This window comes from Lysobacter sp. Soil_C_59 (genome assembly GCF_057656415.1).
The window spans coordinates 1-226460 of sequence record NZ_JBDGKK010000003.1 but is presented as its reverse complement, the minus strand read 5'-3'; the positions used below and the strand labels follow the sequence as shown (position 1 = coordinate 226460).

Here is a 226460-nt window from a genome sequence, read left to right as displayed (position 1 = left end):
CAGTGCCTGCGGCCCGGCCGAAACTGGGACGTGCGGCATAATTGGGAAGTAAGCGTAAGAACCACGCACCAACGCGTTGCTTTTTTTGGGGATGGCCTTGTTTAGCGTTTTTCGAGTCTGGGCGCTTGTGTGCCTGTTGCTGCTGTGCGCCTGCTCGAACTCGGGTGGCACCAAAGAAGAAGCAGCGACGCTGCCGGAAGGGGATCCGGTTGCGGCGGCCATGGGCCGTAGTGAATACCTGATCGGTCCGAGCGACCTGCTCACGGTGACGGTCTTCCAGATCGAGGATCTCGACCGTGAGGTCCGGGTCAACAATGCCGGGCAGATTGCGCTTCCGTTGATTGGCGCCGTTCCGGTGGCTGGCCGTACCGTGGGCGAGATCGAACAGGACATTGCCGGTCGCTACCAGGCGCGCTACCTGCAGAACCCGCAGGTGACCGTGTTCGTCAAGGAATTCTCCAGCCAGCGCGTGACCGTCGGCGGTGAAGTGAAGAAGCCGGGCATCTATCCGATGACCTCGCGCCTGAGCCTGCTGCAGTCGCTGGCGCTTGCCGAGGGCTTCAACGAGGTCGCCAGCCATCGCAATGTGCTGGTGTTCCGCACCATCAACGGCGAGCGCAAGTTCGCGCGCTTCGACGTCGCCGCGATCGAGAATGGCGAGCAGCCCGATCCGCAGATCTTCGGCGAGGACGTGATCGTCGTTGACACTTCGCTCGGCCGCCAGACGCTGAGGACATTGATCCAGCTGGCGCCGTTCGTCGCGGTGTGGAGGTCGTACCGATGAGCGCGGTAGTCGAACCCATGGAGTCGTTGCGCCAGGAAAGTCGCGACGACGAGATCAACCTGCTCGAGTACTGGCGCATCCTGCGTGAGCGGCAGTGGTGGGTGATCGGCACCGCGTTCGCGGTGGTCTTCCTGACGCTGGTGTTCACCCTGCTGGCGACACCCATTTACCGCGCGGGCTCGACCCTGCAGATCGAACGCGACACGATGAAGATCGTCGAGTTCGAGGGCCTGCAGCCGACCGAGTCGCCGATGGATCGCGACTTCTACCAGACGCAGTACGAACTGCTGAAGAGCCGCTCGCTGGCGCGGCGCGTGATCCAGGACCTGCGCCTGGTCGCGAACAAGGAGTTCGAGAAGGACATGGCCAAGGTCGACGAGACCCTGGCCGACAAGGCCAATGGCCAGGCCGTGGCGGCATCGGCGAAGCAGCAGGCGCGCGAAGCAGCGCTGATCGAGATCGTTCTCGAATCGCTGAGCGTCGAACCGGTGCGCAACTCGCGCCTGGTCCGCGTCAACTTCGATTCGGCCGATCCCGCGCTGGCGGCTCGCGTTGCCAATGCCTATGCCGACGGCTTCATCGCCAGCAACCTCGAGCGCCGCTTCGATGCGTCGTCCTACGCCAAGAAGTACCTGGAGGAGCGCCTGGCGCAGCTGAAGGGCAAGCTCGAAGACTCCGAGAAGGACCTGGTGGCGTTCTCCGAGGCCGAGCGGATCGTGTCGGTCGGCGACGACAAGCCGTCGCTAGATGCGCAGAACCTCAGCGACCTCAACGCCGCCCTGGCCGCCGCGCAGGGTGCGCGAATCAAGGCCGAGGCGACGTGGACACAGGCCAGCACCGGTAACGGCATGGGCCTGCCGCAGGTGGTCGCCAACCTGCTGATCCAGAAGTTGCGCGAACAGCGCTCGACGCTGATGGCCGAGTACCAGAACAACCTGGGTACCTACAAGGCCGACTACCCGAACATGGTGCAGTTGAGCAACCAGATTGCCGAAGCCGATCGCCAGATCAAGGTCGAAGTCGGCAACATCCGCGATGCCATTCGCGCCGAATACCAGGCCGCGCTGGCACAGGAGACGCTGCTGCGCGAGCGCATCACCGGCCTGAAGGGCGACGTGCTCGACCTGCAGAGCCGCTCGATCCAGTACAACATCCTGCGTCGCGAGGCCGAAACCAATCGCCAGCTGTATGACGCGGTCATGCAGCGTTACAAGGAGATCGGTGTCGCCGGCGGCGTTGGCGCAAACAACATCTCGGTCATCGACCGCGCGACTGTTCCTGAGAAGGCCAACTCGCCGCGCAAACTGCTCAACCTCGCGGTCGGCGTGCTGCTGGGCGGATTCCTCGGCGTGCTGCTGGCGTTCCTGATGCATCACCTGGACAACACGGTGCACGACGCGAAGGCGCTCGAGACGATTACCGGTCTGCCTGTGCTGGGCGCCATTCCGCGCCTGGAGCAGGGCGTCTCGCCTGCGCAGGCCGCCGGTGACCTGCGCTCGCCCTTCGCCGAAGCCTATCGCTCGGTGCGCACGGCACTGCAGTTCGCCACGACACGTGGCTTGCCGCGCAGCTTGTTGATCACCAGCGCCAGCCCGTCCGAAGGCAAGAGCACCACCGCGCACGAACTGGCGCGCAACATCGCCCAGCTCGGCAAGCGCGTCGTGCTGGTCGATGCCGACCTGCGCAATCCTTCCGTGCACAAGGCCACGGGCCTGTCGTCGGCGCTTGGCCTGTCGAACCTGCTGGCCGGCGCGCGTGAAATCGGCGACGTGTTGCAGCAACTGCCCAACGACTACCTGAGCGTGATCACTTCGGGTCCGTTGCCGCCCAACCCGCCGGAGTTGTTGGCGGGCGAGGCCCTGGCAAGGCTGCTGGCGCAGCTGCAGGAGCAGTTCGACGTGGTCATCCTCGATGGCCCGCCGGTGCTGGGCCTGGCCGATGCGCCGCTGCTGGCAAACCAGGCCGAAGCCACGGTCGTGGTGGCCGCGGCGGACGACACTCGCAACGAGGCGTTGCGCGTGGCACTGCAGCGCCTGAAGTCCGCTCGTGCGCGCGTCCTTGGCGCCGTGCTGACCCGCTACGACCTCAAGCGCCAGGGCGCTGGCTACGGCTACACCTACTATGCCTACGGCGGCTCGGCAGACTGACCGGCCGTGGGCAGGCCACCTCCGCATCGGAGCTGGCCTGTTCGCGGTTGTCGCGGTGGCTTGGATGGCCTGGCAGCAGGTGCGGGTGGATGCCGATGTGGGGGCGCCGTACGGCCCCGACCGTCGCGTTGCTGACGCCCGACGCCTATCGAAGGACGCCAAAGCCCTCACGATGGTCGCGCGCGAAACGCTGCGCGAACGTCCGATCGACGGTGGCGCCTTCCGTTTGCTGGGCCTGGCTGCCGGCCTGGAGTCGGAGAGTGCACGCGCCGTCGACCTTTATCGCACCGCCGTGCGGCTCTCGCCGCGGGACGACATCGCCCAGGCGATGCTGATCGATGCCTCGTTCGATCAGGGCCGGGTAGGCGAGGGCGTGCAGCACGTCGATGCGCTGCTGCGCATTGCTCCGCATCTGCGGGCTCCCATGCTTGCCTCGCTGCTGCCGCACATCGATAACCCGGAACTGCGCGACGCGATGGTTGGCGTGCTGGCTGCGGATCCACCGTGGCGGGGAGCGCTGGCGCCGGTGCTGGGTAGCGCCGACCCGGCGCAGGCCGAAGCCTTCCTTGCCGTGATCGCCGAAACGACGCCACTCGCGCCTGCGGAGCTGGCGGTGCGCGTGGATGTGCTAATCGCGCTGGGCGAGTCCGCGCGCGCGCGCGAAGTCTGGCTGCATTCACTGTCAGAAACGGACAGGGCCCTCGATGGTTCTCCCTTTGACGGCGGTTTCGAAGGAGCAGACCAGACAGGCTGGTTCGGCTGGAGTTGGAACGACGAGCCCGGTGTAACGATTTCCGTGGACGCAATTGATCCCGCCCAAGGGCAGCAGTCGCTGCAGGCGGATTTCAGCGGCCGCGTGGTGCGCTTCATCGGTCCGCGCCAGCGCCTGGCGCTTTCACCCGGGACCTATGAAATCAGCAGTTCCGTGAACGACCGCACCGGGTCGTCGCGGCGATTCGCATGGTTCGTGCAATGCACACAGGGCCCGAACCTCGTGGAGCTGGACCTGCCTGCGGCATCGTCCGCGCAGTGGCAGACCGTGCGTGCAAGCTTCGATGTTCCGCCTGACTGCCAGGGTCAACAACTGACGCTCCGTCACACTGGCCGATCGATGGCCGAGCGTCAGATCAGCGGTGTTTTGCGGGTGGATGATGTGCAACTGAGAAAAGTTCCCAGTAGTGTCACATTGCCAAGGGCATCACATCCCGAATAGTCTGTTGCGATGGCACATTTCGTGTTTATTGGGGAGTTGTAGAGACATGAAGCAGATTCTGTTTGGCTTGGTTGCTGTTCTCGCATTTGGCGCCGCATCCGCGCAGACCGCGCAGCCGGCCGCCGACGCGCAGCCGCAGCAGCAGGCCGCTCCGGCCAAGGCCGCCAAGGCCGAGAAGAAGAGCAAGGTCAGCAGTTCGACGGTCATCGCCGTTGGCGCTGGCGTGGCTGCGGTTGCCGGACTGGCAGCTGGCGGCGGCGGTGGCGACGACAAGCCCGCACCGGCTCCGCCGAAGCCGTCGAGCCCGTAATGGTTTCACGCTGCGCCGGACGAACGTCTGGCGCAGCTGCGTTAGGGCTGCACCAGGCAGCCCATCAAACGCGAGATCATCGTGTCGCTGGCGTCACGGTGGTTTTGCAGGCGCGGCACGTCTGCGTCATCCAATCGAGTAGATCCGGAGCAGTTCTATGAAGTCGCTGATCGTTGGTATGTGTGCGTTGACCCTGGCCGGCGGTGCGCTGGCGCAATCGCCGAAGGCACTCGTCCGCTCCAACGGCGGTGAAGTGAATGTGGCCGGTCGTACGATCGAAGCATCCAACAGCTCCGGCGCCGAGTCTGGCGACGTGGTCATGGTCAATGGCGGCGAGGCCTATGTGACCTATCCCAACGGTTGCACGATCAAGGTGACCGGCAGCTACACGATCCAGGACGTTGCACCGGCCAAGTGCCCGAGCCTGGGCAAGGTCGGTTCGGACACGAACTACGTGATGGTCGGCTCCGGCATCGCCGTGGCAGCCGGTGCGCTTGCGCTGGCCAGCGGTGGTGGCGACGACGACAAGCCGGCACCGGCTCCGCCGAAGCCGTCGAGCCCGTAAAGCAACACCAGCACAGGCTTTGGGTGTAACCCGCAAGCGGTGCTGTTATCCATCCAGAAACAGGTAGCGACGGGCCGCCGCGTGCGGCCCGCTTGCTGTCATCGAGGTTGAAATGCGTTTGAAGGGCGCCAAGGGGACGCCTGACACGGCCGCCGAAATTGCTGCAGCGTTGCTGCTTGCGGCGGCGCTGCTGGCCGGTGGGGGGTCGCGCGGGGTCGGGGACGCCGTCGTGCATCTGGCTGCATTGCCCGCACTGCTGCTGGCGATGATGCGCTGGCGGTGGGCGCCTGCTTCACGGGCGCAGCGTGTTCTGGCCATCGCGTGTGCAAGCGCCGTCGCACTGGCAGCGTTGCAGTTGCTGCCGCTGCCTCCCGCGCTCTACGCGATGATGCCGGGCCGTACCCACGTGCTGGCCGATCTTGCCCAGGCAGGGCAGCCCCACGGCTGGTTGCCGTTGACGCTCGATCGCTGGGGCACGGTGAGGGCTTTGCTGGCGTTCGTGGTGTTCGCTTCCTTCTGGGCGCTTGCTTGCACGCTGACGCACGCGGCGAGGTTGCGGCTGCTCAAGCTCGCGCTGATCGTGGCGACACTGACGGCGTTGCTCGGTTACGCCCAGTCGGCGGCGGGCACCTATTCGCTGCTGCGCCCCTACGACTACCACCATCCCATCGGCGCGATCGGCCTGTTCGCCAACCGCAATCATTTCGCTTGCCTGATGGCCATGCTGCTGCCTTGCGCGATCGCACTGGGCGTGCAGGCCCAGAGCCAGCGACGTGGACCGGTTGCCCTGGCGTGGTACGCAGTCGCGGCGATGCTGTTCCTCGCCGCCGCGCTGAGCTTCTCCCGCACCGGCCTTGCGCTGGCGTGCGCGACAGCGCTGGGTAGCGTGCTGTTGCTGTCGTCTCGGATCGGGGCTGCGTCGCGTGCCCGCCGCTGGGCGCCGCTGGCGGCCCTTGGTGTCGCCATTGCAGGTATCGCTGTCTATGCCTGGGATGGCATCAGCCAGCGCCTGCAGCAGGATCCGCTGGAAGACCTGCGCTGGCAGTACCTGCGCTACGGCTGGGACGCCGCGCAGGCCTACCTGCCCTTGGGCAGCGGCTGGGGAAGCTTCAAGTCGGTCTATGCACCCTTCGAGCCCGTCGGCGCGATGCGTGAAGTGTTCGCGCTGCATGCGCACAACGACATCCTCGAGACGCTGATCGAAGCGGGACTGCCCGGATTCGTAGTGTTATTGACGCTTTTGGTCACTGTGATCTGCGTCACAAGAAAAAGTCTCATTGAGCGCAGTCCTCACACGTCGATACTCGGTGCCGCGGCGATTGCCGCGTTCGTCCCGATGGTGCATTCCCTGGTCGACTACCCATTGCGCACCCATGCGGTCGCGGTGGTGTTTGCCCTGGTGCTGTCCTTCCTCCTGACGAGCGCGAGTGACGCGCGATGACAGGAGAAAAGACCCAAATGCTGTTCTCGCCGATCCGGACCGAGTACGCAGTCGAGCGTGTGTCGTTGAACAAGTTCTCAGCCTTGTTCGGACTGATGCTGCGCATACTCGACGTTGCAGTGATTGTCGCGGTCGGCGTCGCCGCCTACTGGCTGCGCTTCGGCTCCGTCGACATGCCGGTGGAGTTCCGCCAGGCCGTGGCTCGCGGCGTGCTGTTCGCGCTGCTGTCGATGGGTTCGTTTTCGATGTACCGCAGTTGGCGCGGCGTCAGTGTCCTCAACGAGGCCTTCAAGCTCGTCGGCGTCTGGACAGTGGTATTCCTCTTGGGCGTCCTCTATGTCGCCTTGTTGAAAGTGCAGGGAGTGACATCCCGCCTCTGGTGGGGATACTGGTTCGTGGGCACGGTGCTGGCATCCGGCGCCGGACGTATCGTCTGCCGCCAGGCGGCGGCATGGGTTCGGGAACGGGGCTTGGACGTACGAAGCGCCGTGGTAATCGGCTCCAGCGCCGACGCTGCGCATATCGTGCGCACACTCGAGCGCCAGCGCTGGGCAGGCATCGAAGTGCGTGGCTGGTTCAGCACCGCCGATGGTTTGCAGCCGGCACTTGCCGGCGTTCCGCACCTGGGCGACCTTGCCGCGCTGCCGGCCTTCGTCGAGTCGCAGCACATCAGCCAGGTTTGGATCGCGCTTCCGGTCAGTGAGCAGGTCGCGATCGACCGCATCCTGGTCAGCCTTGATCACTCAACGGCAGACATCAAGTTCGTGCCCGACCTGTTCGGCATACAGCTGTTGAATCACTCGGTCGAGCAGATGGCAGGCCTACCTGTGATTAACCTGCGCGCGAGCCCTCTCAACGGCGAGGCGCGCATGGTCAAAGGCCTGGAGGACCGTGTGCTCGCGGCGCTGATCCTCTTGCTGATCTCGCCTTTGCTGGCGCTGATCGCAATTGGCGTGAAGCTAAGTTCGCCTGGGCCTATCCTGTTCAAGCAGAAGCGGCATGGTCTGGACGGCAAGACGATCAAAGTCTGGAAGTTCCGCAGCATGCGTCTCCACGCCGAGCACGCAGGGCAGGTCACGCAGGCCAGTCGGCGAGATCCGCGCATTACCGCCTTCGGCAGCTTCCTGCGTCGGACCAGCCTCGACGAACTCCCGCAGTTCATCAATGTCCTGCAGGGAAAGATGTCAATCGTCGGGCCGCGACCACATGCGGTGGAGCACAACCACCTCTACAAATCGATCGTGCAGAACTACATGCAGCGCCACCGCGTGAAGCCCGGCATAACCGGCTGGGCGCAGGTCAATGGCCTGCGTGGCGAGACCGACACGGTCGACAAGATGTCGGCGCGCGTGGAGTACGACCTGCACTACATGCAGAACTGGTCGCTGTTGCTTGACCTTCGCATCATCGCGATGACTGTGGTCAAGGGCTTCGTCGGCAAGGCCGCGTACTAGGTGTCGAAGTGCAAGTATCGACCTTTGGAGCCGGATACGTCGCCCCCCCCCCCCCGCCGGAACGTGCCTGGCCGTGGCCGGCGCTAGATAGATGAGCCGTATCCTGGTAGTCGGAATCAACTATGCCCCCGAGACGATCGGAACGGGCAAGTACACCAGTGGGATGTGTGAATGGCTTGTGCAGCAGGGGCATACGGTCCGCGTGGTAACGGCTCCCCCTTACTATCCCGCTTGGTCGGTCTGGCCGGAGCACCGAACGTGGGGGATCCGAAGCGAGAATCTCAATGGCGTGGAGGTACTGCGCTGCCCTGTGTGGGTGCCCAAAAAGCCGCGAGGCCTGACGCGCCTGATGCACTTGGCCAGCTTCGCGCTTTCTTCCCTGGGGGGGCTCGCCCTCTCGGCGGGGTTCCGACCCGATCTGGTAATCAACATTGCTCCGACGCTTGCCAGTGCGCCTTCGGCGTGGGCATTTGCGCGGCTGTCGAGGGCGAAGTGTTGGCTCCATATCCAGGACTTTGAAGTCGATGCAGCAATGCACATGGGGATCGTCAACGTTGGGCGGTTGCGTCGCGCGGCCCTGGCCGCTGAGCAATGGCTGCTCCGCAGATTTGACCGTGTATCTACAATATCCACACGCATGCTTGAGCGTCTGACGGATAAGGGTGTCGCATCGGGCAATCAAGTCTTGTTCCCGAACTGGACCGACATAGTCGCGATAAATCCTCTCAATGCGCCGAGCCCCTACCGGGCTGAACTCGGCATACCCGATGGAGCGATCGTTGCCCTCTATTCTGGAAACATGGGGCATAAGCAGGGGCTGGAGCTGCTAGGTAAGGTGGCCCGAGCCCTTAAGGATGAGCCTGCATTGCACTTCGTGTTTGGTGGCGAAGGCCCAGGCCAAGCGGGGCTTGAAGCGGCTTGCCAAGGTCTTCCGAATGTTCACTTTCTCGGCCTGCAACCTGCTGAACGCTTGAGTGACTGGCTGGGCCTCGCCGATGTCCATTTGCTGCCTCAGCTCGCGGACGCGGCGGATCTCGTTATGCCTTCCAAGTTGACCGGCATGCTCGCGAGTGGACGTCCAATTCTCGCTACGGCGGCGCAGGGCACAGGCATAGCGCAGATGCTCGTCGAGTCTGGCGCGATCACCGAGCCTGGGAACGTAAGCCAGTTTGGCCACGCTTTGAAAGCGCTAATGAATGATCCGGTCCGTCGGCGCAACCTCGGTGAGGCCGCTCGCCACCAAGCTGAGGGCGAGCTTTCGGCTCACGCAGTACTTTCGCACTTCCATGCGGCAGTGATGGAACTGGCTGGAGATGCGAACGCAACTTCGCGATCAAGCTGCAGCCAGCATTTGCAAGGACCACGGGGCTCCACCAAGCGGGCAGCGGGGCTGGCCGAATGAAGATTAGCGTCATCATCCCTTCATTCAATAGCGGTGCCTATCTCGCCGGCACGCTGCGCTCCCTCGAGCAGCAGTCCAACAGGAACTTCGAAGTCATCATCATGGACGGGGGCAGCACCGACTCCACTGCGCAAGTGGTTCGATCATTCGGTGATCTGGTCACAAGGTTCGTGGTGTCACCGGACAAGGGTCAGCTGGACGCCGTGCAGAACGGGCTGGCTCTCGCCACGGGCGACATTCATTTCTGGTTGAATGCCGACGATGTCGTCATGCCGGGAGCGTTTGAGTATGTGGCTGAGGCGTTCCAATCGGATCCCGACATTGACATAGTCTATTCCGACAACTATGCGTTCGATGAGCGTCGCGCCGCATTGTATGTTGGACCCACAGTTCGCGGGCTTCGATACCAGGACCATCTGCTCTTCTACCGACAGATGTACTCTGAATGCGTCTACTGGCGAGCACGGGCTACCAAGTTTGTGGGCGAGGAGTTCCTGAGTCTTCGCGTGTATACCGACTACGCGTTCATCCTCAATATGCGCTCAGGTCGACGGGAGAAATGGGTCCCGAAGCGCTTGGGAGCGTTTCGAATTGCGCCGAACCAAGCCTCGGAGGTGCACCGATCGAAGGCTGCCTCGGAGTATCAGTTCATTCGATCGCGGGCTTATCAGCGTCATGGCTGGACGCGTCTCGGTGTCGCCATGCGCCGCGGAGTCTCTGGCCCGTCGTTCTGTCTCCGACACGTCTTCTATCCTCGGATTGATGCGCTAGTCCGACGCGCGCGTCGGATCGCCGAAGGGGACAGAACGAGAAGTGCGCAGGCGAAGCTCTTCTTTGAAACCTGGCTCAGGGGCAGTGTGGAAGGTAATGACAAGGTCCTTGAACGGAAACTTTTCAGATGAACGATCTGCCTAGCGTTACCGTGCTCATCCCTACCTTCAATCGTATTGCGGACCTGGCCGTGTCAATGGCTCGGGCGGCTGAGATCGACTATCCGAATCTGAGGGTTCTGGTTGTCGATGATGGTTCGACCAATGGCGCTGAAGTGGAGACGGTCGTTCGCGAAAGCGGGGCCGACTATCTACGCACTCCGAGGAACATGGGGTTGATTGCGGCCCGCAACTATGGACTCGCGGCATGCTCGTCGAGGTACGTGGTCAACCTTGATGATGACAGCTGGTTCAAGGAATCTGTCGGGCTGAGATCTGCCGTTGAGTTTCTAGAGGCTCATCCCGGGGTCGCCGTGCTGGCTCTCAATGTCGAGACTAAGTCCGGCATTGACTGGCCCGAGGCTGACGTGCCTGTTGTCGTTCCGTACTACACGGGGTGCGGCAACATATACAGGCGACAGGATGTAGTTGCCTGTGGCCCTTATATCGAGGAGTTTGTTCGGCAAGGCGAAGAGGCAGAGCGCTCGCTGCGGTTGATGTCGGACGGCAAGCTGGTCGTAGCTGTGCCGGGGATAGGGGTGTATCACGCGCATTCTCCTGTCAATCGGAGTTCTACGCGCGCAGTGAGTTACGAGGCTGTTAACTATTTTCGCCGCGAAGTGCTGCGTGCTCCTTTGTGGCTGATCTTGCTGGGATTGTGTCGCGCCGCGGTCTTCACGCTGTCTCGCTGGAGCTTGATCGACAAGGCCATCTACAAGAGTGAGATGCTTGGCTCCAGGAATCTGATGTCCCTTGCTCAGAAGTACCGGAGGTCCGTCCCAACGCGTCGATATCTCGCGTGGCAGGTAATGGCTTGGCGTTACCACCGGCGTCATGGCGACGTGGGTTCGTACGTGCGGCGGTACTCATTCGATCGCCGGCCGTGATGGTGATGATTCGCAGAACTGGTCTTGAGGCGTTCCTGTTCTCAGGCCTGCTGACTTGGGCGTTGCTGGCGTGGTCGCTGGATCTCTCCCTGTTCGGCATCTCTGAGTCCATCGCGAGATGGGGTGTATTGATCGTGGTTGTGGCTTGGATGCTCTTCCTGGGTCGAAGGATCAAGTTGGCGCCTTCGATGCTCGTCGGGATCGTCGCGTATCTCTCGCTGATTGCGTTGAGCGTAGCCGCATCGGCGAGGCCAGAGCGCTCCGTTGTCGAGTACATCCGATCTTTGGTGGCGGTGGTCTTTCTGCTCTGCCTGCTCGCAAGTGATTCGCAAGGACGCGCTCTCCAGGTGGTCGGGCGGGTCTGTTCGATCGTTACGGTATGTTCGTACCTCTACTATCTGGCAAACTCCGGTGAGGTCGCGTGGCCCTCGGCGCTTTCGGATACGTACAGGCAGCGCACCGCCGGGATAACAACTCACCCGAACATCCTGAGCATGGTTGGCTCAGTTGCGTGCGCCTATTGGTCAAGCGCGGCGGCGGCTGCTTTTGGGGCAGGGGCAAGATGGCGTGGCGTCCTCCTGATGATGGTTGCGTCGTCGATGCTCGTCGTGGTGGACGCATCAGGATCAAGGTCGGGCTCAATCGCTGCATTGTTGTCGATTGGAATCGCGGTGATTTTCTTCTTCCTGAAAGCGAGGAGGGTAGGGGGAGGAACCCTGGTCTGGGGTGGCGTGTCCCTGGCCGTTATCGCGGTTCCCACTTTGATGATCTTGAGTGGCTCGCTGACACACTGGGGGTCGGATGAGTACGCGCTGTCAAACAGTGAGCGGATCAGCGCCTGGCAAGAGTCCCTTAGGGTGTTCGCTGAAGCGCCACTACTAGGCCAAGGGTTCGCGACGGGGGTCGATTCGTATCGAAGCGACCTCGTTGTCAGTGAGCTTCAGTACTCCCACAATCTTCTGTTGACGTTCCTGTCTAACTCGGGGGCCGTCGGCGTGATTGCAGTGCTCGTGTTGTGCCTCGGCTTCGGACGCGTGCTTTCAAGGTCGGAAGCGCTCGCCGGCGCGAGCTGGAAGGCAGGAGACTGGCGAGATTTTCAGAGGGCGTCGTTTTTGTTCTCCCTTGGGGCAATTCTGGTGGTCTATTCAACCGTGGAGGGCGCGCTTCAGGGTGTGGTGCTGAGCTCTATCCTCTATGCGGTGATGGTCGGAGCAAGCGAGCGCGCCGGGAGTAGGGTGCGCTGATGGGCCGCACGCTAAGTAGAGATGTGCTGAACTCATACACCTATGTGGCGTGGTCAGCATTCGGAAGAGTGGCAGCCGCGCTTGCAATGTTTGTGGCAATGCGTAGCGTCCTGCCCGCCACATTTGGCGAGTTCAGCTACTTTCAGGCAAGCGTGGCGGCACTCGTAGCATTGTGCGGCCTAGGGCTGGATGCGTCCTCAAACGCACTGATATCCAGAGCGCGCAGTGAATCCAGAGGGTACCGCTCCATCATCGTCGCTGGCCTCTGCGCCGTCGGTGCCTCCACGCTTGTCCTGGCGATACTGCTAGTCGGCTTCTGGCTGTTGGATAGGACGGTTGGCGTCATTCCTCTCCTGCTGATCTTTCTGTCGACTTCGCTTCAGCTGCTGACGGTTTTGTTCACTGGGGTGCTTGTCTCGTCGAGATGGTCAGTTTCTGCTGCCTCTCTTTCCGTATTCGTCTCGGTGGCATTCCTGGCCTCAACGACGCTCGTTGATTCCACGACGCAGGGCACGCATCTTCTTGCGATGTATGTGGCTGCTCAGGCGGTGGCCGTCGCGTTCGGCGCATACCGGTTGTTGGGAATCTTCAGAGCTTGCGATGCCGGAGAGCCGCGGCAGAGTGTTGGAAAGGTCCTTGCCTCGCTGATCTCCTATGGCGCAAAGAACAGCGTGATAGCCGGAAGCATGTTGGTCGGGCAGTGGGCATTGCAGGCGCGGATTATCGGTGAAGCAGGAGGGGCGGAGGAGAATGCCGTCTACGGTCTGGCGAACCAGGTCTACAGCATCGTGATATTCGCTCCGTATGTGGCCGGTCCGCTTCTGATGCGGCGCATGGCGTCGTGTCGGACGAACCAGGATGCTTCGCACCTCGCATTGAGGTGGGGTATCGTCTTTCTGGGGTTGGTTGCCGTGGGGCTCGTCGCGTTAGCAATAGGTTTTCCGCTGGTCAGCAGCTACTTGCCGAACGCTTACCAGAGAGCCTTGGTGCCCGTGCTTCTGTCTGCAGTTGCGGCCGGATTTCAATTCATCAAGGCGCCATACTCGGTGTACTTTCAATCTCGCCTGGTTCTCTATCCAGAGGTCCTGAGCGCGCTGGTCGCAGCAGCTGCAATCTATGCCGGAGTAGTCCTCCTTGACCGTATGGATGCTCAAGCAGCGGCCGGCATGCGTGCCGTGGCCCATGGATTGCAACTCCTGATAGTCACTGCGTTCTTCCTCTGGCTCGCAAGGCGAGGTGCAAACTCGGCGTTGGATCGTTCTGCAGAATGGCAGCCGGAAACATGAGTCGGGAGCAAACTTTGTTGAAAGATCAGCCCGTGACCGAGGCATTTGCGTCGCACCGCCTTGTTCCGGTCCTCGTGATCGCCTACAAGCGCGCGGAGAACCTCAAGCGTTGCCTCGACCGATTGTTGGAGATCGGCGTGACCAAGATCTATGTCGCGGTCGACGGCCCGCGGGGCGTGGAGGACGAGGGCAAGGTGCAATCGGTTCGCGCGCTCGTATCCACGTACTCGAAGGATGTTGTGGTTGCGACTCGTTTCGGAGGCTCGAATCTCGGATGCCGAACCTGGGTGTCATCATCAATCAACTGGTTCTTCAATGCGGAGGCATTTGGCATCATCGTTGAAGAGGACATCTTGCTCGATGCCAGGTTCTACGAATGGTGCCTGGATGTTGGTTCTCGATTCGAGAATGACGCTGGGATCATGCACGTGAATGCGTTCTATCCTTCGGGCAGCTCATTGCCGGAGAGGAACGCCCATCTGACAAAATTCGCCACGTCATGGGGGTGGGCGACGTGGCGTGATGCGTGGAGCAAGTATGACGATTCGATGTCCGGGTTCTTGAAGCGTGGATTGATCGGTCGCCTGACGTACCTCAAGGCGAAGATTGGCGCCGGGTGGCCTGCCGCGATTCATTATTTCTTCGCTTTGCATATGACAGCGCAGGGAAAGTTGTCGTCGTGGGCGTACCGGTGGAACTTGACGATCTGGGACCAGGACGGCGTTGCGCTTTCGCCCGGCATCAATCTGAGCGAGAACATCGGAGTGGGGCAGGATGCTAGCCATACTGGCAACGAAGAGAGCCTGCTTGCATTCAAGATTTCGGAGGACGCCAAGATCAGTTCGGATTCGATCTTGGCCCTGGATCGACTGGTGGATAGGCTGATATTCCGGAGCGTGGGTAAGACTCACAGTTTCAGTCGATCTTTGCGTATGTTCGTTTCGGTTCTGGTTCCTAATGGAGTCTTCTTCGCGATCCGTCGAAGATTCCGGCGCTAGGGTGTCAATGCAATGAAAGGGGATGTCGTGAATAGTTTTGTTGAGTTTGAGTCCTCGGAGCTGGCCTGGGGGGCGTATCCCAAGGTGCTGCATGAGAATCTGGTTAACTTGGGCGTGTCGAGTGTGTGCGAAGTTGGCGGCGGCGCGAACCCTGCTGTCGAACTGGACTTCATTGAGCGGCATCGCTTGAAGTACACGCTTCTCGATATTTCCCAGCACGAGATGGATAAGGCTCCGTCTGGTTACAAGACTGTTTGCGCGAATATCTGCAACAAAGCTGAGTTGCCTGGTGAGCGGTTCGACTTTGTCTTTACCAAGATGCTCGCCGAGCACGTCGAGAGTGGCAAGGACTTTCATCAGAACGTATTTGATCTGCTTGCGCCTGGCGGATATGCGTTTCACTACTTTCCCACTCTTTTTGCTCCACCTTTCCTCATAAATAGGTTCGCGCCGGAGCGTCTTGCTGGTGCTGCGCTGGACGTGTTCTCGCCGCGAGATAAGGTGAGGAGGGCGAAGTTTCCGGCCTACTACAGCTGGTGCTACGGCCCAACGAAGTCGCAGATCTCTAAGTTCCAGTCCATCGGCTATGAAGTTGTCAGCTACAAGGGCTTCTTTGGTGCCATGCGCTATTACGAGAGAGTTCCGTTCGGCTTCAAGATTTCGAAGGCGGTGGCTGAGTATCTGGCAAGAAACCCGGTTCCCGCTTTCACTTCCTTTGCGCAGGTACTCCTGCGGAAGCCAGAAGTCGAGTAACTGTCCGTTCGGGCACCGGTAGTGGTGGCGTGTCTTTTGGGTGATTGGCCTCGAAGTGCCGGGGCCAACGAGGAGTCAGGTTCGCGTTGAGCTTCGTCGAGACTGAGAAGGTGTGCATGGGTAAGACAGTTCTGATCTGCGGCGGCGCCGGCTACATCGGCAGCCATATGGCCAAGTGGCTGGCCACGCGCGGCTATGCAGTGACTGTGCTCGACAACCTGGCAACCGGTCACCGTGAAGCGGTGCAATGGGGCGGGCTGATCGAAGCCGATCTCCTCGACCAGTCTTCGCTGGACAATGTCTTCTCCAGCGCCCGGTTCGATGCGGTGTTGCATTTTTGCGCGCGCTCGCTGGTTGGCGAGTCGGTGGCGCGCCCGTACGACTACTACGCGAACAACGTTGTGGGTACGCTGAACCTGCTTGAGGCGATGCGTCGCAATGGTGTCGATCGCCTGGTCTTTTCTTCGACGGCCGCGATCTTCGGTGAGCCGGTATCGGCAACCATCGATGAGACGCATCCCAAGCAGCCGATCAACCCCTACGGCGCCAGCAAGCTCATGGTCGAACGCATCCTCTCGGATGCGGCGCACGCCTACGGGCTCCGCTCCGTGTCTTTGCGCTACTTCAATGCGGCGGGTGCGTCCCCGGACGGCGAGATCGGTGAGTCGCACCAACCCGAGACCCATCTGATCCCCAATGTCCTGAAGGCCGTTCTCAGGCAAGGGCCTGGTCTGAAGGTCTTCGGGGACGACTATCGGACGTCCGATGGCACCTGCGTCCGTGACTATGTCCACGTCGATGATCTGGCGCAGGCTCATGAGCTGGCGCTGGAGTACATGGACAGGCATGAAGGCGCGCACGCGTTCAATCTTGGAAACGGGAATGGTTTTTCCGTCAGGCAGGTCATTGAAGCTGCAGCCCGGGTCACAGGGCGCGAAGTTCCGTTCGAGGTAGCGCCTCGTCGCACGGGTGACCCTGCGGTCCTGGTCGCAGCCAGTCACAAAGCGCGTAGCGAGCTTGGTTGGGTGCCGGCCCATGAAACAATCGAGTCGATTATCGAGGCGGCGTGGCGCTGGCATCAGTCGCCCGCGTTCTAGATTCTGCCGCCAACGTCCCTGGATTCCCGCCTGCGCGGGAATGACGGGTTTGGCAGGTTACTCAGAATGCCTGCCGGCAGCCTCGTCCTTCAGCCACGATTGGCGATGCACCGGCTTTTCGTTGCCGGCAAGGCTTGCCCCAAGCCTTCCAAGCCAGTGCTCGGTTTGCAGGTTGGGCAGGTGGACTCCGATCCAGATGCTGACAATCACGGTCAGTGTGGTGGCGAGTGCCACTTGCTTCGCCCCCAGGTGCGTTGCTGCCAATGCCTTCAACGACAGCGACGCAACGAGCAGCCCGAGCGCGAGTCCAGCCACCACTTCCGACGTCGGATGGGCGTTGAGCTTGACTCTGGATACTCCCACGAGCACGCCAATCAGGGCGCCAAGCGCGTACGCGATGTGGCGTGAGCGTCGCAATCTCGTTGGAACCAGCAAGGCCAGCGCCACCGGCCAGAACCCCATCGCCAGCACGCTATGCCCGCTGAAGCAGGTGAGGTTCCATTCGCGGATTCCGGTGCCCCAGCCGTAGAAGGCAACCTTGCTCGCGGCCACCAGCAGTGACGCCAGGGCCATTGCGCCAAGCCAGGTCGAAACACCGGCAAGCGACGTCCTCCCGCCTGCACGAACAATCAGCAAGGCAGCGGTCGCGATCGTCAACGGCCATACCACCGCGACGTGCCCCAGCGGCGTGAACCAGTTCCAGTCCCAGGTCATGCGACGTTTTCGATGCTCGCAGCCAGTGCGCTCACTCAAACTCCGCAAACGGCTGCCGGATCAAGGTATGCAGCCTCAGCCCCGGATGCATGTCGGCCATCTTCATCGAGCCGCTCAACGCCACCACGCGGTCGAAGATGTTGGTCAACCCATGGTTCGCGCGCATGCCGTCCGCGCCGCCAATGCCATCATCGCGGACATGGATGAACAACCACAGCGCGTCGTTGCGCAGGTTGATGCGCAGGCGCACTTCGCAGCGGCTGGCGCGGGCGTGGCGTACGACGTTCGTCACGGCCTCCTGCACGACGCGGTAGGCGGCGTGACGGTGCACCGGGGCCAGCATCGACAGCAGGCGGGCGTCGCCTTCCAGGTGGGCGTCGAACTCCAGGCCGGCTTCCTCGACCAGACGACGGATCTGGCCGCGCTCGATCGATGCGTACAGGCCCAGTTCGTCGAGCGCCGCCGGGCGCAGTGACTCGAGCACCGAGCCGATGTTGCGGCGCATGTTGCGGGTCAGTTCGAGCAGGTTGTCGACGACGGCGGTCCGTCCGCTCTCGATGAAGTCCCGCTGGGCCAGTTTGAGGTGCGTCTGCAGTGCCGTCAGGTTCTGTCCGAATTCGTCGTGCAGGTCGGCGGCCAGGCGCCGGCGTTCGCGTTCTTCCGCCTGCAGGTTGCGCAGTGCCGAGGCGTGTAGTTTTGCGGTCAGGGCCGCGGCCTCGGCATTGGCTTGGCGGAGCAGGGCGACGCCGCGGCGCATGTCATCGACGGTGACGCCGAACAGCAACGCCATGGCGCCGGTGATGGCGACGAAGATCTGCAATCGGATCGGGGTGTAGACAGGCAGGCCGACATGCTCCTCGACCGCGATTGCGATGCTGGCCACCAGTACCGAGATGGCTGCGCCACGCCAGCCGTGACGCAACGCGAATACGACCACGGCGACCATCAGCAGCAACCTCAATAGTTCGCCCAGGTTGCTGCCGGGTCGGCTCAGGCTCAGCACCAGGTACAGCGCCATTGTCGGCAACAAATAGCGGATGGCGCTGCTTATGATGGGTTTTGATGGTGAATAGTGCGCGGGAAGCGAGATCCACGCGCCCAGCGGCGCGATCAGGATGCAGCCGATGAAGTTGCTGAGGAAGTCCTTCAGGATGAAGGCGGCCAGCAGCGTCCATATGCTGGGCCCCATCATCGGTGCCAGGTCGCCGAGGCGGTCCAGGGGCACGTCGCCGATCCGGCCGTCCACCAGCACGTAGGCAACGTCCTTGCTCGCCACCGCCAGCGCGGAGACTGCAGTGGCCAAGTGGAGCCGGGCCATGGAATCCAGGCTCATCGGGTCCTTGGGAAACACCCGCCAGTGCTGCAGCAACAAGACGCCGGTGGCGATCATGAACGGCTCAAGCAGATTGCCGAGCACGAACTGCAGCGGGCCGGGCCAGTACTGCAGGAAGGTGCCAGGGTCGCCTGATGAGGCGCTCATGAGTGCGCCGTTGATGATGCGCGCCAGGATCGCGCCTGCGAACAACCAGGGCCACGAGCGCCTGGGCATGCACCACAGGGCCGTGAACAGGACGCCGCTGGCGACCATCCAGTGGAAGAAGCTGAAAAGCCCCAGCGGCATATATATTGCCGCCATCGCAACCATCGCCAGCACGCCCAGGCCCGTCTCGCGCAACGTGCCGCCCAGGCTGGGCGAAGTGGGCGACGATCGGTTAGGCATGCGTGGTGGGTCGGAAGTGAGGAGGTTCTGATGCATCGGCAGGCAGGGTACCCCGTCTCCATACGCCGGGATGGAGACTTTTTCTAACCCGCCGTCGGCTGGGGCTGTCAGACTAGTGTCTATGGTCAGGGTATTGCTAGTCGACGATCACGCAATCGTCCGAGAGGGCTTCAAGCGCCTCTTTGAAAACACGGAAGGGTATGAAGTCCTGGCGGAGGCGTCGACGGTCGCCGACGCGGTTGCGGCTGCGCGTACCCATTCCCCGGACATCGCCGTGCTCGATCTGAGCCTGAGCGCCGGCAACAGCGGCCTGACCCTGCTCGGGCAGCTGGCCGCGGTCGTGCCGAACGTGCGCCGGGTGGTACTGAGCATGCATGACGACCCCGGGCTGGTCCTGCGGGCCTTGGACCTGGGCGCGCATGGTTACGTGACCAAGGCCGCCGCGGTGGATGAGCTGGTCGGCGTGCTCGACCGGGTCATGCAGGGAGAAGTGGTGCTCAGCAGCGACCTCAATGCCACTGTCCACCGGCCGGTCGCGTCGCGACTGACGCCACGCGAAGTGGAAACCCTGCGCGGGCTGCTGTCGGACCTGCCGCCCAAGGCCATCGCCAGCGAGTTGGGCATCAGCGTGAAGACGCTGTACCGCCACCGCGCCAACCTGATGGAAAAGCTCGGCGCGCGCACCGTTGGCGAGCTGGCGCGGATCGCGCGCGAGCGTGGCTTGCTGGCGATGTGGGGCCACTGAAGGCCGCGCGGCGCTACTCCAGTTGTGACGCGGCAAACGCCGCATCCAACGCTTCCATCGCATCGATCGGCTTGAGCTTGGCGGCTTTCTCGTAGGCCGCGGCTGCCGCGTCTTCCTGCTTGTCGCCATGCAACAGCATCAGCACGTTTCCGTGCTCGATATGGGCGATGGGCGAATCGGGCGTCAGCTTCAGCGCCGTCTTGATGTGTTTTTCGGCTTCGGCCGATTTGGCGCCATAGGTCAGGCCACCAATCATGCTGCCGACCTTGCCGATGATCTCGGCGTGGTACAGCGCCATCGCCGTATGCGCCTCGGCATGCTTGGGTGACTGCTCCAGAGTCTTGTCGAGGGCGCCGCGTACCTTGCCGGCGATGCCGGCCTTGAGTGCCTTGGCGATGCTCAGCCCCTGGCTGTAGCGACCCAGTGCGAAGGCATGGCGATAGTGGCTGTTGGCTTCGTCGGGCAGGGCCTTCACCGCGTTCTCCGCGATCTTTGCCGCCTGCTCGAAGCGCTTGAGTTTTTCGGCGTCGTCATCGACCAGGTAAGTGGCATGGATACCGATGGCCTTCACCGCGACGGATGCACCGACCGGACCGAGCGCTTCGCCCGCGTCGAAGGCCGCCTTGAAGTCGCCATGATGGAATTTGCGCCAGGCGTCCTGCAGCGCGTCGGCGAGCGCATCGGCATCGAGTCCCTTGGGCGCGGTCTTGCCGGCGGCGGCGATCAGGGCCGCGGCGCGCTTGCTGTCCGGGTACGGCTCGTTGTCGCCGGCGTGCAGCTTCGGCCAGGCCTTCTTGAGCGCGTCACCGGCATAGGTGAAGCCCTTGGCGTCGTGTGGAAACGCTGCCCAGCTGGATTTGGCGGCCATCTGCGGTCCTTGTCGGCGGGTCGGGATGGGCAGCATCTCGCCTGGGGCCGGAATCTGGCAAGCCCCCACTCGGGACTAGGACCTAGTGTGTTTGCTCGATCAGTCGCCACGAAAGTGAGCGCGAAAGCCGGGCGCCCCGTCCGGATGTGGAGTTACCGATGGCGGCTGCCAAGCGCAAATCCAATGCAGCGAGCAAGACCACGCTGCGTCACGTCTGGCTGGCCGGCCTCGGCCTGGTGGCGGTGTCCCGACGCGAAGCGCTGGTGGCGCCTGCACGGGCCGTGGCCCGGTTGGACGCGTTGCAGCGTCGCGTGCAGGAGCTGGCCGGCAGTGCCGGCGCGCGCGTGCGCCAGGTCGAGCCTTGCGTCGTGCAGTTCAGCAGCGAGGTCGAGGCGCGGCTGGCGCCAGTGCTCGACAAGCTGGGGTTGAAGCAGAAGGCGGCGCCGAAGGCGAAGCGTACCGTTCGCCAGAAGGGCGTGCGCAAGCCGGCGAAGCGGGCGGCCTGAAGTCGCTGGGTCCCCGCCTTCGCGGGGATGACGGACACCGCGGAACAGGGCGGGGCAATCAGTCCAGGTAGGCCCGCGTCAGTGTATTGAGATGCACCCGCTCGGCGTCGCGCAGGAACGGCGCCAGCAGCATCATCACCTGCACGATGCCGTCGCGGATCGCCGCGTGTTCGTCCTTGTCGCCGCGCGCGGCGGCATAGTTCAGCCAGAACGTGGCGATCACCAGCACGTTGGTCGCGGTGGCGGCCACTTCGTCTTTCGAGGCACGCATGATCCCGGCCTGCACCAGGCCGCGCATGACGGTGTGTGCCTGCTCGTCGGCGCGGCGCAGGATGCGGGCGAAGCGCAGGCGCAGGCGACGGTTGCGGCTGAGGATCTCGACCAGGTCGCGATGCAGGAAGCGGTAGTCCCAGATGCACTCGAACACCAGGTGCAACTGCAACCAGATGTCCTCGAGCCCGGGCAGTCGTCCTTCCGGCGCGGCCAGCGCGGCGTCCATGCGCTCCTCGAAGCGCGCGAACAGCTGCTCGATGATGTCGTCCTTGTTGCGGAAGTGGTAGTACAGATTGCCCGGGCTGATCTCCAGCTCGTCGGCGATATGGTTGGTGGTGACATTGGGCTCGCCCAGCGCGTTGAACATGGTCAACGCGCTCTCGAGGATGCGCTGGCGGGTCTGCTTCGCCATCAACTGGTCGCCATCAGTTCGCTCGGGGGGCGGCGGGGGCGCGACGCGGCGCGCGTGAGTGCAGGGTGAAGATCAGGACCGCAGCCTTTTCACCAGGTCGATGTATTTCTTCTTGGCCTCGTCGCTGCCGGTGCCCTTGAGCTTGGCCCAGGCCTCGTACTTGGCCGTGCCGACGAAGTCGAAGAAGCCCGGCTTGGGCCCGCTGACATCCCCTTCGGAGCCTTGCTTGTACAGCGCGTACAGGCGCAGCAGCGTCTCGTTGTCGGGGCGGTCGGACAGCGTCTTCACATCCTTGGCGGCTTGCTCGAAATCAGTGTGCAGATCGGACATGGGTCGCCCCTCCCGGCGGCCAAGATGGTGTCGGCATTACCGCACGCACCGCAGGGGTGGTCAATACGCCCGGGAATTGTCGCGCGCCACCGGCTCTGGCAACGTAGGCCCATTACGCCGCCACGCGGCATGCTCAAGGTCAGGGAGTGGGACATGAGTTATTTCGTCACCGGCGCGACGGGCTTCATCGGACGCTTTCTCGTCAGCAAGCTGCTCAAGCGCAAGGGCACCGTCTACGTGCTGGTGCGCAAGGACTCGCACAAGAAGCTCGAAGCGATCGCCAAGAAGATGGGCTGGGACAGCAAGCGCGTGGTCCTGGTCGATGGCGACATGACCGAGCCAAAGTGCGGTGTCAGCGCCGCGCAGTTGCGCACGCTGAGCGGCAAGGTCAAGCACTTCTTCCACCTCGCCGCGATCTACGACCTCACCGCCAATGCGGAGTCGCAACGTGCGGCCAACATCGACGGCACGCAGAATGCGCTCGACCTGGCTGTCGCGCTCAAAGCCGAGGTGTTCCACCACACCAGTTCAATCGCCGCCGCGGGCCTGTACCAGGGCGTGTTCCGCGAGGACATGTTCGAAGAGGCCGAAGGGCTGGATGATCCATACCTGCGCACCAAGCACGAATCGGAAGGGCTGGTACGCAGGGAAACCCGGATCAAGTGGCGCATCTACCGCCCGGGCATGGTGGTGGGCCACTCGCAGACCGGCGAGATGGACAAGATCGACGGGCCTTACTACTTCTTCACCTTCCTCAAGAAGCTGCGCGAAATGCTGCCGCCGTGGATGCCGATGCTCGGCCTGGAAGGCGGGCGCATCAACATCGTGCCGGTGGATTTCGTCGTCGATGCGATGGACCACATCGCGCACAAGCCGCGCCTGGACGGCCACTGCTTCCATCTGACCGATCCGGAACCCATGCGCGTGGGCGAGGTGCTCAACACCTTCGCCCGTGCCGGCCATTCGCCGGAAATGACCATGCGCATCGATGCGCGCATGTTCGCCTTCATCCCCGGCAGCGTGCGCGGCATGGTCGGCAACCTGCCGCCGGTGCGGCGCTTCGTCGGCATGCTGCTGCGCGACTTCAAGGTGCCGAAGGCGACGCTGAAGTTCCTGACCTATCCCACGCGCTTCGACAACCGCGAGGCCGAGCGTGCACTCAAGGGCAGTGGCATCCAGGTGCCGCCGCTGGAAGGCTACGCCTGGCGCCTGTGGGATTACTGGGAGCGCCACCTCGACCCGGACCTGTTCGTCGACCGCACCCTCAAGGGCAAGGTCCGCAACAAGGTCGTGGTCATCACCGGCGGTTCGTCGGGCATCGGCCTGGCGACCGCGCAGCGTGTGGCCGAGGCCGGCGCGATCACGGTGATCGTGGCGCGTGGCGAGGGCGAGCTGTTCAAGGCGCGCGACGAGATGCGGGCCGCCGGCGGCAAGGTCTTCGCCTACACCGCCGACCTGGCCGACATGGACGATTGCGACCGCCTGGTGAAGACCGTGCTCGAGGAGCACGGCAAGGTCGATGTGCTCGTCAACAACGCCGGCCGCTCGATCCGTCGCTCGATCGAGCTCAGCTACGACCGCTTCCACGACTTCGAGCGGACCATGCAGCTGAATTACTTCGGCAGCCTGCGCCTGATCATGGGCCTCATGCCGGGCATGGTCCAACGCCGCAAGGGCCACATCATCAACATCAGCTCGATCGGCGTGCTGGCCAACTCGCCACGCTTCTCGGCCTACGTCGCCTCCAAGGCGGCGCTCGATGCGTGGAGCCGTTGCGCACAGGGCGAGCTGTCGGGCAAGGGGATCTGCTTCACCACGATCAACATGCCGCTGGTGAAGACGCCGATGATCGCGCCGACCAAGATGTACGACTCGGTGCCGACGTTGACCCCGGAAGAGGCCGCCGACCTGGTGGTGAAGGGGATCATCGAACGCCCCAGCCGGATCGCCACGCGCCTTGGCATCACCGCCTCCGTGCTCAACGCACTGGCGCCGAAGGCTTACGAGGTGATCATGAGCACCGCGTTCGAGCTGTTCCCGGATTCGGCGGCCGCGCGCGGCGACAAGCAGGCACTACGCGGCGAGGTCAAGCCGAGCAACGAGCAGATCGCGTTCGCATCGTTGATGCGCGGGGTGCACTGGTAGCTGCCCGCCCTCAGTAGCTGCTGCACTGCAGGAACCGCACCGTCCGCTGGCTTCCCGCCGGCGGCTGCAGCTGCAGGCGCGAGGCTCGCAGTGAGTCATAGCGGCTGAGCACCGCGCAGACTTCCTGCACGTGCAGCTGCTCGACGTCCTCGCGCTGCTGGATGACCAGCGTCGACGAGGTCGACCACAGCACGCGCTCGACCCACGGCAGGGCGGAGATGGCGTGGATGACTTCGCCACGCTCGAACTGCTCGCGGTTGGGATCGGCCGGTGCGGCGGCGGTCAGGGCGCGGTCGGCGGGCAACGTAGCAGGCGCGGTGGTGGCGGGGCGCTGCGCCGCCACGGGGGCGGCGACCGCTTCGGATTCGGGCTTGCCCTGCATCAGGGCGGGGATGAAGCCTGCAAGCAGGCCGAGCACGGCGGCGCCACCCCAGGCCATGGCGATCTCGCGGACGCTGCGCTTGCGCGCGTTGGCGGTCAGGTCCTCGCGCAGGGACGACGGCAGCATCTGGCTGACCAGTGCCCACAGCGCCGTGCCGTCGTAGAGATCAAGGTCGCCCGCCAGCTTGCGTGCGCCGGCATCAATATTGGCCGGGGTGGCGAGGATGCCGCCGGCGGCGCCAGTGAGGCGCACGGCTTCGGTCAGTTCACGCACGCTTGCCGCGGCAAGGCGGGAGCGGGCGCCGGCCTGCTTGCAAGCCAGCAGCCAGGTGCGGCCTTCGCGGCTCAGGCGGATCTCGGCCTGGGGGCCGCTTTCCAGCGTCTTCTCGACCGATTCGGCGACGAAGCCACGCGCGTGCAGGGCCTCGATCACCAGACGCGAGAACTCGCGCCAGCGCATCGCGGCCAGTGCCTCGATGCCGGCACGGGTTTCCGCCTGGCGTTGCCGGACCAGCCACAGGTAGCCCGTCGCCAGGGCGCCGGAAAGGACGACGACGACGGTCGCAATCAACGGGGAAAAGCCGGCCAGCATGCGCAACTCTGTTGGTTCAGGGCCCGCGAATATACGCCAGCTTCACGCCAACTCGTGTGGCGCCGATCAAGAGAAAGCCCGCCAGTCCGAAACCGTAAGGGGAGGGGAGCATACGGAAGCGCGAACTGGCGGGCTTAGGTTGTCCGCGCGGCGATCAGCCGCGCGGTAATGCGGTGCAGCTCAAGCCGGATATCAGGAGGCGGCGGCCTTGCGCGGCTTGCGCTTTGCCGGTGCCTTGGCGACCTTCTTCGCGGCCGGTGCCTTGCGTGCGGTGGCCGGCTTGCCGCCCTGGCGGCGCAGCTCGGCGGTCAGCGCATCGACCTTGCGGCTGAGCTCGGTGAGGTCGTCGCGGCCCGGCACGCCGAGCTTGATCAGGGCGCGGTTGACGCGATCTTCGAACACCTTCTCGAGCCGGTCCCAGGTGTCGGCGGCACGGTCGCGGGCCTGGCCGACCCTGGACTCGACGACGTCGCGGACGACCTCGGCCTGGCCGCCGGCGAACTTGCGCGCGGTCTGCTCCAGGCTCATGCCCTCCTTGATCAGGGCATCGAACAACTTGGTGCCCTCGGCCTGTGCGCGCGAGAACGCGCCCACGCCGGCCAGCCAGATCTGCTGCGCCGACTCGCTCAGGCTGCGCGAGAGCTGCTCGGCTTCCTTCTGTGCATCGGCCTTGCTGGTCTTGCCGCGACCGGTGCTGGCCTTCTTGGCCGCCTTCTTGAACTTCGCCATGCGGGTTCCCTCGGTGGGAGTGGCTGATGTGCCCCCACCATCGCCCCGCGCTCTAGAGCTTTCACACCAGCGCTGGCGACGACCTCAACGCCGGCGGCGTGCGGCCACCAGGCGGCCGACATCGTCCAGGGCGCGCTCGAGGCGGGCGGTGGTTTCGGTGTGGCGGGTCGGCACGTCCAGGCCGTCGAGGATCGAGCGCTCGCTGTCGGCGATCAGGTCGGTGCGCAGGCGGATGCCATGCGCGGCCAGTTGCGGGCCGAGGGTGTCGGCGCGGCGATGCAGGTCGGCCAGGGTGTTGCGGTAGGCGATCTCGCAGATGCGCCGGCGTGCCGAGAAACTGAAGGCGTTGGTGAAGAACAGCTCGCCGTCCTGGGCATTGGGTTCGAAGATGAGCTGGTCGATGTCCGGGTATTGCTGGGCATAGCGGGCCAGGCCGACCTGCATGCGCGACTGCAGCAGCGTGCGGAAGGTCTGCGACAGCACGGCCGGTAACCCGCCGGCGGCCAGGCTGCGCTCGCGGCTGACGGCGACGCCGGCATCGCCCTTGTTGAAGGGCACCAGCGGATTGATGCCGATGAGCAGGTCGATGCCGCGCTCGAGCAGGACCGAGGCGTTCATGGTCCGGCGCAGTGCACCATCGACGAAGTGGCGACCGCGAACCTCGACCGGCGGGTACAGGCCGGGCAGGGCGGCACTGGCCTGGACCGCGGTGGAGATCGGCACGTCGCGCCAGCCTTCGCCGCCGAAGCGCACGACTTCGCCGCTGTCGAGGTCAACCGATATGACGTAGAGCGTGGCATCGAGGTCGCGGAAGTCATTGCTGCGCCCGCGCCGGGTGAAGACATCGCGCAGGAATTCCTCGACGCGGGCATTGTCGAACAGCCCGGTCGGCACCAGGCCGCCGAAGCGCATCAACAGGTCCGACCAGCGCGCTTCCTTGCCCGAGAAGAGCATGTCCTGGCCCCACTGCGCGGCCAGGCGCGGCAGGCCGGCGGCACGGCGCAGGTACTCGAAAATCGCCGGGCGCAGGAAGGTCTCGGGCCGGAATTGCACGTCGTCGCTGTCGCCGGTGATGAAGATCCGGCACATCTGCGCGGTATCCATGCGGTTGGCCAGCCCGGCGGCGAGGAACGCGCCGCTGCTGACGCCCACATAGCTGTCGAGACGGGTCAGGTCGAGGCCGTCGAGCGCTTCGTCGAGCGCACGCAGGGCGCCCAGCTCGTACATGCCGCCGATCGGGCCGCCGCCGGCGACCGCAAGCCCAATCTTGCTGGGACTGCCATCGGTATGGTTGCGCGGCCGGTGCCGGGCGGAGTGGACTGACAGCATGGAGGCACGCGTCGCGGGAATGACCCGAGTGTATCCGGGTTCGTAGGAGCGAGCTTGCTCGCGAAGCCGCCCCGGCCCGGTGTCGCGAGCAAGCTCGCTCCTACGGTTCCGGGGGCCGGGTATGATCAGCCCCGATGTCCCCGCATACGCCCCAAGGCAGCCATCGTCGTCGCCCGCTGGCGCAAAGGCTGCAGTGGCTGCTGCGCGAGCACCATGCGCTGCACGACCCGGGACAGGAGCCTCGCAACCGCCTGCGCTGGCTGCCCGAAGTCCGGCGTTGGCAGGCGCGGCGGCTGGAGGCCAGCTTCGATCGCTTCCTCAGCGACCCCCGGCGCCGCCCGGCGGCCCAGTTCTTCCTGAGTGACGTCTACAACGACCACGATTTCAGTCGCCGCGATGCCGACATCGCCAAGGTCCTGCCGATGATGCAGCGCCTGCTGCCGACCGGCCTGCTGGAGACGGTGGCCGATGCGATCGAGCTGGGGCTGCTGACCCATGCCTTCGACCTGCGCATGGCCGGGGTCCTGCAGAAGGTCGGCGGGCAGCGGCGCAAGCTCGACGCCGAACTGTATGCGCGGGCTTACCGCGAGGCGGGACTGCCGCGGTTGCGATCGCACCAGATCGACCTGATCGCCCGTGTCGGCCTGGGGCTGGGCAGTGCGTTGCGACTGCCGGGCATCTCGATGCTGCTCAAGCTTTCGCACGGCCCGGCGAAGGCGGCCGGCGTCTCGGAGCTGCAGGGGTTCCTGGAACGTGGCTTCGAAGCCTTCTCGAAGCTGGGCGATGTGCGCAGCTTCATCGCCGAGATCGAGGAGGACGAACGCGCGGTGTCCAGGCGCCTGTTCGCAGGCGAGCCGGACCCGTTCCGCGGCCAGATAGCCTAACCGCGCGGAGCCTCAGGCGAAGCGCTCGTCGAGTACGCGCTTGATCTCGGCCTCGATCGGGCCTTTCATCGTGCTCAGCAGGAAGCCCAGCTTCGCCGTCACGTGAAGTTCTTCTGGCTCCAGCGCGATGTGGCCGTCGACGCCGCTGCGGTTGAAGTTGAGGACGTCGCCGGCCCAGGCGTACTCCATGCCGAAACGCTCGGACAGTTTCTCGGCCACTTCCTGCACGGCCTGGCGGGCCTGCTCGGGCGAGAGCGAATGGGCGTGGTGGATATCGATGTTCGACATGTCTGGTCCTCCGAAGTGCCGGTATTGTGCGGGCACGCCCCCCTGCTTCCAAGTGTGTGACGCATGCTAGATTGCGCGGGCGTGAATTCCCTAAGACTGCGATTCCAGAACCGAGAACATGCCGACCTGGCGCTGAGCCCGGGCGTGCATGCCATTGGCTACGACAGCCAGGGCGCGCTGCGCCCGGGTTCGATCGATGCTGCCCTGGTGCAGTTCTGCGTGGACCGCCGCGGCGTGTGGCTGCAGGTGCGTGAAGGCGCACGCGGCCTTCACGTCAACGGCCGCCCGGTGCGGCGGATGGCGATGCTGCGCGTCGGCGACGCGATCTTCGTCGACGGCATCGAGCTGTTGCTGCTGGCGGCCGACCCGCTGCCCGCACCGGTCGACTACGGATTCTCCGGCGGCGCCGACACCCGCATGCTGCTGCGCGGCGTGGGTGGCCCGCACCATGGCCGCAGCTTCACGCTTGACCGGCCGCGCACCGTCGGCCGCGCCGGCGAGTGCGACATCCGCATCAACGAAGCCACGTTCGTCGACCGCCATGCCCGCCTGGAGGCGCACGCCGATGGCGTGGTGCTGCGCGACCTGGGCTCGGTGGAAGGCACCATCGTCAACGGCCGGCCGGTGCGCCATGCACTGCTGCAGCCGGGTGACCAGGTCGTGTTCGGCAACCAGCACCGCTTCGTCGTCGAGGCCCCGGTGCAGCGCATCGCTGGCGTCGAAGCGTCCGCGCCGGCACCGTCCCGGCCTGTGCCGGTGGAGGAGCCGCGGGCTCCGTCGACGTTGCCGCAGTCGGTGCGGCGCATGCCGTGGCTGCTGCTGGCGGCACTGCTGATCGCAGCCGCGCTCAGCCTGCTGTTGCTGTACGGCGCGCGTTGATCGCCCGCAGCTTCTTCCACCCGCGCCAGCCCAGCAGCACTGCCAGGATGCCGGCGTACAGCGCCGGTTCGCGGATGTCGGACTTCACCAGCCACCAGAAGTGCAGCACCGCCAGCACGGCGATGACGTAGACCAGCTGGTGCAGTCGGGCCCAGTTGCGGCCGAGCCTGCGGATCGCCGCCTGGGTCGAAGTGATCGCCAGCGGCAGCAGCAACAGCCATGCGGCGAATCCGACGGTGATGTAGGGGCGCTTGACGATCTCCTCGAAGATCTGCGCCCAGTAGCCGCGCAGGTCGAGCACCAGGTAGGCGGTCAGGTGCAGAGTCGCATAGGCGAAGACATACAGCCCGAGCATGCGACGGAAGCGCAGCAGCGCCGGCTGGTTGGTCAGTTGCCGCAGCGGCGTGATCGCCAGGGTGATCATCAGGAACCGCAACGCCCACAGGCCGAGCCGGTGCTCGATGGCCGCCACCGGGTCCGCGCCGAGGCCACCGCTGCCGGTGAGGAACTCGTCGCGGATCTGCCAGGCCAGGATCGCCGCCGGCGTCAGCGCCAGCAGGTGCACCAGGGCCTTGCTGGCGAACAGGGCCCGCGGGCCGGGTCGCCACACTTTCATGCCAGCCACGTCCTCAGAACCACTTCTTCAGGTCGAGGCCGGTGTACATGCCGGCCACCTGGTCGGCATAGCCATTGAACAGGCGCGTCGGGATGCGCTCGGCGAAGAGCTTGCTGGTGGTGCCGGCGATGCGGCGCTCGGTCTTCTGGCTCCAGCGCGGATGGTCGACGTTCGGATTGACGTTGGAGAAGAAGCCGTACTCGCTGGGTTGGAGTTCGTGCCAGGCGGTCTCGGGCATCTTCTCGACGAAGTCGATGGCGACGATCGACTTGATTGATTTGAAGCCGTACTTCCACGGCGTGACCAGTCGCAGTGGCGCACCGTTCTGCTGCAGCAGCGGCTTGCCGTAGATGCCGGTGGCCAGCAGCGACAACGGGTTCATGGCTTCGTCGATGCGCAGCCCCTCCCGGTACGGCCAGTCGATCGAGCGGTAAGCGATGCCCGGCATCTGCTTGGGGTCGGCCAGCGTGGTGAAGGCGACGAACTTGGCCTGCGAGGTCGGTTCGAAACGCTTGAGCACCGAAGCCAGCGGCACGCCCAGCCACGGGATCACCATCGACCAGCCTTCGACACAGCGCAGGCGGTAGACGCGCTCCTCGGGCGTGAGGCCCTTGATCAGGTCGTCGAGCGAGACTGTGCCGGGTTTGGCGCAATGGCCGCCGACGGCGACCGACCACGGACGCGTGCGCAGCGTGCGCGCGGCCTTCGACGGGTCCGCCTTGCCGGTGCCGAACTCGTAGAAGTTGTTGTAGGTGGTGATGTCCTCGAATCGCGTCAGCGGCTCGTCGGTGCGAAAACCCGAACGTGCCTGCGCCGGGGTGATCGCCGTTTTTGGCGGCGGCGGAGGCTGGGCCTCCGAGCAGCCGGGCAGGGCCAGGGCCGGCAGAGCGGCGAACGCGGTGAGGAACTGCCGGCGTTCGCGGTAAACCGATTCGTCGGTGATTTGCGATGAGGGGATATTCAGTGCGTCACGCAGCGACATGTCCAACTCCGGATGGTGCGTCGGTGCGCCAGGGGGGAGCGCGCCGTCCACTGACTATAGAGGGAGCCAGCGAGGGAAAAGTTGCGCGGGAAACCATGAATCCGCTACCTGTTGCAGTGCGGCATACTTGGCCGCCCAGCCCCACCATCCCTTCCTGACTGGAGCGTTCATGTCCCGCGCCTTCAATTTCGCCGCCGGCCCCGCGACCCTGCCCGAGCCGGTGCTGCGACAGGCCCAGGAAGAGCTTATCGATTGGCACGGCGTGGGCGCTTCGATCGTCGAGCTCAGCCATCGCGGCCCGGAATTCATGGAGGTCGCGGCCCAGGCCGAAGCCGACCTGCGCCGCCTGGTGTCGATCCCCGACGACTATGCGGTGCTGTTCCTGCAGGGTGGGGCGACGGCGCAGCAGGCGCTGATGGCGCTCAACTTCACCTCGCCGGGCCAACGCGTCGACTACGTGGTCACCGGCCACTGGGGCAAGACCGCGCTGAAGCAGGTGCGGCCGTACTGCGATGTGAACGTGGCCGCCGATGGCGAACCGGGCGGGTTTCGCAACATTCCCGGCCGCGATACGTGGAAGCTTTCGCCCGACGCGGCCTACGTCCACTACACCGCCAACGAAACCATCCACGGCGTCGAGTTCCACGACATTCCCGACGTCGGCGATGTACCGCTGTTTGCCGATTTCAGCTCCTCGATCGCGTCCGAGCCGCTGGACGTGTCGCGCTTCGGCCTGATCTATGGCGGCGCGCAGAAGAACCTGGGCCCGGTCGGGGTCGCGGTGGTGATCGTGCGCCGTGACCTGCTGGAGCGTGCCGGCCAGCCGCGTGCCGAAATCTTCGACTACCGCGCCCACCTCAAGGGCGACTCGATGCTCAACACGCCGCCGACCTGGAACTGGTACCTGGCCGGACTGGTGTTCAAGTGGATGCTGGCCGAGGGCGGCGTGGAAGAGTTCGCCCGCCGCAACGCCCGCAAGGCCGGCCTGCTGTACGACGTGATCGACCATTCCGGTGGCTTCTATCGCAATGACGTCGCGGTGGCTGCGCGCTCGCGCATGAACATTCCGTTCTTCCTGCACGATCCGTCGCTGGACGCCGCCTTCCTCGAGCAGGCCGCGCAGGACGGAATGATCTCGCTCAAGGGCCATCGCGTGCTCGGCGGCATGCGCGCGTCGATCTACAACGCGATGCCGGAAGAAGGCGTGCAGGCGCTGGCTGCCTTCATGCGCGACTTCCAGAAGCGCAACGGCTGACGAACACGAGTCCTTCTCCCGCTGGCGGGGAAGGGAGCAACTAAGGCAATCGAGGCTTACATCGAATGAGCAGTGGCAAGAAGACCCCCGTGAAAGCCGCGGCAAAGAAGAAGGCACCGGCCAAGGCCAGGGCCGCAACCGGCAAGGTCGCCAAGACCGCGGCCACCGAGGCACACGCAGCGCCGATTCCGGCCGACCTGCTCGCCCTGCGCGAGCGCATCGACGGCATCGACCGCCACATCCAGCAGTTGATCGCCGAGCGCGCCCAGTTTGCCAACCAGGTCGGCAAGGCCAAGGGCAAGCTGGCCGCAGCCGTGGACTACTACCGCCCCGAGCGCGAGGCGCAGGTGCTGCGCCGCGTGGTCGATCGCAACGATGGCCCGCTCAACGATGAAGTGCTGGTGCGTTTGTTCCGCGAGATCATGTCGGCCTGCCTGGCGCAGCAGGAGCCGTTGAAGATCGGTTACCTCGGCCCGGAAGGCACGCATTCGCAGCAGGCGGTCTACAAGCACTTCGGCCACTCGATCCATGGCCTGCCATTGGGCAGCATCGAAGAAGTGTTCCAGGAAGTGGAGGCCGGCCATGCCGACTTCGGCGTGGTGCCGGTGGAGAACTCCACCCAGGGCACGATCCAGTCGACGCTGGACATGTTCCTGACCTCGAAGCTGAAGATCTGCGGCGAAGTCGAGCTGCGCGTGCACCAGCACCTGCTCTCGCGCAGCGGCCGCATCGAGGACATCGAGCGCGTCTACTCGCACCCGCAGTCGTTCGCACAGTGCAAGGCCTGGCTGCGCCAGTACCTGCCCAAGGCCGAGAAGATCGCGGTGGGCAGCAACGCCGAGGCCGCGCGCCGGGCGCGCAGTGCCGATGACGCGGCCGCGATTGCCGGCATCAGTGCGGCCAACGTCTATGGCCTCAAGTCCATCGCCGGGCCGATCGAGGACCGTCCCGACAACACCACGCGCTTCCTCGTGCTCGGTCGCGAGCTGTTCCCGACCTCGGGCAACGACCGCACCTCGCTTCTGGTGTTCATCAAGGACCAGCCGGGTGCGCTGCATCACGTGCTGGCGCCGTTCGCCCGGCACGGCCTGAGCATGAACCGGATCGAGTCCCGTCCCGGCCACACCGGTCTGTGGCAGTACGCGTTCTTCATCGACGTCGGCGGTCATGTCGACGACGAGGCGATGCGCCGCGCGCTGGACGAGCTGGATGAGTACGCACAGGAAGTGAAGGTGCTGGGTTCCTACCCGGTGGCGATCGCATGAGCCAGGCGGTCGGCCGTGACGGGCATGCACTCGGCGGGCACGCATTCGACGAGGCGTGGTTCGCATCGCGTGCCAGCGCGGGCGTGCAGCGGCTGCGCGCCTACGATCCGGGCCATGACCTGGTGGCGATGCGCAAGCGCTTCGGTGAGGCCAACCTGGTCGAACTGGGCTCCAACGAGAATCCGTACGGCCCATCGCCGGCCGCACGCGACGCCATCGTCGGCCAGCTCCAGGCGCTGCACCGTTATCCCGATCCGCTGGGTGCCGATCTCAAGCGCGCGCTTGCGGCCAGGCATGGCGTCGACAGCGCGCAGATCCTTCTGGGCAACGGTTCGCACGAACTTCTGATGCAACTGGGGCAGGTGTTCGCTGGCCCCTGCGATGAAGTCGTCTGCTCGCGGTATGGCTTTGCCGTGTTCGCACTGGCGACCCAGGCCGCCGGCGCCACCCTGCGGATGGTTGATGCGCTGCCCGGCGACGACGGCGTGATGCCGCTTGGACATGACCTCGACGCGATCGCCAAGGCAATTACGGCCAGGACCAAACTGGTTTTCCTGGCCAATCCGAACAATCCGACCGGCACCTGGTTTGGCCGGCAGGCGCTTGCCGCGTTCCTGGCGCAGGTGTCCGATGAAGTCATCGTGGTGATGGACGAGGCGTACGCGGAGATGGCCGACGCCGACGCCGATGCCGCCAGTGCACTGCCGTTGCTCGGCGCGCATCCCAACCTGGTGCTGACGCGCACCTTCAGCAAGGCCTATGGACTGGCTGGCCTGCGCGTGGGCTACCTGATCGGTGCGCCCGGCCTGGTCGCGGTGATGGAACGCCTGCGCGAGAGCTTCAACGTCAACGGACCGGCACTTGCGGCCTGCGAAGCAGCGCTGGGCGATGAAGCGCACTTGCACATGGCCTGCGCGCGCAATGCCGAGCAGCGCGCGGCGCTGGCAGCGCAGCTGGGCCAGCGTGGCCTGCGCGTATATCCCTCGCAGACCAACTTCCTGCTGGTCGAGTTCGGCCCGCGCACGGTGCAGATCGAAGCCGACCTGGTGGCGCGCGGTGTGGTCCTGCGGCCGATGGGCGGCTACGGATTGCCGCAGTGCCTGCGGATCACTGTCGGCACGGTCGACGAGAACCGCCGCCTGCTGGCGGCGCTAGACGAGGTGCTGGCATGAGCGCCGGAACCGACGACATGTCCGGCGCCACTCCAGGCACCACGCGACAGGACTGGATCGCCCATGCCGGGCGGCCCCTGCGTGGCAGCGTCCGTGTCCCGGGCGACAAGTCGGTCTCGCACCGGGCGATCATGCTCGCCGCGCTGGCCGAAGGCACGACCCACATCAGCGGTTTCCTCGAAGGCGAGGACACGCGGGCCACGGCGCGCGTGTTCGAGCAGCTTGGCGTGCGCATCCTCACGCCCAGCGCGAGCGAGCGCATCGTCCACGGCGTCGGCCTGCATGGCCTGCGCGGCAGCGATGGCGTGCTCGACTGCGGCAATGCCGGCACCGGCATGCGCCTGCTGGCCGGCGTGCTGGCGGGGCAGGCGTTCGACAGCGTGCTGGTCGGCGATGCCTCCTTGTCGAAGCGGCCGATGCGCCGCGTGATCGAGCCGCTGGCGAAGATGGGCGCAGTGATCGGATCGGAAGCCGACGGTTTGCCGCCGCTGCGAATCCAGGGGGGCGCACCGCTGCACGGCATCGAGTACACGTTGCCGGTCGCCAGCGCCCAGGTGAAGTCGGCGCTGTTGCTGGCCGGCCTGTACGCAGACGGCGAGACGATCGTGCACGAGCCGCACCCGACGCGTGACTACACCGAGCGCATGCTGGCTGCGTTCGGTTGGCCGATCGAGTTTTCGCCGGGCTACGCCCGCCTGCAAGGCGGCCACCGCCTGCGCGCCGCGGATGTCGCGGTTCCCGCCGATTTTTCCTCTGCGGCATTCTTCCTGGTGGCCGCCAGCATCATTCCCGGCTCGGAGCTTCGTCTCCAGGCCGTCGGCATGAACCCGCGCCGGACCGGTCTGCTGACCGCGCTGCGCCGCATGGGCGCGGACATCCGCGAGGAGAACGCCAGCCAGCAGGGCGGCGAACCGGTGGCCGACCTGGTCGTCAGGCACGCGCCGCTGCACGGCATCGAGGTCGCCGGCGACCTGGCGCCAGACATGATCGACGAGTTTCCGGCGCTGTTCGTGGCGGCCGCGTGCGCGCAAGGCAGCACCACGATCCGCGATGCTGCCGAACTGCGGGTCAAGGAGTCCGACCGCATCGCCACGATGGCGCAGGGCCTGCGGGCGCTCGGTATCGAGGTGGATGAGCATCCGGACGGCGCGACCATCGTGCCCGGGCCGATCGGGCCCGGCACGGTCGACAGCCACGGCGACCACCGCATCGCCATGAGCTTCGCGGTGGCGGCGCAGATGGCCGTGGGGGACGTCCGGATCCGGGACGTTGCCAATGTGGCAACTTCGTTCCCAGGCTTCGACACTCTCGCTGCCGATACGGGCATCTGGCTGGCTGGGCCTCACTGAATTAGACTCAGGCATGTCTTGTCCGTGCCCTCGAATCGACGCTTGTGTCCCACCAGACTTTTGACACGGACATGCCCGGCCGTCGTGGTGGCAGGTCGAAACCCATGCCGTCACTGACCGAGGTCGACGTGACCCCGCGGCTGCTGCGGGTCGCGTTGTGCAGCCTGGGCTTCCTGGCGTTCTTCGCCATGACCGATTTCGACCTGTACATGCGGCCGGAATTCGGGGCGGGGATGGCGCTGGTGGCGATGTTCTTCGCCGGCCGCACCCCATGGCGCGAGCTTGCGGCCCTGCCGGTCGTGCGCTTGCTGGGGGTGTTCATCGCCTTCCTGATCGTGCACTCGCTCTATGCGACCACGGTCGTTCCCCAGATTGATTACGCCGACCAGCTTTCCACTGCCGCCAAGCTGGTGCGCCTGGGTGTGTTCGCCTGCGTGGTCGGCTGGTGGCTCTCGGTCTGCCCGCGAGCCATCCCCGGGCTGCTGGGGTTGATGGTCCTGGGACTGCTGGTCGCCGTGCTGTACCACATGCCGTGGCATGCGCTTCCGGCAATCTGGGAAGGGCAGATGCGGCCGCGTTTCGGCATCCCCGAGAACCTGAGCGGACAGCTTGCAGCGGTTGGCGGCTGGCTCGCGCTGTGCCTGCTGATCGGCATCTGGCGCGACCACCGCCCTGGTCGCCGCCGCAACTGGCTGCTTGCCGTGGGGTTTGCCGCCTACGCCGGGAGTTTCTGCGTGCTGCTGTTTTCGCAGTCACGCGGGGCGTGGCTGGCCTTCCTGTCGGCCACGCCGCTGGCGATCCTGGGCTATTGGCTGACCCGGCGGCCGCGCGGAATCCGGACGCTGCCCTGGCAGCCGATCGCGCTGGGGGCGCTGGTGTCGATCCTGCTCGTGCTCGGTGCGCGAGACATCTTTGCGATCCGTTTCGCTGGCGCCGAGCGCATGCTGCCCGTAGCCGAGGAAGCGGCGCAGGTAGTCGCGCCGACCAATCCCGCCCAGGCCACTGATCCGTCGCCCGTAAGCCATGCGCCGTCGAAGGCACCCAGCGACGCAGCGCTGCCGGGGCGTGTCGCGCCACCGGCGTCAACCGGCCGCGCGCCAGGCACTGATGTCACCTCGACCATCGACACGACCATTCCCGGCAACAAGGCGATCGGCATTCGCGTGCGCCTTTACGAGCTGGGCGTGCAGAAGTTCAAGGAGCGTCCCTGGCTCGGCTGGGGCCTGGACTCCACGCCTGCGCTGATCGCATCGGCGCACCTGGACCTGGCCGGCGAGCGCCATGTACACCTGCACAACTCGTACCTCGACGCGCTGGTCGGCATGGGCCTGATCGGCTCGCTTCTGCTGCTGACGCTGTTTGTCCTGGTGATCCGCGAACTGGTCCTGGCCTGGCGTGGTGGCATCATTTCCACTGCCAGCTTCTGGGCGCTGGCCGGGTGCGTGGGCATCGTGCTTGTGGCCAACGCCTTCGATTCGCTGCTTTGGCGATTCGAGTACGCGCGCGCACCGCTGGAACTGCTGTTCGGCTGCTGCATCGCATACGCGTTGATGCGGCGTCGCGGCGCGAGCGCCTGACTTCGGGCGTTGACCCCGTGAGGGTCAACGCTGGGCGTCGAACCTGATCGGAACGATCACCGAGCCGCTGACCGGCTGACCATTGCTCATCGCCGGGCGGAAGCGCCAGCGGCGTACCGCGTCGACTGCGGCGCGATCGAGATAGCGCGAGCCACTGCTGCCGTCGACGCTGACCTGCGCAGGCACGCCGTCGGGACCGATATCCACTCGCAAGTTGACCGTGCCGCTTTCGCCGCGGCGCAGCGCCTGCGCGGGATAACGTGGGGAAGGCGTCTGCCCGGCGACGGGTTCCGGACGGCTGGTAGCCACCGCTGTGGGCGCCGGGGCAGCCTGTTGCAGGGTCGGAGGCGGCGCCGGCGGCCGGGTCTCCACCAGTCGGGGTTGTTCGTCGCCGTCGGCAACATCCGCCCCAGGCGGCTTGGCCAGGCGGCTGGCGCCGTCGGCTCCGGCGGCAGGCAATGGAGCGGGCAGGGGGGCGTACTGCGGCGATGCAGCCGTCGGCAGAGTGGCCCCGCCCGATTCGCTGGCGCGCTCGCGACCCAGCCCCAGCACCAGCGCGAACAGCAGCAGGCCCGCGACGAATGCCATCAGCACCCACAACAACGAGCGTCGGGCCGGCAGCCAGTCGGTCAGGGAAGTCTGCCAGGAGCCTGCTTTCGAAGGATGCGGTGTCGCAGGAGCGGATAGGGACATGTGGCGTTCGCCTGGGATTCTCAGTCGATTCTGACGAGCCCGGCGTTAATGATTCGGCAACCGGTCGCGGTGGGACGCGGTTACACGCGATAATCGCGACCTCGATCACCCAACGCCCCCTGACATGCTCGATCCGAACCTGTTGCGCCAAAACCCCGCCGAACTCGCGCAGCGCCTGCGCCAGAGCCGGGGCTACGACCTCGACGCCAGTGCGGTGGAAGCGCTGGAAGCCGAGCGCAAGCAGATCCAGGTCCGCACCCAGGAGCTGCAGAACCTGCGCAATACGCGTTCCAAGGCGATCGGCATGGCCAAGGCCAAGGGCGAGGACGTCGCGCCGCTGATGGCTGAGGTCGCCGGTTTCGGCGACGAACTCAAGGCCAGCGAGGCGCGCCTGGAAACCATCCGCGGCGAGATCGAGGCCATCGCGCTGACGATCCCCAACCTGCCGCACGAGTCGGTGCCGGCCGGCCAGGACGAAAGCCACAACGTCGAGCAGCACCGCTGGGGTACGCCGCGCTCGTTCGATTTTGCGGTCAAGGACCACGTCGAACTGGGCGCACGCAATGGCTGGCTCGACGGCGACACCGCCGCCAAGCTCAGCGGCGCGCGCTTCACCGTGTTGCGCGGGCAGCTTGCGCGCCTGCATCGCGCGCTGGCGCAGTTCATGCTCGACCTGCACACCAACGAGCACGGCTACCAGGAAACCAGCGTGCCGCTGCTGGTCAACGCCGACAGCATGCGCGGCACCGGCCAGTTGCCGAAGTTCGAAGACGACCTGTTCGCCACGTCGGTCGGTGACGGCGAGAACGCACACAAGCGCTACCTGATCCCGACCTCGGAAGTGCCGCTGACCAACATCGTCCGCGACGAAATCGTCGAAGCCGACGCGATGCCGTTGCGCATGACTGCGCACTCGATGTGTTTCCGCGCCGAAGCCGGCAGCCATGGCCGTGATACCCGCGGCATGATCCGCCAGCACCAGTTCGAAAAGGTCGAGCTGGTCACCATCGCGCAGCCGGAAGAGAGCTACGCCGAGCACGACCGCATGACGCGCTGTGCCGAGGTAGTGCTGGAGAAGCTCGGCCTGCCGTACCGCCGGGTGCTGCTGTGCACCGGCGACATGGGCTTTGCCGCGACCAAGACCTACGACCTCGAAGTCTGGCTGCCGTCGCAGGACACCTACCGCGAGATTTCCTCGTGCTCCAACTGCGAGACCTTCCAGGCGCGGCGCATGCAGGCGCGCTGGCGCAATCCGGCCACGGGCAAGCCGGAGCTGGTGCATACCCTCAACGGCTCGGGCGTGGCGGTCGGCCGCGCGCTGATCGCGGTGATGGAGAACTACCAGAACGAGGACGGCTCGATCACCGTGCCGGAGATCCTTCGCCCGTACATGGGTGGTCAGGAACGCATCACCTGAGCGATCACGGCCCGCAGTGCGGGCAGCGCCAAAAAAAACGGGCCCGCAATGCGGGCCCGTCGCGTTCCCGCGGCCCAAGCGGGGAGGGATGGGCCGGGAACGCCTAGTCAGACAGCCTGAATCAGGGAAGGGGAGTCCCAGGGGGTTATCAGGCGGCCTGTGCCAGAGGCGAACGGATGGACGCATGGGCAGCGGCCAGCGCGTCGGTGCGGTGCTGCTCCGAGTAGGCCACGCCTTCGGCGCGGACGATCTCCAGCTCGGTCACGCCGAGGAAGCCGAACACGTGGCGCAGGTAGGACTCCTGGAAGTCAGCCGGGCTGACGTCGCCGTAGATGCCGCCGCGACCGCTGGCGATGATCACGCGCTTGCCACCGGCCAGGCCTTCCGGGCCGGCCTCGGTGTAACGGAAGGTGCGGCCGGCGACGGCGACCCGGTCGATCCATGCCTTCAGCGTCGAGGGGATGCCGAAGTTGTAAAACGGGGTGCCAATCACCACTACATCGGCATCGAGGAACTGCTGGATCACGGCTTCATTGGCATCCGCCTCGGCCTGGTCGACCTTGGCCAGGGCGCGGCCGGTCAGGTGCGGGATCGGGTCGGCGTCCAGGTCACGGTATTCGACCGTCAGGTCGGCGTGGGATTCCTGCCAGCGCTTGACGATGGCAGCGCTGATTTCGCGGGTGATGGAATTTGCGCCCAGGGCGCTGGAGTCGAGATGGAGCAGCTTCATGACGGGCCTCTGCAGCAGATTCGGCGGGGGTGCCGGGTTGGACGCCAATCTAGGCCGTTGCAAACGTAGGATAAAGCTGGTCAACTACCACTAACTGTTCTGGAATTGGAATTATCGCCATGCAGGACCTGAACGACCTCTACTACTTCGCCATGGTGGTCGAGCACGGCGGCTTTGCGGCCGCCGAGCGCGCGCTGGGCATCCCCAAGTCGCGCCTGAGCCGACGCATCAGCCAGCTCGAGACCGACCTGGGCGTCCGCCTGCTGCAGCGTTCCACCCGTCGCTTCGCCGTCACCGACGTCGGCAACAGCGTCTATCGCCACGCGCAGTCGATGCTGGCCGAAGCCCAGGCCGCGCACGAAGTGGTCGACCGCCTGAGCGCGGAGCCACGCGGTGTGATCCGTGTCAGCGTGCCCGTCGGCATGGCCCAGCAGCAGATGCCGCGGTTGCTGCCGGAATTCCTGGCGCGCTTCCCGCAGGTGCGGGTGCAACTGCTGGTCAGCAACCGCCGCGTCGACATCATCAATGAAGGCATCGACGTCGCCCTGCGCGTTCGCGCCAAGCTCGACGATGACGGCAGCCTGGTGATGCGCAGCTTCGGCCAGATCCAGGAACTGCTGGTCGCCAGCCCCGATTACCTGCGTCGCATGGGTCGGCCGAAGAATCCGGACGAACTCGGCGACCACGTCACCCTGAGCATGAGCGAGGACGACGCGCGCCAGCGTTGGGAGCTGCATGGCCCCGATGGAGACGTGCGCCGGGTCGAACTGAAGCCGCGCGTGATGGGCTTCGACTTCCCGATGCTGATGTCGCTGGCACAACAGGGCGTGGGCATCACGCTGCTGCCAGAAACCATCTGCGCAGAAGCGGTCCGCCGCGGTGAGCTGGAAGTGGTGCTGCCGAACTGGCGTCTGCCCCAGGGCATCTTCCACGCCGTGTTCGCCTCACGCCGCGGCCTGCTGCCGGCCGTGCGAGTGTTCATCGACTTCATCGCCGAGAAGGCGCCGGGCCTGGTCGAATCCGCTCGCCTGCAGTGCAAGGAGATCAAGGGCATGCCGTGCCCGGAAGATGCCAGTCAGCCGATTCCGGCGCCGGAGATCCGGATTCCCACGCAGGCCTAGTCGCGCAAGCGCTCGGGCACGGGGGTGTTCAGACCTCTTCCCAGGGTTCCTTGCCCGAGATGATGAGGTCCAGCATCCCTGGCGTCCAAAACGACAGGCATTCCTGCGCCGTCACTTCTGGCAGCAGATCCTCGCCGACACCGTCTTCAACGAAGAATGCGTTGAAGAAGAGCGAATTCATGCCGACCAGGCGATAACCCTTTTTCTTGCCGAGCTTGACGAAGGCAGGTAGCGAAGCTCCACAGCGGTAGGGCTGCTTTGAGAAGTCGAGTTGGTACTCCGGGTTGTAGGACATTGACACCGCCTTTTCCGGCCCCCATACCGCATTGACCTCGGCGACGACCACGCGCGGCCTGATCACGTCGAGTGCCTGCCAGATCCAGTAATCATTGCCGTCCAGGTCGAGCGACAGGAGATCGACCGGGCCGGCGAAGCTGGCTACGAGTTCGTTGATGTTCTCGGCTGTTATCCAGGCATTGACCAGCGTCGGTGGAGCAAGGAACGTGGTGCCACACTTGCTATAGAAGTCGCGCCCCTGGGCGATCAGCGTCGGATCGCCATCGAACAGCAGGCCGCGCCAGCCGTGATTGATTATCAGGTTCGCGGCATTGCATTCGATTCCGCTGCCAGCGCAGATCTCGACGACTCTTCGGTTTGTTGTGCCGAGCAGTGAGAGTATGTAGAGGAGGATGCCGTCCTCGCCGTTCTGCGAATGGCAACGAAATTCCACATCGGCGAATGCAGGAAGGTCCTTGACACCTCTGCGGACGAGATCCTCGTAATGCAGGCGAAGGAAAACCTGGGCTGCCTGGGTGGCGGGATTCACCCAGCTGAGATTCTGGGCTTGGGCCTCCTGGATGGCGATGCCCATGGAGCTGATGTCAGCCCGCGTCGCGGCAATCTGTTCATGGAGCTGTGTCAGTCCCGCCAAGCGCAAGAGCGAAGATCGAGTTCTTCTGAACATGTTTCCCCCATGCTGGAGCGTCCGTCGGACAGGGTCAGCGTAACAGGGTGCCGATGCCCGTTTCGCCCGGGATTGAGAGCCTGCCCGGGCGTTATGCCACAATATGCCGCCCGCCAGACGGGCCAGCAGTCGTCACGCAATCGGAGAGATGGCCGAGTGGTTTAAGGCAGCGGTCTTGAAAACCGCCGTGGTAGCAATACCACCGTGGGTTCGAATCCCACTCTCTCCGCCAGTGTTTGGCGAAATTCGGACCCTGAGTGCACGGAAAGCTTAGGGGGAGGCGGGCGTTCCAGCCTTAAGGGCCAGACGACGCGAACCAGGCGCGTTCATTCACGGGCTTCACCCTCACTTCATTGGCGTCGCGATCTGCTCCAGTAGCGGGGATAACCCGAACATGCCGAGCCGCAACTGCGATGGGTCCTATGATTGCCGGTCTTTCCGTTTTCACCGCCGCGGCGATCGCGCTGGGAAGCGGTATCGTGTGGAATCGCTACTTGCGAGAACCCCAGCAGCATCTGGAACCGATGCCGGCGCATCTGGTGGTGCTGGACTCGCCTGCCGGTCGGGCGCTGCTGGCTGGCAGCGACGCCGTGGCTGACTTCGATAAGTTGCGCGCACACTTCATTCCGCAATCCCGGCGCGCATACTGCGGCGTTGCCAGCGCGCTGACCACACTCAATGCCGGAGGCGCGCGGCTCGATGAAGCGGCGCTATTCTCCCATCCCAACGTGGATTCGCATCCGTTGAAGGTGAGCTTCACCGGGATGTCGCTGAGGCAACTGGGCACGCTAATGCGCGCGCACGGAGCGCGTGTAGATATCGTGCATGCCTCCGACGCGAACCTGGACGACTTCCGCCGGGTGGTTCGTCAGAACCTCGCGCGCGAAGGCGATTTCCTGATCCTCAACTATGAGCGCGAGCTCCTCGGCCAACCGCCCATGGGCCACATCTCTCCCGTCGCTGCGTACCACGCAGACAGCGATCGGCTACTCGTGCTCGACGTCGCGGCGCACCGGTACCCTCCGACTTGGGTCCCCCTGGAGGGCATGTGGAATGCGATGAGGGCACCTCTCAACGCCAGCACCACGCGCACACGCGGCTTCTTGGCTGTGCACGACAACTCACCGTACCAATCAGAATGAAGGGGGCACTGCGGCCCCTAAGCATTCAATGGAGGAGGCGCGAACGGAAGCGTCTGGTCGAAAGCGGTCGTTGGTCATCCACCGGTCGACCGCATTCCCCACCGAATCCCGAAAACTGCCCGTTTACGCCGAATGCGGTACTGGAGCGGCAGGTGTTGTCGACACCGAATGCCGCGGAAGGTCAATCGTAAAAACGCAACCCGAACCTGGGACGTTTCGCACACTGAGAACGCCCCCATTGGCCTCGATGCTCCGCCGGGAGATCGACAGGCCCAGTCCCAAACCGCTTCGGTCTTCAGCCCCTTGAGTGAAAGCCTCAAACATCTTCTCCGCGTCGCCTGGTGGCAGACCTCCGCATTGGTCCTCGACGTCGATCAAGACGCGATCAGCCATCGCATATGCATTGAGGCTGACTTCGCTATGGGGATGCGAAAACTTGAAGGCGTTCTGCAGGAGATTTCCGGCCGCTGCCAGGATCAGGTCCCGATCCACATCGAGCGCCAACAACGGATCGACGTTGGAAACAATCAACTTGCAGCCTCTTACGTCTGCTTCAAGCGATGCAGATAGCTTCAGTTCGGCGAGGAAGTCGCCAACGGAGAAGAGTCGATTCTGCAATGGCATGCCCGCTGTCATTCGGACCTCTGCCAATGAACGATCGATCAGATTGCTCAAGCCAACCAGGGCCCGGTCGAGCACGACACCCCTGGCGCCACCTAAGCCAACACTGCCGCCCTTTATGACGGAAAGTGCCAGGGTGGCTGTACACAGCTGATTGCGCAGTTCGTGGGCAAAGAATCCAAGTCTCTCGTTGAGCGCGAGAGCCTGCTTGTCGGCGACGATAAAGTCGCGCTGATAGCCGAACTCGGTAACGGCGTTCGCGATGGCGTTGTCCAGGCAACGGTTGAGTGTCCTGAACTCATCAATGCTGATTGCCGCATCCTGTTCGAATGCCAGGTCGGTGATTGCCTGGCATAGGTCGCCGTAGTCGTGGACTACTTCTTCGATAGTGAACCCTTGTTGCATCAACTCCTTGCCGTGCTGTGCTGCCGATTCGCCGATCTCCGACAGCGCTGGCTTTCCACCGCCGGAGCGACCAGAAACTTTCCGACTCCGCATCGGATCCGAGGTCATCTCTAACGCGAGTGTCCTTATGACCTGATCGAGGAACACAGTGATCCCGTGTTCTAACTCTTTCCCGGCGGTACCGGCCGGCGCCCGTTCGGCTACCTTCACCCTGCAGCGAGCTATCAACTGGTCTCGATTCGCGGTGAGGAACTGGTGCATCATCCCGACATTGTGCTCTGCCGGCTCACTGCTTCAGGGCATTTATCAGGTCAGTGCGAATCGCGATCGGATCGATCTGCACTCCTAAGACTGTCAGGCACGACTCGCAACAGAACGCGATGGTCTTCCATTGCTTACCCATGGGGACGCTGGCTTGGATGATGCTGATCTTGGCCGTGAGTACCGGCTGTTCACACTTCGGACACTTGCCGTGCATTGTACTCTCCTCGAGGGCCTCTGGACCATGATACGCCCGAGTTGTCTCGTGCCTCGCGGAAAGCGAATGATGCTGGAACTTGCGGGCGCTGCGGCGCGTTGATTCAGCTCCTCACGGGTCTGTCATGGCGGCACGCCTAGGTTGAAAGGCGTGATTCTCACGCATAGGTTTGACACGACATGACACGCGACATTCTTAAGACCCTCAAGACCGAGCATGACGAGCTGCGCGGGCTTTTCGCGGAACTGAAAGAGACCACTGACCGTGGCGTCAAGAAGCGGGAAGGCCTGCTGGAGAAGATTGAAGAGGCCCTCATTCCGCACGCGAAGTGGGAGGAAAAGGTCTTCTATCCGGCGTTCAAGGAGCGCGCAGACCGTGAAGGTCTGCAGACGCTGGCCGAGGCGATCTCGGAGCATCACGCTGTTGAGAACTCGGTGATTCCGGAGGTGCATGCCGCCGATCCGAGTACTCCGGAGTTCGCTGGACGGACCAAGGTCTTTGGTGAGTTCGTCGATCACCATGCCAAGGAAGAGGAGAAGACGATGTTCAAGATGGCGCGGGAGATGTTCTCCGCGAACGAACTCGCCCAGTTCGATGAGCAGTACGAAGACTGGAAGCAGTCCGACGCTGCCAGTGCTCTCATTGCAATGGAAAAGACCAAAGCAGGTGTCAAGGGCGCGGTTAAGGCAATGGCCCAGTGAGGTCGATACGAGCGGGTTCCGATGGCAGTAGTAGGACATGACCGAGCAGTTGATTCGCGTCCGTACTCGGCGCTGATCCGCGCTATCGGCGAGCAGGCTCGAGAGCTGTATCCGGGCTCAACCTGGAAAGTTGCCTCAAGGGAACTCGAGCAACTTTGGCGGTCGTATGTCAGCGCGACCGGGATCGGGTGGGAAGCTGTCGAGCCCAGGATTCATGAAGCTTGGGAGGATTCAGACCTCCGGGTAGACCCCTCCCAAGCGCGAAGGGATCTCGACCACGGGAGGTAAGGTCACCCGTCTGGTCGTTCTAGACGGAGCTGACCACTACCTTGAGTCAGTAGCGATTACGTTGGTCAGCCAAGCCAGTTCCATCTCGCTCGTAGCTTCAATTGCTCCTTGCCTGTGGCGGTCGGCGTGCGCGGCGGTTCCGTAAGCGGTCGAGCATGTCCATGACCCATCCTGCGCTGACTCCATGTAGCAGGATCGACAGCAGCACTACCAACGCCACCACTGACCACAGGGCTTGCGTGTCCTCGAATTGCGCATGGTTAAAGGCGAATGCCAGGTAATACAACGAGCCAATCCCGCGTACACCGAAGATGGCAATGGCCCAGCGCTCGCGGCGCGTCAACGTGGTGCCCAGCAAGGCGAGCCAACCAGCCAGGGGGCGAACACCCAGAACGAAGATTGCTGCAAAGGTGATTTCTCGCCAGCCTAATCCCCGCAGTATTCCTCCCGCAACCGCCCCGCCCAGCAGTAGCAGCAGCAATGCAGTCAGCAGCTTCTCGCACTGTTGCGCGAAGAGATCCAAGGTGGCGTGGTACTCGTGGTCGTGCTCGAGCTGACGCACCACCAGCGCGCCGACGAAGACCGCCAGAAAACCATAGGTATGGCACAACTCGGCCACGCCATAGACGATCAAAGTGATGGCAAGCGCGGTCAGGCCGTCGCTGCTCGTGGACAAGTTCGGAGCGCGTTCGCTGCGGAAGATCAGGTGCATTAGACCGTAACCCACCGCCGCGCCGATGCCGATGCCACCGAGCACCCGCCATAGCACGTCCAGCGCCAGCCACCGGCCCCAGTCCATCGGTTCGCCTGCTGCATCCAGAGCCAGGGCCACCGCGAGCCACACGAACGGGAAGGCCAGACCGTCATTGAACCCAGCTTCGGACGTGAGCGCAAAGCGCACCGGATCCTCGCCTCCCTCCCCGGGGGGGTGCACCTGCACATCGGCGGCCAACACCGGATCAGTGGGGGCCAGAACTGCAGCCAGGAGTAGAGCGCTTGCCACCCCGTAGCCGAGCCAAGCCTGTCCCAACCACCAGCCCGCTAGGATTGTCGCCGGCATCGTGATGGCCAACAGTCGCCAAGTCAGAGTCCAACGCCGCCAGCCGAAGCGTGTGTCGATGCGAAGTCCCGCTCCGATCAGCGCCACAAGTACCGCTAGCTCGGTGAGATGCTCAGCGAGTCTTGGGAAGCGAAACGGATCGGGTGGCGGCAGCGGCAAGGGCAACGCATAGAGGCCCAGTCCTGCGAGTACGTAGATGATCGGCAAGGTAAGCGGGCGACGACGGATCAGGTGCGGCAACCATGCCGCCCCCAGGAGGGCGCCTCCTACTACAGCTAAAGCCAATTTGTAGCCATCCATTCGATACGGACTAGGTAGGAACACTGTTCCGTTGTAGCGGACGTAGTGACAGCAGAGCGTCAAGGCTTGCAACCCGGTGTGGCTGCCGCTGCGGTTTGCTGCCACGTGGACTGCGGTCCTGGCGGCTGGCGCGCCCGCTGTTACGGCCTTAGTTCCTTCAGGACAAGAATTAGACGATCTAAGTCGTAAGGCTTCTGCAGATAGGGTTCATTTGCGAAAGCCTCTGGCAAGAGATTCTGGTCACGAGCGCTGGTGAAGAAGTACCGAAGCCCTATGTCCACCAAATGATGGGCGAAACCAAAAGACAGCTCTTTGCCGATCTCGATGTCGAGCATTGCCACGTCGAAGGATACGGTGCTGACCGCCTCGGAAGCGCTGGCTATCGTCGAGGCATGAAAAGTGTCGTGGCCCTCGGAATCCAAAGCCAGCACTACGCATGCAGCCATCAGTGCACTGTCTTCTAGGAGGAGAATGCGCACAGGGCTCCCAAAGCATTACGCTGGGGATGGCCCGCCGCACTGCCCGCTTGGGTAATACTGGCGCGGCAGTCCTGGCTCATAAGAATCTGCACGGCTTAGCCTCATCTCGCAGAGAGCTGCACGGAGGCCCGGATGGCAAGACTGGGATGACACCAGTCCGATGCACGAACATCGTTACGCACTAGAAGGTAGCGGCAAGTGACGACCCAGTCATTGCGGCGTTGCGCGTTACGTGGAGTTAAGCCCCCAGCTGTCGTAGGAGTCATGGCGCGCTTGTCTCAGGATGATCGAAAACTTGGCCCGCCTTGGACCCGGGACACAGTAGCCACGACATCTCAGGCTAGGCGTCATCCTGCGTCGCGAACAGCAGATCGGCGTCTTACCGAGTCAATCAACGCCCTTGACGGCTCACGGAGCCCGGACTCGCGTGTGACACCTTGCGTACCTCCTGCAGGAACTCGGGATCCGCCTTGCTGCCCACCTGTTCCGTACGTGCGACCACACGACCGTCCGCATCCAGCAGAATCAATGCGCTGGTGTGGTTGAACTCGCCGTCCTCAAGCTTGCGAAAACGTACCCCAAGGACATTCGCGACATCGCGCACCTGGGAGGGTGCCGGACTCGCGAGCGTCCATTGGCGGGTGTCCAGTCCCCGCTTCTTGACCACCGCCGTCAGCGCGTCTGGCGTATCGCGGGCAGGATCCATGCTGACGAGAAGAATGCCTATGTTCGCGCGCTCGCCAGGAGTCAACGTGCGCTCTACGGCCTTGCCACTGTCGACAATCAGCGGGCAGATGTACTGGCAAGACGTGTAGAACATCGCCACGATCTGCGGCCGGCCGCGACGCGCGCTCCAGGCCCAGGTCTTCCCGGACTGGTCCGTCAGCCGCACCGGTAGCTGGTAGACAGAGTCTTTGGGTAGGGCAGTGGTCGCGGGACCGGCGATCGCGGTCATGGTTGCCGCGAGCAGCGCGGACAACACCAGGGGAACATGCTTCATGGCTGGCTCCTCGCGCATCGGAATCCCAGGTTGGCGGTGGTGTCGCGCCCGCCCAGCGACGAGAGCATCGCCACGCGCATCATCACCGCATAGTTCTCGCGATCGTCCACCGAGAGCGCGCCAGCCCCACAGAACTGCGTCTTGTCCGGATCGCCCTGGTCACGGTTGTCGGCCGATACCAGCAGCGAGGAATAGTCCTCGGTCCATTCCCAGACCAGGCCATGCAGATCCTGGACTCCGTAGGCATTGGGCATCTGCAGTCCGGCCCGCTGCAGTGGCTGGTTGGATGGCTTGGAGTACCACGTCAGGATGCGCTCGCGCCATGCCGGATCCTGCCGCGCATCGCGACGCGTCTCGTCTGCCGCCGCCGCGTACTCCCACTCCGACCACGTCGGCAGGCGAGCGTCGAGCGATTCGCAGTAGGCACTCGCGGCAAACCAGCTGACCTGCGTGACCGGCTGCTGCGGCAAGGCGCGAGGACCCAGCGACATCGCCGATTCCCAATGCGACAGGTAACGCGGTTCGGCCAGTACGCTGGCGACCTGGTCGCGCCGCCACTGCGGGTTGGCTGTCACGAATGCCAGGAACTCGGCATTCGTGACAGGCCTGCGCATCAAGGCGAACGGTGCAAGGCGCACCCCCTGCTTTGCATCCTCGTACTTCAACACCGACTTGAACACGCCACCGGGCAGGCCGGCGTAGATCGCCGCGCTGCCGGCCAGCGCGGCCAGCGGTACGGCGATCAGCAGCGCGATGGGAAGTAGTCGGCGCATCGCATCAATGGCCTTCCGAAGCGTTGGCTGGCTTCGCCTGGCGAACCTGGGCCGCTTCCGCGCTTGTCACGCGGCCGCCCGGGTTGCCCCAACTGTTGAGCACGTAGGTCGAAATGTTGGCGACCTCGTCGTCGGTCAGCTGGCTCATCGGTGGCATGTTGGAGTTGTAGTCCTGGCCGTTGACCTTCACCGGTCCAACCAGGCCATGCAGGATCACGCTCGGCACGCGCTTGGGATCGGCGGCGATGTAGTCCGACTTGGCCAGCGGTGGGAAGACGCCTGGCATGCCCTGTCCTTCGGGCTGGTGGCAGGTCGAGCAGGTGCCGGCGAACAGGGCCTTGCCGGCCTCGATCTGCTGCTCCACCGACAGATCCCCGGTCTTGGCCGACGCGGCTGCGGTGGCCACGGCCTGCATGTTCGACGCTGCACGGTCGCCGAGGTAGACGTAGTCGACCTCCTTGCCGGAGTAGATCGCCTTGTTCTCCTGGCCATCGGCCTTGAGGATGGCCAGAGCGCCCTTGTTGAACGCGCGGAAGATCGAATGATCGACCAGCACGTAGCTGCCCGGCACTTCAAGATGGAAGTCCATCATCGCCGCGCCGCCTGCAGGGATCAGCGTGGTCTGCACGTTCTCCTGGAACCGGGTGCCACCCTCGAACCAGACCTTGTCGAAGATCTCGCCGATGACGTGGAAGCTCGACACGAGGTTGGGACCGCCATTGCCGACATACAGGCGCACCGTCTCGCCGACATTGGCCTTCAGGGCCTTGTCGCCGGTGAGCGCGCCTTCGTTGCCGTTGAACAGAACGTAGGTGGGCTGCTCGATGATGGCCTTTTCCATGTCGAAAGGCTGATGGCCCTTCTCGCGGTACTTGCCAGTCGTGTAGAAGTCGCCCTGCATCACGTAGTACTCGCGGTTGACCTCCGGCATGCCCTCGGGCGGCTCGACAAGGATCAACCCGTACATGCCGTTGGCAACGTGCATGCCCACCGGCGCGGTGGCGCAGTGGTAGACGTACAAGCCTGCGTTGAGTGCCTTGAAGGTGAATCGGGACGAATGGCCGGGTGCGGTGAAGCTGGAAGCCGCGCCGCCGCCGGGGCCGGTTACCCCGTGCAGGTCGATGTTGTGCGGCATCTTCGACTCCGGCAGGTTCCGCAAATGGAACTCGACCGTATCCCCCTGGCGGACGCGGATGAAGCTGCCGGGAACCGTGCCGCCGAAGGTCCAGAAGGTGTAGGTGACGCCTTCGGAGATCGGCATCTCCTTCTCGATCACGTCGAGTTTGACGATGACCTTGGCCGGAGCGGTGCGTCCCGTCGGCGGCGGCACGTTCGGCGGAGCAGTCAGCACTGCATCCACGGGCTTGCCTTGCGGCGGACCGAAATCACCCTTGCGCGAGCCGCCGCTGTCAGCGGCCTCCTCGGTCTTGCCAGCTTCAACCGGCTTGTCCCGACAGCCGCCGAGTGCCAGTGCAGAAAACGCGATTGCAACAACCAACGAGTGTGAATGCACTGCCTTCATTTCCGACTCCTTTGATCGTTCAGAAGGGCGTGGACATCGTCGGCGGCGGTGACTGCGGGGTGGCTTCATAGGCCACCTGTCCGTACCTACCGTAGGCGATCGATACGGCGGCTGCCATCGCGACGAGGATCAGGGTGAACGAGAGAGTGGTGTGACGAACGCTGACGGATTTCATGCTACGGCTCCAGACGGTATCCACATGTGAGTGCGGGGCCAGTCTGTTCCCGTCGCGGACGCTGGATACTGATCCTGGTCAAACCCGCACGAGTGGCTGGGGCCAATCGCGCGGCCAGTTGACATAGATCAAGGGCATGCCGGGCCGAGGGTCTTGCCGTAACGCATTTTTGACGCTGCAGGACCGCGTCATGGCGGGGAATCGTCCTGCTCATGGCAGCCACGCCTGCAACGAACCCAGGGGGTGATGCGCGCGAGCGATGGAGTAGATCGCGCCGAAGACCAGCAGCGCCAGCGCATAGCTCATCACCCGCTGCCTTGAGCTGCGCCCGCGTCGCATCGTCAGCACACCAAGCACCACGTAGACCACCACCAGCGCGACCTTCGTCAGCAGCCAGCCGTTATCGAACATTGCCCATGGAAGGATGGTCAGCAACATCAGGGCCGCTGTCAGTAGCGCGGTGTCGACGGCATAGCCAAGCCAGCGCACCGGCAAGGCACGCGGCCAGTCAGCGCCGGCCAGAATGCACGCGCCACGAGTCGCGAATACCGCGCCGCTGAGCAGGGCGACAACAATATGGAAATGCTTGATCTGAGGGTAGAACTCGACCATCGCTGCCTCAGCGGGGTTTTCCAGCGGCGCTGAGCGCCACGTGGGAGCAACCAGACTTCGGGAGCGGCATGCGGTCATCGCCGCCTGCCGCCAAGGCCATCAACCGCGGTCGGCGGGCTCGCCCTCTCCGGACAGTGCCGTGTCGGGCTTCGGCGCGATCCAAAGACGCAGCACGAACCACGCCAATGCCACGGCGCCGACGCTGAAGATCGTGTCGCCGGGGACGCGCATCCACACCAGCATCGAAACAATCGGTTTCTGCATGAACTCCGCAGAGCGCGCATAGGCGTAGCCGTGCTCGATTGCGGCGAGAAGTTGCATGGTGCCCAGTGGCAACAGCGTCAGCAGGGCCATCAGAGCCAGTCCGATGTTCAGGCACCAGAACGCGGTCCTGAGCGCACCGGTGTTCCAGCGCATCTGGCCGCGCAGCCCGCGCAGGCAGAAGAGCACCAGGGCGATTCCAAGCATGCCGTACACGCCGAACAGGGCGGTGTGGCCGTGCAGAGGCGTCAGGTTGAGTCCCTGCATGTAATACAGCGAGAGCGGCGGATTGATCAGGAAGCCGAACAGGCCCGCACCCACCAGGTTCCAGAAGGACACCGAAATGAAGAACAGCACTGGCCAGCGATAGCGCACCATCCACGGCGTGGACTGTCCCAGCTTGTAGGTGTGGTACGCCTCGAATCCAAGGTAGGCCAATGGCACCACTTCCAACGCGCTGAAACTGGCACCCAGTGCCACCACCGCGGTTGGTGTCCCGACGAAGTAAAGGTGATGCAGCGTGCCGAGCACACCGCCGGCCATGAACACGATCGTGGCGAACAGCACCGCCACCGTCGCGGTAGAAGTTCTGATGAGCCCCAGACGGGTAAATATCAGGGCCATCACTGCCGTCGCGAAGACTTCGAAGAAGCCTTCGACCCAAAGGTGCACCAGCCACCAGCGCCAATACTCCACTTCGGAGATGTGAGTGTGTTCGCCCCACATCAATGCCGAGGCGAAGAACAGGCCGATGGCAGCCGTCGACATGAACAACAGGCCGATGATGTGGCGCGACTCGTTGGCCTTGTCGCGAAGCACCGGCCACAACGCCCTTCCGACCAGGCCGACCCACAACAACAGTCCGACGAACAGATACCACTGCCAGAAGCGGCCCATATCGGCGTATTCCCAGCCCTGGTGGCCAAACCAGAAGTTGCGTTCCAGCCCCAGCTTCTGCATCACTGCCAGCCACTGGCCAGTGAAGGATCCAACGACGATGACCAGCAGCGACACGAACAGGAAGTTCACGCCGAAACGCTGGTACTTCGGTTCGTGTCCGGACAAGGCCGGCGCGATGTAGAGCCCCGTGCCGAGCCATGCCACCGCAATCCACAGCACGGCCAACTGCGTGTGCCAGGTCCGCGACAGCGAGTACGGCAAGACTTCGGACAGTGCAAAGCCGTAGGCGTCCTGACCTTCCACCTGATAGTGCGCGGTGATGGCGCCAAGCAGGATCTGCACCAGGAACAATGCCAGCACGACCCAGAAGTACTTGGCCACCGCTCGCATCGACGGCGTGACGCGCAACGTGGCAAAGGGGTCGGTGGCGGGAACGGTATGCGCGGGCTCGTCCTTGTCATGGGAGACCGCGTGGTGCCAACCGAGCAGCCCGATGCCCAGGATCAGGAACAGCACGCTGAAAGCCGACCACACCCACAGCGGTGCTGGTGGTGTATTGCCTACGAGAGGCTCGCTGGGCCAGTTGTTGGTGTAGGTGACCTGCTTGGACGCCACGCCGCGCTGATCCGGAACCATTGCGTCGCCGGCTTCATTGGGGCGCTCAGTCGTCGCCGCCCATGCGGTCCACCAGAAGAACGCGGTGAGGGCACGCCGGTGCGCTGCATCGGGCACCGTGTCCTGCTTCATCGCATACGCCTTGCGCAGATCCAGCGTCGCCGGATCGGAGCCGAAAAGGCTTTCGTAGTGGGCGGCCACGTTCGAGATCGCGGCGATCCGGTCCTGCGTCAGCGTGACCGTCTTCGTAGCCGGATCGTAGGTGTTCTTCCGCATCTGCGCCTGCAAGCGCCCTTGCAATGCGGCCTGCTCTTCCGCAGGCAGTTGCGCATAGGTGGCCATGCCGCCATCGGCACGCGCCCACAGGTCCAGCATCGTGGTGGCCTCACGGTGTAACCAGTCCGCGCTCCAGTCGGGCGCTACATAGCCTCCGTGGCCCCAGATTGACCCCAGTTGCATGCCGCCGATGGACTGCCACACCTGGCGACCCTTCTCAATGTCAGCTCGCGTGTAGACGACCTGGCCGCCGTCGGCAACAACCTTCTCCGGGACGGGAGGCGCGGCTCGGAATATCTCGCTGCCTGCCCACAGCAGCACCGAGAACGACGCGACAAGCAGGACCGCCAGGCCCAGCCACAGCTTTCGAGCACTGCTCATGCAAGCCTCCCGCAGAGGACGCCGTGGACTCACGTGCAGACTCTGCTCGCTGCGCCGGCCCAATTGGCCAAGCTGATCCGCCCGGCAGCATACGACGCCAGCGTTAGGATTCCGTGGACGCCTCTGCCCAGCCGCGGATATGGGCCCGTCACGGCTGAGGACGTTCACCAGCAGAGCGGCGCTCCGTACCGATAACAGTGGTGGCTTAGCTGCTTGCCGGCCCGTGCCACCGCCGGGCCTTGCGGCTATTCGCGCATCGAGCGTGCGCCGCAGTTCTACGGCACGCCGAGCGGCATCTCGGATCGTTGCAGCGCGGCTTGAATCCGCGGGAACGGAGAGCGCGATGCCGCCGCCGACTCTCTTACGGAGGCGCGCGTGCTCATGTCGCGGTCCGCGGCCAGTACGCTTCAACCCGGTGCACGACGCCGTCGTCGACCAGCGGAAACTGGAAGCCCGCCTGGTCGGTGCCATCGAGCTTCAGTACTGCGGGGCCAACGTCGCCCTGCGTCACCTCGATCAGATAGAGGCTGGTGCCATGGCGATACTGCAGCTGGTACTCCGGCCAGTCGGCAGGCAGGCATGGGCGCAAGGTCATCAGGTTGCCGGTGCGTTGCAGGCCCAGCAGTGATTCGGTCAACAGCCGGTACATCCATCCTGCCGAACCGGTGTACCAGGTCCATCCGCCGCGACCGACATGCGGCGGGACTGCGTAGACGTCGGCGGCCAGCACATAGGGTTCAACCTTGTAGCGGGCCGCTTCTTCGGCGTCGCGTGCGTGGTGGATCGGGTTGATCATGCGCGCCAGTTCCCACGCCCGTGCCGCGTCGCCCTGGTGGGCGAACGCCATCGCTGCCCACACCGCGGCGTGCGTGTACTGCCCGCCGTTCTCGCGTACACCCGGCACGTATCCGCGGATATAGCCCGGATCCTTCGCGGTCTTGTCGAACGGTGGGTCCAGCAACTGGATCAGTCCGGCGTCACGCCGCACCAGGTGCCGGTCCAGCGAGTCCAAGGCCTGGCTTGCGCGTGCAGGATCGGCCGCGCCGGACAATACCGACCAGCTTTGCGAGATCGAGTCGATCCTGCATTCGTCGCTTTCGGTCGAGCCCAGCGGCGTGCCGTCGTCGAACCACGCGCGGCGATACCACTGGCCGTCCCAGGCGTGGGTCTCCAGGTTCGCGCGCAACTGCTGCGCCTGCTCGCGGCACCAGTTCGCGAAGGACTCATCGCCCCGCCTGCTGGCGACGTCCGTGAAGCGCTGCAGCCCATCGAAGAGGAAGAACCCCAGCCACACGCTTTCGCCGCGCCCGGCCTCGCCGACACGGTTCATGCCGTCGTTCCAGTCGCCGGTTCCGATCAGCGGCAGTCCGCGCTCGCCCAACAGGCTGCAGCCGCGCCGCAGTGCCAGTACGCAATGCTCGTAGAACGACTGCTGCAGGTACGACGCCACCGGCATGTCGTAATAGGATTCCTCGTCGGGATTCACCGGGCGTCCATCGATGAAGCGCACGCTCTCGTCCAGCACGCTGGCATCGCCGGTGACTTCCAGATAGCGGCAAGCGGCCAGTGGCAGCCACAGGTAGTCGTCCGAGCAGCGCGTGCGCACGCCGCGCCCCTGCGGTGGATGCCACCAGTGCAGCACGTCGCCCTGCGGGAACTGGTGCGCCGCGCACAGCAGGAGGTGTTCGCGCGTCAACGCAGGGTTGGCGTGCACGGTCGCCATGGTGTCCTGCAGCTGGTCGCGGAAACCGAATGCGCCGCCGGACTGGTAATAGCCGCTGCGTGCGACGTAGCGGCAGGCCAATGTCTGGTACAGCAGCCAGCCGTTGGCCAGCGCGTCGACGCTGGCGTCGGGCGTCTTCACCTGGACGGTCGACAGCACGCGGCGCCAGTGGATGCGCAGGGCGTCGAGCGCGTCGTGTGCGCGCTGCACGCCTCGCACCCGTTCGGCGACCTGCAACGCTTCGCCGTAATCCTTGCCGATGCCCAGTCGGAACACGGTCTCGCGTTCCTCGCCTTCGGCCAATGCCAGCGGTACCTGGATGGCGGCGCACGGATCCAGGCCCACGCCCAACCGTCCCGAAAGCCGCTCGCGCCGCAGCGCCGCCGGGTCCTGGAGGCTGCCGTTGCGGCCGAGGAACTCGGTGCGGTCGGCGGTATAGCTGCAGCCACTTGCGTCGGTGTCGAAGAACGCGACGCGGCCGCTGAACTCGGTGTTGTACGGGTTGCGTGCGGTCAGCACGCCGCTGCCGGCATGCAGTTCGCTGACCACGTGCATCTGCGACTTGGACCTTAGATCGCCCAGCACCCATTCCACGTAGCCCACTGCCGACAGCCGGCGCGCGCGGCCGGACAGGTTTCGAAGCTTCAGCACGGAGAACTTGACCGCCTCTTCGATGTCCACGTACACCCACAGCTCGCTGGCGATGCCGTCCTCGATGTGCTCGTAGACGCTGTAGCCGAATCCGTGTCGCGTGCGGTAGGCGCCGCGTCCACGCCGCGGCAACGGCATCGGCGACCAGACATCGCCGGTTTCCTCATCGCGCAGGTAGAACGCTTCGCCGCCACTGTCGGCCACCGGATCGTTGTGCCATGGCGTCAGGCGGAACTCGTGCGCGTTCTCGAACCAGGTGTAGCCGGGTGTGCTCTCGCTCACGACGGTGCCCAGCTTCTCGTTGGCCATCACGTTCGACCACGGCGCTGGCGTGGGCGCGCCTTCGCGGGAGACGATCACGTACTCGCGGCCGTCGACGGAGAAGGCGCCGGTGCCGTTGTCGAAGATGAGCTCGCTGGCGACCGCATCGAAGGGCCAGGCGTCGTCCACCTCGCGCGCGGTTGCCGGTGGCGGCAGCCCGGTCGACGGCTCCAGTGCCGGCAGTTCGGGCTGCGCTTCCGACGGGCCATCCGGGAGCAGGGCGGGGATGGTCCGCTCGGGCGGCACGTGGCGGCCGATCTGCGCGGCAAGCGATCCCCTCTGGTCGCTGATGATCACCCGCGCCACCGACTGCAGCAGGATGCGATCCTCCTGCGAGATCTGCTGCGCTGGGCGCACGAAGATGCCGCCAGGGCGATCGAGCACATTGGCTTCCGGATCGGCCGAGACCATTCCCAGGATCAGATCCTGCAACTGCTGCCGATAGCCCGCCTGGCTCTCGTTCCAGATCACCAGGTCCGCGCGCAGGCCTTTCAATCGCCAGTAGGCATGCGCCTGCACCATCTGCCTGACCAGCTCGATGTTGTCGGAATCGGCGATCTGCAGCAGGACGATCGGCAGGTCACCGGAGATGGCATGGCCCCACAGGCCGGACTGTCCGCGCTGGTTCTGCAGCAGCACGTCGGGGTCGGCGCGAAGCAACGGGTGGGCGTAGACGATCAGTCCGGCAAGACGCTCGTACAGCTGCGCATCGGCCTGGGACGCGTTGATCTGGCGCCTCACCACCTGGCTGTGCGTCCAGGCCAGGTCGAACACGCGATCGGCCAGGCGGCGGTCGCGGTACTTGTCGACCAGTTGCTCGCAGGCTTCACGGTCGACACCGACGCCGTAAACCATGTCGATCATCGCGGTCTGTTCCGGCGCCAGTTCGATCCGGCAACGAATGGCCACGATCGGATCGAGCACCGACCCGTCGGTGTCGGAAAGCGCTTCGTCGATGGCGAGCGCGCGTGGAGTCCGTGGGTTGTTGCCACGACCCAGGAAGCGCGCACGGTCGGTTTCGTAGGAGATCGCGCTGATGTCGGCATCGTGCACGGCGACCAGGTGGAACATCCAGGGCGGTACTTCGTCGTGGGCTCGCGCCCGGCGCGTGCACAACAGCGCCTGCTTAGGCCGGACGATCTGCGATTGCACGAACAGGTTGCTGAAGGCCGGATGCAGTTCGTCGGCAATGGCCGGCGCCAGCACGACTTCGGCATAGGTGGTGATCTCGATCGTGCGCGTGCGCCTGCTGCGGTTGGTCAGGCGCAGGCGGCGCAGTTCGATGTCGTCCTCGGCCGAGATGGCGATTTCCAGGTGGCTTTCGTAACCGCGCTTGCGCCCGCGGAACTCGGCTTTGGCGTCGGAGAAGATGGCCTCGTACTGTTCCACCGCAACGCCGGTCGGCTGCATGGCGGTGGACCAGAACTCGCCGCTTTCGACGTCGCGCAGATAGCAGAAATTACCCCAGTGGTCGCGGGTGCCGTCTTCGCGCCAGCGGGTGACCGCCATGTCGCGCTGACGGCTGTAGCCGCCGCCGGCGCTGGTGAGAAGGCCGTGATAGCGGCCGTTGGAAAGCAGTTGCACCGCCGGCCGCGCCGTACCGGCATTGCGGAAGACGCGCAGCTGGGTTTCCGTCTCGCCGGCGGCGGAGCGCGCGCCGCCCACCGTCTCGGCCTCGTGCGGGTGGAACACGCCGGTATGTGGAATGCGCTCCTGCAGCAGCAACAACGTCGCCTGGAACTCGGCGTCGGCGACGAAGCGCTGCTGCATCGGCTGGTCGCGCAACAGGTAATCCAGCGACAGCAGGCCCATGCCCTGGTGATGGGCCATGAACGACCGGACGACTACATACTCCTGGCCATGCGGTACGCGCGACGGTGTGAAATCGATCGCCTCGTACAGGCCGAAATGGCCGCCGAATCCCTGGGCCGTCAACCGTTGCAGGTTCTGGCATGCGGCTTCGGGCGCGACCATCAGCGCCATCATGCTGGCGTAGGGCGCGATCACCAGGTCCTGGCCCAGGCCGCGCTTGAGTCCAAGGCCGGGCACGCCGAACGCCCGGTACTGGTAGTTCATGCGTGCATCGACGGTGTTGTAGCCGGACTCCGACACGCCCCACGGCACTCCACGCTGCTCGCCGTGCGTGATCTGCGCGTCGACGGCATGACGGGAGGTCTGGTCGATCAGGGTGTCGCGATAGCTCGGCATCACCAGCTGCGGCATCAGGTACTCGAACATCGAGCCGCTCCACGACAGCAGCGTGGCATCGCCATTGACCTCGGTCAGCAGCCGTCCCAGGGCGAACCAGGTTTCCTGCGGCAGCTGTCCCTGGGCGATCGCCACGAAGCTGCACAGCCGCGCCTCCGACGCCAGAAGGTCGTAGTAGCCGGCATCGAGCCGGTGCTCGTCGAGGTTGTAGCCGATGGACAGCAGGTGTCGCGAGCGGTCGTAGAGGAACTCGTACTCCACCAGCGAAAACTGGCCGGCGACATGCGCCAGTCGTTCCAGCTGATGGATCCGCTCACGCGCACGTGCCTGCGTCGGCGCGCCTGGGAGCCGGGCCTGCAACTGTCGCAGCGTGGGTATGGCTTCTGCAATGGCGGTGCCGCCGGAGTTCTCCTGCGTTTCCAGTTCAGGGAAGAACCATCGCAGTTCCGCGTGCGCGGACAGACAGGCATCAGCCAGAAGCTTTGGCCAGTCCGGTGCATGGACGTCCTCTCCCGGGGCTGGCCACGCGCCCGCGATCTGGGCCGATTGAATCACCAACTGGGCAAGCAGCCGGTCGGCGCCATCGACGGTGGGAGCTTGCGCGCGCGCCAGATCCAGCGTCGTGCGGAAATTGCCCAACGCCGAGGTCAGCGCTTCCACGCGGTCCGCCGCATCGAGCGTTTCCTCCAGCACGCCCAAGGTGTCGGCCATCCCCTCGAACGTGCAGGGCGCCAGCACGGGGGCATCCACCAGCGCCAGCAGTCCCTGCCGCAAGGTCAGCAGATGTCCTGCCAGGTTGCCGCTGTCGACCGTGGAGATGTAGCGCGGTGGCAGTGGCTGCAATGTTTCGGTGTCGTACCAGTTGTAGAAATGCCCGCGGTGGCGCGGCAGCGTTTCCAGCGTGGCGAACACCAGGCGCGTCCGTTCCAGCACGCCACCGGGTTGCAGGTACCCCAGGTCGTAGGCGGACAGGTTGGCCAGCAGCGACAAACCGATGTTGGTCGGTGATGTGCGCCGCGCGACGACGAGGGCAGGGTGTTCCTGCACATTGTCCGGGGGCAGCCAGTGATCCTCGGCGCGGACGTAGGTTTCGAAGAATCCCCACGTGCGGCGCGCCAGCCGGCCCAGGAAGGCGCGCTGCGAGGTGGACAGTTCGGTGTCGCGCTGCGCGGGCGGGTGGCCGAGCCAGGCCATGACGACGGGCGACAGCAGCCACAATCCCAGGATGGGCGCTGCCACCCACAGCGACATCGGCTGGACGCCGGCGAGCAGGCCCGCCGCAGCGATGGCGAACAGCGGGGCGATGGCCATGCCCCGCAACTCGGCACCCATGCCGCTGCCGAGGCTGCGCTCGACCTCGCTGGACGGGTTCCACTGCAGCAGATTCCTGCGGCTGACCAGCAGCCGCCACAGCGTCCGCGCGATCGCGCCCAGGTTCAGGAAGGCTTCGTGGGGCAGGCAGGTCAGGCTGACAACGGCGCGTTGCAACTGGCGCAGCGTGGACTTGCCGATCCTCAGCAGGTGCGCTTCCAGCGGCATGTCCACCGGAACGACGAAGGCGTCGCGCAGCGCCGGCACCAGCACCGGCAGCAGCCACAGGCACAGCAACCACGCCGTCCATTCCAGCGGATGCAACGAGTAGAGCCAACCTGTCAGCAGCAGCGCCGTGGTCGCCACCGGCACCAGGCTGCGGCGCAGGTTGTCGAGCAGCTTGCCGCGCGACAGCCATGACAGCGGGTTGCGTTCGTAACCACCTCGCGCACGCGGCACCCACGGCAGCAACCACGGCAGCAGCTGCCAGTCGCCGCGGATCCAGCGGTAGCGCCGCTTCACGTCGGCGGCATAGCGCGACGGATAGTCCTCGTACAGGCGCACATCGCTGACCAGGCCGGCGCGTGAGTAGCAACCTTCCAGCAGGTCATGGCTGAGGATTCGGTTGTCGGGGAAGCGATCGGCCAGCGCGGCTTCGAATGCATCCACGTCGTAGATGCCCTTGCCGACGAACGAGCCCTCGCCGAACAGATCCTGGTAGACGTCAGAAACCGTGCGCGTATAGGGGTCGATGCCCGGTTCGCTGCCGAACATCCGCGCATAGCGCGTGCTGCGACGTCCGCTCAGGCTGGTGCCGACGCTGGGCTGGAGGATGCCGTAGCCATGGACGACGCGGCGCTTGCGTGGATCGAAGCGGGCGCGGTTCAGCGGGTGCGACAGCGTGCCGACGAACTCGCGGGCTGCGTCGCGCGGCAAACGGGTATCGGTGTCCAGGGTGATGACATAGCGGACATTGCCCAGGATCTCAGTGGCGCCGCTGACCAGCAGGAATTCCTCGTGGTCCGAACCGCGCAGCAGCCGGTTCAGTGCCGCAAGCTTGCCGCGCTTTCGCTCGTAGCCCATCCAGCGGCCTTCGCGCGGATTCCATTGGCGCGGGCGGTGGAACAGGAAAAAGCGGTCGCCGCTTTCCGGCGCGTAGCGGTGATTGAGCAGTTCGATCTGCCGTTCTGCCCTGGCCAGCAGCTCCGCATCAGCAGGCAGCGTTTGTTGGTCCGCATCCAGGAAGTCGGTCAGCAGGGCGAAGTGGAGATGGCTGTCGCGGTTGGCCAGGAAGCGGACTTCCAGCCCTTCCACCAGGGTGTCCACGCCGTCGGCACTGCCCAGCATGCTGGGCACCACCACGAGCGTGCGCGATTCGGCCGGGATGCCCTTGGAGAAATCCATGCGCGGCAGCAGTCGCGGCGGCACCAGCACGGTTGCGGCCCAGTTGACGAGGGCGATGCCCATCTCGCTGAAGGCCACCACGCCCAGCAAGCCCAGCAACCATGCCGGCACGCCGTGGCGGGCGATGCCGTCGGCTTGCGCCAGCAAGCCCCAGGTGAACAATCCGGTGATGGTGGCGATCGGCAGAAGGTAGACCAGCAGCGGCGTACGACGTGGCGGCAGGCGCACCGGCCGTCGCGCTTTTGCCGACTCGCTCACCGCGTCCCGCGTCTGCGCCACGCCATCGTCGATCAGGTAATAGCCGACGTGGGCCTTGCTGTCGTTGATCGTTGCCGTGGCAGCTTCTCCCTGCGCCAACTGCAACACGATATCGGCAACGTCCTGCTCGGCGACTCCGCTGAGCCGGGCAACCTTTTCCACCACGTGGCGGTAGCTGTCGCGCGTGCTGAAGTCCATCCGCCCGTAGGTCCCGGCCGGGTCCTCGCGCAGGGTGCGATCGACCACGCTCATGTTCTCGACGAATTCCCGCCAGTCCATGTTGGCCAGGAACCGCAGGCTGCCAATGCTGTTGCTGATCGACACCTGGTCGGCGGCCTGTTGCTGGCTTTCCAGGTGCACCAGTTCCTCGATGCTGTGGCCACTGTCGACGGCCCACTGGTCCAGCCAGGTCATGGGCATGGAGAACACCGACCCGCGACCCTGCAGTCCGCGCGTCAACTCCGAGATGAATGCGCCCGACAGCGGTGGCTCCGAGCGCGCCATGTCGGCCACGACAAGCACCACGTTCTTGGGGTTCTCGGCGGCGGTCGTGTTGAGAAGGGCGGCCCACTCGCTGGCCAGCCGGTTGTCCAGCCCGTCGCGCATCACGCGCACCGCCATGCGCCTGAGGTTGTCGATCAGCGCCAGCCTCAGCATGATCGGAATCGCCCACAGCTCGCCCAGCTTCAGCGGCGTGATTGACTGGTAGGCGGCCACGAAACGACTGATGGTTTCGGCGTCGATGCGGCCATCGCCGTGCGCGATGGCTTCCAGCGAAAGGTCGTACACGCGCGGCAGACCGGCCGAGAAGCCGTTGCTCAACGACGGCAGTTCGCGACTGTATCCCTTCGGCAGATGCCGCCGCGCCGTGTGGACCTGCTCCTCCACCAGATAGAAGTTGTCGAGCAGCCACTCGCCGGCAGGGGTGATGCGCATGTTGTCCTGCACCATCCTCGTGAGCATGGCGCAGGCGTCATCCAGCAGGCCCTCGTTCTCCTCCAGGCGACCCAGCAGGCGTTCCGGGCCGGGACGGGAATGCACGCGGTGGGCGGAGGCCAGAGCCCTGCCGTGCAGTTCCATCTGTTCGACGTTGAACAGTTGCGAACGCAGCGGCTCTTCGGCTTGCAGGGTCCGCTTGTTCGCGGCGCGGCGCCAGCGCCATAAACGGCGGCGCAGGCGAAGCCAGCGACTGAACATCCTCCAGATCTGTGGCATCGGGAAACCTGTGAGGCCAGCTTGCGGCCGTGGCGTTCATACTTGCATCCGTGTCTGCACTCGCACGTGAAAGCCCGGCTGGCGGCGTCTGCAGGCAGACATGGATGGCCGAGCGCGACCTTCACAAAAGGCAGACGCCGACTGACAACAATCCATGGACCGCTCTCCTCGGCCCGACTTGAGCGGCTGCCCACAGGAGATCGTCATGGCCCCCAAGAAAGCCCCCGCGAAGAGCGGGCGTAGCTCATCCAAAGCCGCATCCTCCAGCAAGCCCAACATCCTGGTCATCTTCGGCGATGACATCGGCATTCCGCAGATCAGCGCCTACACGCGCGGTCTCATGGGCTACCAGACGCCCAACATCGACCGCATCGCCAGCGAAGGCGCGCTGTTCACCGACTCCTATGGGCAGCAGAGCTGCACTGCCGGCCGCGCGTCTTTCATCCTCGGCCAGGAACCGTTCCGCACGGGCCTGCTCACCATCGGCATGCCCGGTGACCCGCACGGAATCACCGACTGGATGCCCACCATTGCCGATGTGATGAAGAGCCAGGGCTACGCGACCGGCCAGTTCGGCAAGAACCATCTCGGCGACCAGGACCAGCACCTGCCGACGAACCACGGCTTCGATGAGTTCTTCGGCAACCTTTACCACCTGAATGCCGAAGAAGAGCCCGAAGGCTACTTCTATCCAAAGGATCCGGCGTTCAAGAAGAAGTTCGGGCCGCGCGGCGTGATCCACTCACACGCCGGCGGGAAAATCGAGGACACCGGTCCGCTGAACATCAAGCGCATGCCGACGATCGACGAGGAGTTCCTCGGTGCGGCGCAGAAGTTCATCAAGAAGAGCGTCAAGGACGAAACGCCGTTCTTCGTCTGGTTCAACACCACCCGCATGCATGTCTTCACCCACCTGAAGAAGGAATCGCTGGGAAAGACGGGCAAGGGCATGCACGCCGACGGCATGGTCGAACACGACGGCCACGTGGGCGAGTTGCTGGACCTGCTGGACGAACTGGGCATCGACGACAACACGATCGTCGTCTACACCACCGACAACGGCGCGGAGATCGCGTTGTGGCCGGACGGCGCGATGACGATGTTCCGCGGCGAGAAGGGCTCGACCTGGGAAGGCGGCTTCCGCATCCCGATGGCGATCCGCTGGCCGGGCGTGATCGCGCCGGGCACGGTCATCAACGACCCGATCTCGCTGCTCGACATGTTCCCCACGCTATGCGCGGCGGCGGGTGCGGCGGATATCAAGGAGCAACTGGCAAAGGGCACGACGCTCGGAAAGAAGAAGTTCAAGGTCAAGCTGGACGGCTTCAACTTCATGCCGTTCTTCCAGGGCAAGGAGAAGAAGGGACCGCGCGACGCGATCTTCTACTTCGACCAGGGCGGAAGCCTCAATGCGTTGCGCTTCCAGGACTGGAAGCTGAGTTTCGCCGTGCAGGCGCACGGAAACATCGCCACCGGTTCACGCACCGTGACCAACTGGGCGACCATCTGCAACCTGCGCATGGATCCATACGAGCGCGGGCTGGAAGACGGCGGCGGCGCGATCGAATTCCTGGCAAGGCAGATGTGGCTGATCGTCCCGGTGATGGGAGCGATCAAGGCGTTCTTCTCCGACTTCATGGACTACCCATACCAGGCCGGCAGCGGGCTCAATGCAGGCGCGATCAACTATGGGCTGTTGAAGCAGGAGGACGCGGTGAAGCGTCTGAAGAAGCTCGAGTCCCTGCATCCCAACTAGGTGGATCGACTGTCCCGGGCGCACATCGCGTCCGGGACAGGTTGGGGGACATCAACGACCTTTCGGCAGCTCGCTGCGCGAGCGAAGATCCTTGCGCCACGCCCTTGGCGCCATGCCGAACTCCGCCGAGAACCATCGGGTGAACGAGCTGGGCGCGGAGAATCCCAACAGCCGCCCGACCACCTGCAGCGAGTAGTTGCGGTTCTCCATGTAGCGAACCGCCAGGTCGGTGCGAACCGAATTGAGGATGTCGGAGAACGTCTCGTTGGCTTCCTCGAGGCGGCGTTGCAGCGTGCGCACGTTCATCCCGCGGCCGTGCGCGACTTGCTCGATGGTGGCTTGGCCCATCGGCATCAGAATGTAGAGATCCTTGCGCACGTCGGTAGTGATGGAATTCTTGTCGGGGGTCGGCAGCGACTCCACCAGGCGCTTGACGTAGACGGCCATGGCCGGATCGGCCGACGGGTTGCGGTAGGTCAGGTCGGCGGCGTCGCAGACGATGCCGTTGAACTCGCGGTCGAACTCGGTGGCGCAGCGGAAAACGCGGCGGTGGACCAGCAGGTTCTCCGGCGGGCCGTGGGTGAAGTGCACGCTGTGCGGCTTCCAGTGCGGACCGAGCAGGAACCCGCACAGGCGGTACAGCGCGCCCATCGCCAGTTCGATGGCCTGGCGGGAAGTCGGGCCCGGACCGGGCACGAATTCCTCGCGGATCACCACCGTGCGCCCTCGCTCCTCGACATGGATCGCCAGCAGCTCGTTGAGCAGGTGGCGGTACTTCATCGTCGTCATCAGCGCATCGCGCAGCGTCGGCTGGTGGATCAGCAGCAGGCTGACCACGCCGAAGTCCGACATCTGGCGCGATTCGGCCATGCGCAGGCCGAAGGTGTCGCAGCCGGTCTGGCGGGCGGAGTCCTCCAGCAGCTTGACGGCGGCGGCAGCGGGGATGCGCCGCTCCGGGTCGGACAGCATGGTCCGGCTCAGTCCGGCCATGCGCAGCAGCGGCTGCGGATTGAGGCCGAGTTGCTGCGCCACCTCGAAATAGTTCTTCAGCGTGGCGGCACGGATGAGGCTGCTCATGGACCGGTTCCAGGCTCGGGCGCCTTGTCATGATATGAGAAATTGGTGTCGCTGTTTGGAAAGAATTGCATCCCTCTGCGTGCCTATAGTCGAAGCCGTCAACCCCTTGAGGGGTGCCCCCGATTCATAGTTGAGAGGTTGCAAAAACTGCCATGGCCCATGCTGTTCGATTCCACCAGGCCGGCGGCCCCGAGGTCCTGCGCTACGAGTCCGTCGCCGTCGGCGACCCGGGCCCGGGCCAGGTGCGCTTGCGCCACGTCGCGGTCGGGCTGAACTACGCCGACACCTACTTCCGCAATGGTACCTACGTGATCCCGTTGCCGGCCGGCATCGGTGTCGAGGCTGCGGGCGTGGTCGAGGCTGTGGGCGATGGCGTCGACCAGGTCGGCGTCGGCGACCGTGTCACCTATACAGGCTTCATCAACACGCTGGGGGCTTACAGCACCGAGCGCCTGGTGCCAGCGGCACCGCTGATCAAGCTGCCCGAGGCCATCGCCTGCGAGACCGCCGCCGCCATGACCATGCGCGGCCTGACCGCGGCCTACCTGATGCGCCGCATCTATCCGTTCAAGGCGGGTGATTCGATCCTGCTGCACGCCGCCGCCGGTGGTGTCGGCCTGATCGTCGCGCAGTGGGCGAAGCTGCTCGGCCTGACCGTGATCGGCACCGTGTCGACCGAAGCCAAGGCCGAGATGGCGCGTGCCCACGGCTGCGACCATGTCATCAACTACAGCCATGAAGACGTCGCCAAGCGCGTGCGCGAGCTGACCGGCGGCGTTGGCGTGTCGGTGGTGTTCGACAGCGTCGGCAAGACCACGTTCGAAGCCTCGCTCGATTCGCTCAAGCGCCGCGGCCTGATGGTCTGCGTCGGCACCGCATCGGGACCGATCCCGCCATTCAATCCGCAGATGCTGGCCATCAAGGGGTCGCTCTACATGACCCGCCCGGCGCTCGCCGATTACATCGCCGACCCTGCCGAGAAGGCCGAACTGGCCGCCGAACTGTTCGACCACGTTGCCGCCGGCCGCATCCAGATCGGCATCAACCAGCGCTATGCGCTGCAGGATGCGGTGCAGGCCCATCGCGACCTGGAGTCCCGCAAGACCACCGGCTCGTCGATCTTCGTGATCTGAGGAAGACCGACATGCGCGCCGAACTGCTGACCTGCGCCATCGGAGCCGAACTGGTCGGCGTCGACCTGGCCGATGCCATCCGTGACGATGGCCTGTTCCAGGAATTGCGCCGCCTGCTGGTCCAGCACAAGGTGCTGTTCCTGCGCGACCAGGACATCACCCGCGCCGAGCACGTCGCGTTCGCGCGGCGCTTCGGCGAGCTGGAGGACCACCCGGTCGCGGGCAGCGACCCGGAGCACCCGGGCCTGGTGCGCATCTACAAGTCGCCCGAGCAGCCCAACGAACGCTACGAGAACGCCTGGCACAGCGACGCGACGTGGCGCGTGGCGCCGCCGTTCGGCTGCGTGCTGCGCTGCGTGGAATGCCCGCCGATGGGCGGCGACACGATGTGGGCGAACATGGTGCTTGCCTACGAGAAGTTGCCCGGGCACATCAAGCAACAGATAGACGGCCTGCGCGCCCGGCACAGCATCGAAGCGACCTTCGGCGCGGCGATGCCGATCGAAAAGCGCCTCGCCCTGAAACAACAGTTTCCCGACGCCGAGCATCCGGTGGTGCGTATCCACCCGGATACCGGCGAGAAGATCCTGTTCGTCAATGCCTTCACCACGCACTTCACCAACTTCCACACGCCCGACAACGTGCGTTATGGGCAGGACTACACGGCCGGTGCGCAGCAGTTGCTGCAGTACCTGATCAGCCAGGCCCATGTCCCCGAATACCAGGTCCGCTGGCGCTGGTCGCCCAACAGCATCGCCATCTGGGACAACCGCAGCACCCAGCATTACGCAGTGATGGATTACCCGCCGTGCCATCGAAAGATGGAGCGCGCGGGAATCATCGGCGACGTGCCCTGTTGATTTGCCATTGACCTTATCCGGCACCGCCGATCCGACTGCACCACCGCCGCGCATTACTACGGAGATACCCATGAATTTCCTCGATGGATCGTTGTTCCCCGAGAACCAGCCCAAGCTGGTGATCACCGCCGCGCCGTACGGACCGGAGTGGCTGCCGTCGGACTTCCCGGAAGACATCCCGGTGACGATGGAGGAGCACATCCAGAAGGCGGTCGACTGCTACAACGCCGGCGCCACCGTGCTTCACCTGCACGTGCGTGAGCTCGACGGCAAGGGTTCCAAGCGCCTGTCGATGTTCAACGAGCTGCTGGCCGGCATCCGTTCGCGCGTGCCGGACATGATCCTGCAGGTCGGCGGTTCGATTTCGTTCGCACCTGAAGGCGAGGGCAACGTCGCCAAGTGGCTGTCGGACGACACCCGGCACATGCTCGCCGAGCTGACGCCGGCGCCGGACCAGGTGACGATCGCCATCAACACCAACCAGATGAACGTGGTCGAGCAGATGTGCGAGGCCGACCTGGCCGGCACCAGCCTGGGCACGCCGGAGGGCTACCGCGCCTACCGTGAAATGACCATCCCGGCGGGTCCCGAGTGGGTCGAGGAGCATATCCGCCGACTGTCGGCCAACGGCATCCAGACCCATTTCCAGCTTGCCAACATCACCCAGCTGGAGACGGTCGAGCGCATGATGCGCAAGGGCACCTGCAACGTGCCGCTGATCCTGACCTGGGTGGCGATCGGTGGCGGCTTCGACGCGCCGAACATCTACAACCTGGCCAACTTCGTGCGTGGCTGCCCCGATGGATCGGTGCTGACGCTGGAGTCGTCGATGCTCAACGTGCTGCCGCTGAACATGATGGCGATCGCGATGGGTCTGCACGTTCGCTGCGGCAACGAGGACAACATCTGGACCCAGCGCCGTGACCGCAAGATGGGCAGCGTGGAGCAGATCGAGCAGCTGGTGCGGTTCTCGCGCGAGTTCGGCCGCGACATCGCCACGCCTGCGCAGGCGCGCGAGATCTACAAGATCGGTACTTTCTACAAGGATGCCGATGAGACGCTGGCGGCGAATGGCTTCGCGCCGAACCGCCGGCCGGTCTGGAAGGGCGTGCCGCAGCCCGCCTGAAGCGCGCCCGCATGACTCCCGCCTACTGAACTGCAGGTTCGACCCATGGCTTACCACTCCCTTCCGGATCACGGCAACGACGACCCCGGCGCGCGGATTCCGCGGCGGTACGCCTGGGTCGTGTTCGGCCTGAGCTTCGGCCTGCTGCTGTCGGACTACATGTCGCGGCAGGTGCTCAATGCCGTGTTCCCGCTGCTCAAGCAGGAGTGGGCGCTGACCGATGCACGCCTCGGGCTCCTGAGCGGCATCGTCGCGCTGATGGTGGGGTTGCTGACGTTCCCGCTGTCGTTGCTGGCCGACCGGTTCGGGCGGGTGAAGAGCCTGGCATTGATGGCCGGCGTGTGGAGCCTGGCGACGCTGGCCTGCGGCCTTGCGCAGCAGTACCCGCAGATGCTGGTCGCGCGATTCTTCGTGGGCGTGGGTGAAGCGGCTTACGGCAGCGTCGGCATTGCCGTCGTGCTGTCGGTGTTTCCCAAGGACATGCGGGCGACGCTGACCGGGGCCTTCATGGCCGGTGGCATGTTCGGCTCGGTGCTGGGCATGGCGCTCGGCGGGGCCGTGGCCGCGCACCTGGGCTGGCGATGGGCATTCGCGGTGATGGCAGTGTTCGGCCTGGTGCTGGCGTTGCTGTATCCGATCATCGTCAGGGAAAAGCGTATCTCGCCATCGATGCGGCCGGATCAGCCACGCATCGATGCGCCGCCGGCCTCGCGGGTACCGCTGCGCAGCCTGGTCAACAGCCGCTCGGTGGTCGGCGCTTACATCGGCAGCGGCCTGCAGTTGTTCGTCGGTGGCACGGTCATCGTCTGGATTCCCAGCTACCTCAATCGCTATTACGCGATGGCCACCGATGTCGCCGGTGGCGTGTCGGCGATCATCGTGCTGGTCAGCGGCATCGGCATGATCGCCTGCGGCATGCTCAGCGATCGCATGTGCCGCAACGCGCCGCAACACAAGTTCAACCTTGCCATTGCCTACAGCCTCGGTAGCTGCGCGTTGCTGTCGCTCGCGTTCGCGCTGCCACACGGCATGCCGCAACTGGTGATGATCGGGATGGGCATGGTCCTGGCAGCCGGCACCAGTGGTCCGGCCGGCGCGATGGTCGCCAATCTCACGCCGTTGCCGATCCATGGCACCGCGTTTGCAACGCTGACGCTGGCCAACAACCTGCTGGGCCTCGCCGCGGGGCCGCTGGTTACCGGTCTGCTCGCCGATGCGCTGGGCCTGGCCAAGGCATTCCAGCTGGTGCCGCTGGTCAGCGTGATGGCAGCCGCCGTGTTCTGGTTCGCCAAGCGCCATTACCTCACGGATGTCGAGCACGTGGGCATCCACGCGCGCGGTTCCGCTGCCGTCATGCAGGCGCAGACGTGAGTGCGGGCAACAAGCTCACGATCGGCATCCACTTCGACCTGATCTGTCCCTGGTGCTTCATCGGCAAGCACCAGTTCGCGATGGCAAGGGGCAAGTACACGCAGATGTTTCCGGCGGTCGCCGTCGAGACGGTCTGGCGTCCGGTGCAGCTGTTGCCCGACGTGCCCGCGCCAGGAGTGCCATTCGCCGCGTTCTACGAAAGGCGACTGGGCTCGGCCGAGGCCGTCCGGCGACGGCAGAAGCAGGTCGCGCAGGCGGCCAGCGGCGTCGGTCTCGATCTCGACCTGTCCGCCATCGAACGCATGCCCAACACCGCACGCGCACACCGTCTGCTGCGCCAGGTGGCCGGGCTGGGCGATCTGGCGCTGTACGAAGCGCTGCTCGATCGCCTGTTCGCGGCGTACTTCCAGCGTGGCGAGGACATTGGCGACGAGGCGACGTTGCGGATGCTGGCGGCGGACGTCGGCGTGCGCTCGCACGTTGTCGACGCGGCGCAGGCAGACGCCGGCAACCCGGCGACCGCCGCAGCCGTCGAGGGTGTGCCGCACTTCGATTTCAACGGGCGCCTGTCCCTGTCCGGCGCCCGCGATGCCGCGATCCTGCTGATGGCCATGAGCAAGGCCGTGCAAGTGCTGCCATGAAGGGAACAACCCCGAGGAAGCTGTCATGAACGTCGACGCGACCGTGCTGATCGTTCCGGGACTGCGTGAGCACGTGCCGGAACACTGGCAGACGCTGCTCGCCGCCGGCTTGCCCAACGTGCATACTGTGCCGCCCCTGGAGCAGGACAAGCTCAGTTGCGTTGCCCGGGTGGAGGCACTGGATCGTGCGCTGGCCGCCATCGACGGCCCGGTGATCCTCGTCGCCCACAGTGCAGGCGTGATGATGGTTGCGCACTGGGCACTGTCGACTGCCGGCCACCGCCCGATCAAGGGCGCCTTGCTGGCAACGCCCGCTGACGTGGAGATTCCGTTCCCGGTCGGCTATCCGACGCTGGATACCTTGCGCGACCACGCATGGCTGCCGATTCCGCGCCGCCGGTTCGGATTCCCGAGTCTGCTTGCGGCCAGTCGCAACGATCCGTTGTGCTCGTACTCGCGTGCGCAATCACTGGCGCACGACTGGGGTAGCGAATTCGTCGACCTTGGCCAGGTCGGCCACCTCAATCCGGCGGCCGGCTTCGGCAAGTGGCCGCAGGCATGGGAGCTGATCGCCCGCCTGGACGGCGCGTAACCGGTAGCCCGGGCGGGCGAAGCGCGCCCGGGCTACATTTGCTCAGGCATCTTCCGGGAAGCGATAGTCGCGGTACTGCTCGCGCAGCACCGCCTTGTGCAGTTTCCCGGTCGCGGTGTGCGGCAGCTGCTGCACGAACAGCACGTCGTCCGGAAGCCACCATTTGGCGACGCGGTCCTCGAGATAGCGCAGCACGGTCTCGCGCTCCATTGTCTGGCCCGGCTTGACGACCACCAGCATCAACGGCCGCTCCTGCCACTTCGGGTGGGCGATGCCGATGACGGCCGCTTCGGCGATGGTCAGATGACCCATCGCGGCGTTCTCCAGGGCGATGGAAGATATCCACTCGCCACCGGACTTGATCACGTCCTTGGCGCGGTCGGTGATCTGCATGTAGCCATCGCGGTCGATGGTCGCAACGTCACCGGTATCGAAGTAGCCCTCGTCGTCCAGGATCGATCCGCTGTCGTCACGGTAGTAGGCGCCGGCAACCCACGGGCCCCGAATCTTCAGGTGACCTGCGGCCTGGCCGTCGTGCGGAAGCCGGTTGCCGTCCTCGTCGGTCAGCTTGAGGCTCACACCGAACACGGGGCGGCCCTGCTTGGCCTGCACCTGCAGGCGTTCTTCAAGCGGCAGCGAAGCGTGCTTGGGCAGCAGGTTGCACACGGTGCCGACCGGCGAGGTCTCGGTCATGCCCCAGGCATGGACCACGAACGCGCCGAAGTCGCGCTCGAACGCTTCGGCCATTGCCCGCGGCGCCGCTGCGCCGCCGATCACGACCCGGCGAAGCGTCAGTTCCGAAGACGGCTTCAGGCGTTCGGCCGCTACATGTTGCAGCAGCATCATCCAGACCGTGGGCACGCCGAGGGCGAGGGTGACGCGCTCATCGCGTAGCAACTGATAGACGCTGGCGCCGTCGAGGGCCGGGCCGGGCAGGACCAGCTTGGCGCCGCTCATGGCGCCGGCATAGGGCATGCTCCAGGCGTTGACGTGGAACATCGGCACCACCAGCAGTGCCGTTTCGTCCCTCGATACCGCAAGGCTGTCGACGGTGCAGGCGCCATAGGCATGCAGCACGGTCGACCGGTGCGAGTACAGCACGCCCTTGGGCATGCCGGTCGTGCCCGAGGTGTAGCACAGCGAAGCAGCGGCGCACTCGTCCAGATCCGGCCAGGCATAGTCGCCGGTCTGCGCCGCGAGTAGCTCCTCGTAGCACAGCAGGCCCGGGATGGCGCTTTCGGGCATGTTCGCGCGATCGGTCATCACCACGAAGTGGCGAACGCTCGTCAGCTTCGGCAGCAGCTTTTCAACCAGGGCCACGAAGCTCAGGTCGAAGAAGAGGACCGTGTCTTCCGCGTGGTTGATGATGTATTCGAGCTGTTCTGGAAACAGGCGCGGGTTGGCTGTATGCAGCACGGCACCCATTCCGGACACACCAAAGTACAGCTCCATGTGGCGATAGCCGTTCCAGGCCAGCGTGCCGACGCGGTCGCCGCGTTGCACGCCCAGCGCGTTCAGCGCACTTGCCGCCTGCCTTGCGCGCCTATCGATGTCGCGGTAAGTGCAACGGTGGACCGGGCCTTCGACCGTGCGCGAAACCACTTCCGCATCCGGGTGGGACGCCACCGCGTGCTCGATCAGCGACGACACCAGCAGCTTGTGGTCCTGCATCAATCCCAACATGTCATGCCTCCACTTTGCGCAGCAGGAAGTGCGAGAGCGCGGGAATCAGGACCAGCGCGCCGATCATGTTCCACAGGAACATGAAGGTAAGCAGGATGCCCATGTCGGCCTGGAACTTGATCGGCGAGAACGCCCAGGTGATGACACCGGCAGCCAAGGTGATGCCAACCAGTGCCACGACCTTGCCGGTGAACATCACCGCATGGCGGTAGGCGGCGGCGAGTGGCACACCCGCACGCTGCTGGCCCAACTGCACGCTCAGCAGGTACAACGCATAGTCGACGCCGATGCCGGCACCCAGCGCGATCACCGGCAGCGTGGCAACCTTCACGCCGATGCCCAGTCCCACCATCAGTGCCTCGCACAGGATCGAGGTCAGGATCAGCGGCAGCACCGCCACCACCACGGCGCGCCAGCTGCGGAATGCCACGAAGCAGAGCAGGGCGACCGCGCCGTAGACGTACAGCAGCATGGAGCGGCTGGCGGCGTGGACGACTTCGTTGGTGGCCGCCTCGATGCCCGCGGAACCGGCGGCCAGCTTGAAGGTCACGTCGCGGTCGTTGTGGCGTGCGGCGAAGTCCTCGGCAATAGCGGAGACGCGCTTTAGCGAATCGGCCTTGTGGTCGGACAGGTAGGCAATCACCGGCAACACCGAGCACTCGGTGTTGAACAGGTCCGGGTTGAGCACCGTCGCCTGCTGGCCGGAGTAGTTGATGACGTCCTGGTTGCGGTTGATGGTCAACCACTTCGGGTTGCCCTCGAACGAACCTGCCGTGATGTTGCGTACCGCATCGACCAGCGAGACGGTGGTCTGCACCGCCGGGTCCTGTTGCAGCGCCCAGCCCAGGCGGTCGGCCTGGATCAGGGTCTTGTAGTTCAGGCAGGCGTCCTTGGGCGTCTTCACGATCACCGCGAACAGATCGCTCGACAGTGCGTAGTTGGCGGTGATGAAGGCGTTGTCGCGGTTGTAGCGCGAGTCCTTGCGCAGCTCCGGCGCGCCCGGGTCGAGATCGCCGACCTGCAGGCCGCGGCTGATCCACAGGCCACCGGCCGCGAGCAGCACCGCGCCGGTGATCGCAGCGATCGCCCAGCGCCGCTCGGTGAACTTGTCCAGCACGTTCCAGAAGGCGCCGACGCCGCGTCCGCTGGCTTCCTTGCTCTCCTCGCGCAGGCTGCGCGTGGCCGCCGCCGGGCTGACGCCGACGTACGACAGCAGCACCGGCAGCAGGATCAGGTTGGTGAACACCAGCACGCCCACGCCGATGCTGGCGGTCAGTGCCAGCTCCTTGATCACCGGGATGTCGATGGTCATGAGCACGGCGAAACCGACCACGTCGGCCAGCAGCGCGGTCAGACCGGCGAGGAACAGGCGGCGGAAGGTGTAGCGCGCAGCAACCAGGCGATGGGTGCCGCGCCCCACGTCCTGCATGATGCCGTTCATCTTCTGCGCGCCATGGCTGACGCCGATGGCGAAGATCAGGAACGGCACGAGCACCGAGAACGGGTCCAGCTCGAAGCCGAGCAGGCGCACCAGGCCCAGCTGCCAGATCACGGCGACCACCGAGCAGGCGACCACCAGCACGGTGCTGCGCACGCACCGGGTGTACAGGAAGATGATCAGCGCGGCGATCAGCGCGGCGCCGAGGAAGAAGCTGGCGACCTTGACCAGGCCTTCGATCAGGTCACCGGCGAGCTTGGCGAAGCCGATCACGTGGATCTTGACCTTGCCCTTGCCGGCGGCCTCGTACTTGGCGCGCACGCGCTGCTCGAGCTGCTGCGAGAACGCGTGGTAGTCCAGTCGCTCGCCGCTCTCCGCATTGCGCTCCAGCAGTGGCACGAACACCATCGTCGAACGGAAATCGTTGGCGACCAGGTTGCCGACGATGTTGGCGCGGCGGATGTTGAGCTTGAGCGCATCGACAGACGCAGGCGAGCCGTCGTAGTTGTCCGGCATCACCGGACCGCCGACGAAGCCTTCCTCGTTGACCTCGCTCCAGCGCACGGCCGGGGTCCATATCGACTTCATCCAGGCCCGGTCGACGTCCTGCATCAGGAACACTTCGTCGTTGACCTGCTTGAGGACTTCCAGGTACTGCGGATCGAAGATGTCGCCGTGGGCATTTTCGACCACTACGCGCACGGAGTTGCCCAGCCCGCGCAGGCTGCCGCGACTCTCCAGGTAGTTCCTGACGTAGGCGTGGCCGTGCGGAATCATCTTCTCGAAGCCGGCATTGATCGCCAGCTTCGTCGCCTGGAACCCGAGCAGCACCGTCAGCAGCGCACAGGCAACGACGATCAGCAGCCGGTGATTGAAGATGGCACGTTCGAAGAACTGGCCCGAGCGGTGGTCGAAGCCCTCGATCGAGTGGACGACCGGCATGTCGTCGAGGGGGGTGTCTAGCTTGTTCAAACGCATATCCTCACGGACAGATCGGTTCACAGTTCAGGGCGTACGACGCGCACGCCACGAAGTCCGGTAAGGACCACGGCATCGCCGGACACGGCAAGGCCGGTGCAGGGCATCGCGCCCTTCAAGTCGAGGCGACGGAAAGACGCACCGTCGTCGTCGCTCACCAGTACGTCACCGGCCATCGAGCACAGCAGCAGGCGTCCGTCGGGCAAGACCTGGCCGGCGGTGATCGACGCGGTGGTGCCGGTGTCCACCGACTCCCAGTTCTTGCCGCCATCGGGTGAGCGAAAGGCGGTGCCCCTCAATCCGTAGGCAAGCACCAGCCCGGGCTTGGTGAGCAGGCCGAAGTAGCTGCCTTCGTACGGGGTTTGCAGCGCGTTGAAGCGGGACGTTGCCGGATCGAAGCGCAGCGCCAGTCCCAGTTCGCCGACGATGTACAACCCGTCGCCGCTGCCGCGGATGCCATACAGGTGATAGAAGCGATCGTTCTGGGTGTGGGCGATCCACGGCTCCCAGGTCTTGCCACCGTCGGTGGTGTGGAAGATCAGGTTGTAGGCACCGACCACGAAGCCTTCGTTCGCGTTTGCGAACCAGACATCCAGGAACGGCCGGCTCGGGCCCTCCGTCGTTGCGCGCTCGGCCTCGGCCTTCAGCGCGTCGAGCAGGGAGGCATCCGTTGTCGCCGGCAGCTGCTGTACGTAGGCGAGGGTCAGTGCATTGGCGCGACGGCCGTCGAGCTGGACGGCCCAGGAAGCGCCGCCGTCTGCTGTGTGCAGCACCACGCCTTCGTGGCCGACTGCCCAGCCCTGGTTCGCGTCCACAAAGTGCAGCGCGGTCAGGTCGGCGCTGACGGGCACCTTCGCCTGGCGCCAGGTCGAGCCGAGGTTGTCGGAGTAGACGATGTGGCCGCGTGCACCGGCGACGACCAGTCGCTTGCCGGCCACGGCGCTGGCTTGCAGCGCTCGTTGCGTGACCAGTGCGCTGGAACTGGCGGGTTGGTCGAGCACGTCCGTGAAGGTCGTGCGGCCGGTGGCCGAGGAAGCGACTGACGTGGCCAGCAGTGTGGCCAGTGCGGCCACGGCGGCGTGTCTAAAGCGAAGAGGGTTCATGACTTGATTTCGTTCAGCGACGGGACTTCGTAACGCAGACCTCCGGCGGCGGAAGAGCGCCGCCGGAGATCGTGTCCGTCAGGACTCAGCGCACGCCGGCACCGGCCAGTGCGTCGGGCGACCACTGGTTGACCGGGAGCGGGTTGGTGTAGCGGATGCCGTCGTACGGACCCATCAGGAAGCTGATGTTGTAGACGCCAGAGGTCAGGTCGTAGAACACCTGGGTCTCGGCATTGGGCGTGCGCGTGTCGTAGCTGGGCGACATGTGCGCGAACGATGCGCGGTACAGGCGGCCATTGGCGTCGTACTGGTCGGCGGCCAATGCGGTCCAGCTGTCCTCATCGAGGTAGAAGGTGCGCTTGGCATAGATGTGGCGCTTGCCCGGCTTGAGGGTGGCTTCCACGACCCACACGCGGTGCAGTTCCCAGCGCACCAGGTCGGGATTGACGAACTGCGGCGTGGTCACTTCCGCGGCCTTTTTGGCGTAGGTCAGACGGTAGGTGTTGTACGGAACCAGCATCTCCTTCTTGCCCACGAGCTTGAAGTCGTAGCGGTCCATGGAGCCGTTGAAGAGCCAGGCATCGTCGTAGGTGGCCGAACCGGCGGTGCCGGGATTGGGCGTGTCATACGAAATGTCCGGAGCGAGCTTTACGCGACGCTGGCCCGGCAGGTACAGCCAGGCGCGGCGCGGACGCTTGAACGGGTTGACCACGTCGACCGCCATCAGCGCTTCGCCTGCGCGGCGCGCCGGTGCGTTGTAGAAGATCTTGGTGCGGAAGTAGACGTCGGTCTCTTCCGCCGGCTTGGTCGCCGCCGGGTCGTAGTAGGGGTATTCGACGAACAGCTTGCCGCTGGTGGCCAGCGCCGGCGTGCCGGACGAATCGACGTTCCAGTTGTCGTACTTGAAGTTGCTGGCGACGCCGACGTAGCGCAGCAGATGGTTCCACATCGCCTCGTAGCCGCTCTTCGGGATCGGGAACGGATAGCCACCGATGGCACCGGAGATGCCCAGTCCGCCGTCCTTGGTGCTGGCGCGGGTGGCGTTTGCGGCGGTGTTGTCGAGCACGCGGTCGGGCAGGGCGACGGTGCGGTGGGTCGGGTACACGTCGATGCGGTAGTTCGGGTACTTCTTCAGCAGCGCACGCGCGCCAACGGTCAGCTGGCCTTCGTACTGGGCCATGTTCTTGGCGGTGATCGTGAGCCGCGGCTTCTCGCTGGTGAACGGATCGGGACGGATCGACGTGCCGGGCTTGAAGCTGGCCGGTGCCGTGGTCAGTCCGCCGGTGTAGGCGGGAATGGTGCCGTCGGCGTTGGCGCCGGTCTCGGCGCCGACACGGGTCAGGCGGGTGCCGAGCTGCTTGGCCTCGTCGGCGGTCACCGCGGCTGCGGCGTTGCCGAGTACGGCAAGCAGCGCACCGGCGAGGAGGGTCTTGGCGAATGTCATGGTGTGTTCCTCTGCAAAAGTCTGGAGTGCTTCAGAGCGTGGTCTTGAAGGTGAAGACCACGAAGCCGCGATCCGTCAGCAGCGAGTTGGCGCCACCGTACGAGGTGATGGCGTTGGCGGGGTTGGTGGTGGCGTTGCCGAGGAAGTCGACGTACTTCAGGTCGAAGCGGTACTTCGAATGGAGATCGACCGCCACGCCGACGGAGTAGCTGCCGGCGCCTTCGTTGCCACCCAGCAGCACCGCGGAGTTGCCGCTGATGCCCTGCGAGTAGCTGATCGGCACCGACAGGTCGGCGCCCGGGAACATCTGGTACTTGGTCGGCGTGAAGTTGACCGCCAGGCCGTAGTAGTCCTTGGTCACCTTGTCTTCCGGCGTGACCGGCGTGCCGGCCGGGCCGATGACGGTGTAGTTGCTGCGGCCCTTGAAGACGGCAGCGCCTTCCTTGACGTCGCTCCAGTGGTTCCAGGTCAGTTCGACGATCAGGTTCGCGGCATCCCAGATCGGGGTGTCGGCGAAGCTGGCGAAGCCGTTGAGCACGCCGTGCCAGGTCGAGCCACGCGCGCCGCCGGTCTCGCCCTCGGTGGGGGGCGCGAACAGGCTGCCAGCCGGCAGCGAGGCGGCCAGCGGTGCCAGCGATGCCGGCAGCACGCTGACGGTGTCGCTCAGCAGCGGCATGTTCTCGCGGTAGTTCAGGTCGGCACCGACGCTGACGCCCCACAGGTTCTTCGACAGGCTCAGGCCGTAGATCTTGATGTCGTCGGCGTAGGCGGCGGCATAGCGGCCGATGGTGCCGCCAAGCACTTCCGGCACGGTCGCGGCCGACGGATTGATGTAGCACGTGGTGGCGTTCAACGGCACCAGGCCCAGTGCGCGGCACAGCGCCGCCGGCGTGCCCGGGCGCACTGCCGGTGTGGCGTTGCCCTGCGGCAGCACATCGGCGGTCTCGCGGTAGTAGGCGCCCAGCGTGCCGTCGAGCCACAGCGGGCTCCAGCGTGCGGACAGGCCGAAGTCGCCGTGCTTGTCCGGCTCGCTGTCTTCGCCGCGCACCAGGCGGTTCACGCCCAGCGGGTTGGCGGCGGTCACCGCCGCGGCACTGAAGATGAAGGATTCGCCGCCGCGCAGCAGGTGGTCGTTGAAGCCCAGGAACGAGCCTGCTTCGGGAATGCGTGCCTGCTCCCAGTCGAAGAAGTACTGGCCGGCGAGTGAAAGCTCCGGCGTGACCTGCATCTGCGCCGACAGCGCTTCGCGCGGCAGGAAGAGTTCCTTGGCTTCGGTGCCCGGGACCGAGAACAGCTTGCCCAGGTCCAGTGCCGACTGGCCGTAGCTCAGGCTGTGCACCGGGCTGAGCATCGCCTCGCCCCAGAAGACGGTGTGGCGGCCGAGCTTGACGTTGACGGGCATGGAACCGACATCGAACTTGCCGAACACGAACGCGTCGAGCACCTCGCCCGACGGGCCGTGGAAGTAGCGGTCGGTTTCATCGCTCAGGCCGATCGCAGCGCGGCCGTCGCGCATGTGGTTGGACGAGGCGAGATTGGTGTTGTCGATGTTCTCGTACGCCAGGTCGTACCAGCCGGCGGCGCTGACGCGGAAGCCCAGGCGGTCCTGGTAGACGAAGTCCAGTTCGCTCAGCAGGTCCAGGCGCTCCGACACCATACCGGTGTCGAAATTGCGGTCGCCGTCGTCGTAGTTGGGGCTGTTGAGGATCCTGGCGTCCTGGCTCTCGACACGATTGGCCAGGTTGACGCGGATGGTGTTGTCCCAGCGAAGGACGATGTCCGGATTGCCGGTGTTGATCTCCACTGCGCCAGCACTGCCGGCAGCGGCCAGCGTGGCCGTGATGATGGCGCTGAGCAGACGCCTGGGCGCCTTCGATACTGCCTTCGTTGCGTTCATTGACTTCACTGCACCCCGCCCCCGTGGTTGTGTTCGAAAGTCCAGTCGAGCCAACCGTTCTTTCGCGGCGGCAACCGAATGGAGCGATCGACTATAGGGAGGCAGCGGGTTGCAAAATTTGACTAACGGCGTCACTGACTTGTCATTTCATGACAAGGCCGTTGGAGCGTTTTCATGAATAGCGACGGCACGCGGCCGTGCCGGATCGCACATGCGCCATGTGCGAAACCGGCTTGAATTCAGGGGTATTCCACACAGCGGGTGACGCCGGCAATGGTCGCCGGAAACACCCGTTCAGGGAGCCAGGAAGTGTCCGCGCCTGACTTTGCGTCAGAGGGCGCCTTGAACCGCTCTGCGGCGATCAGGGATCCGCGAACAGCCCGTTGATCGCCCCGTAACCCATGACGTCAGTCGACGTCGGGCTGCGCCCGCTGCGAAGGAACTCCTGCGCGCCCGCACGCGTATGCGCGTATGCCTCTTCGGCGAGGTTGGAGCCGGCACTGAGCCGGCGCACGCCGAGTGACTCGAGCGTGGAGGTATCGGGCAGGTTGGGGCGTAGCATCACGTTGAGCGGCACGCCGGCGCGGGAAGCGACTGCACCGATCTCGTCCGCGTCCGTCAGGCCCGGCACGAACAGCCCATCGGCCCCGGCGTCGCTGTAGAGCGCGGCGCGGGCGAGGGTAGGCTCCACGCGCTGGCCGGCCGGCGCCAGTCCACGCAGGTACACGTCGGTGCGGGCGTTGATGTACACATCCAGCCCGCGCTGTGCGCATTCGCGTTTGATCCGCTCGATCTTGGCGCACAGCAGCTCCGGAGCGCCGGCACCGTCCTCCAGGTTGATGCCGACCACGCCGATGCTCGCCAGGCGCACGACATTGTCGGCCACTGTAGCCGGATCATCGGAGTAACCACCCTCGACGTCGACGCTGAGCGGAATCGCGATCACGCGCGCGATCGACTCCGCCGTCGCGACCAGTTGCGCAATCGGCAACTGGTCGCCGTCGGCATAGCCATTCGCCCAGGCGACGCCGGCACTGGTGGTGGCGATCGCCTTGGCCCCCAGGCTCTCGATCAGTCGTGCACTGCCGGCATCCCAGGCATTGGGCAGCAACAGCAGCCCACCTGCATGGAGTTGACGGAACTGCGCTGCGTACCGGGCATTGCTCGACATGGAGGCCTCACGACTTGATGGGGGAGAAAACGGGGTCTAAAACGGGGTCAGAGTGGCAGGGTCCGCGGGCGATTACTGGCCGTTTGCGGACATCCCGGTCGCTGCGGCCGGTGCCGCTGCATCCCAGCCGCGCAACGCCTTCTCGACGGCATCGACGCCGCGCACGGCAGCAGTCGCATCCACCTGCTCGATCGTGTCCTTGTCGCTGTGAATGACCGCCATGACTTTCGCCGGCGCGGCGGGCTTCTTGCCGGCATAGGCTTCAAGCACCAGCTTGATTTCGTCTGCGCCCACCAGCGAGTACGACACGGCCGGCCAACCGGCACGAATGAAGGGCAGGTGGTCGGTGGGCGGGTACTGCTCGCCCGGAGAGAAACCGATGCCGACCGACTGCGTTGCGGTCCTGCTGCTGTCGACCAGCGCCTGCTGGCCGTTTGCCGGCGTCATCATCCACAGCGTGTCGCCCCAGCCGAACACGTCGAAGTTCACGTACAGCGCAGGCTTGGTCTTGCCCGCCGCGACGTATGCCTTGGAGCCGAGCAGGCCGGCTTCTTCCAGGTCCCAGAACGCGATCGCGACGCGGTGATGCTGCAACGGCTGCGCACGCAGTCGCTGCGCGAGTGCGAGCACGGTGGCGCTGCCGGAGGCGTTGTCGGTGGCGCCCTTGCCGTGTTCCACGCGGTCGGAATGGGCGCCGATCAGCAGCAGCGGTGCGCCGTCCGGACCGCCGAGGTCGGCGATCAGGTTCTCGCCTTCACGCTTGCCGTCGACGAACGCTTCCTTGCGCCAGGTGATGCCCATCGCATCCATGCGCTGCGTGATCGCGGCGCGACGCTGTGCATTCTCGCCGGCGTCGGAAATCGCGCGCACGTCGCCAAGCCACTGCGTAGCTGCGGTATTGCCGGCGGGTGCGACAACTTCGGCGGCGGTGGGGCGCGTTGCCTGCGTGGTCGGAGCGCAGGCGGTAACCAGCAGCACGGCAAGAGCGGGGGCGAGCTGACGCATCGGATCGAATCCTTGTCGGGAAAGTCCGCAGTGTGCCCAAGCTTGCGCCCAGTGCAATGGGCCATTGGGCCTGCCGGGTTGCGCCCCCCGGAAGTGGCGCGTAGCCTCGGGACCCGGCGAGAAACTGCCCGGGGAAAAGGATGAGCATCCGAGTTTTCATCGTAGACGACCATGCGCTGGTCAGGACGGGTATGCGCATGATCCTGTCGGCCGAGACCGACATCGAAGTAGTGGGGGACGTGGAGAGCGGCGAGCTGGCGTTGCCGATGATCCGCAAGCTGCATCCCGACGTCGTGCTGTGCGACCTGCACCTGCCGGGACTGAGCGGTTTGGAAGTCACCGAACGCGTGGTGCGGGGCGATCACGGCACGCGCGTGATCATCGTTTCCGTGCTCGAGGACGGACCGATGCCCAAGCGCCTGCTCGAGGCAGGTGCCTCGGGATACGTCGGCAAGGGCGGCGACGCCAGCGAGCTGGTGCGGGCCGTGCGCGACGTCTCGCGCGGCAAGCGTTACCTGGCCAGCAGCATTGCCCAGAACCTGGCGTTGTCAGGAATCGCAGGCGATTCGTCGCCGTTCGACGAACTGTCACCGCGCGAGCTGGAAGTGGCGCTGCTGCTGGTGCAGGGCTTGCGCCAGGACGATATCGCCAAGCGCCTGAGCCTCAGCGCCAAGACCGTCAACACGCACAAGGCGCGGTTGTTCGAGAAGCTCGACATCCACGACAACATCGCGTTGGCACGCATGGCCAGTCGTTACGGACTGGTGGATCCGGTCAACGCGCTCTGACGTGTAGCGCCTGCGAACCAGGCGCCGATTCGTAGCCCAAAACAAAACTGGCCACCAATGGCGGCCAGTTCTGCTGGATCGGAACGAGGAAAGCTACGCCGATCAGGCGTGGCCTTCCTCGTGCTTGGGCTCGCTGCCGCGCTTGTCGATCTCGTGCGCGGCCACGTCTGCCGGCACTTCACCAGCCGCCTCGTCAGCGGCCGTCTCGACTGCAGCCGGTTCCGCGGCGGCATCGGCGCCAGCGACGGCGGCATCGGCCGCAGCGGCGACCGGCTCCACTTCGACCGGAGCAATGCCTTCCTGCGGCAGGGCGTCGAACAGGCCTGCCGTGCGCGGAATGTCGGCCACCGGCGCGACCGGTGCGACCGGACGCGAGTCGGTGATCTGCACTTCGTCGATGCGCTCCGACTTCAGCGGCTCGTCCTGCACGTCATCCTGCACGGACGGCGCTTCCGGCGTGGTCTGGGCGACCGGCGCTTCCACCACCGCCGGTGCTTCGACAACGACCGGTTCCGGCACGGTTTCGACTACCGGTTCGGCGACCGTGTCATTGACGACATCAGCCACGACCACCGGTGCTTCGACGACCGCAACCGGCGTGACCGGGGCAACGACAACTTCGTCGTGCTGCGGTGCAGCCGATTCGATCGTCGCAACCGGTGCCTCAGGTTCGACGGCCGGGGCAGGGGCGGCGACAGGTTCGAGCTTGACCGCCTCGACCACCGCCGGTGCAACCGCTGCCACTGCAGCCACTGCGACCGCAGCCGGAGCGGCGGCAGCAGGCCTGGTCGCCTGCGTGCCCACATCGCCCTCGTCATCGAAGTCGAACTCGGGCTGCGAACGGTTCGCCGCGACGGCCGGCGCCGGAGCGTGCTCGCTGCCGGTGTCGTCTTCGTCGTCGAGCAGATGGTCGTCCTGCATGCCGGCTTCTTCGCCACCGGCCGTGCCTTCACCACCACCGCCACGACGACGACGGCGACCACCACGACGACCGCGACGACGACGACCACTGCCTTCGCCGGCGGCTTCGCCAGCGGCGGATGCGTTCTCGCCCGGGTTGGTCGCGGCGACAACGCCCTCGACCTTGGCGGCTTCGACGGCTTCACCGGCCACTGCGGCGGCCTCACCAGCCACTGCTGCGGTTGCGATGATCGCGGCGTCCGTCACCGGTGCTGCTTCCGGCTTGGCTGCGGCAGGCCTGGGCTCGCGCGGCGGACGCGGGGCGGTTTCGCCCTGCGCCTGCTGCTGGACCTGCGCCTGCTGGCGCTCGTCGGACTGCGGCTTGGGCGGCCTGGGCTGCTGCTGTTGCTTGGGCTGCTGCTGTTGCTGCGGCTTGGCCTGCTGCGGCTGCTGCGCCTGCTTGGGCTGGTTGCCCTGGGCCTGCTGCTTGTCGCGGCGCTGCTCGTCACGACGCGGCTCGTCACGGCGTGCCTCGTCGCGACGCGGCTGCTCGTCACGGCGGCCATCGCGGCCACCCTGCTTGCCGCCGCGACCGTCGCGGCGCTGCGCGTTGCGGTCATTGCGCTCGTTGCGACCGCGGCCGTCCTGCGGACGCGCGGCCGGGGCCGGCTGCGCCGCAGCCGGCTGGCTGCCACGGAAGAAACGCAGGATGCGCTCGACCACGCCGATCGAATGGGTCGGCGTCGCAACCACCGGTGCCGGTGCCGGCATCTGGTCGACCTGCTGCTCACGCGGCTCGCGCAGCGGGGCAGGCTGGGCCGGCTTGACGTTGGTCACCGCCGGAGTCGGCGGGATGTTGAGGTGGGCCTTGGTCAGTGCATGCGTCGGCAGCTTGCGCGGGGTGCCGCGCTGGTAGCTCGGCTTGCTCGACTCTTCGCCCAGCTCGTTCTCGCGGATGCGCGTGACTTCGTAGTGCGGGGTGTGCAGCTGCTCGTCGGCGACGATCAGGATCGGCGCGTCATGGCGCTTCTCGATCTCGCTCAGGGCGCGGCGCTTTTCGTTGAGCAGGTAGTTGGCGATCTCGGTCGGAGCCTGCACCAGCACTTGGCCGGTGTTCTCCTTCATCGCATGCTCTTCAGCCAGGCGCAGGATCGACAGCGACAGCGACTCGACGCTGCGCATGCGGCCGTGGCCTTCGCAACGCGGGCAGACAATCTGGCTCGATTCACCCAGCGACGGACGCAGGCGCTGGCGGCTCAGTTCGAGCAGGCCGAAGCGCGAGATGCGGCCGATCTGCACGCGCGCACGGTCCTGCTTGAGGGCGTGGGCAAGGCGGTTCTCGACGTCGCGCTGGTGCTTGTTCGACGCCATGTCGATGAAGTCGATCACCACCAGGCCGCCGAGGTCGCGCAGGCGCATCTGGCGGGCGACTTCCTCAGCCGCTTCCAGGTTGGTGTTGAACGCGGTTTCCTCGATGTCGCCGCCCTTGGTGGCGCGCGCCGAGTTGACGTCGACCGCGGTCAAGGCTTCGGTCTGGTCGATCACCAGCGCGCCGCCCGACGGCAGGCGCACTTCGCGCTCGTAGGCGTTCTCGATCTGCGATTCGATCTGGAAGCGGTTGAACAGCGGCGTGTCGTCGGTGTAGTGCTTGAGCTTGCGCAGGTTGTGCGGCATCACCTGTTCGACGAAGTCGCGTGCCTCGGCGTACATCTCCGGGGTATCGACCAGGATCTCGCCGATGTCCGGACGCATGTAGTCGCGCAGGGCACGGATGATCAGGCGCGATTCCTGGTACAGCAGGAACGGTGCCGGCTTGGTCAGCGCGGCCTCGGCAATGGCCTTCCATACCTGCAGCAGGTAGTCGAGGTCCCACTGCAGCTCTTCGGCATCGCGGCCGACGCCGGCGGTGCGGATGATCACGCCCATGTCATCGGGGATGTCCAGGCTGTCCATGGCCTGCTTGAGCGCGGCGCGGTCGTCGCCCTCGATCCGGCGCGAGACGCCGCCGGCGGTGGGCGAGTTGGGCATCAGCACCATGTAGCGGCCGGCCAGCGAGATGAACGTGGTCAGGGCAGCGCCCTTGTTGCCACGCTCTTCCTTGTCGACCTGGACTACGACTTCCTGGCCTTCGCGCAGCAGTTCACGCAGGCCGGCCTTGTTGTGGTCGACGCCAGCCTGGAAGTAATCGCGGGAAATCTCCTTCAGCGGCAGGAAGCCGTGACGCTCGCCGCCGTATTCGACGAAGGCGGCCTCGAGGGAGGGTTCGAGCCGGGTGATGCGGCCCTTGTAGATGTTGGACTTCTTCTGTTCTTTCGCCGGTTGCTCGATGTCGATGTCGTACAGGGTCTGGCCATCGACGGTGGCGACGCGCAGTTCTTCTGCCTGCGTCGCATTGATCAGCATTCGCTTCATTGTTGCGTTCCTCGCGCGCTCCTGCGCGTGGTCGGCGCAGGACGCATGCGTCCTGCAGCCGCGGAACGCCGTGGGCGTTTCGCCTCTGGATACCGCAAGCCTGCCTCTGCCAGGGAATGATCCGGGCGCGGCGGCTTCAAGTTTTCCAGCGCTACGACACCACGGCACGCCGCGGGAGCGCTTATCTCTTTTTTCCTGGTACTAGGGCCGGCGGCGCGAACGCCGCACGGGACGTGTTCATCACAGGTGGTTTGACCCACCGGGCGGGAACCGGTTCCGCCGGACCATCGCTGCTAACATGGCTACCCCGGGGGCAGTGGTTAGACGCGGACCGGAATCGCAGGACAGGGGCTTTCGGCCTTTGAGTGCAAGTTCCTGCGAAATCAAAACCTTATCTCGCGTCGCGAGTGTATCAGATAACCTCCCCCGGATGACCCATTCAGCTCCCCCCAACCCCGGCCCGGCGCCTCGCCAGGACGCCAGCCAGGTCCGCACCGTCCGTGTCCCCGAGGATCGGGACGGCCAGCGCCTGGACAATTTCCTCCTCGGCCAGCTCAAGGGCGCGCCCAGGTCGCTGGTCTACAAGCTCGTCCGCTCGGGCCAGGTCCGGGTCAACGGCGGCCGCGCCAAGGCCGAGCGCAAGCTCGAGGCCGGCGACGAAGTGCGGATTCCGCCGGTTCGGCTCAGCGAGGTTGGCGACAAGCCGACGCCGCCGAAGGGCCTGCTCGATGCCCTGGAGGCGGCGATCGTGTTCGAGGACGCGCGCCTGCTGGCCCTGAACAAGCCGGCTGGCCTTGCCAGCCACGGCGGCAGCGGCATCAGCCACGGTGCGATCGAATCGCTGCGGGCGCTGCGTCCGAACATGAGCCTGGAGCTGGTCCACCGCCTGGACCGGGACACCTCGGGCCTGCTGGTCGTGGCCAAGAAGCGCTCGGCCCTGACCGAGCTGCAGGCGCTGATGCGCGAGGACCGCGACTACGACGGCATCGGCATCCGCAAGCGTTACCTGGCGCTGCTGACCGGGCGCATGCCCGATGGCTTGATGACCGTCGATGCCCCGCTGCACGTCGGCCTGCGCCAGGGTGGCGAGCGCCATGTCCAGGTCAATCCGGCAGGCAAGGCCTCGCTGAGCCATTTCAAGGTGCTCGAGCGCCGCGGCGGGCAGTCCTACTGTGAGGTGCGGATCGAGACCGGCCGCACCCACCAGATCCGCGTCCACGCCCAGCACATCGGCCACGCGATCGCCGGCGACGACAAGTACGGCGACGCCGAGGCCAACAAGCGCCTGCGCGATCAGGTCGGCCTGAAGCGGATGTTCCTGCACGCCTCGACGCTGGAGTTCTCGCTCGACAACGGCAAGACCCCGTACCTGCTCAACGCGCCGCTGGCGCCGGAACTGATCGACGTGCTGGACCGCCTGGCATAACCGTCACCGTCATCCCAATCACCGTCGTCCCGGCGAACGCCGGGACCCAGGCCCGCAGCGCTTCCACCTCGTCACCGTCATCCCGGCGAACGCCGGGATCCATCTGCTCTTACTTCCCGCCAGCGCGACGCCGCTGCTCATCCAGCGCAAAGCACGCCTGCGGCCGCACCGCCGGCGGCCGGAAATTCACCGGCACCTGCAGCTTGCTGGACTGCGCGACGCCATCACGGGTCGCCGGCTTGAAGGTCCAGTTGCGCACGCCTTCCAGCGCGGCCTTGTCCAGCGGAGCGATGCCGCTGCTGCGCAGCACATTCGCCGAAGCGACCTTGCCATCCGCCCCGACCGACAGCGCCAGCAGCACCTGGCCGCCGATGTTGTCGCAGGCCAGTTCCTCGGGATAGCCGGGTGGAGGCGTATCGACCGCCATCAGTTCGGTCAGTGCGACCGCCGCCGGTGCCGGCTGTTCGGGCCCCTTGTGGCAGGCACCCAGCAGCAGGGGCAGGGCGACCGAGGCCAGCGCGGAGAAGCCGTGGCGGCGAAGCATGCTCTTCATATCCGTGCCCATGATGTCCATGCTGACTGCCTCGGGGAAAGTGGAAAGGGCGGGAGCGATCAACCGGCCAGGGCGTCGGCCTTGGCCGCGCAGATGAAGTCGTTCTCGCTCAGGCCGCCGACGTCGTGGGTCGAATAGCGCACGACGCAGCGGTTGTAATGCACGCCGAGGTCGGGATGGTGGTCCTCGCGGTGGGCCATGAATGCCAGCGCGTTCACGAACGCCATGGTTTCGTAGTAGTTGCCGAACGAGTACGTCCTGGAGAGGGCGTGCCCATCCTCGACCAGTTCCCAGCCTTGAACCTGCGGCAGCAATTCGCGGATGCGAGCCTCGCTGAGCCGGTGTTCGCTGCCGCGACGGGCAAGGCAATGGGCCTGGGCGAGGGGGACGAGGTCGTTCATCGGCAATGATTCCTTTACGCGTCCCGCCGACTGAACGGAAGCCATCGTCGGCGGTCATTCCAGGGGGGCGCACCATCGAGCTGCGCGGACCCCGGTAGAATAGCCCCCATGATCAACATTTCCGAATCCGCCCAGCGCCACTTCCTCAAGCTGATCGAGCGCGAGGCCCTGCCGGGCCTGGGCGTACGACTGGCTGCTGTCCACGCCGGCACGCCGCGCGCGGACGTGCGCCTGGAGTTCGCCGAGCCCGGCGACCTGCAGGGTGACGAGTGGGCCGTGGACTGCGAAGGCTTCACGGTGTGGCTCGACGCCGCCAGCGTGAAATACCTCGACGGCGCCCAGATCGACTACGAGACCCAGGCCACCGGTGGCCAGCTCCAGATCCGCGCGCCGAAGATCAAGGGCGAGGAGCCTGCCGAGTCGGCTTCGCTGGTCGAGCGCGTGCACTGGATCGTCGAGCACGAGATCAATCCGCAGCTCGCGTCCCATCGCGGCAACGTCGCCGTGCAGGAAGTCACCGCCGACGGCGTGGTCGTGCTGCGCTTCGGTGGTGGCTGCCACGGTTGCGGAATGGCCGACGTGACCCTCAAGCAGGGCATCGAGAAGACCCTGATGACCAAGGTGCCCGGAGTGACGGCAGTGCGTGACGCCACCGATCACGAGACCGGCGACGCACCCTACATCCCCCGCGATTCGGCGGCCTGAGCAGGGCGCGGCGACGTAGATGTTCTCCGCCGCCGAACTGATCCACGCCCTGCAGCGACGGCTGCAGCTCATTTCGCCGCATCTGCGACGCCAGCCCGGTGAGTTTCCGCCGGGCTGGCAGACCTGGTTCGCGAGCCTGCACGAACGCATCGGCGCGGTTCGCGGCGCGACTGCGGAAGCGTTCATCGAGGTGTTCCTTGCGCGGCCGCTGGCCGTCCCGCCGCCAAAGCGCATAGGCGACCTGACCCGCTGGCAGTCCTTCGCCACGCTGTGGCGACAGGACTGGCACGGCGATGTGAAGCAGGACCGCATCGATCGGCGCGTGCACTGGTTCGCCACCGCGTTCACGGTGCTTTGGCACGTGTTCTTCGCGGCGATGCTGCTCTATCTGATGTACCTGCGCTTCATGGCCGCCAGCGCACTGCAGCCGCAGGGCGAGGAAGTGGTAATGGTCGAGTACGTCGGCAAGGGCACGCCGAAAGAACCGGGCGGTGGCCCGGGCGAGCCGGGCCAACAGCAACAGCAGCAGGCCCAGCCGCAACCGCAGCAAGCCGCTGCCGCGCCCGCCCAGGAAAGTGCAGCGAGTGCGCCGAGCGCGCAGCCCAGTCCGCCCGAGGTCGCAATGCCGGTGCCGCCGGTGGACGCACCGGTCCCGGAAGTCGCCCAGCGCGACGTCCCCGAACCGCAGTTGCCCCCGCCAGCGCCGACGGCCGAGCAGCCGGTGGTGGTGAGCGAACCGACACCGAGCGAACCAACCGTGTTCGTCCTGCCGCCGACGCGGCGTCGCCCGCCGGAAGCGGCCGTGGCGGCTCCGGAGCTGAGCACGGCGGCGCCCACTGTGCGCACCGCGGAAGTGGCCGAACCGGTGCAGCCGATCCGCCCGAACATCACCCCGCGCGAAGTCGCCGCGCCATCCATCGAGCAACGCCAGCGCGAAGTCGCCGTGCGCGAAGTGCCAGTGCCCGTGCAGCTGCCGCCGGCACCCGTGCGCACGTTGCCGACTCCGGCGGTTCCGGTGCCGCAAGTGCGATCGACCGCCCCCAGCATTCGCACGGCCGAGATTCCGACCCCGCCGACGCCTGCGCCTCCGTCACCGGCTCCGGCCGCACCGACGCAGGCGCCGACAGCCACGGCGAGTGCGCCTGCTGCCAGCACCGCGACGGCAGCGCCGGCCGCAAGCCCGGCGACGTCGACTGCCGCCGCAAGCACGGCGCCCGCGCCTGCCGCAGGCACGCCCGGTTCCGCGCAACAGCGCCCGGCCGCGCCAGCCGGCAGTGGCACGCAGCCAGTCGCCGGCGCCGGTGCCGGCCCGAAGCCGGCGCCCGCACCGGGAACCTGGTCGACGCCGACGCGCGGCGACGACTGGGGCGAGTCGACCCGCAATCGACCGGGTGGCCAGCGTGGCGAACAGCCCGGGCTCTACAACAGCGACGGTAGCGTCCGGATCGCCGACGCGCCGGGTTCGGCTTCGCCGGGGCAGCCGCCGGGCACGATCACCGAGGAGATCAAGGACCTCGACCGCGCCGGCACCTGGCTGCGTCGCAAGCCCAACGATTTCGAGCCGACGAGCTTCGACAAGTACTGGGTTCCCAACGAGTCGCTGCTCGCCGAATGGGTGCGCAGGGGCGTGAGGAAGGTGGCGATTCCAATCCCGGGCACCGGCAAGAGCATCGAGTGCGTGATCTCGATGCTGAGCCTGGGCGGCGGCTGCGGCATCAGCGATCCCAACCTCAACGACCAGCCGGCCGGCGCGCGACCGCCACCGGCGATACCGTTCAAACCGGCGTTGCAGGAAGACAACGGGTCAGTGAAACCCGCCGGCGGCTGACCGTCATCCCGGCGAACGCCGGGATCCATCTGCTTCTGCTCGAAGCGCAGGAGCCAACGTCCCTGGATCCCCGCCTTCGCGGGGATGACGGCAAAAACAAATTCCCGGGGATGACGGGCAAAAACAAAAAAGCCCGCCGAAGCGGGCTTTTTCGCCGTATCGCCAGGCGGCGATCAGTGTGCGTTGTGCAGGTCGCGCAGGTTGCTCTGGCGCGAACCGAAGTACGCGGCCAGGTCGGCGATCTGCTGGTCGGTCAGGTCCTTGGCCTGGCTCGACATCAGCGCGTGCTCGCGGTCGCCGTCGCGGTAGGCCTGCAAGGCGTGCGCGATGTAGTCGTAGTACTGGCCGGCGAGCTTCGGGTAGGTCCCGTCGATCGGGGCATTGCCTTCGGCACCGTGGCAGTCGACGCAGGACTGGCCGGTGGCCTTGCCCTTGGTGCTGGCGAGCTGCTCGCCGGCGGCGATGTGACCGGCCGGCAGGCCGGCGGACGAAGAGGTGTGGCCTTCTGCGCGATCGGCGGCGGAATGCTCGGCCGGAGTGTCGGAGCTGGAGCAGCCGACCACCGCGAGCGAGGCGAGCAGGGCGATGGCGAGGATCTTGTTCGTCATGGTCTGCTCACTCACTTCAAGGACGAAAGGAAGGCGGCGATGTCGGCGATGTCCTGGTCGGAGAAGCTCTGCGACTGGGCCTGCATCGTCGGGTGCTTGCGCGCGCCCTTCTTGTATTCGTTCAACGCGTTGACCAGGTACTCCGCCGACTGCCCGCCGATCTTGGGCACGTGGAAGTTCGGGTAGGCGTTCTTGTAGCCGGTGATGCCGTGGCAACCCTGGCAGGTGTAGGTCAGCTGGTGTCCCTTGGCGGCATCACCCTTAACAGCGGCAGGTGCCGTGGTTGCGGTGGCAGCGGCCGGGGCGGCGGTGGGGGCCTGGGTTTCCTGGGCCGATGCGACGGACGCAGCGGTGGTCAGCAGGAAGCAGGCGGCGATCATCAGCGGTCGCATCATGTCGTAGTCCGCAATCTCGAATGGCTAGCGAAAGGTTCTGAAGCTGGCTGCGCGTGGCCGTCCCTCTTCAGGAGGGCCGCGCATAAGTGCGCAAGTATAGCCTGCGATATCGATGCAACGAAGCGGTGCCATTTTGCATCGATGGTTGTTGCGGCTGACGAGAACTCTACTTAGGGTTCCGCCCCGCGACATGGCTCCAGTCACCATGACCTTCGGCGGATGTTGGTGAACGGGGCAGGTGATATACCTATCTACAACACCGGCATACGGTCCGGTAAACAGCCACCTTGGGGTTCAATTCATGCGTCATCTCTCCCGAAATCGCAGCCGTGGTTTTGCCCACACCGCTCGCGTCCTGCTGCCCTGCCTGGCACTGTCGAGCGCCCTGCTGCTGGCCTCCTGCAAGGGCGGTGGCGGCCCTGGAGAAGCCCAGGCCAAAGAGGGCGAGAAGGGCCCGGAGGCCGTCCCGGTCGAGGTCGCCAAGGCCTCGCGCCGTGCGGTCGCGGCCAGCTACACCGGCACGGCGGCCCTGGAGCCGGTGGCCGAGTCGCAGGTGGTGGCCAAGACCTCGGGCGTGGCACTGAACGTGCTTGTCGAGGAAGGCCAGCCGGTCCGTGCCGGCCAGACCCTGGTGCGCCTGGATGCGGCCCGCTCGCAGCAGCAGGTCGCCCAGACCGACGCCCGCATGCGCAAGCTCGAGGCCAACTATTCCCGCGGCAAGCAGATGGCCGAGCAGAAACTGCTCAGCGCCAATGACAACGACCAGCTGCGCTTCGACCTCGAAGAGGCCCGCGCGGCCAACCGCATGGCCAACCTGGAACTGTCCTACGCGAACGTGGAAGCGCCGATCTCCGGCGTGATCGCCTCGCGCTCGATCAAGACCGGCAACTTCGTCCAGATCAACACGCCGATCTTCCGCATCGTCGACACCTCGCGCCTGGAAGCCACCTTGAACGTGCCCGAGCGCGAGCTCGCCACGCTCAAGGCCGGCCTGCCGGTGCAGATGCAGGTCGACGCGCTGCCGGGCAAGGTTTTCAGCGGCACCGTCGACCGCGTCGCACCGGTGGTGGACTCCGGCAGCGGCACCTTCCGCGTGGTCTGCGCGTTTGCCGGCGGCGGCGTGCTGCAGCCGGGCATGTTCGGTCGCATCAAGATCGACTACGACCAGCGCGCCGATGCCCTCGTGGTGCCGCGCGTGGCCCTGCTCGAGGATGACGGCGATCCGGCGGTGTTCGTCGTCAAGGGCGACAAGACCACCCGCGTGCCGGTCAAGCTGGGCTACATGGACGGTTCCTGGGCGGAAATCCGCACCGGCGTGAAGGTGGGTGACCAGGTCGTGGTCGCCGGCAAAACCGCACTGCGTGACGGCACCGTCGTGCAGGTGCTGGGCCAGCCGGCGAAGAAGGTCGCGGCCGCCAAAACCGAAGCCAAGAAGCAGTAATCATCGCGGAGAGCGAACGTGACGCAACCTGCGAACGAATCATCCGGCTTCAATCTGGTCGAGTTCTCCACGCGTCGCCGGGTCACGGTGATGATGGTGACCCTCACCTTCGTGATGTTCGGATTCATCGCGCTGAGCGACCTCAAGGTCAATCTGCTGCCCGACCTGAGTTACCCGACCCTGACGGTGCGCACCGAATACACCGGTGCGGCGCCGTCTGAAATCGAAACCCTGATCAGCGAGCCGGTCGAAGAGGCCGTTGGCGTGGTCAAGGGACTGCGCAAGCTGAAGTCTGTTTCGCGTACCGGCCAGAGCGACGTCGTGCTCGAGTTTGCCTGGGGCACCGACATGGACCAGGCCAGCCTCGAAGTGCGCGACAAAATGGAAGTCCTGCAACTGCCGCTGGAGGCCAAGGCCCCGGTGCTGCTGCGCTTCAATCCGTCGACCGAACCGATCCTTCGCATCGCGCTGTCGTCCAAGACCGCCGCGACCAGCGACACCGAGGCCATGCGCCAGCTCACCGGGCTGCGCCGCTACGCCGATGACGATCTGAAGAAGAAGCTCGAGCCGGTCGATGGCGTTGCCGCGGTCAAGGTTGGCGGTGGTCTCGAGGACGAGATCCAGGTCGACATCGACCAGCAGAAGCTGGCGCAGTTGAACCTGCCGATCGACAACGTCATCCAGCGCCTGCAGCAGGAGAACATCAACATCTCCGGCGGCCGCCTGGAAGAAGGTTCTCAGCGCTACCTGGTGCGCACGGTGAACCAGTTCGCCAGCGTGCCGGAAATCCGCGAAATGCTGGTCACCACGCGTAGTGGTGGCGACAACGCGGCTGCCAGTGCGGCTGCGCAGATGGCGGCGATCGCGGCGCAGACCGGTTCGGCCGAAGCCATGGCCGCGGCTGCATCCGTGCAAAGTGCCAACTCCGCTGGCGGTGGCACCGTGGCCGGCGGCATGCCGGTGCGCCTGAAGGACATCGCCGAAGTCCGCCAGGGTTACAAGGAACGCGAGGCGATCATCCGTCTGGCCGGCAAGGAAGCGGTCGAGCTGGCGATCTACAAGGAAGGCGACGCCAATACCGTTGCCACCGCCGACGCGATCAGCAAGCGCCTGGAAGAGATCAAGGAACAGATTCCGCCGGACGTGGAACTGACCACGATCGACGACCAGTCGCAGTTCATCCGCCACGCCATCAGCGACGTCAAGAAGGACGCGGTGATCGGCGGCATGCTGGCCGTGCTGATCATCTTCCTGTTCCTGCGCGATGGCTGGAGCACGTTCGTCATCGGCCTCTCGCTGCCGGTGTCGATCATCGCCACGTTCTTCTTCATGGGCCAGCTGGGCCTGAGCCTCAACGTGATGTCGCTCGGCGGCCTGGCATTGGCCACCGGCCTGGTCGTGGACGACTCGATCGTCGTGCTCGAAAGCATCGCCAAGGCGCGAGAGCGAGGGCTAGGCATCCTCGATGCCGCCATCGCCGGTACCCGCGAAGTGAGCATGGCCGTGGTCGCCTCGACCCTGACCACCATCGCGGTGTTCCTGCCGCTGGTGTTCGTGCAGGGCATCGCCGGCCAGCTGTTCCGCGACCAGGCGTTGACCGTGGCATTGGCCATCGGCATCTCGCTGGTCGTGTCGATGACGCTGATCCCGATGCTCAGCGCGCTCAAGGGCCGGCCGCCGATGGCCTTCCCGGAAGAGGCCCCGCATCCGCGCTGGCAGCCGACCTCGAAGCTGCAGAAGCCCATCGCCGCCGTCGAGCATGGCATCGGTGTCGGCACCCGCGGTGCGTTCTTCGGCCTGACCTGGCTGATCGTCCGCGCATGGCGTGGCGTGGTCGCCGTGGTCGGTCCGGTAATGCGCAAGGCAAGCGACATCGCCATGGCGCCGTACGGACGTGCCGAGCGCGGCTACATGAAGCTGTTGCCGACCGCGCTGCGCAAGCCGTGGCTGGTGCTGGGCTTTGCCGCTGCGGCATTCGCCCTGACCCTGCTGGCAATTCCGTTGCTGGGTGCCGACCTGATCCCGCAGCTGGCCCAGGACCGCTTCGAGATGACCGTGAAGCTGCCGCCGGGTACGCCGCTGCGCGAAACCGACGCACTGGTTCGCGAGTTGCAGGACAAGCACGCCAAGGACGACGGCATCCGCACGCTGTATGGCGTCAGCGGCAGCGGTACCCGACTGGACGCCAATCCGACCGAGAGCGGCGAGAACATCGGCAAGCTGACCGTGGTCATGGCCGATGGCGGCAGCAAGGACGTGGAGGCGCGCGAGACCGAGCGCCTGCGCACGACCATGCAGTCGCATCCGGGTGCTCAGGTGGACTTCAGCCGTCCGGAGCTCTTCAGTTTCTCCACGCCGCTTGAAATCGAACTGCGCGGGCAGGACCTGGAAAGCATCCAGGTCGCCGGCCAGCGCATGGCGGCGATGCTGCGTGCCAATCCTCACTATGCCGACGTCAAGTCGACGGTCGAGGAAGGCTTCCCGGAGATCCAGATCCGCTTCGACCAGGACCGCGCCGGTGCGCTCGGCCTGACCACCCGCCAGATCGCCGACGTGGTCGTGAAGAAGGTGCGCGGCGACGTCGCCACGCGCTACAGCTTCCGCGACCGCAAGATCGACGTGCTGGTGCGTGCCCGCGAAACCGACCGTGCCTCGGTCGACAACATCCGTCGCCTGATCGTCAATCCGGGCAGCACCCGCCCGGTGACGCTGGATGCGGTGGCAGATGTCGTCTCCACGACCGGCCCGAGCGAAATCCACCGCGCCGACCAGGTGCGCGTGGCGATCGTCTCGGCCAACCTGCGCGATATCGACCTGGGTGGTGCCGTGCAGGAAGTGCGCGACATGATCGCCGAGCAGCCGCTCGGTGCCGGTGTCGGCATGCACATCGGCGGCCAGGGCGAAGAGCTGGCCGAGTCGGTGCGCTCGCTGCTGTTCGCGTTCGGCCTGGCGATCTTCCTGGTCTACCTGGTGATGGCGTCGCAGTTCGAGTCGCTGCTGCACCCGTTCGTGATCCTGTTCACCATCCCGCTGGCGCTGGTCGGCGCGGTGCTGGCACTGCTGCTGACCAATTCGCCGGTATCGGTGGTGGTCTTCATCGGCCTGATCCTGCTGGTGGGCCTGGTGGTGAAGAACGCGATCATCCTGGTCGACAAGGTCAACCAGTTGCGCGAGCACGGCGTGCCCAAGCGCGAGGCCCTGGTCGAAGGCGCCCGTTCGCGCCTGCGCCCGATCATCATGACCACGATGTGCACGCTGTTCGGCTTCCTGCCCCTGGCGCTGGCGATGGGCGAGGGCGCGGAAGTGCGCTCGCCGATGGCCATCACCGTGATCGGCGGCCTGCTGGTGTCGACGTTGCTGACGCTGCTGGTGATCCCGGTGGTGTACGACCTGCTGGACCGCCGCGCCGACGACTACTACGTCGAGCGTGCCCGCCGTACGCACGGCAAGGTCGCGTCGAACGACGACGGCCAGGTCGAGCCGGTCTGAGCGGAGCACTGACATGACGATTGCAGAGCTCAGCATCAAGCGGCCGGTCACGGCGATCATGTTCTTCGTGTCGCTGTTCGTGATCGGCCTGATCGCGGCGATCCGGCTGCCGCTGGAGGCCTTCCCGGAGGTCTCGCCACCTTTCATCTTCGTCCAGATCCCTTACGAGGGATCGACGCCGGAGGAAGTGGAACGCACGCTGCTGCGGCCGGTGGAAGAAGCGCTGTCGACGATGACCGACGTCAAGCGCATGGATGCCAACGCCCGTTCCGACGGCGCCGAGATCTTCATGCAGTTCTCGGACTGGGACCGCGATGTCGCCATCGCGGCCTCGGAGGCGCGCGAGCGGATCGACGCCATCCGCGACGACCTGCCGGACGACCTGCAGCGTTACAACGTGTTCAAGTTCTCCACCACCGATGAACCGGTGTTGCGCGTGCGCCTGGCCAGTTCGACCGACCTGACCGGCGCGTACGACATGATCGACCGCGAGTTCAAGCGGCGCATCGAACGCATCCCGGGCGTGGCGCGGGTGGAAGTGACCGGCGCGGCACCCAACGAGGTCGAGATTGCGATCGACCCCGACCGGTTGACCGCGCACAACCTGAGCATCAACGACCTCAACACCCGGCTGCAGGCCGTCAATTTTTCGGTATCCGCCGGACAGATCGACGATGGCGGCCGGCGCCTGCGCGTGCAGCCGGTCGGCGAGATCACCGACCTGCAGCAGTTGCGTGACCTGATCATCGACACCAAGGGCACGCGCCTTGGCGACATCGCCGAAATCCGCCTGAAGCCGGCGCGGATGAACTACGGCCGCCGTCTCGACGGCAAGCCGGCGATCGGCCTGGACATCTTCAAGGAGCGCCAGGCCAACCTGGTGGAGGTCTCCAGCAACGCGCTCAAGGAAGTCGAGGCGATCCGCGACCAGCCGGAAATGGCCGGGATCCAGATCAAGATCATCGACAACCAGGGTGACAACGTCACCAGTTCGCTGCTCGAACTGGCCGAGGCCGGCGGCATCGGCCTGCTGTTGTCGATCGCGGTGCTGTTCTTCTTCCTGCGTCACTGGCCGTCGACGTTGATGGTGACCCTGGCCATCCCGATCTGCTTCGTGATGACCCTGGGCTTCATGTACTTCACCGGCGTCACGCTCAACATCCTGACGATGATGGGCCTGCTGCTGGCGGTGGGCATGCTGGTCGACAATGCCGTGGTCGTGGTGGAGAGCATCTACCAGGAACGCGAGCGCATGCCGGACCAGCCGACGATGGCCTCCATCGTCGGTACCAAGCACGTCGCGATCGCCCTGTCGGCCGGCACGCTGTGCCACTGCATCGTGTTCCTGCCCAACCTGTTCGGCGACCGCAACTTCCTCAGCATCTACCTGTCGCAGATCGCCATCACGATCTCGGTGTCGCTGCTGGCCTCGTGGCTGGTGGCCGTCAGCCTGATCCCGATGATCTCGGCACGACTGAAGACGCCGCCGGCGGTGCGTTCGGACCGCGGCCTGATCCCGCGCCTGCAGAGCGGCTACGCCCGCTTCCTGCGCTGGACGCTGGAGCACCGTGGCAAGAGCGTGCTCGGCATCCTGATGATCATCGCGATCAGTATTGTGCCGATGAACCTGACCAAGAAGAACATGTTCGGTGGCGACGACGGCACCGAGACCAACATCTTCTACCAGTGGAAGGGCGCGTACACCAAGGAGCAGATGTCGGCGGAAATCCTCAAGATCGAGAAGTTCCTCGAGGCCAACCGCAAGCGCTACAACATCACCCAGATCTACTCGTACTTCAGCGAGCAGGGCTGGGGCGGCACCCGCATCACCTTCGACCTCGACAAGATCGACGAGACCAAGGCGACGATCGAGAAGCTGCGCAACGATCTGCCCAAGTCTGCCCGCGCCAATATCGGCATCGGCAACCAGGGCGGCGGCGGTGGCGGCGGCGGTGGGCCAGGGCAGAATGTCCAGGTGCAGCTGGTCGGCGACTCGACCGAGACCCTGGTCGAGCTGGCCAACGACATCGTGCCGATCCTGTCCAAGCGCAAGGAACTGCGCGACGTCCGGGTCGACATCGGCGACCAGAACAGCGAGCTGTCGGTGCACGTGGACCGGGATCGGGCGGCGGCGTTCGGTTTCAGCGCGCAGGAAGTGGCCAGCTTCGTCGGCCTGGCACTGCGCGGCGCTCCGCTGCGCGAGTTCCGTCGCGGCGAAACCGAAGTTCCGGTGTGGGTGCGTTTCGCCGGTGCCGAGCACTTCGGTGTCGAGGACATCGACAGCTTCACCGTGCGTGCCCCGGATGGCCGCACCGTGCCCTTGCTGGCGATGGTCGACGTGGCGGTGAAGCCGTCGGCCACGCAGATCCAGCGCGCCAACCGCCAGACCACGGTGGCGATCCAGGCGAACCTGGCCGAGAAGGCCACCGTTCCCGAAGCGCGCAAGGCGATGGAGGAGGCGCTCAAGTCAGTGGCGTTCCCGGCCGGCTACAGCTTCACCTTCGAGAGCGGAGCTTTCGAGGATGAGGCCGAGGCCAACAGCCAGATGATGTTCAACCTGCTGATCGCCCTGATCATGATCTACGTGGTGATGGCGGCGGTGTTCGAGTCGCTGCTGTTCCCGTCGGCAATCATGAGCGGCGTGCTGTTCTCGGTCTTCGGTGTGTTCTGGCTGTTCTGGCTCACCGGCACCGAGTTCAACATCATGGCCTTCATCGGCATCCTGGTGCTGATGGGCGTGGTGGTGAACAACGGCATCGTGATGATCGAGCACATCAACAACCTGCGTCGTCGCGGTCTCTCGCGTACCGACGCCCTGGTCGAGGGCAGCCGCGAGCGTCTGCGCCCGATCCTGATGACGATGGGCACGGCGATCCTGGCGATGGTGCCGATCTCGCTGACCAACACACAGCTGGGCGGTGACGGTCCTCCGTACTACCCGATGGCGCGTGCCATCGCCGGCGGCCTGGCGTTCTCGACGGTGGTGAGCCTGCTGTTCCTGCCGACGATCTACGCGATGCTCGACGACCTGCGCACCGGCACTTCGCGCATGGTGCGACGCGCGCGTGGCAAGGGGGACGGGAGCGTCCCGGCAGCGGCGGTAGTGGCGCTGAAAGCGGAATAGCCCTACGGGCAGTAAGAAGAAACGGGAAGGCTTGCCTTCCCGTTTTCTTATGGGCGTCCCGCCCAGCGCGGCCTAACGTGACAGCCTCAGTCACATGGCAGGCACAGGGAACATCACGATGCTCGTCCTCCAGGCGACCTCGCAGGGGTCGAGGCTCGACTACGCGGGGCGTCGTCCGGAGCGCGGCTTCACGTTGCTCGAGCTGATGATCGCCGTCGCGGTGGTGGGAATCGTGGCCGCGATCGGCTATCCGGGCATGACCGCCATCATCAGCAACGGCCGCCTCGGCGGCGCGGCCAACGAAATGGTGGCGACGCTGCAACTGGCCCGGTTGGAGGCGGTTCGCCTCAACAGGACCGTCACGGTCTGCCGCAGCGTCGATGGCGCCAGCTGCCAGGCCGGTGCGGTCTGGAACGGTTGGATCACTATCGCCGATGTCGACCGGGACGGGGCCGTCGACGACATCTTGCGCGCGAGCAGTGTTCCTGCAGCTGTACAGCTCAGGGCAAGCACGGCGATCCAGGGCAGCCGCATCGCATTCGGATCCGACGGCCTTGCCCACGTGGCTGGCGGTTCGTTGTTGAACGCATGGGTCGCGGTCTGCGTCCCCGGCGATGGCCCGGAAGGTGGCCAACGGCGGATCAGCATCGCTGGGGGCAGTCGCATCTCCACCCGGTCCGAGAACCGGGGAGGGCAGTGTGGTGCGCCGGGCAACAACCTGTAACGCCGCCAGCCAGCGCGGCGTGGGCCTGATCGAAGTGCTTGTCGCCGTACTGGTGATGGCCATTGGACTGCTGGGGATCGCAGCGCTGCAGGCGACGGCACTTCGCAATAGCCAGAGTTCCCTGGAGCGCAGCCAGGCGGTGGTGCTCAGCTACGCGATCCTGGATGCCATGCGCGCCAACCTGACCGAAGCAAGGGCAGGCGGCTATGAAATGGCATTGGCCTGTCAGGCACCGACGCCGCCGAAGGGAGGCCAGCCTACCGTCGCCACGCTGGGACGCAGTGACCTGGTCGCGTGGATCGGCCTGATCAATGCCGAACTGGGACAGGGCGGTTGCGGATCGGTTGCATGCGCATCAGTGGCGGGAACCGGCGCCCGGGATTGCCGCGTGACGGTTCGCTGGGACGACTCGCGCGGCACCGGTGGCAGCGAACAGCAAGAGATCACAACCGTGACCAGGCTATGAGCCTCCAGCGCCGGGGGACCGTCCGGACAGTGGGCGAAAACGCTGGCTTCAGCCTGGTCGAGTTGATGATCTCGCTCGTGCTGGGTTTGCTCGTGACTGCGGCTGCCGTCGGAATCTTCCTTTCCAACCAGCGCACCTTTCGCGCGACCGAGAGCCTGGCCCGCATCCAGGAGGACGGCAGGGTGGCGTTCGAGTTGATGGCGCGGGATCTTCGACAGGCTGCAGGAAACCCCTGCGGAAGAACGCTTCCCATGGCCAATGTCCTCAGTGGTGCATCCGCGGCGGCCGTTCCGTGGTGGATGGACTGGGACAGGGGAATCACCGGCTACGACAATGGCGGGCTCGCCCGCAGTGCGGCCGGAACCGATGCGATCGAATTCGTATCCTCAGGCAGCCAGGTTGCCACGGTCATACAGCATGGCGCGCAGGCTTCGGGACGTCCGGCCAGTTTCAGGCTCGACACGACTGACCATGACTTCCGCGATGGTGACATCGTGCTGGTCTGCGATTACACCCAGGCCACCATCCTCCAGATCAGTCGCGCCACCGAAGGCGGCAGCACGCTCGAGTACGTGCAAGGCAGCGGCACTCCGGGAAATTGCACCACCGATCTGGTGGAACCCGTCGTGTGCGGCGCCAGTGGCAGCAGCAAGGAGTACCGACCAGGCTCGTTGATTGCGCGCGTTCAAGCGACTCGCTGGTTCATCGATGACAACGACCGCGGCGGCCGATCGCTCTATCGTGCGGTGGTGGAAGCAGGGGCTTTGGAGCCCCGTGACGAAGTCGCCGAGCATATACAAGACATGCAGATCACCTACCTGGTCGACGGCACAGCCGCGTACGTGCCTGCCAGCGCCAGTGTCGACTGGCAGCATGTCGTCGCCGTGCGGATCAGGTTGTCACTGAAGGTGGGGGTTGATCGTTCTGCGCTCGGGCGCACGCTGGTCCACACAGTCGCATTGCGGAATCGGACCACGTGACCATGCATGCCAGTCATCCATCCAGGCGGCGGCAACGCGGCGTGACACTCATGGTCGTCCTGATCCTGTTGATCGTGGTGACGCTTCTCGGCCTGGTCGCCCTGCGCGGGACCCTCATGGAAGAACGCATGAGCGCCTACCAGTTCGATCGCAGCCTGGCCTTCCAGGCCGCTGAATCAGCGCTTCGTCTTGCCGAGCAGAAAGTGCAGGAGGCTGCCGTGGCCGGGCAGTCGATAGGTGTTGACTGTTCGCCCACTCGCGCGACTTGTTCCGCAACGCCGCCCGGCATGGACACGGCAAGCCCGGAGAAGTGTGAAGCCAACACGCCTGGTTGCTGGATCACAGTCGCGTCGACGGGGAACGACTCCGATGACCCTGCCAGCACTCCGCAGTACTACATCGAGTACATGGGCGACGTCCTGGTGAGTGACGAGCCCGATTCCGGTCGGAGCGCATCGGCCAACCAGGAAGGTGGCACACAACCCACCTACGGCAAGTCGATCTATCGCATTTCCGCGCGAAGCCAGGATCCGCGCGCAAATCGTGCCCTGGTTGCGCTGCAGGCCACCATCGAGCTGCGTTGAGCCCGCCGCGACCATTGGCCATCTTTCGTAGGAGTACGAGCAATGGACGCTCGATCGGTTAGTCGCAGGCACGCCAGGGCATGCATCCCGTTCATCCTCTCTGCTTTCTTCATCCTGGCAGTGAGCATGATGGCTGGGCCTGTCATCGCACAGGTCGATATTGCGCAGGTGCCCCTGCACCTGGGAACGCACGTGGCAGGCAACCTGGCTCTGGTCCCGTCGGTGGAATATCCGACGATCAACAGCGCCGCCAACCTGGGGCCGTACGAGGCGAGCCGCCAGTACACGGGCTACTTCGATGCGGACAAGTGCTACCACTACCGGTATTCGGCAATCGAGTCGGAGCGCCACTTCTTTCCAACACGCTTCACCACTGGCCATGTGTGTAATGCCTCGAGCAAGGAGTGGAGCGGCAACTTCATGAACTGGGCCGTCACCCAGACCATTGATCCGTTCCGCCTCGCACTTACCGGCGGCTACCGTGTCAGGGACGCCTCCACCGAAACCTGGCTCGAAAAGGCACGGCACGATCGCTCATGGGGTTTCAGCGACCGTCGTCTGCCGGATGGAAAGCCGACCGATATGGCGGCGCTTCGTGCTGCGACACCGGCCTCCTGGAACTGGATGTGGATTCGCGTGCAGGGTCTTGGCAACAAGATGCGCTTTACCGGCCGCGACTCCTGGGGTGCTGTGGTTCCTTACAATCCGGCGGTGCACGACCTGCGCCTGGACGAACGCGGCGGGGCGGTACCCGAAAGCGGATTGGAGATAAGCATTCGGGTCAGGGTCTGCGTGCCGAACCTGCTGGAAGCCAACTGCAAGCAATACAGTCAGGGCTGGAAGCCGGAAGGCTTGATCCAGCAGTACTCGGACCGGGTGCGCTACAGCATCTTCGGCTACCTCAATGAATCGACCATCTGGCGCGATGGTGGCGTACTGCGGGCGAACCAGAAGTTCGTCGGCCCCCTGAGCTACGATCCAAACCAGGGTCGAGCGGACAACGTCGCCAAAGAGTGGGACGCCGACACCGGCGTGATTCGTCGCAACCCGGACCCGGCCGCCGCTGCCGCGACGCCCGGTGCAATCATGGACAGCGGGGTCATCAATTATCTCAACAAGTTTGGCCAATTGACCTCCCAGCTGCACAAGGGCGTCGACCCGGTGAGCGAGCTCTATTACGCAGCGGTCCGCTACTTCAAACACCAGGGCAACGTCGCCGCGTACTCGACCATCGGATCAGGCAACGCCTACGACCTGGCAGATGGCTTCCCGGTGATCACGCGATGGGACGATCCGATCCAGTACCGCTGTCAGGCCAACGTCGTCCTCGGCATCGGTGATGTGAACACCCACCGCGACAAGAATCTCCCGGGCAGTACGAATCTTTCGGAAGAGCCCGCCACTCCGCCGGAAGTGTCGGCTGACCGAACCGTCAATGTCGCCACTGCGACTGCAAAGGTCGCGCAACTGGAAGGCGTGACGATATCCACACCGTTCTCGGGACGAAACAACTCGGCGTACATCGCAGGCCTGGCTTACGATTCGCACACCAAGGACATCCGGCCGGACCTGAAGGGCAAGCAGACCGTCGCGACCTACTGGGTAGATGTACGGGAGAACGGCGTACTGGCGCCCAGGTCGTTCAATCAATACTGGCTGGCAGCCAAGTACGGCGGCTTCCGCGTGCCCGATGACTTCAGTCCCTATGAGCGGACCGCAGCGCTGCCGGAAGCATGGTGGAACGAGTCCGGCGATGTTCTGGCGACGAACGACAAGCGCCCCGACAACTTTTATGTCGCCAGTGAAGCGGACAAGATGGTCGAGAGCCTGACCCGCGCGTTCAGGCGCATCATTGGCGAATCCAGTGGTTCGGCGACCTCGGTGGCTTCCAATACGACGCGACTGGAGGCGGGCGCCATGATCTACCAGGCGCGCTTCTACAGCCCGTCATGGCGGGGCGAGCTGAGCGCGTATGCGGTCGATCCTGAGACTCGCAGGATCAGTGATGCCGCAGTGTGGAATGCCAGCGAGCGCCTGGCCGCCATGCCCTGGATGCAACGGAAGATATACGTACACAACCCGCAGGCAGGTGCGCGTGGACGCTATCAGCCGCTGAGCTGGCAAGCGCTGGGTCCGGCGCAGCAGTCGGTCCTGGGCGACGAAGCCACCGTGAACTACCTGCGCGGCGATCGCAGCAACGAGGGTCGCCTGCGAGTTCGCGGAGGTGTTCTCGGTGACATCGTGCATTCCCAACCTGTTTTTGTCGGCCGGCCACGATTGCGCAGGTATCGCGGCGCGCGGTTCAGCGGGGCATCGTCTTACCTCGCCTTTGCCCAGGCTCAGTCCGGCAGGCGGGGAGTTGTCTACGTCGGTGCGAACGATGGCATGTTGCATGGGTTCGACGCGACTACCGGCAACGAGGTCTATGCCTTCATGCCGGCCGCGGCTATCACTGCCCAGTTGAAGAATCTGACCTCACCGGATTACGAGCATCGATACTTCGTCGATGGCGAGCTGACCGTGGCCGACGTGTACTCCAGTCGCGAAGGGCGCTGGAAATCGATCCTGGTGGGAACCATGGGGCGGGGCGGGAGGTCCGTTTTCGCACTGGACGTCACCGACCCGGCGGATGTCGGGTTCTTGTGGGAAATGAGGGCTGCCGAGCTACAGGCACTGGGCAACGTCATTGGCAAACCCATCATCGCCCAGGTGGCCGATGGCGATTGGCGTGTGCTGGTTGCCAACGGTCCCAACAGCGCCGCCGGGACTGCGCAGTTGATCACCATCGGCGTGGAGTCCCGTTCCGTGCAGGTCTACGACACCGGAGCGGGGGGCAGCAACGGTTTGTCCGGCGTGGACGGCTGGGACGGCAATGGCGACGGATTCCACGAGACCGTTTACGGCGGCGATCTGGCTGGAAATCTGTGGCGATTCAAGTTGGGAGACTCGGGGAATTCGACGCTCGCTGCCAGCAGGCTGTTCGCGGCCAAGGATGCCGCCGGCAATCCGCAACCCATCACGGCAGCGCCGTTCCTGCTGCGGGAGCCGCAATCCCGAAAACTTTGGGTGTACTTCGGTACCGGTCGCTACCTCGGGGACGGGGACGTCGCCAACCGCAGCGAGCAGACCTGGTATGGCCTGATCGACGACGGCGATGTAGTGCCCGGTCGCGGCGCGCTGGTCAGGCGGCGAATCCTCGCAGAGAAAACTCCAGCCGGCAGCGAAATGACCCAGCGGGTAACGAGTGCGGCGATTGCCGGTGATCTGGCGGGCAGGGACGGCTGGTATCTCGATCTGGTCTCGGTCAACGGCCCTGAGGGTGAGCGGATGGTGGCGCCCAACAGTCTGGTGGGTGGTGTGCTGTATGGCACCACGCGAATCCCCGATGCCCGCGACGTCTGCAGCCCGGGTGGCCGGGGTTTTCTAATGGGGGTGGAACCGTTCACCGGCGGGCGAGCGCCCTTCGCAACCTATGATGGCGATGGGCGGATCGACGACAAGGACAAGGTCGAGGTCGGGGGCGTGCGCGTTCCTGCTTCCGGTGTTGGTTACGGCAGCAGCCCGAACCAGCCGCGTTTTCTGGATGGCGCCGCAGTGATGATTCTGGACGATGGCAGGAGAGTCGCGCCGCCGCCTCCGCCCCCGATCGGCACCAAGGCCAGCCGCACCTCTTGGCGCGAACTACTACTGGAATGAAGGTGAACAACTGCGTGTACAAGACACACCCGCCAACCACCTTCACGCAGGCACCTGGCTTCACGCTGATCGAGCTGATGATCGTCGTGGCGATCGTCGCGATCCTGGCGGCGATCGCGTATCCCAGCTATCAGGGTCATGTCATCAGGACCCGTCGCGCGGCAGCGGCGGTGTGCATGCTGGAAGTGGCGCAGTTCATGGAGCGCTACTACACGACGCACCTTCGATACGTCGATGTCGCGGGGGAGGCGCCGACGATTCCGGCGACGCAATGCCGCACCGATCTCCAGAACGACTACTCCATCGGCCTTGCCCACGGCACAGCAGCCGGCGCCTACACGGTCCAGGCTGTGCCCAGGGGCGCACAGGCGATCCGCGATACGAAATGCGCGACGCTGGCGATGAATCAGCTGGGCGCGAAGCAGGAATCGGGAACCGCCGCCACTGCGACGGAATGCTTCTAGCACTCCGCCGCGGGGTGGGTGGCGTGCATCAGCCGACCAGTTTGCCCAGCATCCGCAAACCGCCGGTCCACACGCCGATCGCGGTGCCCAGGCTGGTCAGGAAGAAGTTGAGCAGCACGCGCGCAACGCGGTTGCGCCACCAGCCGCGCCAGCTCTGCACGTCATCGCGAAGTGCCATGAAGTCGGCATAGGTCGGTTTGCGGATCCATGCCTCCGTGAGCGCACTGAGCGTGCCCGAAGCAAGCGCCGGATGGAGCGGCGTAATGGGCGATGCGACGAAGGCGACCAGGATGCTGAGCGGGTGTCCGCCGGCTATGGCGCAGCCGATCGCGCCGAGCACGCCGGTGGCCAGCACCCATTGCAGCAGCAGGTCGGAGCCGACGTCGATGCCGCCGCGCCAGAAGCCCCAGGCGAAACCACCCAGCACGAACACGGCCAGGAGGATCGTAAACCAAGGCACGTCGCTCTTCTTCGGCAGCGCCTCGAGTTCTTCCCGAATGATGTCCGGCGCGCGGACTTCGTCCTTGAGGTGGCGTGCCAGACCCTGCAAGTGGCCGGCGCCGACCACCGCCAGCACTTCGCGCGCATTGCCGTGCGTCTCGCGCAGGCGCGCGGCCATGTAGCGATCGCGTTCGGCGATCACGGTTTCGTAGAGTTCGGGGCTGTCGCTGGCGAACTCGCCGAAGCTCGATTCGAGCATGTCGCCCTGCTTGAGCTTCTCGATCTCGTCGGCACCGACTTCCTCGTCGACGAACAGCGCCGCCATCAGGCCGCCGCCGAGCTTGGCCCGGGACCACCAGCCGAGCCGGTTGTTGGCGCGCTTGAAGGTCAGGCCGACGTCGCGATCGATCAGGTGCACCGGCAGCTCGCGCTGGCGAGCCTCGAGCACGGCGCGCTTGAGCTCGGCGCCAGGCTCGATGCCGAGCTGTTCGGCCAGGCGCCGCTGGTAGGCAGCCAATGCCAGGTTGGCCGCGAACAGTGCGGTCTTGCCCGTGCGGATGACCTGCACCAGGTCCAGGCGCGCCAGTGCGTCAGGGTCGGTAAGGGCCTGCAGGCGCTGCGGATCGAGCTCGACGGCGACCGCGTCGAAGGCGCCGCTGTCGATGGCATCGCGGACGGCTTCAACGCTGGCCAGCGAAACATGCGCGGTACCGAGCAGCGTGTAGCGCACGCCGTCGCGCTCGACGATCGCATGCGGCTGGCCGGCGAGGACGGCATCGAGTGCCGACTGCGCAGTGGCTTCAATCATGGCTGCACCCGGCGGTCGGACAGAGCGGGGCGCGAAACGGTTTGCTGTGCTGCGGGCATGCGGCGTTGCCTTTCGGGGTTTGCGCAGCAAGACGGCGCCAGTCCGGCGCCGTCTTGCTGATGTATGGAGTGGCTGCAGGGCAGCTTAGGGCCAGACCACCATCGGGGCAACGCGAGTGCGTTCAGGCGACGCCGAAGGGCAGGTTGGTGCTGGACACGATGCGATCGCCGACGGTTTCCCCGTGCAGGAAGCGCAGGCTGGCGGCAATCACCTCGCCATCGTCGAGGACGCGGCGGTGGCCCAGGCCACGGGTGGTCAGCAGTCGAGAGTCCGGCCAGTAGCGTGCGTAGCGCTCGCCTTCCTCCCAGGGAACATCGCGGTCTTCCAGGTCATGCACGATCAGCGCGGGGCGACCGATGACCGGTGCGTTCAGATGCGCCTGCTGTTCGGCGAACGTGATGCCTATCCGGCTCTCGAAGTAGGTGAACATGCGCAGGAACACCCTGTGTCCGATCCACATCACATGGGCGAAACGTTCGGCTGCGGCAACCGGGTCGGCCGCCGGTGCGATCAGGACCGCTCGTCCTGCCTTCAATCCACGTGCCATGGCGAGAAGCGTCGCCGCGCCACCGAGCGAATGCCCGATCACCGCGGCCGCCGGCCCGTAGTGATCGCCCACGGCAAGCAGGTGCCGGGTGAAATCCGGCAGCGTCGCCTGCGTGCCGGGGCTGCGACCGTGCGCAGGCTGATCGAATGCGACCACCGCATAGCCTGCGGCGAGCAGGCCAGGCAGCCATGCGGCGATACGGGTGCCGTGACTGGACCAGCCGTGCGCGAACAGCACATACGGCTGCCTGTCCGGGTTGCCCCAGACGTAGGCGGCAATGGCATGGCCATCGACATCGAGCTGCTCCTCACGCGCACCCTGCGTGGATGCGGCGAGGGCGCGGCTACGGCTCGACGACATCGGTGTCGAGAACAGACGCGCAGCACGTTGCACCGCCGCCCCCGGGGATAGCGGGGCGCCAAGTGCGAAGCCCAGGCGCAGGCCGTACAGTCGCATGATATTACGAACGGTCGTGCTAATTGTGGCGATGAGCGGGTACACGGGAGGCCTCCGGTAGGGGTCAGAGGGTGGCGGAGTACGAGCGGAAGAGCCGCTCGAGGGCGCGACGGCCGCGGGTCACGGCCAGTTCGAAGCCGAACAGGCCGGCATCGTGGTGAACGATCAGTGCGAGGCTGTAGACCTCGAAGGCCATTTGCTCGGCATCGGTATCGGCGGCAAGGTCACCGGTTTCGACGGCCAACGCGATTGCGCGGGACAGCTCTTTGCGCCAGCGCAGTTCATGGGCGACGACGCGGTCGCGGATTTCACCCGGGCGATCGTCGTATTCGCTGGCGGCGCTGAGCAGCAGGCAGCCGCCTTCGGACGACTGCCGGGCCCAGTCGAACCAGGCCTCGACGATGGCGCGCAGCCTTGGCAGGCCGCGTGGCAGCTTCAGCGCCGGCAGCAGGACATGGGCGACGAAACGCTGCCCCGCTGCATCCAGGACCGCCATCTGCAGGTCTTCGCGCGAGCCGAAATGGGCGAACACGCCACTCTTCGACATTCCCACGGCCTGCGCCAGGGGACCGATCGACAGGCCTTCAAGACCGGCGGAGCAGGCGATGCCGTAGGCGCGATCGATGATCGCTTCGCGGGTGGCGGCGCCTTTGCTGGTGGCGGTCAATGCGGACATGGGGCGAAAAATAGCACGTCCGTTCGTTTTATTTGTGACCGTTCGTCGGAACCGCCGTCGCTCGATCAGGTGAGACCGGAGAGCAACGGTTCTAGGCCGACTCTGGCGCTGTCGTACGCCCGGCGCCCAGGTCCAACTGCATCTGCACGGTATCCAGCCAGCGCCCGTGCTTCCGCCCCAGACCGGCAAACACACCGGCCGTGCGGAATCCAAGACGCTCGTGCAGGGCGATGGAGGCGGTGTTGCTGACGTCGCCGACCACGGCGACCATCTGCCGGAATCCCAGTTGCGTGCACTCGTCGATCAGCCACTGCAGCAACGCCCGACCGACGCCGCGGCCCTGCAGTTCGGGAACGATGTAGACCGTGTCCTCGACTGTCCAGCGATAGCCCTCGCGGCTGCGGTAGCTGCTGGCGTAGGCGTAACCGGCGAATCGCCCGTCGAGCTCGGCGACGATGTAGGGATAGCCTTGCGCGACGATCGCCTGCCAGCGTCGCGTCATCTCGGCCAGGTCGGGCGCGTCGTATTCGTAGGTGGCGACGAGCTCGTCGACTTCGCGCGCGTACAACGCGGTGATCGCCGGCAGGTCGCCGGCGACAGCTGGGCGGATCGAAAGCCCGGCGGCCAAGCAGCTCAGTCGCGGTAACGCTTGAGCAGGTCGCCGTAGGCGTCGATGCGGCGATCGCGCAGGAACGGCCAGATCCGGCGCACATGCTCGCTGCGCTGCATATCGACCTCGGCCATCAGGATCTCGGGTTCGGCGACAGTCGACTGCGCAAGGAACTCGCCCTGCGGACCCAGCACATGGCTGGTGCCCCAGAAGTCGATGCCGGCCGCATCCAGCGGCGACTGCTCGTGGCCGACGCGATTGCAGCTGAGCACCGGCAGGCCGTTGGCAACGGCATGGCCGCGGTGGCTGAGCACCCAGGCATCGCGCTGGCGATCCTTCTCGGCTTGTTCGTCGGTGGGGTCCCAGCCGATCGCGGTCGGGTACAGCAGCAGCTCGGCACCGGCCAGCGCCATCAGTCGCGCGCCTTCCGGGTACCACTGGTCCCAGCACACGAGCACGCCGAGTCGACCGACCGAAGTCTGGATCGGCTCGAAGCCGATGTCGCCCGGGGTGAAGTAGAACTTCTCGTAGAAACCCGGGTCGTCCGGGATGTGCATCTTGCGGTACTTGCCGGCGGTGGAGCCGTCGGCATCGAAGACGACGGCGGTGTTGTGGTACAGGCCGGCCGCGCGCTTCTCGAACAGCGAGCTGACCAGTACCACGCCATGCTGCTTCGCCAGCGCGCCAAGACGTTCCGTGCTCGGACCTGGAATGGTCTCGGCGAGGTCGAACTCGTTGACCGATTCGTGCTGGCAGAAGTACGGACCGTTATGCAGTTCCTGCAGCAGCACCAGCCTCGCGCCACGCTTGGCGGCCTCGGCCACGCGCGCCTCGATGTTGGCCAGATTGGCCTCGCGGCTGCCATGGTCGCGGTCCTGGATCAGGGCGACGGGGAGGGTGGTCTTCTTCATGGCGACTGGAAATCCGGGGCGCAGGGGACGGCGGATATTGTAGGCGCGGCCGATGGCGCCGATTCGCGGTGGGAGCGGGCTTGCTCGCGAGCAAGCCCGCTTCTTCGGGGGCGGGCTTCTTACGCCACCACGCCCTGGGGCAATTGCATCGTGATGCAGTGCAGGCTGCCGTTCTGCCAGATCAGCGGGCGGCAGGGCACCGGCACGATCTCGCGGTCCGGGAAGGCTTCTGCCAGAACGGCCTGGGCACGACTGTCAGCCTCGTCGCCATAAGCCGGCATCAGCACGGCGCCATTGACGATGAGGAAATTGGCGTAGCTTGCGGCCAGGCGACGACCGTCATCGACGATGGGCTTGGCCCACGGCAGCGGGAACAGGCGGTACGGCTTGCCGTCGCGAGTACGCAGCGCAGCCAGCTCCTGGCCCATCGCCTGCAATTCGGCGAAGTGCGAATCGGCCTGGTCGTCGCAATCCTGATAGACGATCGCGTCCCGCGACGCGAAGCGGGCGAGGGTATCGACGTGGGCGTCGGTGTCGTCGCCTTCCAGGTAGCCGTGGTCCAGCCACAGCACGCGCTCCTGATGCAGCCATGTTGCCAGCTTGCCGGTCAGGTCCTCGCGCGAAGTCTCCGGATGGCGCTCGTGCAGGCACTGCCAGGTGGTCAGCAGGGCGCCTTCCCCGTCGCTGTCGATCGCGCCACCTTCCAGTGCAAAATCAACCGGATAGCGTGAACTGTTAACAAATGTTCCAGCATCGTGCAGGCGCTCGACCAGCAGGTCGTCCTGGCTCGCGTCGAACTTGCCGCCCCAGCCGGTGAAGCGGAAATCGAGCAGGCGGAAGCCGCCTTCGCGACGCAGCGTGATCGGTCCGGAGTCGCGCAGCCAGGTGTCGTCATAGGCAACTTCGACGAAGCGAACCTGCGTCATGTCGACGCGCGCCGAGGACAGCCGCGCGCGCGCATACGCTTCCACATCCTCGTCGGCCACGCAGATGACGACCGGCTCGAAGCGGGTGATGGCGGCGACCAGGGCGATGTAGGTCTCTTCGACCTCGCCCAGGCGATCAGCCCAGTCGGTATCGGCGGTCGGCCATGCAATCAGGACCGCGGACTGGGGTTCCCACTCCGCGGGGAAGCGCAATACAGGTTCGTTCATAGCCTCAGCGAATGGGGGGCTTCGGGCCGACTTCCTCGGCACTGGCCTTGTTGGCAACCACGTCGATCACCTTGCTCTTCTCGAAGTACACGGTGAAAGCGGGGTAGACCCAACGGTTGATGGTCGGCCACTGACGCTTCTGGCCTCCCTGGGATTCGAGCTTCTCGCTCGGCGCGCCGTAGCTGGCTTCGACCTGGGCCATTGTCTGGCCACGGGCCGGCATCGCGGCGCGGTTTTCTTCCTGCACGCGCTCCACCAGGAGAGTGTCGGCGGCAGCCGTACCGGCCACGGCCAGCAGTGCGAACAGCGGTACAGCAACGAAGCGCTTGTTGACGTTCACGGCGAGCCCCCTCGGTGGATGAATACGGTCTGGTCAGGACGCGATTGTACGCACAAGGCGTGAAGCGGCGGCAGCGCGCCGCCGTCACGTTTTGGCGAAGCGGCCACAGAAAAGGCCGCCTTTCGGCGGCCTTTTGATTTGCACGGCGTTGCCGGGCTTCTTAGCGCTGACGCGCCTTGAAACGCGGGTTCGACTTGCAGATCACGAAGACCTTGCCACGGCGGCGGACGACCTTGCAGTCGCGGTGACGGGCCTTCGCCGACTTCAGAGAGGACAGGACCTTCATGACAGACTCCGGCAAACGGGGATAAAGAACGAAGCCGGCGATTCTAACGGCTAAATCCGTCCACGATCAAGCGCTTGCGCGAAAAAAGTTCAAATGCCTGCAAATCGGGGTGGCAAAAGCCAGTCGCGGCCGGCGCGCCCCATAATGTTCGCATGAACAGCGCAGACTCCCACAGCAGCATTCCCGTCCTGACCATCGACGGCCCTTCGGGCTCCGGAAAGGGCACCATCAGCCGCCTCGTCTCCCAGAAACTGGGCTGGCACTACCTCGATTCCGGCGCCCTGTACCGCGCGGTCGGCGTCGCCGCCGGCTGGGCCGACATCGACCTGGCCGACCCGGCGGCCCTGGTGCGGTGCACCTTCGACACCCGGATCGGCTTCCGTGACGACCCCTCGGGCGAGCTCAGGGTCCTGGTCAACGACATAGATGCCACCGACGAGCTGCGCACCGAGACCGCCGGGGCGGCCGCTTCGGCCATCGCCGCGATCCCCGAAGTGCGCGCTGCCCTGAAGGACCGCCAGCGGGCCTTCCGCCAGGCCCCCGGCCTGGTCGCAGACGGCCGTGACATGGGCACGGTCATCTTCCCGGACGCCCCCTTCAAGGTGTTTCTGACCGCCAGCGCCGAAGAAAGAGCGGAAAGGCGCTATAAGCAGTTGAAAGACAAGGGGGTTTCAGTTAATTTAGATGGTCTGCTGCGGGAGATCCTTGCCCGCGACGCCCGCGATGCCAGTCGCGCGGTGGCTCCGTTGCGACCGGCCGACGACGCCGTTCGCATCGACACCACCGGCCTTGGCATCGATGCGGTCGTCGAGCGTGTGCTGCAACTGTTGACGCCGTAAAGCGCCATCGATTGCAGTCGTGTTGAACGAACGTGGCAGGACGATGTTGCAAACCAAACGCCATCGCAATCCCGCGATGGTCAATCAACCAACACATGGCGTGGCTCCATCGCGCCACATAACGGGTGGGTCGACCACGTGCTGCTTGAAGTCATCCGACGTGGATGGCCATGACAGCCGGTGCGGCCCGTGTGTTCAACAGAGTATTTTTCAATGACCGAATCATTTGCCGAGCTGTTCGAACAAAGCCAGACCAATCTGGCCAAGCTGAAGCCGGGCGCAATTGTCACCGGTGTTGTCGTGGAAGTCCGCGGCGACGTCGTGGTGATCAACGCCGGCCTGAAGTCCGAAGGCATCGTGCCGATCGAACAGTTCCGTAACGACGCGGGCGAGATCGACGTGGCCGTGGGCGACGAAGTCAAGGTCGCGCTCGACTCCATCGAGAACGGCTTCGGCGAGACCGTCCTGTCGCGCGAGAAGGCCAAGCGCGCCATGGTGTGGGACGAACTCGAGCAGGCGCTCGAGAAGAACGAGACCATCACCGGCCGCATCTCCGGCAAGGTCAAGGGCGGCTTCACGGTCGACATCAAGGACGTGCGCGGCTTCCTGCCGGGCTCCCTGGTCGACGTGCGCCCGGTCCGCGACTCCGCGTACCTGGAAGGCAAGGAACTCGAGTTCAAGCTCATCAAGCTTGACCGCAAGCGCAACAACATCGTCGTCTCCCGCCGTGCGGTGGTCGAGAGCGAGTACAGCGTCGAGCGCGAGCAGCTGCTCGAGAAGCTGCAGGAAGGCGCGATCCTCAAGGGCGTCGTCAAGAACCTCACCGATTACGGTGCGTTCGTCGACCTCGGCGGCATCGATGGCCTGCTGCACATCACCGACATGGCGTGGAAGCGCGTGCGTCACCCGTCGGAAGTCGTGGAAGTCGGCCAGGAGCTGGACGTCCGCGTGCTCAAGTACGACCGCGAGCGCAACCGCGTCAGCCTCGGCCTGAAGCAGCTGGGCGAGGATCCGTGGGACAACATCGCCCGTCGCTACCCGGCCAACACCCGCGTGTTCGGCAAGGTCTCCAACGTCACCGATTACGGCGCGTTCGTCGAGATCGAGCCGGGCGTCGAAGGCCTGGTGCACGTGTCCGAGATGGATTGGACCAACAAGAACGTCAACCCGTCCAAGATCGTGCAGGTCGGTGACGAGGTTCAGGTCATGGTCCTGGACGTCGACGAGGAGCGTCGCCGCATCTCGCTGGGCATGAAGCAGGTCACCAGCAATCCGTGGGAAACCTTCGCCGCCATCCACAAGAAGGGCGACAAGGTTTCGGGCCAGATCAAGTCGATCACCGACTTCGGCATCTTCATCGGCCTGGACGGCGGTATCGATGGCCTGGTCCACCTGTCCGACCTGAGCTGGGCAACCACCGGCGAAGACGTGGTCCGCAACTTCAAGAAGGGCGACAACCTGGAAGCCGTCGTGCTCGCCGTCGATCCGGAGCGCGAGCGCATCAGCCTGGGCGTCAAGCAGCTTGAGCAGGACCCGATGGGCCAGTACGTGGCGACCAACGCCAAGGGCTCGATCGTCAAGGGCAAGGTCAAGGAAGTTGACGCCAAGGGCGCGACCGTCGAGCTCGACAATGGCGTGGAAGGCTACGTGGCCGCCCGCGACATCGCCAAGGAGCGCGTCGAAGACGCTTCGCAGTACCTCAAGGTTGGCCAGGAAGTCGAAGCCAAGATCATCGGCACGGACCGCAAGGGCCGTTCGATGCAGCTGTCGATCAAGGCCAAGGACGAAGCCGAGCAGCAGGAGGCGCTGGCGGACTACAACCGCTCGTCGTCCGATGCTTCCAGCGGCACGACCAAGCTGGGCGCGCTCCTGCGCGAGCAGCTGGGCAACAAGTCCGAGTAACCGAGCTGTACGGAGCTCGGCTGCATTGAGCTCCAGGTGGTAACCGCGAAGGCGGTCCGGCTCGTTCGGACCGCCTTCCTTCTAAGCCCGAGCCGTAGCGAGTACCCGTTCCAGCCATGACCAAATCCGAGCTCATCGAGATCCTTTCGCAACGTCAGGCCCACCTGAAGGGCGAAGACGTGGATCTGGCGGTGAAGGCACTGCTCGAGATGATGGGCGGATCGCTGTCGGGCGGAGAGCGGATCGAGATCCGCGGGTTCGGAAGCTTCTCGCTGCATTACCGTCCGCCGCGCCTGGGTCGCAATCCCAAGACCGGCGAATCGGTCGCGCTGCCGGGCAAGCATGTGCCGCACTTCAAGCCTGGCAAGGAACTGCGCGAACGCGTCAGCGGCGTGGTGCCGCTCGACGAAGCCGACTGAGTCCGTCAACGGCCCTGCGGTCATCGGTGATCCACCCGGACCCCACGCGGCCTACTCAATAGCGTTGGCAGGCCCTAAGCTACCGCTGCTCATCGCGGTCTTCGCGATCGTCTGGAGGGCTACATGCGCCTGCTTCGTTTGTTCATCGCCATCGCCTGCCTGGCCGTCGGTGCCGTCATTGGTGCGCTCAACCGCGCGCCCGTGCTGATCGATCTCGGTTTTGCCCGGCTGCCCAGCAACCTGGGCGTGGCACTGATCGTGGCGGTGTTGCTGGGCGTGCTGATCGGCGGGCTGGCCATCAGTGCCAGCGTGGTGCTGCCCCTGCGTCGCCGGCTTGCGCGCGCGCAACGCCAGGTCCCTTCGACTGCTTCACCGACCGCTTCTCCAAGCGCTTCCTCTGGGGCATGACGCATGGCGTTCATCAGCGAATGGTTCTGGTTTTTCCTGCTGCTGCCTATCGCGGCAGTCAGCGGCTGGATCATTGGTCGTCGCGGTGGCGAGCGCCACAGCGATACCCAGGTCAGTCGCCTGTCGACGACCTATTTCCGCGGCCTGAACTACCTGCTCAACGAGCAGCCGGACAAGGCCATCGAGCTGTTCCTGCATATCGCCGAACTCGACAAGGACACCTTCGAGACCCAGGTCGCGCTCGGTCACCTGTTCCGCCGCCGCGGCGAAGTCGATCGCGCCATTCGCCTGCACCAGGCGCTGGTGCAGCGCCCCGGCCTGAGCGACCAGCAACGCGTGCAGGCACTGCTCGCGCTGGGCGAGGACTACATGCGCTCGGGCCTGCTCGATCGCGCCGAGACGGTCTTCAGTGACCTCGTCGCGCTGGACATGCGCGCGCCGCTGGCGCTGCGCCATCTGATCGGCATCTACCAGTCCGAGCGAGACTGGGACAAGGCGATCGAGAATGCGCGTCGCTACGAAGAGGCGACCGGTGAGCCGATGGGCAAGCTGATCGCCCAGTTCGAGTGCGAACTTGCCGAACGTCACCGCGCCGCGGGAGATGTCGATGCCGCGCAGGCGGCAGTGAAGCGCGCCTACGAGGCCGACGCCAATTCCGTCCGCGCCGGCATGATCGAAGGTCGTCTCGAGGTTGAGTCCGGCAACGATGCCGGTGCGATCCGCGCCTTCGAGCGGGTGGCACGTGTCGATCCCGATTACCTCCCCGAGATCCTGCCGCCGCTGCTGGCCAGCTACGAGCGCGTCGGCGATGCGCCGGGTGCACGCGCGTTCCTGGCGGAGATGACGGAGCACTATCGCGGCATCTCGCCGGTACTGGCGTTGACGCGCATGGTCGAGCACGAGGAGGGCGTGCCGGCGGCACGTGCCTACCTTGCCCGCCAGCTCAAGGATCGTCCGTCGGTTCGCGGCGAAGCGGCATTGATCGACCTGACCCTGGCCGAGGGCGCCGATCCGGCGGCAACGCTGCACGATCTCAAGCACATCACCGACCAGTTGCTGGTTCGCAACCCCAGTTATCGCTGCAACCGTTGCGGCTTCGGCGCACGCAGCCATCACTGGCAGTGCCCGAGCTGCAAGGAGTGGGGAACGATCAAGCCGCTGCTGAACTACGCGGTGGTCTGAAGCATGGTCCAGTGGTTGTTGGTTTATTTCCTGATCGGCGTGGCGGGCACCTGGCTTGCACGGCGCTATGCGATCAGGCAATCGCTGATCGACCAGCCCGGCGAGCGCCGCAGCCACGAGGTTGCCACGCCGCGCGGCGGTGGCATCGCCATCGTGATTGCGGCACTGGTGGCAGCCTGCGCCCTGGCCCTGCACCGGCCCGCCGACGCCCCCCTGCTGGCTGCCTTCGCAGTGGGCCTGGTGCTGGTCGCCGGAATCGGCTGGCTCGACGACCATCGTCCACTTTCGCCCTGGTGGCGATTGCTGGTGCATGCCGTGGCTGCTGCATTGCTCGCACTGGCCGTGGGCGACGTCTACCAATCGCCCTGGCTCGGGCTGGCTGCGTTCATTGCCGCGATGACGTTGACGAATGTCTGGAATTTCATGGACGGCATCAACGGCCTCGCTGCCAGCCAGGCGGCGCTGGTGGCGGCAGGGTTGGCGGCGATCGCAGGCGGCAGCTGGGGCCTGCTGGGAGTCGCCGTCGCCGCAGCGTGCATCGGTTTCCTCCCCTTCAATTTCCCCAGGGCGAGAATTTTTCTCGGTGACGTCGGCAGCGGGGCCATAGGATTCTGCCTGGCGGCGCTGGTGGTGGTTGCGGGCGCCCGGCTCGGAGCGCGTTCCTGGGTCGTGCTGCTACCCTTGTCGGTGTTCCTGGTCGACGCCAGCCTGACCCTTTTGCGGCGCCTGCTGCGGGGTGAGCGCTGGTGGACCCCGCACACCCAGCACGCCTATCAGGTCTGGGCTCGCCGAGTCGGGCACAACCGGGTCACTCTCGCCTATGCAGGTGCGACGGCGGTGTCCATGGTGCTGGCTTTTTGGCTTGCGTCACAGCCTGAAATGGCCTTCATCACCGGTATCACACTCGCGTGGTATATCTGCTGCGCTTTTTTGTGGGTCGGGCTGCAAAAGGCCGGGTCTTTCCGGGCTCCGACTTCATTTTGATTCAGGTTTGCACTCAGAAGAGGGGCATGGAATGAGCTCATGGCGTGATCGGTGGAAAAGTGCGCTGCCGCGAATGGCGGTGGTCGCCCACGATCTCGCGATGGTCTGGGTCGTCTGGCAGGCACTGCATCGCCTGCGCTGGGGCATCGAGGTCAACGCGCCCGCCATTCCACTCTGGTCGGCCGAGATCGCGCTTGTCCTGGCCGCTCAGGGACTGGTGTTCTGGCAGGTCGGCCTGTACAGGGGCCTGTGGCGGTTCGCCGGCGTTCCCGATCTCTGGAACATCCTCAAGGCGTCCATCCTGGGTCTGTTCGCGATCGTGCTCGGCCTGTTCCTCTACAACCGGCTCGACAGCGTGCCGCGTACGGTGCTGGTCCTCTATCCGTTGGTGTTGATGGGCATGCTCGGCGCGCCGCGCCTGATGTACCGCGCGTGGAAGGACAGCCGCGTCGATGGCTTCGGTGGCGCCTCGGTGCGCATCCTCATCCTCGGTTCCGGACACGCTGGCGAGGCGCTCGTGCGCGACCTGCGTCGCTCGGGCACCTATCAGCCGGTCGGATTCCTCGACGACGCCGCGCGACTGCGTGGCAGCAAAGTCCAGGGCGTGCCGGTGCTCGGGCGTGTCCAGGACGTCGCGGAAATTGCCCGTGAGACCGCAGCCAAGTTGCTGGTCATCGCCATGCCGTCGGCCGATGCCAACGCACTGCAGCGGGTTGTGGTGGCGTGCGAACGCACCGGGCTCCCGTTCCGCATGGTGCCCAAGCTGCAGGACGTGCTGGAAGGCCGCTCGCTGCCGGGCGAGCTCAAGGAAGTCGCGATCGAGGACCTGCTGGGCCGCAAGCCGGTCATGCCCGACTGGAAGGCGATCCGCGCCTGGCTGGGTGCGCGCTCGGTGCTGGTCACCGGTGCCGGCGGTTCGATCGGTTCGGAGCTTTGCCGGCAGTGCGCCCGCCATGGTGCCCGTCGCATCGCCCTCATCGAAATCGACGAACTCGCGCTGACCACGACCGAAGCTGCACTGCGTCGCGACTTCCCGGACCTGGAATACATCGCCATCCTCGGCGATTGCGGCGACCCCGCGGTGATTGCGCACGCGCTCTCGCGGGCCGAGCCCGATGCGGTGTTCCACGCCGCCGCCTACAAGCAGGTGCCGTTGCTCGAGCTGCAGTTGCGTGAGGCAGTGCGCAACAACGTGCTGTCGACCGAAACGGTTGCGCGTGCCTGCCGCGGCGCCGGCGTCGGCACGTTCGTGCTGATCTCCACCGACAAGGCGGTGGATCCGGTCAACGTGCTGGGCGCGACCAAGCGCCTTGCCGAGATGTCCTGCCAGGCCCTGGCTGACCAGCGCTCCACGCGCTTCGTCACCGTGCGCTTCGGCAACGTGCTCGATTCGGCTGGCAGCGTGGTGCCGCTGTTCCGCGAACAGATTCGGGCTGGCGGTCCGGTCACGGTCACCGATCCCGAAGTCACGCGCTTCTTCATGACCATTCCCGAGGCCTGCCAGCTGATCCTGCAGGCATCTGCGATCGGCACGCATGAGGCAATCTACACCCTCGACATGGGCGAGCCGGTGCCGATCCGGTTGCTGGCCGAGCAGATGATCCGCCTGGCTGGCAAGCATCCTGGTCGCGACATCGCCGTGGTCTACACCGGCCTTCGTCCGGGCGAGAAGCTGCACGAAACGCTGTTCCATGCCGACGAGCGCTATCGCCAGACCGCGCATCCCAAGATCCTGCAGGCCGAGCCGCGCGACGTCTCGTCCACACAGATCGAGAACGCGGTGGCGCAGCTGCGCGAAGCCTCGATTCGTTATGATCTCGACGCGCTCAGCCACCTGTTGCGCAGTGCCGTTCCCGAGTTCCAGCCGGTTGGCGCGCATCCGGATTACCAGGAATCGGCCACCGTGGTGGCGTTTCCCGCCCGTAATGCAAGGAAGATTTGATGTCGGTTCGGATTCGCAAGGCAGTGTTCCCGGTAGCCGGTCTCGGCACGCGCTTTCTCCCGGCGACCAAGACGGTTCCCAAGGAAATGCTGCCGATCATCGATCGCCCGCTGATTCAGTACGCCGTTGACGAGGCGGTGGAAGCCGGTTGCGACACGCTGGTATTCGTCACCAATCGTTACAAGCACGCTGTTGCCGACTACTTCGACAAGGCGTACGAGCTTGAACAGAAGCTCGAACAGAGCGGCAAGCTCGAGCAGCTGGAACTGATCCGCAACGTGCTGCCCAAGGGCGTGCGCGCGGTGTTCGTGACCCAGGCCGAGGCGCTGGGCCTGGGGCATGCCGTGCTTTGTGCCAAGCCAGTGATCGGCGATGAGCCGTTCGCGGTGCTGCTGCCTGACGACCTGATCTGGAACCGGGGACCTGGCGCGCTGTCGCAGATGGCCGATGCCGCGGAAGCCTCTGGCGCGAGCATGATCGCCGTGCAGGACGTGCCGCGTGACCAGACCGGAAGCTATGGCATCGTCGCGACCGATTCGTTCCAGAACCGGCAGGGTCGCATCAATGCGATCGTCGAGAAGCCCCAGCCTGAAGTCGCGCCAAGCACGCTGGCCGTCGTCGGGCGCTATGTACTCAATCCGCGCATCTTCAAGCTGCTGGAGACGACCACGCCGGGTGCCGGTGGCGAGATCCAGCTGACTGACGCGATCGCATCGCTGCTGCAGGAAGAGGCGGTCAACGCCTATCGCTTCAAGGGCACGCGCTTCGACTGCGGTACGCACATTGGCCTGGTCGAGGCGACGATCCGATACGCGCTCGATCACGAGAAGCTCAGCGACTCCGCACGCCAGCTGATGCAGAACGCATTGGCCGAGCTGGGCGTCGAAGAGCTCGGCTGAGCCTCCTGCGCGATAGGCGACGGAACCGCTCATGAGCGAGCAGAGCACCATTACCTGGGGTGATTTCGAGAAGGTGATGCTCTGCGCCGGCACGGTGCAGCGCGTCGAGCCGTTTCCGGAAGCGCGCAAGCCGGCATGGAAGCTGTGGGTCGACTTCGGTCCGCACGGTGTCCGCAAGACCAGCGCGCAGATCAAGGACCTCTACGGTCCCGACGATCTCGTCGGGCGGCAGATTGTCGGCGTGATCAACTTTCCGCCCAAGCAGGTCGGCCCCTTTGTGTCGGAGTTCCTGCTGACCGGATTTCCCACGGAAGAAGGCGTCGTGGTCACCGCGATCGAGCGAGCGGTTCCGAACGGGACGCGCCTGGCCTGACACCAGCCAGCAGCCACAAATGAGAACGGGCAGCCCTTGGGCTGCCCGTTTCGTATGCGGCCAAGGAAGCGTCAGAGCGCTTCGAAGATACCCGCCGCGCCCATGCCGGTGCCGATGCACATGGTCACCATGCCGTACTTGAGCTGACGACGACGCAGGCCATGCACGATGGTCGCCGTGCGGATGGCGCCGGTCGCGCCAAGCGGGTGGCCGAGCGCGATCGCGCCGCCGAGCGGATTGACCTTGGACGGGTCCAGGCCGGAATCGCGGATTACCGCCAGCGCCTGCGCGGCGAAGGCTTCGTTGAGCTCGATCCAGTCCATCTGGTCCTTGGTCAGCCCGGCCTGCTTGAGCGCCTTCGGAATCGCCGCGATCGGGCCGATGCCCATCACTTCCGGACGCACGCCGGCGACCGAGAAGCTTACGAATCGGGCGAGCGGGGTCAGGCCGTAGTCCTTGATCGCCTGCTCGGAAGCGAGCAGCACCGCACCGGCACCGTCACTCATCTGCGAGCTGTTGCCGGCAGTGACGCTGCCGCCGAACTGGGCGTTGCGGAACACCGGGCGCAGCTTGCCCAGGCCTTCGATCGACGTGTCCGGACGCGGGCCCTCGTCGATCTCGACGATCGACTTCCTGACGCGAATGGCGTTGCCGCCAAGGTCGGGGATGCGCGAGATCACTTCGTACGGGCTGATCTCCGACTTGAACTCACCGGCCTGGATCGCCGCGATCGCCTTCTGGTGCGACGCCAGGGCGAACGCGTCCTGGTCCTCGCGCGAGACCTTCCATTCCTCGGCGACCTTCTCGGCGGTGATGCCCATGCCATAGGCGATCGCCACGTTTTCGTCCTTGGCGAACACCTGCGGGCTCAGTGCGACCTTGTTGCCCATCATCGGCACCATCGACATCGACTCGGTACCGCCGGCCAGCATCAGGTCGGAGTTGCCCAAGCGGATCTGGTCGGCCGCCATCGCCACGGCCTGCAGGCCCGACGAGCAGAAGCGGTTGATGGTCTGCGCGGCGATGGTGTTGGGCAGGCCGGCGAGCAGCGCGCCGATGCGTGCCACGTTCATGCCTTGCTCGCCTTCGGGCATGGCGCAGCCGATGATCGCGTCATCGATGCGGCCCAGGTCGATGCCCGGTGCCTGTGCGACCACGGAGCGCAGCGCGTGGGCGAGCATTTCGTCGGGACGGGTGTTGCGGAAAACGCCGCGCGGTGCCTTGCCGACCGGAGTACGGGTGGCGGCAACGATGTAGGCGTCCTGGATTTGCTTGGTCATTTCGATATGTCCTGTGTCGTCGTCGCTTAGTTGCGCAGCGGCTTGCCGGTCTTGAGCATGTGCGCGATGCGCTCCTGCGTCTTGGGCATCTGCGCCAGTGCGACGAAATGTTCGCGTTCGAGCTTGAGCAGCCATTCCTCATCGACCAGTGCACCGCGGTCGACTTCGCCGCCGCACATGACGGTGGCGATGCGCGTGGCGATTTCGTAGTCGTGCGGCGAGATGAAGCGGCCTTCGAGCATGTTCACCAGCATCATCTTGAAGGTGGCGATGCCGACGTCGCCGGCCACCTGGATGCGGCGGGCGGGCAGGGGCGGGCGGTAGCCCGACTGGGCCAGGGCACGTGCCTGTTCGCGCGCTACATGCAGCAGCTCGAAGGCGTTGAAGACGACGCTGTCGCTGTCGCGGGCGAGCTTGAGCTCACGCGCTTCGAAGGCCGAGGTCGAAACCTTGCCCATCGCCACGCTCTCGAACGCGGTCTTGAGCTGAGCGAACACATCGCCGCCCGGGCCAGCTGCTTCGGAAGCGCGAACCGCGAATTCCTTCAGGCCGCCACCGGCCGGCAGCAGGCCGACGCCGGCCTCGACCAGGCCGATGTAGCTCTCCAGCGCGAACACGCTGCGTGCCGCATGCATCTGGAACTCGCAGCCGCCACCCAGTGCCAGGCCGCGCACGGCCGCAACCACCGGCACCAGCGAGTACTTGATGCGCTGGCTGGTGGCCTGGAAGTTGGCCACCATCGCCTCGAAACCCTTGACGTCACCGGCCTGCAGCAGGCCCAGCGCACCGGCCAGGTCGGCACCGGCGGAGAAGGGTTCCTTCGGCTGCCAGATCACCAGGCCGGCGAAATCACGCTCGGCGATGGCGACGGCTTCCTGCAGGCCGTTGAGCACGTGGTCGTTGACCGTGTGCATCTTGGTCTTGAAGCTGACCACGGCGATGTCGTCGCCCTCGTCGGCCCACATGCGGATGCCTTCGTTCTCGAAGACCGTGCGGCCCTGCGAGAACTTCTCGCCGAGCAGCGGATCCGGGAAGCGCTGGCGCGCATACACCGGATTGGAGGAACGCGGCACGTTGGCATTGCGCGCAGGGCTGAAGCTGCCATCGGCCGAATGCACGCCGGCGCGGCCGTCGAACACCCAGTTCGGCAGCGGCGCGCTGCTCATCGCCTTGCCGGCGACGATGTCCTCGGCGATCCAGTCGGCGACCTGCTTCCAGCCGGCGGCCTGCCAGGTCTCGAACGGACCGAGCGACCAGCCGTAGCCCCAGCGCATGGCGAAGTCGATATCACGCGCGGTGTCGGCGATCGACTCGAGGTGGAACGCGCTGTAGTGGAAGGTGTCGCGGAAGATCGCCCACAGGAACTGCGCCTGCGGATGCGCGCTGGCGCGCAGCGCGGCGAACTTCTTCGCCGGGTCCTTTTCCTTGAGCAGACCGGCCACTTCCGGGTCGAGCTCGCCGGCCGAGGCGCGGTAATCCTGCGCCTTCAGGTCCAGCACCAGGATGTCCTTGCCACGCTTGGTATAGACGCCAGCGCCGCTCTTCTGGCCCAGCGCGCCCTTCTCGATCAGCGCCGACAGCCACTTGGGCGCCTTGAAGTAGCTGTGCCACGGGTCTTCCGGCAGCGTGTCGGCCATGGTCTTGATGACGTGCGCCATCGTGTCCAGGCCTACCACGTCGGCGGTGCGGAACGTCGCCGACTTCGGTCGGCCGATCGCCGGGCCGGTCAGCGCGTCGACGGTGTCGAAGCCCAGGCCGAACTGCTCGGTGTGGTGCATGCCGGCCAGCATCGAGAACACGCCGATGCGGTTGCCGATGAAGTTCGGAGTGTCCTTGGCGATCACCACGCCCTTGCCCAGGGTGGTGGTCAGGAAGGTTTCCAGCGACTCCAGGACGTCGTCGTCGGTGGTTTTGGCCGGAATCAGCTCGGCCAGGTGCATGTAGCGCGGCGGGTTGAAGAAGTGCACGCCGCAGAAGCGGTGGCGCAGCTGCTCGGGCAGCACTTCAGCCAACTTGTTGATGCCCAGGCCCGAGGTGTTGCTGGCCAGCACGGTGTGCTCGGCCACGAACGGGGCGATCTTCTTGTACAAGTCCTGCTTCCAGTCCATCCGCTCGGCGATGGCCTCGATGATCAGGTCGCAGCCGCGCAGCTGCTCCAGGCCGGTCTCGTAGTTGGCCGCCGTGATGCGCTCGGCCAGGGTCTTGCTGGCGAGCGGGGCAGGGCTGAGCTTGCCGAGGTTGGCGATGGCCTTGGCGACGACACCGTTGGGGTCGCTTTCCTTCGCGGGCAGGTCGAACAGCACCGTGTCGACACCGGCATTGGTCAGGTGCGCAGCGATCTGCGCGCCCATCACACCGGCGCCGAGAACGGCGACGCGGCGTACAAGCAGCTTCTTAGACATGTGGTGTAAATCCTTGTTTTTACAAGATGTAACGCTTCGAGATTAACGCTTTGGTTCGACCTTGAAGCCGGCCGCGGCAAAGTGGATCAGCTCGCGTGCCGCGCGCTCACGATGCGCCGCTTCGGTGACACCGGCGGGTCGCTTGATCAGACCGAAGTCCGCCATGGCATAGGTCAGGGCGCCGGCCAGGAAGTCCAGTCGCCAATAGAGTTCTTCCTTGCTCAGGTCCGGCACGCAGGCGCCGATCGCCTTGCCGAAATCGCGCAGGACGTGGCCGTAATGGTCTGACAGGAACTTGCGCAGGCGGTCGTTCTTTTCCGCGTAGGCACGGGCCACGACACGGACGAAGGCGCCGCCGCCGTGGCGGTCCTGGGCCATCGCCAGGGCAGGCTGCACGAAGGCGGCCAGAATGGGTTCAAGCTCGCCTGGATGCTGTTCCATGGCGGTTTTCAGGGCGCCCAGTCGCTGCGCGCTCATCTCGTCCATGCGCCGGCGGAAGACCTCGTTGACGAGGTTCTCCTTGCTGCCGAAGTGGTAGTTGACCGCGGCGATGTTGACGTCGGCGCGGCTGGTGACCTGGCGCAGCGAGGTGCCGGTAAAGCCGAACTGGGCGAACAGTTCCTCGGCGGCGCCGAGGATGCGGTCCTTGGTGGAGAAGTGGGCGGTGGCGGCCATGTGGGTCCTGCTGCTGAAACGACGGGCTGGATCAAAGCGCTCTGAATCAAACGCTTGTTTGATGCTAGTCCGGGTCGCCTGAACCGTCAACGGCGACCATCGCCCGGAGGGCCCGGCGGGCGTGCAAAAGGCGTCACTTTTCCGTTAGAATTACCGGAGCCTTGTGGGCTAAACCCGCGTTCCGACGCGGGTTTTTCTGTTATCCTCGGGCGCGAACCACAGGTTCGGCTGCCCGCCTACCCGGAGAAATTCCATGGCGCTGGAGCGCACCCTTTCCATCATCAAGCCCGACGCCGTCGCCAAGAACGTCATCGGTGAGATCTACACCCGCTTCGAGAAGGCCGGCCTGAAGGTCGTCGCCGCGAAGATGAAGCATCTGTCGAAGCAGGAAGCCGAAGGCTTCTACGCCGTGCACCGCGAGCGCCCGTTCTTCAGCGCGCTGGTCGAGTTCATGATCTCCGGTCCGGTGATGATCCAGGTGCTCGAGGGTGAGGGCGCGATGCTCAAGAACCGCGAGCTGATGGGTGCCACCAATCCGAAGGACGCCGCGCCGGGCACGATCCGCGCCGACTTCGCCGACAGCATCGACGCCAACGCCGTGCACGGTTCGGACAGCGTCGAGAACGCCGCCGTCGAAATCGCGTATTTCTTCCCGGCCACCAGCGTCTACGGCCGCTGATAGCCACTCCGAGAAGGCCATGACCACGCAACGCGACACCATCGAACTCCATCTCGCTGACGCAGGCACCGCGGCGGCGACGGAGTCGGCTGTCGCGACTGCGCCGGTCGTAGCCGGCAAGCGCGCGGTCGAGCCGGGCAGGACCAATCCCGGCTCCAGGACAAATTTATTTGATCTCGACCGCGTCTCGCTCGAGCGTTTCTTTGAAGAAACGCTCGGCGAGAAGAAGTTCCGTGCGCACCAGGTGATGAAGTGGATCCACCACCGCTACGTCACCGACTTCAACGACATGACCGACCTGGGCAAGGCGCTGCGCGCCAAGCTCGAACAGCACGCAGTCGTGCAGGTCCCGCAGGTCGTGTTCGACAAGGCGTCCACTGACGGCACCCACAAGTGGCTGCTGGGCATGGACCCGAAGAACGCCATCGAAACGGTGTTCATCCCCGACAAGGGCCGCGGCACGCTGTGCGTGTCCTCGCAGGTCGGCTGCGCGCTCAACTGCACGTTCTGCTCTACCGCGACCCAGGGCTTCAACCGCAACCTGTCGACCGCCGAGATCATCGGCCAGGTCTGGGTGGCGGCGCGCCACCTCGGCAATGTCCCGCACCAGCAGCGCAAGCTGACCAACGTGGTGATGATGGGCATGGGCGAGCCGCTGGCGAACTTTGAAAACGTGGTCCGCGCGATGAGCATCATGCGCGACGACCTCGGCTACGGCCTGGCCAACAAGCGCGTGACGCTGTCGACCGCCGGCATGGTGCCTATGATCGATCGCCTCGGCGAAGAGAGCGACGTCTCGCTCGCGGTCTCGCTGCATGCGCCCAACGACGAGCTGCGCAACGAGCTGGTGCCGCTCAACAAGAAGTACCCGATCGAGCAGCTGATGGAAGCCTGCGTGCGCTATGCGCTGCGCAAGCGCGGCAGCTCGGTCACCTTCGAGTACACCCTGATGAAGGGCGTCAACGACCAGCCGCAGCATGCGCGCCAGTTGCTGCGCCTGCTGCGCCAGTTCGACAACGCGGTGCAGATGAAGGACGCCGCCAAGGTCAACCTCATCCCGTTCAACCCGTTCCCGGGCACGCGCTATGAGCGCCCGGACGAAGTCGCGATCCGCGCCTTCCAGAAACTGCTCAACGACGCCGGCATGATCGCGCCGGTGCGCCGCACCCGCGGCGACGACATCGATGCCGCCTGTGGCCAGCTCAAGGGCCAGGTCATGGATCGCACGCGTCGCCAGGCCGAATTCCGCAAGCAACTGCAGGCGCAGGGGCTGGGCGATGAAGCAGCCTGACCTCCGCCGCGAACGCATTGCCCGTGGCGGCGGCAGCCGCCGGATTCTCCGTCTCTCCCTGTTCGTCCTGGTGGTGCTGGTCGCCGCCAGCGCCTGCAGCAAGCTGACGTTCGTGCGCCAGGACTTCAGTCGTGGCGACTACGACCAGATCGCGCGCAAGGTCGAAGTCAACGACGACAAACGCGACAAGGCCTCCAGTGCCCGCATGCACCTGCAGCGCGCCCAGGAAAAGCTGCTGTCCGGCGACTACCCGGCTACCGAGCGTGAAGCACGCCTGGCCTTGAAGATCGATCCGCGTTCGGTCGACGCGTACACGCTGATGGGGGCAGCCGCCGAGCGCAGCGGTGCGACCGCGCAAGCCGGCGAACATTACCGCCGCGCCGCCGAGCTGGCGCCGACCAGTGGCGGTGTCCTCAACAATTACGGCGTCTGGCTCTGCGGCCAGGGGCGGACGGCGGAGTCGCTGGCGTGGTTCGACCGCGCGCTCGCCGACACCAGTTATCAGACCCCGGCGATGGCCTTGGCCAATGCGGGCAGCTGTGCACTCCGGGCCGGGCAGGATGCACGCGCCGCCCGTAACCTGCGCGATGCCATTGCCCTTGACCCGGCCAACCCGGTTGCACTGGGGGCGCTGGCGGAGCTTGAATTCCGCCAGGGCAGGGCCTTCGAGGCCCGGGCTTTTTCCGAGCGCCGCCTGGCAGCAGCACCTGCGGATCGCAGTGCGTTGTTGCTTGCGTCACAAATCGAGCAGAAACTCGGCGACACGGCAGCCGCCGCAAGATACGTTCAGCGAATGAGGGCGGAGTTCCCTGAAACGCAGGGCTCCGGCATGGGGGATGACGGAAGGCGATGATGGGCTCTTCTAATGACACTGCGCCCGAGATGGGCGCCAGCTGCGGCGTGCGCCTGAAGCAGGCCCGCGAACAGGCGGGGCTGTCCCAGGAAGAAGTGGCCGCGAGCCTGAAGATTCCGCTGCGCGGGATCCGCCAGCTCGAATCTGGGGATCCGAGCCAGCTCGGCGCGCCGGTGTTCGTGCGTGGACAGCTGCGCAGCTATGCGCGCCTGCTCGGCGTCGATCTGGAAGACCAGCTGCGCCAGAGTCCGGTGACCGTGGTCGCCCCGTCCGAACTTGTCAGCCATACCTATACGCCGCGTTACCGCCACGTGTTCGAGCAGGTGACGCGCCGTGCCATCTATATTGTCCTGACCGCGGCGATCGCTGTGCCGGTCTGGCTGGCGACCCGTTCGCCACACCAGTCCACGGTGCAGTCGCTGGAAGTTCCGGTGACACCGGCCGCGCAGGGCGAATCGCCGGCCATCAAGCCGGCACCGGCAGGCGTGCAGCGCACCCCGCTGATCGCGTCGATGGCGCCGATTCCGTCGGCTTCGGCGCAGACGGCGCTGTCGTTGAACTTCACCGGCGACAGCTGGGTCCAGGTGGTCGGCAGCAACGGCACCACCCTGGAGCAGGGTCTGCTGGGAGCAGGGCAGCAGCGAAGCTACGGCGCCGGCGAGGTTTCCCGCGTCGTACTGGGCAACTCCACTGCCGTGGAAGTGCGGCAGGCAGGCAAGACGGTTGATCTGACGCCGTTCAGCCGCGCGAACGTGGCGCGCTTTACGCTATCCTCTGACGGTTCCCTGACGCCGGTCGCAGACTGACCCGCGCGCGGGTCATCCCTCGTCACCGGTCCACGCGGGCCGGTGTTCCTCATTGGGTTCCCGCCGCAGGGCGGGGGCGACACAGCAGCTTTGGAATGGCAGCTCCCGAATGGCAATAGACGACCTTCTCGACGAACACGAACAAAGCGAGCGCGTCCTTCAGTGGCTGCGCAACAACGGAGCTGGCCTGATCGGCGGCATCGTGCTCGGGCTGGCGGCCATCGGCGGCTGGAAGTGGTGGGAACATCGCGGCGAGCAGGCCCAGCTGGATCTTTCCAACCAGTACCAGGCCACGCTCGACGCCATCCAGGCCAAGGACAAGACGGCGCAGGCCAAGGTCAATGCGCTGGCTGACAGCGCCTACCACGACCTGGCCGCGCTCGAACTGGCACGCTCGCAGGTCGACGCGCGCCAGAACGACGCCGCGATCGCCACGCTGCGCGCCATCAAGAGCAACGACCCGGCGATCACCGACGTCGCCAACCAGCGCCTGGCGCGGTTGCTGATCGAGGCCAAGCAGGCCGATGCGGCGCTCAAGCTGGTAAGCAATGGCACCACTGCCACGGCACTGGAAGTTCGGGGCGATGCGCATTTCGCGCTCGGCCAGCTCGACCAGGCCCGCACCTCCTACTCGCAGGCGCTGGCGAAGCTCGACGTCGCCTCGCCGCAGCGGCGCCTGATCGAACTCAAACTCAACCAGGTCGGCGGCGCGCCGGCCACGCCCGAGGCCAAGTCCTGATGAAGCACCGCACGATGCTGCTGCGTACCTCCCTCGTGCTGCTGTGCGCGGCCTCGCTCGCGGGCTGCTCGACGATCAAGGGCTGGTTCGGCGGCGACAAGAAGAAGGACGACGGCAAGCCAAACGAACCGGTCGAGCTGACCGACATCACCCCGTCGGTGACCGTCTCCAAGCTGTGGTCGGCCAACGCCGGCAAGGGCGAGGGACGCATGGGCGTTCGCCAGGGCCCGGTCGTGGCCGATGGCCGTGTCTACGCCGCCGCGATCGAAGGCGGCGTGCATGCCTTCGATCTGCAGAACGGCAAGTCGATCTGGGAATACCGCCCGGAGAAGAAGGTCGAGCTCGGCGTGTCCGGTGGTCCGGGCGTCGGCGAAGGGCTGGTCGTGGTCGGTGGCCTCAACGGCGAAGTGATCGCCCTTGATGCCGCTACCGGCGAGAAGAAGTGGGAAGCGAAGGTCCCCAATGAGGTGATCGCAGCGCCCGCGGTCGGCATGGGCACGGTGTTCGTGCGCTCGAACGACGGCCGAATCACCGCCTTCGATGCCGCCAACGGCGAGCGACGCTGGTTCTGGGTGCAGGAAGTGCCGATGTTGTCGGTGCGCGGCAACGATGCGCCGCAGCTTGGCCCGGGTTTCGTCTTCGTCGGCAACGACGATGGTTCGGTGTCGGCGCTGTCTGCAACCGATGGTCGTCCGCTGTGGGAGCAGTCGGTGGGCCAGGGGGAAGGCCGTACCGAGCTCGACCGCATGGCCGACGTCGACGGCACGCCGGTGCTGGATGGCACGACGCTGTACGCCACCAGCTTCAAGAACCAGACCATGGCCATCGATGCACCGAGCGGCCGCCCGATGTGGCAGAGCGAGCACGGTGGCGCTGGCCGGATCGGCATGGGCAGCGACCGCCTTGTCGTCACCGACGCCGGTGGCATCGTGTTCGGCCTGGACAAGTCCGGTGGCAGCGCCCTGTGGCAGCAGCCGGGCCTGGCACGCCGCAACGTGACGGGTGCGGCGGTGCAGGGCGACTACGCCGTGGTCGCCGACTACGACGGCTATGTCCACTGGCTCAAGCTCGACAACGGCGAGTTCGCCGCGCGTGAACGCGTCGGCGGCAAGGCCGTGCGGGCGGCGCCTGTGGTCGTCGACGGCATCGCGATCGTCCAGAACGTGAGCGGCGAGCTGACCGCGTTCCGCCTGCAGTAAGGGCGGCAACGCGCCAACTTGTTGGAAGACCGGCCCAGCGCCTGACGGCACTGGGCCGTTTCCCTTTTTGCGACCGGGCGGTCATCATGCGCTGCGGATCGACCTGTCCCGCCCCACCTCAGGCCGGGCATGTCCAGCCGTGGCGCACCGGCCCGTCCGCGCCGCGCTCGCCAGCCCGGCTGGCCTGGACAGCCCGATCCCGGCCGTCCACTCGCGGCCAGTTTCACCCGCAATACCTATCCATTCCCCATTCGGCTTTCGCCCATGCTTCCGCTAGTTGCCCTCGTTGGTCGCCCCAACGTCGGAAAATCCACCCTCTTCAACGCGCTTACGCGCAGCCGCGACGCCCTGGTCCATGACGAGCCGGGTGTGACCCGCGATCGCCATTACGGTGTCTGCCGGCCGGAGGGCAAGCCGTCGTTCGCCGTCGTCGATACCGGCGGCATCGCCGGCGAAGACGAGGGCCTGGCCGGCGCGACCGCGCGCCAGGCCCGCTCCGCGGCCGAAGAAGCCGACCTGGTGTTGTTCATCGTCGACGGCCGAGAAGGCGCCTCGGCACTGGACGACGACATCCTGGCCTGGCTGCGCAAGACCGCCCGGCCGACCACGCTGGTGATCAACAAGATCGACGGCATCGATGCCCAGGCCGCCCGCAACGATTTCGCCCGCTACGGTTTCAGTGACGTCATCACCGTGTCCTCGGCGCACCGCCAGGGCATCGACGAGCTGATCGACTCGAGCCTGGCAAGGCTGCCCGAAGCCGGCGCCGCCACCGAACTCGACTCCGACCCGTCGCGCATCCGCATCGCCTTCATCGGTCGCCCCAACGTCGGCAAGTCGACGCTGGTCAACCGGTTGCTGGGCGAGGAGCGGATGATCGCCTCCGAGGTCCCGGGCACCACCCGCGATTCGGTCGCCATCGACATGGAGCGCGACGGTCGCCTGTATCGCCTGATCGACACCGCCGGCCTGCGCCGCAAGTCGCGCGTCGACGAAGCGGTGGAGAAGTTCTCGATCATCAAGACCCTGCAGGCCATCGAGCAGTGCCAGGTCGCGGTGATCATGCTCGACGCCGGCGAAGGCGTGACCGACCAGGACGCCAGCGTGCTCGGCTACGCGCTCGATGCCGGCCGCGCACTGGTCGTGGCAGTGAACAAGTGGGACAACCAGACCGACTACCAGCGCCAGCAGGCTGAGCAGCTGCTTGCCCGCAAGCTCGGGTTTGTCGACTGGGCCGAAGCGGTGCGCATCAGTGCCAAGCACGGCTCCGGGCTGCGCGAGCTGTTCAAGGCGATCCATCGCGCCCATGCCTCGGCCACGCACGTGTTCAGCACCAGCGAAGTCAACCAGGCGCTGGAGGTGGCTTACGAGACCAACCCGCCGCCGGTGGTGCGCGGTCACGTCCCCAAGCTGCGCTACGCGCACCCGGCCGCCAACAATCCGCCGACGTTCGTCGTGCACGGCACGCGACTGCGCACGCTCAGCGATTCCTACAAGCGCTATCTGGAGAACTTCTTCCGCAAGCGCTTCAAGCTGGTCGGCACGCCGGTGCGTTTCGTGTTCAAGGAAGGCACGAACCCGTACGAAGGCAAGAAGAACGTGCTCAGCCAGCGCCAGGTCGTCAAGAAGCGCCGCATGATCCGGCACGTGAAGCGCGGGAAGTAACGCCGCAGGCCGATGTCGAACCCGCTTCCGGCTTCGCAGGTGACGCTTGGCATCCTTGCCGGAGGCCGCGCCTCGAGACTGGGCGGTACCGACAAGGCCTGGCTCGAGCGCGACGGCATTGCCCAGGTGATCCGCTGGCAGCGGCGCTTTGCCGGCGAGACGTCTGCCGTCGTGGTCAGCGCCAATCGCAACGCCGGGCGCTATGCCGATGCGGGGCTGCGCGTTGTCGCCGATCGGGCCGTTGGTGGGCTCGGCCCGCTGGCCGGCATCGACGCGATGGCCGCTGCCTGCACCACTCCCTGGCTGCTGACGATTCCCGTTGACCTCGTCGGCGTCAACGAGTGCCTGCTGCCGACGCTGGCATCAGCGGCGGGCACCTCCGGCGCATTCGCCGTGGATGACGATGGCGCGCAGCCGCTGGTCGCCCTGTGGTCGCTGGCGACACTGCGTCCGGCTGCCAGCGCCGCACTGGCGCGTGGCGAGGGGGCGGTGCACGGACTGCAGGCGGCACTTGGCATGGCCGCCGTACGACTGGACGGCGTACGCTTCGGCAATCTCAACACCCCCGATGACCTGGCCGCGGCCGGATTCATACACATATGACCGCACCCCCGACATCCGTGTTCCCGACTGGATTGCTGTTCGACGACGCACTTGCGATCGTCCGCGAAGTGGCCGCCTCGCATCGCCTTGAAACGCAGACACTGGCGTTGTCGCGCACGCACGGCCGCATCCTCGCCGCCGACGTGCACGCGCCGCTGTCGTTGCCGCCCTTCGACAACAGCGCGATGGACGGATTCGCGGTGCGCCATGCCGATCTGCGCGATGGTGAAACGACGCTGCGCCTGGCAGGCGAACAGTTCGCCGGGCGCTCGCTGGGGCTGGAGGTCGCGGCCGGTGAGTGCTTGCGCATCACCACCGGCGCACCGATGCCGGCCGGCGCCGACACCGTCGTGATCAAGGAGAACAGCCGGGTCGAAGGTGACCGGGTGACGGTGTCCGGAAACATCACGATGGGAACCAACGTGCGCCGCGCAGGCGAGGATGTGGCTGCCGGCGAAGTGGTGCTGCACGCAGGTTCGCTGCTGACGCCGGCTCGCGTATCGCTCGCGGCCTCGATGGGACTGGCCTCGTTGCCCGTGGTTCGGCGACCGACCGTGGCGGTGTTCAGCAGCGGCGACGAACTGGTCGAGCCGGGCATGGCCTTGGCCCCGGGCGAGATCTACGACAGCAACCGCGAATTGCTGATGGGTCTGTTGCGTGCCGATGGCCTGGAACCGACTGCCTGGCCGCGACTGCCCGACGACCCCAAGCGGGTCGAGATCGCACTGCGCGATGCCGCCTGCGCGTTCGATATCGTGATCACCTGCGGCGCGGTTTCGGCCGGTGAGAAGGACCATATCCCGGCGGTGCTGGCGCAGTTCGGCCAGACCCATTTCTGGAAGGTGCGGATGAAGCCGGGCATGCCGCTGTTGTTTGGCAGCCTGGACCAGGCGCGCGTGTTGGGCCTGCCGGGCAATCCGGTATCGGTGTTCGCCACGTATCTTTCGTTCGGCCGCGCCCTGGTCGACGCGCTGCAGGGGCGCAGCGAACCGCGCCTGGCGGAGCGCGCCCAACTGGTTGCTCCGATCGACAAGGACCACGCGCGCCGCGAATTCATCCGTGCCCGCGTGTTCTGCGATGACCACGGCGTGCTGCGCGCCGATCCGAATCCGGCGACCGGTTCACACCGCCTGCGCGCGGTGGCCGACTCCAATGCGCTGATCGTGATTCCCGACGGACCGCAGCGGCTGGCCGCGGGCGAGGTCGTCGAGGTGCTGCGCTATGCGTAGTGGAGCGATAATCGCGGCATGAACATCGAAGAGATCTCCCCGGCCGAAGCCTTGCGTCGCCAGCGGACCGGCGTGGTGCTGATCGACGTGCGCGAGTCGCACGAGCGCGCCACCGGCTTCGCCGAAGGGGCACGCGGCATCGCCAAGGCGGAGCTGGAAGCGCAACCCCAGGCCGAGCTTCCCGCGCTCGACGCGGAAGTGATGCTGATCTGCCAGTCCGGCCGGCGCTCGCTGCAGGCCGCGCAGGTGCTGCGCGAGGCGGGCTATGTCCGCGTTGCATCCGTGGAAGGCGGCACTACCCGCTGGATCGCCGAGGGCCTGCCGCTGACGCGTCCGGAAGGCGATTTCGATTTCTACGATCGCTACTCGCGTCACTTGCGGCTGCCGGAAGTGGGCGAGGGTGGCCAGCGCCGACTGCAGGCTGCACGCGTCGCCATGGTCGGTGCCGGCGGGTTGGGTTCGCCTGCGGCCTACTACCTGGCCGCGGCCGGTGTCGGCACGCTGGTGCTGGCCGACGATGACGTCGTCGATCGCAGCAACCTGCAGCGGCAGATCCTGCATACCGAAGACCGCATCGGCGTGGCCAAGGTCGAGTCGGCCCGCATCGCGCTGTCGGCGCTCAATCCCACCGTCGCCATCGAAGCATTCCCGGAACGCATCACGGCCGACAACGTCGAGCGGCTGATCGCCGATGCCGACGTCGTGATCGACGGCGCCGACAATTTCCCGGTGCGGTACCTGCTCAACGACGCCTGCGTGAAGCTGGGCAAGCCGCTGGTGTACGGCGCGGTGCATCGCTTCGAAGGCCAGGTCAGCGTGTTCGATGCCGGGCGCCACCGTGGCCAGGCGCCGTGCTACCGCTGCCTGTTCCCGGAGCCGCCGCCGCCGGAAGCGGCACCGAACTGCTCCGAGGCTGGCGTCCTGGGCGTCCTGCCGGGCGTCATCGGCATGCTGCAGGCGACCGAAGCGGTGAAGCTGATCCTGGGCATCGGCGATTCGCTGGCCGGGCGCCTGCTGAATTTCGATGCGCTGGCGATGAAGTTCCGCGAGACGCGGTTGTCGGCCGATCCCGAATGCCCGGTCTGCGCGGCCGGGCGCGAGTTTCCGGGCTACATCGACTACGTGCAGTTCTGCGCGGGGTAGTACCCGCGCAGCGCTACAGCATGAACTGCGCCAGCGCCTGCTCGAATCCGGGGTCGGTGCCGATCGTGTTGTGATCGGCCTTGGGCAGGTCGACCACCTGCGGCGGCCGGCCCAGTGCCGAGATCAGGCGACCGGTGCTGGCGGCGGGAATCACCTGGTCGCGGCCGGCGCGGATCACCATCACCGGGCCTTCGTAGCCACGCAGGTGGCCGGCCGATTCGAAGCGGTCCTTGACGATCCAGCGCACCGGGAAGATCCGGTAGTGGGACTGGGCGACGGACGCCAGGCTGTCGAAAGGCGCCACCAGCACCAGTCGCGCCACCGGTCGTTTCGAGGCGACATAGCTGGCCACGCCGCTGCCAAGGCTTGAGCCGATCACCGAGATGGCTTCGCCGGGGTGGCGGGATTGCACTTCGTCGTACACGGCCAGGGCATCGGCGAACAACGCCTCTTCGCTGGGAGCGCCGTCGCTGGCGCCGTAACCGCGGTAGGCGATCAGGTAGATGCTGCGCCCGGGCAAAACGCGCCCGAGTTGTTCGCGGCGGTTCTCGACACGTTCGGCATTGCCGCCGAAGTAGATCACCGGTTCGTGCTGCGCCGGGTTGACCACCCAGCCGTGCAGGCGCACGCCTTCGCGCTCGAGCGCGAAGTCGGTTTGCGCGGCATCGACCCGCGTGTCCTGGGGCAGGTAGATCAAATCGCGCTGCTTGGCGAACAGCCACGCACAGATGCCGGCGTAGCCAAGCACTGGAAGGGCAGCCCAGCCGAGCAGTTGCTTGCGCATGTTCAGCCTCCGTGCCTGCGCTGCGCCGCTTCGAAGGCGGCCAGCTGTTCGGGGGTCGCGTCCTTCTGGTGCTCGGCCTTCCATTGCGCGAAGGGCATGCCGTAGATCGCCTCGCGTGCCTCGTCCTTGGTCATGGTGATGCCGCGCTGCTCGGCGGCTTCGCGGTACCAGTCGGACAGGCAGTTGCGGCAGAAGCCGGCGTTGATCATCAGGTCGATGTTCTGCACGTCGGTGCGCTCGACCATCAGGTGCTGGAGCAGGCGCCGGAAGGCGGCGGCCTCGATCTGGGTGGTTTCGAAATCGGTGTCGGTCATGGGGCCTCCGTCGGGGGCGGAGCGGGGTGGCGGGGTGCCGCCGAATGGGCGGCGGTCAAATGAAGGCTGTTGAATAGGCGATAATGCGCGGCCTCGACTGTAACGCAGCGACCGCATGACCGCCTCCACGCCCAGCGCACGCATCCTCGACGGCAAGCGCATTGCCGACGACCTGCTCGACAACCTCAAGGCCCGGGTCGCCGCGCGCGTCGCGGCCGGCAAGTCGCGCCCCGGCCTGGCGGTGGTGCTGGTCGGCAACGATCCGGCGTCCAGCGTCTATGTCCGCAACAAACGTCGCGCCGCGGAAAAAGTGGGCATCCGCGCCATCGACTACGACCTGCCGGCCGACACCGGCAACGACGAGCTGCTGACCCTGATCGACCGCCTCAACGCCGACCCCGAGGTCCACGGCATCCTGGTCCAGCTGCCGCTGCCGGACCGCCGCGATGCCACCGGCCTGATCCACCGCATCGACCCGCGCAAGGACGTCGACGGCTTCCATCCGGAGAACGTCGGCCACCTGGCCCTGCGTCAGTTCGGCCTGCGCCCGTGCACGCCGCGCGGCATCACGACGCTGCTGGCCTACACCGACAAGGCCGTGCGCGGGCAGAGCGCGACGATCGTGGGCGTGTCCAACCATGTCGGCCGGCCGATGGCGCTGGAGCTGCTGATCGCCGGCTGCACGGTCACCAGCTGCCACAAGTTCACCCCGCCGGAGGTCCTCGAAACCTCGATCCGCAACGCCGACATCCTGGTCGTCGCGGTCGGACGCCCGGGCCTGATTCCGGGCGAATGGGTCAAGCCGGGCGCGGTGGTCATCGACGTCGGCATCAACCGCCTCGACGATGGCCGCCTGGTCGGCGACGTCGGCTTCGCCGCCGCGGCTGAACGCGCCAGCTGGATCACCCCGGTCCCCGGCGGCGTCGGCCCGATGACCGTGGCCACGCTGATGCAGAACACGCTGGAGGCCGCAGAGGCGGCCGATTCGGGACGGGGCTGGTCGCCGGTGTCCTGATCACATGTGCCTTGAGCCGTCCACAGCGTTCCAGCGGCGATATGAGCATTAATGTGGCCTTCCGGGTTACAATTGCTTGCTTCATCCTCACGGCCCCTGCCCATGCTGCGCATCCAGGCTGAAGCACTGACCTACGACGACGTCTCGCTCGTCCCGGCCCACTCGGTCGTCCTGCCCAAGGACGTCTCGCTCACGACCCGCCTCACCCGCGACCTCAACATCCGTCTGCCGATCCTGTCGGCGGCGATGGACACGGTCAGCGAGGCGCGCCTGGCAGTTGCAATGGCGCAGCTGGGTGGCATCAGCATCATCCACAAGAACATGAGCGTGCAGGCGCAGGCGGCGCAGATCGCCTCGGTCAAGAAGTTCGAGGCCGGCGTGATCAAGGAGCCGTTTACCGTCGGCCCCGACACCACGATCGCCGAAGTGCTCAAGCTCACCCGCGCCCGCAACATCTCCGGCGTGCCGGTGGTGGAAGGTGGCCATCTGCTTGGCATCGTCACCAGTCGTGACATGCGCTTCGAGAAGAAGCTCGACGATCCGGTCCGCCACATCATGACCAAGAAGGATCGCCTCATCACGGTACGCGAAGGCGCGACCGACGAGGAAGTGCTGAACCTGCTGCACAAGCACCGAATCGAGAAGGTGCTGGTGGTCAACGACGGCTTCGAGCTGCGCGGCCTGATCACCGTCAAGGACATCCAGAAGAAGTCCGACAACCCCAACGCCGCCTACGACAGCAGCGAACGCCTGCTGGTCGGCGCCGCGGTCGGCGTCGGTGGTGATACCGAAGCACGCGTGGAAGCGCTGGCTGCCGCGGGCCTGGACGTGGTCGTGGTCGATACCGCGCACGGCCACTCGCAGGGCGTGCTCGATCGCGTCAAGTGGGTGAAGAAGAACTTCCCGCAGCTGCAGGTCATCGGCGGCAACATCGTCACCGGCGATGCCGCACTGGCGCTGATGGACAACGGCGCGGACGCGGTCAAGGTCGGCGTCGGCCCGGGCTCGATCTGCACCACGCGCATTGTTGCGGGCGTCGGCGTGCCGCAGATCACCGCCGTGGCGATGGTGGCCGAGGCATTGCAGGATCGCATTCCGCTGATCGCCGACGGCGGCATCCGCTACTCGGGCGATATCGGCAAGGCGCTGGTCGCCGGTGCCTCGACCGTGATGGTCGGCGGCCTGTTCGCCGGCACCGAGGAAGCGCCTGGCGAAGTCGAGCTGTTCCAGGGCCGCAGCTACAAGAGCTACCGTGGCATGGGCAGCATCGGCGCGATGGAGCAGGGCTCCAAGGACCGCTACTTCCAGGACGCGTCGGACGCCGACAAGCTCGTGCCCGAAGGCATCGAGGGTCGCGTTCCGTACCGCGGCCCGCTGCGCAATGTCGTCCATCAGCTCGCCGGCGGTCTGCGCGCGACGATGGGTTACGTCGGCTGCGCGACCATCGAGGACATGCGCAAGAAGCCCAGCTTCGTGCGCATCACCAACGCCGGTGCGCGCGAGAGCCACGTGCACGACGTGCAGATCACCAAGGAACCGCCGAACTACCGCGCCGGTTGATGTGTGATTGTCATTCCCGAGTGTCCATGGATTCCCGCCTGCGCGGGAATGACGGACACCAGAACCAACTCGTGATTCCATGACCGACATCCACAGCGACAAGATCCTGATCCTCGACTTCGGCGCGCAGTACACGCAGCTGATTGCCCGCCGCATCCGCGAGATCGGCGTCTACTGCGAGATCTGGGCCTGGGACCATGACCCGGCCGAGATCGCGAAGTACGGCGCCAAGGGCATCATCCTGTCGGGCGGTCCGGAGTCGACGACCGAGCACGGCGCGCCCGCCGCGCCGCAGGAAGTATTCGATTCGGGCCTGCCGATCCTGGGCATCTGCTACGGCATGCAGACGTTGGCCGCGCAGTTGGGCGGTGCCACCGAGGCCGCCGATGCCCGCGAGTTCGGCCACGCCGAAGTCGAGCTGGTCGCCCGTGACGCACTGCTTGGCGGCCTGTCCGACCACGACGGCGAACCGCGCATCGACGTGTGGATGAGCCACGGCGACCACGTCGCCAAGGCGCCGCCGGGCTGGACCGTCACCGCCGTCACCGACCGCATCCCGGTCGCCGCCATGGCGCTGGAATCCAAGCGCTGGTACGGCGTGCAGTTCCACCCGGAAGTGACCCACACCAAGCAGGGCACGACCCTGCTGCGCCGCTTCGTCACCGAGATCTGCGGCTGCAAGACGCTGTGGACCGCCGCGCACATCATCGACGACCAGATCGCCCGCGTGCGCGAGAAGGTCGGTAACGACGAGGTCATCCTCGGCCTGTCCGGCGGCGTCGACTCTTCGGTCGTGGCCGCGCTGCTGCACAAGGCGATCGGCGAGCAGCTGACCTGCGTGTTCGTCGACACCGGCCTGCTGCGCTGGAATGAGGGCGACCAGGTGATGGCGATGTTCGCCGAGCACATGGGCGTGAAGGTCGTGCGCGTCAATGCCGCCGACCGCTACTTCAAGGCGCTCGAAGGCGTCAGCGACCCGGAAGCCAAGCGCAAGATCATCGGCAACCTGTTCGTCGAGATCTTCGATGAAGAATCGTCGAAGCTCGCCAACGCCAAGTGGCTGGCACAGGGCACGATCTACCCGGACGTGATCGAGTCGGCCGGCAGCAAGACCGGCAAGGCGCACGTGATCAAGAGCCACCACAACGTGGGGGGTTTGCCCGAGGACATGAAGCTCGGCCTGGTCGAGCCTCTGCGCGAACTGTTCAAGGACGAAGTGCGTCGCCTTGGCGTCGAGCTCGGCCTGCCGCGCGCGATGGTCTACCGCCATCCGTTCCCGGGCCCGGGACTGGGCGTGCGCATCCTCGGCGAGGTCAAGCGTGAGTACGCCGATCTGCTGGCCAAGGCCGACCACATCTTCATCGAAGAGCTGCGCAAGGCCGATCTCTACGACCGCACCAGCCAGGCATTCGCGGTGTTCCTGCCGGTGAAGTCGGTCGGCGTGGTCGGCGATGCCCGTGCCTACGAGTGGGTGATCGCGCTGCGCGCGGTCGAGACCATCGACTTCATGACGGCGCACTGGGCGCACCTGCCGTATGACTTCCTTGGCAGGGTTTCAAACCGTATTATCAATGAGTTGCGCGGTGTTTCTCGCGTTGTTTATGACATCAGTGGCAAGCCGCCCGCGACCATCGAGTGGGAGTGATGTCCTCGTTCCAGCCGCCTGCGGACGCTGACACGCTCGTCGCGGCAGACGAGCGCTGGATGCGGCACGCGCTGGCACTGGCCGACCGTGCCGAGCACGAGGACGACGAGATTCCGGTCGGAGCCGTGCTGGTGTCGGCCGAGGGCGAAATCCTCGGCGAAGGCTGGAACCGCAACATCACCGAGCAGGACCCGACCGCGCACGCCGAGATCGTGGCGATGCGCCAGGCCGGCCGCAGGCTCGGCAATCACCGTCTGCTCGGAGCGACGCTGTACGTGACGCTGGAGCCATGCGCGATGTGTGCGATGGCGATGGTGCACGCGCGGGTCGCGCGTGTGGTTTATGGCGCGACCGACCCGAAGACCGGAGCGGCGGGCAGCGTGTTCGACCTGCTCGCCGATCCGCGCCACAACCATCGCGTGCAAGTGCAGGGCGGCGTGCTGGGTGAAGAGGCCGGTGCGCGTTTGACGGCCTATTTCCGCCGCAAGCGCGGCAAGCCCGCCTGACCTCAGTCGTTGCGCAGGTCGATCCTGTCCTTGGCCAGCTGCTCGTTGAGTTCCAGGTCGAGCATGTGCAGGCCGAGCTTGGCCTCGCGGCCCAGGCACAGCGAAGCGGCGAACATCAGCAGCACGCCGATCATGGCCAGGACCGTCGGCAGCATGTCGAGCCGGTAGCCCAGGAACGCATCCACGGCGATGCCCAGGCTGGTGCCGACGAAGGCGCTGATGGCGGCGTAGAGCATGCGTACCGATGCCAGCACCAGGTAGGAGCGACGGCGATGGGTGGCGATGCGCGCCTCCAGTGCAACCCGGGCCGGACCCTGATCCGTGGCGCGCAACACCTCGATCTCGCTGCGCATGCGATCGACCACGCGTGCCAGGCGGTTGTTGGACGAGATCAGCAGCGAGCTGGCGGCGGTCAGGAAGAACGCGGGCGTGATCATCGCCGAAACGACGGCGTAGTGTGACGGATCGATCGCGACGGGTGAGGGCATGCGGATTCCGTGACTGCGTTGCGAGAGGCGCGGGTGCGGGCTGGCTGTATGATGCTACCGACATCCCTTCAGTGCGAGCCCATGGCAGCGACCAACGACGAGCATCTGATCTGGATCGATCTGGAAATGACCGGCCTGGATACCGACAACGATTCGATCCTCGAGATCGCCACGCTGGTGACCGACAAACAGCTCAACATCCTGGCCGAAGGGCCGGAGCTGGCGATCGTGCATCCGGTGTCGCGCCTGGAAGCGATGGACGAATGGAACCGCAACCAGCACGGCAAGTCCGGCTTGTGGAAGCGCGTGGTCGAAAGCAATGTCACCCTGGCCGAGGCCGAAGCGAGCACGCTGGCTTTCCTCGCGCACTGGGTGCCGGCCGGCCGTTCGCCCATGTGTGGCAACTCGATCTGCCAGGACCGCCGATTCCTGCATCGCCTGATGCCGCGACTGGAGCGCTACTTCCACTACCGTAATCTCGACGTCAGCACGGTCAAGGAACTGGCCCGGCGCTGGGCGCCCGAGGTGCTGGCCGGCGTCGCCAAGGACGCGCGGCATACCGCGCTCAGCGACGTGCATGACTCCATCGCCGAGCTGCGCCACTACCGGGCGTCGATGGGGAAGCTGGGCGGGCTGTAGGCCCGCCGGCGACTACTCCGGCTTCGCCGGCGTCGGGGTCACCACCACCTTCACACCCTGGTCCTGTGCCACATGGTGGTACATGCGCACGTCGCGCTGCGGGTAGGGGATGCTGATGCCGTCGCGGTCGAAGGCGGCCTTGATGCGCTCGTTGAGATCGCACTTGGTGCTGAAATGATCGGCATTGCTGACATGGCAGCGGATGCCCAGCTTCACCGCGCTGTCGGCCAGCTCGTAGACCACCACATCCGGCGCGGGTTCTGCGTGGATGCGCTTGTCGGCATGCATGATTGAAAGCACCGCCGCGCGTGCCGCCTCGATGCTGTCGTTGTAGCCGATGCCGACGATCAGCTCGATGCGGCGGACCGTGTCGGGCGTGAGGTTGATGATCGGTGCGGTCGTGATCAGGCTGTTGGGCAGCACGATGGTCTGGTTGTCGGCGCCACGCAGCTTGGTCTGGAAGATGCTGACCGATTCGACCTTGCCGCTCTTGCCGCCGATGTCGACGATGTCGCCGACGCGGAACGGCTTGAGCGTCACCAGCATCACGCCAGAGGCGACGTTGGACAGCGAGTCCTTCATGGCCAGGCCGATGGCCAGGCCGGCCGCGCCGAGCACGGCGAACAGCGATGCCGGCGAGACCTTCAGGCAGATCTGCAGGATCGCCAGCACGAACACCATCAGGATCAGCACGTAGGTGACGCGGCTCAGGAACTGCTGTGCCGTCGGTTCGACGTGGGCGCGCGTCAGTGCGCGCGAGACGGCGCGTGCGAGCCACTTGGCGACCTGGATGCCGATGTAGAGCGCCAGCAGCGCAGCGCCCAGGCGCACGCCCCATTCAACGGCGACGTCGGTCCAGTCGTCGGCGCGTTGCAGTTGGTTGGCCAGTTGTTCGAGCGTCAAGGTTCAGCCTCCTTCAAAATGCGACGCCCCGCATCAGCGGGGCGTCAGGTACAGCGCAAGTCTGACTGCACCGGCGTTAGCGGTTCGTCATTGGTTGCTGAAGATCATGCCGCTTTCGACTTGGCCTTGGCCTTCGCCAGGCGCAGCCAGGTGTCGACGACGGTGTCGGGGTTGAGCGAGACAGACTCGATGCCCTGGTCCATCAGCCACTCGGCCAGGTCCGGGTGATCGCTCGGGCCCTGGCCGCAGATGCCGACGTACTTGCCCTTGGCGCGCGCGGTCGAGATGGCCATGGCCAGCAGCTTCTTCACCGCCGGATCGCGCTCGTCAAAAAGTTTGGCGACGATGCCCGAGTCGCGGTCCAGGCCCAGGGTGAGCTGGGTCAGGTCGTTGGAGCCGATCGAGAAGCCGTCGAAGATCTCGAGGAACTCATCGGCGAGCAGGGCGTTCGACGGAACCTCGCACATCATGATGATCTTCAGGCCGTCCTTGCCCTGCTCGAGGCCGTTGGCCTTGAGCACTTCGACGACCTTGCGGCCCTCATCGAGCGTGCGCACGAACGGGATCATGACCCAGCAGTTGGTCAGGCCCATTTCCTCGCGCACCTTCAGCACTGCCTGGCATTCCAGCGCGAAGGCGTCGGTGAAGCTCGGGTCGACGTAACGGCTGGCGCCGCGGAAGCCGATCATCGGGTTCTCTTCGTGCGGCTCGTAGCGGCTGCCGCCGATGAGGTTGGCGTATTCGTTGGACTTGAAGTCCGACAGGCGCACGATCACCGGATTGGGCGCGAACGCGGCCGTGATCGTGGCGATGCCTTCGGCCAGGCGGTCGACGTAGAACGCGACCGGGTCGCCGCCGTACCCGGCGATCTTGGCGTCGATCTGCTTCTTCGTCGCGGCGTCCTGCTGGCTGTACTCGAGCAGGGCCTTGGGATGGATGCCGATGTGGCTGGCGATGATCATCTCCAGGCGCGCCAGGCCGACACCGGCATTGGGCAGCATGGCGAAGTCGAACGCGCGCTCGGGGTTGGCGACGTTCATCATCACCTTGAGCGGTGCCTCGGGCATCTTGTCCAGGTCGGCGGTGTGGCGCTCGAAGGGCAGGGCGCCGTCGTAGATGAAGCCGGTGTCGCCTTCGGCGCAGCTGATCGTGACTTCCTGGCCGTCCTTGATCGTGTCAAGCGCGTTGCCGGTACCGACCACGGCGGGCACGCCCAGCTCGCGGGCGATGATCGCGGCGTGGCAGGTGCGGCCGCCACGGTTGGTGACGATCGCCGCCGAACGCTTCATCACCGGCTCCCAGTCGGGGTCGGTCATGTCGGCCACCAGCACGTCGCCGGGCTGCACGCGGGCCATGTCGGCCAGCGAGCGGACCACGCGGGCCACGCCGGTGCCGACCTTCTGGCCGATCGCGCGACCTTCGCAGACCACTTCGCCGCGCCTGGTGAGCTGGTAGCGCTCGATCTGTGTGGCCTTGCCGCGCGACTTCACGGTCTCCGGACGGGCCTGGACGATGAACAGCTTGCCGCTGACGCCGTCCTTCGCCCACTCGATGTCCATCGGGCGGCCGTAGTGCTTCTCGATGACGAGCGACTGCTTGGCCAGTTCCTGCACGTCCTCGTCGCTGATCGAGAAACTGTTGCGCAGGTCGGCCGGGGTCTCCTCGATGCGCACGCGCTCACCGGGGGTGTCGGAATAGACCATGCGCTGCTGCTTGGCGCCGATGCCGCGGCGCAGGATCGCCTTCTTGCCCTGCAGCAGCGTCGGCTTGTAGACGTAGAACTCGTCCGGGTTGACCGCGCCCTGCACGACCATCTCGCCCAGGCCGTAGCTGGAGGTGATGAACACCACGTCGCGGAAACCCGACTCGGTGTCGAGCGTGAACAGCACGCCGGAGGAACCGACGTTGGAGCGAACCATCAGCTGCACGCCGGCCGAGAGGAACACGTCCTCGTGCTTGAAGCCGTGGTGCACGCGGTAGGCGATGGCGCGGTCGTTGTAGAGGCTGGCGAAGACTTCCTTGACCTTGTGCACGACGTCGTCGGCACCGGTGACGTTGAGGAAGGTTTCCTGCTGGCCGGCGAACGAGGCATCGGGCAGGTCTTCGGCGGTCGCCGAGGAGCGCACCGCCACGGCGACTTCACCGCCACCGTTCTCGTCGCACAGCTGCTTGTAGGCGGTGCGGATGTCGGCCTCGAGCTGCGGCTGCAGCGGCGCATCGATCACCCACTTGCGGATCTCGCCACCGGCCGCGGTCAACGCCGGCACGTCCTCGACGTCGAGCGTGGCGAGCTTGTCGAAGATGCGCTGGTGGAGGTTGTTGTGCGCGATGAAGTCCTTGAAGGCTTCCGCCGTGGTCGCGTAGCCGCCCGGAACTGAAACGCCCAGGCCCGCAAGGTTGCCGATCATCTCGCCGAGCGAGGAATTCTTGCCGCCGACACGTGCCAGATCGGTAAGGCGCAGCGCGTGCAGCCAGAGGATGTTCTCGTTCAAGCGGGCGGTCTCCAGAGGGGCGGGCGCATGCCTGCGCAGGGGGCGGGGCGCATGCCTGCGCAGTGATCCGGATATGATCGCCTCTGCGTCGGATCCATACAAGCTTGATTCGACGGGGTTTTTCATATTGTGAACGGCCAATTCAGACGGAGTGGACCATGGCAGGCGTGCGACCGGTGTTCTACGTGTCAGACGGAACGGGCATCACCGCCGAAACCATCGGCCACAGCCTGCTCACCCAGTTCACCGAGACCCGGTTCGTGACCGACCGCATCCCCTTCGTCGACAGCATCGACCGGGCCCGGGAAGTGGCGGAGAAGATCCGCGCCGCGGCCGAGGCCCACGGCGTACGCCCGGTCGTGATCAATTCGTGCATGGATGCCGATGTCAGCCTGGCCCTGGCCGAGAGCGGTGCGCTGATGCTGGACGTATTCGCGCCCTTCATCGAACCGCTGGAGCGAGAGCTCGAGCAGACCCGGCAGCGCTACGTCGGCCGCGCCCACGGCATGTTCGATTTCGACACCTATCACCGCCGCATCAACGCGATGAACTTCGCCCTGACCCATGACGACGGCCAAGCGGTCGATTACGCAGATGCCGACCTGATCCTGGTGGCGGTGTCGCGGGCGGGAAAGACGCCGACCTGCGTGTACCTGGCGCTGCACTACGGCATCCGCGCCGCCAACTACCCGCTGACCGAGGAAGACCTCGAGCACGACCGCCTGCCGCCGCGCCTGCGGCCATACCGCAACAAGCTGTTCGGGCTGACGATCGACCCGATGCGCCTGCAGCAGATCCGCCAGGAGCGCCGTCCGAACTCGCGATATTCGCAGCTGGAAACCTGCAAACGCGAGGTTTCCGCAGCGGAAATGATGTTCCGCGCAGAGAGGATTCCGACGCTGAGCACGACCCATACCTCGATCGAGGAGATCTCGAGCAAGGTGCTGACGACGCTGGGAATCCACCGCGAGATGTTCTGAAGCGCCGTTGCGGCGCTTGGAGCCCGGTGGGGCAGGCCTGAAAGGCGGCCCGGGAATACCCTCGAAATCCGCCTCGAAAAAGCGACGCGAGGAATGCTTACCGTAGGCCTACCAGGGCAGTGCGTCAACGCTGCCGCGCGGGCGCCGTCGCGTGTAGGATCGGGCGCATGATGACGTCCCTGGCCACACGCAGCGCACGCATTCCCCGCCTCAGCCGCTTCGGCTGGCTGATGGGCCTGTACGCGGAAAACCACGAGAGGTTCACGCGGATGTTCCCGCCAGCGGGATTGCTGGTCGGCACCTACCGTTCCAGTGCCGGCGATCACCTGGACCTGCAGCTGGACGTGATCGAGCAGCACCGCTACACCACCGAGCTGCGCATGACCTACGCCATGCGCGATCCGGTCACCGGGGAGCCTGATCCCTCGGCGTTTCTGCGCCTTTACCACGATGCCCGCCAGCTCGAGGTCACCCATTGCTACGTCGGGCGACGCTGGCAGGACGCGATCGGGATGTACCCGCCGCCGGCCGAAGTGCTCGACCACCGCACGCAGATGAACACGTTTCTCGGAAAGTGGATCGAGTATCTAGCGGAGCGGGGACATGGTGTGGCAACATTGCGCCCCGTTGACGCCGGCACAGCCGCTGGCGGACACGACGAAAAAAATCTGGCAGCGAACGCTTGACGACATCGCTGAACGCCCGCTAGAATTTTCGTCTTTCCAGCACACGTGGGGCCATAGCTCAGCTGGGAGAGCGCCTGCATGGCATGCAGGAGGTCGGCGGTTCGATCCCGCCTGGCTCCACCATCTCTTCGACCTCTTCGACGGGATGTGTGCCAAAGAGTTTTACAACCAAGTTTTGTCCCCATCGTCTAGAGGCCTAGGACATTACCCTTTCACGGTAGCGACCGGGGTTCGAATCCCCGTGGGGACGCCAGTTGGACAAGCAATCAGGGCTGCCGAGAGGCGGCCCTGATTGTTTTTGCCGTTCGTGTCGTGCGCGGATGCCCGACTGCGATCGCGCGCGACTACTTCGCTTTGCCTGCCGCTCGCAGGATCAGCTCCGCGACTTCGCGCGGATGCGATACCAGCGACAGGTGGCCGGCATCGAGTTCGATGGTCGTTGCGTTCATCCGCTTGGCGAGGAATCGCTCCAGGTCGGGATTGATCGTCTGGTCGAGCCGCGACACGGCGTAGAAGGATGGTTTGCTTTTCCAGGCTGCCTGGGTGGTGCGTCCGGCGAACAACGACGATGCCGTCGAACCCTGCACCGCGTACAGCGTCTTCGCCTTCGTCGGCTCGACGCCATTGGCGAAGAACTTCAGGAAGGCATCCTCCGCGAGCAGCGTGTAGCCATCGTTGGTCTGGATGCCCGCGCGCACGGCGCCGGTGGGAAACTTTGCCGACAGCGCGACGAAGTCCTCGGCGGCATCCGGTGCGCGCGCGGCGACGTACACCAGTGCGCTGACCTTCGGGTCGGTGCCGACTTCGCTGATCACCGTGCCGCCCCACGAATGGGCGGCCAGCACCGTGGGGCCGTCCTGCAAGGCCAGCGCCCGGCGAGTGGCTGCGACCGAATCCTCGAGCGAACTGAGCGGGTTCTGCACGGCGGTGACTTTCAGGCCCGCGGCCTGCAGTCGCGGGATCACTTCGGCCCAACTGGAACCGTCGGCCCATGCGCCGTGCACGAGCACGACGTTGGTTGCCTTGGCAGGTGCGCTTGTCTGCGCCTTCGCAGCGGGCAAGACAAGGAGGCAGGACGCCGCGGCGAGCGCCGCGAGCACCCAGCCGTGGGCACGGATCGGCAGGTTGTTCATGTCCACTCCACGAGTTTGTGAACCAGGCGCTGGCACGCCGCCTGCCACATTGGCCGACGTGCCGTAAACGCAGGGTCGTCACCGTCAGCGGGTGCCGGCATGCGCAAGCCTTTAACACCGGCCGGGGCATATTCGGCAGCAATGCCGCGGGTACGCGGATACGCAGGAAGTTGCCATGCCATCTGCCGACACCCGTCCGAGCCCGATGCCCGAGACCATCCTGCCTGCGGGCACGATGGCGCCGGATTTCACTCTCAGCGCGACGCCGGACCAGACGCTGTCGCTGAGCGAGTTGCGTGGGCGCCCCGTGATCCTGGCCTTCTACCCGGCCGACTGGAGCCCGGTCTGCGGCGACCAGATGGCGCTCTACAACGAGGTGCTTCCGGCGTTCAAGGACGCGGGTGCGACGTTGCTGGGGATCTCCGTCGACAGCGTCTGGTGCCATCAGGCCTTCGCCCAGGACCGCCACCTTCGCTTCAACCTGCTGGCGGACTTCGAGCCGAAGGGGGAAGTGGCGCGAAGCTACGGCGCCTACGATGCCCAGCACGGCATGAGCCGGCGAGCGTTGTTCGTCATCGACAAGGAAGGCGCGATCGCCTGGAGTTACTTGTCGCCCACGGCGGTCAATCCCGGTGCCGACGGCATCCTCGATGCGCTGGACAAGCTCCAGGCGCCATCATCTGGAAAGGCAGGGTAACTGCCATGGCGAACCTCAAGATTCCGGTAGGTCCGGACGACCACGTCCAGGGCAATGAAGATGCGGCAGTGACTCTGGTCGAGTACGGGGACTATCAGTGCCCCTATTGCGGCGATGCCTATCCCCAGTTGAAAGAACTCCAGGCGGAATTTCCGAAGGACCTGCGCTTCGTGTTCCGCAACTTCCCGATCACCCAGCTGCATCCCAACGCTGCCAGCGCGGCGGCTACGGCGGAGTTTGCCGGCAGCAGGGGGCACTTCTGGGAAGCGCACGATGCGCTCTACGAGAACCAGGAGAGCCTCGGTGCGCCGTTGTATGTGGAACTTGTGAGCCGGCTTGGACTGGATCCGGTCGAGCTTCGCGACGCCATCCAGGCCGACGCCTTCGACGAAAAGATGCGCAACGATTTCAATGGCGGCGTGCGCAGTGGTGTGAACGGAACGCCATCGTTCTTCCTCAATTCGGTGCGCTTCGACGGTCCCGTCGAGGCACTGCGCGATGCCATTGCCGAACTGATCACTGCCGCGAAGCAGCGTTGATCGGCAGTGGCAGGTCGTGCGTAGCAGGAACCATTGCGTTGCCATCGGCGCAGGTTCCAGGCAGCGCGGCGGCGTGTTTGAATCCATCGCGGTTGATCGATTCCAGGCCTCACTCATCGGTGCGGTCATGGCGCTGCTTTTCCCCCACCTGCAGTTCAGCCCTGGGAGTTCCGGAATGAAGACCCTACTGGTCGCGCTGGCCTTGGCCACCGGCAGCCTCGTCGCCGCCAACGCAGCAGCCCAGGCGACGAAGCCCACCGTCGTCCTGGTGCACGGCGCCTTCGCCGATGCATCAAGCTGGAATCGCGTCATCGAGATACTGAAGAAGGATGGCTATCCGGTCGTCGCGGTTGCCAATCCGCTGCGCGGTGTCGCCAGCGACGGCCAGTACGTGTCTGACGTCGTGGCAAGCGTGACCACGCCGGTGATCCTGGTCGGGCATTCCTACGGGGGCAGCGTCATCTCCGCGGCCGCGCGTGGGCACGGCAACGTCCAGGCGCTGGTGTACGTCGCCGCGTTCGCGCCCGAAGCCGGGGAGACGGCGGCGGGGCTGTCGGGCAAGTTCCCCGGAAGCACCCTCGGTCCGACGCTGGCTCCGCCGGTGAAGTTGACTGGTGGTGGCGCCGATCTCTACATCCAGCAGGACAAGTTCCATGCGCAGTTTGCGGCCGACGTGCCGGCGGCGGACGCCGCGCTGATGGCGGCGACGCAACGCCCGATCACCGAGGCCGCGCTCAACGAGAAGGCTGGCCCGCCGGCCTGGAACAGCATCCCTTCGTGGTTCATCTATGGCGACAAGGACAAGAACATCCCGCCGCAATCGCTGGGATTCATGGCCAAGCGCGCCGGATCGAAGCAGACCGAAGTCGTTGCCGGTGCGTCGCACGTGGTGATGGTGTCCCACGCCGCGGCCGTCGCGAAGATGATCGAACGCGCCGCGGCGGCACGCTGACGGTCAATCCGGTTGCCCAATCCCCGGCGGCGCACCTGCGTGCGCCAGGTCGTCGAGGATTGGGCAATCGGGCCGGTCGTCGCCATGGCAACGGCGCGCGAGGTCCTGCAGCGTGCGCTGCATGGCCTGCATCTCGTTGATCCTCGCCGTCAGCTCGTCGACATGTGCCTGGGCCAGCTTCTTCACTTCGGCGCTGGCGCGGCTGCGGTCGTCCCATAGGCCAAGCAGGACCTCGATCTGCTTCATCGAGAAGCCCAGCCGGCGCGAGCGGTGGATGAAACCCAGGCGATGCACGTCGGCGTCGCTGTAGATGCGGTAGCCGGCGAACGTGCGACCGGCCCGGGGGATCAGGCCGATGCTCTCGTAGTGCCGGATCATCTTGGCGCTGACGCCGCTCAGTTGCGCCGTTTCGCCGATGTTGTGCAGGCCTTGCTGGCGGGCATCGGCGAGTTCGGGGCGTGGGAGGCGCGGGAGCTTGGGCATGACGGATCCTCGGAACGTGCAGTTCACTGCTGCGGACGCCAGCGTCGCAGCAGGAGGGTATTGAACACCACGCTGAGCGACGACAGCGCCATCGCTGCGCCGGCCGCGATCGGATCGAGCAGGCCCAGTGCGGCCAACGGGATGCCGACCACGTTGTAGACGAAGGCCCAGAACAGATTCTGGTGGATCTTGCGGGTCGTGCGGCGGGAGATGCCGATGGCGTCGGCGACCAGGCCGGGCTCGGAGCGCATCAGGGTAATGGCCGCGGCATGCATGGCCACGTCGGTGCCGCTGCCCATGGCGATGCCGACATCGGCCGCTGCCAGCGCCGGTGCATCGTTGATTCCGTCGCCGACCATCGCCACCACGCCGTGCTCGCGCAGCGATGCGATAGCGGCGGCCTTGTCGGCCGGGGCGACGTTGGCGCGCACTTCGTCGATGCCGATCTGCGTGGCTATCGCATTCGCCGCGCCCTCGTTGTCGCCCGAGATCATCACGGTGCGCACGCCGATGCGATGCAGCCGCTCGACCGCTTCGCGCGCGCCTGGCCGGGCCTGGTCGCGGAACGCCAGCAGGCCGCGCAGGCGTGAGCTGGCAGCATCGCCAAGCCAGGACACGGTGTGGCCGGACATGGCCAGTGCCCGGGCCTGGTCGCGCAAGGGTGCGATGTCGATGCCGGCGTCCTCCATCATGGCGCTGCTGCCGATCAGCAACGGGCGGCCGTCGACGGTCCCGCGAAGACCACGGCCCGGCACCGCATGCACGCCAATGGCGACCGGCCTGCGTGGCAGGCCGCGCGCCGCCTCGATCACGGCCTTGGCCAGCGGGTGCTCGCTGCCTTCCTGCAGCGCCGCGGCGAGGGCAAGCAATGCAGGCACGTCGCCGTCGACTGCCACGGTATCGGTGAGGGCGGGCCTGCCTTGCGTCAGCGTGCCGGTCTTGTCGAACGCCACCGTGGTGATGCGATGCGCGCTTTCCAGTGCCTGTGCGTCCTTGATGAGAATGCCCGCGCGGGCCGCGACGCCGGTGCCGGCCATGATCGCCGTTGGCGTTGCCAGGCCCAGCGCGCACGGGCAGGCGATGACGAGGACGGCAACGGCATTGAGGATGGCCTGGTTCCAGTCACCCGAGAACGATCCCCAGCCGAACAGCGTGGCCAGTGCAATGGCCATGACGACCGGCACGAACACCGTGCTGACACGATCGACCGTTCGCTGGATCGGGGCCTTGCCGGCCTGCGCGTCTTCGACCAGGCGGATGATTCGCGCAAGTACGCTTTCGGCGCCGACCGCGGTGGCCTCCACGACCACCGCGCCTTCGCCGTTGACCGCGCCGCCGGTGACGCGGTCACCCTCGGCCTTGGCGACGGGCAGTGATTCGCCGGTGACCATGGATTCGTCGGCATGCGTGCGGCCTTCGGCGATCACGCCATCGACAGGGAAGCGTTCACCCGGGCGAACGATCACCAGGTCTGCGATCCGCACGTCGTCGATGCGGACATCGGTATCGCCGCTGGCGCGGCGCACGCGCGCGGTGGTCGGGCGCAAAGCCTGCAGTGCGCGGATTGCTTCGGTGGTCTGGCGCTTGGCGCGCGATTCCAGCCACTTGCCCAGCAGCACCAGGGTGATCACCACGGCCGAGGCTTCGAAGTAGAGCGGTGCAGGGCCGTGGTGGGCGCTCTGGCTGAGCAGATGAAAGACACTCAGTCCGTAGCCGGCGCTGGTGCCGAGTGCCACCAGCAGGTCCATGTTGCCTGTGCCTGCCCTGAGCGCGTGCCATCCGGCCTTGTAGAAGCGCGCACCGAGCCAGAACTGCACCGGCGTTGCCAGGGCGAATTGCACCCAGCCCGGCAGCATCCAGTGCTGGCCAGCGATCATCCCGATCATCGGCAGGACCAGTGGCAACGACAACGCTATCGCAAGCAGCAGGTGGCTTGTTTCGGGGAGCACTGGCTCGCGCTTGGCGCCCCTGTTCGCGACCATGTCAGTGGTTGGCGACGTGTCGAGTTGCTTCGCGTTGTAGCCCGCCGCGCTCACGGCCGATTCGAGCTGGTGAGGCGTGACGCCGTCGATCGCGTGCACCTGGGCGCGTTCCGTTGCCAGGTTGACGCTGGCATCGAGCACGCCGGGTACCGCGCGCAGCGCCTTCTCGATACGGCCCGCGCATGAGGCGCAGGTCATGCCGGCGACGCTGAAACGCCAGTCGCGTGTTTCGGCGACGGCAGGGAGGGCATGGCTCATACAGGACTCCTTCCAGATCAATCAGATGGAGCAAGCTTGAGGGTTCCCATGATGGGAAGGTCAAACGGCCGCTCTGGCTAACGCTTGACACGGGCCAGATAATTCGTAAATTCGCGAACTATGGAAATGACATCCGCTCTAGCCGCCCTCAACGCCCTCGGCCACGAGTCGCGCCTCGCCGCTTTCCGTCAGCTGGTACAGGCCGGTCCCGATGGCATGTCCGTCGGCGAACTGCGCGAGCGCCTCGGCCTGGCGCCGGCAACGCTCACGGCCCATCTGAACGTGCTGCGTGCCGCCGCCCTGGTGCACGACCAGCGCGAGGGAAGGGTGATCCGGATTCGCGCCAACTACCTGCAGATGAACGACCTGCTGGCCTACCTCACCGAAAACTGCTGTGCCGGCGTCGCCCAGTGCGAACCCGCCGTCGCATGCGCCCCCCGCAAGACAGGAGCTTCGCAATGAACCGCTTCCACGTGCATCTGAACGTCGCCGACCTGGCCACGAGCATCCGCTTCTACACCGAGCTTTTCGCAGCGCCGCCATCCGTGGTCAAGGGCGACTACGCCAAATGGATGCTGGACGATCCACGCGTCAACTTCGCCATCTCCAACACCGGCCGAGCCCCCGGCGTCGACCATCTCGGCATCCAGGTGGAGCGCGCAGATGAACTGTCCGAACTCGGCCGGCGCCTGGACGCCGCCGGCGGCGAAGTCGTCCCCGAGCCGGGCGCCATCTGCTGCTATGCCAACTCCGACAAGATGTGGACGCACGACCCGCAGGGCACGCGCTGGGAAACCTTCCACACACTCGGCGAAGCCACCAGCTACTACGCCGCGGAAGCATCCTGCAGTTCCGAGGACGCCAGCTGCAGTCCACGCACGGCCCAGGCAGCGCCCGCAGCGCGTGCGAGCACGGCCGCGTGCTGCGCGCCCAAGTCCAGTTGCTGCTGAGCGGGCCGGGATATGGACCTGCGCATGGGCGGGAAATCGGATGCAGCGCGCATCCGCACTTTGCTGGTCGACAGCGGGCTACCGGTTGAAGACCTGGATGCCGCACAGGTCGACTTCCTGATTGCCGGGGAGGGCGGCGACACGTTCGGTGTGATCGGCCTGCAGTCGTTCGGACGGGTCGGGTTGCTGCGCTCGCTCGCGGTTGACGAGGGCGGGCGTGGCAAAGGCACCGGCGGGATGCTGGTCGAAGCTCTGGAGTCACACGCGCGTGCCACCGGCATGCGCCAACTGGTGCTGCTCACCCAGACCGCCGAACCGTTCTTCGCAGCCCGTGGATACGCGCCCATTGCACGCGACGCCGCGCCGCAGGCAGTGCAGGGCAGTGCCGAATTCCGCTCGATCTGCCCGGCGTCGGCGACGTGCATGAGCAAGGATCTCCAGCCTCGATGAGTGCGACCATGAAACGCGTGTTGTTCGTGTGCGTGGAAAATTCCAACCGCAGCCAGATGGCCGAGGCCTTCGCCCACATCCATGGCGGTGACAGCGTCGAAGCATTGAGCGCGGGCTCGCGGCCATCGGGGCAGATCAACCCGAAGGCGATCCGCTTCATGTCCGAGCTTGGCTACGACCTGGGCGGGCACGCCTCCAAGTCGCTGGACGAGGTTGAAGGCGAGTTCGATGCCGTCATCACCATGGGTTGCGGTGACGACTGCCCCTGGGTGCCTGCCAAACGCCGCGAGGACTGGGCCCTGCCTGATCCCAAGCACATGGACGATGACGGCTACCGCGCCGTGCGCGACGAGATCTCGTCGCGGGTGAAGAACCTTCTGGCGCAGTTGTGATGCAACCAACGCTGCTGCAGAGGCTGACCTCCGAATTCATCGGCACCGCGTTGCTGCTGGCGACGGTGGTGGGCTCGGGGATCATGGGCGTTGCCCTGTCGGCGGGCAACGATGGCATCGCTCTGCTGGCCAATGCCGCCGCTACGGGCGCAGCGCTGTACGTCCTGATCGTGTTGCTCGGCCCGATCTCCGGCGCGCACTTCAATCCGGTGGTCACGCTGGCGATGCGCGCCCGCGGCGAGCTACGCGGTGATGTCGCAGTGGCCTACATCTCGGTGCAACTGGTCGCGGCGATCGTCGGCGTGGTGCTGGCGCATGCGATGTTCGGGCTGGAATTGATCCAGCCCGGTGATCATGTGCGCAGCGGTGCCTCGCAGTGGCTCAGTGAGGCGGTTGCCACCTTCGGCCTGCTGCTGACGATCCTGCTCGGCGTTCGGCATCGGCCCGGTGCGGTGCCGTCGCTGGTCGCCTGTTACATCTTCGCGGCCTACTGGTTCACCGCGAGCACGTCGTTCGCAAATCCCGCCGTCACCCTGGCGCGGTCGCTGACCCGCACATTCGCAGGCATCCGACCGGACGACATCCTCGGCTTCATCGCAGCGCAGATGGTCGGAGCGCTGGTGGCACTGGCGGTCGCGCAGGTCCTGGTGCCGTTGGACAAGCAGGCGCGTCATGCAGTGCCGCCGTCACTGGTGAAGTGGTGGTCGGCCCGTCGTCGCTGACGGACCGACCACGCCCACTCAGAACCAGAACCTCAGGCCCGCGACAAATCGTGTGTCGCGGCTGTCCTCTTCCTCGTCGCGCCGATAGTCCGCGGTGTCGCCGAAGGCGCGTTCATGGCTCACGCCGATGTAGGGCGCGAACTGTCGCGTGACCTCGTAGCGCAGACGCAGCCCGGCCTCGACCGTGCTCAGTCCCGAGCCGATGCCACGTCGAGGGTCGTCCTTGCCGTACAGCTCGACTTCCAGCAACGGTTGCAGGATCAGGCGATTGGTCAGCAGCACGTCGTACTCGGCTTCGAAGGTGGCGGCACTGCGTCCGCCTTCGCCCAGGTACGCGGTGGCCTCGATCTCGAACTTGTACGGCGACATTCCCTGCACGCCAAGGGCGGCCCAGGTCTGCGAATCGCCCGGCTTGAAGTCGTGCTTCACGCCCGCGACGAGATCCCACCACGGCGACACGCTGTGCCCGTACAGCAGCTCGACGTCGGCCGACTCGGTGTGGCCGCGTGCGCGCTCGCCTTCGCTGCGGAACCAGAGTCGGTCGATATCGCCACCGGCCCAGCCCTGCAGCTCCCAGGCTTCACCACTGCCGTGGTCGAGGTCGACCGCTTCGAGGCGGTCGATCAACACGTAATGGTTGATCCCGGCGCCGTGCTCCATCGAGTGGGCCAGATTGGGGAACGCAGCGTTGCGATCGGCGTCGGTTACTGTCGGGACGGGTTCGACAGGAACGGCGCCCTGATCGGATGAATCGTGACCCATCGCTGCGTGATCGTGCACAGGCTCCTGTGTCGATTCGGATGCGTCGTGACCCGCGTGCTGATCTTCAACTTTTGGCTCCGGCTGCGCATGATGCGCGTGGTCCTGTGCCAAGGCCGGCGTTGCCAAGGCAAGCGCGAGAGCGGCAGCGAGCATGGAGCAGGGCAAGGAATTCAACATGCTCATTCCTCCACCCGCACTTCGCGCATCATTCCCGCTTCCATGTGGTAGAGCAGGTGGCAGTGGTACGCCCAGCGGCCGAGCGCGTCGGCGCGAACGCGGTAGCTGCGCTTCGTGCCCGGAGGCATGTCGATGGTGTGCTTGCGCAGGTGGAAGTTGCCGTGCTCGTCCTCCAGGTCGCTCCACAGACCGTGCAGGTGGATCGGGTGGGTCATCATGGTGTCGTTGACCAGCACGATCCGCATGCGCTCGCCGTAGTTGAGCCTGAGCGGCTCGGCATCCATGAACTTCTGCCCATTGAACGACCAGGCGAATTTTTCCATGTGACCGGTCAGGTGCAGCTCGAGCGTGCGACTGGGGTCGCGGCCGTCGGGATCGTCGAACAGGCTCTTCATCGCGGCGTAGGTGAGCACGGTGCGACCGTTGTCGCGAAGGCCGATGCCGGGATCGTCGAGCTTGGGCAGCGGCGACATGGTCTGCATGTCGACCAGCGGGTTGCCGGTTTCGCTGGCCGGGTGCGACTGCATGCCGCCGGCGGAGTGGTCCATGCCGGGCATGTCGTGGCCCATGTTTGCGCCGCAGCCACCTTCCATCCCTTTCATGCCCGCGCCCATGTTGGCGCCACACCCGCCTTCCATGCCCATGCCATGACCGCCATGGCCCATGTCGGACATGGTCAGGATCGGGCGCGGGTCCAGCGCCGGCAGCGGTGCTTCCAGTCCCTGGCGCACCGCCAGCGTGCCGCGTGCATAGCCGGTGCGACCCATGTCCTGGGCGAAGATCGCGTACGCATCCTGGCCGCCCGGTTCGACGATGACGTCGAACGTTTCGGCCACCGCGATGCGGAACTCGTCGACGGTCACCGGATGGATGTACTGGCCGTCGGCGGCCACCACCGTCATCTTCAGTCCCGGGATGCGCACATCGAAGTAGCTCATCGCCGAGCCGTTGATGAAGCGCAGCAGCACCTTCTCGCCGCTGCGGAACAGCCCGGTCCAGTTGCCGCCCGGTGCCTGGCCGTTGAGCAGGTAGGTGTAGGTGTTGGCGTTGACGTCCGACAGGTCGGTCGGCGTCATCCGCATCCGGCCCCATTCACCGCGGTCGCGCAGCGTGGCCGACAGGCCGTCGCGATCGGCATCGCGGAAGAAATCGCCGACCGTGCGCTTGTAGTGGTTGTCGTACTCCGACATCTTCTTCAGGCGCCGGAACAGCGCGGCAGGGTCCTTGTCGGTCCAGTCGGACAGCAGGATGACGTGCTCGCGGTCGTGCCGGTAGGGCGCCGGTTCGCGCGGGTCGATGACGATCGCGCCGTACAGCCCGGCCTGTTCCTGGAACAGCGAGTGGCTGTGATACCAGTAGGTGCCCGACTGCCGGATGTCGAACCTGTAGACGAACGTTTCGCCGGGATGGATCCCGTCGAAGCTCAGGCCTGGCACGCCGTCCATGTTGGCCGGCAGCAGGATGCCGTGCCAATGCACGGAGCTGGCGACGTCGAGGCGGTTGGCCACGCGCAGCGTCACCGTGTCGCCTTCGCGCCAGCGCAGGATCGGCGCGGGCAAAGAGCCGTTGACGGTGACGGCGGGCCGGACATGGCCGGTGAAGTTGACCGGCGCGGCGCCGATGGAGAGGTCGAACTGCGTGCCGGTCAGCACCTGCGGCGCAGTGGCGACGCCCGGGTTGGCCATCGCGGGCAGGCGCCACAGGCCCAGGCCGGCGGCAACGCCGCCGACCGACAGGCCGGTGACGAAGCGGCGGCGGGACTGGCTCGCCGCCGAATCCGGGGCAGAGGGATCAAAGGGCATCAGGGAAAACTCCGTGTAGAGCAATCGAGTGCGAAAGCGAAGCGTCGAACGCGGCGCGATCCCCGCAGGACAGGGTCACACCGGCAGCATCAACGCCATGGAACGTCGGCACCAACGGGTGCCGCGCACTCAACCAATCGGAGGTCGTATCGGGTTCGCCAGCGCCGGTGCGACGTGGCCGGTGCTCGGTGATAGGAGCGGCGCAGCGCGCTCGATCAGGGCGGGCAGGGCCTGCACATCGGCGAGCGTGGCTGTCGCGTACTGCAGGCAATCACACGCGCATTGCGAGGACTTGCAGCAGTCGGGTGCCGACTGGCTGCCGTGGCCGTCATCGCAGGCGGCGGACGATGCCATGTCCGCCATCACGTGCATGGACGGCGCGGCGCTGCGCTCGTGGAGCTGCTCCTGGCAGGGTTCATGCGCCATGGCCAGCGCGGCTTGCGTGGCAGCCACGTGCATCAGCTGCATCTGCGTGGACGCGACTGCATAGCCCGATCCGTTGAGGACCAGGCTGAGGCAGAGCAGCGCACGGAGCAGGAAGGCACGCAGGGGCATGGGCCGCAGTTTAGCGCGGGCACGCGGTGCATGCGACCGCGCCGGCTGGTCATCCCGTGATCCGCACGGACACGCTGTCCGTGCCTGGGCCTTCGACGAAGACGCCCACGCGCTCGTTCATGCGCTTGAGGACGAGGTGGACGTGGGTGTCCGCGATCGGCACGCGGCGCACCACGATCTCGTCGATGCCGATCGGCAGCTGCGGGCGGTCGAGCAGGATCTCCGAGCGCGCCCCGTCGATCGCGATTCCCAGGCATGCCTGCACCAGCATGAACGCCGAGCCGGCGGCCCAGGCCTGCGGCAGGCACGCGACCGGATAAGCGACCGGGGCGCTTCCGTGCGAGCGCGGGAAACCGCAGAACAGTTCCGGCAGGCGCATGTTGAAGTGCACCGCTGCCTCGAATGCGCCGCGCAGCAGGCGCACCGCGCCCGAGCGCGGGCCGCAGGCGGCGATGCCGGCGGCGCAGATGGCCGAATCGTGCGGCCAGACCGAACCATTGTGATACGACATCGGGTTGTAGTGAACCTGGTCCTGGGCCAGCGTACGGATGCCCCAGCCACTGAAGAACGGAGCGTCGAGCAACTGTGTCGTCACCGCGGCCGCGCGCTCGCCGGTTGGCAGGCCGCTATAGAGCAGGTGTCCGGCATTGCTGGCGCGCACCGCGCACAGCTCACCGGCGCCGTCGATGGCGATGCCGTAGAAGTTGCTGTCGGCCATCCAGAAACGTCGCTCGACTTCCGCCTGCAGTCGCTCGGCGCGTTGTGCCCAGGCCTCGGCCTTGGCGTCGGCGCCGCGCAGTCGCGCCATGGCGGCCATCGCGCGCAGCGCAGCGAATGCGTACCCCTGTACTTCGACCAGGGCGATCGGCCCTTGCGGCGAACGTCCATCGGCATGGAACACCGAGTCGGAACTGTCCTTCCAGCCCTGGTTGGACAGCCCACTGGTCTCGCCGCGTGCATAGTCCAGGAAGCCGGCCGGGTTGGCATCGCACACGCGCTCGATCCATGCCGTGGCCGCTTCCAGCGCCGGCCAGATGGATTCGATGAGGGCGAGGTCACCGGTGCGTTGCAGATAGGCACCGGCCAGGCCGACGAACAAGGGCGTTGTGTCGACGCCGCCGTAGTAGCGCCCGAACGGCAGCTCGCCCAGCGCCGACATCTCGCCCTTGCGCGTCTCGTGCATGATCTTTCCGGGCGAGGAATCCATGAACGATGACTCTTCCTGCGCCTGGTGACGCGCCAGGAACGTCAGCACACCACATGCCAGTTGCGGATCCAGCCACAGCGTCTGCAGCGCGGTGATCACCGCGTCGCGGCCGAAGGGCGTGGAGAACCAGGGAATTCCTGCGTACGGATAGGGGCCGGTGTCGAGCTCGCTGGTCAGCATGGTCAGGTCGGCGCGCGACCGCTCCATCCAGTCATTGAACAGCGGGCCTTCGCTGTGGATCCGGGCGCTGCGCCGGTTGCGCAGGCGCATGCGCTTGCGTGCCTGTGCGGCTGCGGCGCGGAAACGGCTGCGGTCTGCCGGCGCCTGCTCGCTGCCGACCTCGACGAACATGACGCGTCGCGCGCCGGGCGCGAGCGTGACGACAAAGTTCGCCTCCGAGTCACCCACGTGGTCGGGCAGGTCGGAGAAGGTCACGCATGATGTTCGCAGCTGCTCGTCCAGGCCGCGATAGCGGAAGACCTGGCCATGCTCGAGCACCTCCACCGGCAGAAGTTCGCCGCGGCGCTGGCGCGTGCTTCCGCGCACCTCGAACATGTCGGCGAAATCGGCGGCGACCTCGAAGCACAGGGGGACATGGGCGGGTTCGCTGCCGTAGTTGAGCAGCTTGAACCGTTCGTACATGCGGTCCTCGTGCAGGAATCGCACGCGCTTGATATAGACCAGGCCTTCGCCGGTCGACGTGCCGCCGAGCGGCGGCAGCAGCCGGTTGGTCATGTGGGCGACGAAGAAGACGTTATCGCGCGTGACGTAGGAGCTCAGCAGCACCGGACTGGTGTCGCCAAGGCTCAGCCGGAACCGCGACAGCATCCGCGTGTCGTTGTGGAAATGGCCGTCGGCGCCGCCCTCGATATCGCCCTGGCGGTTGGCTACGACGAAGGTTTCGCCCTCCTTGAGGACATAGCCGGTGTTGAGCGATGCCGCGGCCGAAGGATCCATTCCCGTCCCTCAGCCAGTGCGACGATGCTGTGCGGCCTCACGCAACAGGCGCCAATAAAGCTCGATGTAGGACCGCGCCATTACCGCCGAGGTGAAGCGGCGATCAAAGCGGGCGCGGATGGTGCGACGATCGAGCGCGAGCAGGGCAGGCAGCGTCGCGACCGCTTCGCGCTCGGAGGAGACGATGAAGCCGGACACGCCCGGTTCCACGACTTCCGGGACCGATCCGCAGTTCCAGGCCAGTACGGGTGTGCCGCAGGCCATCGCCTCGATCATCACCAGGCCGAACGGCTCGGGCCAGTCGATCGGGAAGAGCAGGGCGAGCGCATCGCCCAGGAAGCGGTTCTTCTGCGTGTCGGAGATCTCTCCGATGTACTCGATGCCGGGTGAATCGAGCAGCGGTTCGATCTCCGTGTGGAAGTAGGCGCGGTCGACCGCATCGACCTTGGCGGCGATCCGAAGTGGCAGGCCCGCCGCCAGCGCGATGGCGATGGCGCGGTCTACGCGCTTCTCCGGCGAGATCCTGCCCAGGAACGCGAGGTATCCGCCCTGCGGAGCCGGCGAGAAGTCGTACAGCTGCTCGGGCAATCCGTGGTGGATGGTGTCGACCCAGTTCAGGTCTTCCATCGAGTGGCGCTGGCTGTCGGAGATCGACACCAGCGGAAACCGTGGCCAGCGGCCGTAGGCGCCCGCGAGGTCCTTGAGGTCGAGGCGACCGTGCAGCGTGGTCACGGTCTTCTCCGCACAGCGTTCGAAGAACGGGTAGTGGAGAAGGTCGACGTGGAAATGCAGCACGTCGAACTCATCGGTGCGCCTGCGTACTTCGTGGAGCATCGAAAGGTGCGCGGCCAGGTCCGACTTCAGGGGCGCCGGGTCCAGTCGGATGGCCTGGTCGCGCATGGCCACCAGTTCGGCGCGAGTGCAGGTATCGGCCGAAGCAAACAACGTGACTTCATGGCCCTCGTTGACGAGGGCATCGGTGAGGTGTGCCACCACCCGCTCGGTTCCGCCATAGAGCAAAGGCGGCACGGCCTCGTAGAGAGGGGCGATCTGGGCAATGCGCATTGGTGCAAGCTACGCTGGCGCTGGTGTAGACAGCGTCGTCCCACGCGGAAGACTCTGAACAAGCCTGAGGCCGTGCAGTGAGCGCAGCGCTGCCTTAACGGGGGTCTTGAAGGGGGCAGAGAGGCACGACGGAAGCGGTTTGGTGCGCAGTACAAATCCTTCCGCCGCACGGCTACGAAGTAATCGTAGGTCGAGTGGTTGCGCGCGGTCCCAGGTGACGTTGCCGCAGGCCTTCGTCGATCGCGGCGAGGATCTCGGCGATGGTCGCCGGCTTCACCAGATGCTGCTGGAAGCCGGCCAGGCGCGTGCGGTCGCGGTCGCTCTGCTGGCCGTAGCCGCTGTAGGCGACCAGGTAGGGCGGGTTGTCGGACGACTGCAGCGTTCGCGCCACGTCGTAGCCTGACATTCCATCCTTGAGTTCCAGGTCGCACAGGACGACATCGGCAGGATCCTCGAGTGACATCCGCAGGGCCGTCGCGGCGTCGGTGGCGATGCTGGCCCGATGCCCTTCCAGTTGGAGCAGCGTCTGCAATGCCTCTGCGTTCTGCAACTCGTCCTCGACGATCAGCACGTGGGCCTTGATGGCGGGTGCGATCTGCACCGGGCCGTCGTCGCAGCTGCCGCATTCGACGGACGCTTCACACGGCAGTTTCAGGGAGAACGTAGAGCCCCGCCCGGGTCCGTCACTGCGCACGCTGACCTGGCCACCGTGCAGTTCGGTGATGTGCTTGACGATGCTCAGGCCCAGGCCGAGTCCCCGCGACTGCCACGCGGGGGATTGCACGAACGGCTCGAACATGCGCGCGACGAAATCCTCGTCAAGGCCCTGGCCTTCGTCATGTACGGTGATCGTCGATTCGCCGTCATGTTCGCTGACCGCCAGGAAGACGCGCTGCCCACGTTCGCAGGCCTTGATGGCGTTGGAGACGAGATTGTCGAGCACCTGGCGCAGGCGTACGTGGTCGCCGCGCACATAGCACGTGCCCTCGTGCTCCGGCGGCACCAGGATGACGCCGTGCTGCTGCGCGATGTGCAGGTTGTCGCGATGGACCTCGTCGAGCAGCTCGCCGATCTCCACCAGGCTGCGGCGCAGCTCGACCTTGCCCTGGGTCACGCGCGAGATGTCGAGCAGGTCATCGACCATGCGCCGAAGGTGCTGGCTCTGGCGCTGCAGGGTGGCCAGGGCCTGTTGCCGTTGCGGCCCATCGGCGTCGTCGCGATGGAGCAGGTCAGAAGCGGTGGTGACGCCGGCCAGCGGATTGCGCAGCTCATGGCTGAGGACCGCGAGGAAACGGCTGATGCGCTGGTTGGCGAGTGCCAGCGTCTCCAGCGCTCGCTTCTGGTCTTCTATGTCGGTGCTGGCGCCGTACCAGCAATGCACCTTGCCATCGGCGCCGAGGATCGGCACGCCCTTGACCAGATGCCAGCGATAGCTGCCGTCTGCGCGTCGGAAGCGCATCTCCAGGTTCAACTGCTGCGCCGTCGCCATGGAATCGCGCCAGGCATCCATCGCGGCCTGCATGTCGTCAGCATGGACGATGGCCTGCCAACCCTCGTCGCCGCTCAGTCCGGTGTACTCGTACCAGTAGCGGTTGTGGTAGCGCATCGTGCCATCGGGCTCGGCAATCCACACCATCTTGGGCAGGTGGTCGAGGAGGGCGCGCTGGTCGCGATCGGCCTGGAAGCGCTGCAGGACATCGGCGGGCCGGCGCAGCGCGCGCACCTCCGAAGCCAGCCAGGCGAGGATCGCGGCAATCGCGGCGAACGCGGCCATGTCGAGCGGGCTGAGCCGGGGCTGGCCTTGCAGCAGCACCATGGTCACGATCGCGACGATGGTCAGGTACGCGCACCGCCGGCCGAACAATGCCGCGGCGAGCAGCACCGCTGCGTAGCCGAAGGTCATCGGCAAATGCTGCGAAGGCAGGCCGTAACCCAGCGCCGACAATGCGCCAAGCAACAGCGCAACAACCACGTCGCCAATGAGCACGGCGATATGGGTGGGCATGCTCAGGCACCGTCCGGCCAATCCAAGAGCAGGTCATGGCAACGCCGGCACGCCGCCTCCGCCCGGGCCAGGTGCTGGCGCACGCGTTCAAGGCTCTCACCGTGATCGATCAGGCTGGCCGCCGTCGCCGTCGCCATGGTGACGACGTTGAGTTCGTTGCGCAGGCTGTGGCGCCAGCGGCGAACGTCCTCGCTGGCGGTCGGCTCGTTCACGTCGACCGTTCCTGGCCGCCGCGCAGGCGCGCGAGCTGGTTCTGGATGGTACGAACGCTGACCCCCAGCGCCTGCGCCGTGCGCGTGCGGTCGTTGCCGAAGTGGGACAGCGTCCTGATCAGCATCTCCCGTTCGATCTCGGCATAGCTCATCCCGACGCTGAAGCCGACGCCGCCGGCGCCCGCCTGCATGGAGCGGGGCCGATGCTGCAGGGGACGAATGCGTACCAGCGATCCGTCGCTGGTGAGGTAGGAACGCTGGATGGTACTGCGCAGTTCGCGCACGTTGCCGGGCCAGGGGTGGCGAAGCAGTACCCGGTCGCTGTCGTCGGCGAAGCGCCGGGCGGTGCCATGTCGTGCGTTGAGGCTGTCGAGGAAGTACTGCGCCAGCAGCAGCACGTCGGCTCCCCGCTCGCGCAGCTCCGGCAGGGCGATCTGATAGTCGGCGAGGCGATAGAACAGGTCTTCGCGCAACGTTCCGGCATCCAGCGCCTGTTGCGGGTCGCGGTTTGTCGCGGCGACCACGCGCACGTCGGTGGCAATCGAATCGGTGCCGCCGACGCGGGTGACGGTACCGGTTTCGAGCACGCGCAGCAGGTAGACCTGCAACGCGAGCGGCATCTCGGTGATTTCGTCCAGGAAGAGCGTGCCACCGTTCGCCTGTTCGAAGTAACCGGCGTGGCGGTGGCTGGCGCCGGTGAAGCTGCCGCGCTCGTGGCCAAACAGATGGCTTGCCAGCAGTTCGGGGGCGACGGCTCCGGCGTTGACGGCAACGAACGGGCCGCTGCGACCGCTGGCGACGTGGATGGCCCGCGCCACGAGTTCCTTGCCGGTGCCGCTGGCGCCCGAAACCAGCACCGTTGCCTCCGATGGCGCGATGCGGTCGATGTCCTCGTGGACCCGGCACATCGCCTCGCAACGTCCGATCATTCCATGGCGATTCTCGCCGGACAGCAGGATGCCGCGTGCAGCCGCGGTCTGCTTCAGCAGCGCGTCGAACTGGATCGGGCACAGCGGCTTGAGCAGGTAATCGCCGACCGGCATGGACACGGCCTGGATCGCACTCTCCACCGAAGGCTGGCCGGTGACGATGATCGCGCGGTCATGTTGCGGCATCGCCGGGTCGTCGAGCAGGTCCAGGCCGCTGCCGTCGGGAAGCTCGAGGTCGAGCAGGAGCAGGTCGAGTGGCGGCAGATGGGCGAACTGCCGGGATTGCTCGAGTGAATGCGCCACATAGGGCTGGAAACCGCGTAGCCGGGCGAAATCGGCCGCCGATTCAGTGAAGTTGCGATCGTCGTCGACGATGAGGAGCGATGCCGGCACGGTGATGCTCCCAGCAGGTAGGCCCGAAGACTATTCCGGGTGGAGTGAACGCGCATTGAAGAAGAGCCTGTCGCCCGGCAACTTTTTCCGTTTGGCGTCAAAACGTTCAGCTTCTCCGCAACCTGCGATGAACCCCGCCGTCTGCAGCCGCTCTGCGTGGCCTGTTTCGATGGCACGGTTGTTGCGACGAGCTTTGTGCCGCCAGTCGCAGCGTCCGCTGGCGGATGCAACCACTGATAAGAGTCGCCGGACCCCAGGAGTCAGGATGAATACGAATCTGTTCTATGGCACGCGATCCAGCGTCGTCGAAGTGGTGGATATTGAACGCGAGATCGCATCGTGGCTTCGGCATTACCGCCAGTACGTGGTGGCATTCCGGTCCGATGACTACCTTCCCGCCGTGAAGCTCGGGTTGAGCGCGTACCTGCGAGGGCAGTCGTTCGATGATTGCGTCGACGAACTGGAACAAAGCTATCTTCGCGTTCGCGGAAACTCCCGCCTCGATTGGTACGAGGCGCTGCCAGTGGCACGCGCGGCATGGACCCGCTTGACGGAACAGCAGAGCGGACGCGCGGCAAGCGCGCAGTCGCAGTACGGGCTGAGTACCGCGGCATGATGCGCCTGGAGGTATGCGTGGGTTGACCAGGGGTCGGGGCATGCGGCGGCTTCGGCCGCCGCATGCGTCGTCAGCCTCAATGAGGTTTGGCAACACCCTTGAGCAGCTCGTCGGACGATTCCTCGTCGCCGCTGTAGGCAAAGTCGGCCAGTGACACGAACCCGACCAGCTGGCGCTGGCGATTGATCACCGGCAGTCGGCGGATCTCGAGATCGGCCATGTTGCGGGCGACATCATCCACATCATCGTCGTCGTAGCAATAGTGGATCGCCTCGCTCATCACATCGCCCACCGGCGTATCGGCGTCGAGCCCGTTGGCAGTCGCGCGAACGGTGATGTCGCGGTCGGTGACGATGCCGACGATGCGGTCGCCCTCGCCGACGGGGAGGCTGCCGATGTCCATCCGTTTCATGGTCTGGGCGGCTTCGCGGATGCTCTTGGCCGGATCGGTCAGGAACACATCGGTCGTCATGATCTGGCCTACTTTCATGATGCTCTCTCCCGTGCGGAGGGCTTGCTGGCCCCCCGCATCACCGGCCCTTGGCCATCGATTCGTGCCCGGCCGCGAACTCGGCCTGGCTCAGATTGCCATCCTTGTTGGTGTCCATTTCCGCGAACTTCTTCTGCGATCCGGCCTCGTGCTCGGCGGCCGAGAGCTGGCCGTCGCCATTGGTGTCGATCGTCTTGATCTTGTTGGCGGATGACATGCCGGTCCTGACGGCCTTGCCGTCCTTCGCCTTGGCCTGGTGCCTGGCGTCCATCTCGGCCGCGGTCACGTTGCCATCGTGATTGGCATCCATGGCGTCGAACATCTTCTTGGCGCCTGCGCTGTGTTCCGCCGTGGAGACCACGCCGTCCGCGTTGGTATCCATCATCTTGGCCTTGTCGCCGTCTCCGGCCATCACTGCCGGCGACAACAGCATCGCCAGCAGCAATCCGCCTGCAGTGGAATGACGTTTCATGACAGCCTCCGTACGTTTCGGGTACGTCCAGCCTGCAGGTCGCGTTGTTGCGCACCCGTCAACATTAGGTGTTGTCGATGGAAACCGGGCGGAATCAACCAGCAAAGTGGTTCGTGTTTGTCACGACCGCGTTACGGAGCGCTGAACCCAGGCTGGCTGGAGCCTCTATAGCAGTCCGTGCTCGCGCGCATAGGTGTAGAGATCAATGTCGTTCTCGATGCACAGCTTCGCCATCGCATCAACCTTCTGCCGGCTCACCGTCTTGACGCTGCGATTGAGTTGCCTGGCGATCTGCGACACCGTCAGGCCGGAGGCGAACAGGCGGAAGACCTCGGATTCGCGAATCGACAGTCCGGCCTTTCCGTCCCCGGGTTGCGTCGACTGCAGCGCATGCTCCATGGCCGCGCCGAGGTAGGTGCGTCCCTGCGCCACGGCTTCGACCGCCAGCGGCAGTTCGCTCAGCGCTTCGGACTTGTTGACCAGTCCGCGCGCGCCGGTAGCCATGATCGAATGGAGTACGCCCGGATTGCTGACGATCGTCAGCACGATCACCGGAAGATCGGGCCACCTGCGGTGGAGCATCCCCAGCAGGCTGAGGCCGTCCGACATGCGGCCACCGGGCATGTTGAAGTCGGTGATGACCAGGTCACATGGTGTCGCATCGAGCACGCGGTGCAGCTCATCGGCCGTCGCTGCTTCGGCGACCACCTTCACCGTCTGGTGGTCGCGCTCCAGCAAGGTGCGGACACCGCTGCGGACGATCGGGTGGTCGTCGGCCAAGACGATGCGCATGTTCGCCTCGAATGGCTATGGGAGCGCCTTGGAGGATAAGACATTTCCTCATGGTTACAGCGCAAATTTGCAAACAGCGCTCGAGCTCTTGTCCAGATACGGCAAATAGCTAGACCGGCTCCTTCTCCAGGGTTACACGCTTGATCTCTGCTTCGAGCAACTGCGGATGCAGCTGGAACTGGTCGCTCTCCAGCAGCTCGCGTCCGCGACCGCGCACGACCACGCGTTCGAGCTGCAGCAGCGGGCCATCGCGGAACAGCTCGATGTAGCTGTCGAGCACGCCGCTGAGCGTTCCCTGCGCGGTATCGGGGGCAGCGACGATCAGCTGGAGTCCGAGCGATCGCAGGTAGTTGGTCGTGGCGCGCGCGTTCTGGGCGTCGATCTTGTCGCCGAACTCGTCGAGCATGATCACGCCCAGGCCACCCTGCTGACCCTCCGCCTTGCCGTAGGCCGCCGCCAATGCGGCGCCGGCGATGACATAGAGGGGCGCACGGTGCTCGCCACCTGAGCCCGAGCGCATGCGCTCGCTGAGCGTGCCGATGACCGTCTCCTCCTGCTTGATGACGACCTCGAAGCTGAAGAAGCGACGGTAGTCGTCCAGCGGCGAGGGCGTGTTCGCTCCCTTGCTGCCTACCTTGTCCTCGATGATGTCGCGGAACGCGGCAGGGACCTCGCCGGCACTGCCGAACAGGGTGTCGGTCTGGCCGACGTCGGCTGCCTTGTTGATGAAGCGGTGCAGGTCGCGGAACTCCGGTGCGACGTCGTACTTGAACTGATAGCGCTCGTTGTTGGAGAACGCGGGGCTGCGCTGCAACGTGCGGTTGAGCGTGTTGATCTGGTGCCGCAGCCGGGTGAAGTTGTCGTAGAGCGCCGAGGCGACGTTGGAGCGGAAAGTCTCCACCGCGGTCGTGTAGGCCTCGTCGGCGGCGGCCTGGTGCTGGACCAGTTCGGTGCCCTTGAGGTGGTCGATTTCCTTGTGCAGCAGGGCATTGGCCTGCCGCCATTGGCCGGGCTCCATGTCGAGCAGCAGCCCATGGTCCTTGCCGTACTGGGCCAGCCCGCGCCAGGCTTCGGGCAGCAGGCCGTTGAGGACGCGGTCGCTCTCGTCGGCACGGTTCTGGCAGCGCTGCAGTCGGTCGGCGAGTTCGGCGATCTTGCCATCGAGCTCCTCGCGCTGGTGCTCGACGAGGTTGGCGTCGACATCGGGATGTGAGAAGGCCTCGCTGGCGCGGCGGGCGATGGCGTCGCTCTGTTCGCCAAGCGCCTGCAGCGAGGCCTCGGCCTCGGCGCACTTGCCGGTGGCGACGGCTTCTTCGCCGACCAGCCGCTCGACCAGCGCCTCGAGTTCCTGCCGGCGGCGCTCGGAATCGTGCGCCTGTTCGCTCAGGCGGATCAGGTCGGGATCGCTTGCGGCCTCCTGGTTGTCCTTCAGGGCGCGGTAACGGGCGGCGGCCTGGCGGTGCTTGAGCAGCAGTTCGTGGGCGTCGCGTGCCATGTCCTCGGCGTTGCCGATACGGGCCAGGCCGCTGGCGCTGGCCTGCACCGGACGCCATTGCGATTCAAGTTCACCGATGCGACGTTCGGCCGCGTCGAGTTCCTCGCGCAGCAGTTTCTGCCGTTCGCGGCTGCTGGAGGCGCCGATCTTGAGTTCGCTCGCGGCAGGCAGGCGCAGTCGCTCGACACCGCCGCCCTTGGCGACCAGGCCGTCATTGCTCAGGCCATGGCGGCTGCGCACGACTTCTGCCTCGGTGGCGACACAGCGCAGGTCGCCGAGTTGGCGACGCAGGTAGGCGAGGGCGTCGTCGTTGTCGCCGGTGAGCAGGGACGCGACCTGGCCAGCCGCCGGCGTGGCATCGCAACGGGACTGGCGCGCATGGCTGCACAGCGCCAGCTTGACGCCGTACACCGAGCGCGCGCCCTGCAGCGAACGGTACAGGCGCACGGCCTGTTCTTCGTGTTCGGGTGCGATCAGCAGCGCCTCGACATGCGTGCGCAGATAGCCTTCGATCGCCCGCTGCCAGGCAGGATCGGTCACCTGCACCAGGTCGCAGACCGGACGCGCTTCGACGCCGGCATCGGCGAGGTAGCTCATCATGCGGGCCACGTCGGGGCGCAGCTCGGATTGGCCGGCATTGAGGCGGGCCAGGTTCTGGCGCGCGGTCAGCGCACCCTGTCGTGCCTGGTCGAGGGCGTTGTGGCGCTCGCGCTCGTATGCGGTCACTGCCGCGATGATCGGCGCGGCGTGCTCGATGGCCTGGCGCAGTTCGTCGTGCAGGGCTTCGGGCGATACCAGGATGTCGGCATCGGCCACCAGCGCGGCGAGCTGGTCGTACAGCGATTGCCACGGCGCGATCGCGGCCTTGAGCAGATGCGCGTCGACGCCGGGCAGGCCGAGCTTTCCGGCCGCCTGCAACTGGTCGCGGACAAAGCCGGCGCTGCGCATGAGTTCCTTCTTCAGGCGCGCCAGTTCTTCCTGGTACGGCGCGGCGAGCTGCTCGAACGACGCCTGCTCGTGATAACCGCGGGTGCCCTGCAGGCGCTTGCCGGCCTCGTCCGCGGCCAGGCGCGCGTTCTCGCGATCACTGCGGGCCTGGGCGAGGGCGACTCGCTTGCCGCGCAGCAGCTCGTGCGAGGTCGCCAGCGTCTGTTCGGCGGCATCGACGCGCTCGGAATGGAGATCGCGCTGGTACTCGGCGCCCAGGGCGCGGTAGGACGCGGCACGCGTCGCCTGCTGGGCGACCTTCCTGTACTGCTGCTCGACCTGTTCGGCCTCGTCGATCCTGCGCGCGACCTGCTCGATCTTTTCCTTGATCAGGCGGAAGCCATCGAGCAACGCGCGGAACTTGCCGATCTCGGTCGGACGCTCTTCGGCCACCAGCGTGCGCACGAACAGATCGACGTCGCTGACGCGCTGCAGGTTGAGTGCGTTCTGGAAGGCCTTGCGGTAGGCCACGGCATCGAGCTGCGCGGTCGGGCCGGGTCTCAGGCGGAACAGCAGGTCCTTGACGAATCGGTCGCTGCTGCTGTGCAGCTCGGCCTTGCTGCCGGCGGCCTTGCAGCGCTGTGCGATCAGCTCGCGAAAGCGCGACCACTCCTGCGGCAGCTGCTCGCCCTTGACCACTTCCAGATGGTCATCGAGCGAAAGCGCCACGCGCGGCAACAGGTACAGGCCATTGACGCGGTGATCGGGCTCGGCTGCCGACGCCGCCAGGGCGATGCCCGCGGTCAGCGTCTCGCCGCTGTCCTGGTCCTCGAACACCAGGCTCAGGTAGGTCGTGGCGGTTTCGCGGTCGCGGCCGTCATCGCCGGAGCGGTACACGCCCAGGCAGTAGTCGCGGATCGTGCGGGCGCGGTGGCTGCCACCGGCCTGGGCATTGAAGCGGATCTGGTTGCGGTCGCCGCCGAGCATGACGATCTGCAGGGCGTCCAGCAGCGCGCTCTTGCCGGCGCCATTGGGCGCGATGATCGCCGTGCTCAGGTCCAGCTCGAGCGTCTGCGCCTGGAACAGGAAGAACTGGACAAGGTGGGCGCGCTTAAGCTGATACATCGTCTGGCTCCATGGCCTGCTCGGCGACGGACTGGCCGTCATCGGTGCTGGCGTCGTCCGTGGTGTGCTGGTCCAGTCGCTGCAGCCACTGCGCGCCGACGATCTCCACGATTGCCGGCCGCACCAGGATGCGGAACGGTTGCGGGTCACCCGGGTCGCATTCGGTGGTCCGGCATACCGACCAGCGCTTGAGCGCGCGCAACTGGCTGCGCAGCGCACCGGTCTCGGGCAGCTCGCGACCGGTCAGCGACTGGTAGGCCTCCTGCAGCTCCGGCAGTTCCACCAGGACGTCGCCGTGGTCTTCCACCTGTCCCTGCCGCATCCCCTCGTCGTAGCGCTGGCGCAGCACCAGGATCAGCAACGTCTCGTCCAGGCTGACCGCCGTGCCTTCGCCATGCGAGGGCAGGGCGGTGACGTAGCGGAAGTGCGCGTTGCGTTCCAGGCGGATGCCCAGCGGTTCCAGTGCCGCGGCGAAATCGGCCAGGTAGGTTTCCACCAGGTGGTAGGCGTTGCGCGACTTGCGGTCGGCACTGTAGAGCACCTGTTCGGTGACCAGCCGGTAGGCCGTGCGCTCGAAATCCTGCGGCGTGTACATGCCGCCGGACAGTTGGCTCAACGTGGCCCATGAGCGTTTCATGCAACGTTCCTCGTGCGGTGCAGGACGAAGCGCGGGGATTCCAGGAAGGCGTTGGCGGTGAGTTCGCCATCGCGCAGCTGGATGCGGAATCCGCGCAGCATCCGGTGGATCGGGTCGTCGCGGCGCAGGCCGCCCTGGCGGCGGCTGCGCAACGCGAGCGTGATGAGCGTCTGGTAGGCGCGGAAATCCTCGATGCTGGCGATCTCCATGGCCTCCGAATCGATGCTGTCGGTGGCGCCCAGGTGACGGTCGACGTAGCGCGTCAGGTCCTCCGGCTTGACCAGGCGCGCGCGCGTCATCTGTCGCAACAGGTTCAGTCGCGCCAGCTGTTCGGGCGTGGGTTCGCGGCTGGTGTTGGCGGTGCGGGGGATCGGCCGGGGCCGCTGCTGCGGCGCGCGCAGGCGCTGCTCGTCCATCAGCGGTCCGGGCGCGACCGGCAGGCGCAGGGCGTCCTGCGGAGCCGACAGCACGCCGCGGCAGGCGCGACGCAGCAATACGTCGAGCTTGTCCGGCGCGCGCAGGCGATAGTCGAGGAACGCCAGTGCGCGGCGGTTGGCCTGGCGAATGTCGTCGTCGAGCCGGGCCAGGTATTCGTCGATCCGATCGATCTCGTACAACCGGCGCAGGCTGCGTTGCAGGCGCTGCTCGGCACGGACGCGGTCGCCGCCGGTGGCGCGCTCGGTGTACCAGTCGATGAGCTGGCTGCGCACGTCGGATTGCTCGATGTCGCGGACCATCGTCAGGATCGCGGTGCGGCGGGCGAGGGGATGGTCGGCGTTGTGCAGCTGGGCGTAGTCGCCGACGAACAGCTCGCCGACATAGCGCTCGAACAGCTGGCGGGCGAACTGGGCGGTGCTCTCGGCCTTGATCAGTTCCGGCATCAGGTCGCGGACCTGCACGCTGATCGCCGAGACATAGGACAGCAGCTGCCGCGACTGCTCGGCGGCTTCATCGAGACTGTCGCCACCGGCATTGCCGGCCACCACCTGCTGCAGCTGCAGCTCGATCGAGCGCACCTTGGCACCGAAGAAGGCCGGTCCGCGCTCGGCGAAATCCATCAGCGTCGCCAGCAACTGCGCCACCGCATGGGTCATCGACACCATTTCGCGCGCGCCCACCCGTTCCTGGCGCAACCAGCCGGCGGCGCGGAATCGCTCATGGATCGCGTTGGCGCGCATCGCCAGCGGTGCGTCGGGTGCGGCGCCGTCGTCCTCCCACGGGTCATCGGTCAGCAGGTAGCGCTCGATGGCCGAGGTGATCTCGCGACGCGGGAAGCCGACGCTGGGCGGCATCGGTGCATCGGGGCCGAAGAACTCCGCGAACAACTGGCACAGCAAGCGCCAGTAGTGGAGCCGGTTGGAAGAGGCGAGGGGTCCGAAGAGACCGTCGGGAACAACAGCAAACAGCGGCGGTGCCGGCGAACTGTACTCAGTCAAAAAACGCTCCGATGCCGGTCCTGGTTGCTCTAGCTGGGTCCTTGGGCCGGGCGGCCGCCGTCCGGGCGGGCGCCACGCGCAGGGAAATGTATCCCGGCAAGGGATATGTGGGAATCCGCGCCTCGGGCAGGGCAAGTATTACTTGCGATATGCAGCGTAACTGATTGATATGTGGTCAGCTCCGGCCGTGCAGCGGGAGCATTCCTCACGTCACCGTTATCGATGCGCGCCAAGACTCCCACTCGGTGTGCCCGGATCGCGGGCGCCGGGAATCGCTGACGCCGATGGCAGATGCCACGCTCTTCTTCAGCCTGTTCACGACCCTGCTGGCGATCATCAATCCGCTGGAAGCCATCCCGGTGTTCCTCAGCCTGATGGACGGCAAGAGCGACGACGAGCGTCGAGCCACTGCGCGCAAGGCGTGTATCAACGTCCTGTTGCTGTGCCTGTTCTTCCTCATATTCGGCAACGTCCTGCTGCGCCTGTTCGGCGTGCCGCTGAGCATGGTGCGCGTGGTCGGCGGCGTGATACTGATGCGGATCGGCTTCGACCTGTTCTCGCCCAGTCCGAACAGCATGCTGTCGGGCGGAAAGGGCAATGGCGGCGATGTCTCCTTCATACCCCTGGCCATGCCGATCATGTTCGGGCCCGGCGTCATCGCCACGGTGATCGGCCTGACCTCGCTGGTGCGCAAGTCCGACCACCTGGTCGTTTCGTTCGCCGTCGTGGTTGCCGCCATCGCCGCGGCTGTGCTGTGCACCTACGTTTCGTTGGTCTACGCGAAGAAGATCCTGAGCAAGATCGGGCCGCAGGGTGTCGATGCCGCAACGAGGATCGTCGGATTCTTCGTATCGGCCATGGGGGGCGGATTGATATTCCACGGCACGGTGGAGTTCCTCCAATCCTATGGCGTCCTGCTGGGCGGACCGCCCGCAAGCTGACCGGGCCAGCTGGCCTGTTTGACCATCGCAGGACGTACGCGGCTGATAGCGCTCTCAGGAATCGGGGGTTGGGCGTCGGCGCAATGGGGCTGGTTACGGATGAAACTTTCTCGAGCACGTCGGGCGGGCGCCCGCTGTTCCGAGTGTGGCGAATTCCTAGCCAAATTTTGCTGCACTGCACGGTGACATGTATGGAAACTTAATGTTTAGTCTCGGCCCAGATGATAGCGCTATCACTTCTGCCCGCCGCGGCGGGTACCTGGAGGTCCACCGAAACGCCACCGACCCACGCGGACTGGAACCGAAACTAGACAAAGCCAAGCCAACAGCGTTGCTGCACGGGTGTCGATTGACGCTCGTTCCGGAGTAGCAGGCACGGGCCTGCAGGCGCCCTTCCAGGGCAACACATCCATCGATCGAAGTTGAGGGGGTAGGACCATATGAGTCGGTTTCGGTGCCACGTTCTGTGGGCGTCCTTGGTGCAGGCGACAGCTGGGCGTCGTGCCTTGAAGGCGGCAATGGGCAGTGCCCCTTGTAATGGGAGGACTTCGCAATGAGCCAGATGACCAAGCGGTTCAAGAAGAGCTTCAAGTCCACCGCGATGTTCACCTTCGTCGGTGGCGTGCTGGTAATCAACCCTGCCTACGCGCAGGATGCCGCCGCGGCGGCCGCCACGCCGGCTACGGCGCAGACCACGACTGCACAGACGACGGCGGCGCAGGCCACGACCGCTCAGTCGTCGTCGGAGCAGGCCACGACGCTGGACACGGTCACGGTCACCGGCATGCGCAACAGCCTCAACCAGTCGATGGAAATCAGGCGCAACGCCGACGGCATCGTCGATGCGATCAGCGCCGAGGACCTGGGCAAGTTCCCTGACACCAACCTTGCCGAATCGTTGCAGCGCATCACCGGCATCTCGATCGAACGACGCGACGGCGAAGGTGCGCAGATCACCGCACGCGGCTTCGGCCCGCAGTTCAACATGGTCACCCTCAACGGCCGCACGATTCCCGGCGCGGACGCCTTTGGCGCACCCGGCCAGGTGCCGATCGGCGGCGTCGACGGCGGCACGCGCGCGTTCAACTTCGCGCAGCTGGCGTCGGAAGCGATCACCACCCTGCAGGTCTACAAGACCGGCCAGGCAAGCGTTCCCAGCGGCGGCATCGGCGCCACCATCGACATCGAAACCGATCGTCCGTTCAACCACCAGGGTCTTGTCGCCACTGCCGGCGCCAAGGCGGTGTATGACGAATCGCAGCCGTTCGACACCGACCTGACGCCGGAAGTGTCCGGCATCTTCAGCTACAGCAACGACGACAAGACCTGGGGCGTCGGCCTTTCGGCCAGCTACCAGAAGCGCCATGGTGGTTCGGTGCAGGCCACCGAGAACGCCTGGAACATGCAGCGCTGGACCGGCACCGACCCGTCCCTGCGTCCTGACGCGGTGGTGACCAATGCACCGGCGATCGGCCAGCTGTACGGCATGCCGAACGATCTGCGCTATGCATTCGCCGACTTCGAGCGCGAGCGCATCAACGGACAGGCGGTGCTGCAGTTCGCCCCGTCCGATTCGTTGACCTTCACCCTCGACTACACCTACTCGACCAACGAGATCACCGAAAACCGCGGCGAGCAGACCATCTGGCTGCAGCGTGCCAACAGCTTCACCGATCTCACGTTCGACACCGGCCAGTCGGTGGCAACGCCCATCTACATCCGCGACATCGTCGGCACCAAGGACTTCGGTTACGAGCAGCAGCGCCAGGAACAGGAGTACAAGCTCGACTCGCTGGGCTTGAATGCCGCCTGGGACGTCACCGATCGCTTCCGCCTGACGTTCGACGCCCATAACACGACGTCCGAGAGCCGACCGAATGATCCGGTGACCGGTGGTGGCTCGACCTTCTTCAGCATCGCCGGCACCAACAACTGCACCGTCGGTCCGTACTGCGGCGGCAACTGGGCGCAGGAGCTGTTCTTCAACAGCGGCCTGCCGATCGGCGCACGCACGTGGTACCCGAACTCGGCAGCGGCCATTGCCGGTACCGGTGGCACGCTGAACCCGGACTTCCCGCCGGAACAGATCGGTTCGCAGGTCCTGCGCATCAACTACCAGCGCCAGGAAACCGAGATCAAGCAGGGACGCATCGACGGCGAATACGTGTTCGACGACGGTCGCTTCCAGTTCGGTGTCGACTCGTCGGAAACGACGATGACGCGCAAGCAGGCCACCGAGGCCTACTCGACCCTGGGCGACTGGGGCGTGGCCAACACCGGCAACGAGCCGGGCCTGCAGGAGCTGATCCGCCCGATCGACATCGTCGGCATGTTCGACGACTTCAGCGCTCCTGGCGCGGCACACGGCGCATGGCAGGGCAACGCCACGGCCGGTGCCCTGTGGGCTGGCGACTTCTACGGTGCAGCCACCCGCTACAACCCGCAGTTGGCCGCAGACAACCGGGTGAAGGAAGACACCGATGCGGTGTACGGCCAGGTCGACCTGGAAGGCACTCTGGGCGGCTTCCCGACCCACACCCGCATCGGCGTGCGCTACGAGAAGACGTACCTGACCTCGACCTCGCAGGTGGCCCTGCCCAGCGCCATCCAGTGGCAGGCCAACAACGACTTCCGCATCCTGCGCGGCGACGACCAGGTGCCCTTCAGCGAGACGCACAGCTACGACTTCGTCCTGCCGAACCTGGACTTCTCGCTTGACCTGACCGACGAGATCAAGACCCGCGCATCGTTCAGCAAGACCATCGCGCGCGCGCCGTACGGCAATCTCTACGCCGGCCCGACGCCGAACCAGCCGACCGGTTCGATCCTGATCAACCCGTCCACCCGCGCCAACGGCGACGCCCAGAACCCGGCACTCGACCCGCTGGAATCTGACAACCTCGACCTTGCGGTGGAGTGGTACTTCGCCGATGCCAGCTTCATCTCGGTGACGTTCTGGAACAAGGACGTGAAGAACTTCATCGGCACCTCGGTGGTGCGTGAGCCGCTGTATGGCTTGACCGACCCGACGTCCGGACCGGATGCGCAGGCTGCACTGGCCTTCCTGACGAGCGCCTCGTGCGCCGCGCAGGTGGGCGCCGCCGGCAACGACGTGTCCCAGGCCTGCTCGGCGAACGACACGGCGCTGTTCGCGGCCGTGGCGATGCTGCGCAATCCCGAGACCGGCGGACTGGCGGCCTACAACGGCAGCTCGGCGCAGTCGCTGCAGATGGAGAACACCTACGACCTGGTGGGCGAGGCCGACGATCCGCTGTACGAGTTCGACGTCAACCGTCCGGTCAACCAGAACGACGCCAACCTGCACGGTTGGGAAATGGGTGGCCAGTACTTCTTCGGTGAGTCCGGCTTCGGCATCTTCGCCAACTACACCCTTGTGCAGGGCGACGTCGCCTTCGACAACACGGTGATCGAGCGTGACCAGTTCGCGCTGCTCGGCCTCAGCGACACGGCCAACGTGATGCTGATGTACGAGAAGTACGGCTGGTCGGTGCGCCTGGCCTGGAACTGGCGTGACGAGTACCTGATCGCGGCGAACCAGAACGGTTCCAACCGCAATCCCTACTACGTCGAGGAGTACGACCAGTGGGACGTGAACGTTGGCTACGACTTCAACGATCACTGGTCCATGAGCCTTGAAGCGATCAACCTGACCGGTGAGGACGTGCGCTGGCACGGCCGTTCCGACAAGCAGATCATCAAGCTGGTCGACCAGAGCGCCCGCTACATGCTGGGGGTGCGCTACAAGTTCTGAGGACCCTCCCAGGGTATTGAACCAGGGCAGGGCCGCTGCGAGAGCAGCTGTCCTGCCCGTTTTTTTTGTGCTGCAACCGCAATGCGATCCGCGGGCGTCCGGGGGGCTTTCCTTCTTCGCCCGGCAAGCGCATAACATCATGCGAACCCGTCCTCGTCCCGGCCATGCCCCAATACGAACTGCTCAACAACATCAAGCACAAGGACCTGCGGGTCATCACCCGCTTCGGTCGCGAATTCGGCGACGATATCGGGGTCGTGGCGGCCTTCCCGACGGAGTTCGCGGAGCTCCAGCGCGAGTACCCGATCTTCTTCCGCAAGGACCCTGAAGGCGACGCGTGGCAGGCAGTGGCGCTGCTCGGTTTCGAGCGCAACGAGAACCTGTTCCTGCACGAGGGACGCTGGAATGCGGCCTACCTGCCGGGCGTCGTCGCCAAGGGGCCATTCCTGATCGGCTTCCAGGAGCAGCGCATCGACGGCGAGCTGCGCAATGAGGCGGTCATCCACGTCGACATGCAGCATCCGCGCATCAGCCAGGCCGAGGGCGAACCGGTGTTCCTGGCTCAGGGCGGCAACAGCCCTTATCTCGAGCATGTGTCCACCGTGCTTCGCGGCATCCGCGACGGCGTGGATGCGGGCAAGGCGATGTTCGCCGCCTTCGATGCGCTGGGGCTGATCCAGCCGCTGAAGCTGAACCTGCAACTCGACGAGGAGCATCGCGTCAGCCTGGCCGGCCTGCACGGCATCGATCGCGAGCGCCTGGCGGCGCTGGACGCACAGTCGCTGCACCGGTTGCATCTCGCCGGCTACCTGGAAGGCGCATTCCTGGTGCAGTCGTCCATGCACAACCTGCGCCGGCTGATGGCCGAGAAGCAGCGTCGCCTGCGCCTGGCGGCGGAGGCGCAGTGATGGGCGCGGCCGCCGACGTGGCCGCCCAGATTCGCGTAATTGACTGCGCCGGGTCCGCGTCACCTCCTGTCGAGGAGCTGCTCGCCTCAGGGCAACCGGCCGTGCTTCGCGGCCTGGTGCGCGATTGGGGGCTGGTGCAGGCGGCATCGCGCTCGACGCAAGAAGCCATGGACTACCTGCGCGGGTATTACAACGGCCAGCCGGTGACCTACTCCTGGGGCGGGCCGGAAGTGGCCGGCAGGCCGTTCTACAACGCCGACTTCACCGACTTGAACTGCGAAGTGCGGCGCAGCGACCTGGGGCAGGTGCTCGACGAGATCGCCGTCCATGCCGGCGATGCGAAGCCGCCGACCTATTACGTCGCCTCGCTGCTGGTCGACAGCCGACTGCCCGGCATGCGCGCCGACAACGACCTGGACCTGGCGGTGCAGGGTATCGAGGCGCCGCCGAGCATCTGGATCGGCAATCGCGTTACCGCCTCGTGCCACTACGACGCCCTCAACAACATCGCCTGCTGCGCGGTGGGTCGTCGCCGTTTCACGCTGTTTCCGCCGGGGCAGATCGAAAACCTGTATCCGGGTCCGCTGGAACCCACGCCCGGTGGCCAGGCGGTCAGCGTGGTCGACTTCGCCGCCCCGGATTTCGAGCGCTATCCGCGTTTCCGCGACGCGCTTGCGGCCGCGCAGAGCGCGGTGCTCGAGCCGGGCGACGCAATCTTCATTCCGAGCCTGTGGTGGCACCACGTGCAGGGACTGGAGCCATTCAACGTGCTGGTGAACTACTGGTGGAGCAGCGTTCCGGCGTATGTTCCAACGCCCATGCACGCGCTGTATCACGCGCTGTGGACCATTCGCGACCGGCCGCAGCGTGAGAAGGACGCATGGCGCGAGATCTTCGACTATTACGTCTTCGGGCCGGCCGACCACGCCGGCGAACATCTGCCTGAAGCGGCACGCCAGGTGCTGGGCAGCGTCGATGAAGCGCTGGCGCGGCAGCTTCGGGCGATGTTGATCGCAAAACTCAATCGTTGAGCCGGTCCGCCGGCAACCACAGAACGCAGGGGAGCAGGAAGGATGGAGAAGGGCAGGATTCGAAAGGTCGTGATCGCCGGCGGCGGTACCGCTGGCTGGCTCGCCGCGACCGCGCTGACGCACCAGTTCCGCGAGTTGCTGGAAGTGGTCCTGATCGAGTCCGAGCAGATCGGCACGGTCGGCGTCGGCGAATCGACGGTGCCGCCGATCCGCAACTTCCACCGTTTCCTGCAGATCGACGAGCAGGAGTTCCTGCGCTCGGTTGCGGGCACTTTCAAGCTGTCGATCTCGTTCGAGAACTGGCGCCGCCACGGCGATCGCTACATCCACCCGTTCGGCATCACCGGGCAGGGCACGCTGGTCTGCGGCTTCCATCACTTCTGGCTAGACAGCATGCGCCGCGGCATGCAGTCGGAACTGGGCGATTACTGCCTGGAGACGGTGGCGTCGCGCGTTGACAAGTTCGCCCTGCTGGAGTCGCCGCAGGTCAACTATTCCTACCACCTCGACGCCGGCCTGTATGCGCGTTTCCTGCGCGGCAAGGCCGAGAGCTACGGGCTGAAGCGGGTGGAAGGCAAGATCCGCGAAGTCCGGCAGAACGGTGAATCGGGCTACGTCGAATCGCTCGTGCTGGAAGACGGGCAGGTGATCGAAGGCGATCTGTTCATCGACTGCACCGGTTTCCGCGGCCTGCTGATCGAGCAGACCCTCAAGACCGGTTACGAAGACTGGAACAACTGGTTGCCCTGCGACCGCGCCGTCGCGCTGCAGACCGAATCGGTCGGCCCGCCGGTGCCGTACACGCGAGCGATCGCGCACGAGGCCGGCTGGCGCTGGCACATCGCGTTGCAGCACCGGGTCGGTTGCGGACTGGTGTACTCCAGTCGCCACATGTCCGACGACGAGGCGCGCGACAAGCTGCTGCGCGACGCGGCAGCGCCGGTGATCCGCGAGCCGTGGCCGGTGCAGTTCCGTACCGGCCGGCGACTGAAGGCCTGGAACAAGAACGTGGTGTCGCTCGGCCTGGCCAGCGGCTTGATCGAGCCACTCGAGTCGACCAGCCTGCACCTGTCGATGACGTCGATCGTGCGGCTGATCGAGTCGTTCCCGCTCGACGGCATTCCGCAGTCGCTGGTGGATGTCTACAACGCCACCGGCCGCGCCGAGATGGAGCACGTGCGCGACTTCATCATCCTGCACTACCACGCCAACCAGCGCGATGAAGCGATGTGGAAGCAGTGCCGTGAGATGGACGTGCCCGATTCGCTGAAGATCCGCATGCGCGCGTGGCGCGAGCGTGCCCACGCCTGGCAGGGTGCGAACGAGTTGTTCCGGGTGGATTCGTGGACGCACGTCATGCTGGGGCAGGGCATCGTGCCCGAGCAGCATCACCCGCTGTCGGGCGGACTGTCCGACGACGACATGCGCAAGCTGTTGCCCGCCATCCGCAAGCCCATCGACGAAGCAGTCGCGCGCATGCCATCGCAGCAGGAGTTCATCGACCGCTACTGCAAGGCCGGGCCCGAAGTGTGGGCGGCCAGGCCGCGATTGCCGGCCTGAGGACCTGCCATCCGGCCAGGGCGACGCCGAAGGCTCGTCCTGGCCGCGACCGCTGATGCAGCGTCAGAACACGAAACCGAAGCCAACCATCGGGCCGTTCATGGTGAGGTCGATCTTGCGGCGCCGGTCCTCGACCTCGACCGACAGGTACCGGTACCCGAACAGCCACTGGCCGTAACTCACCTGGTACTGGCCGACGATGCTGGCATTCCAGGTGCCGTCGGTGTCGCCGAACGAGCCGTCGCCGCGCAGGGTCACTCGCCAGCGTTCGGCGAAGGCCCAGGTGTAGCGGGCGCCGAGCATCAGGTCGCTGTAGGAATCGTTGGGGTTGAGTTCCAGCGAGCCCAGGCGCGGGTCGTGCGGATCGAAATTGACGCGCAGATCAACGTCGATGTAGCGCAGACCACCGAACAGTTCGATGCCTTTGAGCCAGTCTTCGCCCGGGCTCCATACCGCGGCCGCCTCGAACAGGTAGGCGTCAAGTTGCGAATCGGTGTTTAGACGCTCGAAGTCCTTGTTGTCGCCAAGGCCGATGTAGGTGAAGTCGGCGAACACGCCGAAGCGGTCGTTCTGGCCTTCAACGTGCGCCTGGAATGCACCGTCGATGTCGTCGATCAGGTCGGGGAACCTCGACCCGCCCTCGCTTACCGGAAACGGCGTGGCCAGGTCCGTGCTGACGTTCGCCGCCCACAGGTAGGGCGCGATCATCCATTTCCATTCGCCGTCCTGCTGCGCGTGCGAGGGCAGGGGGGCGGCGGCGAGGCACGCGGCAACCGCGACGGTGGACGTGATGCTGGCCTGCCTCATATCCCGCACCTTCCTGCTTCGCCAGAACACGGCAACGGTGAGCCCGCAGGCATTCATTGCGGGTGAAGGTGCGTGCCGTCACCGGCAACGAGCTCACCCCTGCGGCAGCGTGATCGTGGCGACGAGTCCACCGCCATCGCGCCCTCGCAACTGCAGTCGCGCGCCGATGGCGATGGCCAGCTGCTGGGCGATGGCCAGGCCCAGGCCGGCGCCGCCCGTGTCGCGGTTACGCGAGGCTTCCACGCGGTAGAAAGGCTCCAGCACCGAAGCCAGTTCCGTCTCGGCGATGCCGGGGCCGCGATCCATCACGGCTATCGACACCGCGCCGTCGGCTTCCACCGATGCGGCAACTTCTGCGGCACCTGCATATTTCACAGCGTTGTCGATCAGGTTGCCGACTACTCGCCGCAATGCACGCGGCCTGGTGGTCACCGGCACTCCCGCATGCGTGATCAGGCTCACCGGCTTGCCGGTGTCCTGGTAGTCCCAGACCAGGCTGTCGAGGAAGGCGTCCAGATCGACCTTGATCGCCGGCTCGATGCCGCCATGGGCACTGCGGGCATAGGCGACGCCGTCGCGGACCAGGTGCTGCATCTCGTCCAGGTCGGCCAGCAGCTTTCCGCTCGCCGGCAATTCGTCCATGGTCTCCAGGCGCAGCTTCATGCGCGTGATGGGTGTTTGCAGGTCATGGGAAATGGCCGCGAGGATCTGCAGCCGTTCCTTGAGGTGCAGCGCGATCCGGTCCTGCATCGAGTTGAATGCCGAGACGGCCTTGGCCACTTCCGCCGGTCCGCCTTCGGGCAGGGGCGGGCTGCCTCCGGTCGGGCTCAACGAATCGGCGGCGTCGGCCAGTTGCGCCAGCGGGCGGGTGATCTGGCGAACCGCCAGCCAGGCGCAGGCCAGTAACAGGATCAGCTGGGCGGCGAGCACGTACGGCAGCCACTGCGCGATCGGCATCACCGAAGGCGTGAGTTCGATGGTCACCGGTGCGCCGTCGCTCAGTTGCACGTGGACCTGGACTTGTTCGGGCTTCAGCGACGTCGTGTTGCCGCGCACTGGATAGCGCGGGCCGAGCACGCCACCGATCAGGCTCGTCAGCTCACGCGCGCGCTCGGTCTTGAGCTCGTCGCCGGGCTGGCCGGGGCCGAGGATGTAGCGGTAGGTCCTGCGTTCGAACTTCGGAACCCAGGCCGGGCGTTCCGCCGCGGGCAGGCGGTCGAGCATCGCGATCGATGTCGACACGTCCTTCTCGAGGTTTCCCATCATCATCGACGTCGCCGATTCGTAGCGCTCGAGGAACAGCATCCCGAACGACAACCCGTGCGCGACCAGCAGCCCGGTGAACAGGATCAGGTACAGCCGCGATGCCATCGTCCGCGGCAACAGGCGCGACCACATCGAAGGGCGAGGGTCGTTCATGCACCCTCGTCCAGCAGCGTGACCGGCAGGCTGAACACATACCCCTCGCTGCGCACCGTCTTGATGTAGGAAGGCTCGCGCGGATCGTCCTTCAGGCGCTGGCGCAGCCGGCTGACCAGCAGGTCGATCGAGCGGTCGAACAGCTCGGCCTCGCGGCCCTGGGTCAAGCTCAGCAACTGGTCGCGGCTGAGCACGCGCTGTGGATGGTCGAGGAACACGCGCAGCAGCCGGAACTCCGCGCCACTGAGGGCGACGGCGGTGCCCTGCTGGTCAAGCAGGTGACGCGCGGTGGTGTCCAGGCGCCACTGCCCGAACTCGAGCAGGCGGCTGGCCTCGGTGACCTGCAGGTTGGGTGGCAGCATCCGGGTGCGGCGAATGACCGCATTGATGCGGGCCAGCAGCTCTCGCGGCGAAAATGGTTTGGTGACGTAGTCGTCGGCGCCCATTTCCAGGCCGATGATGCGGTCGGTGGCGTCGTCGCGCGCGGTCAGCATGATCACCGGGATGGCCTTGTGCTTGCTGGCGCGCAGGTTGCGGCTCAGCACCAGGCCATCGTCGCCGGGCATCATCAGGTCCAGCACGATCAGGTCGACGGCGTTGGTGTCGAGGATGGCGCGCATCTCGCGGCCATCGGCGGCGAGCGAGGTGCGGAAGCCGTTCTTGCGCAGGTAGTCGGCAACCATCTCACGGATGTCGTGGTCGTCGTCGACGACCAGGATGTGGTCAACGTGGTCCATGAATCAGGTCCTTGCCAAAGTTTGATCGGGACATCTGGATCCGGGTGCGCGGGTGCCGGCCGCGATGGCGACGCGGCACCGTTGCGATCTGCTTATTTTGCCTGCAGCAGGCTGCGTACCTTGGCTTCGGTTTCGGCGTAGTTGCCTTCACCGAAGTGGTGATACACCACGTGGCCTTCCCGGTCGATCAGGTAGAGCGCCGGCCAATAGCGGTTGTTATACGCCTCCCAGGTGTCGTAGCCGTTGTCCTGCGCCACCGGGTACTCGATGCCGAAGCGCTTCACTGCGTCCTCGACATTGCCGCGGATCTTCTCGAAGCCGTACTCGGGCGTATGCACTCCGACGACAACCAGACCCTGGTCCTTGTAGCGCTGGTGCAACTCTTTCACATGCGGGATGACGTGCACGCAGTTGATGCACGAGTAGGTCCAGAAATCGACCAGGACCACCTTGCCGCGCAACTGCGACATCGTCAGCGGGGCGCTGTTGATCCAATGGTTGATGCCCTGGAACTCCGGTGCCAGCGGTGCGGGGGAGATGCTGGTGCCCGGCACCGGGTCGGCGGCGCTGGCACCCGGCGTGCAGGCTACGGCAAGCACGCTCATGCAAAGGGCGGTGAGGATGGGCTTGATCATGTTCATGGTTATAGACCTGTTGAGACAGAAGGGAGCCACTGCGTGGCCCAGGCGGAGAACAGGACGTCGTACTGGAAGAGCTGGAGCACCGCGACGGCAATCGCGATGGCGCCGAACACGCGACGGAACAGATCGGCACGACGGTTGAGGAAGGAAAGACGCGAGGTAATCCATTTGCCGCCATAGGCGATGGCGAGCATCGGCAGACCGGCGCCGACGGCGTACACGGCGAGCAGCGACGTGGCCTTGCCCGGTGCCTGCGAGCTGGCCGCCAGCGACAGCACCGAGGCCAGGATCGGCCCCGCGCACGGCGTCCAGGCCAGGCCGAGCGAGGCACCGACGAGGAGCGCGGCAATAGTGCCCGTGCGTTGCGGACGCGGCGGCGAAGCACCGGCCCGCGCCGAGCGCCACTGCTGCACGCGTGCGACCAGCCAGTTGAACGGGGCCGGCCACAGGCAGGCGAGGCCGGCGACGAGCAGGATCCAGATCGAGCCGGTGCGGATCGCCTGCTGCAACTCACCCGAGGACGAGGACAGCGTTCCGATCAGGATTCCGCTGGCCGCGAACATGCTCACGAAGCCGGCGATGATCAGTGCCGGTTCGAACCGGCTGCGACCGCTGCTGGTGGCCAGCACGATCGGCAGCACCGGCAGGATGCAGGGCGAGAGGATCGTCGCGATGCCTGCTGCTCCGGCGAGCGCGTACTCGACCATCGGCGCGATGGCGTGCGCGGTCATGGCTCAGCCTCCCTCGTGCGGCTCGGGGTCTTTGTGCTTGACGCCGGCCGCCTCCAGGATCGCGTAGGCCACGTCGTTCGGACGCGACAGCATCGGCACGTGGCTGGTCGCCAGCGACACGATCTGCGCATCGATGCGACGGGCGGTCGCGGTCTGCAGTTGCGGCGCGATCATCCGGTCCTGGCGCGTGACCACGTACCAGCTCGGCTTGGCTTTCCAGGCCGCGTGCTGCAGCGGTTCTTCAAACGCACTGGCGCGGATCGGCAGCTGTGTGTCGAATACGCGTCGGGCACCGGTTGCGCTCAGGTCCTGGGCGAAATCCATGCGCGCCGCGTCCTGCGACAACCACAGCAGGCCGTTGCGTTCCTGCAGGCCGGACAAGCCAGGAGGAGTGGGGTAGGCCTTGCCCTGCTGGCCGGTCGCTTCGCCTACATCGGGCGCGAACGCTGCGACGTAGACCAGGCTGCTGACCTTGTCGTCGTCGCCGGCCTCGGTAATGACGGTGCCGCCCCAGGAATGGCCGACCAGGACGACCTTGCCCGGCGCGGCGGCAATGGCGCGACGCGTGGCTTCGGCGTCATCGGCCAGCGAGGTGAGCGGCAACTGCACGGTGACGACCTTGGTGCCCCAGGACTCGAGCACCGGCACGACCTTGCTCCAGCTGGAGGCATCGGCGAAGGCACCGTGGACGAGCACCACGGTGGGTGCGGCCTGGACAGTGGCGTGACTGGCGTGAGCCAGTTCCGGCGACAGTGCGGCGGCGGAGAGAAGCGCGAGGGCGAGGGCATTGCGGAACATGTCGGGACCGTCGGATGAGGTTGGGATGCCATTGCAACGCCGGGGTGTATCCCGTGGGTGTCGGCGCGGAGCCGATTTGTATGCAAGCCGCGCGCAGCACGGGAAACCTACGTTTGCTTACAAAGAGGCGGCGTGGACACGATCCGGTGCGCCGCGGGCGCGATCACTGGCCTGGGACAGGTGCCAACGCGCGAGCAGGCAGTCGACCGGTTTCCCGGCCGACTGTCTGGTTCTGCTGGTTGCCGGCCCGCCGCGAATGGCGGGGCTCGGCTGCGTGGCTCAGACCAGGTTGATGGTCACGCCGATGTTGCCGCGCGTGGCCTTCGAGTACGGGCAGGTCTGGTGCGCGGTATCGACCAGCTCACGCGCGGTGGCGGCATCGATGCCCGGCAGGCTGACGTTGAGTCGGGCCTGCAGGCCATAGCCGTCGGCGTTCTGGCCCAGGTCGACTTCGGTGTCGACGGCGGAGTCTGCCGGAAGCTTGATCTTCCTGCTGGCGGCCGCGATGCCGATGGCGCTGAGGAAACAGGCCGACCAGCCGGCCGCCAACAGCTGCTCGGGATTGGTGCCCGGGCCTGAAGAGCCTGGCCCGGACAACTTGACGTCGAGGCGTCCATCGGAGCTCTGCGACGAACCGTCGCGGCCGCCGGTGGTGTGGGTCTTGCCGGTGTAGATGACTTTGTCGAGCGGGGTGGTCATGGCGATACCTGATAGCGGGGGATGTGGGGAACATCGGCTTGCTGGCAACGCGGGGAACGCAGGAGGCGGGTGCAATCCGATGGACGCAATTGTTCCCGTGACCTGTTCGCCGGATGTGTCAGGTATCGCTGGTAATGCAAGTTTGTGTCGCCGCGGGGCGGGCAGACACAGTTCGTTACAAACTGCGGATGGGGCCGCGGATCGCTACGCCGTCACGGGGCAACCGGGCGCGGCCGTTGCGGCACGCGGGCAGGCGCGGTCGTCGCCAGCACGACCGTTCGCGGCCTCTCGTTCACTGCATCGACGTGGCATCCCGTCGCCTCGATGGCGCTGATGACGTCGTCTCCCCAGAAGCGGCCTTCGATGCGCACGCTCCGCCGTTGCAGGTCGATCTGGATCCTAGCGCCAAGGTCGACGCGGAGCAGTGCGCGCAACAGCTCGCCTTCTTCCGCCGTCGTGGTGGCGAGCGTGAGTTCCAGATGCGAGTCGGGTTTCCTGGTGTTCATTGCATTGCCTCCTTGCGCCGTGCGGCTTCTTCGATGTCGCGAGTTTCCAGCACCGCCTTGTCGCCCCCGTCGCTGGCGACGGCGAGCATTGCCTGGCCGATGCGCTGCGTGGACAGGATCGTGTGCGGGAACAGCGTGCGTGCGAGCGACAGCAGCGGACTGGTCAGGGTGTAGGTGCGCTGGATCCAGCCGGTTTTCGATTGCACGCCATGCAGCGGCTGGATGACGCCGGGGCGAAACAGGAAGACCGCCTTGAACGGCAGCTGTTGCAGGGCGTTCTCGGTGCGTCCCTTCACGCGCGCCCACATGACGCGACCGCGCTCGCTGCTGTCGGTGCCCGTACCGGTGACGTAAACGAAGGTCATCGCGGGATTGAGGCGGGCGAGCGTGGTCGCTGCCGCCACGGTGAAATCGTAGGTCACGTGCGTGTAGTCGGCTTCGCTCACGCCCAGCGAAGAGACGCCCAGGCAGAAGAAGCAGGCATCGAATCCCTGGAGCTGGTCTTCGACAGCGCTGTAGTCGAGGAAATCGCGGTGAACCAGTTCATGCAGCTTTGGATTCGTCTGTCCGGTTGCAGTGCGTCCGACGGTTTGCACATGGCTGACGTCATCGGCGAGCAGGCATTCGCGCAGCACGCCTTGGCCGACCATGCCGGTGGCGCCAAAGATCAGGACCTTCATGGCAGGCGCTCCTGAGGGCGGGGGATTGGGGCGGCGGGAATGGACATGAGCGGATCCAGCGAGCGGGGGAGAGGGATTGCTGAGTGTTCACGCACTCATTAATGCGGCAAAAAAGGGGGTCAGTCAGAAGCGACGGCCCGCCAGAACGTCTCGAAACCCGCCGCGCGGTACTGGTCGGCTGCAGCCGGTTCCTTGAGCATGAAGTCCATGGTCGCTTCGGCGATCGCGACCAGGATCGCGCCGACATACGCCGGCGGGTGCTCACGCAACAACCCTTTGGACATGCTTTCCTGCAGCATCGACTGGAACTCGGCGAAACCCGCCGAGGCGACGGCGCGCGTGTCGTCGGTGATGCGATCGGACACCGCCAGTTGCGCCACGACCTTGCGCTTGTCGATGTTGACCAGGCCCCAGTCGACGTACTCGCGCCACACATGGCTCGCCCGTTGCTTGATGTCGGCGGCGCGCGGGTAGGAGGAGAGCATCGCTTCGCGCAGCTCGCGCTTGATCTCCATGTAGAGATGGTTGAGCAGTTCGTCCTTGTTGCTGAAGTAGGTGAACAACGTCCCTTCGGCGACGCCGGCGACCTTGGCGATGCGGGCGGTGGGCGCATTGATCCCGTCCTCGGCGAACACCCGCACCGCGGCGGCGAGCAGGGCGTTTCGTTTGTCTTCGCTGCGGGGGCGGGCCATCGGGATCAACTTTACTGAGTGCGTACTCAATCATATTCCCGATCAGGCGCGCGACGCAACCCCGTCGGGTGCGTACCCGGGTGGCAGGTCGAGGCATCGTATGACGATATGCATATTGCCGTTATTCAATAACGCGCATATCGTCAGGCAACATCGAACAGAGAGGGTCTCGCCATGTCCCGAGTCGATACCCCGGCGCTAAGCGCCTCTCGAATCCTGCTGACCATCCTGCGGGTCCTCAACATCCTGATGGGGGTGGGCCTCGTTCTCGCGATGCCGGCGAGCTTCATCTTCGAGCCCACGTTCTTCGAGTTCTTCAGCAAGAAGCCACCGCGAATCGATCCGGCGGTGCTGATACCGACGCTGCGTGCGTGGTTCGTCCTGGCGCTGGTGATGGTCGGGCTGGTCCACGTGCAGCTCACGCGATTGCTGGCGGTGGTGGCTACGGTTCACGACGACCCGTTCGTCCCCGAAAATGCCGTGCGCCTGAAAACCATTGCGTGGTGCATGCTCGGGATGGAAGTGCTCAGGCTCACTTTCGGAATACTTGCCGGCACCATGAATGCGGCCGGCTCCAACATCGAATGGAAGTTTTCGGCCAGCGGATGGGTCGCGGTGGTGCTGCTGTTCGTGCTGGCGCAGGTCTTCGAAGTCGGAACGCGCATGCGCGCCGACCTGCAAACGCTGATCTGAAGCGCGCAGATCACACATGGCCATCCAAGTGAAACTCGACGAAGTGCTGCACGACCGGCGCATGACCTTGACCGAACTGTCCGGCAAGGTCGGCATCACGCTGGCCAATCTGTCGATCCTCAAAACGGGCAAGGCGCGTGGCATCCGCTTCACGACGCTGCAGGCAATCTGCGAAGCGCTCGATTGCCAGCCGGGCGACCTTCTCGAGTACCGCGCGGATTCGCTGGCAGAAGTGGCGGTCGCCGGGGAGGCGGGCGAAGAAGACCTCTGAGCACGGATCCACAAGGACCATCCATCAGGAATCGAGAAGCGCCCCGGCCTCCATGCAGCCACGATCACGTTGTCGAGATCGCGCTGCACCCATGTCGCACGTCTTCAAAAGGAGATTCCCGTGAACTGGAACAATTGGATTCGGCAGTTCCACCGCTGGGTGGCCATCGTCTTCACGGTTACCGTCATCGTCACCTTCATCGCTCTGGCGCAGGAGAAGCCGGTCGTCTGGATCTCCTACATTCCGTTGCTGCCGCTGGCCTTGCTGCTGGTGACCGGTCTGTACCTTTTCGCTTTGCCGTACGTGGCCAAATGGCGCAGTCGGCGGCGCGTAACCGAGGCGGGATGATGCTGGCGGGACGTGGCGATTCCCCCTCGCCACGTCCCTGGCCCAAGTCATGTAGCGGGACCGCGCCCTGGGCGATCTGCTACACGGGCAGTCAAAGCGCCGTGAATGCAGGGTCACCTCAAATCAGCTAGGGTTCGCGACGGTGTAAGGCATTGGGGGGTGTCTGTGAGTAAGGCTGGAAAGAAGACTGGGGTGCCGGTGGCTGCGAAGAAGCCGGTGGCCGCGAAGCGAACTGCCCATGCAAAAGCAGAAGCGCCACCCAGTCCGGCTCGCGACACGATGGAACTTCTGATCGAGAACATGAACGCCGTTCTCGAGGGCGATTTCACCGTGCGCCTGCCACTGCATTGGGAAGGGCCCGAGGGCCGATTGGCCCACATCCTCAATGGCATCATCAGCCATAACCGGCGCCTCGCGGCAGAGTTGTCCCGCGTCGGCGAATCGGTGGGACGCGAAGGCCAGACCCGGCAGCGCATCGCGCCGGCCAATCGCCAGGGCGAATGGGCGGGCATGGAGCTGTCGGTCAACCATCTGATCGACGATCTGGTGCGTCCGGTCGAGACCATGACCGAGGCCATGGCCGGTGTCGCCAAGGGTGACCTCACCCGCACCGTTCCGCTGGAAGCCGATGGCCGCCCGTTGAAGGGCGAGTTCCTGCGCTCGGCGAACATCGTCAACCGCATGATCGAGCAGATGGGCGAGTTCAGCTCCGAGGTCACGCGCGTGGCCCTGGAAGTGGGCACCGCCGGCCGCCTCGGCGGACAGGCCAAGGTCAAGGGCGTGTCCGGTGTCTGGAAGGACCTGACCGACTCGGTCAACCAGATGGCCAGCAACCTGACCGCGCAGGTCCGCAACATCGCCGACGTGACCATCGCCGTGGCTAACGGCGATCTGTCGCGCAAGATCACCGTGGACGTGCGCGGCGAGATCCTGCAGTTGAAGGAAGCCATCAACACGATGGTGGACCAGCTCAATGGCTTCGCTGCCGAAGTGACGCGCGTGGCGCGCGAGGTCGGTACCGAGGGCAAGCTTGGCGGCCAGGCGATCGTGCCGGGCGTGGCCGGCACCTGGAAGGACCTGACCGACTCGGTCAATGCAATGGCCTCCAACCTGACCTCGCAGGTGCGCAACATCGCCGAGGTGACCACGGCGGTGGCGCGCGGCGACCTGTCGCGAAAGATCACGGTGGACGTGCGTGGCGAGATCCGCGAACTCAAGGACACCATCAACACGATGGTGGACCAGCTCAATGGCTTCGCCGCGGAAGTCACGCGCGTGGCGCGCGAGGTCGGCACCGACGGCAAGCTCGGCGGCCAGGCCGAAGTGCCGGACGTCGCGGGCACCTGGAAGGACCTGACCGACCACGTCAACTCGATGGCCTCGAACCTGACGCTGCAGGTGCGCAACATCGCCGACGTGACCACGGCGGTGGCCAAGGGCGACTTGTCCCGAAAGATCACGGTGGACGTTCGCGGCGAGATCCTCGAGCTGAAGAACACCATCAACACGATGGTGGACCAGCTCAATGGCTTCGCGGCGGAAGTTACGCGCGTGGCGCGTGAAGTGGGTACCGAGGGCAAGCTCGGCGGCCAGGCGCTCGTGCCCGGCGTCGACGGCACCTGGAAGGACCTGACCGACTCGGTCAACGCGATGGGTTCCAACCTGACCTCGCAGGTGCGCAACATCGCCGAGGTGACCACGGCCGTGGCGCGCGGCGACCTCTCTCGCAAAATTACGGTTGACGTTCGCGGCGAGATCCGCGAACTCAAGGACACCATCAACACGATGGTGGACCAGCTCAACGGCTTCGCCGCGGAAGTGACGCGCGTGGCGCGCGAAGTGGGTACCGAAGGAAAGCTCGGCGGCCAGGCGCAGGTGCCCGGCGTGGCCGGCACCTGGAAGGACCTGACCGACTCGGTCAACCAGATGGCATCCAACCTGACGCTGCAGGTGCGCAACATCGCCGACGTGACCACGGCGGTGGCCAAGGGCGACCTGTCGCGCAAGATCGGCGTGGACGTGAAGGGCGAGATCCTGGAGCTCAAGGACACCATCAACACGATGGTGGACCAGCTCAACGGTTTCGCCGCGGAAGTAACGCGCGTGGCGCGCGAAGTGGGTACCGAAGGCAAGCTCGGTGGCCAGGCGCAGGTGCCGGGTGTGGCAGGCACGTGGAAGGAGCTCACCGACAACGTCAACTCGATGGCGTCCAACCTCACCACGCAGGTGCGAAACATCGCCGAAGTGGCGACGTCGGTGGCGCGCGGCGACCTGTCGCGCAAAATCGCGGTGGACGCGCAGGGCGAAATCGCGCAGCTCAAGGACACCCTCAACACGATGGTGGACCAGCTCAACGGCTTCGCCGCGGAAGTCACGCGCGTGGCGCGCGAAGTGGGCACCGAGGGCAAGCTCGGTGGCCAGGCCACCGTGCCCGGCGTGGCCGGCACCTGGAAGGACCTCACCGACAACGTCAACTCGATGGCGTCCAACCTCACCACGCAGGTGCGCGGCATCGCCGCGGTGGTGACCGCGGTGGCCAAGGGCGACCTCGACAAGAAGCTGACGGTGGAAGCCAAGGGCGAGATCGCCGAACTGGCCGAAACGATCAACGGCATGACCCAGACCCTGGCGATCTTCGGCGACCAGGTGACCACGGTGGCGCGCGAAGTGGGCGTGGAAGGGCGCCTGGGCGGACAGGCGAACGTGCCCGGTACCGCCGGCATCTGGGAAGACCTCACCGCCAACGTCAACCAGCTCGCGGCCAACCTCACCACGCAGGTGCGCGCGATTGCCGAGGTGGCGACCGCGGTGACGCAGGGTGACCTGACCCGTTCGATCCAGGTCGACGTGCGCGGCGAAGTCGCCGACCTGAAGGACAACATCAACGCGATGATCGGCACGCTGCGTGCCACCACAGAAAGCAACCGCGAGCAGGACTGGCTGAAGACCAACCTGGCCAAGTTCAGCAGCATGATGCAGGGCCAGCGCGACCTGATCACGCTCGGCCAGATGCTGCTGTCGGAACTGGCGGGCCTGGTCGATGCGCAGCAGGGCGTCATGTACATCGTCGAGGAAGGCGTCGAGGGCGATACGCCGCACCTGCGCCAGCTCGCCGGTTACGCCGACACCACGCCCGCCAGCAAGCGCACGCTGGAGTTCGGCGAAGGCCTGGTCGGGCAGTGTGCCAAGCAGGCGCGCCTGATCCTGATCCAGAACGTCGGCACCGACGTGGTGCAGATCCAGTCGGGCCTGCTGCAGGCCGTGCCGCGCAGCGTGATCGTGCTGCCGGTGTCGTTCGAGGACCAGATCAAGGCGGTCATCGAGCTGGCCACACTGGGCGAGTTCACGCCGTCGCAGCGCGCCTTCCTCGAGCAGCTGTCGGGCAGCATCGGCATCGTGCTCAACACCATCGAGGCGACGATGCGCACCGAGCGCCTGCTGGCGCAGTCGCAGCAGCTCGCCGGCGAACTGCAGTCGCAGCAGGACGAGCTGCAGCAGACCAACGAGGAGATCGCGCTGAAGGCCTCGCTGCTGGCTGCGCAGAAATCCGAAGTCGAGCACAAGAACCAGCAGATCGAACAGGCGCGTCGTGCGCTGGAAGAAAAGGCCGCGGAGCTGGCGCAGACCTCGCGCTACAAGTCCGAGTTCCTCGCCAACATGTCGCACGAACTGCGCACGCCGCTCAACAGCATCCTGATCCTGGGCCAGCAGCTGGCAGAGAACCCGGACGAAAACCTGACCCCGCGCCAGGTCGAGTTCGGCAAGACGATCCACGCCGCCGGCACCGACCTGCTGCACCTGATCAGCGACATCCTCGACCTGTCGAAGATCGAATCGGGCACGGTCACCATCGACATCGAGGACATCAGCTTCCTGCACCTGCGGGAGAACCTCGAGCGCGGATTCCGCCACGAGGCGGAACGGCGCGGCCTGGAGTTCGGCATCGAGATCTCGCCGGACCTGGGGCCGAAGCTTCGTTCCGATCCCAAGCGCCTGCAGCAGATCCTCAAGAACCTGCTGTCGAATGCCTTCAAGTTCACCGAGCAGGGCAGTGTCTGGTTGCGTGCGAATGCCGCCACGCGCGGCTGGAGCGACGGACACCCCGTGTTGTCCACGAGTCCGGTGGTGATCGCGATCGAAGTCAGCGACACCGGCATCGGTATCTCGCCGGACAAGCAGCGCATCGTCTTCGAAGCCTTCCAGCAGGCCGATGCAGGCACCTCGCGCAAGTACGGCGGCACTGGCCTTGGCCTGGCGATCAGCCGTGAAATCGCCGGCCTTCTCGGCGGCGAGTTGCGGCTGCACAGCGTCGAGGGGCAGGGCAGCACGTTCACGCTGTACCTGCCGTTGCGCCTCTCTGGCACTGCCCGTGACAGTTCGCCAGGCATCCAGCCCGGTCACCTGCGCGCGGAGCTGGCCGAGGCGGCATGGAACGAGGCGAGCGTTCCGGACGCCGAAGCCATCGACGACGATCGCCACGCACTCAACGTGCAGACCCCGACGCTGCTGGTGGTCGAGGACGATGCCCACTACGCAACGGTACTGCGCGACCTGGCGCGTTCGCGTGGCTTCCAGGTGCTGGTCGCCAGCCGCGGCGCCGATGCCTTGCGCCTGGTGCGCGAGTATCGCCCCAGCGCGATCACCCTCGATATCTACCTGCCAGACATGCTCGGCTGGACCGTACTTGCGCGCCTGAAGCAGGATCCGTCGACGCGCCACATCCCGGTGCAGATCGTCACCATCGAGGAAGGGCGCCACCACAGCATCGAGCGTGGCGCGTTCTCGTACCTGCCGAAGCCGTCCTCGACCGAATCCATCGCCGACGCTCTGCAGCGGATCAAGGACTACACGGTGCCGCGGGTCAAGCGGCTGCTCGTGGTCGAAGACGATGCGGCCGAACAGCTCAGCATCGTCGAGCTGCTGCGCCACGACGACGTCGACATCGACACGGTCGGTACCGGCGAGGGCGCCCTGGAAGCGCTCGGCAATGGCCAGTACGACTGCGCGGTGCTGGACCTGCGCCTGCCAGACATGAGCGGCTTCGACCTGCTCGACCGCATCCACAACGACGAGCGGCTGCGGCAGATGCCGATCGTGGTCTTCACCGGCAAGGACCTCAGCGCCGAGGAAGACGATCGCCTGCGCCGCGTGGCCAAGAGCGTGGTGCTCAAGGGCGTGGAGTCGCCCGAGCGGCTGCTCGACGAGACCGCGCTGTTCCTGCATCGCGTGATCGACAACCTGCCGCCGGCGAAGCAGCGCATGGTCCGCAGCCTGCACGAGTCCGACGAAGCCCTGCGCGGCAAGAACGTGCTGGTCGTCGATGACGACATCCGCAACATCTTCGCCCTGTCGAGCGTGCTCGAGCGGCATGGCATGTCCGTGGCGACCGCCTCCAACGGACGCGAAGCCATCGCCCGGGTGGGCGAGGGCGCTGAGCTCGACCTGGTGCTGATGGACATCATGATGCCGGGCCTGGACGGCTACGACACCATGCGCGCCATCCGCGCGCAGCCGGACCGGCGCACGCTTCCGATCATCGCCCTCACCGCGAAGGCGATGAAGGGCGACCGCGAGAAATGCCTGGAAGCCGGCGCCTCCGACTACCTCGCCAAACCGGTGGTGACCGACCAGTTGCTGGGAGTGCTGCGGCAATGGCTTCAGCGCTGAACGTCACCGAGCCGTCGCGCGCCAAGATCCTGCTGGTCGACGACCAGCCCGGTCGGCTGATGACCTATCACGCGATCCTCGATCCGCTCGAGGAGGACCTGGTCGACGCCCGCTCCGGCCTGGACGCGCTCAAGCTGCTGATGCAGGACGAGTACGCGGTGATCCTGCTGGACGTGAACATGCCGGGGATGGACGGCTTCGAAACGGCCAGCCTGATCCACCAGCATCCGCGCTTCGAGAACACGCCGATCATCTTCGTCACGGCGGTCAACGTCAGCGACCTGGACCGGCTGCGCGGCTACAAGCTCGGCGCGGTCGACTACATCATGGTGCCGGTCATCCCGGAGATCATGCGCAGCAAGGTGTCGGTGCTGGTCGAGCTGTACCGCAAACGGCGCGAACTGCAGGCGATCAATGCCAGCCTGTCGGCGGCCAACCAGACCTTGCAGCTGGAGAAGGCCCGCGAGCTGGAGCAGCTCAACGCGTCGCTGCGCGAAGCCAACGAGGCGCTGGCCGCGCGCAACGACCAGTTGCTGGCCGAGAATGCCGAGCGGGTGAAAGCCGAGGAGCGCCTTCGCGAAGCCGACCAGCGCAAGAACGAATTCCTTGCCACGCTGGCGCATGAGCTGCGCAATCCGCTGGCACCGCTGCAGAATGCGCTGGCGTTGCGCCGGCTCGGCGCGCCGGGCGAATCCGATCCGTTGCTGGGTCTGATGGAACGCCAGGTCGCGCTGCTGGTCCGGCTCATCGACGATCTCTTCGATATTGCGCGGATCTCGCGCGGCAAGCTGCAGCTCAAGCGCAGTCGCGTGGTCCTTCAGGACGCGGTCGCCGTGGCGATCGACAGTGCCCGTCCATGGATTGACCAGGGTGGGCACGATTTCCATGTGCTGTTGCCCGCCGAACCCATCTACCTGGATGCCGACCAGGCCCGTCTGTCGCAGGTCTTCGCCAACCTCCTCAACAACGCGGCCAAATACTCCGATGCCGCAGGTCGCATCGAGTTGGGCGCGGAGCGCGAGGGCGACGGGATCCGGGTCTGGGTGTCCGACCGCGGCATCGGCCTGGCAGCGGACCAGCTCGACCGGGTGTTCGACAGCTTCCACCAGGTCGACGTGGCCGTGGAGCGCAGCCAGGGAGGCCTAGGCATCGGGCTGACCCTGGTGCAGCGACTGGCGGAGATGCATGACGGCCACGTGGAAGTCACCAGCGGAGGCATCGGGCAGGGATGCACCTTCACCGTGCGGTTGCCGGCAACCGCAAACGACGACGCTCCCCCGGCAACGCCAGTCGCGCAAACCGTTGAAGCCGCGAAGCCTGCGGCGGCACCGAGGCGGATGCTGGTAGTAGACGACAACCGTGACTCCGCCGACACGCTGGCGGCGATGCTGCGAATGCTCGGACAGGATGCCCGGGCCATCTACGATCCGCTGCGGGTGGAAGACGAGTTGCGCAGTTTCAACCCGGCGGTGATGTTCCTCGACGTGGGCATGCCGAAACGCAGCGGCTACGACATTGCGCGTTCGGTCCGTGACGGTGGCGCTGACGACCTGGTAATCGTCGCGGTAACCGGCTGGGGTCAGCCGGAGGACAGGGAACGCACCCGCTTGGCGGGCTTCGACCATCACCTGGTCAAACCGCCGGAAATCGCGGCCATCCAGGACATCTGCCATCAACGCGGACGACCACCGCAACCGGAGCAGTCATGATGAGCAATTCGACTCCGGCGTGGATGGGCAAATGGGCCCACGACCTGCGTGAGCCTTTGTCGCCGATCCAGTCCGCGCTGTACCTGCTTCGCCATGGCGCAAGCGAGGGTGCCGAGCGTGATGACCTCTTCGAACTGATCGACCGGCAGATCCGGCGCCTGGTTTCGATGATCGACGAAGTCAACGACTGGGTGCGCGCCGACCAGGGCCGCCTGCTGCACATCCGTGGCCCGGTCGACCTGATGCTGATCATCGAGGGCACGCTCAGCGTCGCCGGTGGCGGCGGCATCCAGATCGAGTACGGCGAGGGGGCCGAACATGCACGCGTGCAGGGCGACGCCCCGCGGCTGGCCAGCCTGTTCTCGACGATGTTCTGGCTGATGTCGTCGCCCGCGGTTGACGGCAGCCGCCGGGACGCCATTGCCACCGTTTCGGTCGATCGCGCCGGCGGCGTGATTCATCTGGAAGGTGCGCTGAGTCCGGCGCTTGCCGACGATGGCTCGCTCGACACACTGTTTGCCCAACCAAGGCCGGCATCGCTGGGTGACGGCATGGGATTGCGCGCACTGATCGCGCTAGCGATCGCACGCGGCCATGGCGGCGATCTCGCCATCCGCGACGACGGGCCATCCGGCCAGCGATTGCACCTGACGTTACCGCTCCACGACGAGAGCACGACTTAGACCGAAACACCACCCGGCGCAAAGGACATGCGGCCAATGACATGAACCATCCGCGTATTGCGGGCACTGCACAGGGGGAAGTGAGATGCGCATCAATGAAGGTTGCCTGATCCTGGTCGTCGAGGATCATCCGGCCATTGCCGAGCTGATCGGCGAATGCCTGGAGCTCGGCGGCTACGAGGTGGATTTCGCCCGCGACGGCGTCGAAGCACTGCGGCTGCTGGGGGAGGTCAACTACGACCTTGTGATCCTCGATCGTTCGCTGCCCCGCCTGGACGGCATCGACGTCTGCCGGCGCATCGGTGAGAAGCAGGGCAAGGCGCCGCCGATCCTGATGCTGACCGCGCACGACGCGCTGGAGGACAAGCTGAGCGGCCTGGATGCCGGCGCCGACGACTATCTGACCAAGCCTTTCGCCGCCGAGGAACTCCGGGCGCGCGTGGCGGCACTGCTCAAGCGCAGCCGCAGGGAGGTCGCGGGCACGGTCCTCCAGGTCGCCGACCTGGTACTGGATGTCGAGACGATGCAGGTGAGCCGCGGTGGCCAGGAAGTCCACATGACGCCGACGGCGCTGCGCATCCTGACCATCCTGATGCGCCATGCACCGCGCGTGGTCAGCCGCGAAGAGATCGTACGCGCGGTGTGGATGGGCGAGGAGCCGGAGTCCGACAGCCTGCGCAGCCATATCTACCAGGTGCGCAGGGCCATCGACTCGGAGTCCGACCGGCCGCTGCTGCATACGATGCTGACGGCCGGCTACAAGATTGCCGACCTGGGGCGTAGTGCGAGCAACGAGAGTCCGGATGCTGATTCCGGCGCTGACGCACGCGCCAGCGCAGGTTAGGGCCTCCGGTCAGTCGGCCGCAGGCAACGTGCCGCTCCCGGCCTCGCCGAACAGCTGCGACAACGCGCGCTCGACTTCATCCGGACGCAGGGGCTTGGTCAGGTGGGCGCGGAATCCCGCGTCCTTCGTCGCGGCAAGATCGGACTGTTGCCCGTAGCCCGTCACCGCGATGAGGGGCGGCGGGTTGTTCATCGCCTTGCCCAGGAGACGAGCGACCTCCAGGCCACTGACGTCCGGTAATCCAAGGTCCAGCAGCACTGCATCGAATCGGGCACCGCGAATGGCAGCCATGGCGCTGCGACCGTCATAGGCCGTGTCCGTGCGATAGCCCCATTCCTGCAGGCGCTGCTGCAGCGTGTCGGCAGCATCGCGGTTGTCGTCCACCACCAGTACGTGACGCGACATGGCCGGTTGAACCGGCGGCGGCGTGGCGGCCGCCTCCAGGGGGCGGGCGACCGTTGGCAGGACGACCAGAAACTCGGCTCCCTTGCCCGGCTCGCCAGAGCTGAACGCACTGACTTCGCCGTGGTGCAGCGACACCAGTTGCTGCACCAGGCTCAGTCCAAGGCCGAGCCCTCCCTGTGCCTGCGGCGAATGTGGTTCGCCCTGGACGAACAGGCCGAAAACATCGGCCAGGCGCTTCGGAGGAATGCCAGGGCCGGAGTCCGCGACCCGGACCTCGGTCCGGGCGCCATTGACCACCATGGCAGCGGAGATCGTTCCCCCCGACGGTGTGAACTTCACCGCATTGCTGAGCAGGTTGGCGAACACCTGGAGCATGCGCGCGAGATCACCCTGTACCCACACCGGGTCGTCGGGCAGCTCGATGCGCAGCGACTGATCCATCCGCTCCGCATCGGGGGTGATGGTTTCCATCGCCTGGGTCATGGCGATGCGCAGGTCGAACACGGCACGCTCGAGCTGGATCTTGCCGCTGGTGATGCGACTGACGTCGAGCAGGTCGTCGACCAGTCGGGTCAGCTGCGCGGTCTGCCGGCCGATGACATCGCGGCAGAACCGCAGGGTTTCCGACTCGATCGGCTGGCTTTGCATGATCGCCACCGAGTTGGCGATCGGTGCGAGCGGGTTGCGCAACTCATGCGCCAGCATGGCCAGGAACGTCGTCAGGCGCTGGCCTTCGTCTTCCAGCGTCCGTATGCGGCGGCGATCGGTCAGGTCGCGGACCACCTTCGCAAAACCAATGTGCTGGCCTTCATCGTCGAACAGCGCCGTGATCACCACGCTGGCCCAGAATCGCACTCCGCCTTTCCTGACCCGCCAGCTCTCGTCTTCCACGCGCCCTTCGGCAAGCGCGATCTGCAGTTCGCGCTCGGGCCAGCCTTCGGCGATCACCTCCGCCGGGTAGAACGCCGAGAAGTGGCGGCCGACGATTTCGTCGTGCAGGTAGCCGTTGATCTGTTGCGCGCCCTTGTTCCAGCTGGCGACGTGGCCCTGCGTGTCGAGCATGAAGATGGCGTAGTCGCGGACGTTGTCGACCATCAGGCGAAAGCGCTCTTCGCTGCGGGCGAGCTGCTGTTCGTTGGCGCGCCGCTCGGTCAGGTCTCGCGTGATCTTGGCGAACCCGCGCAGGGTGCCGTCCGGATGGTCGATCCGGGTGAAGACGATGTTCGCCCAGAAACGCGTGCCGTCCTTCCGCAGCCGCCAGCCTTCGTCCTCGAAGCGGCCGGTCGAACCGGCGACGTCGAGCTCATGTTCCGGCCAGCCCTGATCGATCCTGTCCTGCGGATAGAACACGGAGAAGTGCTTGCCGATGATCTCGTGCGCCTTGTAGCCCTTGATGCGTTCGGCGCCCTGGTTCCAGCTGCGGATGTAGCCTTCGTCGTCCAGGAGGAAGATGGCGTAGTCACGCACCGACTCCACCAATGCACGATAGGCGGCGTCTTCGATGTCTTCGTGCCAACCCCCGTTTTCCTGGGGGATCTCGCCGGGTGTTCTCACTCCGCCCTCCCGCGGTGCGATCAGTGGCCCGATTATGGTCTGTCTGGGGCCTCGCCGCATGCTTGAGGGGGCCGGGGGAGGGCGCGCGGTGCGTGGTGGGACAAAGGTGCTACATTCAAGCCTGCACCGCGTCATGGAGCGCGGATGCCGTTAGGTCTGCCATGGACAGACCTGTCATGGACAACATGATTGAAGTGCGCCGCCGAACCGCGGTGATCGAGGCCGAAGGCCACGAGAAGATGCTTGCCCTGTGCTGGGCGTTCCGCGCGCAGTTGGAGGACGTCCAATCGCGCCTGTCGCCCGCGGACTACCGCTACGCCGAAGCCCTCAAGACGTTCCTCCTTCGGGCTCGTGGCATCTGACGCCGATGGAGGCCATGGTCATGTACCCGAATGAGACCGAGCTGGTCAGCGACCTGGATCGCCATGACGAGCTGGTGCGCCTGTGCGCATCCGGGCGCCTGCCGTTCTGGGATTTCTGCGCCAGCTACGACAACTTCTACTGGCGATACTCACTCGACGGCGATGGGGCCGACGCGAAGGATCTGACTGTCCTGGGCAGGCTGGCCGATCGAATCGCGCCACATCAGCACCTGGCGGACACCGTCCTTGCGAGCGTCTGCTCCGACAGTCATCCGGAGAAGGGCAGCTATGGCCGGCCGGGCAGGTTTGGTCCGGAGGAGGCAATGGTCCGGCTTCGGCTAATTGCCGATGGCCTGCCTGGTGGAGCGGTCCTGCACAGCTGAGTCCCGGACCGACCGGGCAGGACTCCTGGTACGGGTCCGCGCAACCCGTGCGGCTATAGTTGCCGGCACCATCCCAGCAAGGGGCGTTGCCGTGATCAGGTCCAGCCTTCCGCTCGTCGCTCTGTTAGCCGCTGCCACCACTGCGTCGGCCGGCGCGGTGCACGGAATACACCCCGAGGACATCAACCGCAACGGCAATGCCTGCACCGACTTCTTCGACTACGCCAACGGCGCGTGGCGGCAACAGAACCCGATCCCGAACTACATGGATCGCTGGAGCCGGCGCTGGCAATCCGGTGAGGTCAACAAGGAGCACGTGCGCGACATCCTCGACGAGCTGTCCGCGCGCTCGGACTGGCCCAAGGGCAGCGCGGGCCAGCTCGCTGGCGACTTCTACGCCGCATGCATGGACGAGTCGCGGGTCAATGCGCTGGGCAGCAAGCCGGTGCAGCCCTGGCTGGCCGAGGTCGAGGCGATCAAGGACAAGGCCGACCTGCAGCGCATGATCGGCAAGCTGCAGGCCGTGGGCGTTGCGGTTCCGTTCGCGCTGTTCGCCGGCGAAGACCTGCACGAACCGTCCCGGACCATCGCGCACATCTACGCCGGTGGCCTGGGCATGCCGGACCGCGACTACTACCTCAAGACCGAGCCGCGTTTCGTCGAAGCGCGGGCCAAGTACCTCGTGCACGTGGCGAAGATGTTCGAGCTGACCGGTGTCCCTGCGGCGCAGGCGAAGCAGGACGCCAACACCGTGTTCGCCTTCGAGAAGCGCCTGGCGCAGGCCTCCTTCGACAACGTGCAGCTGCGCGACCCGAAGCTGCAGGACAACCCGACCAGGTTCGCCGACCTGGCCAAACTCACCCCCGGCTTCGACTGGACGCAGTACTTCGACGCGGCCGGCATGCCGCACGATGCCTTGAACGTAACCCAGCCCAGGTTCCTGCAGCAGGTGCAGACCGAACTGGCGTCGACCCCGCTGCCGCAGTGGAAGACCTACCTGCAGTGGCACGTGCTCAACACCGCCGCGGACTCGCTGTCGCAGCCGTTCGTCGAGGAGAACTTCGCCTTCAACGGCAAGTTCCTCACCGGCGCCACCGAGATCAAGCCGCGATGGAAGCGCTGCGCCGAGCTCACCGACAACCAGCTTGGCGAAGCGCTCGGCCAGAAATACGTGGAGAAGTATTTCCCGCCGGAAGCCAAGGCGCGCATGCAGGACATGGTGAAGAACATCCTGGCGGCAATGGACGACACCATCGCCGGCCTGGACTGGATGGACGAGGCCACCAAGAAGAAGGCGCTGGAAAAGCGCGCCACGTTCTTCCCGAAGCTGGGCTACCCGGACAAGTTCAAGGACTACAAGGGCGTGGAGGTCTCACGTGATTCGGCGTGGGACAACCTCGTCGCGGCCTCTCGCTGGAACGTCGCCGACAATCGCAGCCAGGTCGGCAAGCCGACCGACCGCAGTCGCTGGGGCATGACGCCGCCGACGTCGAATGCCTACTACAACCCGCTGCAGAACGAGATCGTGTTCCCGGCCGGCATCCTGCAGCCGCCCGCGTTCGACGTGAATGCCACCGACGCCGTCAACTATGGCGCGATCGGCGTGGTCATCGGCCACGAGATCAGCCACGGCTTCGACGACCAGGGCGCGCAGTTCGATGCGCAGGGCAGGTTGGCCAACTGGTGGACGCCCGAGGACAACAAGCAGTTCCAGGCCAAGGGTCAGTGCGTGGTGAACCAGTTCGAGGGTTACTTCATCGAGCCGGGCGTCCACCACAACGGCAAGCTGGTGCTGGGCGAGTCCATCGGCGACCTGGCCGGTGCCAAGCTGGCCTACCGCGGCTACCTGAAGTCGCGCGAAGGCAAGGGTCCGGAGCCGACCATCGACGGGTTCACGCCCGAGCAGCAGTTCTTCATCGCCTGGGGCCAGTGGCGCGGCGACGAAACCCGCATGGAGACGCAGCGCACCATGGTCCAGGGCGACCCGCACCCGATTGCCAAGTACCGCGTCAATGGGCCGCTGTCGAACCTGCCGGAGTTCCGCGAGGCTTTCCAGTGCAAGGCCGATGCACCGATGGTGCGGCCGCAGGCGGATCGCTGCGAGGTGTGGTGAGCGCTCACTGCTCCTTCTCGCGTGCTCATCCGTCGGCCAGGAAGAACTCGCGGATCCGCCGCATGATGTAGCCGGCGTGGGTCTCCAGGGCGAAGTGCCCGGTGTCGAGCAACTCGACCTGGGCATTGGGGTTGTCGCGCCGGTACGCCTGCGCTCCCGGCGGGATGAAGAACGGATCGTTCTTTCCCCAGATGACCAGCGTGGGCAACTGCTCCTGGCGCATGAACTCCTGGAACTTCGGGTACGCGGTCAGGTTGTGCTGGTAATCGTGGAAGAGCTGCAGCTGGATCTCGTCGTTGCCCGGGCGCTGCATCAGCGCAAAGTCCAGCGTGTACGCCTCGGGGGCGATCAGGGCCGGATCCGCTACGCCGTGCTCGTACTGCCAACGGGTCGCTTCGAGCGTGAGAACGTTCCTCAATGCGTCGAGGTTCTCCCGGGTAGGCTCGGCCCAGTACTTGCGCACGGGACCGAAGGCATCGCCCAAGCCTTCCATGTACGCATTGCCGTTCTGGCTGATGAGGCCGGTCACGCGCTCCGGCGCGGCCAACGCCAGCCTGAAACCGACGGGTGCGCCGTAGTCGAATACGTAGAGCACATAGCGATGCAGCTTCAGGGCATCGACGAAAGCGCGCAGCGTTGCCGCCAGGGCGTCGAAGGTATAGACGTAGTTCCGACCGTCCGGGACACGGGTAAAGCCGAACCCGGGCAGGTCGGGCGCGACGACATGGAACGCGTCCGAAAGCTCTGCTACCAGCCTGCGAAACATGTGCGAGCTGGTGGGGAACCCGTGCACCAGCAGCAGCGTCGGCGAGCTGTTGTCGCCGGATTCGCGGTAGAAGACCTCGACACCGTCGGCTTCGACCGAGCGGTGGAAGATGGGCGACGTGCGCCTGGCCATGGTGGTTGCTCCTGCAAAAGCGCTAGCGTCCCGGCTGTCCACGGGTCCCGGTCCAGATGCGGGCGATCAGGTAGGGCGGCTGGCCCCGGTCTTCGGCGTCGGTGAAGATCGGATTGCGATGCAGTTGGGTGATCGCCACGTACAGCCACGAGTCCTGGCCGAAGTGCGCGTTGTCGGCCCAGAGGAAGCGCTCGTCCCTGACCAGTGGTTGCAGCTTGCCGGCGCTGGTCAGCATGTCGATGCCGTTGTCGGGCAGGTTGGTGATGAAGTGGTTGCCCTCTGCATCGGTCGCAGCGCCATCCGACAGGGGCTTGGGGCCAACGCGGGCGATGCTCTTGCCGATGTCGGCGTCGCTCGCTCCTTCCCTGAAGAGGCGAGCGGGCACGGAGTACCAGCTGGTGCCATTCATCGAGCCGAAGTAAACCGTCTCGCCGTCCGCGGACAGGGTGATGGGATTGATGCCCACGCGGGCCGGGCCCATGCGGCCACCCTCACCGGGGAAGAGCAGCGGCTTGCCCTCGACGACAAGCTCGACGTCTTCGGACTGCAGTGACGGATGACCACGGAATCGACGCGCGGTGTTCTTGTTGGTGTCCACGACGACGATGGCCGGATCCGGGCCGCAGTCGGCGACGTAAACGAACCCGCGATCACCGTCCACGGCAAGGTCCTGGAGAATCTGTCCCTTAGGTGCGGCGGCCTTGTCGAAGTCGTGCCGGTACGCGAGCTTGCGTGAGTTGATATCGAACGCGAGCAGTTTCGGCGGCTGCGGTTTGTCCATCCAGTTACCGTGATCGATGACCCACAAGCGGTCCTGGCCGTCGATGAGCACGCCGTGTGGCGTGTTCAGCACATCCTTGCCCGAGCCTGGCTTTGCGTTCCAGCTCTCGTCGGGAAAGGGAACGTAGGTGTTGCGCCCAGTGACCTCGATGAGCTGGACGGGTCCTCGCCGCATGCCGTGGATGCTCGCGAAAACGCGACCCTCCTTCGAAGCGGTGACATTGCCCGGAGTGATGTCCAGCTCGGAGACGATCTCGACCTGGCCGACGGTGGGTGCCGAGGCGGGCGGCGGCGCACCGGCGGGCGCAGCGGCGGGCGTCGACGCAGCAGTGGTATTCGAAGGCGATGCCGCTTCCTGCCTAGAACAGGACGCCAGCGCGAGCAGTATCGCCGCTGCGAGGACCAGGTTCGTCTTCATGGCTTTCCGTTCCGTGCCGATTCGGCTTGAGGCTAGCGCCGTACGCCGAAGGCAGGGTGTTAAGCGTCGGCAAACGTGGTGAATCGCCCGGCCGCCTTGGGCTTGCCGGCGGTTGAATCACAAGAATTCACGATTCTTAACTTCTCAAGCGCTGCGGTGCGGCGGATAACTGGACACGATGAAGATCGATGACTGGTTCCTGGGAGCCGACGTTGTGGAGTCCCACGCAAAGATCCTGGCGATCCTGACCGCCAAGCCCGGGCAGGAGCAGGCACTGGAAACGCTGCTGCGCGGCATGGTCGCGCCGAGTCGGCAGGAGCCGGGCAACCTGCGCTGGGACATCTGGCACGACGCCGCGAGACCGGGACGCCTCGTTCTCGACGAGCTCTACCGAAGCGAGGCCGCCTTGGCGGCCCATCGTGAAACCCCGCATTTCAAGCACTACCTGTCCGTCATCGAATCGCTGGCCGAGCGGCAGGCGTTCACCGTTCTGCCTGTGGTTGTCGCCGAGCTGGTTCCGGTCGACAAGAAGTAAATGATGCGCGCCTGAAACTTCCGATAACGGCCTGGAGGCACGTGATGAAAGAACTCGATGAAGCTTCCGGGGTCGATCCAGGTCGTCGCGAGGTCCTTCGCACTACCGGTGCCACCGTGATCGCCGGGCTCGCCGTCGCGGCCCTGCCGGGCCAGCTGGTTGCTTCGGGCATGGCGCAACAAGCCCAACACAAGCTTGCCCCGGGTTCGATAGGCGCGCGCCTGCAGGGCGTCCAGCACTTCGGCGTGACCGTTCAGAACATGGATCGCGCATTCGAGTTCTATACCGAAGTGCTCGGCGGCAACGAGGTCATGCGCGATGGCGACTTCCAGGGCGAGCGCATCCACAACACCCTATTGACCGACGAGGACATCCTTGCACGCGAGCGCAAGGTCAACCCGCGCACCCGTGGCATTCCGGACCTCCGCGGAGGAGCGCAGCGCCTGGACGTGCGTTTCGTGCAGTTCGACAACGTCGTGATCGAACTGCTGCAGTACCGCGACGCCGACCAGCCGATGGGAACCGGCAACAGCTTCGCCGAGGCCCGCGACCACATGAGTCCGGCCTATCCGCGTTCGATGCACATCTGCTTCTACCTGCGCGACGATGTCGACTTCAACACGTTCATCCGCGACCTCGAGGCCGAGTCCGCCCGTCGCGGGATGAGCCAGGTACGGGCGAACCGCGTCATCACCGTGACGACCGAACAGCAACGACAGGCCGCGCCGCTCGACGCGAATTCGAACAAGATCACGCAGGGTCAGTCCGACGGCTGGTCGCTGATCTACTGCAAGGGGCCGGAAGGTGAGCAACTGGAGTTCGTCCAGGCACTGGGCCCGGTAAAGCGCACGTTCCAGAACGCGCTGCAGGCACGCCGACGGATGCAGGCGTGATGGACTGACGGTGGCCACCGCGCGCCACGGGTTACGCAGAGTCGATGGAGGAGGTCCCCTGTTCCCAAGGATGGTCACCTGGCCTTGGCCGTGGTCCTTCCGGTTGAGCCGTTGCGAGCGAGCCAGCGATGCCAACGACGATCAAAGTGAATGGGACCCCGCACACCGTGGACGTCGACGACGACACGCCATTGTTGTGGGTGCTGCGCGACGTGCTGCAGATGACCGGCACGAAATTTGGATGCGGTGTGGCGCTGTGCGGTGCCTGCACGGTGCATATCGATGGCGTGCCCAGACGGTCGTGCATCACGCCGATCGCCGCGGTCGGGGATTCCGAAGTGCGGACGATCGAGGCGCTGCATGAAGTTCCCGTTGGCCGGGCGCTGCAGCAGGCCTGGCTGGAGAAGGAAGTGGTGCAGTGCGGCTACTGCCAGTCCGGCCAGCTGATGTCGGCAGCGGCACTGCTTGCCGGCAATGCCGCCCCCACCGACAACGATATCGACAGTGTCATGAGTGGCAACATCTGCCGCTGCGGCACGTATGAGCGCATCCGCGGCGCCATCAAGCTGGCGGCGCAGCAGGTGGGCGGGCAGGGGAGTGCGACATGAGCGCGCATCCACGCGACGAACACCTGGCCGCGGCAATCGGGGACTTTCGCCAGTCCCGCCGTGCATTCCTGCAGACCGTCGCCGTGGTCGGCGGCAGCCTGGTCGTCGGCTTCAGCCTCAACGGCCCCGCGCTGGCCGCACGTGCTGCAAAAGGCGGCCAGCCATGGTCGGCCAACGCTTTCATACGCATCGCTCCCACGGGGGCGGTGACGTTGATCGTGCCGTACGTCGAAATGGGGCAGGGCGCCTACACCTCGCAGGCGCAACTGCTGGCCGAGGAGCTGGACATCGGCATGGACCAGCTGACGGTGGAACACGCGCCGCCGGACGAGAAGCTTTACAGCCATCCGGTTTATGGCGGGCAGATCACCGGCGGGTCGGCTTCGTTGCCGGGCAGTTGGGCGACGCTGCGCCAGGCCGGTGCCGACACCCGTGCACTGATGGTCGCGGCCGCGGCCAAGCGCTGGAAGTCGTCGCCGGCGCAGTGCCGTACCGAGCACGGGCAGGTCATCCACCCCGGCAACGACCAGCGCCTGGGTTACGGCGATCTGGTCGCGACGGCGGCGACGTTGCCGGCTCCTACGGAGAAGGCACCGCTGAAGCCGATCGCCGACTACAAGCTGGTCGGCCATGCGGTCAAACGGGTCGATACGCCGGCCAAGGTCAACGGGACCGCGAAGTTCGGCATCGATGCGCTGCCCAAGGGCGTGCGCTTTGCCGCGGTACGCGCGACGCCGGTGTTCGGCGGGCGCGTCGCAGGTGTCGATCAGGCACCGGCGCTGGCCGTTCGCGGCGTCAAACAGGTCGTCGTCTTGGACGACCTGGTGGCCGTGGTGGCTGACAACACCTGGGCTGCACGCAAGGGATTGGCAGCCCTCGACATCCGCTGGAACGAAGGCGCCAACGCCAGACTCGACACCGCTGCGCTGGTGGCGCAATGCGACGCCGGGCTGGAGCGCGACGGCGTGGTCGCAGTCAAGGTCGGCGATGTCGCCCAGGCACGCGCCGCAAAGACCTACGAGGCCACGTTCCGCCAGCCCATGCTCGCGCACGCGGCGATGGAGCCAATCAACTGCACCGCGCACGTGACCAGGGATCGCTGCGAGGTCTGGGTGGGCTGCCAGGTGCTTGGCCGGGCCCAGAAGCGCGCAGCAGAAGCATCGGGGTTGCCGCTGGAGAAGGTCGTCGTCCACAACCATTTGCTGGGCGGTGGCTTCGGCCGGCGCCTGGAGGCGGACTACGTGACCCAGGCCGTACGCATCGCCAAGCACGTCGATGCGCCGGTGAAGGTGACCTGGAGCCGCGAGGAAGACATCCAGCAGGATTACTTCCGCTACCACAACCACAGCCGCGTCTGGGTCGGCACCGATCGCGCCGGCATGCCGGTGAGTTTCCGTCACCGCGTGGTGGGGCCGGCGATCATGGCGGTGTTCCTGCCGATCTTCTTCAAGGACGGCGTCGACTACGACGCAGTCAACGGCGCAGCCGGACCGTACGACTTCCCCAACGCGCTGGTGGACTACGTGCGCCAGGAACCCCCCGAGGGCCTGCACGTGGGCAACTGGCGCGGCGTGGGCCATACCCGCAACGTGTTCGTCGTCGAGTCGGTCATCGACGATCTGGCGCAGCGCGCCGGCGTCGATCCGGTTGAGTACCGCAGGAGACTTCTGGGCAAGAGCCCGCGCTCGCTGGCGGTGCTGGACCTCGCCGCCGACAAGGCAGGTTGGGGGCGCAAGCTCGAGAAGGGCCAGGGCCTGGGCATGTCGGTGCAGGAAGGCTTCGGCAGCTTCCTTGCCACCGTCGCGCAGGTGCGCGTGGCGCCCGACGGCAAGCTGAAGGTGGAGCGCGTGGTCTGCGCGATCGACTGCGGCGTGGCCGTCAATCCCGACATCGTCAAGGCGCAGCTGATGAGCGGAGTGATCTTCGGCCTGTCGGCGGCGTTGTACGGCAAGGTCACCGTCGCCAACGGACGCATCGTCGAAAGCAACTTCGACAGCTACCCGGTGGTGCGGATGCGCGAGGCGCCGCCGGTCGAAGTGCATATCGTGCCGAGCACGCTAGATCCAGGCGGTGTCGGCGAACCGGGCACCTCGGGAATCTTCCCGGCCGTCACCAACGCGATCTTCCATGCCACCGGCAAGCGCATCTTCGACTTGCCGATCGATACCGCGCTGCTGAAAGGAGGCCGTCATGAGGCGTAATGCAATCGCGGCCATGATCGTGGTCGCCACCTCCGCGTGCCTGGCCGTGGCCTGGGCGCAGAACGCCGTAACCAGGCCCAGTGCTGCCACGGCCACGTCGGCACCTGGACTCAAGGACGTCTCCGAATTCGATGGCATCAAGGACCAGCGCAAGCGCTCGGTCGCGCTGTTCGAAGAGGCGGGCAAAGTGCTGCAGCATCCACGCTGCCTCAACTGCCATCCGGTGGAGCGCGCCCCCACGCAGGGCGATGACCTGCATCCGCACGTGCCCGAAGTGGCCGGTGGTGCCGACAATCACGGCCTGCCAGGCATGCCGTGCAACAGCTGCCACGGCAAGGCGAACTCGATGACCCTGGGCGACACGGTGCGGACGATTCCCGGCGACGCGCACTGGGCGCTGGCCCCCGCCTCGATGGCCTGGCAGGGCAAGTCGCTGGGCCAGATCTGCGAGCAGTTGAAGGACCTCAAGCGCAACGGCGACCGTGACCTGGCGAAGATCAGCCATCACATGGGCACCGACACCCTGGTCGGATGGGCGTGGAATCCAGGTTCGGGGCGGACGCCTGCGCCAGGGACGCAGAAGCAGTTCGGTGCGCTGGTCGATGCGTGGATTGCCAGCGGGGCGGCCTGCCCGCGGTGATCCATCACCTGGTGCCGGCGGTACGCCTCGTCCGGCACCGGTCCATCTCCTCATTGATGGCGGTCACGGCCAGCCACGACTCGCGCGCCAGCAGCAGGCTTGCAAAGAGCAGGGTGACCACGCCAAACGACGCCAGCAGGATCGGCAAGGAATCCAGGCGCCACCCGCTGAAACTGTTGATTGCCACGGCAATGCTGGTGGCCACGAAGAAGGTGGTCGCGGTGTACAGCAACTGCGTGGCGCGAAGGACGACCATGCTCCGCCGCTTCTGCATCTTGATGTGCGCTTCGATCCAGGCGAGCGACTCGTCGTCCTGCGTCTTCTCCGCTTCCTCGATGAGCGTGCGGGCGCGATCGATGATGCGGGCCAGGCGATTATTGGCCGCGATCAGGAACGATCCGGTGGCCGTCAGGAAGAAGGCCGGCGCCAGCATGGCGGTGAGCACTGCGTGATTCATGGCGGGACCTTCGCATTCATTCCGGGCGCGTCGCGGCGTCGGCCGCTTCGTTGAGGGCCCGGCTTTCGCGCCGGGGAGGGGTAAGCGGGACGGGTTGCGGCCGCTTGTGGAAGCTCATCACCGCGCCGGTCACCCAATCGCCGCCGGCCAGCTCATAGGCGAAACGCTCGGCGTCCTGGCGGCGCACGCCATCGGCGATCCGGTCGACCTCGGCCGGCGTCACGCCCAGCTGCCGCAGTGTCAGGCTGCCGAAGTTCAACGCCGACTCGAAGGTCTCGCGTACAAACAAATCGACGCCTTCACCGGCCAGGTGCCATGCATGCTCGCGGTCGTAGGCCCGGACCATCAAGGTGGCCTGGGAAAACTCTGCCTTCGCCAACTCGACGATGCAGTTGGTCGTATCGCGGTGATCTGTACAGATCGCGATGACGCTTGCCTGGCCCGCGCCAGCGGCGCGCAGGACGTCCAGGCGCGTGCCGTCGCCGTAGTAAACCTTGAAGCCGAAATCCGAGGCCGCCTGGATCATCTCGACATCGGTGTCGATCACGGTGACATCGACGTCGCGTGCGAGCAGCGATTGGCTCACCACCTGGCCGAAGCGACCGAAGCCGATCATCAGCACGCGGCCGGACACGCCGAAGGCCATGTCCAGGCCATCCAGTGAAGGTTGAGTACGGTGTGGAAGCAGACGTTTGACCAGCAGGCATACCAGCGGCGTCAAGGCCATCGACAACACCACGATGGCAGTGAACAGGGCATTGGCCTGCGCACTGATCACACCCGTCATGGCAGCGGTCGAATACAGCACGAAGGCAAACTCACCGCCCTGTGCCATCAGCGATGCACGGTCGAGCGCCTCGGCATGGCTGCTGCGCAACACGCGCGCGACGACGTAGATGCACGCCGCCTTGGCCACCATCATGGCCAGCACGCCAGTGACCAGCAGGGGCCAGTTGGCGCGCACGACCGACACGTCCAGGGCCATGCCGACGGCCAGGAAGAACAGCCCCAGCAGGATGCCGCGGAACGGTTCGATATCGGCTTCCAGCTGGTGGCGGAAGCTCGACTCCGACAGCAGGACACCGGCAAGAAACGCGCCCATCGCCATCGACAAGCCGCCCACTTCCATCAGCAGCGCCGCACCCAGGACGACGAGGAGGGCACCTGCGCTCAACGCTTCGCGCGACTTGGCTCCGGCCAGGATCCGGAACAGCGGGTTGAGCAGCCACTTGCCAGCGGCGACCAGCGCGAGCAATGCGGCCAGGCCGACCAGCACCGACAGCCAGCGCCCGCCAGTGGTCGTCTGCTCCTGCACGGGCGCCATCCATGCCACCAAGGCCAGCAACGGCACCAGCAACAGGTCTTCCAGCAGCAGCACGGAGACGATCTTCTGGCCGTCCGGCAGGGCCAGGTCGCCGCGCTCGGACAGCAGTTGCATGACGATCGCGGTCGAGGTGAGCACGAAGCCCATGGCGCCAATGAAGGCCACCGGCGGTGGCCACCCCAACAGCAGGCCGACGCCGGTGAGCGCCGCGGCGCAGGTGACGATCTGCAGCGATCCCAGGCCAAATATCTCGCGGCGAAGGTCCCACAGGTGCGACGGTCGCATCTCCAGTCCAATCACGAACAGGAACATCACCACACCAAGTTCGGCGACGTGCAGGATCGCCCGGGAGTCGGTGAACCACCCCAGGCCAAACGGGCCCACCACCAGCCCTGCGGTGAGGTATCCCAATACCGATCCAAGTCCGAGTCGTCGGAACAGCGGCACGACCAGCACCGCCGCGCCAAGCAGAATGACGGCCTGGATCAATTGGCTGTTCGCGGATTCAGCTGCCATGGGGATCCCCAATGCCGCAACACGAAGGTCGATGCCTTGCTGAGTCGATGCTAGCGCCTGCAACCCAGTATGCATCGTCCGTGCCAGCGGGGTGACGTCAAGGGTTCGGGGATCGACGCGGCAGCGGTCCATGCAAGCCCAGTCCCGTCGATGGGCCAGGGCACGTTGCGCGTTACCGTGTTCAAAGGGTAAAACCACTGGAAAGTGCGCTGGCGAGCACACCTCATCAGTGGGGTGGCCGTCACCCGTCTCCCTCCTAAGCCGCCAGTGGTCGCAGGAGCGCAGGACATGAGTTGCGTATTCGAGTTCGGGCCATTTCGCTTGTGCCCGACGACGCGCGTCTTGCAGCAACACGACAGCGACGTTGCGCTTGGCAGTCGTGCCTTCGACATTCTCGTTGCATTGGTCGAGAACAGCGGAAACGTGCTGACGCGCCGGGAGCTGATGGCCATCGCCTGGCCGGGGCTGGTCGTCGAGGAGTCGAACGTACGCGTGCAGGTGGCGAACCTGCGCAAGGTGCTGGGGTGCGGACGCGATGGCGCGCGCTACATCGCAAGCATTGCCGGCCGCGGCTACTGCTTCGCGGCCCCCGTGCGGCGGTCGGACGGTGCGGATGAGCCAGCGGTGGCGAAAGATCGCGGCGCGGGTCGACGCCAGACGGCGTGGCCGCACTTGCCCGCCCCCCTTGAGCGGGCACTGGGTCGCGAGGACAGCATCGAAGAGCTTTCACGGCTGCTGCCGGATCATCGCCTGATCACCATCGTCGGCGCGGCCGGCGCGGGCAAGACGACGCTGGCGTTGCTGATGGCCCATGCAGTCGGATCGTTCGGCGACTCGATCTACTTCATCGACCTGAGCACGGTGACGAGCGAGGAGCGCGTCCTGGAAGCGGTGGCGACTGCCATCGGCTACATGCCGTCGGGACCGGTCGAGCTTGCCGGACTGATCGACGTGCTTTCACTGCGGCGCACGCTCCTCTTGCTGGACAACTGCGAGCACCTGATCAGTGCCGTGGCCGACCTGTGCGTCCGCACCCTCGAGCACACGGGCACGGTTCATTTCCTCAACACCAGTCGCGAGGCCCTGCGCCTGGCCGACGAGCACGTTTATCTGCTGCGGCCGCTGGGTTCCCCGCCCAGCACCACGCGACTGACCGCAGAGCAGGCGATGGCGTGGCCCGCCGTGCAACTGTTCGTCGACCGTGCCCGCGAAGGCGGCGCGCTAAAGCCCCTCGGCGACGAAGATGCTCCGGTGGTGGCGGCGATCTGTCGACGACTGGATGGCAACCCGCTGGCCATCGGCCTGGTGGCCAGCAGGGTAGGGGCGTACGGCGTGCAAGGCGTATCGGATCTGCTCGCAAGTCAGTTCGCACTGCTCTGGCAAGGGCGCCGGGATGCGATACCGCGCCATCAATCCGTGGAAGCCCTGATCGCCTGGTCGCATGACCTGCTGCCGCAACGCGATCGCATCGTGCTCTACCGGCTGTCCGTGTTCGCGGGAGCATTTCCCCTGGAGGCGGCCATTCATGTCATCTCGGACGACACCGTCGGCAGCTTGCAGGCAGGGGAGGCAATCTGCGACCTGGTCGACAAGTCACTGATCGTCGCAAGTTCGACAGAGGGCGAAACCCGCATCCGGCTGCTGGAGACCACGCGCGCGTACGCCGTCGCCAAGCTGGCGGCCACTGCGGATGCAGGGGCTGTGGCAGGCCGGCATGCGAGCTATTACGCCGACCAGCTACGCGAGTACTCGCTTCATGGTCGCGTCAACCCGACGGGCGGCGAGAGCCCCCGGCCGCCGGACATCGGCAATGTACGCGTCGCGATGGACTGGTGCTTCGCGGCGCGTCACGACGTGGCTCTGGGTGTCGAGATGAGCAGCCTCGCAGCCTCCTTGTTCCTGGAGCATTCGCTGTTGAACGATTGCAAGCGCTGCTGCAAGCGTGCGCTTGCCGCGATGCCGGACCATTTGCGCTCGACCGGCGTCGACATGAGCCTTCTGGAATCACTGGCCGTCGCCTGTTACGTCATGGGCGACTACGACGGCGAGATGACCGCCATCGTCGAGCAGGGACTGGCGATCAGCGTCGCACTTGACGATGTCGGTGCGACGTTCCGATTCCTGGCGGGACTGCATCTGGCCATGATGTCCAATGGACGGTTCCCCGAGTCGCTCGCTGTTTCAGAGCGCTACGCGACATTGGCAGCGGCCAGGGGTGGGCCGCGCGAGGCCATCGTTGCCGCCTGGATGAGCGGATCGTCCAACCACTACACCGGGCGCCAACTCGAATCGGACGAGAGTTTCGCCCGCAGCTCGCGGCTGGTCGCCGAACACGGCGTGCGCCGGCTCGTGTACTTCGAAATGAAGGAACAGGTCATCGCCATCGCCAGCATGGCGCGGGTCAAATGGGTCCGGGGATTCCCCCTCCAGGCACTGGAACTGGCAAGGCGCATCGTCGACGACTCCCGTCGCCATCCCGACTCGCTCTACATCAGTGTCGTCCTGTGCTTCCCGATCTTTCTCCAGAACAAGCTCGACCACCTCGCCGAACTGCTGATCCAGGAACTGGCGGAGGTGGCCAACGAGTACAAGATGGGCACGCGACTGCCCATGGGGCATTACCTCAATGGGCATCTGCTCCTGCATCGCGGACGACCGGAGGAGGCCGTGATGCATCTGCGGCAATGCCTGGACATGCTGCAGCCGCCCAAGTTGACGGTGATACGGAGTGACGCGCTGCAGGCATTGGCAGAGTCGCTGCGCCAGCTGGGCGATGCGGCAGGGGCCCTGGACGCAATCAACGAGTCGATCGGGTTGGCCGAGCAAACCGGAGGCCTCGTCAGTTTCGCGGACCTGCTCAGGACCAAGGCCGAAGTGATGCGGATAATGCCTGGCACCAGGCAGATCCAGATCGACCGGGTGCTGTCGCAGGCGATGGCGTGCGCGAAGTCGCAAGGTGCGCTCGAGTGGGAAATGAGCGTTGCCCTGGCAATGGCGGAAGCAAAGGCCGCGCAAGGGAGGAGGAAGGAAGCGAAGGGAATGCTTGAGAACGTGTACGCGCGCTTCACCGAAGGGTTCGATACGGGAGTTCGCAAGGCGACGGCCAAGGCACTGGAAGGCCTCTAGGGCCGGCATACGGGGAGCATGCTGGCTACCGCGCCTCCCACACGGGGTTACATAACCCTCGTCGCCGGAAACAGTAGGGATACAACGTGCCCATCCAATAGGAACTTCTACCCATGAAGAAGGAGTTCCGGAATGAAGACGTTCCTATTGACAGGCAGTGCCCGCGGGCTCGGCCGAAGCATCGCAACTTCGGTTCTCGAAGCCGGGCATCAATTGATTGCAACAGCGCGAGACCCTGATCAGCTCGCGGATCTCGTCGCTCGCCATGCAGGCCGGGTCCTGCCGGTTGCACTCGACGTCACCGATGTCGACGGGGCACAAATGGCGGTCCAGGCCGGTGTGGAGCGCTTTGGGCGGATCGATGTGGTGATCAACAACGCCGGATTCGGCATTGTCGGATCCGTCGAAGACATGCCCATGTCGGCGATCCGCGCACAGCTCGAAACCAACTTCCTCGGTAGTGTGAATGTGATCAAGGCCGCACTGCCGGTTCTGCGAGGGCAGGGCGCTGGCCACATCATCCAGGTGTCGTCGATCGGCGCGCGCATTGCCACTCCTGGTGCGGCGGCGTACTACGCATCGAAGTGGGCCCTGGCCGGGTTCGTAGAGTCCCTGGCGCTGGAGATCAGGCCGCTTGGCATACATGTCACGGCAATCGAGCCTGGCGGCATGAGGACGGATTTCGCCGACGATTCATCACTCACGATCATCCCCAGCAGTCCGGCCTACGCTGCGACATCGGGCGCCACTGCGCGGATGATGAAGTCGACGGACTACCTGGAGTCGAACACGGATCCCGCCCGGATCGCCGCCCTCATCCTGAAGGTCTCCGGACTGGCCGATCCTCCGTTGCGGCTGCTTGCCGGCAGTGGAACCCACGACTACGGCACGGCCGCCGATGAGATCCGCGCAAAGGATGATGCACGGTGGAAATGGCTGAGCGCGTTCGCGGATTGAGGTCAGGTCCGGCGGGATGGATCAGAACGCCCACGACAGGAACAGCCTGAACTCCCAGACATCGTTGTCGCCCTGGCCCAGGCTCAGGTAGCCCGCGCTCGCCTCCACGAACATCGCCTGTGACACCAGCGCACGCGCGCCCACGCGAAGTGAGCCGAGCCAGGCCGATGTGGAGGCCAGGCGCAGGTCGGAGGTCAGGATGCCGCCGTCCTGGGGGCGGATGAAGGCGTAGTTGGCACCGATCTCGCCGTACGGAATCACGACGCTCTTGCCCGGACGGAAGGTCCTGCTGACTTCCAGCAATCCTTCGACCGTGCCGTTGTCGAAACTGTCGCGGGCCACCTGCAGCGAGATGGGCGTGTCGAACACCAGGCCGGAGAGGTCATAGGCGTCGTTGTCGTAGTGGCTGTAGCTGAGGGTGAACTTGGGGCGAAGCGCGAACTCGCCCGCCTGGTACTGGCCCGTGGTGTTCAATGTCAGTGACACGCGCGTTGAGTCATAGCTGCCATCGAGGACCGCCACCCTGGAATCGTTGGACAGCCAGGCGTACACCAACGACGTGTCCATCGCCCAGCGCTGCGACAACGGTTGCGCCACGTAGGCGCCGATGCCATAGCCTTCGGTCTCCTGGCGCAGATTGCCGTCGAAACCGTCGCTGTCATTGCTCTCGTAGGAGACCAGGGCGCCGACGACGACATCATTGTCGTGGCGACGGTCGGCGCCAATGGTGAAGTAATTTCCGCTGCCGTCCATGTCCAGGCCATGGCGGCGATCAGAGGTGTCGAGCGTGCGGCCATCGAACCAGAGGTTCCAGCGCGTTGGTGTCGCGAACTCGCGTCCCGGCGTGACAGGGACCGCTTGTCCGAAGCCCGAACTCGCCTGTTCGGCGGCTGCATAGTCGCAGTCGGTGGGCGCGTCGGCGCCGGTTTCGTCTGCAGGTTTCCACTCGAGGCAATCCGAAACGATTGGTTCCTGCGCCGTTCCGCGTGCAAGCGTTGCGTCGTCGATCGCCGGTGCAGGTGTAACCGGAATTTCCGTCGCGCGTGCAGGCGGAGACAGCGTTGCGATGGGCGGTGTCGCTCCCTCCGGCAATGCCGGTGTCGTGACGCCAGAAGGTGGCAGCGGCGCTATTGGCGGTATCGCGCCGCCTGGTCCGCCCGGTACCACGGCAATCGGCGGTACCGCTGGATTGCCCGGAAGTGTGGGCGTCACGCCAGCGGGTGGAAGGGTCGCAACTGGAGGAGCCACGGCGCCGGGCTGCGTGGGCATTGCCCCACTGGGCGGCAACACACTGCCGGGACCGCTCGGAATCGTGCCCGCAGGTGGTACTGGACGTGTCGGCATCGCACCGACCGGAGGAGCGCGCGCGACTGGTGGCGCAACACCGCCGGGGATCGTGGGCATCACGCCAGCTGGAGGAAGTGTCGCGATGGGGGGCGCTACGCTGCCGGGCACGGCAGGCATGACGCCAGAAGGCGGCGGAGCAGGGCGCCCCGGAAGCATCGCCGTCATGCCGCCGGGCGGAAGCGTTGCGACCGGTGGTGCGACACCGCCGGGAAGTGACGGCATCAGGCCGGAGGGCGGTGCCGAGGGGCGACCCGGCAGTGTCGGCATTGCACCACCGGGAGGACGCGTTCCGATCGGTGGTGTTACACCGCCGGGCACTGTGGGCATCACGCCCGAAGGCGGTGGAGCGGGACGGCCCGGAAGTGTCGGCATCGCACCACCGGGAGGTCGAGTTCCGATCGGTGGCGCGACACCGCCCGGACGCGTCGGCATCACGCCGGCAGGAGGGAGCCTCGCCAGTGGTGGCGTAACTCCGCCGGGCAGCGAGGGCGTCAACGCAGTCACGCCGCCGGGTGATAGCGGCCCTCCGGGCGGTCGAAGTCCTCCCGGCGGCCGCAGCTCGGGCAGATGGATGAATGACGGGAAGGTGATACCGCCTTTCTGGTTCTGCGAATCGATCATGCAGGGCCGATTGCCTTCGATGACAAGCAACTGGTGTACGCCACCATTGCCGTTGGACACGACCGGGGAGAGCGTCACTCGCAGCCCGCGTCGGCTGCGATCCCATTGATCGACGATCTGGCTGCCCTGCGTGGACTCCAGTTGGAACGAGCCGGCACCGGTGGCCGACAGCCACACCGAACGGCCCTCGTTGGCGGTTACGCCCAGATAGGCCAGTCCACCGCGGTCCTTGCATTGCTGCGCGGAGGCCGTATCAGGCGCCAGCAGCCAGGCCACGCCGAGCAGCAGCACCAGCGGCGACAACCGGTCGGCGCTGGGCAGCGGGTGGTCCGATACCGCGACCTCGTCACGGATGATCCAATCGCGCATGGCGTCCTCCGTGATCTCCGGTGCTGGATGCTCGAGGGCGAGGAAAGCAGGGTCGATTCTTCAGCGGGCCGGATCATCAACACGTGAGGGCAGCAGTTGATGCTGGCTGGCGAGCCTCGAGAGCGGATAGCTAGGACTGATGGGCGCCTCAGCCCGCTGGAGAAGCTGTACGCCCAGGCAAACAGCCAACGGTTCTGCGCGCATCGCGAGCATCGCCATGCGTCGAGCACGAACGACTCAAGATGTCGCGTGGGATCGATAGCCGACCGTTGCGGACCGGGGGGCGCCGACGTATCGTCGCGCTGCTTATGGCAGCAGGAGCAAAGCGATGGGCAAACGCGGGTTTCCGGGGTGGGTTGTCGCGGCACTTCTCGCGACCGGAACGGTCATGGCTGGCGAGGACCGTGCCATCAACCTGGATATGTACCAGGCGGCCTTGCTACGGGCGTCAGGCCACCCCAACGAACTCAGCCGCTGGCACGGCATCTGGGCCTACGACAACGGGCGTCCGGATGAAGCCCGACGGTACTTCGAACGCGCCGCTTTTTTCGGCGACAAACTATCGCAGCACTTCCTCTCGTTGATGTACTGGAATGGCGATGGCGTCGACCGGGATCCTGTGCAGGCCTACGTGTGGGCGGACCTCGCAGCCGAGCGAGGTAGCGTCCCGGATATGGTTCGCGTGCGCGAACACATCTGGCGCGAGCTGACTCCCGCCCAGCAGGCGCAATCGATCCAGATCGGCCAGGAGTTCTATGATCGCTATGGCGATCGCGTCGCGCAGCGTCGCGCCAACACGGAGATCCGCCGCTTCGCGCGCAATCAGACTGGCAGCCGCGTGGGCCTGCTGACGTCAAAGCTGGACGTGAACATGGGGCGTCCCGAATTCTGGGCTGGCGGCGGCAAGTCTTCGTATGGCCCGTTGTATGCCACCGGCACGGAATTTTATTCCGACAGCCGCACCCGCCCGGCGCAGTACTGGCCGGCCGAAGACCTGAGCCTGCGCGTGCTGATGAAGCAGATCGGTTCCGGCAAGGTCAACGTGGGCAACGTCGACGTGGTGAAGGATCCGGCGCCGCCGGCCGTCGACGGCAAATAGGGAACTGACCGCGGCGGTATCGAGTCGTATCGGACTGTACGATTTCGAGCGCCTTCTCGACCAATGGCAGCCCCTGCGCAAGATCACGGAGTGGGCGCCCGGTCCGGCCCGAGACAAGTAGTGGTAAGGCCGCTCCTGGCCGGAAGCGGTCATTGGTTGTGGTGCTGTCCCTGTTGACGGGCCTCACGTGGATAGCGTGGTACCCGGACCCGGCGTAGCTACGTCAGCGTCGGCAATGCTCACTCAACCCGAGCCGCGGCAGCAACTGGGCGGCCCTTGCTGTCCACGACCAGACGTGCGCATCGCTTGCCGTGATAGAAGCTGGCGCGGTAGGTCCCGGAGTCCTCTCCGACGCCACGCTCGCATAGCACGGCGATCTTTCCTTGCTCCATCAAGCGCCGGAACGATGAGACGTCGAGTTGCAGCTGATTCGCCACCAGCGCAGCTTCTATCTCCAGGGTGAGCGGCGGTGCCCGACTGCGGTCGTCGATGACGTCGGCCATTCCTAGAATCCCAGCCCGGCGATGGTCTCGGGCAGAATCATCTCGAAGTCGCTGGCCGCCTCTGCAAACCGGCTCGGGGCTTCATCACGCTCCACGTGGTCAAGACCCCAGGCGTCGACGTAATCGCTGGATGAACTCGAGTTCGCAATCATGCTGCTGTCTCCATCGGAGGAGGCAACATCATCGCGACAGTTTGCGGTCAGGCAAATGATCTAGGTCATGGCAATTGCCGATCCGGCACGCGGAGCATCTGAAGCCTGCATGGCGCGGGTTGCGGGCGCAATGGCCAGCCAGCACCGTCGAGTGCCCCCTGTATTTCGTGTGCTGAAAGCTATCCGGTTCCTACATCTCCGAATGATCGCTTCTGGCCGTTAACGGACATTGGGGCAGGGCGGAGAGTCCAGGCGGTGTTAATGTCCGCTTTCGACCCAAAGCGGACATTGGGTCCAGGCAGTCAGACCGGAACCACATGTCTCCGGGCTTGCCCAACGTCTACCAGGAAGGTGGCACCGAATGAAGAAAATCGCGCCTACAGTCGCCCTGATTCTGCTCTCGGCGCAGGTTATGGCAGGTCCTCGCCAACCAGCTCCTTTGTTGGAATATCGCCCGGATGATGAGGCTGCTCCAATGTTTGTGCTATCTGCGGCTACAGCCACGAACTCGGACCCTGTCGTAATTTCCGCCACAGGTCGCTCACTCAAGAGCAGCGATCGGGCATGGCGCACAGAGCTTCAGCGCTACTGGCTCGGAGTGAATGTTCCCGAGCACTACCTTCTTGTTGATCGCTCGCAAGTTACGTGCCCTGCTCGAAAGAAGGGAGAGTTCGGGCGCTGTGATGAGTACATTTTCACCGATCCAGCAGGTCAAGAGCACTCATTCCACTTCTACCTCAGCAATTGGCCTTAGACGGGGCGGACACTTCATACGTGAAGCAGTGGCTGAAGGTCCGCTTCTGGCCGATAGCGAACATGTCGATCCGGCCGCAACTGCACCAGACGAGGGATCACAATGAACGAGAAGGACGCCTTCTTCGAAGGGCAACTGACTGCAATGCAATGGGCACTTCTGGCCATCATGAGGCTTCTCCTTCGCGCGAAGAAATTTGCGCGACCGCACGGCGGGGAGTGGCTGTGCACGATGAGCGATATCGACAGAGCGACCATAGTCCCGTCGTTCCCGATGAGTTCTTGAAAGGACTGCATACTGTCGCTGATCTGCTTTTCGCTCCACGTAGTAGCGCCTAACGGACGGCTGCTTTCGACCCAGAGCAGTCATCGGCCAGTACAATCGAATGGGATCCGCATCGCGCGGCAAGGACCTTTATGGTGCTCAGTTCATGTCAGATCCGGTTCTTTCCCTTACTTTGCTTGGCCTCGATGTCGCTGGGATGCAGCTATCTCATCCCGGAACACCTACGGGCAGATAACGTTCTCGTAAAAGCGACCACACCCAAGATCGGAAGCCGCGTCCCGTATGGCACGATGATCGGTGTCAAGGTGAAGTACCGTGTTGACTACTTCAAGAAGGACCAGCCGTATTACCTGCTTGTGTGCGGATCGCCGTCGTCGGAGTGGGAGTCGACCTGCGGCACTAGAGCCGACCACGTAGTTCAGATTGAAAAGAGCAGCGGCACCGTGAAATTCTCCTTTTCTTACACGGAACAGACCCAATACGTCGTGCTCGTGGCTGGGCAGCCGAAAGTAGTAGAGTGCCCACCAGGCGATGCATGGTGCACCCGCCCGAGCACCATCGGCGCAAGTGGCATACCTATCAATCCGCCGCGCGATTGAGTTGCGCGTACGCCCGCTGCTGGCCTGTAGCGGACGTTGGTGCTACCTGAGCACCCGTGCGGATGCTAACGTCCGACAATCCGACGCATCCGCTACGCGTCGCGCCTCCGACTGAATCGACCAGCTAGCTAATGTCTGCTTCTGGCCGATAGCAATGGGATGGACTCCTCCTCACCTTGGCACCCGGTGGGTGCCAGACTGAATTTGCGAGACA

At 65.6% G+C, this 226460-nt stretch carries 196 protein-coding genes, 3 tRNA genes and 1 pseudogene; 112 read left to right on the top strand and 88 right to left on the bottom strand.

Annotated features, from left to right (window positions below; all coding sequences use genetic code 11):
- Positions 1 to 91 precede the first annotated feature (91 nt).
- From AC3A3Q_RS07745 to galE, 15 genes are all read left to right on the top strand, one after another.
- Positions 92 to 784: a polysaccharide biosynthesis/export family protein gene (locus AC3A3Q_RS07745; protein ID WP_487585702.1), complete on the top strand. Its 693-nt coding sequence runs from the start codon at positions 92 to 94 to the stop codon at positions 782 to 784.
- The gene (locus AC3A3Q_RS07740) at positions 781 to 2931 is read left to right on the top strand and encodes a GumC family protein (RefSeq protein WP_487585701.1); all 2151 of its coding nucleotides are present in this window, start codon (positions 781 to 783) and stop codon (positions 2929 to 2931) included. Before AC3A3Q_RS07745 ends, AC3A3Q_RS07740 begins: the two co-directional genes overlap by 4 nt.
- Positions 2932 to 2995: 64 nt before the next feature.
- Positions 2996 to 4144, top strand: a complete 1149-nt coding sequence (locus AC3A3Q_RS07735) for a carbohydrate binding domain-containing protein (RefSeq protein WP_487585700.1) — start codon at positions 2996 to 2998, stop codon at positions 4142 to 4144.
- Positions 4145 to 4190: 46 nt separating this feature from the next.
- Positions 4191 to 4454: a hypothetical protein gene (locus tag AC3A3Q_RS07730; RefSeq protein ID WP_487585699.1), complete on the top strand. Its 264-nt coding sequence runs from the start codon at positions 4191 to 4193 to the stop codon at positions 4452 to 4454.
- Between the two features lie 157 nt (positions 4455 to 4611).
- On the top strand, positions 4612 to 5019 hold the full coding sequence (locus tag AC3A3Q_RS07725; protein WP_487585698.1) for a hypothetical protein: 408 nt from the start codon (positions 4612 to 4614) through the stop codon (positions 5017 to 5019).
- Positions 5020 to 5131: 112 nt separating this feature from the next.
- Entirely contained in the window at positions 5132 to 6460 is a 1329-nt protein-coding gene (locus AC3A3Q_RS07720; RefSeq protein ID WP_487585697.1) for an O-antigen ligase family protein, read from the top strand.
- A gap of 17 nt (positions 6461 to 6477) precedes the next feature.
- Positions 6478 to 7914 carry an undecaprenyl-phosphate glucose phosphotransferase gene (locus AC3A3Q_RS07715; RefSeq protein WP_487585696.1) on the top strand — a complete coding sequence of 479 codons (1437 nt, stop codon included), beginning with the start codon at positions 6478 to 6480 and terminating at the stop codon, positions 7912 to 7914.
- 91 nt (positions 7915 to 8005) lie between these two features.
- Positions 8006 to 9316, top strand: coding sequence for a WcaI family glycosyltransferase (locus tag AC3A3Q_RS07710; protein WP_487585695.1), 1311 nt, complete (start codon positions 8006 to 8008; stop codon positions 9314 to 9316).
- On the top strand, positions 9313 to 10218 hold the full coding sequence (locus tag AC3A3Q_RS07705) for a glycosyltransferase (protein WP_487585694.1): 906 nt from the start codon (positions 9313 to 9315) through the stop codon (positions 10216 to 10218). Before AC3A3Q_RS07710 ends, AC3A3Q_RS07705 begins: the two co-directional genes overlap by 4 nt.
- Positions 10215 to 11132 (top strand): glycosyltransferase family 2 protein, encoded by a 918-nt coding sequence (locus AC3A3Q_RS07700; protein WP_487585693.1) that lies wholly within the window; start codon positions 10215 to 10217, stop codon positions 11130 to 11132. Before AC3A3Q_RS07705 ends, AC3A3Q_RS07700 begins: the two co-directional genes overlap by 4 nt.
- Positions 11132 to 12376: an O-antigen ligase family protein gene (locus AC3A3Q_RS07695; RefSeq protein ID WP_487585971.1), complete on the top strand. Its 1245-nt coding sequence runs from the start codon at positions 11132 to 11134 to the stop codon at positions 12374 to 12376. The genes AC3A3Q_RS07700 and AC3A3Q_RS07695 overlap by 1 nt, the downstream gene beginning before the upstream one ends.
- Entirely contained in the window at positions 12376 to 13662 is a 1287-nt protein-coding gene (locus AC3A3Q_RS07690) for a lipopolysaccharide biosynthesis protein (RefSeq protein ID WP_487585692.1), read from the top strand. Before AC3A3Q_RS07695 ends, AC3A3Q_RS07690 begins: the two co-directional genes overlap by 1 nt.
- Entirely contained in the window at positions 13659 to 14660 is a 1002-nt protein-coding gene (locus AC3A3Q_RS07685) for a hypothetical protein (RefSeq protein WP_487585691.1), read from the top strand. The genes AC3A3Q_RS07690 and AC3A3Q_RS07685 overlap by 4 nt, the downstream gene beginning before the upstream one ends.
- Positions 14661 to 14687: 27 nt before the next feature.
- Positions 14688 to 15413 (top strand): class I SAM-dependent methyltransferase, encoded by a 726-nt coding sequence (locus AC3A3Q_RS07680; protein WP_487585690.1) that lies wholly within the window; start codon positions 14688 to 14690, stop codon positions 15411 to 15413.
- Between the two features lie 116 nt (positions 15414 to 15529).
- Positions 15530 to 16510 (top strand): UDP-glucose 4-epimerase GalE, encoded by a 981-nt coding sequence (galE, locus tag AC3A3Q_RS07675; protein WP_487585970.1) that lies wholly within the window; start codon positions 15530 to 15532, stop codon positions 16508 to 16510.
- 57 nt (positions 16511 to 16567) lie between these two features.
- Here the strand turns inward: galE and AC3A3Q_RS07670 are convergent, their stop codons facing one another.
- Positions 16568 to 17224: a phosphatase PAP2 family protein gene (locus AC3A3Q_RS07670; protein WP_487585689.1), complete on the bottom strand. Its 657-nt coding sequence runs from the start codon at positions 17222 to 17224 to the stop codon at positions 16568 to 16570.
- A 31-nt stretch (positions 17225 to 17255) separates the two neighbouring features.
- Positions 17256 to 18944: a histidine kinase gene (locus tag AC3A3Q_RS07665; protein ID WP_487585688.1), complete on the bottom strand. Its 1689-nt coding sequence runs from the start codon at positions 18942 to 18944 to the stop codon at positions 17256 to 17258.
- Between the two features lie 121 nt (positions 18945 to 19065).
- On the opposite strand from AC3A3Q_RS07665, the gene AC3A3Q_RS07660 reads away from it, so the two are divergent.
- Entirely contained in the window at positions 19066 to 19689 is a 624-nt protein-coding gene (locus tag AC3A3Q_RS07660) for a response regulator transcription factor (RefSeq protein WP_487585687.1), read from the top strand.
- Positions 19690 to 19702: 13 nt separating this feature from the next.
- On the opposite strand, the gene AC3A3Q_RS07655 is transcribed toward AC3A3Q_RS07660, so the two are convergent.
- On the bottom strand, positions 19703 to 20557 hold the full coding sequence (locus tag AC3A3Q_RS07655) for a hypothetical protein (RefSeq protein WP_487585686.1): 855 nt from the start codon (positions 20555 to 20557) through the stop codon (positions 19703 to 19705).
- A gap of 158 nt (positions 20558 to 20715) precedes the next feature.
- Here AC3A3Q_RS07655 and AC3A3Q_RS07650 point away from each other — a divergent pair, with 158 nt between their 5' ends.
- On the top strand, positions 20716 to 21063 hold the full coding sequence (locus AC3A3Q_RS07650; protein ID WP_487585685.1) for a hypothetical protein: 348 nt from the start codon (positions 20716 to 20718) through the stop codon (positions 21061 to 21063).
- Between the two features lie 58 nt (positions 21064 to 21121).
- On the opposite strand, the gene AC3A3Q_RS07645 is transcribed toward AC3A3Q_RS07650, so the two are convergent.
- On the bottom strand, positions 21122 to 21748 hold the full coding sequence (locus tag AC3A3Q_RS07645; protein ID WP_200605398.1) for a TetR/AcrR family transcriptional regulator: 627 nt from the start codon (positions 21746 to 21748) through the stop codon (positions 21122 to 21124).
- A 72-nt stretch (positions 21749 to 21820) separates the two neighbouring features.
- Positions 21821 to 22078, bottom strand: a complete 258-nt coding sequence (locus AC3A3Q_RS07640) for an acyl-CoA-binding protein (protein WP_487585684.1) — start codon at positions 22076 to 22078, stop codon at positions 21821 to 21823.
- A 153-nt stretch (positions 22079 to 22231) separates the two neighbouring features.
- Here AC3A3Q_RS07640 and AC3A3Q_RS07635 point away from each other — a divergent pair, with 153 nt between their 5' ends.
- Positions 22232 to 24223, top strand: coding sequence for an SDR family oxidoreductase (locus AC3A3Q_RS07635; protein ID WP_487585683.1), 1992 nt, complete (start codon positions 22232 to 22234; stop codon positions 24221 to 24223).
- 10 nt (positions 24224 to 24233) lie between these two features.
- Here AC3A3Q_RS07635 and AC3A3Q_RS07630 read toward each other — a convergent pair whose 3' ends face one another.
- The 3 genes from AC3A3Q_RS07630 to AC3A3Q_RS07620 form a co-directional block, all read right to left on the bottom strand.
- Positions 24234 to 25196 carry a restriction endonuclease gene (locus AC3A3Q_RS07630; protein ID WP_487585682.1) on the bottom strand — a complete coding sequence of 321 codons (963 nt, stop codon included), beginning with the start codon at positions 25194 to 25196 and terminating at the stop codon, positions 24234 to 24236.
- Between the two features lie 192 nt (positions 25197 to 25388).
- Entirely contained in the window at positions 25389 to 25925 is a 537-nt protein-coding gene (locus tag AC3A3Q_RS07625) for a phasin family protein (protein ID WP_487585681.1), read from the bottom strand.
- An 84-nt stretch (positions 25926 to 26009) separates the two neighbouring features.
- Positions 26010 to 27254: a patatin-like phospholipase family protein gene (locus AC3A3Q_RS07620; protein WP_487585680.1), complete on the bottom strand. Its 1245-nt coding sequence runs from the start codon at positions 27252 to 27254 to the stop codon at positions 26010 to 26012.
- A 134-nt stretch (positions 27255 to 27388) separates the two neighbouring features.
- Between AC3A3Q_RS07620 and AC3A3Q_RS07615 the strand changes: the two genes are divergently transcribed.
- Positions 27389 to 28138, top strand: coding sequence for a DUF8198 family protein (locus AC3A3Q_RS07615; protein WP_487585679.1), 750 nt, complete (start codon positions 27389 to 27391; stop codon positions 28136 to 28138).
- Between the two features lie 12 nt (positions 28139 to 28150).
- Here AC3A3Q_RS07615 and AC3A3Q_RS07610 read toward each other — a convergent pair whose 3' ends face one another.
- On the bottom strand, positions 28151 to 28426 hold the full coding sequence (locus AC3A3Q_RS07610; RefSeq protein ID WP_200605391.1) for a polyhydroxyalkanoic acid system family protein: 276 nt from the start codon (positions 28424 to 28426) through the stop codon (positions 28151 to 28153).
- Between the two features lie 81 nt (positions 28427 to 28507).
- Here AC3A3Q_RS07610 and AC3A3Q_RS07605 point away from each other — a divergent pair, with 81 nt between their 5' ends.
- Positions 28508 to 29305: an FHA domain-containing protein gene (locus tag AC3A3Q_RS07605; protein WP_487585678.1), complete on the top strand. Its 798-nt coding sequence runs from the start codon at positions 28508 to 28510 to the stop codon at positions 29303 to 29305.
- Here AC3A3Q_RS07605 and msrQ read toward each other — a convergent pair.
- Both msrQ and msrP read right to left on the bottom strand, forming a co-directional pair.
- Complete coding sequence (msrQ, locus tag AC3A3Q_RS07600; protein WP_487585677.1) at positions 29274 to 29921, bottom strand: protein-methionine-sulfoxide reductase heme-binding subunit MsrQ; 648 nt, start codon at positions 29919 to 29921, stop codon at positions 29274 to 29276. The genes AC3A3Q_RS07605 and msrQ overlap by 32 nt on opposite strands.
- Positions 29922 to 29934: 13 nt before the next feature.
- Positions 29935 to 30903, bottom strand: coding sequence for a protein-methionine-sulfoxide reductase catalytic subunit MsrP (msrP, locus tag AC3A3Q_RS07595; protein ID WP_487585676.1), 969 nt, complete (start codon positions 30901 to 30903; stop codon positions 29935 to 29937).
- Positions 30904 to 31072: 169 nt separating this feature from the next.
- Here msrP and serC point away from each other — a divergent pair, with 169 nt between their 5' ends.
- The 5 genes from serC (at position 31073) to AC3A3Q_RS07570 (ending at position 37521) form a co-directional block, all read left to right on the top strand.
- A complete protein-coding gene (gene serC / locus AC3A3Q_RS07590) occupies positions 31073 to 32158 on the top strand; it encodes a 3-phosphoserine/phosphohydroxythreonine transaminase (RefSeq protein ID WP_487585675.1) in 1086 nt (361 codons plus the stop codon).
- 65 nt (positions 32159 to 32223) lie between these two features.
- On the top strand, positions 32224 to 33423 hold the full coding sequence (pheA, locus tag AC3A3Q_RS07585; protein ID WP_487585674.1) for a prephenate dehydratase: 1200 nt from the start codon (positions 32224 to 32226) through the stop codon (positions 33421 to 33423).
- The gene (gene hisC / locus AC3A3Q_RS07580; protein WP_487585673.1) at positions 33420 to 34595 is read left to right on the top strand and encodes a histidinol-phosphate transaminase; all 1176 of its coding nucleotides are present in this window, start codon (positions 33420 to 33422) and stop codon (positions 34593 to 34595) included. The genes pheA and hisC overlap by 4 nt, the downstream gene beginning before the upstream one ends.
- On the top strand, positions 34592 to 35944 hold the full coding sequence (gene aroA / locus AC3A3Q_RS07575; RefSeq protein WP_487585672.1) for a 3-phosphoshikimate 1-carboxyvinyltransferase: 1353 nt from the start codon (positions 34592 to 34594) through the stop codon (positions 35942 to 35944). Before hisC ends, aroA begins: the two co-directional genes overlap by 4 nt.
- Before the next feature lie 104 nt (positions 35945 to 36048).
- On the top strand, positions 36049 to 37521 hold the full coding sequence (locus tag AC3A3Q_RS07570) for an O-antigen ligase family protein (protein ID WP_487585671.1): 1473 nt from the start codon (positions 36049 to 36051) through the stop codon (positions 37519 to 37521).
- A 24-nt stretch (positions 37522 to 37545) separates the two neighbouring features.
- On the opposite strand, the gene AC3A3Q_RS07565 is transcribed toward AC3A3Q_RS07570, so the two are convergent.
- Positions 37546 to 38214: an energy transducer TonB gene (locus tag AC3A3Q_RS07565; RefSeq protein ID WP_487585670.1), complete on the bottom strand. Its 669-nt coding sequence runs from the start codon at positions 38212 to 38214 to the stop codon at positions 37546 to 37548.
- A gap of 124 nt (positions 38215 to 38338) precedes the next feature.
- On the opposite strand from AC3A3Q_RS07565, the gene serS reads away from it, so the two are divergent.
- Complete coding sequence (serS, locus tag AC3A3Q_RS07560) at positions 38339 to 39631, top strand: serine--tRNA ligase (RefSeq protein ID WP_487585669.1); 1293 nt, start codon at positions 38339 to 38341, stop codon at positions 39629 to 39631.
- 148 nt (positions 39632 to 39779) lie between these two features.
- Here serS and AC3A3Q_RS07555 read toward each other — a convergent pair whose 3' ends face one another.
- Positions 39780 to 40361, bottom strand: a complete 582-nt coding sequence (locus AC3A3Q_RS07555) for an FMN-dependent NADH-azoreductase (RefSeq protein ID WP_487585668.1) — start codon at positions 40359 to 40361, stop codon at positions 39780 to 39782.
- A gap of 104 nt (positions 40362 to 40465) precedes the next feature.
- Here AC3A3Q_RS07555 and AC3A3Q_RS07550 point away from each other — a divergent pair.
- Positions 40466 to 41398: pseudogene (locus AC3A3Q_RS07550) on the top strand (LysR family transcriptional regulator); the annotation flags it as partial.
- A gap of 112 nt (positions 41399 to 41510) precedes the next feature.
- On the opposite strand, the gene AC3A3Q_RS07545 reads toward AC3A3Q_RS07550, so the two are convergent.
- Positions 41511 to 42353 carry a hypothetical protein gene (locus AC3A3Q_RS07545; protein WP_487585667.1) on the bottom strand — a complete coding sequence of 281 codons (843 nt, stop codon included), beginning with the start codon at positions 42351 to 42353 and terminating at the stop codon, positions 41511 to 41513.
- Between the two features lie 235 nt (positions 42354 to 42588).
- On the opposite strand from AC3A3Q_RS07545, the gene AC3A3Q_RS07540 reads away from it, so the two are divergent.
- Positions 42589 to 42678: transfer RNA gene (locus tag AC3A3Q_RS07540), tRNA-Ser, on the top strand.
- Positions 42679 to 42868: 190 nt separating this feature from the next.
- Positions 42869 to 43588, top strand: a complete 720-nt coding sequence (locus AC3A3Q_RS07535) for a phytochelatin synthase family protein (RefSeq protein WP_487585666.1) — start codon at positions 42869 to 42871, stop codon at positions 43586 to 43588.
- 123 nt (positions 43589 to 43711) lie between these two features.
- Here AC3A3Q_RS07535 and AC3A3Q_RS07530 read toward each other — a convergent pair whose 3' ends face one another.
- A complete protein-coding gene (locus AC3A3Q_RS07530) occupies positions 43712 to 44878 on the bottom strand; it encodes an ATP-binding protein (protein ID WP_487585665.1) in 1167 nt (388 codons plus the stop codon).
- 393 nt (positions 44879 to 45271) lie between these two features.
- Here AC3A3Q_RS07530 and AC3A3Q_RS07525 point away from each other — a divergent pair, with 393 nt between their 5' ends.
- Positions 45272 to 45793, top strand: coding sequence for a hemerythrin domain-containing protein (locus tag AC3A3Q_RS07525; protein ID WP_200604457.1), 522 nt, complete (start codon positions 45272 to 45274; stop codon positions 45791 to 45793).
- Positions 45794 to 46178: 385 nt separating this feature from the next.
- On the opposite strand, the gene AC3A3Q_RS07520 is transcribed toward AC3A3Q_RS07525, so the two are convergent.
- The 9 genes from AC3A3Q_RS07520 to AC3A3Q_RS07480 all read right to left on the bottom strand — a co-directional run bounded on the left by AC3A3Q_RS07520 (position 46179) and on the right by AC3A3Q_RS07480 (position 63508).
- Entirely contained in the window at positions 46179 to 47441 is a 1263-nt protein-coding gene (locus tag AC3A3Q_RS07520) for a cation:proton antiporter (RefSeq protein ID WP_487585664.1), read from the bottom strand.
- 140 nt (positions 47442 to 47581) lie between these two features.
- Positions 47582 to 47920: a response regulator gene (locus AC3A3Q_RS07515; protein ID WP_487585663.1), complete on the bottom strand. Its 339-nt coding sequence runs from the start codon at positions 47918 to 47920 to the stop codon at positions 47582 to 47584.
- Positions 47921 to 48311: 391 nt separating this feature from the next.
- Positions 48312 to 48920: an SCO family protein gene (locus AC3A3Q_RS07510; protein ID WP_487585662.1), complete on the bottom strand. Its 609-nt coding sequence runs from the start codon at positions 48918 to 48920 to the stop codon at positions 48312 to 48314.
- A complete protein-coding gene (locus tag AC3A3Q_RS07505; RefSeq protein WP_487585661.1) occupies positions 48917 to 49693 on the bottom strand; it encodes a formylglycine-generating enzyme family protein in 777 nt (258 codons plus the stop codon). The genes AC3A3Q_RS07510 and AC3A3Q_RS07505 overlap by 4 nt, the downstream gene beginning before the upstream one ends.
- Before the next feature lie 4 nt (positions 49694 to 49697).
- Positions 49698 to 51215, bottom strand: coding sequence for a copper-containing nitrite reductase (gene nirK, locus AC3A3Q_RS07500; protein ID WP_487585660.1), 1518 nt, complete (start codon positions 51213 to 51215; stop codon positions 49698 to 49700).
- A 19-nt stretch (positions 51216 to 51234) separates the two neighbouring features.
- The gene (locus AC3A3Q_RS07495) at positions 51235 to 51390 is read right to left on the bottom strand and encodes a hypothetical protein (protein ID WP_487585659.1); all 156 of its coding nucleotides are present in this window, start codon (positions 51388 to 51390) and stop codon (positions 51235 to 51237) included.
- Between the two features lie 210 nt (positions 51391 to 51600).
- Positions 51601 to 52002, bottom strand: a complete 402-nt coding sequence (locus tag AC3A3Q_RS07490; protein ID WP_487585658.1) for a SirB2 family protein — start codon at positions 52000 to 52002, stop codon at positions 51601 to 51603.
- A gap of 99 nt (positions 52003 to 52101) precedes the next feature.
- A complete protein-coding gene (locus AC3A3Q_RS07485) occupies positions 52102 to 54435 on the bottom strand; it encodes a nitric-oxide reductase large subunit (RefSeq protein WP_487585657.1) in 2334 nt (777 codons plus the stop codon).
- Between the two features lie 379 nt (positions 54436 to 54814).
- Positions 54815 to 63508, bottom strand: coding sequence for a glycoside hydrolase family 94 protein (locus AC3A3Q_RS07480; protein WP_487585656.1), 8694 nt, complete (start codon positions 63506 to 63508; stop codon positions 54815 to 54817).
- A 223-nt stretch (positions 63509 to 63731) separates the two neighbouring features.
- On the opposite strand from AC3A3Q_RS07480, the gene AC3A3Q_RS07475 reads away from it, so the two are divergent.
- Positions 63732 to 65282 (top strand): arylsulfatase, encoded by a 1551-nt coding sequence (locus AC3A3Q_RS07475; protein WP_487585655.1) that lies wholly within the window; start codon positions 63732 to 63734, stop codon positions 65280 to 65282.
- Between the two features lie 51 nt (positions 65283 to 65333).
- Here the strand turns inward: AC3A3Q_RS07475 and AC3A3Q_RS07470 are convergent, their stop codons facing one another.
- Positions 65334 to 66359 (bottom strand): AraC family transcriptional regulator, encoded by a 1026-nt coding sequence (locus AC3A3Q_RS07470; RefSeq protein ID WP_487585654.1) that lies wholly within the window; start codon positions 66357 to 66359, stop codon positions 65334 to 65336.
- Positions 66360 to 66511: 152 nt separating this feature from the next.
- On the opposite strand from AC3A3Q_RS07470, the gene AC3A3Q_RS07465 reads away from it, so the two are divergent.
- From AC3A3Q_RS07465 to AC3A3Q_RS07440, 6 genes are all read left to right on the top strand, one after another.
- The gene (locus AC3A3Q_RS07465; RefSeq protein WP_487585653.1) at positions 66512 to 67492 is read left to right on the top strand and encodes a quinone oxidoreductase family protein; all 981 of its coding nucleotides are present in this window, start codon (positions 66512 to 66514) and stop codon (positions 67490 to 67492) included.
- An 11-nt stretch (positions 67493 to 67503) separates the two neighbouring features.
- On the top strand, positions 67504 to 68352 hold the full coding sequence (locus AC3A3Q_RS07460; RefSeq protein ID WP_487585652.1) for a TauD/TfdA dioxygenase family protein: 849 nt from the start codon (positions 67504 to 67506) through the stop codon (positions 68350 to 68352).
- Positions 68353 to 68422: 70 nt separating this feature from the next.
- The gene (locus AC3A3Q_RS07455) at positions 68423 to 69478 is read left to right on the top strand and encodes a beta-keto acid cleavage family enzyme (RefSeq protein ID WP_487585651.1); all 1056 of its coding nucleotides are present in this window, start codon (positions 68423 to 68425) and stop codon (positions 69476 to 69478) included.
- A 45-nt stretch (positions 69479 to 69523) separates the two neighbouring features.
- Positions 69524 to 70849, top strand: a complete 1326-nt coding sequence (locus AC3A3Q_RS07450; protein ID WP_487585650.1) for an MFS transporter — start codon at positions 69524 to 69526, stop codon at positions 70847 to 70849.
- Positions 70846 to 71490, top strand: coding sequence for a DsbA family oxidoreductase (locus AC3A3Q_RS07445; RefSeq protein ID WP_487585649.1), 645 nt, complete (start codon positions 70846 to 70848; stop codon positions 71488 to 71490). Before AC3A3Q_RS07450 ends, AC3A3Q_RS07445 begins: the two co-directional genes overlap by 4 nt.
- A gap of 25 nt (positions 71491 to 71515) precedes the next feature.
- A complete protein-coding gene (locus AC3A3Q_RS07440; protein WP_487585648.1) occupies positions 71516 to 72082 on the top strand; it encodes an RBBP9/YdeN family alpha/beta hydrolase in 567 nt (188 codons plus the stop codon).
- 42 nt (positions 72083 to 72124) lie between these two features.
- Here AC3A3Q_RS07440 and AC3A3Q_RS07435 read toward each other — a convergent pair whose 3' ends face one another.
- The 7 genes from AC3A3Q_RS07435 to AC3A3Q_RS07405 form a co-directional block, all read right to left on the bottom strand.
- Positions 72125 to 73765 carry a 3-(methylthio)propionyl-CoA ligase gene (locus AC3A3Q_RS07435; protein WP_487585647.1) on the bottom strand — a complete coding sequence of 547 codons (1641 nt, stop codon included), beginning with the start codon at positions 73763 to 73765 and terminating at the stop codon, positions 72125 to 72127.
- A 1-nt stretch (position 73766) separates the two neighbouring features.
- Complete coding sequence (locus tag AC3A3Q_RS07430; RefSeq protein WP_487585646.1) at positions 73767 to 76175, bottom strand: efflux RND transporter permease subunit; 2409 nt, start codon at positions 76173 to 76175, stop codon at positions 73767 to 73769.
- A 26-nt stretch (positions 76176 to 76201) separates the two neighbouring features.
- Complete coding sequence (locus AC3A3Q_RS07425) at positions 76202 to 77284, bottom strand: WD40/YVTN/BNR-like repeat-containing protein (RefSeq protein WP_487585645.1); 1083 nt, start codon at positions 77282 to 77284, stop codon at positions 76202 to 76204.
- A gap of 85 nt (positions 77285 to 77369) precedes the next feature.
- On the bottom strand, positions 77370 to 78728 hold the full coding sequence (locus tag AC3A3Q_RS07420; protein ID WP_487585644.1) for a DUF1329 domain-containing protein: 1359 nt from the start codon (positions 78726 to 78728) through the stop codon (positions 77370 to 77372).
- A gap of 31 nt (positions 78729 to 78759) precedes the next feature.
- Positions 78760 to 80625: a DUF1302 domain-containing protein gene (locus AC3A3Q_RS07415; RefSeq protein WP_487585643.1), complete on the bottom strand. Its 1866-nt coding sequence runs from the start codon at positions 80623 to 80625 to the stop codon at positions 78760 to 78762.
- 361 nt (positions 80626 to 80986) lie between these two features.
- Positions 80987 to 81796 (bottom strand): isocitrate lyase/PEP mutase family protein, encoded by an 810-nt coding sequence (locus AC3A3Q_RS07410; RefSeq protein ID WP_487585642.1) that lies wholly within the window; start codon positions 81794 to 81796, stop codon positions 80987 to 80989.
- 72 nt (positions 81797 to 81868) lie between these two features.
- A complete protein-coding gene (locus AC3A3Q_RS07405) occupies positions 81869 to 82801 on the bottom strand; it encodes a M28 family metallopeptidase (protein ID WP_487585641.1) in 933 nt (310 codons plus the stop codon).
- A gap of 140 nt (positions 82802 to 82941) precedes the next feature.
- On the opposite strand from AC3A3Q_RS07405, the gene AC3A3Q_RS07400 reads away from it, so the two are divergent.
- Complete coding sequence (locus AC3A3Q_RS07400; RefSeq protein ID WP_200605364.1) at positions 82942 to 83589, top strand: response regulator; 648 nt, start codon at positions 82942 to 82944, stop codon at positions 83587 to 83589.
- 102 nt (positions 83590 to 83691) lie between these two features.
- On the opposite strand, the gene rne is transcribed toward AC3A3Q_RS07400, so the two are convergent.
- Positions 83692 to 86901 carry a ribonuclease E gene (gene rne / locus AC3A3Q_RS07395; RefSeq protein ID WP_487585640.1) on the bottom strand — a complete coding sequence of 1070 codons (3210 nt, stop codon included), beginning with the start codon at positions 86899 to 86901 and terminating at the stop codon, positions 83692 to 83694.
- 430 nt (positions 86902 to 87331) lie between these two features.
- Between rne and AC3A3Q_RS07390 the strand changes: the two genes are divergently transcribed.
- Positions 87332 to 88327: an RluA family pseudouridine synthase gene (locus AC3A3Q_RS07390; RefSeq protein ID WP_487585639.1), complete on the top strand. Its 996-nt coding sequence runs from the start codon at positions 87332 to 87334 to the stop codon at positions 88325 to 88327.
- A gap of 109 nt (positions 88328 to 88436) precedes the next feature.
- Here the strand turns inward: AC3A3Q_RS07390 and AC3A3Q_RS07385 are convergent, their stop codons facing one another.
- Both AC3A3Q_RS07385 and AC3A3Q_RS07380 read right to left on the bottom strand, forming a co-directional pair.
- The gene (locus tag AC3A3Q_RS07385) at positions 88437 to 88892 is read right to left on the bottom strand and encodes an energy transducer TonB (RefSeq protein ID WP_487585638.1); all 456 of its coding nucleotides are present in this window, start codon (positions 88890 to 88892) and stop codon (positions 88437 to 88439) included.
- 47 nt (positions 88893 to 88939) lie between these two features.
- Entirely contained in the window at positions 88940 to 89281 is a 342-nt protein-coding gene (locus tag AC3A3Q_RS07380; RefSeq protein ID WP_200605360.1) for a 4a-hydroxytetrahydrobiopterin dehydratase, read from the bottom strand.
- A 108-nt stretch (positions 89282 to 89389) separates the two neighbouring features.
- On the opposite strand from AC3A3Q_RS07380, the gene AC3A3Q_RS07375 reads away from it, so the two are divergent.
- Positions 89390 to 89986 carry an NfuA family Fe-S biogenesis protein gene (locus AC3A3Q_RS07375; RefSeq protein WP_487585637.1) on the top strand — a complete coding sequence of 199 codons (597 nt, stop codon included), beginning with the start codon at positions 89390 to 89392 and terminating at the stop codon, positions 89984 to 89986.
- 19 nt (positions 89987 to 90005) lie between these two features.
- Entirely contained in the window at positions 90006 to 91814 is a 1809-nt protein-coding gene (locus tag AC3A3Q_RS07370) for a transmembrane repetitive protein (RefSeq protein ID WP_487585636.1), read from the top strand.
- Positions 91815 to 91987: 173 nt separating this feature from the next.
- Here AC3A3Q_RS07370 and AC3A3Q_RS07365 read toward each other — a convergent pair whose 3' ends face one another.
- Both AC3A3Q_RS07365 and AC3A3Q_RS07360 read right to left on the bottom strand, forming a co-directional pair.
- Entirely contained in the window at positions 91988 to 92422 is a 435-nt protein-coding gene (locus AC3A3Q_RS07365; RefSeq protein WP_200605357.1) for a c-type cytochrome, read from the bottom strand.
- A gap of 11 nt (positions 92423 to 92433) precedes the next feature.
- Positions 92434 to 92814, bottom strand: coding sequence for a c-type cytochrome (locus tag AC3A3Q_RS07360; protein ID WP_487585969.1), 381 nt, complete (start codon positions 92812 to 92814; stop codon positions 92434 to 92436).
- Positions 92815 to 93118: 304 nt separating this feature from the next.
- On the opposite strand from AC3A3Q_RS07360, the gene AC3A3Q_RS07355 reads away from it, so the two are divergent.
- The 9 genes from AC3A3Q_RS07355 (at position 93119) to AC3A3Q_RS07315 (ending at position 107785) form a co-directional block, all read left to right on the top strand.
- A complete protein-coding gene (locus AC3A3Q_RS07355) occupies positions 93119 to 94258 on the top strand; it encodes an efflux RND transporter periplasmic adaptor subunit (RefSeq protein WP_487585635.1) in 1140 nt (379 codons plus the stop codon).
- An 18-nt stretch (positions 94259 to 94276) separates the two neighbouring features.
- Entirely contained in the window at positions 94277 to 97747 is a 3471-nt protein-coding gene (locus AC3A3Q_RS07350) for an efflux RND transporter permease subunit (RefSeq protein ID WP_487585634.1), read from the top strand.
- A 13-nt stretch (positions 97748 to 97760) separates the two neighbouring features.
- Positions 97761 to 100871, top strand: a complete 3111-nt coding sequence (locus AC3A3Q_RS07345) for an efflux RND transporter permease subunit (protein ID WP_487585633.1) — start codon at positions 97761 to 97763, stop codon at positions 100869 to 100871.
- A 118-nt stretch (positions 100872 to 100989) separates the two neighbouring features.
- Positions 100990 to 101595: a GspH/FimT family pseudopilin gene (locus AC3A3Q_RS07340; RefSeq protein ID WP_487585632.1), complete on the top strand. Its 606-nt coding sequence runs from the start codon at positions 100990 to 100992 to the stop codon at positions 101593 to 101595.
- Complete coding sequence (gene pilV / locus AC3A3Q_RS07335) at positions 101570 to 102061, top strand: type IV pilus modification protein PilV (RefSeq protein ID WP_487585631.1); 492 nt, start codon at positions 101570 to 101572, stop codon at positions 102059 to 102061. Before AC3A3Q_RS07340 ends, pilV begins: the two co-directional genes overlap by 26 nt.
- Positions 102062 to 102090: 29 nt before the next feature.
- Positions 102091 to 103041: a PilW family protein gene (locus tag AC3A3Q_RS07330; protein ID WP_487585630.1), complete on the top strand. Its 951-nt coding sequence runs from the start codon at positions 102091 to 102093 to the stop codon at positions 103039 to 103041.
- A gap of 2 nt (positions 103042 to 103043) precedes the next feature.
- Complete coding sequence (locus AC3A3Q_RS07325; protein WP_487585968.1) at positions 103044 to 103625, top strand: pilus assembly PilX family protein; 582 nt, start codon at positions 103044 to 103046, stop codon at positions 103623 to 103625.
- A 42-nt stretch (positions 103626 to 103667) separates the two neighbouring features.
- A complete protein-coding gene (locus AC3A3Q_RS07320) occupies positions 103668 to 107321 on the top strand; it encodes a pilus assembly protein (protein ID WP_487585629.1) in 3654 nt (1217 codons plus the stop codon).
- A complete protein-coding gene (locus tag AC3A3Q_RS07315) occupies positions 107318 to 107785 on the top strand; it encodes a type IV pilin protein (protein ID WP_487585628.1) in 468 nt (155 codons plus the stop codon). Before AC3A3Q_RS07320 ends, AC3A3Q_RS07315 begins: the two co-directional genes overlap by 4 nt.
- A gap of 28 nt (positions 107786 to 107813) precedes the next feature.
- On the opposite strand, the gene AC3A3Q_RS07310 is transcribed toward AC3A3Q_RS07315, so the two are convergent.
- The 8 genes from AC3A3Q_RS07310 to ykgO all read right to left on the bottom strand — a co-directional run bounded on the left by AC3A3Q_RS07310 (position 107814) and on the right by ykgO (position 114074).
- Positions 107814 to 109034, bottom strand: coding sequence for a TraB/GumN family protein (locus AC3A3Q_RS07310; RefSeq protein ID WP_487585627.1), 1221 nt, complete (start codon positions 109032 to 109034; stop codon positions 107814 to 107816).
- Between the two features lie 181 nt (positions 109035 to 109215).
- Positions 109216 to 110097: an alpha/beta fold hydrolase gene (locus AC3A3Q_RS07305; RefSeq protein WP_487585626.1), complete on the bottom strand. Its 882-nt coding sequence runs from the start codon at positions 110095 to 110097 to the stop codon at positions 109216 to 109218.
- A gap of 64 nt (positions 110098 to 110161) precedes the next feature.
- A complete protein-coding gene (locus tag AC3A3Q_RS07300) occupies positions 110162 to 110773 on the bottom strand; it encodes a TetR/AcrR family transcriptional regulator (protein ID WP_487585625.1) in 612 nt (203 codons plus the stop codon).
- 91 nt (positions 110774 to 110864) lie between these two features.
- Positions 110865 to 111401 carry an N-acetyltransferase family protein gene (locus AC3A3Q_RS07295; protein WP_487585624.1) on the bottom strand — a complete coding sequence of 179 codons (537 nt, stop codon included), beginning with the start codon at positions 111399 to 111401 and terminating at the stop codon, positions 110865 to 110867.
- A gap of 5 nt (positions 111402 to 111406) precedes the next feature.
- Positions 111407 to 112294 (bottom strand): carbon-nitrogen hydrolase, encoded by an 888-nt coding sequence (locus tag AC3A3Q_RS07290; RefSeq protein ID WP_200605344.1) that lies wholly within the window; start codon positions 112292 to 112294, stop codon positions 111407 to 111409.
- A gap of 119 nt (positions 112295 to 112413) precedes the next feature.
- Complete coding sequence (locus tag AC3A3Q_RS07285) at positions 112414 to 113448, bottom strand: agmatine deiminase family protein (RefSeq protein WP_487585623.1); 1035 nt, start codon at positions 113446 to 113448, stop codon at positions 112414 to 112416.
- 4 nt (positions 113449 to 113452) lie between these two features.
- Entirely contained in the window at positions 113453 to 113788 is a 336-nt protein-coding gene (locus AC3A3Q_RS07280; RefSeq protein WP_386704315.1) for a hypothetical protein, read from the bottom strand.
- 160 nt (positions 113789 to 113948) lie between these two features.
- The gene (ykgO, locus tag AC3A3Q_RS07275; protein ID WP_010342887.1) at positions 113949 to 114074 is read right to left on the bottom strand and encodes a type B 50S ribosomal protein L36; all 126 of its coding nucleotides are present in this window, start codon (positions 114072 to 114074) and stop codon (positions 113949 to 113951) included.
- Positions 114075 to 114226: 152 nt separating this feature from the next.
- Between ykgO and cmk the strand changes: the two genes are divergently transcribed.
- The 9 genes from cmk to AC3A3Q_RS07230 all read left to right on the top strand — a co-directional run bounded on the left by cmk (position 114227) and on the right by AC3A3Q_RS07230 (position 123022).
- On the top strand, positions 114227 to 114913 hold the full coding sequence (cmk, locus tag AC3A3Q_RS07270) for a (d)CMP kinase (RefSeq protein WP_487585622.1): 687 nt from the start codon (positions 114227 to 114229) through the stop codon (positions 114911 to 114913).
- Between the two features lie 213 nt (positions 114914 to 115126).
- Positions 115127 to 116815 carry a 30S ribosomal protein S1 gene (gene rpsA / locus AC3A3Q_RS07265; protein WP_487585621.1) on the top strand — a complete coding sequence of 563 codons (1689 nt, stop codon included), beginning with the start codon at positions 115127 to 115129 and terminating at the stop codon, positions 116813 to 116815.
- Between the two features lie 116 nt (positions 116816 to 116931).
- On the top strand, positions 116932 to 117234 hold the full coding sequence (locus AC3A3Q_RS07260; RefSeq protein WP_158731172.1) for an integration host factor subunit beta: 303 nt from the start codon (positions 116932 to 116934) through the stop codon (positions 117232 to 117234).
- A gap of 123 nt (positions 117235 to 117357) precedes the next feature.
- Positions 117358 to 117642, top strand: coding sequence for a lipopolysaccharide assembly protein LapA domain-containing protein (locus AC3A3Q_RS07255; RefSeq protein ID WP_487585620.1), 285 nt, complete (start codon positions 117358 to 117360; stop codon positions 117640 to 117642).
- 3 nt (positions 117643 to 117645) lie between these two features.
- Positions 117646 to 118824: a lipopolysaccharide assembly protein LapB gene (gene lapB / locus AC3A3Q_RS07250; protein WP_487585619.1), complete on the top strand. Its 1179-nt coding sequence runs from the start codon at positions 117646 to 117648 to the stop codon at positions 118822 to 118824.
- A gap of 3 nt (positions 118825 to 118827) precedes the next feature.
- A complete protein-coding gene (locus AC3A3Q_RS07245) occupies positions 118828 to 119808 on the top strand; it encodes an MraY family glycosyltransferase (RefSeq protein ID WP_487585618.1) in 981 nt (326 codons plus the stop codon).
- Positions 119809 to 119839: 31 nt separating this feature from the next.
- Positions 119840 to 121750, top strand: coding sequence for a polysaccharide biosynthesis protein (locus AC3A3Q_RS07240; protein WP_487585617.1), 1911 nt, complete (start codon positions 119840 to 119842; stop codon positions 121748 to 121750).
- Complete coding sequence (gene galU, locus AC3A3Q_RS07235; protein WP_487585616.1) at positions 121750 to 122649, top strand: UTP--glucose-1-phosphate uridylyltransferase GalU; 900 nt, start codon at positions 121750 to 121752, stop codon at positions 122647 to 122649. Before AC3A3Q_RS07240 ends, galU begins: the two co-directional genes overlap by 1 nt.
- Positions 122650 to 122680: 31 nt before the next feature.
- On the top strand, positions 122681 to 123022 hold the full coding sequence (locus AC3A3Q_RS07230) for a tRNA-binding protein (RefSeq protein ID WP_487585615.1): 342 nt from the start codon (positions 122681 to 122683) through the stop codon (positions 123020 to 123022).
- 71 nt (positions 123023 to 123093) lie between these two features.
- Here AC3A3Q_RS07230 and AC3A3Q_RS07225 read toward each other — a convergent pair whose 3' ends face one another.
- The 3 genes from AC3A3Q_RS07225 to AC3A3Q_RS07215 are packed head-to-tail and all read right to left on the bottom strand — an operon-like array spanning position 123094 to position 127379.
- Positions 123094 to 124302, bottom strand: coding sequence for an acetyl-CoA C-acyltransferase (locus AC3A3Q_RS07225; protein ID WP_487585614.1), 1209 nt, complete (start codon positions 124300 to 124302; stop codon positions 123094 to 123096).
- A 26-nt stretch (positions 124303 to 124328) separates the two neighbouring features.
- A complete protein-coding gene (locus tag AC3A3Q_RS07220) occupies positions 124329 to 126704 on the bottom strand; it encodes a 3-hydroxyacyl-CoA dehydrogenase/enoyl-CoA hydratase family protein (protein WP_487585613.1) in 2376 nt (791 codons plus the stop codon).
- Between the two features lie 42 nt (positions 126705 to 126746).
- Positions 126747 to 127379, bottom strand: a complete 633-nt coding sequence (locus AC3A3Q_RS07215; RefSeq protein WP_487585612.1) for a TetR/AcrR family transcriptional regulator — start codon at positions 127377 to 127379, stop codon at positions 126747 to 126749.
- A gap of 253 nt (positions 127380 to 127632) precedes the next feature.
- On the opposite strand from AC3A3Q_RS07215, the gene ndk reads away from it, so the two are divergent.
- The 10 genes from ndk to moeB all read left to right on the top strand — a co-directional run bounded on the left by ndk (position 127633) and on the right by moeB (position 137586).
- Positions 127633 to 128058 (top strand): nucleoside-diphosphate kinase, encoded by a 426-nt coding sequence (ndk, locus tag AC3A3Q_RS07210; protein ID WP_200605329.1) that lies wholly within the window; start codon positions 127633 to 127635, stop codon positions 128056 to 128058.
- A 19-nt stretch (positions 128059 to 128077) separates the two neighbouring features.
- Positions 128078 to 129349 carry a dual-specificity RNA methyltransferase RlmN gene (gene rlmN, locus AC3A3Q_RS07205; protein WP_487585611.1) on the top strand — a complete coding sequence of 424 codons (1272 nt, stop codon included), beginning with the start codon at positions 128078 to 128080 and terminating at the stop codon, positions 129347 to 129349.
- A complete protein-coding gene (gene pilW, locus AC3A3Q_RS07200) occupies positions 129336 to 130202 on the top strand; it encodes a type IV pilus biogenesis/stability protein PilW (RefSeq protein ID WP_487585610.1) in 867 nt (288 codons plus the stop codon). Before rlmN ends, pilW begins: the two co-directional genes overlap by 14 nt.
- The gene (locus AC3A3Q_RS07195) at positions 130199 to 131008 is read left to right on the top strand and encodes a RodZ domain-containing protein (protein WP_487585609.1); all 810 of its coding nucleotides are present in this window, start codon (positions 130199 to 130201) and stop codon (positions 131006 to 131008) included. Before pilW ends, AC3A3Q_RS07195 begins: the two co-directional genes overlap by 4 nt.
- Before the next feature lie 109 nt (positions 131009 to 131117).
- Positions 131118 to 131747, top strand: coding sequence for a YfgM family protein (locus tag AC3A3Q_RS07190; RefSeq protein WP_487585608.1), 630 nt, complete (start codon positions 131118 to 131120; stop codon positions 131745 to 131747).
- Positions 131747 to 132946: an outer membrane protein assembly factor BamB gene (gene bamB / locus AC3A3Q_RS07185; protein ID WP_487585607.1), complete on the top strand. Its 1200-nt coding sequence runs from the start codon at positions 131747 to 131749 to the stop codon at positions 132944 to 132946. Before AC3A3Q_RS07190 ends, bamB begins: the two co-directional genes overlap by 1 nt.
- A 264-nt stretch (positions 132947 to 133210) precedes the next feature.
- Positions 133211 to 134611 carry a ribosome biogenesis GTPase Der gene (der, locus tag AC3A3Q_RS07180; RefSeq protein ID WP_487585606.1) on the top strand — a complete coding sequence of 467 codons (1401 nt, stop codon included), beginning with the start codon at positions 133211 to 133213 and terminating at the stop codon, positions 134609 to 134611.
- Positions 134612 to 134623: 12 nt separating this feature from the next.
- Entirely contained in the window at positions 134624 to 135214 is a 591-nt protein-coding gene (mobA, locus tag AC3A3Q_RS07175; protein WP_487585605.1) for a molybdenum cofactor guanylyltransferase, read from the top strand.
- Positions 135211 to 136443, top strand: coding sequence for a molybdopterin molybdotransferase MoeA (locus tag AC3A3Q_RS07170; RefSeq protein ID WP_487585604.1), 1233 nt, complete (start codon positions 135211 to 135213; stop codon positions 136441 to 136443). The genes mobA and AC3A3Q_RS07170 overlap by 4 nt, the downstream gene beginning before the upstream one ends.
- Positions 136444 to 136461: 18 nt before the next feature.
- Positions 136462 to 137586 (top strand): molybdopterin-synthase adenylyltransferase MoeB, encoded by a 1125-nt coding sequence (gene moeB / locus AC3A3Q_RS07165; protein WP_487585603.1) that lies wholly within the window; start codon positions 136462 to 136464, stop codon positions 137584 to 137586.
- Between the two features lie 13 nt (positions 137587 to 137599).
- Here moeB and AC3A3Q_RS07160 read toward each other — a convergent pair whose 3' ends face one another.
- Both AC3A3Q_RS07160 and AC3A3Q_RS07155 read right to left on the bottom strand, forming a co-directional pair.
- Positions 137600 to 138370, bottom strand: coding sequence for an alpha/beta hydrolase (locus AC3A3Q_RS07160; protein WP_487585602.1), 771 nt, complete (start codon positions 138368 to 138370; stop codon positions 137600 to 137602).
- 2 nt (positions 138371 to 138372) lie between these two features.
- On the bottom strand, positions 138373 to 138684 hold the full coding sequence (locus AC3A3Q_RS07155; RefSeq protein ID WP_487585601.1) for a DUF1244 domain-containing protein: 312 nt from the start codon (positions 138682 to 138684) through the stop codon (positions 138373 to 138375).
- Between the two features lie 115 nt (positions 138685 to 138799).
- On the opposite strand from AC3A3Q_RS07155, the gene folD reads away from it, so the two are divergent.
- The 4 genes from folD (at position 138800) to tadA (ending at position 143410) form a co-directional block, all read left to right on the top strand.
- Complete coding sequence (gene folD, locus AC3A3Q_RS07150; protein ID WP_487585600.1) at positions 138800 to 139699, top strand: bifunctional methylenetetrahydrofolate dehydrogenase/methenyltetrahydrofolate cyclohydrolase FolD; 900 nt, start codon at positions 138800 to 138802, stop codon at positions 139697 to 139699.
- Between the two features lie 102 nt (positions 139700 to 139801).
- The gene (gene guaB / locus AC3A3Q_RS07145) at positions 139802 to 141259 is read left to right on the top strand and encodes an IMP dehydrogenase (protein WP_487585599.1); all 1458 of its coding nucleotides are present in this window, start codon (positions 139802 to 139804) and stop codon (positions 141257 to 141259) included.
- A 79-nt stretch (positions 141260 to 141338) separates the two neighbouring features.
- On the top strand, positions 141339 to 142904 hold the full coding sequence (guaA, locus tag AC3A3Q_RS07140; RefSeq protein ID WP_487585598.1) for a glutamine-hydrolyzing GMP synthase: 1566 nt from the start codon (positions 141339 to 141341) through the stop codon (positions 142902 to 142904).
- Positions 142904 to 143410 (top strand): tRNA adenosine(34) deaminase TadA, encoded by a 507-nt coding sequence (gene tadA / locus AC3A3Q_RS07135; RefSeq protein WP_487585597.1) that lies wholly within the window; start codon positions 142904 to 142906, stop codon positions 143408 to 143410. The genes guaA and tadA overlap by 1 nt, the downstream gene beginning before the upstream one ends.
- 2 nt (positions 143411 to 143412) lie before the next feature.
- Here tadA and AC3A3Q_RS07130 read toward each other — a convergent pair whose 3' ends face one another.
- Entirely contained in the window at positions 143413 to 143898 is a 486-nt protein-coding gene (locus tag AC3A3Q_RS07130) for a DUF2721 domain-containing protein (RefSeq protein ID WP_487585596.1), read from the bottom strand.
- Between the two features lie 81 nt (positions 143899 to 143979).
- Here AC3A3Q_RS07130 and orn point away from each other — a divergent pair, with 81 nt between their 5' ends.
- Positions 143980 to 144537 carry an oligoribonuclease gene (orn, locus tag AC3A3Q_RS07125; RefSeq protein WP_487585595.1) on the top strand — a complete coding sequence of 186 codons (558 nt, stop codon included), beginning with the start codon at positions 143980 to 143982 and terminating at the stop codon, positions 144535 to 144537.
- Positions 144538 to 144549: 12 nt separating this feature from the next.
- On the opposite strand, the gene AC3A3Q_RS07120 is transcribed toward orn, so the two are convergent.
- Both AC3A3Q_RS07120 and ppsA read right to left on the bottom strand, forming a co-directional pair.
- Entirely contained in the window at positions 144550 to 145440 is an 891-nt protein-coding gene (locus tag AC3A3Q_RS07120) for a mechanosensitive ion channel family protein (RefSeq protein WP_487585594.1), read from the bottom strand.
- Positions 145441 to 145544: 104 nt separating this feature from the next.
- Positions 145545 to 147932 carry a phosphoenolpyruvate synthase gene (gene ppsA, locus AC3A3Q_RS07115; RefSeq protein ID WP_487585593.1) on the bottom strand — a complete coding sequence of 796 codons (2388 nt, stop codon included), beginning with the start codon at positions 147930 to 147932 and terminating at the stop codon, positions 145545 to 145547.
- Positions 147933 to 148090: 158 nt separating this feature from the next.
- Between ppsA and ppsR the strand changes: the two genes are divergently transcribed.
- The 4 genes from ppsR to AC3A3Q_RS07095 all read left to right on the top strand — a co-directional run bounded on the left by ppsR (position 148091) and on the right by AC3A3Q_RS07095 (position 149851).
- A complete protein-coding gene (ppsR, locus tag AC3A3Q_RS07110; RefSeq protein WP_487585592.1) occupies positions 148091 to 148912 on the top strand; it encodes a posphoenolpyruvate synthetase regulatory kinase/phosphorylase PpsR in 822 nt (273 codons plus the stop codon).
- Positions 148913 to 149082: 170 nt separating this feature from the next.
- Entirely contained in the window at positions 149083 to 149598 is a 516-nt protein-coding gene (locus AC3A3Q_RS07105) for a DUF1249 domain-containing protein (protein ID WP_487585967.1), read from the top strand.
- 47 nt (positions 149599 to 149645) lie between these two features.
- Positions 149646 to 149721: transfer RNA gene (locus AC3A3Q_RS07100), tRNA-Ala, on the top strand.
- 54 nt (positions 149722 to 149775) lie between these two features.
- Positions 149776 to 149851: transfer RNA gene (locus AC3A3Q_RS07095), tRNA-Glu, on the top strand.
- Positions 149852 to 149942: 91 nt separating this feature from the next.
- Here AC3A3Q_RS07095 and AC3A3Q_RS07090 read toward each other — a convergent pair.
- Positions 149943 to 150731 (bottom strand): alpha/beta fold hydrolase, encoded by a 789-nt coding sequence (locus AC3A3Q_RS07090; protein ID WP_487585591.1) that lies wholly within the window; start codon positions 150729 to 150731, stop codon positions 149943 to 149945.
- Positions 150732 to 150906: 175 nt separating this feature from the next.
- On the opposite strand from AC3A3Q_RS07090, the gene AC3A3Q_RS07085 reads away from it, so the two are divergent.
- The 3 genes from AC3A3Q_RS07085 to AC3A3Q_RS07075 all read left to right on the top strand — a co-directional run bounded on the left by AC3A3Q_RS07085 (position 150907) and on the right by AC3A3Q_RS07075 (position 152919).
- Positions 150907 to 151428, top strand: a complete 522-nt coding sequence (locus AC3A3Q_RS07085) for a redoxin domain-containing protein (protein WP_487585590.1) — start codon at positions 150907 to 150909, stop codon at positions 151426 to 151428.
- Between the two features lie 5 nt (positions 151429 to 151433).
- Positions 151434 to 151967, top strand: a complete 534-nt coding sequence (locus tag AC3A3Q_RS07080) for a DsbA family protein (protein WP_487585589.1) — start codon at positions 151434 to 151436, stop codon at positions 151965 to 151967.
- A gap of 175 nt (positions 151968 to 152142) precedes the next feature.
- On the top strand, positions 152143 to 152919 hold the full coding sequence (locus AC3A3Q_RS07075) for an alpha/beta fold hydrolase (RefSeq protein WP_487585588.1): 777 nt from the start codon (positions 152143 to 152145) through the stop codon (positions 152917 to 152919).
- 3 nt (positions 152920 to 152922) lie between these two features.
- Here the strand turns inward: AC3A3Q_RS07075 and cueR are convergent, their stop codons facing one another.
- Positions 152923 to 153402 (bottom strand): Cu(I)-responsive transcriptional regulator, encoded by a 480-nt coding sequence (gene cueR, locus AC3A3Q_RS07070; protein ID WP_487585587.1) that lies wholly within the window; start codon positions 153400 to 153402, stop codon positions 152923 to 152925.
- Between the two features lie 23 nt (positions 153403 to 153425).
- Positions 153426 to 155642, bottom strand: coding sequence for a heavy metal translocating P-type ATPase (locus AC3A3Q_RS07065; protein WP_487585586.1), 2217 nt, complete (start codon positions 155640 to 155642; stop codon positions 153426 to 153428).
- 126 nt (positions 155643 to 155768) lie between these two features.
- Here AC3A3Q_RS07065 and AC3A3Q_RS07060 point away from each other — a divergent pair, with 126 nt between their 5' ends.
- From AC3A3Q_RS07060 to AC3A3Q_RS07040, 5 genes are read left to right on the top strand one after another with little or no spacing between them, the layout of a single operon-like run.
- Positions 155769 to 156104 (top strand): ArsR/SmtB family transcription factor, encoded by a 336-nt coding sequence (locus AC3A3Q_RS07060; RefSeq protein WP_487585585.1) that lies wholly within the window; start codon positions 155769 to 155771, stop codon positions 156102 to 156104.
- The gene (locus AC3A3Q_RS07055; RefSeq protein ID WP_487585584.1) at positions 156101 to 156592 is read left to right on the top strand and encodes an ArsI/CadI family heavy metal resistance metalloenzyme; all 492 of its coding nucleotides are present in this window, start codon (positions 156101 to 156103) and stop codon (positions 156590 to 156592) included. Before AC3A3Q_RS07060 ends, AC3A3Q_RS07055 begins: the two co-directional genes overlap by 4 nt.
- A gap of 12 nt (positions 156593 to 156604) precedes the next feature.
- Positions 156605 to 157042 (top strand): arsenic resistance N-acetyltransferase ArsN2, encoded by a 438-nt coding sequence (gene arsN2, locus AC3A3Q_RS07050; RefSeq protein ID WP_487585583.1) that lies wholly within the window; start codon positions 156605 to 156607, stop codon positions 157040 to 157042.
- Between the two features lie 8 nt (positions 157043 to 157050).
- Positions 157051 to 157434, top strand: a complete 384-nt coding sequence (locus AC3A3Q_RS07045; RefSeq protein WP_487585582.1) for an arsenate reductase ArsC — start codon at positions 157051 to 157053, stop codon at positions 157432 to 157434.
- Positions 157434 to 158156 (top strand): aquaporin, encoded by a 723-nt coding sequence (locus AC3A3Q_RS07040; RefSeq protein WP_487585581.1) that lies wholly within the window; start codon positions 157434 to 157436, stop codon positions 158154 to 158156. Before AC3A3Q_RS07045 ends, AC3A3Q_RS07040 begins: the two co-directional genes overlap by 1 nt.
- 18 nt (positions 158157 to 158174) lie before the next feature.
- Here the strand turns inward: AC3A3Q_RS07040 and AC3A3Q_RS07035 are convergent, their stop codons facing one another.
- The 8 genes from AC3A3Q_RS07035 to AC3A3Q_RS07000 all read right to left on the bottom strand — a co-directional run bounded on the left by AC3A3Q_RS07035 (position 158175) and on the right by AC3A3Q_RS07000 (position 168220).
- Complete coding sequence (locus tag AC3A3Q_RS07035; protein ID WP_487585580.1) at positions 158175 to 158816, bottom strand: copper resistance protein B; 642 nt, start codon at positions 158814 to 158816, stop codon at positions 158175 to 158177.
- A 281-nt stretch (positions 158817 to 159097) separates the two neighbouring features.
- Positions 159098 to 160897: a copper resistance system multicopper oxidase gene (locus tag AC3A3Q_RS07030; RefSeq protein ID WP_487585579.1), complete on the bottom strand. Its 1800-nt coding sequence runs from the start codon at positions 160895 to 160897 to the stop codon at positions 159098 to 159100.
- 129 nt (positions 160898 to 161026) lie between these two features.
- Positions 161027 to 161452, bottom strand: a complete 426-nt coding sequence (locus AC3A3Q_RS07025) for a CopL family metal-binding regulatory protein (RefSeq protein WP_487585578.1) — start codon at positions 161450 to 161452, stop codon at positions 161027 to 161029.
- A 49-nt stretch (positions 161453 to 161501) separates the two neighbouring features.
- The gene (locus AC3A3Q_RS07020; RefSeq protein WP_487585577.1) at positions 161502 to 163616 is read right to left on the bottom strand and encodes an amylo-alpha-1,6-glucosidase; all 2115 of its coding nucleotides are present in this window, start codon (positions 163614 to 163616) and stop codon (positions 161502 to 161504) included.
- Positions 163617 to 163625: 9 nt separating this feature from the next.
- Positions 163626 to 164681 carry a glycosyltransferase family 4 protein gene (locus AC3A3Q_RS07015; RefSeq protein ID WP_487585576.1) on the bottom strand — a complete coding sequence of 352 codons (1056 nt, stop codon included), beginning with the start codon at positions 164679 to 164681 and terminating at the stop codon, positions 163626 to 163628.
- Positions 164682 to 164853: 172 nt separating this feature from the next.
- Positions 164854 to 166686 (bottom strand): hybrid sensor histidine kinase/response regulator, encoded by a 1833-nt coding sequence (locus AC3A3Q_RS07010; protein ID WP_487585575.1) that lies wholly within the window; start codon positions 166684 to 166686, stop codon positions 164854 to 164856.
- A 2-nt stretch (positions 166687 to 166688) separates the two neighbouring features.
- Positions 166689 to 166898, bottom strand: coding sequence for a hypothetical protein (locus tag AC3A3Q_RS07005; RefSeq protein ID WP_487585574.1), 210 nt, complete (start codon positions 166896 to 166898; stop codon positions 166689 to 166691).
- A complete protein-coding gene (locus AC3A3Q_RS07000) occupies positions 166895 to 168220 on the bottom strand; it encodes a sigma-54-dependent transcriptional regulator (RefSeq protein ID WP_487585573.1) in 1326 nt (441 codons plus the stop codon). Before AC3A3Q_RS07000 ends, AC3A3Q_RS07005 begins: the two co-directional genes overlap by 4 nt.
- Positions 168221 to 168485: 265 nt before the next feature.
- On the opposite strand from AC3A3Q_RS07000, the gene AC3A3Q_RS06995 reads away from it, so the two are divergent.
- Positions 168486 to 168836 carry a hypothetical protein gene (locus AC3A3Q_RS06995; RefSeq protein ID WP_487585572.1) on the top strand — a complete coding sequence of 117 codons (351 nt, stop codon included), beginning with the start codon at positions 168486 to 168488 and terminating at the stop codon, positions 168834 to 168836.
- Positions 168837 to 168912: 76 nt separating this feature from the next.
- On the opposite strand, the gene AC3A3Q_RS06990 is transcribed toward AC3A3Q_RS06995, so the two are convergent.
- The 6 genes from AC3A3Q_RS06990 to AC3A3Q_RS06965 form a co-directional block, all read right to left on the bottom strand.
- Entirely contained in the window at positions 168913 to 169326 is a 414-nt protein-coding gene (locus AC3A3Q_RS06990) for a CBS domain-containing protein (RefSeq protein WP_487585571.1), read from the bottom strand.
- Positions 169327 to 169366: 40 nt separating this feature from the next.
- Positions 169367 to 169798: an EF-hand domain-containing protein gene (locus tag AC3A3Q_RS06985; RefSeq protein ID WP_487585570.1), complete on the bottom strand. Its 432-nt coding sequence runs from the start codon at positions 169796 to 169798 to the stop codon at positions 169367 to 169369.
- Between the two features lie 165 nt (positions 169799 to 169963).
- Positions 169964 to 170590 (bottom strand): response regulator, encoded by a 627-nt coding sequence (locus tag AC3A3Q_RS06980; protein WP_487585569.1) that lies wholly within the window; start codon positions 170588 to 170590, stop codon positions 169964 to 169966.
- Between the two features lie 109 nt (positions 170591 to 170699).
- Positions 170700 to 174137 carry an SbcC/MukB-like Walker B domain-containing protein gene (locus AC3A3Q_RS06975; protein WP_487585568.1) on the bottom strand — a complete coding sequence of 1146 codons (3438 nt, stop codon included), beginning with the start codon at positions 174135 to 174137 and terminating at the stop codon, positions 170700 to 170702.
- Complete coding sequence (locus AC3A3Q_RS06970; RefSeq protein WP_487585567.1) at positions 174124 to 174774, bottom strand: DUF4194 domain-containing protein; 651 nt, start codon at positions 174772 to 174774, stop codon at positions 174124 to 174126. The genes AC3A3Q_RS06975 and AC3A3Q_RS06970 overlap by 14 nt, the downstream gene beginning before the upstream one ends.
- Positions 174771 to 176210: a Wadjet anti-phage system protein JetA family protein gene (locus AC3A3Q_RS06965; RefSeq protein WP_487585566.1), complete on the bottom strand. Its 1440-nt coding sequence runs from the start codon at positions 176208 to 176210 to the stop codon at positions 174771 to 174773. The genes AC3A3Q_RS06970 and AC3A3Q_RS06965 overlap by 4 nt, the downstream gene beginning before the upstream one ends.
- Positions 176211 to 176494: 284 nt before the next feature.
- On the opposite strand from AC3A3Q_RS06965, the gene AC3A3Q_RS06960 reads away from it, so the two are divergent.
- From AC3A3Q_RS06960 to AC3A3Q_RS06940, 5 genes are all read left to right on the top strand, one after another.
- A complete protein-coding gene (locus AC3A3Q_RS06960) occupies positions 176495 to 177151 on the top strand; it encodes a MarC family protein (protein WP_487585565.1) in 657 nt (218 codons plus the stop codon).
- Between the two features lie 562 nt (positions 177152 to 177713).
- On the top strand, positions 177714 to 180923 hold the full coding sequence (locus tag AC3A3Q_RS06955; protein WP_487585966.1) for a TonB-dependent receptor: 3210 nt from the start codon (positions 177714 to 177716) through the stop codon (positions 180921 to 180923).
- A gap of 164 nt (positions 180924 to 181087) precedes the next feature.
- Positions 181088 to 181831, top strand: coding sequence for a SapC family protein (locus tag AC3A3Q_RS06950; RefSeq protein WP_487585564.1), 744 nt, complete (start codon positions 181088 to 181090; stop codon positions 181829 to 181831).
- Positions 181831 to 182862, top strand: coding sequence for a cupin-like domain-containing protein (locus tag AC3A3Q_RS06945; protein ID WP_487585563.1), 1032 nt, complete (start codon positions 181831 to 181833; stop codon positions 182860 to 182862). Before AC3A3Q_RS06950 ends, AC3A3Q_RS06945 begins: the two co-directional genes overlap by 1 nt.
- 42 nt (positions 182863 to 182904) lie before the next feature.
- A complete protein-coding gene (locus AC3A3Q_RS06940) occupies positions 182905 to 184422 on the top strand; it encodes a tryptophan halogenase family protein (protein WP_487585562.1) in 1518 nt (505 codons plus the stop codon).
- Between the two features lie 63 nt (positions 184423 to 184485).
- Here the strand turns inward: AC3A3Q_RS06940 and AC3A3Q_RS06935 are convergent, their stop codons facing one another.
- The 10 genes from AC3A3Q_RS06935 to AC3A3Q_RS06890 form a co-directional block, all read right to left on the bottom strand.
- Complete coding sequence (locus AC3A3Q_RS06935) at positions 184486 to 185229, bottom strand: hypothetical protein (protein WP_487585561.1); 744 nt, start codon at positions 185227 to 185229, stop codon at positions 184486 to 184488.
- A 93-nt stretch (positions 185230 to 185322) separates the two neighbouring features.
- On the bottom strand, positions 185323 to 186648 hold the full coding sequence (locus AC3A3Q_RS06930) for a HAMP domain-containing sensor histidine kinase (RefSeq protein ID WP_487585560.1): 1326 nt from the start codon (positions 186646 to 186648) through the stop codon (positions 185323 to 185325).
- On the bottom strand, positions 186645 to 187385 hold the full coding sequence (locus AC3A3Q_RS06925) for a response regulator (protein ID WP_487585559.1): 741 nt from the start codon (positions 187383 to 187385) through the stop codon (positions 186645 to 186647). Before AC3A3Q_RS06925 ends, AC3A3Q_RS06930 begins: the two co-directional genes overlap by 4 nt.
- Before the next feature lie 92 nt (positions 187386 to 187477).
- Positions 187478 to 188020, bottom strand: a complete 543-nt coding sequence (locus tag AC3A3Q_RS06920) for a thioredoxin family protein (protein ID WP_487585558.1) — start codon at positions 188018 to 188020, stop codon at positions 187478 to 187480.
- 8 nt (positions 188021 to 188028) lie between these two features.
- Positions 188029 to 188757, bottom strand: coding sequence for a cytochrome c biogenesis CcdA family protein (locus AC3A3Q_RS06915; protein ID WP_487585557.1), 729 nt, complete (start codon positions 188755 to 188757; stop codon positions 188029 to 188031).
- 3 nt (positions 188758 to 188760) lie between these two features.
- The gene (locus tag AC3A3Q_RS06910) at positions 188761 to 189555 is read right to left on the bottom strand and encodes an alpha/beta fold hydrolase (RefSeq protein ID WP_487585556.1); all 795 of its coding nucleotides are present in this window, start codon (positions 189553 to 189555) and stop codon (positions 188761 to 188763) included.
- Between the two features lie 279 nt (positions 189556 to 189834).
- Positions 189835 to 190254, bottom strand: coding sequence for an organic hydroperoxide resistance protein (locus AC3A3Q_RS06905; protein ID WP_487585555.1), 420 nt, complete (start codon positions 190252 to 190254; stop codon positions 189835 to 189837).
- A gap of 212 nt (positions 190255 to 190466) precedes the next feature.
- The gene (locus AC3A3Q_RS06900) at positions 190467 to 190760 is read right to left on the bottom strand and encodes a hypothetical protein (protein WP_487585554.1); all 294 of its coding nucleotides are present in this window, start codon (positions 190758 to 190760) and stop codon (positions 190467 to 190469) included.
- Positions 190757 to 191440: an NAD-dependent epimerase/dehydratase family protein gene (locus AC3A3Q_RS06895; RefSeq protein ID WP_487585553.1), complete on the bottom strand. Its 684-nt coding sequence runs from the start codon at positions 191438 to 191440 to the stop codon at positions 190757 to 190759. Before AC3A3Q_RS06895 ends, AC3A3Q_RS06900 begins: the two co-directional genes overlap by 4 nt.
- Before the next feature lie 119 nt (positions 191441 to 191559).
- Positions 191560 to 192132 carry a TetR/AcrR family transcriptional regulator gene (locus AC3A3Q_RS06890; RefSeq protein ID WP_487585552.1) on the bottom strand — a complete coding sequence of 191 codons (573 nt, stop codon included), beginning with the start codon at positions 192130 to 192132 and terminating at the stop codon, positions 191560 to 191562.
- Between the two features lie 174 nt (positions 192133 to 192306).
- Between AC3A3Q_RS06890 and AC3A3Q_RS06885 the strand changes: the two genes are divergently transcribed.
- The 7 genes from AC3A3Q_RS06885 (at position 192307) to AC3A3Q_RS06855 (ending at position 202347) form a co-directional block, all read left to right on the top strand.
- The gene (locus AC3A3Q_RS06885) at positions 192307 to 192825 is read left to right on the top strand and encodes a hypothetical protein (RefSeq protein ID WP_487585551.1); all 519 of its coding nucleotides are present in this window, start codon (positions 192307 to 192309) and stop codon (positions 192823 to 192825) included.
- A gap of 16 nt (positions 192826 to 192841) precedes the next feature.
- Positions 192842 to 193096 carry a helix-turn-helix domain-containing protein gene (locus AC3A3Q_RS06880; RefSeq protein ID WP_487585550.1) on the top strand — a complete coding sequence of 85 codons (255 nt, stop codon included), beginning with the start codon at positions 192842 to 192844 and terminating at the stop codon, positions 193094 to 193096.
- A gap of 120 nt (positions 193097 to 193216) precedes the next feature.
- Positions 193217 to 193444 carry a hypothetical protein gene (locus AC3A3Q_RS06875; protein ID WP_487585549.1) on the top strand — a complete coding sequence of 76 codons (228 nt, stop codon included), beginning with the start codon at positions 193217 to 193219 and terminating at the stop codon, positions 193442 to 193444.
- Positions 193445 to 193744: 300 nt separating this feature from the next.
- Positions 193745 to 199111 (top strand): HAMP domain-containing protein, encoded by a 5367-nt coding sequence (locus tag AC3A3Q_RS06870; protein WP_487585548.1) that lies wholly within the window; start codon positions 193745 to 193747, stop codon positions 199109 to 199111.
- Positions 199096 to 200820 carry a response regulator gene (locus AC3A3Q_RS06865; RefSeq protein ID WP_487585547.1) on the top strand — a complete coding sequence of 575 codons (1725 nt, stop codon included), beginning with the start codon at positions 199096 to 199098 and terminating at the stop codon, positions 200818 to 200820. Before AC3A3Q_RS06870 ends, AC3A3Q_RS06865 begins: the two co-directional genes overlap by 16 nt.
- The gene (locus tag AC3A3Q_RS06860) at positions 200820 to 201503 is read left to right on the top strand and encodes a sensor histidine kinase (RefSeq protein ID WP_487585546.1); all 684 of its coding nucleotides are present in this window, start codon (positions 200820 to 200822) and stop codon (positions 201501 to 201503) included. Before AC3A3Q_RS06865 ends, AC3A3Q_RS06860 begins: the two co-directional genes overlap by 1 nt.
- An 85-nt stretch (positions 201504 to 201588) precedes the next feature.
- A complete protein-coding gene (locus tag AC3A3Q_RS06855; protein WP_487585545.1) occupies positions 201589 to 202347 on the top strand; it encodes a response regulator transcription factor in 759 nt (252 codons plus the stop codon).
- Positions 202348 to 202356: 9 nt separating this feature from the next.
- Here the strand turns inward: AC3A3Q_RS06855 and AC3A3Q_RS06850 are convergent, their stop codons facing one another.
- Complete coding sequence (locus tag AC3A3Q_RS06850; RefSeq protein ID WP_487585544.1) at positions 202357 to 204306, bottom strand: PAS domain S-box protein; 1950 nt, start codon at positions 204304 to 204306, stop codon at positions 202357 to 202359.
- 176 nt (positions 204307 to 204482) lie between these two features.
- Here AC3A3Q_RS06850 and AC3A3Q_RS06845 point away from each other — a divergent pair, with 176 nt between their 5' ends.
- The 3 genes from AC3A3Q_RS06845 (at position 204483) to AC3A3Q_RS06835 (ending at position 207164) form a co-directional block, all read left to right on the top strand.
- Positions 204483 to 204668, top strand: a complete 186-nt coding sequence (locus tag AC3A3Q_RS06845) for a hypothetical protein (protein WP_487585543.1) — start codon at positions 204483 to 204485, stop codon at positions 204666 to 204668.
- Between the two features lie 20 nt (positions 204669 to 204688).
- On the top strand, positions 204689 to 205051 hold the full coding sequence (locus AC3A3Q_RS06840; protein WP_487585542.1) for a hypothetical protein: 363 nt from the start codon (positions 204689 to 204691) through the stop codon (positions 205049 to 205051).
- Between the two features lie 91 nt (positions 205052 to 205142).
- Positions 205143 to 207164, top strand: a complete 2022-nt coding sequence (locus tag AC3A3Q_RS06835; protein WP_487585541.1) for a M13 family metallopeptidase — start codon at positions 205143 to 205145, stop codon at positions 207162 to 207164.
- Positions 207165 to 207189: 25 nt separating this feature from the next.
- Here AC3A3Q_RS06835 and AC3A3Q_RS06830 read toward each other — a convergent pair whose 3' ends face one another.
- Together AC3A3Q_RS06830 and AC3A3Q_RS06825 are read right to left on the bottom strand one after the other, a co-directional pair.
- On the bottom strand, positions 207190 to 208062 hold the full coding sequence (locus AC3A3Q_RS06830; protein ID WP_487585540.1) for an alpha/beta fold hydrolase: 873 nt from the start codon (positions 208060 to 208062) through the stop codon (positions 207190 to 207192).
- A gap of 22 nt (positions 208063 to 208084) precedes the next feature.
- Entirely contained in the window at positions 208085 to 209260 is a 1176-nt protein-coding gene (locus AC3A3Q_RS06825; protein WP_487585539.1) for an L-dopachrome tautomerase-related protein, read from the bottom strand.
- Between the two features lie 178 nt (positions 209261 to 209438).
- On the opposite strand from AC3A3Q_RS06825, the gene AC3A3Q_RS06820 reads away from it, so the two are divergent.
- From AC3A3Q_RS06820 to AC3A3Q_RS06800, 5 genes are all read left to right on the top strand, one after another.
- Entirely contained in the window at positions 209439 to 209795 is a 357-nt protein-coding gene (locus AC3A3Q_RS06820) for a putative quinol monooxygenase (RefSeq protein WP_487585538.1), read from the top strand.
- A 44-nt stretch (positions 209796 to 209839) separates the two neighbouring features.
- Positions 209840 to 210688, top strand: a complete 849-nt coding sequence (locus AC3A3Q_RS06815; RefSeq protein ID WP_487585537.1) for a VOC family protein — start codon at positions 209840 to 209842, stop codon at positions 210686 to 210688.
- Between the two features lie 128 nt (positions 210689 to 210816).
- On the top strand, positions 210817 to 211296 hold the full coding sequence (locus AC3A3Q_RS06810) for a (2Fe-2S)-binding protein (protein WP_487585536.1): 480 nt from the start codon (positions 210817 to 210819) through the stop codon (positions 211294 to 211296).
- Positions 211293 to 213497 (top strand): xanthine dehydrogenase family protein molybdopterin-binding subunit, encoded by a 2205-nt coding sequence (locus tag AC3A3Q_RS06805; protein ID WP_487585535.1) that lies wholly within the window; start codon positions 211293 to 211295, stop codon positions 213495 to 213497. The genes AC3A3Q_RS06810 and AC3A3Q_RS06805 overlap by 4 nt, the downstream gene beginning before the upstream one ends.
- Complete coding sequence (locus AC3A3Q_RS06800; RefSeq protein ID WP_487585534.1) at positions 213487 to 214137, top strand: hypothetical protein; 651 nt, start codon at positions 213487 to 213489, stop codon at positions 214135 to 214137. The genes AC3A3Q_RS06805 and AC3A3Q_RS06800 overlap by 11 nt, the downstream gene beginning before the upstream one ends.
- A 4-nt stretch (positions 214138 to 214141) precedes the next feature.
- Here the strand turns inward: AC3A3Q_RS06800 and AC3A3Q_RS06795 are convergent, their stop codons facing one another.
- Positions 214142 to 214594 (bottom strand): DUF2721 domain-containing protein, encoded by a 453-nt coding sequence (locus tag AC3A3Q_RS06795; RefSeq protein ID WP_487585533.1) that lies wholly within the window; start codon positions 214592 to 214594, stop codon positions 214142 to 214144.
- A gap of 16 nt (positions 214595 to 214610) precedes the next feature.
- Positions 214611 to 216434, bottom strand: a complete 1824-nt coding sequence (locus tag AC3A3Q_RS06790) for a monovalent cation:proton antiporter-2 (CPA2) family protein (RefSeq protein ID WP_487585532.1) — start codon at positions 216432 to 216434, stop codon at positions 214611 to 214613.
- Positions 216435 to 216668: 234 nt separating this feature from the next.
- Between AC3A3Q_RS06790 and AC3A3Q_RS06785 the strand changes: the two genes are divergently transcribed.
- Together AC3A3Q_RS06785 and AC3A3Q_RS06780 are read left to right on the top strand one after the other, a co-directional pair.
- Positions 216669 to 219560 carry an ATP-binding protein gene (locus AC3A3Q_RS06785; protein WP_487585531.1) on the top strand — a complete coding sequence of 964 codons (2892 nt, stop codon included), beginning with the start codon at positions 216669 to 216671 and terminating at the stop codon, positions 219558 to 219560.
- Between the two features lie 132 nt (positions 219561 to 219692).
- Positions 219693 to 220517, top strand: coding sequence for an SDR family NAD(P)-dependent oxidoreductase (locus tag AC3A3Q_RS06780; RefSeq protein WP_487585530.1), 825 nt, complete (start codon positions 219693 to 219695; stop codon positions 220515 to 220517).
- Between the two features lie 21 nt (positions 220518 to 220538).
- Here the strand turns inward: AC3A3Q_RS06780 and AC3A3Q_RS06775 are convergent, their stop codons facing one another.
- Positions 220539 to 222854 carry an autotransporter outer membrane beta-barrel domain-containing protein gene (locus AC3A3Q_RS06775; RefSeq protein WP_487585529.1) on the bottom strand — a complete coding sequence of 772 codons (2316 nt, stop codon included), beginning with the start codon at positions 222852 to 222854 and terminating at the stop codon, positions 220539 to 220541.
- A gap of 328 nt (positions 222855 to 223182) precedes the next feature.
- Here AC3A3Q_RS06775 and AC3A3Q_RS06770 point away from each other — a divergent pair, with 328 nt between their 5' ends.
- Positions 223183 to 223953 carry a tetratricopeptide repeat protein gene (locus AC3A3Q_RS06770; RefSeq protein WP_487585528.1) on the top strand — a complete coding sequence of 257 codons (771 nt, stop codon included), beginning with the start codon at positions 223183 to 223185 and terminating at the stop codon, positions 223951 to 223953.
- Between the two features lie 239 nt (positions 223954 to 224192).
- On the opposite strand, the gene AC3A3Q_RS06765 is transcribed toward AC3A3Q_RS06770, so the two are convergent.
- Positions 224193 to 224456: a DUF6522 family protein gene (locus AC3A3Q_RS06765; protein WP_487585527.1), complete on the bottom strand. Its 264-nt coding sequence runs from the start codon at positions 224454 to 224456 to the stop codon at positions 224193 to 224195.
- A 2-nt stretch (positions 224457 to 224458) separates the two neighbouring features.
- Positions 224459 to 224608, bottom strand: coding sequence for a hypothetical protein (locus AC3A3Q_RS06760; RefSeq protein ID WP_487585526.1), 150 nt, complete (start codon positions 224606 to 224608; stop codon positions 224459 to 224461).
- Positions 224609 to 225464: 856 nt separating this feature from the next.
- On the opposite strand from AC3A3Q_RS06760, the gene AC3A3Q_RS06755 reads away from it, so the two are divergent.
- Together AC3A3Q_RS06755 and AC3A3Q_RS06750 are read left to right on the top strand one after the other, a co-directional pair.
- Positions 225465 to 225647, top strand: a complete 183-nt coding sequence (locus tag AC3A3Q_RS06755; protein ID WP_487585525.1) for a hypothetical protein — start codon at positions 225465 to 225467, stop codon at positions 225645 to 225647.
- A gap of 290 nt (positions 225648 to 225937) precedes the next feature.
- Positions 225938 to 226246: a hypothetical protein gene (locus AC3A3Q_RS06750; RefSeq protein ID WP_487585524.1), complete on the top strand. Its 309-nt coding sequence runs from the start codon at positions 225938 to 225940 to the stop codon at positions 226244 to 226246.
- Positions 226247 to 226460 lie beyond the last annotated feature (214 nt).

Excerpts from the sequence above, each read along its gene's own strand:
- AC3A3Q_RS07745 (WP_487585702.1), top strand. The coding sequence starts at position 92 with ATGGCCTTGTTTAGCGTTTTTCGAGTCTGGGCGCTTGTGTGCCTGTTG.
- AC3A3Q_RS07740 (WP_487585701.1), top strand. The coding sequence starts at position 781 with ATGAGCGCGGTAGTCGAACCCATGGAGTCGTTGCGCCAGGAAAGTCGC.
- AC3A3Q_RS07735 (WP_487585700.1), top strand. The coding sequence starts at position 2,996 with ATGGCCTGGCAGCAGGTGCGGGTGGATGCCGATGTGGGGGCGCCGTAC.
- AC3A3Q_RS07730 (WP_487585699.1), top strand. The coding sequence starts at position 4,191 with ATGAAGCAGATTCTGTTTGGCTTGGTTGCTGTTCTCGCATTTGGCGCC.
- AC3A3Q_RS07725 (WP_487585698.1), top strand. The coding sequence starts at position 4,612 with ATGAAGTCGCTGATCGTTGGTATGTGTGCGTTGACCCTGGCCGGCGGT.
- AC3A3Q_RS07720 (WP_487585697.1), top strand. The coding sequence starts at position 5,132 with ATGCGTTTGAAGGGCGCCAAGGGGACGCCTGACACGGCCGCCGAAATT.
- AC3A3Q_RS07715 (WP_487585696.1), top strand. The coding sequence starts at position 6,478 with ATGCTGTTCTCGCCGATCCGGACCGAGTACGCAGTCGAGCGTGTGTCG.
- AC3A3Q_RS07710 (WP_487585695.1), top strand. The coding sequence starts at position 8,006 with ATGAGCCGTATCCTGGTAGTCGGAATCAACTATGCCCCCGAGACGATC.
- AC3A3Q_RS07705 (WP_487585694.1), top strand. The coding sequence starts at position 9,313 with ATGAAGATTAGCGTCATCATCCCTTCATTCAATAGCGGTGCCTATCTC.
- AC3A3Q_RS07700 (WP_487585693.1), top strand. The coding sequence starts at position 10,215 with ATGAACGATCTGCCTAGCGTTACCGTGCTCATCCCTACCTTCAATCGT.
- AC3A3Q_RS07695 (WP_487585971.1), top strand. The coding sequence starts at position 11,132 with ATGGTGATGATTCGCAGAACTGGTCTTGAGGCGTTCCTGTTCTCAGGC.
- AC3A3Q_RS07690 (WP_487585692.1), top strand. The coding sequence starts at position 12,376 with ATGGGCCGCACGCTAAGTAGAGATGTGCTGAACTCATACACCTATGTG.
- AC3A3Q_RS07685 (WP_487585691.1), top strand. The coding sequence starts at position 13,659 with ATGAGTCGGGAGCAAACTTTGTTGAAAGATCAGCCCGTGACCGAGGCA.
- galE (WP_487585970.1), top strand. The coding sequence starts at position 15,530 with ATGGGTAAGACAGTTCTGATCTGCGGCGGCGCCGGCTACATCGGCAGC.
- AC3A3Q_RS07670 (WP_487585689.1), bottom strand. The coding sequence starts at position 17,224 with ATGACCTGGGACTGGAACTGGTTCACGCCGCTGGGGCACGTCGCGGTG.
- AC3A3Q_RS07665 (WP_487585688.1), bottom strand. The coding sequence starts at position 18,944 with ATGCCTAACCGATCGTCGCCCACTTCGCCCAGCCTGGGCGGCACGTTG.
- AC3A3Q_RS07660 (WP_487585687.1), top strand. The coding sequence starts at position 19,066 with ATGGTCAGGGTATTGCTAGTCGACGATCACGCAATCGTCCGAGAGGGC.
- AC3A3Q_RS07655 (WP_487585686.1), bottom strand. The coding sequence starts at position 20,557 with ATGGCCGCCAAATCCAGCTGGGCAGCGTTTCCACACGACGCCAAGGGC.
- AC3A3Q_RS07650 (WP_487585685.1), top strand. The coding sequence starts at position 20,716 with ATGGCGGCTGCCAAGCGCAAATCCAATGCAGCGAGCAAGACCACGCTG.
- AC3A3Q_RS07645 (WP_200605398.1), bottom strand. The coding sequence starts at position 21,748 with ATGGCGAAGCAGACCCGCCAGCGCATCCTCGAGAGCGCGTTGACCATG.
- AC3A3Q_RS07640 (WP_487585684.1), bottom strand. The coding sequence starts at position 22,078 with ATGTCCGATCTGCACACTGATTTCGAGCAAGCCGCCAAGGATGTGAAG.
- AC3A3Q_RS07635 (WP_487585683.1), top strand. The coding sequence starts at position 22,232 with ATGAGTTATTTCGTCACCGGCGCGACGGGCTTCATCGGACGCTTTCTC.
- AC3A3Q_RS07630 (WP_487585682.1), bottom strand. The coding sequence starts at position 25,196 with ATGCTGGCCGGCTTTTCCCCGTTGATTGCGACCGTCGTCGTCGTCCTT.
- AC3A3Q_RS07625 (WP_487585681.1), bottom strand. The coding sequence starts at position 25,925 with ATGGCGAAGTTCAAGAAGGCGGCCAAGAAGGCCAGCACCGGTCGCGGC.
- AC3A3Q_RS07620 (WP_487585680.1), bottom strand. The coding sequence starts at position 27,254 with ATGCTGTCAGTCCACTCCGCCCGGCACCGGCCGCGCAACCATACCGAT.
- AC3A3Q_RS07615 (WP_487585679.1), top strand. The coding sequence starts at position 27,389 with ATGTCCCCGCATACGCCCCAAGGCAGCCATCGTCGTCGCCCGCTGGCG.
- AC3A3Q_RS07610 (WP_200605391.1), bottom strand. The coding sequence starts at position 28,426 with ATGTCGAACATCGATATCCACCACGCCCATTCGCTCTCGCCCGAGCAG.
- msrQ (WP_487585677.1), bottom strand. The coding sequence starts at position 29,921 with ATGAAAGTGTGGCGACCCGGCCCGCGGGCCCTGTTCGCCAGCAAGGCC.
- msrP (WP_487585676.1), bottom strand. The coding sequence starts at position 30,903 with ATGTCGCTGCGTGACGCACTGAATATCCCCTCATCGCAAATCACCGAC.
- serC (WP_487585675.1), top strand. The coding sequence starts at position 31,073 with ATGTCCCGCGCCTTCAATTTCGCCGCCGGCCCCGCGACCCTGCCCGAG.
- pheA (WP_487585674.1), top strand. The coding sequence starts at position 32,224 with ATGAGCAGTGGCAAGAAGACCCCCGTGAAAGCCGCGGCAAAGAAGAAG.
- hisC (WP_487585673.1), top strand. The coding sequence starts at position 33,420 with ATGAGCCAGGCGGTCGGCCGTGACGGGCATGCACTCGGCGGGCACGCA.
- aroA (WP_487585672.1), top strand. The coding sequence starts at position 34,592 with ATGAGCGCCGGAACCGACGACATGTCCGGCGCCACTCCAGGCACCACG.
- AC3A3Q_RS07570 (WP_487585671.1), top strand. The coding sequence starts at position 36,049 with ATGCCGTCACTGACCGAGGTCGACGTGACCCCGCGGCTGCTGCGGGTC.
- AC3A3Q_RS07565 (WP_487585670.1), bottom strand. The coding sequence starts at position 38,214 with ATGTCCCTATCCGCTCCTGCGACACCGCATCCTTCGAAAGCAGGCTCC.
- serS (WP_487585669.1), top strand. The coding sequence starts at position 38,339 with ATGCTCGATCCGAACCTGTTGCGCCAAAACCCCGCCGAACTCGCGCAG.
- AC3A3Q_RS07555 (WP_487585668.1), bottom strand. The coding sequence starts at position 40,361 with ATGAAGCTGCTCCATCTCGACTCCAGCGCCCTGGGCGCAAATTCCATC.
- AC3A3Q_RS07545 (WP_487585667.1), bottom strand. The coding sequence starts at position 42,353 with ATGGGCATCGCCATCCAGGAGGCCCAAGCCCAGAATCTCAGCTGGGTG.
- AC3A3Q_RS07535 (WP_487585666.1), top strand. The coding sequence starts at position 42,869 with ATGATTGCCGGTCTTTCCGTTTTCACCGCCGCGGCGATCGCGCTGGGA.
- AC3A3Q_RS07530 (WP_487585665.1), bottom strand. The coding sequence starts at position 44,878 with ATGATGCACCAGTTCCTCACCGCGAATCGAGACCAGTTGATAGCTCGC.
- AC3A3Q_RS07525 (WP_200604457.1), top strand. The coding sequence starts at position 45,272 with ATGACACGCGACATTCTTAAGACCCTCAAGACCGAGCATGACGAGCTG.
- AC3A3Q_RS07520 (WP_487585664.1), bottom strand. The coding sequence starts at position 47,441 with ATGGATGGCTACAAATTGGCTTTAGCTGTAGTAGGAGGCGCCCTCCTG.
- AC3A3Q_RS07510 (WP_487585662.1), bottom strand. The coding sequence starts at position 48,920 with ATGAAGCATGTTCCCCTGGTGTTGTCCGCGCTGCTCGCGGCAACCATG.
- AC3A3Q_RS07505 (WP_487585661.1), bottom strand. The coding sequence starts at position 49,693 with ATGCGCCGACTACTTCCCATCGCGCTGCTGATCGCCGTACCGCTGGCC.
- nirK (WP_487585660.1), bottom strand. The coding sequence starts at position 51,215 with ATGAAGGCAGTGCATTCACACTCGTTGGTTGTTGCAATCGCGTTTTCT.
- AC3A3Q_RS07495 (WP_487585659.1), bottom strand. The coding sequence starts at position 51,390 with ATGAAATCCGTCAGCGTTCGTCACACCACTCTCTCGTTCACCCTGATC.
- AC3A3Q_RS07490 (WP_487585658.1), bottom strand. The coding sequence starts at position 52,002 with ATGGTCGAGTTCTACCCTCAGATCAAGCATTTCCATATTGTTGTCGCC.
- AC3A3Q_RS07485 (WP_487585657.1), bottom strand. The coding sequence starts at position 54,435 with ATGAGCAGTGCTCGAAAGCTGTGGCTGGGCCTGGCGGTCCTGCTTGTC.
- AC3A3Q_RS07480 (WP_487585656.1), bottom strand. The coding sequence starts at position 63,508 with ATGTTCAGTCGCTGGCTTCGCCTGCGCCGCCGTTTATGGCGCTGGCGC.
- AC3A3Q_RS07475 (WP_487585655.1), top strand. The coding sequence starts at position 63,732 with ATGGCCCCCAAGAAAGCCCCCGCGAAGAGCGGGCGTAGCTCATCCAAA.
- AC3A3Q_RS07470 (WP_487585654.1), bottom strand. The coding sequence starts at position 66,359 with ATGAGCAGCCTCATCCGTGCCGCCACGCTGAAGAACTATTTCGAGGTG.
- AC3A3Q_RS07465 (WP_487585653.1), top strand. The coding sequence starts at position 66,512 with ATGGCCCATGCTGTTCGATTCCACCAGGCCGGCGGCCCCGAGGTCCTG.
- AC3A3Q_RS07460 (WP_487585652.1), top strand. The coding sequence starts at position 67,504 with ATGCGCGCCGAACTGCTGACCTGCGCCATCGGAGCCGAACTGGTCGGC.
- AC3A3Q_RS07455 (WP_487585651.1), top strand. The coding sequence starts at position 68,423 with ATGAATTTCCTCGATGGATCGTTGTTCCCCGAGAACCAGCCCAAGCTG.
- AC3A3Q_RS07450 (WP_487585650.1), top strand. The coding sequence starts at position 69,524 with ATGGCTTACCACTCCCTTCCGGATCACGGCAACGACGACCCCGGCGCG.
- AC3A3Q_RS07440 (WP_487585648.1), top strand. The coding sequence starts at position 71,516 with ATGAACGTCGACGCGACCGTGCTGATCGTTCCGGGACTGCGTGAGCAC.
- AC3A3Q_RS07435 (WP_487585647.1), bottom strand. The coding sequence starts at position 73,765 with ATGTTGGGATTGATGCAGGACCACAAGCTGCTGGTGTCGTCGCTGATC.
- AC3A3Q_RS07425 (WP_487585645.1), bottom strand. The coding sequence starts at position 77,284 with ATGAACCCTCTTCGCTTTAGACACGCCGCCGTGGCCGCACTGGCCACA.
- AC3A3Q_RS07420 (WP_487585644.1), bottom strand. The coding sequence starts at position 78,728 with ATGACATTCGCCAAGACCCTCCTCGCCGGTGCGCTGCTTGCCGTACTC.
- AC3A3Q_RS07415 (WP_487585643.1), bottom strand. The coding sequence starts at position 80,625 with ATGAACGCAACGAAGGCAGTATCGAAGGCGCCCAGGCGTCTGCTCAGC.
- AC3A3Q_RS07410 (WP_487585642.1), bottom strand. The coding sequence starts at position 81,796 with ATGTCGAGCAATGCCCGGTACGCAGCGCAGTTCCGTCAACTCCATGCA.
- AC3A3Q_RS07405 (WP_487585641.1), bottom strand. The coding sequence starts at position 82,801 with ATGCGTCAGCTCGCCCCCGCTCTTGCCGTGCTGCTGGTTACCGCCTGC.
- AC3A3Q_RS07400 (WP_200605364.1), top strand. The coding sequence starts at position 82,942 with ATGAGCATCCGAGTTTTCATCGTAGACGACCATGCGCTGGTCAGGACG.
- rne (WP_487585640.1), bottom strand. The coding sequence starts at position 86,901 with ATGAAGCGAATGCTGATCAATGCGACGCAGGCAGAAGAACTGCGCGTC.
- AC3A3Q_RS07390 (WP_487585639.1), top strand. The coding sequence starts at position 87,332 with ATGACCCATTCAGCTCCCCCCAACCCCGGCCCGGCGCCTCGCCAGGAC.
- AC3A3Q_RS07385 (WP_487585638.1), bottom strand. The coding sequence starts at position 88,892 with ATGGGCACGGATATGAAGAGCATGCTTCGCCGCCACGGCTTCTCCGCG.
- AC3A3Q_RS07380 (WP_200605360.1), bottom strand. The coding sequence starts at position 89,281 with ATGAACGACCTCGTCCCCCTCGCCCAGGCCCATTGCCTTGCCCGTCGC.
- AC3A3Q_RS07375 (WP_487585637.1), top strand. The coding sequence starts at position 89,390 with ATGATCAACATTTCCGAATCCGCCCAGCGCCACTTCCTCAAGCTGATC.
- AC3A3Q_RS07370 (WP_487585636.1), top strand. The coding sequence starts at position 90,006 with ATGTTCTCCGCCGCCGAACTGATCCACGCCCTGCAGCGACGGCTGCAG.
- AC3A3Q_RS07365 (WP_200605357.1), bottom strand. The coding sequence starts at position 92,422 with ATGACGAACAAGATCCTCGCCATCGCCCTGCTCGCCTCGCTCGCGGTG.
- AC3A3Q_RS07360 (WP_487585969.1), bottom strand. The coding sequence starts at position 92,814 with ATGCGACCGCTGATGATCGCCGCCTGCTTCCTGCTGACCACCGCTGCG.
- AC3A3Q_RS07355 (WP_487585635.1), top strand. The coding sequence starts at position 93,119 with ATGCGTCATCTCTCCCGAAATCGCAGCCGTGGTTTTGCCCACACCGCT.
- AC3A3Q_RS07345 (WP_487585633.1), top strand. The coding sequence starts at position 97,761 with ATGACGATTGCAGAGCTCAGCATCAAGCGGCCGGTCACGGCGATCATG.
- AC3A3Q_RS07340 (WP_487585632.1), top strand. The coding sequence starts at position 100,990 with ATGCTCGTCCTCCAGGCGACCTCGCAGGGGTCGAGGCTCGACTACGCG.
- AC3A3Q_RS07325 (WP_487585968.1), top strand. The coding sequence starts at position 103,044 with ATGCATGCCAGTCATCCATCCAGGCGGCGGCAACGCGGCGTGACACTC.
- AC3A3Q_RS07320 (WP_487585629.1), top strand. The coding sequence starts at position 103,668 with ATGGACGCTCGATCGGTTAGTCGCAGGCACGCCAGGGCATGCATCCCG.
- AC3A3Q_RS07315 (WP_487585628.1), top strand. The coding sequence starts at position 107,318 with ATGAAGGTGAACAACTGCGTGTACAAGACACACCCGCCAACCACCTTC.
- AC3A3Q_RS07310 (WP_487585627.1), bottom strand. The coding sequence starts at position 109,034 with ATGATTGAAGCCACTGCGCAGTCGGCACTCGATGCCGTCCTCGCCGGC.
- AC3A3Q_RS07305 (WP_487585626.1), bottom strand. The coding sequence starts at position 110,097 with ATGCGACTGTACGGCCTGCGCCTGGGCTTCGCACTTGGCGCCCCGCTA.
- AC3A3Q_RS07300 (WP_487585625.1), bottom strand. The coding sequence starts at position 110,773 with ATGTCCGCATTGACCGCCACCAGCAAAGGCGCCGCCACCCGCGAAGCG.
- AC3A3Q_RS07290 (WP_200605344.1), bottom strand. The coding sequence starts at position 112,294 with ATGAAGAAGACCACCCTCCCCGTCGCCCTGATCCAGGACCGCGACCAT.
- AC3A3Q_RS07285 (WP_487585623.1), bottom strand. The coding sequence starts at position 113,448 with ATGAACGAACCTGTATTGCGCTTCCCCGCGGAGTGGGAACCCCAGTCC.
- ykgO (WP_010342887.1), bottom strand. The coding sequence starts at position 114,074 with ATGAAGGTCCTGTCCTCTCTGAAGTCGGCGAAGGCCCGTCACCGCGAC.
- cmk (WP_487585622.1), top strand. The coding sequence starts at position 114,227 with ATGAACAGCGCAGACTCCCACAGCAGCATTCCCGTCCTGACCATCGAC.
- rpsA (WP_487585621.1), top strand. The coding sequence starts at position 115,127 with ATGACCGAATCATTTGCCGAGCTGTTCGAACAAAGCCAGACCAATCTG.
- AC3A3Q_RS07260 (WP_158731172.1), top strand. The coding sequence starts at position 116,932 with ATGACCAAATCCGAGCTCATCGAGATCCTTTCGCAACGTCAGGCCCAC.
- AC3A3Q_RS07255 (WP_487585620.1), top strand. The coding sequence starts at position 117,358 with ATGCGCCTGCTTCGTTTGTTCATCGCCATCGCCTGCCTGGCCGTCGGT.
- lapB (WP_487585619.1), top strand. The coding sequence starts at position 117,646 with ATGGCGTTCATCAGCGAATGGTTCTGGTTTTTCCTGCTGCTGCCTATC.
- AC3A3Q_RS07245 (WP_487585618.1), top strand. The coding sequence starts at position 118,828 with ATGGTCCAGTGGTTGTTGGTTTATTTCCTGATCGGCGTGGCGGGCACC.
- AC3A3Q_RS07240 (WP_487585617.1), top strand. The coding sequence starts at position 119,840 with ATGAGCTCATGGCGTGATCGGTGGAAAAGTGCGCTGCCGCGAATGGCG.
- galU (WP_487585616.1), top strand. The coding sequence starts at position 121,750 with ATGTCGGTTCGGATTCGCAAGGCAGTGTTCCCGGTAGCCGGTCTCGGC.
- AC3A3Q_RS07230 (WP_487585615.1), top strand. The coding sequence starts at position 122,681 with ATGAGCGAGCAGAGCACCATTACCTGGGGTGATTTCGAGAAGGTGATG.
- AC3A3Q_RS07225 (WP_487585614.1), bottom strand. The coding sequence starts at position 124,302 with ATGACCAAGCAAATCCAGGACGCCTACATCGTTGCCGCCACCCGTACT.
- AC3A3Q_RS07220 (WP_487585613.1), bottom strand. The coding sequence starts at position 126,704 with ATGTCTAAGAAGCTGCTTGTACGCCGCGTCGCCGTTCTCGGCGCCGGT.
- AC3A3Q_RS07215 (WP_487585612.1), bottom strand. The coding sequence starts at position 127,379 with ATGGCCGCCACCGCCCACTTCTCCACCAAGGACCGCATCCTCGGCGCC.
- ndk (WP_200605329.1), top strand. The coding sequence starts at position 127,633 with ATGGCGCTGGAGCGCACCCTTTCCATCATCAAGCCCGACGCCGTCGCC.
- rlmN (WP_487585611.1), top strand. The coding sequence starts at position 128,078 with ATGACCACGCAACGCGACACCATCGAACTCCATCTCGCTGACGCAGGC.
- pilW (WP_487585610.1), top strand. The coding sequence starts at position 129,336 with ATGAAGCAGCCTGACCTCCGCCGCGAACGCATTGCCCGTGGCGGCGGC.
- AC3A3Q_RS07195 (WP_487585609.1), top strand. The coding sequence starts at position 130,199 with ATGATGGGCTCTTCTAATGACACTGCGCCCGAGATGGGCGCCAGCTGC.
- AC3A3Q_RS07190 (WP_487585608.1), top strand. The coding sequence starts at position 131,118 with ATGGCAATAGACGACCTTCTCGACGAACACGAACAAAGCGAGCGCGTC.
- bamB (WP_487585607.1), top strand. The coding sequence starts at position 131,747 with ATGAAGCACCGCACGATGCTGCTGCGTACCTCCCTCGTGCTGCTGTGC.
- der (WP_487585606.1), top strand. The coding sequence starts at position 133,211 with ATGCTTCCGCTAGTTGCCCTCGTTGGTCGCCCCAACGTCGGAAAATCC.
- mobA (WP_487585605.1), top strand. The coding sequence starts at position 134,624 with ATGTCGAACCCGCTTCCGGCTTCGCAGGTGACGCTTGGCATCCTTGCC.
- AC3A3Q_RS07170 (WP_487585604.1), top strand. The coding sequence starts at position 135,211 with ATGACCGCACCCCCGACATCCGTGTTCCCGACTGGATTGCTGTTCGAC.
- moeB (WP_487585603.1), top strand. The coding sequence starts at position 136,462 with ATGAACATCGAAGAGATCTCCCCGGCCGAAGCCTTGCGTCGCCAGCGG.
- AC3A3Q_RS07160 (WP_487585602.1), bottom strand. The coding sequence starts at position 138,370 with ATGCGCAAGCAACTGCTCGGCTGGGCTGCCCTTCCAGTGCTTGGCTAC.
- AC3A3Q_RS07155 (WP_487585601.1), bottom strand. The coding sequence starts at position 138,684 with ATGACCGACACCGATTTCGAAACCACCCAGATCGAGGCCGCCGCCTTC.
- folD (WP_487585600.1), top strand. The coding sequence starts at position 138,800 with ATGACCGCCTCCACGCCCAGCGCACGCATCCTCGACGGCAAGCGCATT.
- guaB (WP_487585599.1), top strand. The coding sequence starts at position 139,802 with ATGCTGCGCATCCAGGCTGAAGCACTGACCTACGACGACGTCTCGCTC.
- guaA (WP_487585598.1), top strand. The coding sequence starts at position 141,339 with ATGACCGACATCCACAGCGACAAGATCCTGATCCTCGACTTCGGCGCG.
- tadA (WP_487585597.1), top strand. The coding sequence starts at position 142,904 with ATGTCCTCGTTCCAGCCGCCTGCGGACGCTGACACGCTCGTCGCGGCA.
- AC3A3Q_RS07130 (WP_487585596.1), bottom strand. The coding sequence starts at position 143,898 with ATGCCCTCACCCGTCGCGATCGATCCGTCACACTACGCCGTCGTTTCG.
- orn (WP_487585595.1), top strand. The coding sequence starts at position 143,980 with ATGGCAGCGACCAACGACGAGCATCTGATCTGGATCGATCTGGAAATG.
- ppsR (WP_487585592.1), top strand. The coding sequence starts at position 148,091 with ATGGCAGGCGTGCGACCGGTGTTCTACGTGTCAGACGGAACGGGCATC.
- AC3A3Q_RS07105 (WP_487585967.1), top strand. The coding sequence starts at position 149,083 with ATGACGTCCCTGGCCACACGCAGCGCACGCATTCCCCGCCTCAGCCGC.
- AC3A3Q_RS07090 (WP_487585591.1), bottom strand. The coding sequence starts at position 150,731 with ATGAACAACCTGCCGATCCGTGCCCACGGCTGGGTGCTCGCGGCGCTC.
- AC3A3Q_RS07085 (WP_487585590.1), top strand. The coding sequence starts at position 150,907 with ATGCCATCTGCCGACACCCGTCCGAGCCCGATGCCCGAGACCATCCTG.
- AC3A3Q_RS07080 (WP_487585589.1), top strand. The coding sequence starts at position 151,434 with ATGGCGAACCTCAAGATTCCGGTAGGTCCGGACGACCACGTCCAGGGC.
- AC3A3Q_RS07075 (WP_487585588.1), top strand. The coding sequence starts at position 152,143 with ATGAAGACCCTACTGGTCGCGCTGGCCTTGGCCACCGGCAGCCTCGTC.
- cueR (WP_487585587.1), bottom strand. The coding sequence starts at position 153,402 with ATGCCCAAGCTCCCGCGCCTCCCACGCCCCGAACTCGCCGATGCCCGC.
- AC3A3Q_RS07065 (WP_487585586.1), bottom strand. The coding sequence starts at position 155,642 with ATGAGCCATGCCCTCCCTGCCGTCGCCGAAACACGCGACTGGCGTTTC.
- AC3A3Q_RS07060 (WP_487585585.1), top strand. The coding sequence starts at position 155,769 with ATGACATCCGCTCTAGCCGCCCTCAACGCCCTCGGCCACGAGTCGCGC.
- AC3A3Q_RS07055 (WP_487585584.1), top strand. The coding sequence starts at position 156,101 with ATGAACCGCTTCCACGTGCATCTGAACGTCGCCGACCTGGCCACGAGC.
- arsN2 (WP_487585583.1), top strand. The coding sequence starts at position 156,605 with ATGGACCTGCGCATGGGCGGGAAATCGGATGCAGCGCGCATCCGCACT.
- AC3A3Q_RS07045 (WP_487585582.1), top strand. The coding sequence starts at position 157,051 with ATGAAACGCGTGTTGTTCGTGTGCGTGGAAAATTCCAACCGCAGCCAG.
- AC3A3Q_RS07040 (WP_487585581.1), top strand. The coding sequence starts at position 157,434 with ATGCAACCAACGCTGCTGCAGAGGCTGACCTCCGAATTCATCGGCACC.
- AC3A3Q_RS07035 (WP_487585580.1), bottom strand. The coding sequence starts at position 158,816 with ATGGAGCACGGCGCCGGGATCAACCATTACGTGTTGATCGACCGCCTC.
- AC3A3Q_RS07030 (WP_487585579.1), bottom strand. The coding sequence starts at position 160,897 with ATGCCCTTTGATCCCTCTGCCCCGGATTCGGCGGCGAGCCAGTCCCGC.
- AC3A3Q_RS07025 (WP_487585578.1), bottom strand. The coding sequence starts at position 161,452 with ATGCCCCTGCGTGCCTTCCTGCTCCGTGCGCTGCTCTGCCTCAGCCTG.
- AC3A3Q_RS07020 (WP_487585577.1), bottom strand. The coding sequence starts at position 163,616 with ATGGATCCTTCGGCCGCGGCATCGCTCAACACCGGCTATGTCCTCAAG.
- AC3A3Q_RS07015 (WP_487585576.1), bottom strand. The coding sequence starts at position 164,681 with ATGCGCATTGCCCAGATCGCCCCTCTCTACGAGGCCGTGCCGCCTTTG.
- AC3A3Q_RS07010 (WP_487585575.1), bottom strand. The coding sequence starts at position 166,686 with ATGCCCACCCATATCGCCGTGCTCATTGGCGACGTGGTTGTTGCGCTG.
- AC3A3Q_RS06995 (WP_487585572.1), top strand. The coding sequence starts at position 168,486 with ATGAATACGAATCTGTTCTATGGCACGCGATCCAGCGTCGTCGAAGTG.
- AC3A3Q_RS06990 (WP_487585571.1), bottom strand. The coding sequence starts at position 169,326 with ATGAAAGTAGGCCAGATCATGACGACCGATGTGTTCCTGACCGATCCG.
- AC3A3Q_RS06985 (WP_487585570.1), bottom strand. The coding sequence starts at position 169,798 with ATGAAACGTCATTCCACTGCAGGCGGATTGCTGCTGGCGATGCTGTTG.
- AC3A3Q_RS06980 (WP_487585569.1), bottom strand. The coding sequence starts at position 170,590 with ATGCGCATCGTCTTGGCCGACGACCACCCGATCGTCCGCAGCGGTGTC.
- AC3A3Q_RS06975 (WP_487585568.1), bottom strand. The coding sequence starts at position 174,137 with ATGTATCAGCTTAAGCGCGCCCACCTTGTCCAGTTCTTCCTGTTCCAG.
- AC3A3Q_RS06970 (WP_487585567.1), bottom strand. The coding sequence starts at position 174,774 with ATGAAACGCTCATGGGCCACGTTGAGCCAACTGTCCGGCGGCATGTAC.
- AC3A3Q_RS06960 (WP_487585565.1), top strand. The coding sequence starts at position 176,495 with ATGGCAGATGCCACGCTCTTCTTCAGCCTGTTCACGACCCTGCTGGCG.
- AC3A3Q_RS06955 (WP_487585966.1), top strand. The coding sequence starts at position 177,714 with ATGACCAAGCGGTTCAAGAAGAGCTTCAAGTCCACCGCGATGTTCACC.
- AC3A3Q_RS06950 (WP_487585564.1), top strand. The coding sequence starts at position 181,088 with ATGCCCCAATACGAACTGCTCAACAACATCAAGCACAAGGACCTGCGG.
- AC3A3Q_RS06945 (WP_487585563.1), top strand. The coding sequence starts at position 181,831 with ATGGGCGCGGCCGCCGACGTGGCCGCCCAGATTCGCGTAATTGACTGC.
- AC3A3Q_RS06940 (WP_487585562.1), top strand. The coding sequence starts at position 182,905 with ATGGAGAAGGGCAGGATTCGAAAGGTCGTGATCGCCGGCGGCGGTACC.
- AC3A3Q_RS06935 (WP_487585561.1), bottom strand. The coding sequence starts at position 185,229 with ATGAGGCAGGCCAGCATCACGTCCACCGTCGCGGTTGCCGCGTGCCTC.
- AC3A3Q_RS06930 (WP_487585560.1), bottom strand. The coding sequence starts at position 186,648 with ATGAACGACCCTCGCCCTTCGATGTGGTCGCGCCTGTTGCCGCGGACG.
- AC3A3Q_RS06925 (WP_487585559.1), bottom strand. The coding sequence starts at position 187,385 with ATGGACCACGTTGACCACATCCTGGTCGTCGACGACGACCACGACATC.
- AC3A3Q_RS06920 (WP_487585558.1), bottom strand. The coding sequence starts at position 188,020 with ATGATCAAGCCCATCCTCACCGCCCTTTGCATGAGCGTGCTTGCCGTA.
- AC3A3Q_RS06915 (WP_487585557.1), bottom strand. The coding sequence starts at position 188,757 with ATGACCGCGCACGCCATCGCGCCGATGGTCGAGTACGCGCTCGCCGGA.
- AC3A3Q_RS06910 (WP_487585556.1), bottom strand. The coding sequence starts at position 189,555 with ATGTTCCGCAATGCCCTCGCCCTCGCGCTTCTCTCCGCCGCCGCACTG.
- AC3A3Q_RS06905 (WP_487585555.1), bottom strand. The coding sequence starts at position 190,254 with ATGACCACCCCGCTCGACAAAGTCATCTACACCGGCAAGACCCACACC.
- AC3A3Q_RS06900 (WP_487585554.1), bottom strand. The coding sequence starts at position 190,760 with ATGAACACCAGGAAACCCGACTCGCATCTGGAACTCACGCTCGCCACC.
- AC3A3Q_RS06895 (WP_487585553.1), bottom strand. The coding sequence starts at position 191,440 with ATGAAGGTCCTGATCTTTGGCGCCACCGGCATGGTCGGCCAAGGCGTG.
- AC3A3Q_RS06890 (WP_487585552.1), bottom strand. The coding sequence starts at position 192,132 with ATGGCCCGCCCCCGCAGCGAAGACAAACGAAACGCCCTGCTCGCCGCC.
- AC3A3Q_RS06885 (WP_487585551.1), top strand. The coding sequence starts at position 192,307 with ATGTCCCGAGTCGATACCCCGGCGCTAAGCGCCTCTCGAATCCTGCTG.
- AC3A3Q_RS06880 (WP_487585550.1), top strand. The coding sequence starts at position 192,842 with ATGGCCATCCAAGTGAAACTCGACGAAGTGCTGCACGACCGGCGCATG.
- AC3A3Q_RS06870 (WP_487585548.1), top strand. The coding sequence starts at position 193,745 with ATGAACGCCGTTCTCGAGGGCGATTTCACCGTGCGCCTGCCACTGCAT.
- AC3A3Q_RS06865 (WP_487585547.1), top strand. The coding sequence starts at position 199,096 with ATGGCTTCAGCGCTGAACGTCACCGAGCCGTCGCGCGCCAAGATCCTG.
- AC3A3Q_RS06860 (WP_487585546.1), top strand. The coding sequence starts at position 200,820 with ATGAGCAATTCGACTCCGGCGTGGATGGGCAAATGGGCCCACGACCTG.
- AC3A3Q_RS06855 (WP_487585545.1), top strand. The coding sequence starts at position 201,589 with ATGCGCATCAATGAAGGTTGCCTGATCCTGGTCGTCGAGGATCATCCG.
- AC3A3Q_RS06845 (WP_487585543.1), top strand. The coding sequence starts at position 204,483 with ATGGACAACATGATTGAAGTGCGCCGCCGAACCGCGGTGATCGAGGCC.
- AC3A3Q_RS06840 (WP_487585542.1), top strand. The coding sequence starts at position 204,689 with ATGTACCCGAATGAGACCGAGCTGGTCAGCGACCTGGATCGCCATGAC.
- AC3A3Q_RS06830 (WP_487585540.1), bottom strand. The coding sequence starts at position 208,062 with ATGGCCAGGCGCACGTCGCCCATCTTCCACCGCTCGGTCGAAGCCGAC.
- AC3A3Q_RS06825 (WP_487585539.1), bottom strand. The coding sequence starts at position 209,260 with ATGAAGACGAACCTGGTCCTCGCAGCGGCGATACTGCTCGCGCTGGCG.
- AC3A3Q_RS06820 (WP_487585538.1), top strand. The coding sequence starts at position 209,439 with ATGAAGATCGATGACTGGTTCCTGGGAGCCGACGTTGTGGAGTCCCAC.
- AC3A3Q_RS06815 (WP_487585537.1), top strand. The coding sequence starts at position 209,840 with ATGAAAGAACTCGATGAAGCTTCCGGGGTCGATCCAGGTCGTCGCGAG.
- AC3A3Q_RS06810 (WP_487585536.1), top strand. The coding sequence starts at position 210,817 with ATGCCAACGACGATCAAAGTGAATGGGACCCCGCACACCGTGGACGTC.
- AC3A3Q_RS06805 (WP_487585535.1), top strand. The coding sequence starts at position 211,293 with ATGAGCGCGCATCCACGCGACGAACACCTGGCCGCGGCAATCGGGGAC.
- AC3A3Q_RS06800 (WP_487585534.1), top strand. The coding sequence starts at position 213,487 with ATGAGGCGTAATGCAATCGCGGCCATGATCGTGGTCGCCACCTCCGCG.
- AC3A3Q_RS06795 (WP_487585533.1), bottom strand. The coding sequence starts at position 214,594 with ATGAATCACGCAGTGCTCACCGCCATGCTGGCGCCGGCCTTCTTCCTG.
- AC3A3Q_RS06790 (WP_487585532.1), bottom strand. The coding sequence starts at position 216,434 with ATGGCAGCTGAATCCGCGAACAGCCAATTGATCCAGGCCGTCATTCTG.
- AC3A3Q_RS06780 (WP_487585530.1), top strand. The coding sequence starts at position 219,693 with ATGAAGACGTTCCTATTGACAGGCAGTGCCCGCGGGCTCGGCCGAAGC.
- AC3A3Q_RS06775 (WP_487585529.1), bottom strand. The coding sequence starts at position 222,854 with ATGCGCGATTGGATCATCCGTGACGAGGTCGCGGTATCGGACCACCCG.
- AC3A3Q_RS06770 (WP_487585528.1), top strand. The coding sequence starts at position 223,183 with ATGGGCAAACGCGGGTTTCCGGGGTGGGTTGTCGCGGCACTTCTCGCG.
- AC3A3Q_RS06765 (WP_487585527.1), bottom strand. The coding sequence starts at position 224,456 with ATGGCCGACGTCATCGACGACCGCAGTCGGGCACCGCCGCTCACCCTG.
- AC3A3Q_RS06760 (WP_487585526.1), bottom strand. The coding sequence starts at position 224,608 with ATGATTGCGAACTCGAGTTCATCCAGCGATTACGTCGACGCCTGGGGT.
- AC3A3Q_RS06755 (WP_487585525.1), top strand. The coding sequence starts at position 225,465 with ATGAACGAGAAGGACGCCTTCTTCGAAGGGCAACTGACTGCAATGCAA.
- AC3A3Q_RS06750 (WP_487585524.1), top strand. The coding sequence starts at position 225,938 with ATGATCGGTGTCAAGGTGAAGTACCGTGTTGACTACTTCAAGAAGGAC.